This window comes from Microbaculum marinisediminis (genome assembly GCF_025397915.1).
Taxonomy (GTDB): Bacteria; Pseudomonadota; Alphaproteobacteria; order Rhizobiales; family Tepidamorphaceae; genus Microbaculum; species Microbaculum marinisediminis.
This window is the reverse complement of the sequence record NZ_JALIDZ010000011.1, coordinates 1-191,003: the sequence shown is the minus strand read 5'-3', so window position 1 is coordinate 191,003 and position 191,003 is coordinate 1. Positions and strand designations below refer to the sequence as shown.

Annotated in this window: 162 protein-coding genes, 1 pseudogene and 1 riboswitch; of the genes and pseudogenes, 82 read left to right on the top strand and 81 right to left on the bottom strand. The window is 64.6% G+C overall.

Annotated elements, in window-relative coordinates; translation table 11 throughout:
• Nucleotides 1–335: 335 nt before the first annotated feature.
• From MUB46_RS20955 to MUB46_RS20945, 3 genes are all read right to left on the bottom strand, one after another.
• Nucleotides 336–917, bottom strand: a complete 582-nt coding sequence (locus MUB46_RS20955; RefSeq protein WP_261617922.1) for a TetR/AcrR family transcriptional regulator — start codon at nucleotides 915–917, stop codon at nucleotides 336–338.
• Nucleotides 918–1,094: 177 nt separating this feature from the next.
• Nucleotides 1,095–1,877: an enoyl-CoA hydratase/isomerase family protein gene (locus MUB46_RS20950; RefSeq protein ID WP_261617921.1), complete on the bottom strand. Its 783-nt coding sequence runs from the start codon at nucleotides 1,875–1,877 to the stop codon at nucleotides 1,095–1,097.
• On the bottom strand, nucleotides 1,874–3,388 hold the full coding sequence (locus MUB46_RS20945) for a class I adenylate-forming enzyme family protein (RefSeq protein ID WP_261617920.1): 1,515 nt from the start codon (nucleotides 3,386–3,388) through the stop codon (nucleotides 1,874–1,876). Before MUB46_RS20945 ends, MUB46_RS20950 begins: the two co-directional genes overlap by 4 nt.
• A gap of 198 nt (nucleotides 3,389–3,586) precedes the next feature.
• On the opposite strand from MUB46_RS20945, the gene MUB46_RS20940 reads away from it, so the two are divergent.
• Nucleotides 3,587–4,408 (top strand): enoyl-CoA hydratase-related protein, encoded by an 822-nt coding sequence (locus MUB46_RS20940; RefSeq protein ID WP_261617919.1) that lies wholly within the window; start codon nucleotides 3,587–3,589, stop codon nucleotides 4,406–4,408.
• A 78-nt stretch (nucleotides 4,409–4,486) separates the two neighbouring features.
• Here the strand turns inward: MUB46_RS20940 and MUB46_RS20935 are convergent, their stop codons facing one another.
• The 3 genes from MUB46_RS20935 to MUB46_RS20925 form a co-directional block, all read right to left on the bottom strand.
• Entirely contained in the window at nucleotides 4,487–5,827 is a 1,341-nt protein-coding gene (locus MUB46_RS20935) for a TRAP transporter large permease (RefSeq protein WP_261617918.1), read from the bottom strand.
• A complete protein-coding gene (locus MUB46_RS20930) occupies nucleotides 5,824–6,396 on the bottom strand; it encodes a TRAP transporter small permease subunit (RefSeq protein ID WP_261617917.1) in 573 nt (190 codons plus the stop codon). Before MUB46_RS20930 ends, MUB46_RS20935 begins: the two co-directional genes overlap by 4 nt.
• A 69-nt stretch (nucleotides 6,397–6,465) precedes the next feature.
• Nucleotides 6,466–7,497 (bottom strand): TRAP transporter substrate-binding protein, encoded by a 1,032-nt coding sequence (locus MUB46_RS20925; protein ID WP_261617916.1) that lies wholly within the window; start codon nucleotides 7,495–7,497, stop codon nucleotides 6,466–6,468.
• A 264-nt stretch (nucleotides 7,498–7,761) separates the two neighbouring features.
• On the opposite strand from MUB46_RS20925, the gene MUB46_RS20920 reads away from it, so the two are divergent.
• From MUB46_RS20920 to MUB46_RS20880, 9 genes and pseudogenes are all read left to right on the top strand, one after another.
• Nucleotides 7,762–8,937, top strand: coding sequence for an acyl-CoA dehydrogenase family protein (locus MUB46_RS20920; RefSeq protein ID WP_261617915.1), 1,176 nt, complete (start codon nucleotides 7,762–7,764; stop codon nucleotides 8,935–8,937).
• Nucleotides 8,938–9,022: 85 nt separating this feature from the next.
• A complete protein-coding gene (locus tag MUB46_RS20915) occupies nucleotides 9,023–10,405 on the top strand; it encodes a phenylacetate--CoA ligase family protein (protein ID WP_261617914.1) in 1,383 nt (460 codons plus the stop codon).
• Between the two features lie 25 nt (nucleotides 10,406–10,430).
• Nucleotides 10,431–12,032, top strand: a complete 1,602-nt coding sequence (locus MUB46_RS20910) for an acyl-CoA carboxylase subunit beta (RefSeq protein WP_261617913.1) — start codon at nucleotides 10,431–10,433, stop codon at nucleotides 12,030–12,032.
• A gap of 16 nt (nucleotides 12,033–12,048) precedes the next feature.
• Nucleotides 12,049–14,037: an acetyl/propionyl/methylcrotonyl-CoA carboxylase subunit alpha gene (locus MUB46_RS20905; RefSeq protein WP_261617912.1), complete on the top strand. Its 1,989-nt coding sequence runs from the start codon at nucleotides 12,049–12,051 to the stop codon at nucleotides 14,035–14,037.
• A gap of 8 nt (nucleotides 14,038–14,045) precedes the next feature.
• A complete protein-coding gene (locus MUB46_RS20900) occupies nucleotides 14,046–14,993 on the top strand; it encodes a hydroxymethylglutaryl-CoA lyase (protein WP_261617911.1) in 948 nt (315 codons plus the stop codon).
• Nucleotides 14,994–15,076: 83 nt separating this feature from the next.
• Entirely contained in the window at nucleotides 15,077–15,868 is a 792-nt protein-coding gene (locus MUB46_RS20895; protein ID WP_261617910.1) for an enoyl-CoA hydratase-related protein, read from the top strand.
• Between the two features lie 136 nt (nucleotides 15,869–16,004).
• The gene (locus MUB46_RS20890) at nucleotides 16,005–16,712 is read left to right on the top strand and encodes an IS6 family transposase (protein ID WP_261617909.1); all 708 of its coding nucleotides are present in this window, start codon (nucleotides 16,005–16,007) and stop codon (nucleotides 16,710–16,712) included.
• Nucleotides 16,713–16,756: 44 nt separating this feature from the next.
• Nucleotides 16,757–16,975: pseudogene (locus MUB46_RS20885) on the top strand (IS3 family transposase); the annotation flags it as partial.
• A gap of 445 nt (nucleotides 16,976–17,420) precedes the next feature.
• Complete coding sequence (locus tag MUB46_RS20880) at nucleotides 17,421–18,881, top strand: FAD-binding oxidoreductase (RefSeq protein ID WP_261617908.1); 1,461 nt, start codon at nucleotides 17,421–17,423, stop codon at nucleotides 18,879–18,881.
• 329 nt (nucleotides 18,882–19,210) lie between these two features.
• Here the strand turns inward: MUB46_RS20880 and MUB46_RS20875 are convergent, their stop codons facing one another.
• The 20 genes from MUB46_RS20875 to MUB46_RS20780 form a co-directional block, all read right to left on the bottom strand.
• Nucleotides 19,211–19,993 carry an IclR family transcriptional regulator gene (locus MUB46_RS20875; RefSeq protein ID WP_261617907.1) on the bottom strand — a complete coding sequence of 261 codons (783 nt, stop codon included), beginning with the start codon at nucleotides 19,991–19,993 and terminating at the stop codon, nucleotides 19,211–19,213.
• Nucleotides 19,994–20,002: 9 nt separating this feature from the next.
• A complete protein-coding gene (locus MUB46_RS20870; protein WP_261617906.1) occupies nucleotides 20,003–21,016 on the bottom strand; it encodes an NADP-dependent oxidoreductase in 1,014 nt (337 codons plus the stop codon).
• 12 nt (nucleotides 21,017–21,028) lie between these two features.
• A complete protein-coding gene (locus MUB46_RS20865; RefSeq protein WP_261617905.1) occupies nucleotides 21,029–22,753 on the bottom strand; it encodes a hydantoinase B/oxoprolinase family protein in 1,725 nt (574 codons plus the stop codon).
• A 12-nt stretch (nucleotides 22,754–22,765) separates the two neighbouring features.
• On the bottom strand, nucleotides 22,766–24,856 hold the full coding sequence (locus MUB46_RS20860) for a hydantoinase/oxoprolinase family protein (RefSeq protein WP_261617904.1): 2,091 nt from the start codon (nucleotides 24,854–24,856) through the stop codon (nucleotides 22,766–22,768).
• Nucleotides 24,857–24,886: 30 nt separating this feature from the next.
• Nucleotides 24,887–25,594, bottom strand: coding sequence for an ABC transporter ATP-binding protein (locus MUB46_RS20855; RefSeq protein ID WP_261617903.1), 708 nt, complete (start codon nucleotides 25,592–25,594; stop codon nucleotides 24,887–24,889).
• Nucleotides 25,587–26,360 carry an ABC transporter ATP-binding protein gene (locus tag MUB46_RS20850; RefSeq protein WP_261617902.1) on the bottom strand — a complete coding sequence of 258 codons (774 nt, stop codon included), beginning with the start codon at nucleotides 26,358–26,360 and terminating at the stop codon, nucleotides 25,587–25,589. The genes MUB46_RS20855 and MUB46_RS20850 overlap by 8 nt, the downstream gene beginning before the upstream one ends.
• A 4-nt stretch (nucleotides 26,361–26,364) precedes the next feature.
• Nucleotides 26,365–27,330 (bottom strand): branched-chain amino acid ABC transporter permease, encoded by a 966-nt coding sequence (locus MUB46_RS20845; RefSeq protein ID WP_261617901.1) that lies wholly within the window; start codon nucleotides 27,328–27,330, stop codon nucleotides 26,365–26,367.
• On the bottom strand, nucleotides 27,327–28,202 hold the full coding sequence (locus tag MUB46_RS20840) for a branched-chain amino acid ABC transporter permease (protein ID WP_261617900.1): 876 nt from the start codon (nucleotides 28,200–28,202) through the stop codon (nucleotides 27,327–27,329). Before MUB46_RS20840 ends, MUB46_RS20845 begins: the two co-directional genes overlap by 4 nt.
• 62 nt (nucleotides 28,203–28,264) lie before the next feature.
• Nucleotides 28,265–29,407 carry an ABC transporter substrate-binding protein gene (locus tag MUB46_RS20835; protein WP_261617899.1) on the bottom strand — a complete coding sequence of 381 codons (1,143 nt, stop codon included), beginning with the start codon at nucleotides 29,405–29,407 and terminating at the stop codon, nucleotides 28,265–28,267.
• 632 nt (nucleotides 29,408–30,039) lie between these two features.
• Nucleotides 30,040–31,638 carry an alpha/beta fold hydrolase gene (locus MUB46_RS20830; RefSeq protein ID WP_261617898.1) on the bottom strand — a complete coding sequence of 533 codons (1,599 nt, stop codon included), beginning with the start codon at nucleotides 31,636–31,638 and terminating at the stop codon, nucleotides 30,040–30,042.
• 11 nt (nucleotides 31,639–31,649) lie between these two features.
• A complete protein-coding gene (locus MUB46_RS20825; protein WP_261617897.1) occupies nucleotides 31,650–32,357 on the bottom strand; it encodes an ABC transporter ATP-binding protein in 708 nt (235 codons plus the stop codon).
• Entirely contained in the window at nucleotides 32,350–33,129 is a 780-nt protein-coding gene (locus MUB46_RS20820; RefSeq protein ID WP_261617896.1) for an ABC transporter ATP-binding protein, read from the bottom strand. The genes MUB46_RS20825 and MUB46_RS20820 overlap by 8 nt, the downstream gene beginning before the upstream one ends.
• Nucleotides 33,126–34,094 carry a branched-chain amino acid ABC transporter permease gene (locus tag MUB46_RS20815; RefSeq protein WP_261617895.1) on the bottom strand — a complete coding sequence of 323 codons (969 nt, stop codon included), beginning with the start codon at nucleotides 34,092–34,094 and terminating at the stop codon, nucleotides 33,126–33,128. Before MUB46_RS20815 ends, MUB46_RS20820 begins: the two co-directional genes overlap by 4 nt.
• 2 nt (nucleotides 34,095–34,096) lie before the next feature.
• Entirely contained in the window at nucleotides 34,097–34,972 is an 876-nt protein-coding gene (locus tag MUB46_RS20810) for a branched-chain amino acid ABC transporter permease (protein ID WP_261617894.1), read from the bottom strand.
• A 69-nt stretch (nucleotides 34,973–35,041) separates the two neighbouring features.
• Complete coding sequence (locus MUB46_RS20805; protein ID WP_261617893.1) at nucleotides 35,042–36,172, bottom strand: ABC transporter substrate-binding protein; 1,131 nt, start codon at nucleotides 36,170–36,172, stop codon at nucleotides 35,042–35,044.
• A 48-nt stretch (nucleotides 36,173–36,220) separates the two neighbouring features.
• Nucleotides 36,221–37,084, bottom strand: coding sequence for an isocitrate lyase/PEP mutase family protein (locus tag MUB46_RS20800; protein ID WP_261617892.1), 864 nt, complete (start codon nucleotides 37,082–37,084; stop codon nucleotides 36,221–36,223).
• 25 nt (nucleotides 37,085–37,109) lie between these two features.
• Complete coding sequence (locus MUB46_RS20795) at nucleotides 37,110–37,619, bottom strand: LeuD/DmdB family oxidoreductase small subunit (RefSeq protein ID WP_261617891.1); 510 nt, start codon at nucleotides 37,617–37,619, stop codon at nucleotides 37,110–37,112.
• A gap of 8 nt (nucleotides 37,620–37,627) precedes the next feature.
• Complete coding sequence (locus MUB46_RS20790; RefSeq protein ID WP_261617890.1) at nucleotides 37,628–38,884, bottom strand: 3-isopropylmalate dehydratase large subunit; 1,257 nt, start codon at nucleotides 38,882–38,884, stop codon at nucleotides 37,628–37,630.
• Nucleotides 38,885–38,936: 52 nt separating this feature from the next.
• A complete protein-coding gene (locus tag MUB46_RS20785) occupies nucleotides 38,937–40,544 on the bottom strand; it encodes an FAD-binding oxidoreductase (protein WP_261617889.1) in 1,608 nt (535 codons plus the stop codon).
• Between the two features lie 18 nt (nucleotides 40,545–40,562).
• Nucleotides 40,563–41,480: an MBL fold metallo-hydrolase gene (locus MUB46_RS20780; protein WP_261617888.1), complete on the bottom strand. Its 918-nt coding sequence runs from the start codon at nucleotides 41,478–41,480 to the stop codon at nucleotides 40,563–40,565.
• A gap of 105 nt (nucleotides 41,481–41,585) precedes the next feature.
• Between MUB46_RS20780 and MUB46_RS20775 the strand changes: the two genes are divergently transcribed.
• Entirely contained in the window at nucleotides 41,586–42,485 is a 900-nt protein-coding gene (locus tag MUB46_RS20775; protein WP_261617887.1) for an IclR family transcriptional regulator, read from the top strand.
• Nucleotides 42,486–42,551: 66 nt separating this feature from the next.
• Nucleotides 42,552–43,259: an IS6 family transposase gene (locus MUB46_RS20770; protein WP_261617886.1), complete on the top strand. Its 708-nt coding sequence runs from the start codon at nucleotides 42,552–42,554 to the stop codon at nucleotides 43,257–43,259.
• Nucleotides 43,260–43,423: 164 nt separating this feature from the next.
• Here MUB46_RS20770 and MUB46_RS20765 read toward each other — a convergent pair whose 3' ends face one another.
• From MUB46_RS20765 to MUB46_RS20695, 15 genes are all read right to left on the bottom strand, one after another.
• Entirely contained in the window at nucleotides 43,424–44,707 is a 1,284-nt protein-coding gene (locus tag MUB46_RS20765) for a hypothetical protein (protein ID WP_261617885.1), read from the bottom strand.
• Nucleotides 44,704–46,239, bottom strand: coding sequence for a VWA domain-containing protein (locus MUB46_RS20760; RefSeq protein ID WP_261617884.1), 1,536 nt, complete (start codon nucleotides 46,237–46,239; stop codon nucleotides 44,704–44,706). Before MUB46_RS20760 ends, MUB46_RS20765 begins: the two co-directional genes overlap by 4 nt.
• Nucleotides 46,236–47,216, bottom strand: a complete 981-nt coding sequence (locus MUB46_RS20755) for a VWA domain-containing protein (RefSeq protein WP_261617883.1) — start codon at nucleotides 47,214–47,216, stop codon at nucleotides 46,236–46,238. Before MUB46_RS20755 ends, MUB46_RS20760 begins: the two co-directional genes overlap by 4 nt.
• Nucleotides 47,216–47,716 (bottom strand): DUF4381 domain-containing protein, encoded by a 501-nt coding sequence (locus tag MUB46_RS20750; RefSeq protein WP_261617882.1) that lies wholly within the window; start codon nucleotides 47,714–47,716, stop codon nucleotides 47,216–47,218. Before MUB46_RS20750 ends, MUB46_RS20755 begins: the two co-directional genes overlap by 1 nt.
• Nucleotides 47,713–48,693, bottom strand: a complete 981-nt coding sequence (locus tag MUB46_RS20745; protein WP_261617881.1) for a DUF58 domain-containing protein — start codon at nucleotides 48,691–48,693, stop codon at nucleotides 47,713–47,715. The genes MUB46_RS20750 and MUB46_RS20745 overlap by 4 nt, the downstream gene beginning before the upstream one ends.
• 8 nt (nucleotides 48,694–48,701) lie before the next feature.
• Nucleotides 48,702–49,697, bottom strand: coding sequence for an AAA family ATPase (locus tag MUB46_RS20740; protein ID WP_261617880.1), 996 nt, complete (start codon nucleotides 49,695–49,697; stop codon nucleotides 48,702–48,704).
• Nucleotides 49,698–49,780: 83 nt separating this feature from the next.
• Complete coding sequence (locus tag MUB46_RS20735; RefSeq protein WP_261617925.1) at nucleotides 49,781–51,373, bottom strand: arylsulfatase; 1,593 nt, start codon at nucleotides 51,371–51,373, stop codon at nucleotides 49,781–49,783.
• A 719-nt stretch (nucleotides 51,374–52,092) separates the two neighbouring features.
• On the bottom strand, nucleotides 52,093–53,034 hold the full coding sequence (locus MUB46_RS20730; RefSeq protein ID WP_261617879.1) for a phosphotransferase: 942 nt from the start codon (nucleotides 53,032–53,034) through the stop codon (nucleotides 52,093–52,095).
• A 1-nt stretch (nucleotide 53,035) separates the two neighbouring features.
• Nucleotides 53,036–53,974, bottom strand: a complete 939-nt coding sequence (locus MUB46_RS20725) for a phosphotransferase family protein (protein ID WP_261617878.1) — start codon at nucleotides 53,972–53,974, stop codon at nucleotides 53,036–53,038.
• The gene (locus MUB46_RS20720) at nucleotides 53,971–55,245 is read right to left on the bottom strand and encodes a Zn-dependent hydrolase (protein WP_261617877.1); all 1,275 of its coding nucleotides are present in this window, start codon (nucleotides 55,243–55,245) and stop codon (nucleotides 53,971–53,973) included. The genes MUB46_RS20725 and MUB46_RS20720 overlap by 4 nt, the downstream gene beginning before the upstream one ends.
• A complete protein-coding gene (locus tag MUB46_RS20715; protein ID WP_261617876.1) occupies nucleotides 55,242–57,089 on the bottom strand; it encodes a dipeptide ABC transporter ATP-binding protein in 1,848 nt (615 codons plus the stop codon). Before MUB46_RS20715 ends, MUB46_RS20720 begins: the two co-directional genes overlap by 4 nt.
• Nucleotides 57,086–58,009: an ABC transporter permease gene (locus MUB46_RS20710; RefSeq protein WP_261617875.1), complete on the bottom strand. Its 924-nt coding sequence runs from the start codon at nucleotides 58,007–58,009 to the stop codon at nucleotides 57,086–57,088. Before MUB46_RS20710 ends, MUB46_RS20715 begins: the two co-directional genes overlap by 4 nt.
• Entirely contained in the window at nucleotides 58,009–58,989 is a 981-nt protein-coding gene (locus MUB46_RS20705; protein ID WP_261617874.1) for an ABC transporter permease, read from the bottom strand. The genes MUB46_RS20710 and MUB46_RS20705 overlap by 1 nt, the downstream gene beginning before the upstream one ends.
• 66 nt (nucleotides 58,990–59,055) lie before the next feature.
• Nucleotides 59,056–60,603: an ABC transporter substrate-binding protein gene (locus tag MUB46_RS20700; protein ID WP_425256297.1), complete on the bottom strand. Its 1,548-nt coding sequence runs from the start codon at nucleotides 60,601–60,603 to the stop codon at nucleotides 59,056–59,058.
• A 104-nt stretch (nucleotides 60,604–60,707) separates the two neighbouring features.
• Nucleotides 60,708–61,571, bottom strand: coding sequence for an inositol monophosphatase family protein (locus MUB46_RS20695; protein WP_261617872.1), 864 nt, complete (start codon nucleotides 61,569–61,571; stop codon nucleotides 60,708–60,710).
• A gap of 373 nt (nucleotides 61,572–61,944) precedes the next feature.
• Between MUB46_RS20695 and MUB46_RS20690 the strand changes: the two genes are divergently transcribed.
• Nucleotides 61,945–62,691: a DeoR/GlpR family DNA-binding transcription regulator gene (locus tag MUB46_RS20690; RefSeq protein ID WP_261617871.1), complete on the top strand. Its 747-nt coding sequence runs from the start codon at nucleotides 61,945–61,947 to the stop codon at nucleotides 62,689–62,691.
• A gap of 226 nt (nucleotides 62,692–62,917) precedes the next feature.
• Here MUB46_RS20690 and MUB46_RS20685 read toward each other — a convergent pair whose 3' ends face one another.
• Both MUB46_RS20685 and MUB46_RS20680 read right to left on the bottom strand, forming a co-directional pair.
• Nucleotides 62,918–63,553, bottom strand: a complete 636-nt coding sequence (locus tag MUB46_RS20685) for a cupin domain-containing protein (RefSeq protein WP_261617870.1) — start codon at nucleotides 63,551–63,553, stop codon at nucleotides 62,918–62,920.
• Nucleotides 63,550–64,434, bottom strand: coding sequence for an alpha/beta hydrolase (locus MUB46_RS20680; protein ID WP_261617869.1), 885 nt, complete (start codon nucleotides 64,432–64,434; stop codon nucleotides 63,550–63,552). The genes MUB46_RS20685 and MUB46_RS20680 overlap by 4 nt, the downstream gene beginning before the upstream one ends.
• Before the next feature lie 159 nt (nucleotides 64,435–64,593).
• On the opposite strand from MUB46_RS20680, the gene MUB46_RS20675 reads away from it, so the two are divergent.
• From MUB46_RS20675 to MUB46_RS20640, 8 genes are all read left to right on the top strand, one after another.
• Nucleotides 64,594–65,730, top strand: a complete 1,137-nt coding sequence (locus MUB46_RS20675; RefSeq protein WP_261617868.1) for a mandelate racemase/muconate lactonizing enzyme family protein — start codon at nucleotides 64,594–64,596, stop codon at nucleotides 65,728–65,730.
• Nucleotides 65,714–66,757 carry an ABC transporter ATP-binding protein gene (locus tag MUB46_RS20670; protein ID WP_261617867.1) on the top strand — a complete coding sequence of 348 codons (1,044 nt, stop codon included), beginning with the start codon at nucleotides 65,714–65,716 and terminating at the stop codon, nucleotides 66,755–66,757. The genes MUB46_RS20675 and MUB46_RS20670 overlap by 17 nt, the downstream gene beginning before the upstream one ends.
• Nucleotides 66,758–66,765: 8 nt before the next feature.
• Nucleotides 66,766–67,755, top strand: a complete 990-nt coding sequence (locus MUB46_RS20665) for an ABC transporter ATP-binding protein (protein ID WP_261617866.1) — start codon at nucleotides 66,766–66,768, stop codon at nucleotides 67,753–67,755.
• Nucleotides 67,739–68,716 (top strand): NAD-dependent epimerase/dehydratase family protein, encoded by a 978-nt coding sequence (locus MUB46_RS20660; RefSeq protein ID WP_261617865.1) that lies wholly within the window; start codon nucleotides 67,739–67,741, stop codon nucleotides 68,714–68,716. Before MUB46_RS20665 ends, MUB46_RS20660 begins: the two co-directional genes overlap by 17 nt.
• Nucleotides 68,709–69,170, top strand: coding sequence for a RidA family protein (locus MUB46_RS20655; protein WP_425256296.1), 462 nt, complete (start codon nucleotides 68,709–68,711; stop codon nucleotides 69,168–69,170). The genes MUB46_RS20660 and MUB46_RS20655 overlap by 8 nt, the downstream gene beginning before the upstream one ends.
• 102 nt (nucleotides 69,171–69,272) lie before the next feature.
• Entirely contained in the window at nucleotides 69,273–70,883 is a 1,611-nt protein-coding gene (locus tag MUB46_RS20650) for an ABC transporter substrate-binding protein (protein WP_261617863.1), read from the top strand.
• Between the two features lie 108 nt (nucleotides 70,884–70,991).
• Nucleotides 70,992–71,936: an ABC transporter permease gene (locus MUB46_RS20645; RefSeq protein ID WP_261617862.1), complete on the top strand. Its 945-nt coding sequence runs from the start codon at nucleotides 70,992–70,994 to the stop codon at nucleotides 71,934–71,936.
• Nucleotides 71,937–71,945: 9 nt separating this feature from the next.
• Nucleotides 71,946–72,806: an ABC transporter permease gene (locus MUB46_RS20640; protein ID WP_261617861.1), complete on the top strand. Its 861-nt coding sequence runs from the start codon at nucleotides 71,946–71,948 to the stop codon at nucleotides 72,804–72,806.
• Between the two features lie 65 nt (nucleotides 72,807–72,871).
• Here the strand turns inward: MUB46_RS20640 and MUB46_RS20635 are convergent, their stop codons facing one another.
• Nucleotides 72,872–73,594, bottom strand: a complete 723-nt coding sequence (locus MUB46_RS20635) for a FadR/GntR family transcriptional regulator (protein ID WP_261617860.1) — start codon at nucleotides 73,592–73,594, stop codon at nucleotides 72,872–72,874.
• 251 nt (nucleotides 73,595–73,845) lie between these two features.
• Here MUB46_RS20635 and MUB46_RS20630 point away from each other — a divergent pair, with 251 nt between their 5' ends.
• Nucleotides 73,846–75,486 carry a thiamine pyrophosphate-binding protein gene (locus MUB46_RS20630; RefSeq protein ID WP_261617859.1) on the top strand — a complete coding sequence of 547 codons (1,641 nt, stop codon included), beginning with the start codon at nucleotides 73,846–73,848 and terminating at the stop codon, nucleotides 75,484–75,486.
• A 154-nt stretch (nucleotides 75,487–75,640) separates the two neighbouring features.
• Here MUB46_RS20630 and MUB46_RS20625 read toward each other — a convergent pair whose 3' ends face one another.
• Nucleotides 75,641–76,744 (bottom strand): LacI family DNA-binding transcriptional regulator, encoded by a 1,104-nt coding sequence (locus tag MUB46_RS20625; RefSeq protein WP_261617858.1) that lies wholly within the window; start codon nucleotides 76,742–76,744, stop codon nucleotides 75,641–75,643.
• Between the two features lie 127 nt (nucleotides 76,745–76,871).
• Between MUB46_RS20625 and MUB46_RS20620 the strand changes: the two genes are divergently transcribed.
• From MUB46_RS20620 to MUB46_RS20565, 12 genes are all read left to right on the top strand, one after another.
• Complete coding sequence (locus MUB46_RS20620) at nucleotides 76,872–77,849, top strand: Bug family tripartite tricarboxylate transporter substrate binding protein (RefSeq protein WP_261617857.1); 978 nt, start codon at nucleotides 76,872–76,874, stop codon at nucleotides 77,847–77,849.
• Between the two features lie 70 nt (nucleotides 77,850–77,919).
• A complete protein-coding gene (locus MUB46_RS20615; RefSeq protein WP_261617856.1) occupies nucleotides 77,920–78,411 on the top strand; it encodes a tripartite tricarboxylate transporter TctB family protein in 492 nt (163 codons plus the stop codon).
• A gap of 43 nt (nucleotides 78,412–78,454) precedes the next feature.
• Complete coding sequence (locus MUB46_RS20610; protein WP_261617855.1) at nucleotides 78,455–79,966, top strand: tripartite tricarboxylate transporter permease; 1,512 nt, start codon at nucleotides 78,455–78,457, stop codon at nucleotides 79,964–79,966.
• A 54-nt stretch (nucleotides 79,967–80,020) separates the two neighbouring features.
• Entirely contained in the window at nucleotides 80,021–80,956 is a 936-nt protein-coding gene (locus MUB46_RS20605) for a ketopantoate reductase family protein (RefSeq protein WP_261617854.1), read from the top strand.
• A 64-nt stretch (nucleotides 80,957–81,020) separates the two neighbouring features.
• Complete coding sequence (locus MUB46_RS20600) at nucleotides 81,021–82,187, top strand: enolase C-terminal domain-like protein (RefSeq protein ID WP_261617853.1); 1,167 nt, start codon at nucleotides 81,021–81,023, stop codon at nucleotides 82,185–82,187.
• Nucleotides 82,188–82,209: 22 nt separating this feature from the next.
• Nucleotides 82,210–83,643, top strand: coding sequence for a 3-isopropylmalate dehydratase large subunit (locus tag MUB46_RS20595; RefSeq protein WP_261617852.1), 1,434 nt, complete (start codon nucleotides 82,210–82,212; stop codon nucleotides 83,641–83,643).
• Nucleotides 83,640–84,275, top strand: coding sequence for a 3-isopropylmalate dehydratase small subunit (locus MUB46_RS20590; protein ID WP_261617851.1), 636 nt, complete (start codon nucleotides 83,640–83,642; stop codon nucleotides 84,273–84,275). Before MUB46_RS20595 ends, MUB46_RS20590 begins: the two co-directional genes overlap by 4 nt.
• A gap of 116 nt (nucleotides 84,276–84,391) precedes the next feature.
• Nucleotides 84,392–84,590, top strand: a riboswitch (cobalamin riboswitch).
• 118 nt (nucleotides 84,591–84,708) lie between these two features.
• Nucleotides 84,709–86,703, top strand: coding sequence for a TonB-dependent receptor plug domain-containing protein (locus tag MUB46_RS20585; RefSeq protein ID WP_261617850.1), 1,995 nt, complete (start codon nucleotides 84,709–84,711; stop codon nucleotides 86,701–86,703).
• A gap of 75 nt (nucleotides 86,704–86,778) precedes the next feature.
• Nucleotides 86,779–87,609: an ABC transporter substrate-binding protein gene (locus tag MUB46_RS20580; protein WP_261617849.1), complete on the top strand. Its 831-nt coding sequence runs from the start codon at nucleotides 86,779–86,781 to the stop codon at nucleotides 87,607–87,609.
• Nucleotides 87,606–88,637 carry a FecCD family ABC transporter permease gene (locus tag MUB46_RS20575; RefSeq protein WP_261617848.1) on the top strand — a complete coding sequence of 344 codons (1,032 nt, stop codon included), beginning with the start codon at nucleotides 87,606–87,608 and terminating at the stop codon, nucleotides 88,635–88,637. The genes MUB46_RS20580 and MUB46_RS20575 overlap by 4 nt, the downstream gene beginning before the upstream one ends.
• Nucleotides 88,634–89,464, top strand: a complete 831-nt coding sequence (locus tag MUB46_RS20570; RefSeq protein ID WP_261617847.1) for an ABC transporter ATP-binding protein — start codon at nucleotides 88,634–88,636, stop codon at nucleotides 89,462–89,464. Before MUB46_RS20575 ends, MUB46_RS20570 begins: the two co-directional genes overlap by 4 nt.
• 2 nt (nucleotides 89,465–89,466) lie before the next feature.
• Nucleotides 89,467–90,441, top strand: coding sequence for a DUF6925 family protein (locus tag MUB46_RS20565; RefSeq protein ID WP_261617846.1), 975 nt, complete (start codon nucleotides 89,467–89,469; stop codon nucleotides 90,439–90,441).
• 233 nt (nucleotides 90,442–90,674) lie between these two features.
• Here the strand turns inward: MUB46_RS20565 and MUB46_RS20560 are convergent, their stop codons facing one another.
• Nucleotides 90,675–91,169: an Lrp/AsnC family transcriptional regulator gene (locus tag MUB46_RS20560; protein ID WP_261617845.1), complete on the bottom strand. Its 495-nt coding sequence runs from the start codon at nucleotides 91,167–91,169 to the stop codon at nucleotides 90,675–90,677.
• 247 nt (nucleotides 91,170–91,416) lie between these two features.
• On the opposite strand from MUB46_RS20560, the gene MUB46_RS20555 reads away from it, so the two are divergent.
• The 11 genes from MUB46_RS20555 (at nucleotide 91,417) to MUB46_RS20505 (ending at nucleotide 104,738) form a co-directional block, all read left to right on the top strand.
• Nucleotides 91,417–92,820, top strand: a complete 1,404-nt coding sequence (locus MUB46_RS20555; protein WP_261617924.1) for an aspartate aminotransferase family protein — start codon at nucleotides 91,417–91,419, stop codon at nucleotides 92,818–92,820.
• Nucleotides 92,821–93,001: 181 nt separating this feature from the next.
• On the top strand, nucleotides 93,002–94,411 hold the full coding sequence (locus MUB46_RS20550) for an aldehyde dehydrogenase family protein (RefSeq protein ID WP_261617844.1): 1,410 nt from the start codon (nucleotides 93,002–93,004) through the stop codon (nucleotides 94,409–94,411).
• A 148-nt stretch (nucleotides 94,412–94,559) separates the two neighbouring features.
• Nucleotides 94,560–95,951, top strand: a complete 1,392-nt coding sequence (locus tag MUB46_RS20545) for an aspartate ammonia-lyase (protein ID WP_425256295.1) — start codon at nucleotides 94,560–94,562, stop codon at nucleotides 95,949–95,951.
• Between the two features lie 775 nt (nucleotides 95,952–96,726).
• Complete coding sequence (locus MUB46_RS20540; protein WP_261617842.1) at nucleotides 96,727–97,833, top strand: FAD-dependent oxidoreductase; 1,107 nt, start codon at nucleotides 96,727–96,729, stop codon at nucleotides 97,831–97,833.
• Nucleotides 97,834–98,201: 368 nt separating this feature from the next.
• Nucleotides 98,202–99,098 (top strand): branched-chain amino acid ABC transporter permease, encoded by an 897-nt coding sequence (locus MUB46_RS20535; RefSeq protein ID WP_261617841.1) that lies wholly within the window; start codon nucleotides 98,202–98,204, stop codon nucleotides 99,096–99,098.
• Nucleotides 99,095–100,030, top strand: coding sequence for a branched-chain amino acid ABC transporter permease (locus MUB46_RS20530; RefSeq protein WP_261617840.1), 936 nt, complete (start codon nucleotides 99,095–99,097; stop codon nucleotides 100,028–100,030). Before MUB46_RS20535 ends, MUB46_RS20530 begins: the two co-directional genes overlap by 4 nt.
• Nucleotides 100,031–100,057: 27 nt before the next feature.
• Nucleotides 100,058–101,314, top strand: coding sequence for an ABC transporter substrate-binding protein (locus MUB46_RS20525; protein WP_261617839.1), 1,257 nt, complete (start codon nucleotides 100,058–100,060; stop codon nucleotides 101,312–101,314).
• Between the two features lie 3 nt (nucleotides 101,315–101,317).
• A complete protein-coding gene (locus MUB46_RS20520) occupies nucleotides 101,318–102,046 on the top strand; it encodes an ABC transporter ATP-binding protein (protein ID WP_261617838.1) in 729 nt (242 codons plus the stop codon).
• Entirely contained in the window at nucleotides 102,024–102,746 is a 723-nt protein-coding gene (locus MUB46_RS20515) for an ABC transporter ATP-binding protein (RefSeq protein WP_261617837.1), read from the top strand. The genes MUB46_RS20520 and MUB46_RS20515 overlap by 23 nt, the downstream gene beginning before the upstream one ends.
• Nucleotides 102,747–102,751: 5 nt before the next feature.
• On the top strand, nucleotides 102,752–103,690 hold the full coding sequence (locus MUB46_RS20510) for an NAD(P)-dependent oxidoreductase (RefSeq protein WP_261617836.1): 939 nt from the start codon (nucleotides 102,752–102,754) through the stop codon (nucleotides 103,688–103,690).
• 16 nt (nucleotides 103,691–103,706) lie between these two features.
• Nucleotides 103,707–104,738, top strand: coding sequence for a 2-hydroxyacid dehydrogenase (locus MUB46_RS20505; RefSeq protein ID WP_261617835.1), 1,032 nt, complete (start codon nucleotides 103,707–103,709; stop codon nucleotides 104,736–104,738).
• A 24-nt stretch (nucleotides 104,739–104,762) separates the two neighbouring features.
• Here MUB46_RS20505 and MUB46_RS20500 read toward each other — a convergent pair whose 3' ends face one another.
• Together MUB46_RS20500 and speB are read right to left on the bottom strand one after the other, a co-directional pair.
• The gene (locus MUB46_RS20500) at nucleotides 104,763–105,857 is read right to left on the bottom strand and encodes a helix-turn-helix transcriptional regulator (protein ID WP_261617834.1); all 1,095 of its coding nucleotides are present in this window, start codon (nucleotides 105,855–105,857) and stop codon (nucleotides 104,763–104,765) included.
• 750 nt (nucleotides 105,858–106,607) lie between these two features.
• Nucleotides 106,608–107,573, bottom strand: a complete 966-nt coding sequence (gene speB / locus MUB46_RS20495; protein ID WP_261617833.1) for an agmatinase — start codon at nucleotides 107,571–107,573, stop codon at nucleotides 106,608–106,610.
• 626 nt (nucleotides 107,574–108,199) lie between these two features.
• On the opposite strand from speB, the gene MUB46_RS20490 reads away from it, so the two are divergent.
• The 5 genes from MUB46_RS20490 (at nucleotide 108,200) to MUB46_RS20470 (ending at nucleotide 115,108) form a co-directional block, all read left to right on the top strand.
• Nucleotides 108,200–110,290: a hydantoinase/oxoprolinase family protein gene (locus tag MUB46_RS20490; RefSeq protein WP_261617832.1), complete on the top strand. Its 2,091-nt coding sequence runs from the start codon at nucleotides 108,200–108,202 to the stop codon at nucleotides 110,288–110,290.
• Nucleotides 110,291–110,304: 14 nt separating this feature from the next.
• Complete coding sequence (locus MUB46_RS20485; RefSeq protein ID WP_261617831.1) at nucleotides 110,305–112,017, top strand: hydantoinase B/oxoprolinase family protein; 1,713 nt, start codon at nucleotides 110,305–110,307, stop codon at nucleotides 112,015–112,017.
• A gap of 171 nt (nucleotides 112,018–112,188) precedes the next feature.
• A complete protein-coding gene (locus MUB46_RS20480) occupies nucleotides 112,189–113,163 on the top strand; it encodes a TRAP transporter substrate-binding protein (RefSeq protein WP_261617830.1) in 975 nt (324 codons plus the stop codon).
• 89 nt (nucleotides 113,164–113,252) lie between these two features.
• Nucleotides 113,253–113,804: a TRAP transporter small permease gene (locus MUB46_RS20475; RefSeq protein WP_261617829.1), complete on the top strand. Its 552-nt coding sequence runs from the start codon at nucleotides 113,253–113,255 to the stop codon at nucleotides 113,802–113,804.
• Nucleotides 113,804–115,108, top strand: a complete 1,305-nt coding sequence (locus tag MUB46_RS20470) for a TRAP transporter large permease (RefSeq protein ID WP_261617828.1) — start codon at nucleotides 113,804–113,806, stop codon at nucleotides 115,106–115,108. The genes MUB46_RS20475 and MUB46_RS20470 overlap by 1 nt, the downstream gene beginning before the upstream one ends.
• Nucleotides 115,109–115,175: 67 nt before the next feature.
• Here MUB46_RS20470 and MUB46_RS20465 read toward each other — a convergent pair whose 3' ends face one another.
• Entirely contained in the window at nucleotides 115,176–116,000 is an 825-nt protein-coding gene (locus MUB46_RS20465; RefSeq protein WP_425256294.1) for a putative hydro-lyase, read from the bottom strand.
• Nucleotides 116,001–116,535: 535 nt separating this feature from the next.
• Here MUB46_RS20465 and MUB46_RS20460 point away from each other — a divergent pair.
• Nucleotides 116,536–117,306, top strand: a complete 771-nt coding sequence (locus MUB46_RS20460) for an IclR family transcriptional regulator (protein WP_261617827.1) — start codon at nucleotides 116,536–116,538, stop codon at nucleotides 117,304–117,306.
• A 176-nt stretch (nucleotides 117,307–117,482) separates the two neighbouring features.
• On the opposite strand, the gene MUB46_RS20455 is transcribed toward MUB46_RS20460, so the two are convergent.
• From MUB46_RS20455 to hisD, 6 genes are read right to left on the bottom strand one after another with little or no spacing between them, the layout of a single operon-like run.
• Complete coding sequence (locus tag MUB46_RS20455) at nucleotides 117,483–118,565, bottom strand: ABC transporter ATP-binding protein (protein WP_261617826.1); 1,083 nt, start codon at nucleotides 118,563–118,565, stop codon at nucleotides 117,483–117,485.
• Nucleotides 118,566–118,601: 36 nt separating this feature from the next.
• Entirely contained in the window at nucleotides 118,602–119,501 is a 900-nt protein-coding gene (locus tag MUB46_RS20450) for a carbohydrate ABC transporter permease (RefSeq protein ID WP_261617825.1), read from the bottom strand.
• Nucleotides 119,498–120,400 carry a carbohydrate ABC transporter permease gene (locus MUB46_RS20445; RefSeq protein ID WP_261617824.1) on the bottom strand — a complete coding sequence of 301 codons (903 nt, stop codon included), beginning with the start codon at nucleotides 120,398–120,400 and terminating at the stop codon, nucleotides 119,498–119,500. Before MUB46_RS20445 ends, MUB46_RS20450 begins: the two co-directional genes overlap by 4 nt.
• Before the next feature lie 51 nt (nucleotides 120,401–120,451).
• Nucleotides 120,452–121,840 carry an ABC transporter substrate-binding protein gene (locus tag MUB46_RS20440; protein ID WP_261617823.1) on the bottom strand — a complete coding sequence of 463 codons (1,389 nt, stop codon included), beginning with the start codon at nucleotides 121,838–121,840 and terminating at the stop codon, nucleotides 120,452–120,454.
• Between the two features lie 30 nt (nucleotides 121,841–121,870).
• The gene (locus tag MUB46_RS20435; RefSeq protein WP_261617822.1) at nucleotides 121,871–123,187 is read right to left on the bottom strand and encodes an NAD(P)-dependent malic enzyme; all 1,317 of its coding nucleotides are present in this window, start codon (nucleotides 123,185–123,187) and stop codon (nucleotides 121,871–121,873) included.
• Complete coding sequence (gene hisD, locus MUB46_RS20430; protein WP_261617821.1) at nucleotides 123,184–124,476, bottom strand: histidinol dehydrogenase; 1,293 nt, start codon at nucleotides 124,474–124,476, stop codon at nucleotides 123,184–123,186. Before hisD ends, MUB46_RS20435 begins: the two co-directional genes overlap by 4 nt.
• Before the next feature lie 167 nt (nucleotides 124,477–124,643).
• Here hisD and MUB46_RS20425 point away from each other — a divergent pair, with 167 nt between their 5' ends.
• Entirely contained in the window at nucleotides 124,644–125,666 is a 1,023-nt protein-coding gene (locus MUB46_RS20425; protein ID WP_261617820.1) for a LacI family DNA-binding transcriptional regulator, read from the top strand.
• A gap of 126 nt (nucleotides 125,667–125,792) precedes the next feature.
• Here the strand turns inward: MUB46_RS20425 and MUB46_RS20420 are convergent, their stop codons facing one another.
• The 6 genes from MUB46_RS20420 to MUB46_RS20395 form a co-directional block, all read right to left on the bottom strand.
• Nucleotides 125,793–126,974, bottom strand: a complete 1,182-nt coding sequence (locus MUB46_RS20420; protein WP_261617819.1) for a zinc-binding dehydrogenase — start codon at nucleotides 126,972–126,974, stop codon at nucleotides 125,793–125,795.
• A 397-nt stretch (nucleotides 126,975–127,371) separates the two neighbouring features.
• On the bottom strand, nucleotides 127,372–128,178 hold the full coding sequence (gene pcaD / locus MUB46_RS20415; protein ID WP_261617818.1) for a 3-oxoadipate enol-lactonase: 807 nt from the start codon (nucleotides 128,176–128,178) through the stop codon (nucleotides 127,372–127,374).
• A gap of 14 nt (nucleotides 128,179–128,192) precedes the next feature.
• Nucleotides 128,193–129,476 (bottom strand): TRAP transporter large permease, encoded by a 1,284-nt coding sequence (locus MUB46_RS20410; protein ID WP_261617817.1) that lies wholly within the window; start codon nucleotides 129,474–129,476, stop codon nucleotides 128,193–128,195.
• On the bottom strand, nucleotides 129,476–129,961 hold the full coding sequence (locus MUB46_RS20405; protein ID WP_261617816.1) for a TRAP transporter small permease: 486 nt from the start codon (nucleotides 129,959–129,961) through the stop codon (nucleotides 129,476–129,478). The genes MUB46_RS20410 and MUB46_RS20405 overlap by 1 nt, the downstream gene beginning before the upstream one ends.
• A 60-nt stretch (nucleotides 129,962–130,021) precedes the next feature.
• Complete coding sequence (locus tag MUB46_RS20400; RefSeq protein WP_261617815.1) at nucleotides 130,022–130,954, bottom strand: TRAP transporter substrate-binding protein; 933 nt, start codon at nucleotides 130,952–130,954, stop codon at nucleotides 130,022–130,024.
• 117 nt (nucleotides 130,955–131,071) lie between these two features.
• Nucleotides 131,072–133,033 carry an NAD(P)/FAD-dependent oxidoreductase gene (locus MUB46_RS20395; protein WP_261617814.1) on the bottom strand — a complete coding sequence of 654 codons (1,962 nt, stop codon included), beginning with the start codon at nucleotides 133,031–133,033 and terminating at the stop codon, nucleotides 131,072–131,074.
• Between the two features lie 308 nt (nucleotides 133,034–133,341).
• On the opposite strand from MUB46_RS20395, the gene MUB46_RS20390 reads away from it, so the two are divergent.
• From MUB46_RS20390 to MUB46_RS20375, 4 genes are all read left to right on the top strand, one after another.
• Nucleotides 133,342–134,028, top strand: a complete 687-nt coding sequence (locus tag MUB46_RS20390) for a DUF2848 domain-containing protein (RefSeq protein WP_261617813.1) — start codon at nucleotides 133,342–133,344, stop codon at nucleotides 134,026–134,028.
• Between the two features lie 23 nt (nucleotides 134,029–134,051).
• Entirely contained in the window at nucleotides 134,052–134,432 is a 381-nt protein-coding gene (locus MUB46_RS20385; RefSeq protein ID WP_261617812.1) for a cupin domain-containing protein, read from the top strand.
• Complete coding sequence (locus MUB46_RS20380) at nucleotides 134,433–135,806, top strand: amidase (RefSeq protein ID WP_261617811.1); 1,374 nt, start codon at nucleotides 134,433–134,435, stop codon at nucleotides 135,804–135,806. It abuts the gene before it with no gap.
• A 68-nt stretch (nucleotides 135,807–135,874) separates the two neighbouring features.
• Entirely contained in the window at nucleotides 135,875–136,567 is a 693-nt protein-coding gene (locus tag MUB46_RS20375) for a GntR family transcriptional regulator (RefSeq protein ID WP_261617810.1), read from the top strand.
• 236 nt (nucleotides 136,568–136,803) lie between these two features.
• Here the strand turns inward: MUB46_RS20375 and kce are convergent, their stop codons facing one another.
• From kce to MUB46_RS20350, 5 genes are all read right to left on the bottom strand, one after another.
• Nucleotides 136,804–137,733 (bottom strand): 3,5-dioxohexanoate:acetyl-CoA acetone transferase, encoded by a 930-nt coding sequence (kce, locus tag MUB46_RS20370; protein WP_261617809.1) that lies wholly within the window; start codon nucleotides 137,731–137,733, stop codon nucleotides 136,804–136,806.
• Between the two features lie 16 nt (nucleotides 137,734–137,749).
• Nucleotides 137,750–138,682, bottom strand: coding sequence for a 3-hydroxyacyl-CoA dehydrogenase (locus MUB46_RS20365; RefSeq protein WP_261617808.1), 933 nt, complete (start codon nucleotides 138,680–138,682; stop codon nucleotides 137,750–137,752).
• Nucleotides 138,683–138,696: 14 nt separating this feature from the next.
• Nucleotides 138,697–141,207: a branched-chain amino acid ABC transporter ATP-binding protein/permease gene (locus MUB46_RS20360; RefSeq protein ID WP_261617807.1), complete on the bottom strand. Its 2,511-nt coding sequence runs from the start codon at nucleotides 141,205–141,207 to the stop codon at nucleotides 138,697–138,699.
• A 4-nt stretch (nucleotides 141,208–141,211) separates the two neighbouring features.
• Complete coding sequence (locus MUB46_RS20355) at nucleotides 141,212–142,087, bottom strand: branched-chain amino acid ABC transporter permease (protein ID WP_261617806.1); 876 nt, start codon at nucleotides 142,085–142,087, stop codon at nucleotides 141,212–141,214.
• Nucleotides 142,088–142,157: 70 nt separating this feature from the next.
• On the bottom strand, nucleotides 142,158–143,402 hold the full coding sequence (locus MUB46_RS20350; RefSeq protein ID WP_261617805.1) for an ABC transporter substrate-binding protein: 1,245 nt from the start codon (nucleotides 143,400–143,402) through the stop codon (nucleotides 142,158–142,160).
• Nucleotides 143,403–143,590: 188 nt separating this feature from the next.
• Here MUB46_RS20350 and MUB46_RS20345 point away from each other — a divergent pair, with 188 nt between their 5' ends.
• From MUB46_RS20345 to MUB46_RS20295, 11 genes are all read left to right on the top strand, one after another.
• Nucleotides 143,591–144,331 carry a GntR family transcriptional regulator gene (locus MUB46_RS20345; protein WP_261617804.1) on the top strand — a complete coding sequence of 247 codons (741 nt, stop codon included), beginning with the start codon at nucleotides 143,591–143,593 and terminating at the stop codon, nucleotides 144,329–144,331.
• Entirely contained in the window at nucleotides 144,328–145,095 is a 768-nt protein-coding gene (locus MUB46_RS20340; RefSeq protein WP_261617803.1) for an SDR family oxidoreductase, read from the top strand. Before MUB46_RS20345 ends, MUB46_RS20340 begins: the two co-directional genes overlap by 4 nt.
• A gap of 603 nt (nucleotides 145,096–145,698) precedes the next feature.
• Entirely contained in the window at nucleotides 145,699–146,355 is a 657-nt protein-coding gene (locus MUB46_RS20335) for a GntR family transcriptional regulator (protein ID WP_261617802.1), read from the top strand.
• Between the two features lie 54 nt (nucleotides 146,356–146,409).
• The gene (locus tag MUB46_RS20330) at nucleotides 146,410–147,684 is read left to right on the top strand and encodes a CaiB/BaiF CoA transferase family protein (protein ID WP_261617801.1); all 1,275 of its coding nucleotides are present in this window, start codon (nucleotides 146,410–146,412) and stop codon (nucleotides 147,682–147,684) included.
• The gene (locus tag MUB46_RS20325; RefSeq protein ID WP_261617800.1) at nucleotides 147,681–149,255 is read left to right on the top strand and encodes an acyl-CoA carboxylase subunit beta; all 1,575 of its coding nucleotides are present in this window, start codon (nucleotides 147,681–147,683) and stop codon (nucleotides 149,253–149,255) included. The genes MUB46_RS20330 and MUB46_RS20325 overlap by 4 nt, the downstream gene beginning before the upstream one ends.
• A 52-nt stretch (nucleotides 149,256–149,307) precedes the next feature.
• Nucleotides 149,308–149,529: a biotin/lipoyl-containing protein gene (locus tag MUB46_RS20320; protein ID WP_261617799.1), complete on the top strand. Its 222-nt coding sequence runs from the start codon at nucleotides 149,308–149,310 to the stop codon at nucleotides 149,527–149,529.
• Nucleotides 149,526–151,118 (top strand): acyl-CoA carboxylase subunit beta, encoded by a 1,593-nt coding sequence (locus tag MUB46_RS20315; RefSeq protein WP_261617798.1) that lies wholly within the window; start codon nucleotides 149,526–149,528, stop codon nucleotides 151,116–151,118. The genes MUB46_RS20320 and MUB46_RS20315 overlap by 4 nt, the downstream gene beginning before the upstream one ends.
• Before the next feature lie 107 nt (nucleotides 151,119–151,225).
• Complete coding sequence (locus MUB46_RS20310) at nucleotides 151,226–152,212, top strand: TAXI family TRAP transporter solute-binding subunit (protein WP_261617797.1); 987 nt, start codon at nucleotides 151,226–151,228, stop codon at nucleotides 152,210–152,212.
• Between the two features lie 65 nt (nucleotides 152,213–152,277).
• On the top strand, nucleotides 152,278–154,245 hold the full coding sequence (locus MUB46_RS20305; RefSeq protein ID WP_261617796.1) for a TRAP transporter permease: 1,968 nt from the start codon (nucleotides 152,278–152,280) through the stop codon (nucleotides 154,243–154,245).
• Between the two features lie 6 nt (nucleotides 154,246–154,251).
• A complete protein-coding gene (locus MUB46_RS20300) occupies nucleotides 154,252–155,568 on the top strand; it encodes a hypothetical protein (protein WP_261617795.1) in 1,317 nt (438 codons plus the stop codon).
• A 35-nt stretch (nucleotides 155,569–155,603) separates the two neighbouring features.
• The gene (locus tag MUB46_RS20295; protein ID WP_261617794.1) at nucleotides 155,604–156,965 is read left to right on the top strand and encodes an acetyl-CoA carboxylase biotin carboxylase subunit; all 1,362 of its coding nucleotides are present in this window, start codon (nucleotides 155,604–155,606) and stop codon (nucleotides 156,963–156,965) included.
• Nucleotides 156,966–156,999: 34 nt separating this feature from the next.
• Here MUB46_RS20295 and MUB46_RS20290 read toward each other — a convergent pair whose 3' ends face one another.
• A complete protein-coding gene (locus tag MUB46_RS20290; RefSeq protein WP_261617793.1) occupies nucleotides 157,000–158,244 on the bottom strand; it encodes a Zn-dependent hydrolase in 1,245 nt (414 codons plus the stop codon).
• A gap of 143 nt (nucleotides 158,245–158,387) precedes the next feature.
• Between MUB46_RS20290 and MUB46_RS20285 the strand changes: the two genes are divergently transcribed.
• The 5 genes from MUB46_RS20285 to MUB46_RS20265 are packed head-to-tail and all read left to right on the top strand — an operon-like array spanning nucleotide 158,388 to nucleotide 164,616.
• Nucleotides 158,388–159,953: an ABC transporter substrate-binding protein gene (locus MUB46_RS20285; protein WP_261617792.1), complete on the top strand. Its 1,566-nt coding sequence runs from the start codon at nucleotides 158,388–158,390 to the stop codon at nucleotides 159,951–159,953.
• Nucleotides 159,954–159,972: 19 nt separating this feature from the next.
• Nucleotides 159,973–160,917 (top strand): ABC transporter permease, encoded by a 945-nt coding sequence (locus MUB46_RS20280; protein WP_261617791.1) that lies wholly within the window; start codon nucleotides 159,973–159,975, stop codon nucleotides 160,915–160,917.
• Entirely contained in the window at nucleotides 160,917–162,839 is a 1,923-nt protein-coding gene (locus MUB46_RS20275; RefSeq protein WP_261617790.1) for a dipeptide/oligopeptide/nickel ABC transporter permease/ATP-binding protein, read from the top strand. Before MUB46_RS20280 ends, MUB46_RS20275 begins: the two co-directional genes overlap by 1 nt.
• Nucleotides 162,836–163,837 (top strand): ABC transporter ATP-binding protein, encoded by a 1,002-nt coding sequence (locus MUB46_RS20270; protein ID WP_261617789.1) that lies wholly within the window; start codon nucleotides 162,836–162,838, stop codon nucleotides 163,835–163,837. The genes MUB46_RS20275 and MUB46_RS20270 overlap by 4 nt, the downstream gene beginning before the upstream one ends.
• A complete protein-coding gene (locus MUB46_RS20265; RefSeq protein WP_261617788.1) occupies nucleotides 163,834–164,616 on the top strand; it encodes a FadR/GntR family transcriptional regulator in 783 nt (260 codons plus the stop codon). The genes MUB46_RS20270 and MUB46_RS20265 overlap by 4 nt, the downstream gene beginning before the upstream one ends.
• Before the next feature lie 15 nt (nucleotides 164,617–164,631).
• Here MUB46_RS20265 and MUB46_RS20260 read toward each other — a convergent pair whose 3' ends face one another.
• From MUB46_RS20260 to MUB46_RS20250, 3 genes are all read right to left on the bottom strand, one after another.
• A complete protein-coding gene (locus MUB46_RS20260) occupies nucleotides 164,632–165,999 on the bottom strand; it encodes an aspartate aminotransferase family protein (protein WP_261617787.1) in 1,368 nt (455 codons plus the stop codon).
• 56 nt (nucleotides 166,000–166,055) lie between these two features.
• Nucleotides 166,056–167,546 (bottom strand): NAD-dependent succinate-semialdehyde dehydrogenase, encoded by a 1,491-nt coding sequence (locus tag MUB46_RS20255; RefSeq protein ID WP_261617786.1) that lies wholly within the window; start codon nucleotides 167,544–167,546, stop codon nucleotides 166,056–166,058.
• Nucleotides 167,547–167,695: 149 nt separating this feature from the next.
• Nucleotides 167,696–168,187, bottom strand: coding sequence for an Lrp/AsnC family transcriptional regulator (locus tag MUB46_RS20250; protein WP_261617785.1), 492 nt, complete (start codon nucleotides 168,185–168,187; stop codon nucleotides 167,696–167,698).
• A 64-nt stretch (nucleotides 168,188–168,251) separates the two neighbouring features.
• Here MUB46_RS20250 and ehuR point away from each other — a divergent pair, with 64 nt between their 5' ends.
• The 10 genes from ehuR (at nucleotide 168,252) to doeB (ending at nucleotide 178,309) form a co-directional block, all read left to right on the top strand.
• Complete coding sequence (gene ehuR / locus MUB46_RS20245; RefSeq protein ID WP_261617784.1) at nucleotides 168,252–169,640, top strand: MocR-like ectoine utilization transcription factor EhuR; 1,389 nt, start codon at nucleotides 168,252–168,254, stop codon at nucleotides 169,638–169,640.
• 253 nt (nucleotides 169,641–169,893) lie between these two features.
• Nucleotides 169,894–170,904 carry a TRAP transporter substrate-binding protein gene (locus tag MUB46_RS20240; protein ID WP_261617783.1) on the top strand — a complete coding sequence of 337 codons (1,011 nt, stop codon included), beginning with the start codon at nucleotides 169,894–169,896 and terminating at the stop codon, nucleotides 170,902–170,904.
• Nucleotides 170,905–170,996: 92 nt separating this feature from the next.
• Nucleotides 170,997–171,575 (top strand): TRAP transporter small permease, encoded by a 579-nt coding sequence (locus tag MUB46_RS20235; RefSeq protein ID WP_261617782.1) that lies wholly within the window; start codon nucleotides 170,997–170,999, stop codon nucleotides 171,573–171,575.
• A 12-nt stretch (nucleotides 171,576–171,587) separates the two neighbouring features.
• A complete protein-coding gene (locus tag MUB46_RS20230) occupies nucleotides 171,588–172,874 on the top strand; it encodes a TRAP transporter large permease (RefSeq protein WP_261617781.1) in 1,287 nt (428 codons plus the stop codon).
• Nucleotides 172,875–172,885: 11 nt separating this feature from the next.
• Nucleotides 172,886–173,323 carry a universal stress protein gene (locus MUB46_RS20225; protein ID WP_261617780.1) on the top strand — a complete coding sequence of 146 codons (438 nt, stop codon included), beginning with the start codon at nucleotides 172,886–172,888 and terminating at the stop codon, nucleotides 173,321–173,323.
• A 13-nt stretch (nucleotides 173,324–173,336) separates the two neighbouring features.
• Complete coding sequence (locus tag MUB46_RS20220) at nucleotides 173,337–174,110, top strand: aspartate racemase/maleate isomerase family protein (protein WP_261617779.1); 774 nt, start codon at nucleotides 173,337–173,339, stop codon at nucleotides 174,108–174,110.
• Nucleotides 174,107–175,105, top strand: a complete 999-nt coding sequence (gene eutB, locus MUB46_RS20215) for a hydroxyectoine utilization dehydratase EutB (RefSeq protein WP_261617778.1) — start codon at nucleotides 174,107–174,109, stop codon at nucleotides 175,103–175,105. The genes MUB46_RS20220 and eutB overlap by 4 nt, the downstream gene beginning before the upstream one ends.
• Nucleotides 175,105–176,097 (top strand): ectoine utilization protein EutC, encoded by a 993-nt coding sequence (gene eutC / locus MUB46_RS20210; RefSeq protein ID WP_261617777.1) that lies wholly within the window; start codon nucleotides 175,105–175,107, stop codon nucleotides 176,095–176,097. The genes eutB and eutC overlap by 1 nt, the downstream gene beginning before the upstream one ends.
• Before the next feature lie 20 nt (nucleotides 176,098–176,117).
• Nucleotides 176,118–177,305, top strand: a complete 1,188-nt coding sequence (doeA, locus tag MUB46_RS20205) for an ectoine hydrolase DoeA (protein WP_261617776.1) — start codon at nucleotides 176,118–176,120, stop codon at nucleotides 177,303–177,305.
• Entirely contained in the window at nucleotides 177,305–178,309 is a 1,005-nt protein-coding gene (doeB, locus tag MUB46_RS20200) for a N(2)-acetyl-L-2,4-diaminobutanoate deacetylase DoeB (protein WP_261617775.1), read from the top strand. Before doeA ends, doeB begins: the two co-directional genes overlap by 1 nt.
• Nucleotides 178,310–178,382: 73 nt before the next feature.
• On the opposite strand, the gene MUB46_RS20195 is transcribed toward doeB, so the two are convergent.
• From MUB46_RS20195 to MUB46_RS20145, 11 genes are all read right to left on the bottom strand, one after another.
• A complete protein-coding gene (locus MUB46_RS20195) occupies nucleotides 178,383–179,105 on the bottom strand; it encodes an ABC transporter ATP-binding protein (protein WP_261617774.1) in 723 nt (240 codons plus the stop codon).
• Nucleotides 179,102–180,907 (bottom strand): branched-chain amino acid ABC transporter ATP-binding protein/permease, encoded by a 1,806-nt coding sequence (locus MUB46_RS20190; protein ID WP_261617773.1) that lies wholly within the window; start codon nucleotides 180,905–180,907, stop codon nucleotides 179,102–179,104. Before MUB46_RS20190 ends, MUB46_RS20195 begins: the two co-directional genes overlap by 4 nt.
• Nucleotides 180,904–181,947, bottom strand: coding sequence for a branched-chain amino acid ABC transporter permease (locus tag MUB46_RS20185; protein WP_261617772.1), 1,044 nt, complete (start codon nucleotides 181,945–181,947; stop codon nucleotides 180,904–180,906). The genes MUB46_RS20190 and MUB46_RS20185 overlap by 4 nt, the downstream gene beginning before the upstream one ends.
• 116 nt (nucleotides 181,948–182,063) lie before the next feature.
• Nucleotides 182,064–183,206 (bottom strand): ABC transporter substrate-binding protein, encoded by a 1,143-nt coding sequence (locus tag MUB46_RS20180; RefSeq protein WP_261617771.1) that lies wholly within the window; start codon nucleotides 183,204–183,206, stop codon nucleotides 182,064–182,066.
• A 59-nt stretch (nucleotides 183,207–183,265) separates the two neighbouring features.
• Nucleotides 183,266–183,784: a MarR family winged helix-turn-helix transcriptional regulator gene (locus MUB46_RS20175; RefSeq protein ID WP_261617770.1), complete on the bottom strand. Its 519-nt coding sequence runs from the start codon at nucleotides 183,782–183,784 to the stop codon at nucleotides 183,266–183,268.
• Complete coding sequence (locus MUB46_RS20170) at nucleotides 183,781–185,331, bottom strand: class I adenylate-forming enzyme family protein (RefSeq protein WP_261617769.1); 1,551 nt, start codon at nucleotides 185,329–185,331, stop codon at nucleotides 183,781–183,783. Before MUB46_RS20170 ends, MUB46_RS20175 begins: the two co-directional genes overlap by 4 nt.
• 15 nt (nucleotides 185,332–185,346) lie before the next feature.
• Nucleotides 185,347–186,495, bottom strand: a complete 1,149-nt coding sequence (locus tag MUB46_RS20165) for an acyl-CoA dehydrogenase family protein (RefSeq protein WP_261617768.1) — start codon at nucleotides 186,493–186,495, stop codon at nucleotides 185,347–185,349.
• A 308-nt stretch (nucleotides 186,496–186,803) separates the two neighbouring features.
• A complete protein-coding gene (locus MUB46_RS20160) occupies nucleotides 186,804–188,438 on the bottom strand; it encodes a class I adenylate-forming enzyme family protein (RefSeq protein ID WP_261617767.1) in 1,635 nt (544 codons plus the stop codon).
• Nucleotides 188,439–188,472: 34 nt separating this feature from the next.
• Nucleotides 188,473–189,276, bottom strand: a complete 804-nt coding sequence (locus MUB46_RS20155) for an enoyl-CoA hydratase/isomerase family protein (RefSeq protein ID WP_261617766.1) — start codon at nucleotides 189,274–189,276, stop codon at nucleotides 188,473–188,475.
• Nucleotides 189,277–189,325: 49 nt separating this feature from the next.
• Entirely contained in the window at nucleotides 189,326–190,129 is an 804-nt protein-coding gene (locus MUB46_RS20150) for an ABC transporter permease (RefSeq protein WP_261617765.1), read from the bottom strand.
• 7 nt (nucleotides 190,130–190,136) lie between these two features.
• Nucleotides 190,137–190,952, bottom strand: coding sequence for an ABC transporter permease (locus MUB46_RS20145; protein WP_261617764.1), 816 nt, complete (start codon nucleotides 190,950–190,952; stop codon nucleotides 190,137–190,139).
• Nucleotides 190,953–191,003 lie beyond the last annotated feature (51 nt).

The window sequence follows — 191,003 nt, the reverse complement described above, 5'->3', positions numbered from 1 at the left end:
TGTCGCTGCGTCGGCACATCCGCCGACCTTGACCGCCGGACTCTAACTTACGAGCCTGGCCACCTCGATGGGGCAGACCAAGATCATTGACGCCCGCCCGTTCATGTAAGCTGTCCGTCGTCGGGGGGGGGCGACCGGCGGCGTGTTGAGCTAACGGAGGCTCTGGCCCATAAGGGTTGTCATTTTAGGCGGCCACTTCTCGGTGAAGCAAGCGGCGTTGTGTGATGGTTTCGCGTTTGAAATCGTCGCTGAAATTGGCTTTGCCCATCATCGGCTCCTTGCCTCAAAAATTAGGGACGAAGGCGTCTACGAATCCAGGGGCTATTCAGGCCGACTCAGTCGGGCCCGCTGGCGTCTGAAATGTCGAGACCGAACGAGTGGAATACGTACTCGATGTGAAGATCGATCAGTTCGGATTGGGAAAGCCTGCCGCGCGGATTGTACCACGTGCACACACCGGTCAGGGCGGCGATCGTGGCATAGGATGTCACCTGCGGATCGCGGACAGACCAGGCACCGGCCTTGTTTCCTTCCTCGATGATGGAGCGCAGCCGATGCTCGTATTTCGTCCGCTCGGCGATGATCTTTCGATAGTTGGCCGGCGTGAGGCTCCTTAGCTCCATGTTGCCGATGAAGACCTCTTCCTTCCGCGCTGTATGCCACCGGATATGAAATGCGATGAAGCGGCGCAACTCCTCGACAGGATCCTCGATGCCCTCAAGTTCGGCAGAAAGGCCTTCGTGCAGTCTTTCCATGATGTCCGACAGGATCATGAAAAGTAGGTCCTGCTTCTGGCGGATGTAATTGTAAAGCGACCCGGCCTGGATGCCGACGTCATCGGCCAGGTCGCGAAGTTTCATGGCTTCGAAGCCCTGCTTGTAGAGCCGCTTTATTCCGGCGCGACGGATTGCCTCCATCGTCCGGGCGCCGCTGGACCCCGCAGTTCTGGACATATGTGCAGCCCCTTCTGTGGCCTGGATAGTAGTTTAGAGCTTGGAAAGCAGAGGCGACAGAATGATGCAAGCCGGGAGTAGGCGGCGCAAATCAATCCGACTTGGGCGCCGGGGCCGTTGCCGTAGCGTCTCCAAAGCGTTCTAGCGGCCCGCGAAGGCGGGGGCACGACGTTCGGAGAAGGCTGCAATGCCTTCCTGCGCATCACGCGTTCCCACCAGGTCGCGGAAGCCCTCCCGCTCCAGGCCGAGCCCCTCCGCCAGACTGATGGATTGCGACAGACGGACGAGCTGCAGCGTCCGCGCGACCGCGAGCGGTGCGTTCCGGGCGATTCTCTCGGCGATGTCGAGGGCGCCCTCGAGCAGTGCGGCCGGCGTGTCGAAGACGCGGCTGACGAGGCCCGCGCTCAGAGCGGTGTCCGAGTCGATCGGTTCACCGGTCAACAGCATTTCCGCAGCGAGTGCCGGCGGAATGTAGCGGGGAAGTCGCGTGGCGCCGCCACCGCCGGCAAGCACACCGACCGTCACTTCCGGCAGGCCGAACCGTGCGTTCCGGCTGGCCAGCCGGAGATCGCATGCCAGTGCAAGCTCCAGGCCGCCGCCGAAGGCGACGCCGTTGATCGCGGCGATGATCGGCTTCCGGGTCGGGTAGGATCGTGTCAGGCCGCCGAATGTCCCGTGATCTTGATTTGTCTCCGCGAGCCGGCGGAGCTCCGGCAGCATGGTGCCGATATCTGCGCCGGCGCAGAATGCGCGCTCGCCGCTCCCGGTGAGCACGATGCAGCGAACGTCCTCCTGCGCTTCGGCCCAGACCCAGGCGTCGCGCAGCGCCGCATCCGTCTCCGGATCAATCGAATTCATTTTGTCGGCGCGCGCCAGGCGCAGAATGCCCACGCCCGGCCTCGGCTTTTCGCGTTCGACAGTCATCGCGGTGTCTCCTGGCGCAGCATGTCGCGCAATTCGCGCTTCAGGATCTTGCCGAGGTAGTTCTTCGGCAGGTCGTCAAAGGCCATGAAGATCACCCGCTTCGGCGTCTGGTATCCGCCGAGATCGCGTCGCGCGAAATCGATGATGTCCCGTTCGGTCGCGTCCCGGGCATCGTGCAGCGTCACGACCGCCGTCACGACCTCGCCCCAATGGTCGTCCGGGAGGCCGAGCACGGCCACCTCGCGCACGCCGGGGTGCCGGGCGATGGCGAATTCGACCTCCTGCGAATAGACGTTCAGGCCGCCGGTCTTGATCATGTCCTTCGAGCGGTCGTGGAAGGTGACGAAGCCGGCCTCGTCCATCACGCCGAGATCTCCGGTCAGGAGCCAGTCTTCGTGGAAGACCTTGGCCGTCTCCGCGGGCTGGCGGAAGTAGCCCGACATGACGGCGGGGCCGCGTACGGCGAGTTCGCCGACCTCGCCCGGTTCGGCGACGCTGCGATCCTCGCGCAAGATGCGCAACTCGCAATTGGGCACGATGCGGCCGATGGAGTCCGGCGCGCGCTCGTAATCCTCGGGCAGTAGGCAGGTCACGATCGGGCCCGCCTCCGTGAGACCGTACTGATAGTAGATGCCGAGCCCCGGAATCAGCGCTTCCATCGCGGCACGCTCGTGCCGCGGCAGGATGCCCGCGCCGGCGTACCAACGCCTGAACGATGACCAATCAGCCGTTTTCGCGCGCGGATGATTGACGATTTGGCGCGCCATGGTCGGAGGGGTGAAACCGTTCGTTGCCTTCTCCCTTTCGACAGCGTCGATCCAGCCTTCGGGCGTGAACTCGGGCAGAATGACGGCGGTCGCGCCGAGATAGAGGTGGGGCAGGAGCCAGGTGTTCAGTGCGGCGGAATGGTGCAGCGCGGTCGCCACGATCGTGGTGTCGGAGTCCGACATGCGGGTGAAGAGCGCTTCGTTCAGGATATTCCAGAAGAGATTGGCGTGCGAGAGAAGCACTCCCTTGGACGCGCCGGTCGTGCCGCCGGTGAAGAGGATCACGGCACCGTCGGAAGGCTCGACCGCAACGACATCCTCGTCGGCCGTGGCGTGGTCTTCCTCCATCGCCCGCAAGGTCGATTCGGAGAGGTCGATCATCGCGGGAAGACCATCGATCCCGTCGAGCAGCACGCGGCGTTCGGCGTCGACGAACAGTCTGGTGGTTTCCACCGCCCGCATCATGGCCGCCAGCCGGTCGGGCGTTTCGCGGTAATTCAGCCCCGCGGCAATCGCGCCGGTCTTTGCCAGGGCGATGAACGTCTTGACCCAGTCGGTCGATGCGGCGGCGAGAATGCCGACGCGATCGCCGTGCCGCACCCCGGCCCGGCGCATGGCCCTGGCCAGCGCGTCGGTTTCCCGGTCAAGGTCTGCGTAGGTCAAGCGACGTGTGCCGTCGACCAATGCGATCTTGTTCGGGCTGCGTCGTGCGTTCCGAGCGATATAGTCGCCCACACAGATCATTCTTTCCTCCATGACCGATTATACTCGGGCGGCGCTCCCAGCCCCGGGTGCCGGTCGGCTCCGGGTCGGACGGTCCGGCAGAGCCGTGAGGCTGGCCCCGCGCAGAGTCGCATTCCAAGTCCAGGCGCATGCTTGCAGGCCAGTTGATTGCCTCGTATAAACAAACGGTTGACCGTTTTAATACAGGGCGTTTGCACGATGCGCAACACGAATCAATCCTTCTCCCGCATTCTCGTCGATCTCGACCAGCGCGGGCTTGCAACGGTGACGATAAACCGCCCGGAAGCACGCAACGCCTGGGATATGGAAACGGTGGCGGAGCTGACACAGGCGTTCGACACGCTGCGGACCTCCCAGACGCTGCGCGTCGTGGTCCTCACCGGTGCCGGCGAGGTCTTCAGCGCCGGCGGCGATCTGAAATGGATGCGGGGCATGCTGGGGCGCAGCGCGGATGAACGGGAGGCGGAGGCCCGGGCGATCATGCGTCTGCTGCAGACGCTAGACGCGTTTCCGCAGCCCGTCATCGCGCGCGTAAACGGGGCGGCATTCGGCGGCGGTGTCGGCCTAGTGTGCGTCTCCGACATGGCGATTGCCTCCGATCGGGCGCGGTTCGGAATCACGGAAACGAGATTGGGGATCGTTCCGGGCACCATTTCCCCTTTCATCGTCAGGCGTATCGGGGCGGCCGCGGCGCGTGGGCAGTTCCTGACCGGCAGCGTGCTCGATCCCGCGACCGCGCTTCGTATCGGCCTTGTCCAGCAGGTGGTCGAGCCGGAGGCGCTCGACCAGACCGTGGAGCGGGCCGTTGAAGCAATACTCAAATGCGCTCCCGGCGCGGTCGCGCGCACGAAACGGCTGTTCCGGGAGATCGGTGAGGCCGCGCCGCAGGAGGCGGAGGCTACCGGTATCGCGGCGATCGTCGAGGCCTGGACCCAGCCGGAGGCGCACGATGGAATTTCGGCGTTCCTGGAAAAGCGGGAGCCGGGATGGCGCCTCGGCGGCGGGCGAACGTCAGACTGAAGGCGTGCCGGCCCGGGCGCCGGTTCGCGGCCTACCGGTCGGGCCACCTCGGATCATGACCCGCGGACGCGCAGGCGTCTATCGGCCGAGGTAGCTAGCCAGGCCGAGGCTGATCTGCGGGAACACGATGACGAGCAGCACCGCCAGAACCTGCAGAAGAACGAACGGCACGATGCCACGGTAGATCGTCCCGATCGGCACCTCGGGGGCGATACCGCGCAGATAGAACAGCGCATAGCCGAACGGCGGGGTCAGGAACGAGATCTGCAGGTTGACCGCGAGCGCGATCGCGAACCATGCCAGCGTCTGTTCGGGATCCATGCCGAAATCGAGCGCCATGACGACGGGAGCGACGATTGGCACCACGACGAGGACGATCTCGACCCACTCGAGGAAGAAACCGATGACGAAGATCAGCGCCATCACGGCGAGCAGAACGACATAGGGGCTTTCGCCGATGTGGGCGAAGGCGTCGGCGACCATGGCGTCGCCGCCGAGCCGCCGGAAGATGACGCTGAACACGGTTGCGCCGATCATGACGAACACGATCATCGCCGTCGTCTTGGTCGTCTGACGCAGCGACGAACGCAGGGTCTCGAAGTCGAGGCTTCCCGACAGGAACGCGAGGACGAGAGCGCCTAGCGCGCCGATAGCGGCGGCTTCGGTCGGCGTGGCGACGCCGGCGATGATGGTACCGAGGACCGACAGGATTAGCAGAACCGGGGCCACGAGATCCTTGAGCAGGCGGACGACCAGCGCCGATCGGTCGGTGGTCCGGCCTTCCGGTCGCGGCGGCATGCGATGCGGCTGCAGGATCGCCACGGCGATCAGGTACAACAGAAAAAGGCCGGAGAGCAGCAACCCGGGGCCGATCGCGCCAATGAAGAGATCGCCGATCGGCACGCGCAATTGGTCGCCGAGCACGATGAGCATGATCGAGGGGGGCAGCAGGATGCCGAGCGTGCCGGTCGATGCGATCAATCCGGTCGCGATGCGCGGGTCGTAGCGGTTCTGAAGCATGGTGGGGAGCGCGATCATGCCCATCAGGACGACCGACGCGCCGATGATCCCGGTCGAGGCGCCCATCGCGACGCCGAGAATCGCCACCGCAAAGGCATAGCCGCCGGGCAGCGAGCGGAACAGCGAGGCGAGTGAGCCCAGCAGGCGCTCGGCGACGCCGGAGCGCTCCATCATGAGCCCCATGAACACGAACAGCGGGATCGCGATCAGCAGCCAGTTGGTGAGGATGCCCGAGTAGATCCGCGCAACCGCCGTCGACAGGAATACGAGCGGGATATCGGCCAGCAGCGCGAGCACGATACCGACGCCGGCGAGTACGAAGGCGACGGGAAAGCCGGTGAAGAGGCCCGCCATCAGCGCGACGAGCATCACAACCGGCCAGAAATAGCTCTCGGTCATTTCTCCTCCGGGGAAGATGTCGTTTCCCGCGACCTGGCGAGCGCGAGGAGGCCCTGCGCGGCGCGCACGATCGCGACGAGGCCCAGAAGCGCGAACGCGAACGGCAGGCAGGACTTGATGATCCAAAGGTCGAATAGGCCACCGTAGGTGGAGCCTTCGCCGGTCATGTAGGCGCGCCCGGCGAAGGGAATGCCGTACCAGACCACGACCGCGCAGAAGGGTAGCGTCAGGAAAAGGTTGCCGATGATCGCGATGATTGACCGCAGCCGGTCCGAGAACCGGGCGGATATGACCTCGACGCTGACATGCTGATTGTCCGCGTAGGCATAGATGCCGCCGAAGATCGCTATCAGGGCGAATATGTGCCACTGCAGGTCGGCGAGCGTGTTGACGGTTATCGCCTGTCCCAGAAGGGGGATCGGTGCGCCCCAAGACAGGAAGCTGTTCAGTCCGTACTTCGCTGCGAGGACCGTCAGGCAGACAAAGACGATGAGCGGCAGGACGAGCCAGCTGACCAGCTTGCCGGGCACCATCGCGAGCCGCATTACCGTATCGAGGAACCTGATCATGCGACCGTTCGTGTTGCGTGGTGGCGCGCCGGGAGAGGCCCGCCACCACCGTGGCCTAGGGGCGACGTATTAGCGCGGCAATTCCTGAAGACCCTTCCAGCGCGACATGCGGTCCATATAGGCTGTCAGCGACTCGTAGGCTTCCTTGAACAGAGGGTCGCGGGCGGCTTCATCTTCCATCACGGCGGTCGACGATTCCTTGAGGGCGGCCAGAACCTCGTCGGGCAGACGACGAACCGTGACGCCAGCGGCCTCGATCTTCTCCAGCGCCTCGTTCTGGCTCTCACTTTCGTTGGCGAGTACCGCGGTTATGTTGGCCTTGCAGGCCTCGATCATGATCTGCTGCTGGTTCTCGGTGAATCCGCCCCAGACGTCCATGTTGATGATGATGGAGTTCCAGCTCGACGGCTGATGCCAGCCGGGAAAGTAGTAGTTCTTGACGATGTCCTGGAATCCGACTCCGATATCGAGTTGCGGTGCGGAGAACTCGGCGGCGTCGATGCGGCCGGTTTCCAGCGAGACATAGATCTCGCCGGCGGGTACGAGTTGCGTGTTCGCCCCGAGGCGGGCCAGCGCCTGTCCGCCGAGGCCGGCGATGCGCATGTTGAGGCCCTTGAGGTCGTCGACCGTCTCGATGTCCTTGTTGAACCAGCCGCCTGCCTCCGAAACCACCAGGTGGCAGGGGATGACCTTCACCCCGTGCGGGTCGTAGGCCTTCTGAATGATCTCCAGCCCGCCCCCTTCGAACATCCAGCCGAGCGCCATGTCGGGGCTGGGACCGAACGGCATGGCGCCGACGAGATTGGCCACCGGGATCGAGCTGGCCCAATACCCGATCCAGTCGTAGCCGAAGGGGATGGCGCCCGAACTCACCGCGCCGAAAAGCTCGAAGGGTGGCACGAAGTCGCCGGCGCCGTGCACCTTCACGTCAATCTCGCCACCCGTCATCAGCTTGACGCGCTTGGCCCAATTGGCCGGGCTCTGGCCGATGGAGGGTACGTTGAGGCCGAATACACTTTGCAGGTCGTATTGGCCTGCCTGAGCCTGGCCGGTTCCGGCGATCGCGGCAGCCAGCACTGCCGCACAGAGTCCGTATTTCATTTTTGCAATCCTCCAATAGCGGTTCCAGAACCCGTGCGCGGGCGTTTGCAATGCTCGTCGCACGCCAGCTTCAGCACGTCTTATTTACTAACGGCCGTCCGTTTTTATCGGCAACAAGCTACCGTCTGTCAATCCCTGCCATTCCGGAGGGCTTGCGCTTCTGGGAGTTCCGCGTTTGGCTTGTTCCATTTCCAATTAAACAAACGGTTGACCGCTTGTTTTTAAATCGGCAGGGCGTATTATGCCGGCCGAAAGGAGCCTGCGATGCCACTCGATTCCGATGTCTTCGAGCCGCTGATCGAAACTGTCCGCCGTTTCGTCGACGGTCGCCTCATCCCGTGCGAAGACGCTGTCGCGGAGGCGGACGAGATCCCGCGATCCCTCATCGACGAGATCCGGCACCTTGGGCTATTCGGCCTGTCGATACCGGCGTCATTTGGCGGGCTGGGGCTGACGATGGAGGAGGAGGCTCGCGTGATCTTCGAGGTCGGGCGTGCCTCGCCGGCGTTCCGATCCATCTTCGCCACCAATGTCGGCATCGGCAGTCAAGCGATCGTCATGGATGGGACCCCGGAGCAAAAGGACCGGTACCTGCCCCGGCTCGCCTCCGGTGAAGTCATCGGCTCGTTCGCGCTGACGGAGCCGGATTCCGGTTCCGATGCCGCCTCGATCACCACGTCCGCGCGTCGCGACGGCGACGGCTACGTGATCAATGGGACCAAGCGCTACATCACCAATGCGCCGGAGGCCGGCGTCTTCACGCTGATGGCGCGCACCGGCGCACGCGAGGACGGCGCCGACGGGGTCACCGCCTTTCTCGTCGATCGCGATACGCCCGGTCTTGCCGTCGGAAAGCCGGACAAGAAAATGGGGCAGCGCGGCGCCCACACGGCCGACGTAGTCTTCCAGGATTGCCGCGTCCCAGTTTCCGCCATCGTCGGGGGCGTAGAGGGGCGCGGATTCAAGACGGCGATGAAAGTCCTGGACAAGGGGCGTCTCCACATCGCCGCAGCCTGTGTTGGCGCGGCGCAGCGGCTCCTCGAGGAGAGCCTCGCCTACGCCGCCGAGCGCCGACAATTCGGCCGGCCGATCGCCGATTTTCAGTTGATCCAGGCAGCGCTGGCGGATTCGCGCACCGAGATCTATGCCGCCAGGGCCATGGTGCTCGACGCGGCGCGGCGGCGCGATCTGGGCGAGAACGTCTCGGCCGACGCGTCATGCTGCAAGTATTTCGCTAGCGAGATGGTCGGGCGTGTTGCCGACCGGGCGGTGCAGATCCTCGGCGGGGCCGGCTACATGGCGGAGTATCCGGTGGAGCGCTTCTACCGCGATGTCCGGCTGTTCCGCATCTACGAAGGAACCAGCCAGATCCAGCAACTCGTCATCGCCCGCAGTCTGCTGCGCGAACATCGCGCATCGGCTGAGGCGCGCACGAGCTAACGAGGGGCCGCCGCCCGGACCGTGCCGGAACGGCGTCCGGGCTGCTCGGTGCTACTTCGGGAAATTGAGTGAAGAGGAAACGAACATGCGTTTTCGCAAGCCCATGGCCTTTGCCAACATCGTGTCGGCAACATTCAGCGGTATCGAGACCGCGCCTGAGGTGGCCGTCAGGGCGCTTCAGGAGAGCCGGCTCCAGAGCCAGCTCTCCTATCTCGAGGCGCGATCGGACTTCTATCGTCGTCGGTTCCGGGAAGCGGGTATCGCCTTCTCCGATTTATGCAGCATCGCCGACCTGGAACGGGTGCCGTTCACGACCAAGCAGGACCTGCGCGACAGTCTGGCGCGTGTCCGCCCGTTCGGTGAACATCTGGCCGCTCCCATCGAGGAGGTCGTGCAGGTTCAGGCATCGTCGGGCACGACGGGTAGCCCCTCCTACGTCGGCCTCACGGAGAACGACGTTCTCGCATGGCAGGAGGTGACGGCGCGGGCGCTGTTCGCTTGCGGCATGCGGCCCGGCGACCTCGTGCTCCATGGTTTCTCGATCAGCAAGGGGTTCGTCGGCGGCATCCCGATGTTCCAGGCCGTGCAGTATCTCGGCGCGAAGGACATCCCCGTCGGCGCCGATGGCGGCGTCGACCGACTGCTGATCGCGGCGCGCGACCTGCGTCCCCGCTGCATCATCGGGACCCCGAACTTCCTGCTCTTCCTGGCCGACGTGGCGAAGGACATCATCGGCATGGAGGCCGCGGATCTCGGTGTTGAACGCCTGATCGTGGGTGGCGAGCCGGGCGGCGGAATCGCGGCGGTGCGCGAGGCACTCGAAGCACGCTGGAACGCGACCTGCTGCGAACTGCTCGGCGGCACCGATCTCGGCTGCACCTACTGGGCCGAGGGGGATACCCAGCAGGGCATGCATATGGTGGGGCCGGACCACATTCTGGCCGAACTGATCGACCCGGCCACCGGGAAGACGATCCCGTTCGAGGAGGGGGGCGAAGGCGAACTCGTTTACACGGCCCTAGGCCGCGAGGCCTCGCCCGTGCTTCGCTTCCGCAGCGGGGACCACGTCGTCGTCAAGGCGATGGCAACGGCGGACGGGCGTACCGGACCGGCGATCCGCTGCGTCGGCCGGACGGACGACATGCTGATCGTCCGCGGCGTCAATCTGTTCCCGTCCTCCGTTCAGGACCTGCTGGCGGGTATTCCCGAAAGCAACGGTGTCATTCGAATCGTCGCGGATTTCGAGGGGCACTCGACCCAGTCCAATCTGAAGGTTCTCGTGGAGCGTGCGGAGGGGCGGCCGGGAACGCTGGACCATGAGATCAAGGCGATCGCCGAGGAGCGGATCCGCAATGCGCTGTCGGTGAAGGCCGACGTGCGCGTTGTGCCTGCAAACTTCTTTGAAAAACCGGGTGTCGCCAAGGTCTCTCTCACCTTGCGTGAGATGCCGGACCTGACCACGCCCTAATCCAATCGAGACGCGGAACCGCACCATGTTGCAGAACAACCCGAAGGTCGGGGCGACCGACGCCGAACTCAACCGAAGCGCCTATCTCGAACTCGTCGGCGACCTTCATCGTCGCCGATCGCTCGCCCGGGCCGGAGGCTCGGAAGCCGCGCGGCGCAAGCATCACGAACGCGGGCGGATGCTCGTGCGCGAGCGCATCGATGCGCTGATCGATCCGGGATCCCCGTTCCTCGAAATCGCCGAGTTGGCAGGCGAGGGTCTCTACGACGGCGTGCCGGCGGGCGCGGGGATGGTGACGGGCGTCGGCACGATCGCCGGGCGGCCCTGCATGATTATCGCCAATGACGCGACGGTGAAGGGCGGCACCTACTTCGGCATGACCTGCCGCAAACACGTCCGGGCGCAGCGATTCGCGTGGGGCAACCGACTGCCCTGCGTCACGCTGGTGGATTCCGGCGGTGCATTCCTGCCGGATCAGGCGAACATCTTTCCCGACGAAGGTTTGTTCGGCTCGATATTCCACAATCAGGTGGGCATGTCGGCCGACGGCATCCCGCAGATCGCCGTCGTTCTGGGCACCTGCACTGCAGGCGGCGCCTACATTCCGGCGCTGTGCGACGAGGTCGTGATCGTCCGCGGCCTCGGGTACATGTTCCTTGGCGGTCCGCAATTGGTACAGGCGGCGACCGGTGAGATGACCGGTGCCGAGGATCTCGGTGGCGCGGAGATGCACAGCCGCGTCAGCGGCGTGACCGATCACCTCGCCGAAAACGACGCCCATGCGCTCGCGATCACGCGGACACTTGTTGCCGAACTCCCGGCGCGCACGCCTGAACGGTGGCATCGGCAGACGGCGGTCGACCCCCGGCACCCGGTCGACGGCATCTACGATCTCATCAGCCGTGATCCACGCCGCCCAACCGACAACAGGGCCGTGTTGGAGCGCCTCGTCGACGGTGGTGACTTCACGGAGTTCAAGGCGGAGTACGGTACCACGCTCCTCACCGGATTCGCCCGCATCGGGGGCTATCAGGTCGGGGTGCTGGCGAACAACGGCGTGCTCTTCACCGAGTCGGCGCTGAAGGCCACGCATTTCATCAGTCTCTGCTGCCAGCGCGACATCCCATTACTGTTTCTCGCCGACGTCTCGGGGTTCATGGTCGGACGGGAGGCCGAGATGGCGGGCATCGCCAAGGCCGGCGCGAAGTTCATCACCGCCATGAGCTCGGCATCCGTGCCGAAATACACGGTCATTACGGGCGGGTCCTACGGGGCGGGCTATCTGGCCATGTGCGGCAGGGCCTTCAGGCCGACGGCGATGTTCATGTGGCCGAACGGGCGGGCCGCAATCATGGGGCCGGACCAGGCCGCCACCACGCTCGCACTTGTCAAGCGGCAGGCCATCGAGAAGGGCGGCGGCGCCTGGAGCGCGGATAAGGAGGAGGCGTTCAAGGCGCCGATCCGCGCCGAGTACGAGGCATTCGCGAGCGCCTACAATTTCGCGCGCAATCTGTGGGTCGATGGCGTGATCGAGCCTGCGGAGACGCGCCAGACCCTGACCTTGCTGCTCGACCTTGCCGCGCGCACACCGGCATGCCCGACGCAGTTCGGCGTGTTCCGCATGTAGGTTTCGGAGATCGGGAATGTTCAAGAAGATCCTCATTGCAAACCGCGGCGAAATTGCCTGCCGCATCGCGCGCACCTGCCGGCGGATGGGTATCGCGGTGGCCACCGTCCATTCCGCGGCCGACCGCGACGCACTGCATGTTCGCGAGATTGGCGAGTCGCTGGAAATCGGCCCCCCCACCGCTGCGGAAAGCTATCTTGCGATCGAGCGGATCGTGGATGCGGCTCGGCGGCAGGGCGCCGATGCGGTCCATCCGGGGTACGGCTTTCTTGCGGAAAACCCGGCGTTCGTAACCGCCCTGCGTGACGCCGGAATAGCCTTCATCGGTCCTGACCCTGAGGTGCTCGCCCGGTTCGGCAACAAGGCGGCGGCGAAACAGGAGGCGCGTCTCGCGAACGTGCCGGTCGTACCCGGTACTGAGACTCCGAGCAGTTCCGTCGAAGATATCGTCTCCGCGGTCGACGGGATGCAGCTGCCGGTCCTGCTGAAAGCGGCAGCCGGGGGCGGCGGTAAGGGAATGCGGGTGTCGCAGTCCCGGGCCTCGCTGCGTGCCGATGTGGAGGCGGCGATGCGAGAGGGCCGCAGCGCCTTCGGCGACCCGAGCCTCATCGTCGAGGAGTATCTCCCGCATGCCCGCCATGTCGAGGTGCAGATCCTCGGCGACGGGCGGGGCGAGGTGATCCACCTCTTCGATCGCGAATGCAGCCTGCAACGCCGGCACCAGAAGGTGATCGAGGAGGCGCCGGTGACGAGCATTCCGCCGGACCTGCGCCAGTCGATTCTTGATCACGCCGTTCGTCTCGGCCGGGCGGTGCACTATCTCGGGCTGGGGACGGTAGAGTTCATCGTCAAAGACAGCCGCGCCTACTTTCTAGAGGTCAATCCGCGCATCCAGGTCGAGCATCCGGTAACGGAGGAAGTGACCGGACTGGACCTCGTCGAGCTGCAGATAAGGGCGGTCGCCGACGGTCGCCTGCCGCTCCCTCAGGACGCGGTCGCGGTGCGCGGCGTCGCGGTCGAAGCCCGCGTATACGCTGAAGATCCGGCCGGCGGCTTCCTGCCATCGACGGGACGCGTCGGGCTGTTGCGCTTGCCCGATACGGTGCGGGTCGATAGCGGCATTGAGAGCGGCGCGTCCGTGACGCCGTACTACGATCCGATGGTCGCGAAGCTGATCGCTGCGGCGCAGGACCGGGAGACGGCCTATGACCATCTGGCCTCGGCGCTGGACGATACCGTCGTCCTGGGCGTGACGACGAATGTCGACTTTCTGCGCAAGCTGGCGACCGACAAGAGCGTTCTCGCGAATGACGTCCACACGGGGACTATCGAGGACATGTTGGCCGCCAATCCGCCGGTGCGGTGGTCCTTCCCGCGGGATGCGGCGATTGCGGCAGTGCTCTGGTTGCAGACGCGCCGCAGCCGGGCGGCTTCGGATGCTTGGTCGGGATGGGCGGGCCACACCGGTTGGAGGCTCGGAGACGGCACGTCACCGATAGCCTCCGCGCCGGCCTTGCGGTTGACGTGCGGAGACGCCTGTCACGATGTCCGCTTCGGTGCCATCGAACCGGACGGCGCGATCGGAGTCGCGGTCGGGGAAGATCGGTGGCGCATCCGGGTTTCGTTTCCCGCCGGTGCCGTCGTCGCCGAAGTGGACGATCAAACGTATTCGCTCGATGTGCATCTGGAAGATGGGCGGGCCTGTTTCTCGCACGCCGGCCGTTCGGCATGGTTCTCCGTAGAGCCCTATCTATCGGGCACTCTCTTGACCTCCGACGGGAGCGGCGACGGACAGGTGCGGGCACCGATGATGGGGCGCATCATCGCCGTCGAGGTCGAAGTCGGACAACCGGTTGCGGCTGGGGAGCGGCTCGGGCTGATGGAGTCCATGAAGATGGAAATGACGCTCGCGGCCCCCTTTGCTGGCACGATCACTGAAGTCGCTTGCGCTGTCGACGCCACGGTCGAACGCGACCAACGCGTCTTCAGCGTAGCAGCCGAGTGAGCAGTGCCATGCAGGACTTGCCAAGCCATATCGATATCCACGAGGAGGGGCCGCGCGAGGGGTTTCAATTCGAGTCGCGGATCTTCCCGCTCGCCGACCGTGTCGCGCTGGTCGACGCGTTGAGCGAGTCCGGGTTGCGCCAGATCCAGGTCGCGTCCTTCGTCAATCCGAAGGCCGTACCGCAGATGGCCGACGCGGGCGATCTCTTTCAGGCGATCCGGAAGCGGCCGGGGGTCCGCCACACGGCGCTCTGGCTCAACGAACGCGGCTTCCGAAGAGCGCAGGCCACGCCCGGCGTCGACCTGAAGGCGAGCCTGCTGCTGCACACGTCGGACACATTCAGCCACCGCAACAACGGTTGCGGCGCGGGGGAGATGCGGAAGGAGCAGGAGCGGTGGATCGGAATGTACGTGGAGGCAGGCCTTCCCGTCGAAGCCGCCTACGTTATGACGGCTTTCGGCTGCAATTTTCAGGGCGACATTCCTCTGTCAGAGGTGCAGGCCGTCATTCGATGGCTTGTCGATCGTTTCGAAGGCACCAAGCAGCCGCTTCCCGTTATCATGCTTGCCGATACCGTCGGCTGGGCCGTGCCGACGGAGATCGAACGCAGGGTCGGCGCGGTACGGGACATCGCTCCGACCGCGCGGATCGGACTACACCTGCATGATACGCGCGGCGCGGGTATGGCGAATTTCTATGCTGCCCTGCGGATGGGGGTGGACGTGTTCGAGGGGTCGGTCGCCGGACTGGGCGGCTGCCCGTTCGCCGGTCACGGTCAGGCGGCGGGCAACATCTGCACCGAAGACATTGTGTTCATGGCGCACGAGATGGGCATCGAAACCGGCATCGACCTGGAGAGACTGATCGAGGCTGCCCGTCAGGCCGAGCGCCTGATCGGACGTACTTTGCCTGGGCGGGTTCTCAGGAGCGGTTCTCTCGCCGGCTATCGCACGTAATTGGCCGTGCCGGTTGGCCTGACCGGAGCGACGCGACCGTCGGAACCGGCAATATAGGCGTGAATGAAAGGAAAATGGCACCAATGTCCACCTATAAGGAAATCATCTACGAGGTTCGCCCCGCCGCCGTGGCGCGCATCACGATTAACCGGCCGGATCGCTACAACGCCTTCAACGCGCGCGCGGTGGAGGAAATGATCGATGCGTTTCACCGCGCTGGCTGGGACCGCGATATCGGCGTGATCGTACTAACCGGGGCCGGCGACAAGGCGTTTTGCACCGGCGGCGACCAGACCGCTCACGACGGCCAATATGACGGGCGCGGCACGATAGGTCTGCCGATCGAGGAGCTTCAGAGCGTTATTCGGGACGTTCCCAAGCCCGTCATCGCGCGGGTTGCAGGATACGCCATCGGTGGCGGCAACGTGTTGGCGACGTTGTGCGACCTGACCATCGCCTCGGACAAAGCGCAGTTCGGACAGGTGGGACCGAAGGTCGGATCGGTTGATCCGGGCTTCGGTACGGCCTATCTGGCCCGTGTCGTCGGCGAGAAGAAGGCGCGCGAGTTCTGGTACATGTGCCGGCGCTACAGCGCCGCAGAGGCCCTTCAAATGGGGCTCGTGAACGCTGTCGTTCCACATGACGAGATCGACGCGGAAGTCGATCGCTGGTGCGCGGAGCTGCTGCAACGCAGCCCGACCGCACTGGCACTTGCCAAGCGGTCTTTCAATGCCGACACGGAGAGTATTCGCGGGATCGCGAGCATGGGGATGCAAACACTCAGTCTCTTCTACGATACGCCTGAATCGAAGGAAGGTGGCGATGCCTTCCGAGAAAAACGCACGCCTGAATTCCGGAGGTTTATCTCGAAGTAGACCGCCGAGTAGGTTGCCTGCCGAAACCATACCGCGGAGCTGTCAGACTAACGCGAACCGGTGTCAGTAGGCTCAGGGATGCCCTGTCAGAAGAAAGTGGCTTGAGGCGGCAAGGGCTGTCTCGTACCGTTTCGGGATGACCAAACCGAACTCGTTCCGCTATTTCAAGACCAGCCCGGAAGTTATCCGCCTGGCGGTGATGCTCTACGTCCGGTTCCCATTGTCGCTCCGGAATGTCGAGGACGTGCTGCACGAACGCGGGATCGACGTCTGCCACGAGACGGTGCGGTTCTGGTGGAACCGCTTCGGTCCGATGTTCGCATCCGAGATCCGGCGCAAGCGCATCGACCGGATGCGCGCCGTCTCGACCTGGCGCTGGCACCTCGACGAGATGTTCGTCAAGATCAATGGCGAGCGGCATTATCTCTGGCGCGCCGTCGATCACGAGGGCGAAGTGCTCGAGGCGATCGTCACGAAGCGCCGCGACAGGACGGCGGCGCTGAAATTCCTCAGGAAAGCGATGAAGCGCTACGGCCGGCCGCGGGAGATCGTCACCGACAGGCTGCCGTCCTACCGCGCAGCACTGAAGGAACTGGGGGCCGAAGACCTTCAGTCATCAGGCTGCTGGCTCAACAACCGCGTCGAGAACTCACACCTGCCGCTGCGACGACGGGAGCGGGCCATGCTCCGCTTCCGGCGCATGCGAAGTCTGCAGACATTCGCCGCCGTTCATTCTTCCGTCTCCAACCACTTCAACCAGGAACGCCACCTTTACAGTCGGGACAATTTCAAACTCAATCGCACCGCCGCACTGGAAGAATGGCGGCAACTCTTCACAGCCTGAAATCCCGCGTTCCGCGGAAAACTGAGACCTGTTCGCGTTAGTCTGACAGCTCCCGCGCCGAGACGATCAACGGCCCATACAAGACCAAGGTCATCCATCGGCGCGGGCCCTGGCGCTCCTTCGAGGCGGGCGAGTTCGCTACGCTGGATTCGGTCGACTGATTCACCAATCGCCGGCTCTTGGCGCCCATCGGTAACATCCCGCGGGCCGAAGCCGAGGAACGCTACTACGCCATGCTGGAAGAACCGGCTATGGCAGCGTGACTCAAAAAAATGGCCGCCCGCAGACCCCGGGGCGGTTCAGTCTGGCTCGACGGATTAAAGGATAACGAGGACATGGTCCTCAGGACCTTCGGAGACGGGGCTGCGAGTGGTGTTGCCGGAGGGGTCGCGGCCAGTCGGTCTGCCGATACATGCGATATACATGAAACGAGAGATCTCGCGGCGCGTGCGCACCTTCCTGGAGTTCATGGTCGCGCACTTCGCAAACGGATTTGAACCGCTTCCCTACGACCCGACAGCGCCCGGAGAAAATTTAGCCGGTCTCGCGCGACCGGAACGCGCATGCATGCGGATGCCGCCTCGGCGGGACGAATCGTGAAGAAGCGAGCCTTGCTGGACAGAAAGCGTCGCGAGCGTTAGCGTCTTGATGTCATTGGTTGAAATATGGATTGACTGATGACACACCGACGTCGTCGCTGGAACGTTGATGTCCCACGTTCCCGCGCCGATCGTTCAAGACACGCAGAGGTCCAGTTTGTCCGCGATTGCAAGTGCATTGCGCGCCATTGTCGGCGACGGGCACCTTCTTCAGGATCCGGAGGCAATTCAAAGCCACGTCATCGACTGGCGACGCCGTTTTGCGGGGGAGGCGCTCTGCGTGGTGCTTCCCAACACCGCGGAAGACGTGTCCCGCGTCGTGAAAACCTGTTCGGAGATGGGCGTCGCAATTGTGCCGCAAGGCGGCAATACGGGTATGTGCGGCGGCGCAATTCCGCAATCCGGGCAACCGTCGGTCGTTGTCGCCATGCGGCGCATGAACCGCATCCGCAATGTCGATCCGATCGACGGCACCTTGGAAGTCGAGGCCGGGTGCACCCTTGTTGCAGCCCAAGCCGCGGCGGAAAAGGTGGATCGCCTTTTGCCGCTTTCCCTCGGCAGCGAGGGTAGTTGCCAGATAGGCGGCAACATCGCCACCAACGCCGGGGGAACGTCTGTGCTGCGGTACGGACCGATGCGCGATCTCGTTCTGGGGATCGAAGCCGTCCTTCCGAACGGTGCGGTCTTTCGGGGCCTGAACCGACTGCGAAAGGACAATACGGGCTACGACCTCAAACATCTGCTGATCGGATCCGAGGGTACGCTGGGCATCGTCACGGCCGCCGTGCTCAGGTTATTTCCGCGGATGCCGGCCACGGCAACGGCTTTCCTCGCGCTTGGATCGCTGGACAAGGCGCTGGACATCCTTGGACGACTGTCTGTGCGGTTCGGCGGACGAGTAGCCAACTTCGAGGTCATGTCGGCCGGCCAGTACGACCTGGTGCTCAAGACGTGCCCCGAAACCCGGCCGCCGCTTCCACCCGGTCACGCCTGGTACGCTCTGCTGGAGGTTGACGACACCGGCGACGCGAACGATCTGCCGCGCCTGCTGCAAGGCGCTCTCGCCGTCGACGTCGAAGCCGGTCGAGTGGAGGACGCGGTCGTTGCCGCATCGGTTTCCCAGGGCAAGGCCTTCTGGTCGATCCGCCACGCTGTAACCGAGGCAAACATGAGGGCCGGGTACTCGGTATCGCACGATACGTCCGTGCCGGTTTCGGCGGTCCCCGCCTTCAACCAGAATGTGGAGGCCGCACTGAAAGCGGCTCTTCCAGACGCATTGGTCAATCATGTTGGCCATCTTGGCGACGGCAACATCCATGTCGTCGTTATCCTGCCGCGGGACCGTTACAGCGGCAGCGGGTCGATCGAACGCGCCTTTCGCATAGCCGGCGAAATCGTCGACAGGGAAACGCTCGCGCTCGGTGGCAGCATCAGCGCCGAGCACGGGATCGGCCAGAGCAATGTGCGTAGGCTCAACAGCGCTAAAGATCCGGTCGCACTCGATCTCATGCGCCAGATCAAGTCCCTTCTGGATCCGCAGGGCATCATGAACCCAGGAAAGCTCTTCTAACCCGAAGTCCCGATATCGGCTGGCGTATTTGACCGTATGCGGGGCTTGTCGCCTCTTCGCGATCTCGCGAACGACCAAATTATCCGATGATCGACGGACGGGTCGAGAAGCGGGGCGACGCTCGCGCGATAGGGCCGCAGGCCACCATCCACCGTCGTATCCGCATTTCGCCGATCCGTCCTTGCCGGCACTGGCAACGGCTACAGGTCCAGCGACGACGTCTTCCGCTGCGACCTCCAACCGGAACTGGAGCCGGCGCAAGGCATCGTGTCATGAAGCGCGAAGCCGTGATTTGTCGCCGGGCGGAAATACTTCCTACGGCGGCGAAGTCATCTGATGATATCGGAAATCTTGCGTGCGCAGGCGGTCAGCTCTTTCAGGTGCTTTGGCTTTCCGGCGTCTATGATGTTGTCCTTAAGGCCCCCTATGCTGAGGGCGGCAGCGATACGGCCATCTCTCGAGAATATGGGTACGCCCGCGGCCGCGAGGCCGATTGCGACATCGTCCTCGGCGACGTCCCAACCGCGCGATCGCACGAGTTCCAGCTTGTCCCGCAATTGTTCGACGCTGGTCTCCGTCATGGGGGTCAGTTTCGGGAAATCATCTTTCTCCAGCCGCCTTTCAATCTCGTCCGGCGGTTGGAAGGCAAAGAGCACGCGTGGCGCCGCACCGGTATTCACCGCCTGTCGGCCGCCGACGTTCCACCAACGAACAAGAATGGCGCGATCGCCCTGCACGCGAGCGATACAGACCGCCTCTCCCCGTTCGTAGATGGACAGGAAGACGGTCGTCTGGGTTTGGTGGGCGAGATCCATCATGAACGGGGTGGCTTCGCCAGACAGCCCGTTGAAGACCGGAACCGCCTCGACGAAATCGAGCATACGCGTGCTCAAGGAATATTCGTGCGAACGCTGATCCTGCACCACGAGATCAAGCCCGATCAGCGTGAGCAGAAGCCTCCTTGTCGTCGCCTTGTCCAGCTTGGTGATCCTGACGACTTCCGTCAGAGACAGATGGGGGCGGTCTACGGAAAAAGCCCGCAGCACGGCGACAGCACGCACTACGGCCCGGACATTCGATGATGAAGGCTGGTCGTCGACTTGACCTGACAAAGCTACCTCTTACCCGACCCGTACAACGACCTTCCCGATGTGCCTGCCTTCGAAGAGGCTTAGAAGCGCCATCGGAGCACTATCAAGGCCCTCGAAAACCGTTTCGTCGTAACGAATGCGGCGCTCCTCGATCCACTTCGCCAGTGCCGCCAGGCCTTCCTGGTACCGAGCCCTGTAGTCCAGGACGCGAAATCCTTCAAGTCGAGCCCTCTTGATCTCGAAGTTTTTCAGGTTTCGCGGGCCCCGGTCCAGTTCGTCGTCTTCATATTGTGCGATCTGGCCGCAAACGACATAGCGGCATCCTACATTCATCCAACGCGTGACGGCGTCGAATGTCCGGCCACCCACATTGTCAAAATAAAGATCAATGCGATCCGGGCAGGCTTCTTTCAGGTTCTCATGAAGGTCGAGGGCCGTCCGGTGGTTGATCGCGGCATCGAACCCCAGTTTCCGGATGATATATTCGGCTTTCTCATTCGAACCGACGATGCCGACGGTGCGACAGCCCTTCAGCCGGGCGATCTGTCCCGCGACTGAACCGACCGCACCGGCTGCACCAGAAACAACGACCGTTTCGCCCGCGACGGGCCTGCCAACATCGAGCATCCCGAAATAGGCGGTCATCCCGGTCATTCCCAGGACGCCGAGAGCCGTCGAGACAGGCAGCGTGCTTTCCGGCACGCGCCGCGCCTCGCCAGCCCCGACGGCGGCATATTGCTGCCATCCGAAATAGCCCTCGACGACATCACCCTCGCGAAACCGGGAACTGCGCGACCGGATCACTTTTCCTACGGCACCGGCGAAGACAGGCTCGTCCAGTCGCTGGGGCGCGATGTGGTCATATACGCCGACCATGTGGCCGCGCATGAAGGGGTCGACCGACACATATTCGATCCCCACCAAGATTTCGTCTTCGCCAGGTACGGGCACATCTACCGATCTCGAGCCGAAGCACGAGCCGTCCAGTCTCCCGGTTGGTCGCGCCCGTAGACAGATCTGCTGGTTTCGGCCCCCGATGGCCATCGCGTGCCTCCTTCAGGCGGACGCGCGCAATGCACGTGTCCGTTCTGCGTCGACAGATCGCCCATCCGGGGTCAGCGCAACCTTGTATATCGACTGTGCGGCCGTCTCGGAGACGATCCCGTCGCGAACATCGCGCAACACGCTTTGCGGATCACGGTGCGATGGACTGCCGACACCGCCTCCGGCCGGAGACGAGAGTACGATGCGGACCGGTGGAAGCCCGACAAGGCTGTACTGCGGGGGCGTGAATTCCTTACCGGTCCCGTCGAACGTGGTGCATTGTCCGGCAGCCCCAGCAAGCCCTCCGGCTGCGCCGAATCCGGAAGGATCGAAAAGCCCTTCGCCTCGGAAGGAATAGTTGGCATCCGTCAGCACGTCGGCTTCGTATTCGATGCCCGTGCCGCCGCGCCACTGTCCCGGTCCTGCGGCGTCGCGGCGAAACTCATGACGGTGGACATGGATCGGATAGAGCTGTTCCCAAAGCTCGACATTGGGCAGCGTCAGCCCGCCTAGTGTCGACAGATGTGCGATCTGGTTGAGCCCATCGCGGTTCATTACGGCGCCACCGCCGGACAGGCCGTTCCAGTGATAGAGGACGTAGGTCGTCGCACCGGCGTCGTCGACGCCGGCGGAAAGCGGTATGATCGCCTTGCCCCAGCCCGCTACCGTCTTGGAGGGAACTGCTTGGCTCAAGGCCTTCCAGCACGCCTGGATAATGTCGTGGGCTGGAAAGGCGGTCGCAAAAGTCGTTGCCGCGGGCGGCTTCGGGTTCAGCGTGCATCCGTACGGAATGATCAGCTTCACGCTGCGAAACGTTCCCTCGTTCCTCGGCAGGTCGGGATCGAAGAACGAAGACAGGCCCGTATAGGTCGCTGCATGCGTATTGGCGAAGGAACTGTTCTTGAAGCCTTTGATCTGGGGTGACGTCCCCGTGAAGTCCACGGTCAGTTGATCGCCCGAGACGGTCAGGGTGACCCTGTAGCGGATTTCAGTCCGGGTGAAGCAATCATTGTTGCTGATTTCCTCGCCGACATAGACCCCATCGGGCAACGACTCGACTTCGGCGCGGAAGCGACGGTCCGCATGGTCGAGGATGCCGTCGAGATACGCCATTCCCTGCTCATGACCGAGATCGTCGAAGATTGCGGCAACGCGCTCGCAGCCGATCTGTGTAGACCCGAGCATGGCACGCAGGTCGCCGTCGAGGAGGTGGGGCGTGCGCGTGTTGGCGAGAAGCATGTCCCAGAGGTCCTTGCGTATTTCGCCTCTCTCCACCACACGGATTGGCGGCAGCCGGATGCCTTCGTGGAAAATCTCCGTTGCCAACGGATTGTAGGTTCCCGCCGCGCCGCCGCCGATGTCGGACTGGTGCGCGCGATTGCACGTGAAGCCTACGACCGTGCCCCGCGAAAAGACCGGCCTCGCGATCACCCAGTCCGGCAGGTGGTTCCCCCCCGCGAGGTAAGGATCATTGAGTAGAAACGCGTCACCCTCGTGGATGTCGTCCCCAAAGGCCTTCAACAACCCACGCACGGCAAAGCCACCGCTGCCGGTATGTACCGGACAGCCGTCGGCCTGTGAAACGAGATATCCCGTCGGTCCGGTTATGAAACAGGAAAAATCATGGCTCTGGAAAATGGGGCTGCGCGCTGTCCGCAACATTACCCAGCCCATTTGCCGCGATATGTGATCGAGCCTGTTTTGAACCAGAGCCAGCGTGATCGGATCGTAGGTCATGTACCGGGGCCCCTAGTTAAGCTCGATAACAAAGTTGTCGGCAGCGTCGACAAAAAGGCGATCGCGCCCCGAAACCAATACGGTCGTGGTCGGTTCGCGAACGATCAGCGGACCTGACAAGCGGACGCCAGGAGTGAGATCCCGGCCGTCATAGACGGGGGTGGGCTGCCACATCTCCTCGTCGTTGATATAGACGTCGCGCACCTCCAGCGGTTTCGGCTTCCCCGTTGCCGCTGTTCGCGCCGCCGGCATCAGCGGCGGGATCGTGCCGATACCGGCGACCCGCAGGGCGGTGATCTCAATGGCGCCTTCGGGCTGGGTGTGGCCGAACTGCCGGCGATACTCGCCCTCGAAGGACGCCCTGACTTGCGCGGTATCGAACGCCTCCGGATCGAAGGCGATCCGCACGGAGGACAGTTGGCCCTGGTAGCGCAAATCGGCCTCGCTTTTCAGCACCACTGCCGATTCCTCGAACCCCTGCCGGGCCAGCGCCGCGATCGCCTTGTGTCCGAGCTCGGTGAATATCTTCGCGATCAGCGGGCCCGCGTCTTCCAGCCGGACCGGATAGAGGACCTGGAAGAAATCCTGCCTGAGATTGGAATGGAGCATTCCCAGCGCGCAGAAAGCGCCCGCCAGGCGGGGAATGCAGACCGACTTGCAGCCGATCATCCGACCGACCGACGCACCGTGGAGCGGCCCTGCGCCACCCGCGGCCACTAGCGTGAAATTCTTCGGGTCGTAGCCCCGCTCGGTGCTGATACGTTCCACGGCATGGAGCAGGTGCTGCTCCAGCAGGCGCACGATCCCGGCCGCCGCCGACGTCTTGTCGAGACCGAGCGGCTTCGCGATCTTGGACTCGACCACTTGATGTGCCTTCTGCGCGTCGAGGACGATCGAGCCTTCCCCGCCAATGGGACCGGCCGCCAGCCGGCCAAGGACAAGCTGAGCATCGGTCGCCGTCGGCTCCGTTCCGCCCAGTCCGTAGCAGGCCGGGCCCGGATTGGCGCCCGCCCCCTGCGGCCCGACAACCAGCATGCCCGCCGCATCCACGCTGGCGATCGTGCCGCCGCCGGCCCCCACCGTATGCACTTCGATGGACGGGATGCTGACGTGATACTCGTCGATGATCAGTTCGTCTCCGACGGCCACGTGCCCGCCGACCAGCATCATGACATCGCAGGATGTACCGCCGATCTCCATGGAGATGAGGTTGTCGCCACTGGTTTCCGAGATCAGGTTCAGCGCGCCGACGCCGGCGGCCGGCCCGGATAGAACCAGATTAACGGGGCGATCCGTCACCTGATCGACCGAAACCATGCCGCCGTTGCTCTGCACGAGCAGGAGCGGGCGCCTCAGCCCCCTGTTCTGCAGCGCCTCGTTGAGGGTCTCCAGGTAGGTGACGACGCGGGGCGCGATATAGGCGTTCAGAACGGTGGTCGACGTCCGCTCGTACTCACCCAGGATCGGCGCGATGTCGGTCGAAACGGACAGCCAGTCGAACCCGCCCTTCTCGGCGACGACCTCGGCCGCCGCCTTCTCGTGGACGGGATTGACGTAAGCATTGAGGAGGGCGACCGCGAGCGACTCCACTCCGTCGCCGGCCAGTTCGTCGAGCGCCCTGGCCAACGCTTCCCGATCGAGAGGAATCCGCTCGCCGCCCTTGCTGTCTATACGACCGGCAACCGGCCGCCGCAGATAGCGCGGCACGAGCACTTCCGGATAGGGCGCGCGATGGTCCCACTGATGGAAACGGATGCCGCGCCTAATCTCCAGGCTGTCGCGGAAGCCCTCCGTGGTGATGAGCCCAACCTTGGCGCCTTTGTGCTCGAGTACCGTATTGGTGGCGACGGTCGAGCCATGGATGAAAAGGTCGCAGCCGGCCAGAATTTCCGACTGGCCGAACCGAAAGTAGCGCTCCGCAGAGGCCAGCGTCGCCAATACGCCTTCCGCCGGATTGGATGGAACCGATGGTTCCTTGAACACGAACATGTCGCCGGCCGCATCGACGAGGATCATGTCCGTAAAGGTTCCGCCGATATCGACGCCGATTCTCCACGGCTTCGCCGGCGCCTTGCGCGCAACGGGATTTTGCTGATTGTCCATTGTAACTACCTTCTCGCGGCTTGCGCCGTTTCATATGCCCAGGAATGCCTGTTTGACCCCCGGGTTCTCGACAAGTGAGGATGCCGAGTCCTCCAGCACGACACGCCCGGTCTCCAGGACATAGCCTCGATCCGCCAGCCTGAGCGCCAGCTCCACTCTTTGTTCGACCAGCAGGATGCCCAGGCCCCGCTTGTGGAGGTCGACGATGATGTCGGCGAGAGTGTCGACCACGACCGGCGCCAGCCCGAGGGACGGTTCGTCGAGCATCAGGAGTTTCGGTGCGGACATCAAACCGCGCGCGATCGCGACCATCTGCTGTTCGCCACCGCTCAACGTTCCGGCGCGTTGTTGCTGGCGCTCCTTCACGCGCGGGAACAGTTCGAAGCACCGTTCGCGGCGCTCCGCATAGGGCGGCGCATCGGCAGGGGCGCGGACGGCTCCCAGCTCGAGGTGCTCCATGACCGTCATTTCGGGAAAGAGCAGACGTCCTTCCGGAACGTGGGCGATCCCCATCGAGAGAAGCTCGTGCGGCTTCCGCCCGTCGATACGCCCGCCCTGGAACGTGATTGTTCCCCGAGCGGGCTTCAGGAGGCCGGAGATGGCGCGCAGACACGTCGTCTTTCCGGCGCCGTTGGCACCGATAACGGTGACCATCTCTCCTTTGCCGACACGAAGCGAAACGTCCGAAAGCACCTCTCGCACACCGTAGCGGACGGTAATTCCCGATACCTCAAGCATTGGCCGTTTCGCGCCCCAGATAGACTCTTATGACAGTGGGATCATTGGCCACCTCGTGCGGTTGGCCTTGAGCGATCACCACGCCGTGGTCGAGGACCGCGATCCGATCGCAAACGCCCATGACGACCTTCATGTGATGCTCCACCAGCAGGACGCTGACGCCTGTTTGGCGGATCTTGCCGATGAGTTCGATCAGTCGCCTGCTTTCGTCCGGGCTCATGCCGGCGGCCGGCTCGTCGAGGAGCAGCAGCTTCGGCTCCGCCGCCAGGGCGATCGCAAGTTCAAGGCGGCGCTGGTCGCCGTAGGAAAGGAACTGCGCCTCCCTGTCCGACAGCCCGGACATTCCAAGAAAGTCGAGGATGTCCCTGGCCTTGGATCGCGCGCTTTCTTCCTCTCGCCGGTATGCGGCCGTGCCCAGCAGGGCCCCGACCACCGACCCGACCATGCGCCTGTGCATCCCGACCCTGATATTGTCCATGACGGTCAGCGTCGGAAACAGGCTCGTGATCTGAAAGGTGCGCGCAACGCCGAGCTGCGCCATGCGATGCGGCTGCAGACCAGTGCAATCCCGACCGCCGAGCAGTACCTGCCCGGACGTGGGCTTGAGAAGCCCCGCGATCATATTGAACACTGTCGTCTTGCCGGCCCCGTTGGGTCCGATCAGCCCGACGACCTCGCCATCCGCAACCTTGAAGGCAACGTCCCTGGCGGCGAACAGGCCGCCGAATGCGCGCGTGAGGCCGGCAACTTCCAGAAGCTCGCTCATAGCATCACCGTCGCTTTTCTGTCGCGGCGCGCTGCCCGAACAGGCGGGGCCACAGCGAGACCACGCCACCCGGCAGGGCTATGACGCAAAGCGCGAGCAGCACGGCGAACACCAGCATCCGCATCGAGCCGCTGGCACGCAGTACCTCAAGAAGCGCGACATAGACGAAGGCGCCGACCAGGGGGCCGACGACCGTCCCCTTGCCGCCGACGATGACCATGACGATCATCGGCGCCATGTAGGCGAGGGTCATCAGGTCGGGCGTTATGACGCCCATGTAGTGGGCATAAAGACTACCGGCGATGCCGACCATCATGGTGGCCAGGACAAATGCCAGCAGCTTGTACGCGAAGACGTTGATGCCGGCGGCGGCGGCGAGAACGTCATTCTCGCGAATGGCCAGGATGGCCCGTCCGGTCTTGCTCAACAGCAACGCGTTGCAGAAATAGAGGAAGAGGGCGACGACCACCAGAACCAGGTAGTAGTAGGTCTCGGCTTTCGAGAAATCGAGCCATGGTGCCCAGGCAATCTCGGGACGCGGTATGCGCGTGATGCCCAGTGGGCCGTTGGTGAAGTCCATCCAGTTGATGCACACGCTGTGGATGATGGCGCCGAAGCCGAGCGTCAGGATCGCGAACTGAGGGCCCTTCACCCTGAGTGCGACGTAGCCGACCACCAATCCGAACAGGCCGGAGACAATCGGCGCGAGCACCAGCCCACCCCAGAACGAATAGCCGAGAAAGACGACGGACATGGCCGAGGCGTAGGCGCCGATCCCGAAGAACGCGGCATGTCCGAACGACAGTTCGCCGAGATAGCCGACGATGAGATTGAGGCTGATGGCCATCAGCGAGAACAGCAGCCAGAGGATGAGAAGGTGCTGGATGTAGTTGCCAAGGCCAAGCAACGGCAGCAGGCCAAGGGCTGCTATTCCTGCCCAAGCGACGGTGGAGGAAGTCGTGCCCGTCATCGCTCGCCCGCCTTCGCGCCGAAGAGGCCATTGGGGCGCCACAGAAGGACGACGACAATGATCGCGTAGCCGATGGCGTCCTTGAACGCGATCGCGAAGTAATTCGCGCCGAGCGCCTCGACCACCCCCAGCACAAGCCCGCCGACAACGGCGCCGGGCATGCTTCCCAGCCCGCCGAGCACCACGACGATGAAGCCCTTGATGACGGCCCATTCGCCGATGGTCGGGAATATCGCTGCAGTGGGCCCGAGCAGCGCTCCGGACGCGGCCGCCAAGCCGCAGGCGATCGCAAACGTCGATGCATATATCCGGTCGATGTTCACCCCGCTAAGTGCGGCGCCATCGCGATTCTGGGCGGTAGCCTGCATCATCTTGCCCAGGGTGGTGAACCGTATGAACAGATAGATCAGCCCGACCAGGGCGATGGCGGCGGCCACGACGATTATGCGCTGGACGGTGAGAAAGACCTCGCCCAGCTCCACGATCATGTCGGAGTAAGGCGTCGGGACGAACTTCGGATCGGCGCCGAATACGACCTCCCCGCCATTGGCAAGGATGAGGCCGAGCGCCAGGCTCACCATAAGCACGCTGAACTCATGCTCGCCGCGCAGTGGCCTGAACAGGAGTTGGTTCGCCAGTATCCCGATGCAGGCCACGATGACCGTGGAAAGCAGCACCGCAACCAGGTAGGGCACATTGAGCAGCGCCATCACGTAGAAGGTGATGAAGGCCCCGAGCATGTAGAATTCGCCATGGGCGAAATTCACGATGCGCAGCACGCCGAACACAAGGGAAAGCCCTACGGCGATCAGCACATAGCCCGCACCGTTGACGATGCCGTTGGAGACCTGCTGAAGAAATATATCGATCACGGACATGGCGTCCCCCACACGTAGAGAAAAGTGGGACGGGATGCTTCCCGTCCCAGTCGAGCTCAGTTGGCGCGGGAGTGAGTCGTAATCAGTCCGTCGTTGACCTGGACAATGTAGCTGTTGATGTAGGCTTGGCCGTGGTCGTCGAACGTCACGGGACCGATAACTGTGTCCCATTTGTTGTCACGGATCGTCTGAGCGATCTTGTCGTAGTCCGTCGATGTGCCGGCTTTGTCCATCGCCTTTATGACGACTTCCATCCCGGCCGCGGTCAGTGCCGCGACGAACGAGGTCTCGTTCTTGAAGCGCTTGGCGTATTCGTCACGCCAACGGACAGCGAGCGCGTCATTCGGGTCCTCGACGTAGGGCGAGACGCTGAACACGCCTTCGATCGCCGATCCGGAAAGCTCCACCAGCTTCGGACTGATATTGCCGCCAGAGGCAATGATGGTGCCGCGGTATCCCAGCTGCTTGAGCTGTTTGTAGATCGTCGCGCCCTGTGAGATCGCATTTGCGGCGACATAGACGCCATCGGGGCCGATGCCCCGGATCTTGCTCACCTGGACGGTGAAATCTGTGTCGGTCTTCTGAAAGAACTCGACGCTTTTCACTTCGATTCCGCAATCGGTGAAGTATTTCTCAAAATTCTCAGCGTCGTTTCTGCCGTAGTCGTCGTTTATCGCGAGGATGGCGACCGATTTCAGATCCATGTTCTCGCAGATGAACTTCGAGAAATTCGCTCCCCGCATCAGCGTCGTCTCGTTCATCCGGAAGAGCCACTTGTGACCCTCCTTGGTCACGTTGGGGTGCTGGGGCGCGATTGCGACATGAAGGATCTTGTCCCGGGTGACCTCCTTCATCGCGAGCGCGACGGGAGAGAACATATTGCCGACGATGGCATCGACCCCATCCTGATCCATCGCCCGGCGTGCGGCGCTTGACCCTTCTTCGGGCGAAGACTTGTCGTCGTATTCGACGATCTCGACCTTGCGCCCACCGAGAATGCCGCCGTCTTCGTTGATCATATCGACGACGGTTCTGGCGCCCTCCGTGCCCAACTGCCCTTCAAATGTTCCCGCACCGCTAAGCGGAAGTATGAGTCCAATTTTTACGGAATTACTACCCTGCGCACTCGTTCCATTTGGAATGATTCCCATAGCAGCAATCACAATTGACGCGGAGAGCGCATTTCTTATCTTATTCATACTATTTCCTCCCGTTTAATACGCAGCGTGCCATTTGGTCATTAGATTTGACTGCAGATTCGAGCCTATCCATGCGCGAATATTGTGTCAACAGATAATCTTAGGTTCAATAGATGAACCTTTTGAATCCGAGAAATGCGAGGGAGGCAGCCGGGATTTCGCTAGAGACAACGCCGGAGACCCCGCCACCGGCAGGGCGGCCGGCGTCGACCGCGGTCTTTACCCGGGACAGCAGCGCTGGTCGCGAGTGCTGGCCGGTATTGGCGCCAATCAGACGATCTGGGTCCAGCGGGTATCTCCGACGCGCGCCGTCCAGCGGCCATGCGCCGAGCATGGCTTCACCGGCGGCGTCACGGCCGGGAAGGGTTGCGTTCGTGGCTGGTCTATTTCGAGAAAGCGAAGAGGCCTAAATCCGGACGGCAGAAAACGCATCCGGTGCGCCTGGCCTGGTCCGAGTGCGCGCGGGCCAGGCATGTCGACGGGATCTCAGATCTTCTGAAACCCGTTCAACGAACGCCAACGATAGCCTGCACTTCGCGCAGACCACGACGCCCGATCGCCGCCGGGAGATCTATCGGCCGGGATACCGTTCGGAGCGCGGATTGCTCCGGCCTGACCGGCCTTCCTGGAGATCAAGACGCGGCCCCGGTCAGAAACGCGTCATACATCGCCAGCGTTTGCGCCGCCGCGGCAGGCTCGGGATCGGGCCACCAGACGGTCGTCGGCGTCTCTTCAACGGTCACGAAGGCCTTCGGGCCGAGTGCCTTCGCTTCCGGCAGTCCGTCCTTCAGCATGTCGTCCGGGCCGGCGCAGACGAGGGCCGGGCGCTCGAGCAGCGGGATACGGGCACGCGTGTCGTAGGAGAAGGCCGACCGGTAGGCGCCGTCGTAGGTCTCGCCGCTTTCCAGTATGCCGATCGCGTATTTGTGCAGCTCGTTGGCGGTCGGTACGCCGAGTGTCCGCGCCGCGCCGCGATCGACGCGGTACCATGGCCAGTACATGAACAGGTCGCGGCGCCAGTTCCAGACCAGCGGCAAATGCAGGCCCCACTTGTCCGGCCGGATCTCGGGGAAGTAGTTCGCGAGCAGGTCGTCCTGGAAATCCTGCGAGATGAACACGGGGCCTTCCAGCACCAGGCGGCGCACCCGGTCTGGCGCGATCACGGCGAGCTCGAGCGCGACGAGCGAGCCGGTATGCGACCCCCAGACGTCGACCTGGGAGAGGTCCATCGCATCGAGCAGGGCTATCATGTCCTCGGCGAGCGTCTCGATGGAGACGGGCCCTGCCGGCTTGTCGGAGAGCCCGTTGCCGAAATAGTCGACCGCGAAGACCTGGCGGCCGGTCGCCAGTCCGGTGACGACCGGAGCGAACTGTGCCGAGGACCCGCCCCCCGTCGGGATGACGAGGAGCGGCGTGCCCGCGGCGCCGGCGCGGCGCAGGTGCTGCCGGCCGCGACGGGTTTCCACGTATTCGTGCCAGATCGTGCCGTCCGGGCCAGGCGACGTCCTCGGCGGTACGGTGCCGGCCGTCGGCAGGTCCAGCCCGGCGAGGGCCGCGGGAAGATCGGCGGTGTGGGATACCGTCGTGACGCCGGTACCGATCGCCCCGCGCAAGGCGTTCGCGCAGGCCCACCACATGTCCGCGAAGCGGTGCGGGGCGACAGCCGCCGCGACGAACGTCTCCGACAGTTCGGTATCGCTCGGCAGAGGCTCGCCCTCGGTCGCGGGAAGGCCCGGATTGGAGGGGTCGAGAAGGTGTCGGTCGCGGAGAAATGCCCACAGGGCCTGCAGGTGCGTCCCGTCCTGTCGTGGCGCCAGATCGCCGGGTTCGATCCCCGCCTTCGCCCAGGCCGTCGCCGTATCCGCGCCCACAAACAGTGTTGTCACCGGCCGACGATCGGCAAGTACCGTCCTCAAGGGAGACACGACGGCGCAGGCGAGTTCGGAGCCCACGAGCACGAGCGGTTCATCGCCGAGCCACGCCAGCGCGTCCGCGAGCGTTCGCGCGGCGTCGTCGACGGTCTCGCCCGCAGCGGTCGACGATCCGCCGATGCCCGGGAGCTCGACGACGGTGACGCGCCAGTCGGGGCAGAGCGCGGAAAGGCGTCGCGCCAGACCGGATGCGGCGGTGGTCAGTCCTGCAAGCGCAACGAGGTTTGGTCCTTCACCCGCGAGCCAGATCCGGACCTGGCCGCGCGGCGTCGAGACATAGTGGGGAACGGGATCGGACATCGCTTCGAGCCTTATGCGCCGAGATAGGCGGCCTTGACGCGCGGATCCTCGAGCAGCGCGTCGGCCCGGTCCTCGAGGACGACGCGGCCGGTTTCCAGGACGTAGCCGCGCTGGGCGAGGCGAAGGGCGAGATCGACCCGCTGCTCGACGAGCAGGATGCTGATCCCGGTTTCGTGTAGGTTGCGGATGGCGTCGGCGAGCTGGTCGACCATGACGGGCGCGAGACCGAGCGAGGGCTCGTCCAGCATCAGGCAACGCGGGTTGGCCATCAGGCCGCGGGCGATCGCCAGCATCTGCTGCTGTCCACCGGACAGCGTGCCGGCCTTCTGGTCCCGCCGCTCCAGGAGGATCGGGAACATCTCGTGGATCCAGTCGACGCGCTCCGAATAGCTGCGGCCACCCTCGCGTGCCCGTATCGCGCCGAGCTCGATGTGCTCCGTGACGCTCATCTCGGGAAACAGGAGCCGGCCTTCGGGCACCTGGACGACGCCGTGGGCGATGATCTCGTGAGGCTGCATCGTGTCGATGCGCTCGCCGTCGAAGACGATCGATCCGGAGACGGGCCGCAGCAATCCCGAGATGGATTTCAACGTGGTCGTCTTGCCCGCGCCGTTGGAGCCGACAAGCGTGACCACCTCTCCTTCGCCGACCGACAGCGACAGGCCATGGATCACTTCGCGGCGCCCGTAACGCACCACAATGTCCTTGATCTCAAGCACTGACCGCCTCCCGACCGAGATAGACCCGGATGACGTCCGGATTGTTGACGACCTCCGAAGGAGCGCCCTCGGCGATCTTGATTCCGTGGTCGATGACGACAACGCGATCGCAGACGCCCATGACGACCCGCATGTGATGCTCGACGAGCAGAATGCTGACGCCCCGGTCGCGGATTTTCTTGATCATGCCGACCAGGCGCTGGCCCTCCTCAGGGTTCATGCCGGCGGCCGGTTCGTCGAGTAGCAGCAGGCGCGGTTCGGCGGCAAGCGCGATGGCGATCTCGAGTCGCCGTTGTTCGCCATAGGAAAGAGCGTCGGCCATGACATGCGCGCGCTTGTCGAGTTCAACGAACCGCAACGCCTCCATCGCCGAGTCGCTCACCGCCGCTTCCTCCGAGCGGTAGGCGGCGCTGCGCATAATCGAGCCGATCCAGCCTGTCGACTTGGTGCGATAGGTCGCTGCCCTGACATTGTCGAAGGCCGACAGCGCCGGGAACAGGCTGGTGATCTGGAAGGTCCGCGTCATGCCGAGGCGCGCCATGTGGTCGGCCCGCATGCCGGTGCAGTCTGTTCCTTCGAAATGCACCGTTCCCGACGTCGGCGGCATAGAGCCGGCGATGACGTTGAAGAACGTCGTCTTGCCGGCGCCGTTCGGACCGATGACGCCGAGGATTTCGCCGCGGTCGACAGTCAGACTGACGTCGCTGACGGCGGTCAGGCCGCCGAACGACTTGGTTAACCCGACTACCTCGAGGATCGGTCTGTCACTCATGACGCGCCTCCTTCCTCGGCGGGCCGGGGCGCGGCTTCGCTTTCGCCGAACCAGCGTTTCCAGAGGCTGACGATGCCGCCCGGCAGGAAGATGACCGAAAGGGTCAGAAGGGCGGCGAAGATGACGAGCCGCATGGGGCCGACGGCGCGCAGCGCCTCCAGCAGGCCCACGTAGATCAGCGCGCCGATAATCGGTCCGGCGATGGTACCGCGGCCGCCGACGATGACCATGATAATAAGAGCCGCCATGTACTGGAGGCTCATCACGTCGGGCGTGACCACGGTAAGATAGTGGGCATAGAGCGCGCCGCCGACGCCGGCGACCGCCGTCGCGACGACGAAGCCGAGGAGCTTCATGCGGAACACGTCGATGCCGAGCGAGGAGGCGAGCGGCGCGTTTTCGCGGGTGGCGATGAACGCTCGTCCGGTGCGGCTCGACATCAGCGCGTAGCAGGCGTAGGCGAAGGCCACCACGAAGAACAGCGTGACGTAGTAGTAGCCGCGCGCGCCGGTTAGGGCCAGGAAGTCGCCACTGACGCTAAGCGGCTGGATGTTGGAGATGCCCATCGGCCCGCGGGTCAGGTCCACCCAGTAGTTGGTGATCGTGTAGATGATCGAACCGAAGCCGAGTGTCAGGATCGCGAACTGCGGCCCGACGATCCTCAATGCCACGTAGCCGATCGCGAAGCCGAACGCCCCCGCGATGACCGCGGCGAGGATCAGCTCGACGACTCCGGGCAGTCCGGTGTGCATGCCCAGGATCGCGGCGACGTAGGCGCCGATGCCGAAGAAGGCCGCGTGGCCGAAGCTCAGCTCGCCGATGTAGCCGATGATGACGTTGAGGCTCAGCGCCAGCAGCGAGAACAGCATCCACAGGACCAACAGGTGATGGAAGTAGGTGTTTGTCGTCAGAAGCGGCAGGACGATAGCGACCGCCACCGCGACAAGAGGAAAGTAGCGTCCCACGATCAGGCCCTCCGCGCGGTGCCGAACAGGCCCTGGGGGCGCCACAGCAGGACGCCGATGATGATCGCGTAGCCGATCGCCTGCGCGAAGCCGAGGGAGATATAGCCGCCGGCGAGCGACTCGACGACGCCGAGCAGCAGGCCGCCGATCAGCGCACCCGGGATTGACCCGAGGCCGCCGAGAATGACGACGATGAAGCCCTTCAGCACCGCCCAGCTGCCGACCGTCGGGAAGATCATCGCGGTCGGACCGACCAGCGCGCCCGCCAGGGCGGCGAGCCCGCACGCCAGAACGAACGTCACGGTGTAGACGAAGCGTATGTTGACGCCGGTGAGGGCCGCACCCTCCGGGTTCTGCGCGGTGGCGCGCATCATCTTACCGACGCGGGTGTGCTTTATGAAAAGGTAGAGCAGCACGAGGACGACGGCGCCCACGCCGAAGATCAGGACGCGCTGCTGGGTGACGACCAGCTGGCCGACCTCGACGACGTTGTCGGCAAAGGGGCTGTTCACATATTTCGGGTCGGCACCGAAAAGCAGCTCGCCGCCGTTGGTCAGCAGCAGGGCGAGGCCAAGGCTCGACAGTAGGACCGTGAACTCGTGCTCGCGTCTCAGGGGCCAGAAGAACAGGCGGTTGGCCAGGATGCCCAGGACGGCGACGCCGAGCGTTGCGACGACGGCGGCCGAGATGTAATCGAGGCCCAGGAGCTTCGCGGCGAAGTAGGTGAAGAACGCACCGAGCATGTAGAATTCGCCGTGCGCGAAATTGATGATGTGCAGCACACCGAAGACCAGGGTGAGGCCGGTCGCGATCAGCACGTAGGTCATGCCGTTCACGAGGCCGTTGGTGAGTTGCTGCGCCAGTACGACGGTGTCCATTTTCTTCTTCCACGCTCCGGCGGGGAGGCCCGCGACCGCAGCCGCGGGCCTGTCTGAACGAAGGCGGGATCAGCCCTTGACGGACGTGATCTTCCCGTCCTTGACTTGGATCAGGTAGATGTTCTGCATCGCCTGACCGATGTCGTCGAAGGTGATCGTACCAAGGAGCGTATCCCACGAGTGACCGCGCAGGGCAGCCGCGATCTTTTCATAGTCGCGGGCGCTGCCGGCTTCGTCGATCGCACCGGCGAGCAGTTCGACCGCCTGGGCGCCGAGCGAGCCGATGAAGGACGGCTCGTTGTCGAACATCTCGTTGTACTGCTCGACCCAGGCCTTGAGCTTCGGATTGTCGCTGTCGGGCGCGAACAGGGAGACGGAGTAGACGCCTTCAAGCGCCGGGCCGGAGAGTTCCACCAGCTTCGGGTTCATGTTGCCCGCAGATGCGATGGTGGTGCCCTTGTAGCCGGTCTGCCTGATCTGGCGGTAGATCGTCGCGCCCTGCGCGGTGTTGATCGCCGACACGTAGATTGCGTCGGGGTTCAGCGCCTTCAGTTTGGTCAGGGCCGTGGTGAAGTCGGTGTCTTCCTTGTTGTAGAACTCGTTGCCGAGCACCTCGATGCCGCAGGCACCGAGCAGCTTCTTGTAGTTCTCAACCTCGAGACGCCCGTAGTCGTCGTTGATGGTGATGAAGGCGATGTTCTTGATGCCCATCTTGTCGCAGATGAACTTCGAGTACGTGTCCGACATCATCACCGACGTCGCGTTGAGCCGGAACAGGAACTTGTGGCCTTCCTTGGTCGTATTGGGATGCTGCGTGCTGGTCATGATGTTGATGATCCGGTCACGCGTCACCTCCTTCATGGTCAGGGCCACGGAGGAGAACCAGCCGCCGACGATCACGTCGACGTCGTCCTGCTCGAGCGCGCGCTTGGCAGCCGACACGCCTTCTTCCGGATTGCCCTTGTCGTCGTACTTGACGAGCTCGAGCTTACGGCCGCCGAGGACGCCGCCGTTGTCGTTGACGATCGCGACCATGGCTTCCATGCCTTCGACGGCAAGCTGGCCGTCGAACGCGCCTGCGCCAGACAGCGGCGCGATCGTGCCGATCCGGACCGGCGCCTTGTCTTCGGCTTGCGCCGTTACCGCGCCGGCCAGAAAAGTGGCGGCGGTCGCCGCCAGAAGCAGTTTACCGAGTTTCATTTGTTTCCTCCTTGGGTACTGGCTGCGATGAGGTTTTAAGGGGGCGCGTCAGCCAGCGCGCAGGTACTTGAGCTGAAGTTCCTCGACCCTCGTGAAGCCGATGAAGTCGATGAATTCCTTGTGGTCGGTGACCTTGTGCGGAAGGTTCCTGGAGCTGCGCGTCCTTGCGAGAACCTCGAGATTTTCCTGCATGGCGCGGGCGGCCGTCATCAACGGCACGAGCGGGAAGGTGGCGATGCCCGCGACTTCCCCGATCTCCTCCGGTGACAGGTCTTGCTCGAGCCAGCCGAGCACCTGGAGGGACAGCGGCACGCCGCAGCCCGCCCGCATCGCACGCAGGCCGTCGATCGAGCTGAAGCACTTGGAGATCGGCTGGATGATGTCGGCGCCGGCCTTCACGTAGGCCTTGCCGCGCTCGATCGCCTCGGCCTCGTCGACCACGTCTGTACGGGCGATGATGAGCATGTTCGGGTCCTGCCGGGCGGCGACGGCGGCCTCGATCTTGGAGATGCCCTCGTCGAGCGGGATCACCTCGACGCCGGCGACGCAGATCGGGCAGCGCTTGGGCGCGACCTGATCCTCGAGGATGACGGCGGACACGCCGGCGCGCTCGAACTCACGAACGGTGCGCATGACGTTGATGGCATTGCCGTAGCCGGTGTCGATGTCGGCGATGACGGGAATGTCGACCGCATTGACCACGTTGCCGGTGACGCTGAGGTTTTCAGACATCGTGTAGAGCTCGGCGTCGGGCTGGCCGAGGAACGAGGCCGCGATGCCGAAACCCGAAGTCAGCAGGGCGTCGAATCCGGCCTCCTGGATGTACTTTGCCGACAAGGCGTCGAAAGCGCCGGCTGCCCAGACCGTCTTCTGGGCGAGTACGCGCGATTTGAAATCAGCGGATCGTGCCATGGTCATCTGTCTCCTGGTCCGGCGATCAGGACGCCGGGGTCTGCTTGAGATAAGGGACGAGGCCGCCGGCCTCGAGCATCTGTGCATCCGCCCTGGCGAGCGGTTCGAACGGCAGTTCGGTGCCCCTGGTCAGGTTGCGGACGACGCCCTCCTGCCAGTCGACCTCGATCCCGTCCCAGCGGCTGACGAGTTCGCGGATGCCCGGGCAGCTTGCCTGGGGGAATCCCATCGAGATCTCACCGCGCCAGTAGCCAGGCGAGAAGGACTCGGCGATGACGCCGGAAATCCCGAGGTGGCGCAGCGCCTTCATCGGCGGATAGTGCGGATGGCCGTAGCCGAAGTTGTGGCCGCCGACGATCAAGTCTCCGGGCATAACCGACTTGGCGAAGTCCGGGTCGTAGGTCTTCATCGCGTAGGATGCGAGCTCGTCGACATCCTGGATCTTGATGTTCTTCACGCCGACGATCTGGTCGACGTCGAAGTCGTCCTCTTCGAAGATAAAGGCAACGCGGCCCCTTAAGTTCTTCAGCGTCATGGCGGCCCTCACAGGTACTTGCGCGGATCGGCGATCCGACCCTCGATCGCCGAGGCCGCCACCGTCGCCGCGTTGCACAGGTAGATTTCCGAGTCGGGGCTGCCCATCCGGCCCTTCACGTTCAGCGTGCCGGTGGATACCGCCCGCTGGCCTTCGGTCATCGTTGCGATGCGGCCGAAGCAGTAGTCGCAGCTCGACGACGAAACGAAGGCGCCTGCTTCGACGAGGGTCGAGACGTAGCCGCGCCGCGCGGCTTCGGCCATGATCTCCTGGCTCGTCGGGATAACGTTCAGCATGAAGCCCGACTTGACCTGGCGGCCTTTCAGGATACGCGCCGCTATCTCCATATCTTCGAGCCTGCCCGAGGCACAGGAGCCGAGATAGCCGTTCTGAACATGCAGTCCGACATACTCGGACAGGTTTCGGGTATTCGCCGGCGTCGGCGGCACGACCACGATCGGCTCGAGATTGGACAGATCGATATCGTGAACCGCTGTATACTCGGCGTCAGGGTCAGAGTAGACCGGCTCGAGTTTCTTGCGGGCACGCGGCAGGGCGTAGTCGAGACGCTGCTTGTCCGGGTTGACGATCGCTGTCAGCGCGCCGGTGAACATGGCAAGGCAGGTAATCGACTGGATGCCCTCGGTCGTCAGGTGTTCCAGGCCGTCGCCGCCAAGCTCCAGGACCTGGAAGCGGCAGGAAGCGGGACCCAAGACGCGCACCATGTGGTGGAACACGTCGCGGGCCATCACGCCGGGCTGCAGCCTGCCGTGCAGGTTGACCCGGACCGTATGCGGCACGCGGATCGAGACCTTCTCGCGCACGAACGCTTCCAGGACGTTGCGGCGCATGCCGATTCCGAGCGTTCCGAAGGTGCCGAGCTGGCTGATGTGACCGTCAAAATGAACGACAAAGGCGCCGGGCGTCGCGTAGCCGACCTCGGCGGCGACCTGATGGCCAATGCCGCGGCGCTCGAACAGTTCGACGCCGTTTTCCGCACACCAGGCGCGTGTGCCCTGATGCAGTTCCTCTTCCTTCGGCGTGGCGACCGGCACCATGTGATCGATGAAGATGCCGAACCGCTCGGGCTCGGCGACCCTGTCGATGCCGAACTCCTCCTTCATCTGCCTGAAGTAGACGTCGGTGTAGCCAGGGAAATCGTAGGCCAGCACGAAATCCGGCTTGGCCATGATCTCGTCGCCCGCCTTGACCGCATCGCGGCCGGCGGCACGCGCGAGGATCTTCTCGGTAATGGTATAGCCCATAGTTTCCTCCTGCGGACGCCCCCCGGATCGGCGCCGTCCGTCTTGGCTTGTGTCAGTCGGTGCGAACGGGTGCCGCCAGTTCCAGCGAACCCGGATTCATCAGGCCCTTCGGGTCGAGCGCCCGCTTAAGGCTCTCCAGCAGGATCCAGGTTTCCGGGGAGAGCACCGACTTGTAGGGATAGTCCCGCGCGACCTGCCAGTTGACGCCGCCGAGGCTGATGTAGAGGTCCTGCGTGGCGTCGCGCAGCTCGACCACCGCTTCGCGCGTGGCAACGTTCGCCGGGCGGTCGATCCACTTCCTGACCACATCCTCCCCGACGCTCTTGGCGTGAAGCGGCGTGATCTCGTCGTGCCAGTAGAAGGCCGGCTCGATGAAGAACTCGCCGCCCACCGTCAGGAACATCACGGAGTAGACGATCCCGTGACGCTCCATGAAGTCCCTCTTCTCCGCGAAGAAGGCGTCGTTCGCCTCGACGACCTTCTTCCAGTCGCCGAGCGGGAAGACGGCGTGGATCGGCACCCAGCGCTCGCCGTCGAGGCCGAGCATGCCGCGGACCGGGCTGAACGGTTTCGACCGCATCACCTTTGGCACGGTGTTCTCGATCTCGACGCCGTAGGTGTTGCCGATCTCGCGCGCCCGCTTCATCGAGGTCTTCAGCTCGTCTTCGTTGCGGGCTTCGAGAACGAGATGCAGCGTGTATTCGTGCTGCTTCAGGAAGTTCGCGCCGCCGGCGGCGACCGCCGCGGCATCCTTCAGGCCACCGATCAGTGTCTTGCCGGCCTTGGCGACGTTGCCCAACGTCTTCAGCCCGTCCGAAATGCGATTGACGCTGGCTGAATGGGACGCCTTCGTCCGGTCTATTCCGAAGCCCTCGGACACGAGCCGTTCGCGCGCCATGTCCACCTGGGCTGCCGCCAGGTCGATGCTGGTCTTGAAGCCGAAGGACAGGTAACCGACCGACTCGGGCCGGGGCCATAGGCGAAGCGTCGCGGACACCTTCAGGCCCATCGCCCCGTTGTCGCCGAGGAATATACCGGTCATGTCGGGGCCGCCCTCGCGCGTGAACGGCCGGGCATTGGCGCGTCCGCCGGAGCCGGTCGTCACGACCGTTCCGTCCGCGAGCACAACCGTCACGCCGATCACGGATTCGGCGACGGTGGCGTTGAGGGTCGAACCGAAAAACGCGCTGTTCTGGGACAGTGCCCCGCCGACCGTCGCGTTGACGCCGGACAGAGGGCCCCAGTAGCCGGTCCGAAGGCCCGTGCCTTCAAGCGCTTCGTTGAGCTTCGCCCATGTGCAGCCGGCCCCGACCGTGATGTAGAGATCGCCGGTATTGACCTCGATCACGTCGTTCAGCTTGCGGGCGTCGATGACGATCGCCTCCTCCTGCGCCGGCAGGTATCCCTTCGTGTAGGACATGCCACCGCCGCGCGGCACCACGGCGATGCCGCTTTCGGTGGCGATCCGCACCGCCGTCGCCGCATCCACCGCGGAGCCCGGCATCACCACGGCAAGTGGGCGGATTCCCGGCTGCCAGAAGATGTCGTTGGCGTAGTAGGCGCGGGTCGCATCGTCGGCCATGACCGCGTTGCCGAGGGCGTCGGTGAGCGCGTCGATGGCGGGATGTTTCGTGTCCAGGCTGGCGGGAGAGGCTGTCATCGGGTCGTTTCCTGTCGTTCAGGCGGTAGGTTCGACCGGCTCGAAGCGGTAGCCCGCTTCCTGTCCATCGCCGGCGTCGCGGTGCCTGACTCGCCCGGCGTGCGGCGCGCCGAAATGCGCCGGGAAGATCAGCGCCTCGCGCTGGGCGCAGCGCTCCAGCACCTTCGCCCGGGTGATCGGGGCCTGGTCGTTGTTCTCGCAGAGAAAGCAGTTCAGCGTCGGCTGGTAGATCTGCATGGCGCGGTGCATGCAGTCGGCGGTGAAGATCGCCGTGTCGCCGGCGGATTCGACCTGCATGATGAGCTGGCCGGACGTATGGCCCGGCGCCGCGTGGAAGGTGATGCCCGGCATCAGCGCGTCGCCGTCGCTGACCCATTCCACCAGGCCCGCCTCGACGATCGGCTCGATCGAATCCTCGATCACCGGAACGCCTTCGGGCTGGGCCGTGGCGGTCACGCCGCCGGGCTGCCAGTTCTTGTATTCCTCTGCACCGAAAACGTAGCGCGCGTTCGGGAAGGTCGGCACCCAGTGGCCATCCTCGAGCCGTGTGTTCCAGCCCGAATGATCGACGTGCATGTGGGTGTTGACGACGATCGTCACGTCTTCCGGCTTCACCCCGGCCGCTGCCAGATGATCGAGATAGGCGGGGGAATTTAACAGGTGGAACCGCTCGAACTTCGGGTCGGTACGGGGCTTGTCGTTACCGGTCGCGGTGTCGACGAGGACGATCTCGTCGCCGACCCTCATCAGCCACGTGTGGATCGATGCGTAGGTTCGGCCGGTCTCGGGATCGAGCCGGTCCATGTCGCGCAGTTCCGGGAACGCGTCGAAGATCGCCGGATCGTAGTCGGGGAACTGAAGGGATGGCGGATACCCGGGAGAAGAGAACTCCTCCACCCGTTCTACGATCACGTTCCCGATGCGCCAATGGGCCACCTCGCACGTCTCCCGTTATCCCTGATCATGTCTTTCTTGTTGCTCGGGATAGAAGCACGCGTGTAGTGATTATGTCAATCTACAAAATTCATTTCACGATGCGAAATGACCGGCTTGTGCTTTTTTGCGGTAAATGCCGAGCGAATGGTGCACCCTCTGGCGTCGAAACGGCGCCGCGAGCTACACGGACGAGAAGAAGGAGAGCGAGGCGAAATGGGGGTTTCGAGCAAGGGCGCGGCGGCGGGCGCGACGCACGGCATGAATGTCCGGGCGGTCGTGCGGGCGACCGATATACTCAAGACATTCGGACAACGGCCGCTTCAGACCCTTTCGGAGGTCGCGTCGGCCGCGGGCCTCGACAAGGGAACGACCCGGCGCCTGCTGGTGACGTTGATGAATTGCGGTTTCGTGGTGCAGGATCCCGTGAGCCAGCGCTACGGCCTAGGGCGCGCGGTCCGGGCCCTCGCGGTCAACGTCATCGACGACTTCGATCTGCGGTCCATCGCCGTGCCCGTACTGGCTGACATCGCCGCGGAACTGCATCTGACGACGTTCCTGTCCGTCTATCGCGATCATTCGGCGCTGTGTCTTGAACGCCTGCACGACATGCAGGGCATGGAAGTGCGCTGGTGGCCGATTGGCGGAACATTGCCGATCAACAGCGGCGGTGCGCCGAAGCTGCTGCTGGCGTATCAGTCCGACGACGAGATCGATGCGATGCTGTCGCAGCCGCTCGAGACCATGACGCCGGCCGCTACGACCGATCCCGAGGAACTGCGGGCGCATCTGCAGGTGATCCGCGCGCGAGGCTGGGAGTTCGCCGTAGACGACGTATCCCTCGGCCTGGCTGCGCTCGCGGTACCCGTTCTCGACGCCGCCGGCCAAATCGTCTGTGCGCTCTCGATGGCGGGACTAACCCCCCAGATGATCGGCAAGAAGGAGCCGGCCCATCTACGGCGAATGCTCGCCGCCGCGGAAACCGTGCGCCGATCCCTCGGCTGGTAGTGAAGAATGGGCGCTGTCAGAGCAAACTGGCTTGAGCCATCGCCAGCCTGATCGTAGCGTTTTGGGATGAGCAGACCGAACCCATTTCGCTACTTCAAAACCAGCCCCGAGATCATCCGCTTGGCGGTGATGATGTACGTGCGCTTCCCGCTGTCGCTGCGCAATGTCGAGGACCTGCTCCACGAGCGTGGGATCGATGTCAGTCACGAGACGGTGCGGTTCTGGTGGAACCGGTTCGGCCCGATGTTCGCGGCCGAGATCAAGCGCAGGCGGGTCGATCAGATGCGAGCGTTCTCGAACTGGCGGTGGCATGTCGACGAGGTCTTCGTGAAGATCAACGGCGAACGGCACTACCTGTGGCGCGCTGTCGATCATGAGGGAGAGGTGCTCGAGGCCGTCGTCACCAAGCGCCGCAACAAGAAAGCGGCTCTGAAATTCTTCAGGAAACTGATGAAGCGCTATGGCTCGCCGGAGGAAATCGTGACGGATAGGCTTCCGTCGTATCGTGCGGCGCTTCGAGATCTGGCGGCGTCCGATTTGCACGTCACGGGACGCTGGCTGAACAATCGGGTCGAAAATTCCCACCTACCCCTTCGACAAAGGGAGCGGGTGATGCTCCGCTTCCGACGCATGCGAAGCTTGCAGTTGTTCGCCGCCGTCCATTACTCCGTCCACAACCACTTCAACCAGGAACGCAGCCATTCCAGTCGAGACATCTTCAAGCTGAACCGCACCGCCGCACTTGCCGAGTGGTGTCAGCTGGGCGCGGCCTGAGAACAGGCGCGTCGGGCAAACAGAGACTGGTTCGCATTTGTCTGACAGCACCTCGAGATGTTCTACAACCCGAAGCGCAAACATGTCAGGAACGGGATGCTGTCACCCGTCGAGTTCGAACGGCAGCAGAAAATGAGAACCGAGGGCGTCTAGAAAACTCGGGGCTATTCACCCCCCATCAGTTCAGCATCAGGATTCAGTGCTGGCAGGGCTGACGCGCGAGAAGCGACCTTACGGCTTGCGCGACGTGCATCCGGCAGGGCTGCGGCTATCGCTTTCCAGGCGGAGGCCGTGTTGCCGACTTCTTTGGCTCCGTAGCGGGCAGCACCGAGCCAAACGAGCGCATCCTTTAGGGCCGGGTGTCGGCGCGGATCGGGACCGGGCACCTTTTGCGCCCAGTCGTCGAGCGCGGGATAGAGATCGGCGAACCGGCGGCCGGCGACGACGCCACGCAATACAGAATAGGCCCAGCGCTCCGAAGCGAGCCATTCCGCGTAGCGGTCCCGAACCGCCCGGACAAGCGGCGGGACCGCTATCCTCAAGATCCAGGCCAGAACCGCGAACACGAACACCGCGCCGAAACCGATGATGCCGATCGCTCGCCAGTCGAGGGGCTCGCCCCGGCGCGCCGGCGGGGCATCTACCGATACGGCGAAACCGTCCAGCGAAGCCGTTTCCACCTGTTTCGTCCGGAGATTATACCAGCCGAGCGAAACGGGCGGCGCCTCGCCACTGCCGCCGCTCTCGGCCATCAGCGTGACGCGCTCGGTCCGTGTCCCGCCGATCTCGTCGCGGGTTTCCTTCTCGATCACGACCGGTTCGTCGGGATAGGCGGCAAGCCCCTCGATCGCCGTCGCCGGCAGCAACCTGGGAAGAAACATCGGCGAAACGCCGCGCACGGTGGCCGTGACCGTCCGGGTCACGCTGCTGCCGGGCTTCATCGTTTCGGGGTCGCCGTCGATCTCCTGGGTCAGGTCCAGGGCATCGGCGGCGATGAACGGGTTGAGGCCCTCGGTCCCTTCGGGGGTGATCCCCGAAAAGGACAGCGGCTGCGTGGTGAGGTGCGCCGACACCGGTTTGTTGGTTTCCGGATCGGCGTAGGTGACGACGATCTCCTGCGGCGGGATCGCGAACCTGCCGGGCACCATCGGCGAAATCCGGTAGATCCGGGTCACGCCCGCCCAGGTCTCGTCGCCGACCTGCCTGCTGGTCGGATTGGTCGAGCGCTCCGGCAGCCGCACGAGCACATTCGGCATTTCGAGAGCTGGCCAGACGGGCGGCTTCGGCATGTAGGTCGGCACCAGCACCGTCATGCGCAGGCTGAGCATCTGGCCCGGTATTGCCTGTGCCTCGTCGAAGGTGAATTCGAGGACCGGCTTCGCGTCCTGTTGCGCGCCGGCCGGGGCGGCAAGCGTCAGGATGAACAGGAGCGCTACGGCAAGCCTCATTGCGTTGCCTCCTGCGTCTTGGTGTGCGCCGCCTCTATCGCGAAGCGCTGCCGCAGGAAGTCGCCGGTGCGCGTATCGACCGTATTCATCCATTGCTCGGTCGTCATCAGACCGCCGCCCTGGTCCTGGGACGCCTCCATCTGCGTTTCGACGCCGCGATTGGATTCATTATCGAACACGATCTCGTCGGCGCCGATCCCCTGCTCCTCGCCGGTGTCGGACTGTTCGCGAACGCGTTCGACGTAATCCACGATCTCCCTGGAGACCTCGAGGTTCTCGGCGGCATGGGGATAGTCGGGATCGCGGCGGAGTGTCTTCTCGAAGGCGCGCACACCCTCCCGATAGGAGCGCGACTTGATGAAGGCCATGCCCTGAATGAAAGCGGCGTCCGCCGTTTCCAACCGGTCGAGGACGACGATCGCCTCCTCGTACTTGCCGGCGCGGTAAAGCGCGTATCCGCGCCACAGCGGATCGACGAAACGTTCCGCCGCCAGGCCGAAATCCCTGTCGCGGAACGCGAGCCAGCCCTGCTGATCCGGCGTGAGGAACCAGTCGGCCAGACCGTCCGCGCGCGCCGGTCCCGGACCGGCAAGGCCGATCGCGAGCGCCGCCACCGCCGCCCAACGCATTGTCCAGCCGCGGCGGAACCAGATCAGGATGAGGAGCGCGGCGGGCCAGGCGAGCCAATACCCCCTGTCTTCCCAGGGCAGCTCGACGTTTTCCAGCATGGCCTGCCGGTAGGCGGCGTTGAGGGTGCGGTCGATCCTGCGGATATCGGCGTCGTCCGGCGTCACCGGCACGACGGGTGCGGACAGCCGGTCGACCCCCCTGTCATTCACGCCCTCCGGCAGCATCGAGAGGACCGTGAGCGGCGTCGGCGACTCGTTGAGCGCGGCGACGTCCGCGGGGTCGAGCGCGTCGGCGACGAAAAGAACACCGCCGGGAGACTCCTCCTGGGCAAGAAGGTCCCTCGCCAGCCGAAGCGCGTCTGCGGCGCGATCGCCCTCGACCGGCATCACCTCCGGGGTCAGCCCTTCGAGATACGGGTTCATGACGGACGGGTCTTCGGTCATCGGCACCACGATGTGCGCGGTACCGGCATAGGCTACGAGCGCGGTCCGGGCGCCGGCGCGCAGTTTCAGGAGATCGCGGATTTTCTGCTTGCCGCGTTCGAGCCGCGTCGGCGCAACGTCGCTGTCCTCCATCGACGCCGTGACCTTGAGCGCGATGACGACAGGCGCGGACTGCGCGACGAAGGGGTCTGGAACGCGCGACCATGTCGGTCCGGCCGCGCCGATTGCCAGCAACGTGAGGGTCACAGCGGCGCCGTCGATGGCCTTGAGCTTGCGCCGGCTTGCCGCGCCGACAGTGAGCGCGGCGCGCAAGTGCGGGGCGATGCCGTCCGTCGGGACGTCGCGCGCACGGTCCGCCCGCCGCACGCGCCACCACACAACGCCGATTATCGGCACCAGCAGGAGCCACCACGGCCGGATGAAATGGAAGGCGTCCAGAGACACGACGAACGCGTTCATGCCGCAACTCTCCGACGGGAGCCGCAGTGCAGCAACACCACGACACCCAGACCGACGAGCGCGGCGACGGCCAACGGAATGTAGGCAAGCGACCGCCGAGGCCGGTAGGACAGGGTTTCCACCTCGCGCGGCGCCAGTTCGTCGATGCGGTTGTACACTTCGGAGAGCGCCGTTTCGTCCTCCGCGAAGAAGAACGCGCCCCCGGTCCGATTTGCAATCTCCTCCAGCGTCGCGAGGTCGACGCGGTTCTCGCCCGTCGCCTCGGGGTCTCCGACGCCGACGGTGTAGATTTCGACGCCCTTGTCGGCGGCGATCTCGGCCGCGTTGACGGGGCTCATCCGGCTCGACGTATCGCTGCCGTCCGACAGGAGGATCAGCAGCCGCTGGTCGATGTCGCTTGTCTCGAAGGTGCGGATCGAAAGACCGATGGCGTCGCCGAGCGCCGTATGCGGGCCGGCCATACCCACCTCGGTCCGGTTCAGCATGTCGATGATCGTCTCGAGATCCTCGGTCAGCGGCGCCTGTACATAGGCTTTGGAGCCGAAGACGATCAGCGCCATGCGGTCACCCTCCCGGCCTTCCACGAAGGTCCGAACCACTTGGCGCACGGCTTCTAGGCGCTGCTTTCTCTCACCGCCAGGTGCGATGAAATCCCGCGCGTCCATGGAGCCCGAAATGTCGATGGCGAGGACGACGTCGCGCGCGGCCTTGGTGATCTCGATCGGCATCCCCACGCGCTCGGGCCTGGCCAGTGCCAGCACCACGAGGCACCAGCAGACGATCGCGGCGATCATCTGTAACCGGGTGCGCGACAGGATCACCGCGCCCGAGCGCGGTACGGCGTCCACGGCCGAAACGATCTGGCGGAAGAACGGAAAGCGCAACGCGGGTACTCGCTCGCGGCGCGGCGGCACGAGCCACCACACGAGCAGCGGTAGGGGGAGAACCAGGAACGCGAGGGGAAATCCGAAAGACATCACGGACCCGCCTTCGCCGCCGTGACGCGGTGCCGCCGGATCCAATGGCCGGCGAGCGTGCTCAGGCCGTTCGCGGGTACGCCCGGCGCGGGCCGATAGGGCGCGCTCAGGATCGCTTTTCCCGGCCCTTCCGAGAAACGACCGTCGCCCCCTGTCCGGTCCAGGAAGGCGAGCCACGCTTCGCCGGTCAGGCTCGCGACCTCTTCGCGTGGCCATGCCGCAAGCGCGGCGCGCCGCAGAATCGCAGCGATCGCGGCGGGATCGTCGCCGGCCGTTCCGAGTTCGGCGAGCGCGGCGCGCCGGTACGCGTTCGCTTTCCGATGGCAGACAGCGACGTAGACCGCCCAGGCGATCAGGAACAGCAGAAGTGCGGCCAGCACCAGCCATCCGGCCGTCTGCGGCATCATGGGAATCGGAGGGGGCTGCGGCGGCTCGGTCAGGCGCTTGAGCAGATCGATCAGGCCGACGGGGTCCGAGGGGACTTGGGCGCCGTCGTTCATGCCGAGCTGAGCCCCATCAACCGCCGCATCTGCGGCAGCGTCTCCTCGGCGGCGGAAAGTGGCAACACCGGAATGCCAAGCCGTCGCTGCCAGTCGAGGATCTCGGCGAGCCGGCCGCGCGCCATGTCGCGCAAGTCGCGGTGCCGCGTGCGATCGGCCGTATCGATCTCGGCCTGGAGCACACCATCCGAGACGACGAGCTTCAGCCCTTCCGGCATGTCCTCGGCGAAGGGATCGGTCACGAGACCGAGGACGAGGTCGTTGCGTCGGGACAACCCGGACACCAGACGGAACGTCTCCTCGTCGATCTCGTCGAAATCGCTGAGCACGATGACAAGATGATTGCGTGGCGCAATGCGTGCGACGGCGCGCAGGACGCGGGTCAGCGATATGGGCTGGACGGGCGGGGCGTCGGACCTAAGGAGCTGGTTGGCATCGGCCAGTGCCGCCAGAAAACAGTTCAGCGCCCTGCGATTGCGCTGCGGCCTGATTTCGGCGATGCGATCGTCGCCGAAGACGATGCCGCCGACGCGGTCGTCCTGGTCCAGGATGCGGAACGCGGCGAGTGCCGCCGCCTCCGCCGCCGTGACCGACTTCATGTTCAGCACCGATCCGAAAAACATAGACATTCGCTGATCGACGACGATTAGCGTCGGCCGGTCGCGTTCCTCGGTGAAGACGCGCACGTGCGGCGTTCCGGTGCGCGCCGTCACCTTCCAGTCGATCGAGCGGATATCGTCGCCGGGCAGGTAGTCGCGCAGCTCCTCGAAGTTCAGGCCGCGCCCGCGCAACCGCGAAGCATGCCTTCCATTGAGGATCGAGCGTGCCGGCTGGCGCGGCAGGAACGTGAGACGACGCGCGCGGCCCTCGAGCGCTCTGAGATGGTCGAGCGTGATGTGTATGCGCGGGTCCTCGGCGCTGGAAGGCAGAGGTCCGGGAAGAGTGCCGGTCCGAATCCGTGCCGCCGTGTCGCGCATCGCATTCCCTATGGCAGCGCCACCTGCCTGATGATCTCGGCCACCACGATGTCGGCCGACACGCCCTCGCCCTGCGCCTCGTAGGTAAGGCCGAGGCGGTGGCGCAGCACATCCGGCGCGATCGCCCGGACGTCCTCCGGGTCGACATAGTCGCGGCCCTGCAGCCAGGCATGGGTTCGCCCGCACTTGTCGAGACCCAGGCTGGCACGCGGGCTGGCGCCGATCTCGATCCAGCGCGCCAGATCCGGACCGAAGGCGGAAGGAGACCGGGTCGCGTAGACGAGGTCGGCCATGTAGCGCGCCATCTGTTCAGAGACGTGAATCGCGCCGATCTCGCGCCGCGCCGCGAACACGGCTTCCTGCGGGATCGGTGCCGCGGCCTGTTTCTTTCCGCCGCTATCGCCCGTGGTCTGGGAACTGGCGGCGATCTCCTCGCCGCGCACCAACTCGATGACCTGTACCTCGTCCTCGACCGGCGGATAGGTGATGTTCACATGCATGAGAAAACGATCGAGCTGCGCCTCGGGCAAGGGATAGGTACCTTCCTGCTCGATCGGATTCTGCGTCGCCATGACCATGAAGAGCGGCGCCATCTCGTGAGTCTTTCCCGCGACCGTTACCTGGCGCTCTTCCATCGCCTCGAGAAGGGCGGCCTGCACCTTGGCAGGCGCCCGGTTTATCTCGTCGGCCAAAACGATGTTGGCGAAGATCGGACCGGTCTCGAACCGGAATTCGCCGCTGCCCTCGGCCTGGTAGTAGACTTCAGTACCGGTGATGTCAGAGGGCAGCAGGTCCGGGGTGAACTGGATGCGGCTGAAGTCGCATTTCAGGTTTTTCGCGAGCGCCTTGATGGCCCGTGTCTTGGCGAGGCCAGGCAGTCCCTCGACCAGCAGGTTGCCGTTGGCCAGCAGCCCGATCACCAGCCGATCGATTACCTCGCGCTGACCGATGATCGCATCGCCCATGCGTGCCTGGAGCGCGCCGATCTGGTCGCGTGTCGACATTAGTTTCGAGTTACCCCCCGGTTGCGCCGCCGCTTCGCAGACGAGGCCGCCCCGCGTGGTCCGGGGCGGCCTGATCTAGGTTGTTACTGGTTCCCCGGAGAACCTGCGGTAAGTTCATCCATCACGTTCTGGAGGTTGAAACTCCCGGGCTTCTGGCGCGGCGGGAATTCCTTGAAGCTCTGCAGCCATCTTCCGACATAAGCCGAGGCCGGAGCAATCGCGAACATGTGGTCTACCCACCAGCGCTGATAGCCCATTGCGTCCTCGGACTCGGCGCGTTCGAACGGATCCATGCGAAGATTTGTCAGCGAGGGGGCCCGTAGGACTTCGAACGGTGTCGTCCAGACCTTGTAGCCCTCGGCATTCTGCCGCATGAAAGTCACCTTCCAATCGTCATAGCGCAACGCTGCGACATCTCCGTCATCGGTCCAGTAGATGAAGTCGTGGCGCGGCCATTCCGCCTCACCCTTGAGGGCCGGCAGCAGGTTGTAGCCGTCGAGATGCACATGGTACTCGCGCCCGATCGCCTGCACGCCGCCTTCGAGCAGCTGCTCTTTGATGTCAGGCTCGCCGGCTCCCGCCAGCAACGTCGGTAGCATGTCTTCGTGGGCGGCCATGTCATTGATCACCGTGCCGGGCTTGATCACGCCGGGCCAGCGGATCATCGTCGGTACACGGAAGCCGCCTTCCCATTGGGTGTTCTTTTCGCCGTGGAACATGGTCGTTCCACCATCGGGCCAGGTGAAGGTCTCGGCGCCGTTATCGGTGGAATACATCACGATGGTGTTGTCGGCGATGCCTAGCTCTTCGAGCTTGTCGAGCAGCTGACCGACATCGGCGTCGTGCTGGGCCATGCCGTCTGCATAGATGCCGAAGCCGGTCTTTCCATCCCATTCAGGCGGCAGGTGCGTGAAGATGTGCATGCGAGTGGAGTTCCACCACACGAAGAACGGCTTGCCCTGGTCATGGGCACGCTGGATGAAGTCGAGCGCCGCCGCCGTTGTCTCCTCGTCCACCGTTTCCATGCGCTTGCGCGTCAGCGGCCCGGTGTCCTCGATCTGGCCATCAGCGGTGGAGTGGATCACACCGCGCGGGCCGAACTTTTCGCGAAATGCCGGATCCTTCGGATAGTCGGGATTCTCCGGCTCCTCCTCGGCGTTGAGATGATATAGGTTGCCGAAGAACTCATCGAAGCCGTGGTTCGTCGGCAGCATTTCGTCTCGATCGCCTAGGTGATTCTTGCCGAATTGCCCGGTGGCATAGCCGAGCGGCTTCAGAAGGCCCGCTATAGTGGGATCCTCGACCATCATTCCCTCCGGCGCGCCCGGCAGGCCGACCTTCGTCAGTCCGGTGCGGATCGGAGATTGGCCGGTGACGAAGGCCGCGCGCCCGGCGGTGCAGCTCTGCTGGCCATACCAGTCGGTAAAGAGCGCGCCTTCGGCCGCAATGCGGTCGATGTTAGGTGTTCGATACCCCATCATCCCGTGATTGTATGCGCTGGTGTTGAACTGGCCGATATCATCACCCCAGATCACCAGGATGTTGGGTTTTTGATCCTGCGCGACCGCATCGGTCGCAAAGGGGAGTGCAATCGAGGTAGCAAGTAGTGCTGACAACACGAGCGCCGAACCGAAGCCGGCACGGGCGATGATGGTTTGAACCCGCAGGAAACTCATTGTCTTGACCTCCAACGTTTTTTCCTTCCTGGATGACTATAATAGCCACTCCTTGCGCTGTCTGAATAATTCCAAGTTTTCTAGACGCTTGAATAGCCCGCCTTCCAACTGAGCAGATACACTCTACGGGGGGGGTGGCCGAGGCGTCTTGAGTCGAAGGCTTATATTCGCTGATACGTCAGCTCCATACCCTGATACACCGTAGACCGTTCCCTGTTCCAAGGAACAGGGAATTACATCCTAACATATTGGAAATTTGAGCTTCTAACGCCCTATGCCCCACCAAAAATTGGCTTATTTGCGAGAATACCCTGTAGATTCCCGCAGATCAGGGAAAATGCGCCCGAGACAAGTTCGCTGAGGACTGACCTCTCCGCCAACTTACTTTTTATCTTTTTGAATCATATTCGGTTTTGTGGAGGCGTTGTCGTCTGCCCCACTTTGTGCGCCTACTCGCGATCGCTGGTAGGCGGGGTGCGATGCGCCGTTGGTTCCCACGAGTCGATGAGCGCGTGGATGGGCGTGAAGGCCGCGAAAGCTTCTTCTTCCAGGCGTAAACGAATGCTGGCCGACACCCGGACGCTTCGAAACCTCCGCAATCGGTTAGCCCCGCTCGGCGATCTGCGCCACCGCGACCCGCGTGACCTCGTCGCTTGCGGCAATGCCGAACACGAACCGTTCCGCGCTTTCGGCAATCCGCTGCTGCTTTCAGCCGGCTTTCAGACGCGCTTCAGATGCGCGGCCCAGTCCGGCGCGTTCATGATGCTGCGCAGGCGCATGAGCTTCCACTGGCCATACTTGAAATAGTCGAAATCCAGTTTGGAGACGCGCTGCTGGACAAAGGACCACAATGACCATTTGACGTCCGCCAGCGCCTTGTGAACGGTGATCCGCGACACGTCCGACTGCCGCACCGTGCCGAAATAGGCCTCTATCAGTTCGAACTCCTGTTCGGGCGTGAAGAACATTTCGCCGAACCAGATGCCGAGATCGTAGCAGCGGTCGTTCATGGATGCGTATTCGAAGTCGATCAGCATGATCGAGCCATCGTCGCCGAGCATGAAATTGCCCGCCATGGGGTCGTTGAAGCATGGTGTCATGTCGAGCCCGGACGCTTCGAGCGCCTGGCGAGCGAGCCGATACTGGCGATAGAGCCAGTCATAGTCGGGCGGCAGCCAGCCATTCAGGTCTTCGATCTGGGCGGCATGTTCCTCGATCATGTCGAAAACCGTCTTGGTCAGCGTCAGCGCCTCGATGCCGTGAAGCGTGCGATAGGCTTGTATCGCGGCGGCGCGCCGTTCCGGGACGGCGAAGTCGCTGTTGGTGCAGGGGCGGCGATCGGGGATGAAATCGTTGATCTCGATGCTGTCATCGAACAGGTCGTCATAGACGCGCGGCCCTATGCCCGCAGACGCCGCCTTCCGGCTGGCGTCGAAGGCGGCGCGCCGGTCGATGAACATCTCGGTGCCCGCCCCCGGGATCTTGACGAAATAGCTCTGCTCCTGCCCGTCCACGAAAACGCGGAAGTTGGAATTGCTGATCCCGCCGTGAACCGGCGCATAGCTGAGGTCGCGCCCCGCGAAAATTTCCGCTTTCGACAACGCGGCTTCCAGCGTGCGCTCCAGGTCGGTGGCCGCCTCGCCCAAGGATTTGAGGATCATGTCAGCCTTCCCTCACGGTACGCAGCATCCATTCGAACCGGCGGTCGGCCAGCAGGCGCCGGGCGCGCATGAAGCGCCACTCGGAATATTTGCGGAACTCGACCTGGATACGTTCCGACACATGCGCATGGCGGGCGGTTCGCACCGCCCACAGCAGATCATCGAGTGCCCCGTAGAGCTGCGCACGAAACAGTAGGGGCCTGCGGGCCTGCGGCTCGACGTCCGCCAGCCATGCCATGGCCTCGTCCTCGAAAACCGACCCCTCGGCCATCAGCACGCCCAGGTCATAGGCCGGGTCGTTCATCCCTGCCTGGTCGTAGTCGAGCAGCAGGACGCGCCCATCCTCATGCAGCATGACATTCGAACTGGCCCCGTCATTGCGGCACGGAACAGCCTTCGCCGGCCTTGCGGCGACCGCCTCGCCGATCTGAAGCGCGGCGTCCGCAAGCCAGCCGCAATCGTCGGGCAACGGGCTGCCGGCCTGTTCGGCCCGGTCGATGGCGTCCATCAGCCGCGCCAGCGCATCGAAACCATGCCCGACCGCGTCCGACCGGTGCAGTCTCTGCATCGCCGTCAAGATGCCCCGGCGCGTGCCTGCATCGTAGAGATCCGACATGGTGGCCGTGCGCCAGCCCTGGCCGAGATGTTCCAGCAGGAGGGCGCGATGCCCGGCGTCATGTGCCAGCACGGCAGGTCCCGCGCCGGCGACGGCCGCGGCCCGCGCGCCTGCGATCATGGCTTCGGCATCGAAATCCGCCGCCATGTCGGCGCGCAGGATGCGAAGGACCGCCGCTTCGCCATCGGCGAAGCGCACCAGCCACAGATCGTTTTCCACCGCCAGATGCATGGGCGACATGACGGTCGCGCCAAGCGGTTCGAGACTTGCCCCTTCCGCGCGGCCGGTCAGCGAGCCAAGGATTTCGTGCGCCTGATCCGTCATGACGTCACCGCTACCGCGCGGTCGATGTCGCCTTCGGCGGCGTTGAGCGACCACACCATGCCCGCCAGCACGTTGGCGCCGTCGAGCAGGTCCTTGTCGCGCGAGAATTCAGTGGGATGGTGGATCACCCCGCCCACGCTGGGGATCGCAAAGACGATACCCGGCATCTTGCGGCTGACCGGAACGGCGTCATGCCCGCCGATCGTCTCAAGATGCATCGTGCCCAGCCCGCGCCGGGCCGCCTCCTTCTCGCACAGTTCGACCAGCCGCGGATCAAAACTGCCGGCTTCGCGCCGGTCGATGGAAATGACCTCGTGGGACACCTGCGCCTGCCGCGCCGACTCCGCCAGCAGGTCCATCAGTTCCTGCTCCGCCTCGGCCAGCGCGACGGGATCGGGCGAGCGCAATTCGATGAACATCGTCGCCCGGTCCGGCACCATGTTGGGCGAATTCGGCTCGACGACCAGGCGTCCGCAGGAGGTGTACAAGGCGTCGTCGCGCCGTCTCGCGATCTCGCGCAGGCCGACCTGCACCAGCGCCGCGCCAAGGCCGGCGTCCTTGCGATCCTGCATGCGGGTCGGGCCGGTGTGAGCGGTTTCCCCCAGCATTGCGGCGCGGATCTTCAGCGCGCCCCAGTACCGCGTGAAGGGTCCGATCTGCAATTCCGCCTTTTCGAGCGCGTCGTCCCCTTCGATGTGGATCTCCAGATAGGTGTCAGCGTGGGGGTACGGGTCGGTGCCGCGATACCCGTTGCGCTCCAGTTCGCCGCCCACGCTCAGGCCCGCGCTGTCGACGCGCGACAGCGCGTAGTTGAGGCCGAGTTCGCCGCAATAGGTGCTGCTGCCGAGCAGGCTCGGCTGGAACCGCGCGCCTTCCTCGTTCATCCAGTCGACGATGACGAAATCGACGTTGAGCGGCAGGCCCGCCTGGCTGGCATGCGCACGCACCGCCTCGATCGCGACATAGGCCGCGATCACGCCATAGGTGCCGTCGAAGCGCCCGCCGAACGGCTGGCTGTCGAGATGCGAACCGACCATGATGGTGGGCCGCGGGGCATCGCCTGGCTGGCGCAACAGGCCATAGAGATTGCCGATCGCGTCGACCTGGATCGTGTAGCCGCTTTCGGCCAGCCGTTCGCGGAACCAGTCGCGGGCTTTGCCGTGCTCGGTGCTGCCGGCCTGCCTGTTCAGCCCGCCGTCCGGGGTGGCGCCGAAGGCGGAGACCGCCTCCATCATGCGCGTGAGCAGGGACATGTCGACGGCAACGGTCATGCGGGAATCTCCTGTGGGGTCGCGGGGACGATATCGAGCAGATGGCAGGCGGCGCGGTCGATGCCGCCACGGTCCTGCAACACCGGGCTTTCCACCCGGCAGCGATCGAAGGCCTTCGGACAGCGTGACGCGAAGGCACAGCCGACGGGCAGGTTGATCGGGCTTGGAGGTTCGCCTTCGAGCAGGCAGTCCGCCGCGTTGTAGCGACGCTCCTCCAGGGTTGGCGCGGCGCTCAGCAGAGCTTTCGAATAGGGGTGGCCGGGATCGAAGAACAGGCGCTCGTTGTGCGCCAGCTCGACCACCTCGCCCAGATACATCACCGCCACGCGCGCGCAGACGCGGCGAACCATGGCGATGTCGTGCGAAATATAGATATAGGTGAGGTTGTGCTGGATCTGCAGCCGCTCGAACAGGTCCAGCAGCTGGCCCTGTTCCGTCTGGCCGAGCGCCGACAGCGTTTCGTCCATGAGAATGACCTTCGGCTCGAGTATCAGGGCGCGGCCGACATTGACGCGCTGGCGCTGGCTGGCGGTCAGCGTGGAGGGCAGTTCCTCGTAGAGTTCCTTCGGCAGGCCGACCTCGCCCATCACCTCCAGCACCCGCGCCCGCATGGCCTTGCCGGATGATGCCAGGCCGTGGATGATCAGCGGCTCGCCGATGATGGCCCCGATCGCGCTGCGGGGCGGCAGCGAGTTGAAAGGGTCCTGCAAGACCAGTTGCAGCTTGCGCCGGTAAGCGCGCAGACCGGCGGCATTCTGCGCGAAGATGTCGGTTCCCTCGAACGTGATCGCGCCGGTGTCGGGCTTTTCAAGCGCCGTCAGCAGGCGCATCAGGGTGGATTTTCCGCAGCCCGACTCCCCAACTATGCCGAAGTTCTCGCTCTGATAGATGTCGAAGTCGACATTGCGGACCGCCTTTAGAACCCGCTTTTCGCCCGTGCCGAATAATGCGCGCGAGGCCAGCACGTAGTGCCGGCTGACGTCGCGAACGCTCATTATCGGCTTCTGATCTCCCGAAACCGGTTTCAGGCGCGAGCGGACGTCATGGGTCCACAGGGTGGGAAGCTCGTCTATGAGTTCGCGCGTCGTGTCCGAACGCGGCGAGGCGATGAGATCGGACGTTGCCTGCATCTCCACCGCACGCCCGTCGTCCAGCACCAGTATGTCGTCGGCGACATCGGCCGCGGTGGGCAGGGAATTGGAGATGAAAAGCACCGCGGTGCCGAACTTCTCGGTCAGTTCCCGAAGCAGCTTCAGGATCTGCGCCCCGACCGTCACGTCTAGCGGCTGGGTAATGCTGTCGGCTACCAGCAGGCGCGGATTGGAGATCAGCGCATCGACAATCATGGCCCGCTGCATCATGCCGCCGCTGTACTGGAACGGATACTCGTCGAAGCGCTGGGCCGGCGAGGGAATATGCACCGCTTCCAGAAGCTCGATGGCGCGTTCGCGCGCCTCGGCGCGCGATACGCCGGGCTCCACGGCGCGCAGCTTCTCGATGATCTGGGCGCCGACCGTCATGGTCGGGTCGAGCGCGCCGCCCGGATTGCCGCCCACGTAGGCGATGCCCTTGCCGCGCAGCAAGCGCATCTCGGCCTTGTTGATGCGCAGCACGTCCTGGTTTTCGAACAGCACCTGTCCCGACGCCACGCGCAGGGGCTCGTCCAGCCAGTTGACCACCGCCTTCGCCAGCACCGACTTGCCCGACCCGCTTCCGCCGATCACGCCCAGCACCTTGCGTTTGGCAAGCGTGAACGAAACGGAGTCCAGAACCTTCGGCGCGCCGGCGCCGCTGCCGACCATCACCGACAGGTCGCGTACGTCGAGAATGGGCGCTGCCGTCATAGCTCGCCTCCGTAGACACGGTTGCGCGACCGTTCGAGCGACGCCCCCATGAGATTGAGACTGATCAGGGTTATGAACAGGAAGACGCCCGGCACGGTAGCGATCCACCAGGCATTGACCAGGTACTTGCGGCCGTCGGCGATGATGTTGCCGAATGTGGGCGTCGGCGGCTGCACGCCGAGCCCGAGAAAGCCCAGGACCGCCTCGAAGATCATCATGCGCGCCACGTCCAGCACCGCGACGAAGGCTACCGGCGGCAGGCACAGCGGCAGGAGCAACAAGAACATGATGCGCAGATCCGACGCACCGATGACCTTCGCACCCCGCACAAATTCCCGCTGCCGCTCCGCCATGATCACCGACCGCATCACACGCGCATAGACCGGCCAGCTGGAAAGGCCCAAAACCAGGATGATGGCCGGAATGGTGGGCCTCGATACGCCCAGAATGGCGATCGCCAGGATGATCATCGGGATGGAAAGCTGCGCATCGGTGATGCGCATGAGCACCGTGTCGGTCATGCCCCCGCGATAGCCGGCCAGCAGGCCCACGAGGCTTCCCGTCGCCACCATCACCACAACCGTGGTCAGGCCGATCAAGAGGGAATATCGCAACCCCACCAGCGAGCGCAGGAACATGTCGCGGCCCAGCTGATCCGTGCCCATGGGATGGGCCCAGCTCCAGTTCTCGCCCATGAAAAGCGGGGGGAGCATCTTGGAGCGGATGTTCATCTTAAGCGGGTCGATGTCGCTGATCATGGGCCAGAAGACGGCCAGCAGCACCATGGTGGTGAGGACCAGCAGACCGATCTTGAACTCGGTCGAGCGCCATGCGCCCAGTGCGATGCGCTGCGCGATGGTGAGCCGGCGCGCGTCGGTCCCGGACGACAGCTCTTCCGGTAGCAGGTCTGTGCTTGTCATCAGTAGTCAAGCCTCGGATCGATAGTCGTGGCTGCAAGGTCGACCAGGATGTTGATGATGACGAACGCCGCGCTCGTCACGATGGCGATGCCCTGAATGAGCGGGAAGTCGCGCTGCAGGACAGCATTGATCGTCAGCAGGCCGAGGCCGGGATAGTCGAAGATGAATTCGATGACGAGCACGCCGCCCAGCAACATGGAAAACTGCACGCCGATGAGGTTGAGCAGCGGCACGGTCGCGTTCTTGACCGCGTGGCCGAAGACGATCCGCTTCCGGCCGATGCCGCGGACGCCGGCTACGGCGATGTAGTTTTCGCCCATGTTCTGGGCCACCGACACGGTCAGGGTGCGGATCACGAATGGCGCGATCTCGACCGCCAGCACGATGGCCGGCAGGATGACATAGCTGAAGCCCTGGTAACCGATCGCTGGCAGCCAGGACAGCTTGACCGACAGGGCCAGTATCAGAACGATGCCGAGCCAGAAATTCGGCAGGGACACGAACAGCGATCCCAGGTAGAGCGCGATCCTGTCCGGCCATTTTCCCGGTCGCAATCCTCCCGCGATTCCTATGGGCACGGCCACCAGCAACGCAAAGAGCATGGCCATCACCGCCAGTTGCAGCGTGTAGGGCGCGGTCTCCAGTATCAGGTCCAGCACCTTGGCCCGCTCCGACCGAGTCTCGTCGTCGAAACTGGCCCCGCCGACGGCTGCGCCGCTGGCAGGCCGCACGAAAGACTGTCCGAAATCGCCGCGTACAACCCCCGACATGTAGCGCGCGAACTGGACGGGGATCGGATCGCGCAATCCCATGTCCGTGGCGATCTGCTCGATCAGTTCTTCGGGCGCCATGCCTCCCGCCATCAGCCGAACGGGATCGCCTGGAACGACGCGAAGGAGGGTGAAGATGAGGAAGCTGACCAGGAAAATGATCACGGCCCCCTGAAGGAGCCTCCGGAACAGAAAATTGAGCAAGAACATCTTCACGTGGCTCCCGCGACGCCAGAAGGAACGCACGGCCCCACGTGGGGCCGTGCGCAAGCCGGGTCAGACGAATTCGGCCTTCGAGGCGTCGATGGCGCCGTCCGGATACAGGAACAGGCCCTGCAAGTCGGAGCGGATCGCGTGGACCAGCACCGAGGTGAAGAGCGACAGGGCCGGCGCCTTCTCCGCCAACATCGGCGTGAGTTCCGTCTGGATCACATCGCGGCGTTCATCCAGCGTCGCGGCCGAGCGCTCCTTGTCGAGCAAGGCGTCGATTTCGGGATCGACGATGCCGGTGATGCGTTTCGAACTGGAGTGGAAATGCGTCCGCAGGACGAGATCCGGCTCGGGCGAGCCGGTGGACCACCCGCAGTCGATCATATGACCCGGCCCGCCGCCCGGGCGGTCGTAGAGGCGCTCGTTCCAGGCCGCGACCTCCATGACGTTGAGCTCCACCGGGAAACCCTGCTCTTGCAGCATGGCGGTGATCACCTCGCCATACTCCTTGGTCTTGGGATAGAAGCCGACGGAGGTGATGTATTCCAGCGGCGGAAGGCCCTGCCCGCCCGGATAGCCGGCCTCGGCCAGCAGGCGCTGGCATTCTTCCGGATCGTATTCCGGGTAATTGTCGAGATCGGCATAGCCAAACTTGATGGGCGAGATGAAATTCTTCGAGGGCGATCCGGCTTCGCCAAGCACCTCGTAGAGGATCGTGCGGTCAATGGCGTGGCAGGCCGCCCGGCGCACCAGCGGGTTGTCGAAAGGCGGCTTCGAGCAGCGGAACCACAGATATTTGTTTTCCACCGACACCATCTTGCTGATGGTAACGTCTGGATTGGCGCTCAGCGTCTCGATCTGCTCGGGCTCGAGCCGCTCGATGATGGAGGCCTGCCCGTTCATCATCGACAATATGCGGGTGGTGGCGTCGCCCACGAAGGAGAAGGTGACTCCGGAGACCTTCGGCGAACCCATGAAGTAATCGGGGAACGCCTCCAGAACGGTGTCATTGCCGCGTTGCTCGACAAAGCGGAACGGTCCGGTCCCGTTCAGGCGCTGGCTCAACGGCCCATTCGGGCCGGCGGCCACGTCCTTGGCGGACATCATGGGAAGATAGGCGGCAAGGAAAATGAAAAGGCTGGCGCCGTAGCCACCCTTGGACGTGTCGACAATCACGGTCAGATCGTCCGGCGTCGTCACCTCGAAACTGTCGGTGGGGCCGGGATACCACTGGGCCGGCCGGTCCGGCTGGGCGCCGTATTCGAACGTGGCCTTGACGTCCTTGGCTCCGAAAGGCTCGCCATCGTGGAATTTGATGCCCGGCTTCAGCTTGATCTGCAAGCGGCTGCCATCCAGCAGTTCGATCGATTCCGCCAGCTCCAGGTTCATCTCGCCGGGATTGTCCGGCCGCATGGGCGCGCGGGCCAGATAGCCCATGACATAGGCTTCGATGTTCTTCTGCGAGAGCGTCGTGTGGGCGGTCGGGTCCCAGTTGCCGGTGATGTTCTCGGCAGAAAGAAATATTATGGGCTTTCCTTCCTGCGCATATGCAGAGTCAATGAAGAAGCGTGGATTGATCTGCGAAAACAGCGCAGTCGCACCAAAAGCGGTCATTAGATTTCGACGATTTATCATGATTTCCTCCAGGATTTATCATGGCGACCTCCAGGCATTGACACGGTCCGGCGGGTTCCGGACCTTCTTGTTGTTCGGATCGTTCAGAGCAGTTTCAGAATTTGCGCGTGCAGTTCCGCCGATGCCGCGGCGACCACCTCTCCGCCGGATGCCGGCGTGAGCGGCGCGCCCTTCCAATCGGTGATCACGCCCCCAGCCTCCTCCACGATGGGAACCAGCGGCAGGAAATCGTAGGGCTTGAGGCCGGTCTCCATGACCGCGTCCAGATGGCCGAGCGCCAGAAGGCCGTAGGAGTAGCAATCGCCCCCCAGGCGGGCCATCGCCGCCCGTTGCATCACGGCCCGGTAGGCGTCGCGTTGCCTGCCGTCGTCTTCGCGAAACGGAGAGCACGAGATCGAGGCCTCGGAAAGGTTCAGGCGGCCACTGGCCCTGCAAGCCCGCCCATTCATCGATGCGCCCTTGCCGCTCGCGGCGACCCAGCGCTCGTCGGTTGCGCAGGCGTCCAGAAGGCCCAGAACCGGATGGCCCGAAACGCACAATCCGATCAGGGTCCCGAATAGCGGGTTTCCGGTGGCGAAGGATCCTGTTCCGTCGATCGGATCGACGACCCAAAGCCGGTGCCGCTCCAGCCCCGTCACGCCGGTCTCTTCCCCGAAGACACCGTCGTCGGGATAGCGCGCTTCGATCGCGCCTCGGATCAGCTGTTCGATTTCCTGATCGGCCAGCGTTACCGGCGAGCGGTCGCTTTTCAGTTCGAGGCCGTTGCAGTGGCGATAATGCTTGCGCGCGATAATCCGGGCGTCGTCGGCGACGCGGCTGGCAAACGACTGTTCATCGAAAAGCGCAGCCGTGGAATCCAGCGCTGCAGGCATCAGCATCCCCCCAAATTGTTCTTTGCGTTTGATCCAGCTTATTGCAACTTTTTGATCAAATGCAATAATTTCCACACAAAAAAATTCGTTGAGGAAACGCGTTCAATGCCACGCCTGTTATTTGACGTGCCTTCCGGCTCTTAGTGAGAAAGGCTGTCCACTAAGCAAGTTTCCGGATAATATGCACATATTTGAACATTTGTGCGGACGTGTATGGAAGGGGCTTGAGGCGCGCCTTGCCGTCCGGTTTTTCAGAGCATGCGGGCCGCAAAGGGATTGCTTTTCCGCGAACCCGATATTCGCCGTTTTCCGCTCAGAACCGCACTTCGGGAAAACAGGAATCGGATTAGGAAAAATTCGTGCTCAAGCAAGTGGCCGACGGAAACAGGCTGACAGCGGTTCGAGGAAACCTCATCGGGCTCTAGAGGGACCCAGGAGCATTTCGACCATGCTGAAAGAAGAAAGACAGCGGCGCATCCTTGCCATTTTGCGGGAGCGCGCGAATGCCCGCACGATCGATATCGCCATGGAGCTCAATGTCTCGCGCGAAACCGTGCGGCGTGATCTCGTGGAGCTTCAGGGCGAGGGAGAGATCGGCCGGGTTCACGGCGGCGCCACCATCAATAGCAGCCCTCCCGAAGAACCGTTCCAACTGCGCATGCAGCTTCACAGGACGGAAAAACTGGCGATCGCGCGTCGGACCGCCTCGCTCCTCAAGGATGGCGAAGCCGTGTTCCTCGATGCCGGCACGACCACAACGATCCTGGCCGAGATCCTGCGCGACGGACCGGACGTCCAGGTGATAACCAACTTGCAGAGCGCCGCGACCTTGTTGCGCGACCGGGCCTTTATGCTGGGCGGCCGCTTTTCGGACAGCGTTCCCGCCACCTTCGGCGAGTTGACGCTGGCGAACATCCGCAGCTTTCATGTCGACGTAGCGATCATATCCCCAACCGGGGTCGATCCCGAATGGGGCCTCAGCTATTACGACGTGCATGAATGCGCGGTGGCGCGCGCCATGTGCGATCAGGCTCAGCGCACCACCGTCCTGGCTGATTCCAGTAAGATCGGCGTCTCCAGCCGGGTGCGGCTGGACGGCATCGAGACCACCGACATCTTGGTCACCGACAGGCATATCGACGCGGACCTCCACGCCAAGCTGGCCAAACACGTGCAGGTTGTCCTGGCGCCCTGATGTGCTGCGGCGCTGGTCTCCGGGAGGCCGCGCGGGCGGCCCTTGCGCGTGATGGGGCCGCAGGATGGCGCCTAGCGGCACGGCCCGGGCGGAGACGAGGTCGAACCGGTCCGGCGGAGCCTAAGCAACCAATCGAGCCGTCTCCCGCCGGGGTTGCCTGACAGGATTCCACGGCGGTTTGGCGCCGCCGGCGAGCCGGCGGCGTCTTTCAGGCGTTGTCGTTTTGTCAGGCCGTTTCGCCGAACAGGCGCAGATTGACGGAGCGGGGCTTCGCGGCCTCCGTTTCGTCGGCGGCCACGAAGGAGGACTTCCCGCCGGCCAGTTCGTTCGGGAGAACCAGGAGGCGTACGAAGGCAGCGTTGGTGCCGCCCGTGTTGATGCCCACAACCGGCTCGGCTCCGGTCTCGAACCAGGCCTCGCCGGCCCTGATGCGACGAATCCCTTCGCCCACTTCCGCCTGCAATTGCCCGAAGATCAGGCGGCGCAAGCCCGGGCCGCGATGGCCGTGGCGCGGAGTCCTGGCGCCCGGCGTCGATTCCACCCGGTCGGCGCGGACGACGAACGGTTCGGCAAAGTCCGGCTCCGCGATATCGGCCAGCGCGATCTCGGCTTCGAGCAGAGGCGCGTCGGCGTCGACCTTCTCATAGAGCCAGGCGCGCGCGCCGTCGGCCACGCTGACCTGCCCGGAAACGAACCGGCCGTCGTCGGCGCCGACGGAGACGGTCGCGCCGTCGTCCGTTGTCTCGGCCGATCCGGCTTCGACGTAAAGGAAGTACACGGCGCCGTCGCGGTCGGGAAGCGAGGTCGTGCCGGAAGCGAGATCGTAGACTGCCAATCTCAGGCGTTTGCGATTATTGGTCACCGGTTGGTCTCCTCGTTCCGGGCGCAATGCTGAAGGATCGTGCGCACCGTGATGCTGTCAGCGTCGAGATATTCGTCGAGAATGTCGAAATGGTTGCGGCCAGGAAGCACGTGCAGCGCGGGCTCCATCTCCTGCATGCGCCGGTTCCTGTAGTAGCGGAACGATTGGTCGACCCACTGCCAGGGCTCCCGTCCGCCGACCACGATCGCGAGGTCCGGCTTCAGAACGGCCGGACGCGCTTCCACGTTGTGTCGCAGCGCCAGTTCCCGGGAGAGATTGAGCTGCTGGTTGACGCTCGTGCCCATCGCGGGCGCCGGGTCGTATATGCCGCTTGTCAGGACGGCGCCGCGCAGGCGGTCCCTGTCGGCGGCCGGCCAGTCATGGGCCATGATCGCCGCGCCCAGATGCGCCCCGGCGGAATGCCCAGACAGGGTGATGTGGTTCGGGTCGCTGCCGTAATCCTGAATGTTGGCGAAGATCCAGCGCGTCGCGGCTATCGCGGAATCGACGACGCCGTCGAGCGTCGAGTCCGGGCAGAGTTCGTAGTTGACGATCACCGTGGTGATGCCGCGTGGCACGAGGATGCCGGCGGTGAAGGCGTAGTTCGCCTTGTCCTGCGCCCGCCAGTAGCCGCCATGCAGGAATATGTGTACCGGCGCGGGCGTTCCCGACGGTGCGGCCGGATAGATGTCGAGCTTGCGCAGCGGATGATCGCCATAGGCGATGTCGGCAGAGACCTCTAGGTCGGCACGGGCCGCATCGTTCGCCGGCTGGCGCGTGAGCCTGGCCGTCTCGAAATCCGGGAACGCGCGCTGCGGATTATATTGGAATTCGTGCTCTTCTGGTGTCAGATTGGACCAAATTGGTTCATTGGCCTGCATGGCTCGCCTTTCCCTAGTTATCTGACCCAATAGCCTAATCTTTGGTTGGCGGGTTGGAAAGACCTCCTTGCAATATTGGTGCTAATGGTTCACAAATGGCATGGATTTGGTGATGACTAAGCGTCACGCCATTTGCTCCCGCGCCCGAAAGGTGTTGCCTTGAACATCGCTTCGATCGACTTTCTCGCGCTTCACGCTCCGCTGGCCGACGGCAAGGCCTACGGGATGTCGAAATCGCTGGCCACCGGGCGGGCGACAACGCTGGTCCGGATCGCCCTGGAGGACGGGACGTCGGGGTTCGGCGAGGCCTGGGGGCCGCCCGCGTTCAACATGGGGTACCTCGCGTTCCTGCGAGGCTACCTTCTCGGCGTGAACGTGCTCGATGTCGAGCACGTCTTCGACCAGATTTTCGCCCGTCACTATCATTTCGGTTTTCAGGGCCCGATGATGGCCTGCATCTCGGGAATCGACATGGCGGCAAAGGATGCCGCGGGAAAGATGCTGGGCGTGCCGGTATGCCGTCTGGTCGGCGGCCGAAACCTGGACGCGGTGCCGATCTACGCCTCGGGCGGATATCTCACGGCGACGCCGCGCGAGGACTATCGCGGCCAGATCGAGCGCATGGCCGGCGCCGGCTTCGCCCACGTCAAGATCAAGATCGGACTGGGGCCGGAAAGCGACGAGGAAAGGCTGGCGACCGCCCGTGAGATCCTCGGCGACGATGTCGAGATCCTGGTCGACATCAACACGAACTACACCTTCGATCTCGCGCGCGAATCGATGGAGCGGATGCGTCCCTACAGGCCGGGCTGGGTCGAGGAGCCGCTGAGCCCGCGCGATTATGATGGCCTGGCACGGCTCCACGCCTGTGCCTCGGCGCCGATCGCCACGGGCGAGGCATTGTACGGCGTGCACGATTTCAAGCCGATCGTCGAGGCCGGCTCGGCGGACGTCCTGCAGCCGGATCTGTCCTTGTGCGGCGGCTTCTGGCAGGGCCGGAAGATCGCCGAACTGGCGCACGCGGCCCATCTGCGCGTCTCGCCGCATGTCTGGGGTGGCGCGGTGGGGCTCGCCGCCGCACTCCACTACATCTCCGCGCTGTCGGTCTATCCCCACGCGATGAACGTGCCCAAGCCCGTTCTGCTCGAATACGACCTGGGGGAGAACCCGCTGCGCAGCGAGCTGCTGAAGGACCCGCTCGTGCCCGTCGATGGCGTCATCGCGGTTCCGGAGGGTCCCGGGCTCGGCATCGAAATCGATATGGATGCGGTCGAGCGCCATGCAGCCAAACAGTAGCGCTCACGCGGCCGGCGCCACGGAGCCGGGGCCTCTGCTTGAAGTGCGCGATCTTCGCACGCACTTCTTCACCGAGGCCGGCGTGGTCAAGGCCGTGAACGGCGTGACGCTCAGCGTCGGCGAGGGCGAGGCGCTGGCCATCGTCGGCGAATCCGGTTCGGGAAAATCCGTGACCGGATTGACCGTCATGCGGCTGCTGGAGCGCACGACCGCCCGGGTCGTCGGCGGAAGCATCACGTTCCGGGACCGCCGCGGGCGTGCCCTCGACCTGCTGGCGATGAGCGACAGCCAGATGCAGGCGGTTCGCGGCAACGAAATCGCGATGATCTTCCAGGATCCGATGTCGAGCCTGAACCCGGTCTTCACCGTCGGCGAGCAGATTGCCGAGGCGGTGCGGGTCCATCTCGGCAAGGACAGGCGAACCGCATGGTCGGCGGCGATCGACTTGCTGAGCCAGGTCGGGATATCGGATCCCGAGCGGCGGGCGGCATCGTTTCCGCATCAGCTGTCCGGCGGCATGCGCCAGCGCGTCATGATCGCACTGGCGCTGGCCTGCGATCCGCGTCTCTTGATCGCCGACGAGCCGACGACCGCCCTCGACGTGACGATCCAGGCCCAGATCATCGAGCTGCTCGGCCGCCTTCAGCGGGAACGCCGCATGGCGATGATCTTCGTGACGCACGACCTCAAGCTGGTCGGCGAAGTCGCCGATCGGGTCGCGGTCATGTATGCGAGCCAGGTCGTGGAGGAAGGCGACGTCGAAGAGGTGCTCGCCCGCCCGCGCCATCCCTATACCAAGGCGCTGATCTCGTGCATTCCGCGCCGCGACTATTCCTCGCCGCAAGGGCGTGTCCTTCATCCGATTCCCGGAACGCTCCCCAATCCGCTCAGCCCGCCGGAGGGATGCCGGTTCAACCCGCGCTGCGCCTACGCGGTCGATCGCTGCCGAACGCAGGATCCGCCACTGGAAGACGTGCGCCCCGGCCACACCACCGCGTGCTTTCGCTGGAAGGAGCTTGAGGGGTGAACGCGTCCGTGGAAGCAAAAACCGCCAGCGCCGCGCCGCTTGTTCGCGCAAGAGGACTGGCAAAGCACTTTCCCATCGGCGGCGGTTTCCTGTCGGCCCCGCGCGGAGCGATCCGGGCGGTCGAGTCGGTCGATCTCGATGTCGGTTCGGGCGAGGTCGTCGGCGTGGTCGGCGAGTCCGGATCGGGCAAGTCCACCCTCGGACGCCTGATGCTGCGTCTGCTGGAAGCCACCGCCGGTCGCATCGAGTTCGACGGACAGGATCTCGGCAGTCTGGATCGCGACCAGTTGCGGCGCTTCCGCCGCAACTTCCAGATGATCTTCCAGGATCCGATTTCAAGCCTCAACGCCCGCATGGCGATAGGCGATACGCTTGTCGAACCGATGCAGCTGCATTTCGGCATGACGCGTCGCGAGGCCGAGGACGCCGCGGTCCGGCTGCTCGAGCAGGTTGGCCTCGGCGCCCAGCACATGCGCCGCTATCCGCGGTCGTTTTCCGGGGGGCAGGGCCAGCGCATCGCCGTCGCGCGGGCCCTGGCATCGTCGCCGAAATTCATCGTAGCCGACGAGCCGGTATCCGCGCTCGACGTTTCCGTCCAGGCCGAAGTCGTCAACCTGCTGAAGGGATTGCAGCAGGACCTGTCGCTGGCATTGCTCTTCATCAGCCACGACCTGTCGGTGGTCGAGGTCATAGCCGACAGGGTGGTGGTGCTCTATCTCGGCCGCATCATGGAGGTCGCTCCCACCGAGGAGCTCTACCAACGCCCCGCGCATCCCTACACCGCGGCGCTGCTTCAGGCGGTGCCGGGCGCCGTGCCGCCCGGCAGCCGCGTGCTTCTCAAGGGCGAGATACCCAGTCCGGCGTCCCCGCCCTCGGGGTGTGTGTTCAGGACCCGCTGCCCGTTCGCGACATCCGACTGCGCGGCCGTCGTACCGGAACTGCGGGAGGTGGCTCCCGGCCAATTCAAGGCGTGTATCCGCGATGACCTCAGTCTCTGACAGCGCCGGCAACCAGCAGACGGTTCTCGTTCTCGGCGGGCGCGGCTTCGTCGGGTCGCATGTGGTCAGGCGCCTGGTCCACGCGGGCCTGCGCCCGTGCCTGTTCGGACCGTCGATGGAGCAGGATCTGCTCGCAGACCTGTCCGGCACGTTCGAGGAGCGTCACGGCGACGTGCGCGACCGCGACGCGGTCGCCGCGGCGCTGGCGTGGAGCGGCGCCCGCGACATCGTCACGACGGTCGCACACAGCGTCGGCCGCTCGGGCCTAATGCGCTCCGGCGATGCGGAGGCCGACAATGCCCTGGCGGTGAATGTCGGCGGCTTCCGGAACGTGCTGGAGGCGGCCCTCGGCGCCGGCGCGCGGCGCGTCGTCTGGACGGGTTCGACTGTGGTCTACGGTTCGGCCGACGACTATCCGAAACAGCCGGTCGACGAGGATGCGCCCGCCAATCCGCTGACATTCTACGGGCTGACAAAGCAGATGTCGGAGGACCTGGCCCGTTACTACCGCAATCGCCATGCGATGGACGTGACCGGGCTTCGCCTGCCGCTCGTTCTCGGACCGGGGCTCTGGTACCAGGGCGCGGCCAGCACGATCATGGACCTGGTGCGCGCCGCCAAGGCCAAGGCGTCGCGGCGCATCAGCTTTCATGACGATCCGATGGACCTCATGCATGTCGCGGACGTTGCCGATGCCGTTCTCGCGACGCTGCTGCATCCGGGCCGAACCGACGCCGTCTACAACATCAACGGGTTCACCGCCCGCCTGTCCGACTTCGCGAAGGCGCTGGAACAACGGCTCGGAACGCTCGACGTGGTCGTCGAGACGATCCCGCCGGCACTGAGGTTCCCGCTGATCACCGACGCGCGGTTTCGCGACACTTTCGCGTTCGGACCCGCCTACGGGCTGGGCGAGCTGCTCGACTCCCTGATTGAAGAGGATGCCTGCCAAGATGATTGAGACGCGATTGGCCGATCTGGGACTCGCCCTGCCGGAAGCCGCGGCGCCGTCGTTCAACTACGTGCCGGTCACCGTGCATCGCGGCGTCGCCTATGTCAGCGGCCAGATGCCGAAGGTCGACGGCGAGGTGCGCGTATTCGGAAAAGTCGGCGCCGAGGTGGACCTCGAGACCGCGCGCGAGCAGGCGCGCATCTGCGTGCTTCAGGGGCTGGCCTGCCTGAAAGCGGCGCTCGGCGACCTGGATCGGATCGAGCGCGTTCTGAAAGTCAACGGCTACGTCGCCTCTGCGCCCGGGTTCAACGGGCAGCCGAAGGTTCTCGATGCCGCGTCGGACCTGCTGGTGGAGGTGTTCGCCGAAGCCGGGATGCACGCGCGTGCGGCCGTTGGCGTGGCCGAGTTGCCGCGCAACGCGGCCGTGGAAATCGAGATGATCGTGGCCGTGCGCGACGAGTAGCGGCGACCGCCGTCAATGCGCCGTCTGTAGTCGTCGCCGACGGACGGTGCCCCGGTCAAACCGGCGAAACAAACTTGGCGGCACACCTAGAGGAGAAGAGGAATGACAATTCTTCGAGAAGCGTTGTGGAGGATCGGCGACACGTCCCGCCGGGCCGGGCTGTCGATCGTTTCGGCAGCCGCGCTGGGCATTTCCGTCGCTGGGTACGCTCATGCGGCCGACCTTTACGGCCCCGTGGCGGACAGCCCGAAAATGGGTGGAACCCTCAACATGGGCCTGCTGCTGGAGCCGCCCGGCCTGGATCCGTTCCATCAGGCCGCCGACGCGCGGATCCGCGTGACGGTGCTGGTGTACCAGGGCCTGTTCTACGAGGCCGCCGACGGCGAGGCGGTGCCGCTTCTGGCGGAAAGCTACGAAGTCTCCGAAGACGGCAAGACATACACGATAAAGCTTCGGTCCGGCGTCAAGTTCCACACCGGCAAGGAGATGACGGCCGAGGACGTCAAGTACAGCTATGACTACGTCCGCAATGCCGAAAACGGATCGCCCGGCGCCGGCGATTTCTCGGTCATCGAGAGCATCGACGTCGTCGATCCGCTGACGGTGCGCTTCAATCTGTCCGAACCGAACGCCTCCTTGTTGATGGCCCTCGGCAACAAGTATGCGGGTGTCATTCCGGCCGGCTATTTCGATGACGAATCCGCAAAGACGCGGATGAACAACGAGAGTGTCGGAACCGGGCCCTACAAGCTGGTCGAATTTAATCCGAACTCCAACATCCTCCTCGAGAAGAATGCCGACTACTGGGAGGAGGGCGCTCCCTACCTCGACGAAATCAATTTCGCGATCCTGCCCAACAGCGCGTCGATGCTGGTGGCCCTGCGCAACGAGCGCATTGACCTGGTCAGCCTCGCCCGTCCCCAGGACGTCCAGCAGATCGAGGGGATCGAAGGCATCGAGATCGAGCGGTTTCCGTCGCTGAACCAGAAGTCCATCGATCTCGGCCTGGAACTGGCGCCTCTGGACGACGTGCGGGTCCGGCAGGCCATCGCGCTTGCCGTCGACAAGGACGAGATCATGGAGGCCGCTATCGGCGGCTACGGCAAGGTTATCGGAACGATCGTCGCGGGCCTGCAGGATCGTTGGGGCGTGCCCCTCGATGCGCTGCCGGTCCAAGGCGTCGACATCGAGAAGGCGAAGGCGCTGCTCGCCGAAGCCGGCCACGCCGATGGATTCTCGCTGACGCTGACCACGATCAACGGCTACGACTGGATGGACCCGGCCGCCGTGACGCTCAAGGAACAGCTGGCCAAGATCGGCGTCGATCTCGACATCCAGAAAGTCGACCTGGGCGTGTGGATCAACAATTTCCGCTCCCGCCAGATGGGCTTCACCTTCAACGACTGGGCAACGCAGCCCGATCCGAACCTTCTCTACTACCGTCACTTCCACAAGCAGCCGGCCGGTTCGGATTTCCGCAACTGGAACAACGAAGAGGCCAGCGAGCTCCTAGACAAGGGACGGTCCGAGGCCGACTACGAAGCGCGGCGGGCCATCTACAACGACTTCCAGATGCTCCTAGCCGAGTCGGCACCGACGATCATGATGTTCTCGTCCGATCATCTCATCGTGCGGAACCAGGCGGTGAAGAACTACGTTCAGCACCCCACTGGCTGGTACTACGGTTTGGCCAGAGCCTATCTCGATCGATAACCGAACCAGGCGGCGGGCGTCGTGTGATGCCCGCCGTCGCATTTCCCGCCGGCGCGGACACCGGCGCGCTACCGCAGCAACAGCTGATCCACGTGGACGATAGGCGAGATGGGTAGTTACCTTTTCAAACGGCTCGGCGCATCCCTGCTGACGGCACTGCTCGCCAGTTTTCTCGTTTTCCTGTTGGTGAGAATGGTGCCCGGCGACGTCGTGGCGCAGATGATGGGCCAGGCGGGTGGCGACGCGGCCGAGCAGTCGCTGAGAAACTTCTTCGGTCTCGATCGCCCCTGGTACATCCAGTACTTCGTCTGGCTGGGCGGCGTGCTGCAGGGCGATTTCGGCATAAGCTGGACCCGCGGCCTGCCTGTCGGCCCGATGGTGCTTTCGGCGTTCCTGGTGACCCTGGAACTCGGGTTGCTGACGCTGACCCTCGCCACGCTCATCGGCGTTCCGCTCGGCATCATCGCCGGGATCTATGAGGGCCGCCCGATCGACACGGCGATCCAGGGCTTCAACATCCTGGGGCTGTCGGCGCCGGTCTTCTGGGTCGGCCTGATGATCCTGGTCACCGTTTCCGGCGTGTTCTCCTGGTCGCCGCCCCTTCGCTTCGTGCCGCCGACCCGGTCGCTGAGCGACAATCTGTCGATCCTCATCCTGCCGATCCTGAGTCTCGCCCTCCTGCAGGTCGCGGCCTACAGCCAGTTCGTCCGTCAGAACGTCGTGTCTGCGATGCACCAGCAATATGTCCGGACCGCCATCGCCAAGGGCCTGCCGACGCGGATCGTCTTCTTCAAGCACATCCTGCGCAACGTGATGATTCCAACGGTCACCTTCATGGGCCTGATCCTCATCCAGATTCTCGGCGGAGTCGTCATCATCGAATCCCTTTTCGCCCTGCCGGGGCTGGGACGCCTGCTGCTTTCCGCCATCGAGACCCGTGACTACCCGGTCGTGCAGGGAGCGCTGCTTCTCGTCGTCCTGGTGGCGATGGTCATCAACCTGATTGTCGACATCGCCTATCAGGCGATCGACCCGCGCGTACGCGTATCGTGAGGGGCAAGGATGAACGCTAGTGCCAATTCCGCCGCCCGCCGTTCCTACTGGGATCGGGTGACCACGATATTGCGGCACGAACCCGGCCTGTCGGTGGGGCTGGCCTTTATCGCGGCGCTGCTTCTCGTCAGTCTCGCTCCGGGTCTTTTCGCAAGCCAGTCGCCGTTCGCGATCAATTCCTCCCAGACGCTGCAGCCGCCATCCGCGGCGCACTGGTTCGGTACCGATGACGTCGGTCGCGACATGTTCGCGCGCGTGATCTACGGCACGCGCATCACGCTCTCGATCTGCGCGGGGTCGCTTCTCCTGTCGGCGCTTTTCGGTGGCGCGCTCGGCCTGGTGTCCGGCTACTTCGGCGGCATGGTCGACCAGGCCCTCGGCCGCTTGATCGACGTGATGCTCAGCTTTCCGCCGATCATCCTCGGAATCATCATCACCGGAATCCTGGGGCCCGAGACCATCAATCTCCTGCTGGCCCTGTCGATCGTGTACTTGCCCGTCTTCTTTCGAATTGCCCGTGCCGGCGCGATAAGCGAGGCGCAATTGCCGTATGTCGAGGCGGCCCGCAGCATCGGCTTGCGCGACGCGACCATCCTGCGCCGGCACGTCGCCCGCAACGTGATGCCGTTGATGCTGACGCAGTACATGATCCTGTTTCCGCTCATCCTGCAGATCCAGGCCGCGCTGGGTTTTCTCGGCCTCGGCGTACAGCCGCCCACGCCCGACTGGGGGGCGATACTGGAGCAGGGCAAGGACTACATCCTCTACGCCCCGTGGATGTCCGTCTTCCCGGGACTTGCCGTCCTGATCACGTCGCTTTCACTGATCCTCGTCGGCCGCTCGCTGCAACGCCGGATCAACACCCGATGACCACGCATGCGGTAAGTCCGCGGTCGCCGCGACGCGGCGACCGGCTCCGTCGCGCGCCGGCGCTACTAGCTGGAACTGGTCGCCGACAGCGTGTTGAGCAGGTAGCTGCGGATCGCCTCGCGCGCCGTGTCGGTATCGCCCGCCTTGAGCGCATCGACGATCCGGGCGTTGTCGCGATAGGCGACTTCGCGGACGGACGCGACCGGATTGATGTGCCCGTTCGCACGGCCCCATTTCGCCCGCCGGCGCGACGCGACGATCTGCTCGAAGATGAAGCTGATGAACCGGTTGTGCGCGGCACGAACGATCGCGAGGTGAAGACAGTACTTCGCCTCCTTGAACTCGAACCAGGTCGAGGCCGCGTTGAGTTCAGCCAGATAGGCTTCCATCAGCGCGATGTCGTCATCGGTGGCGCGCTCGACGACGAGCTCGGGGATGGACGGTTCGAACAGAAGGCGCGCCTCGAGGAGTTCGGCGAGGCTGAATTCCTGGTCGGGCGCCTGAGACCGCGCGACGACTCCCTCGGTGACGAAGGTTCCGCGTCCGACCTGGCGCTGGATCAGCCCCTCGTCGGCGAGCAGCGCCAGGGTCTTGCGAATGGTATTGCGCGCCGCGCCGAACTGTTCCGCCAGCGCCCGTTCGGTCGGCAATCGCCCGGCCTCGCCAAAGGATCCGCTCAGGATCGCGTCCTTGAGGCGGGCGAATATGCGGTTTCGGTCGGCCTCGGATTTCGCCCGAGCTCCGTCGGCGGCGAGAAATCCGGAATTGGTCTGCGATATGGTACCCATTTGGTCCGGCATGGTTCCGTCGCTGCTCCTGGATATGTTGAGTTAAATATATCATTGGCCGCAGATGCACAAACGACAATAAAACCAGACCCGTTCCGGATTGGTGACTTCCGGCCGATTCAGCGCTGCTTTGTCCAGAATTGGTTCAAGTGCCTGCCCGGTGCGGGTTGGCCGGGGGCGGACCGAAGTTCGCCAGTCTCGCCCGCAGCCGCCGCGGCCGCTGCGTCCCTTCAGGAAAAGGAGTGATTTTCATGCCCCGAACAGGTGGCCAGTTGGTCGTCGATTCATTGCTGGCAAACGGTGTGAGCCGGATTTTCGGCGTGCCCGGGGAAAGTTATCTCCCCATCCTGGATGCCCTGGTGGACGCACCCGAAATCCGATTCACGGTCGCGCGCCACGAGGGCGGGGCGGCGATGATGGCGGAAGCCTACGGCAAGTTGACCGGCCGGCCGGGGGTCTGCCTCGTCACGCGCGGGCCGGGCGCCGCGAACGCCAGTTCGGGCGTTCACGTGGCGGCGCAGGATTCGACGCCGATGATATTGCTGATCGGGCAGATTTCCCGCGACGACACCGATCGGGAGGCCTTCCAGGAAGTCGATTTCACGGCGGTTTTCGGTAGCCAGGTGAAATGGGCCGCGCAGGTCAACGACACGGCCAGGCTTCCCGAATACATGGCGCGCGCCTTCTCGTGCGCGATGTCGGGCCGTCCCGGCCCGGTCGTGCTCGCCTTGCCCGAGGATGTCCTGAGCGCCAGCGCCGAAACGGTGTCGGCGGTCCCGTCGACGGCGTCCGTCGCGGCGCCGGCGCCCGAACAGGTCGCGGCGTTTCGCGACCGTCTCATGGCCGCCGAGCGGCCGCTGGTGGTCGTCGGCGGAGCCGGGTGGGGGCCGGACGATCCGGCGCGGCTGGTCGCGTTCGCGGAGCGCTGGGCCTTGCCGGTCGTCTGTTCGTTTCGGCGCCAGGACCGCTTTCCGAACGACCATCCAAACTACGGCGGCGATGCCGGACTGGGCGTGAACCCGGCCCTGGCCGGGAGGATCCGCGACTCGGATCTGATCGTTGCCCTGGGCGCGCGGCTCAGCGACAGCATGACGTCCTCCTACACCCTGATGGACAGTCCCCGCCCCCGTCAGGGTCTCGTCCATATCCATGCCGATCCCGACGAACTCGGCCGGGTGTACCAGCCCGAGATCGCGATCAATTCCGGTATTTCGAGTTTCCTGCAGGCCATCGGGACGCTGCCTCCGCCGGAAGACCCGGCATGGACGGACTGGACGTCGCAGATCAACGCCGACTATCGGAAATGGTCCGACGCCGCGACGGACGTGCCCGGCGACTTCAATCTCGGGGAGGCGGTGATCTGGCTTCGCGAGAACCTGCCGGAGGACGCCGTGATCACCAACGGCGCGGGCAACTATTCGGTCTGGGTGCACCGGTTCTTCCGTCACCGGCGCCCCCTGACCCAGCTTGCGCCGACATCGGGCTCGATGGGTTACGGCCTGCCGGCGGCGATCGCCGCGAGCCTGCACAGCCCCGAGCGTCCCGTGGTCGCCTTCGCCGGAGACGGTTGTTTCCAGATGACGTGCCAGGAACTGGGAACGATCGCCGAAAACGGGCTGAAGATCATCGTGGTCGTGGTCAATAACGGCATGTACGGCACGATCCGGATGCATCAGGAAAACCACTATCCGAAACGCGTGTCGGGAACGGACCTCTTCAATCCAGACTTTGTGGCGCTCGCCAGGGCGTACGGGCTGAACGGCGAGAAGATCGTGCGCACCGGCGATTTTCCCGACGCCATGCAACGGGCCCTGGCATCCGACACGGCCAGCGTCATCGAGGTGATCCCCGACCAGCGGGTCCTGACGCCGGCGCGGTTCCTGGACCGATGACGAGGTCTTGGTCACAAGCCCTGCCGGTATTCGATCAGAGCCCGTCTCGAGGCGGGTAGCGGGGGGCGTCGCATCGAGGCATGACGAACATGCAGCCCCTCCGGCTGCATGTTCGGGGCCCGCCTTCGCCGGGTCATCTCGCGGCATCGTCATGTCACGGCAGCGCGCGGCAACTGCCCCGTTTTATCAGCTGCACGGGATAGTAGGTGCCGCTGCCGCGCGGCTTCGTCTCGATGACGATGCCGCCGTCCGCCGGCGCTTCGGTCTCCGGAGAACAGATTTTCTGCGCCGCGGAATGTGCAATCCGTCTGATTGGCAGGGCGATCGTGCTGATGCCCGGACCCCAGAGCTCCTGCCAATCGGGGTCGTCATAGCTGACGAGCGATACGTCCCCGGGCACGTTCAGTCCGATTTCCCGAATGGCGCGCAGGACGCCTAGCGTAAGCTGCGAGCTGCCGATTACCAGGCCGGTCGGCGGCCGGGTCCGTCGCAAAAAGTCCAACGCGACCCGATAGCCGTTATCGGGGTGTGGTGGTGTCTGGCATTCGAGTATCTCGGCGCCGTCGACAGCGCTCATGGCGCTTCGATACCCGTCGATACGACGCACGCCCGTGCTGAGGGTCTCGGGGCCGCCACCCAGATAGGCGATCCGGCGATGTCCGAGATCCAGCAGGTATCGGGTAGAGGTGCGTGTCGCTTCGCCATCCTGCGCGGCCACCAGGTCCGCCGTCACATCGGGATGCGCGCGCACGAGCTGAACGCACCGCAGTTCGGACAGAAGCTCCGCGGTTTCCCCGAGCAGTCCCGCGACCGGCGTGATGACGATCCCTCTTGCCCGTGCCCGGTGAAGTTCCCGGACATGGCGCAGTTCGCGCTCCGGGTCGTCCTCGGAAATCGCCAGAACCAGCTGCAATCCCGCGGACGACACCGTTTCCGCCAGGACCTTGGCGACGGTGCTGTAGAAGTGGTTCTGCACATCGGGAAGGATGAAGCCGACGATGTTGGAGGCCTCGCCGCGCATGACCCGCGCGGCGGAGTCGGGGACATATCCCAGTTCGGCCGCCATGGCGCGGATGCGCGCTTTCGTCGGTTCCGTGATCAGCGGTGAATCGTTCAGTGCGCGCGAAACGGTCGCGTGCGAAACACCCAGCTTCTGGGCGATATCCTTGATCGTGACCTGTCCCCTGTCGCGGCGACGCGTGCCTGCCATAGGCGGGTTCCCCTGTCGTGGCTCAGGTCCTGTCGACTTGAGTTTCATCTTGACACGATTCGAAAAGTACCACTAAAAATTGGGCATGCACACGTGTGCATTTGGAGTGCGCCAGCCTGCATGTAATCAAATGCGAGGCTTTCATTGCATTCAAGCACGGGAGGAAAACCAAAAAATGCTGCGAACGAAACTGATTGGCGTCCTGTCTGCCCTCGCTGTGTCCGCCTTTGCGGGTCAAGCGGTGGCCGAGGCATGGCCGAGCAAGAACATCACCATGATCGTGCCATTCGGCGCCGGCGGGTCGATCGACCGGTTCGCGCGCGGTCTGGCGCAGCATTGGGAAAAGCGTCTCGATGGCGTCTCGGTGATCGTAGAGAACCGGCCCGGCGCGAGCGGGCTTCTGGGCGCGAAAACGTTCCTGAACGCGCCGGCGGACGGGCACACGCTGTTCGTCGGGATCCAGCCGACGCTGAGCATAAACACGGTGGTCCAGGATGCCGACTTCAGCCTGGACGACTTCGCCTTCGTCAATTTCGAGCAGCGCGACTATGGCGATGTCGCCGTCAGCGCGGACTCGCGCTTCGACAGCATCGATGCCTTCGTGGAAGAGGCGCGCGCGAAACCGGGCGAGCTCTCGCTGGCGATGATCCACGGCGGCGGTACATCGCTGTTCGGACTGGCGCTGATCCAGGAACTGGATCTGGATGTCCGCGTCGTGACGTTCGACAGCGGCGGAGCGCTGCGCACCAACCTGCTCGGCAATCACAGCGACGCGACCATCTCCGGCGCCTTCGGGGATAGCTCGCTTGGCGATCAGATCCGGGTGCTCGCGGTCGCGTCGCCAGAACCGTTCCCCGGGCTGGACGGCGCCGTGCCGATATCCCAGGCGTTCGAGGGGCTCAACGTGCCGCAGATCGGCGACAGCCGTTTCGTGGCGGCCCACGCCGCCTTTGCCAAGGACAATCCGGAAGGCTTCGCTCAACTGGTCGAAAGCTACAAGCAGACCTACGAGAGCGACGAGTACGAGGCATACCTGAAGACCACGGGCACGGATGTCATCTCCGGCTACATGGGGCCGGACGCGTCGACCGAATACGCCAGCGACATGCACAAGGTGGTCGAGCGCTTCAAGGATGTGCTGGGCAACAACTGAGGCCCAGTCCGTCAGGTTCCCGGGCGCCGTCGCGCGCCCGGGGCAGTCGCGATCGATCCACGAGGTCCCCATGCCACGTTCAAACGCATCGAATCCATGGCTGCGGTTCGGCGGCGAGATGATCGTCCCGCTGCTGCTCCTCGGCTACTCGACACGCTACTACCTCGAAGTGGCGGCGCTGCCGCGGCCGGAAACCAATCTCCTGCTGATCGAACCGGTATATGCGCTGCTCGTCCTGTGCTGCTTGGCCTTCGCAGGCAAGCGGCTCGTCGAGACCGTGCGCGAGGGCTCGGAGGCTGCCGCTGGGCCGGCGGGGATATCCGCGCCGGTCAATCTGGTGAAGTCGATCTCGTTCATCGTCCTTACGGCCGGGTACATCTGGGCGATCCCGGTCGTCGGCTTCGTCGTGACCACCATGGCCTACACCTTTCTCCAGCTCCTGGCGTTGGGCGTTCGGTCTCCTGCCGTCCTGGTTCTCACGCCGACCTTGCTCACCGGACTGATCTGGTCCGGCATGGAGCATTTCCTGAATCTGCGGCTGCCCGCAGGTCTGCTTTTCTGAGCCCGCTCCCCAGCCCGCATCCCCATCCGCCCACGGTGACACCATGTTCGATCTCGGATCCATCGCCGCCGGAGCAGCGCTGCTCACCGACTGGCAGGTTCTGTTCGTCCTGCTGGCGGGATTGTTGTTCGGCATCGTGACCGGAGCCATCCCCGGCTTCAGCACACCGCTGGCGATCAGCGTCATGCTGCCGCTGACATTCGCGATGAGCCCGATCGTCGCCATCGTTTTCCTGACTGCCGTCTATGCCGGCGGAAACTTCGGCGCCTCGATCTCGGCGATCCTTCTCAACATTCCCGGATCGCCGCAGGCGATCATGACCGGGCTCGATGGTTTCCCGATGACGCGCCAGGGTAGGGCGTACGAGGCCCTAGGGACCTCGGTGGCCGCGTCGGCCACCGGCAACCTGGTGGGATCCTTCTTCCTGATCCTGATCATGCCGATTATCGTCGTATTCGCCCTGAAGTTCGGCCCTCCCGAAATGTTCCTCGTCGGCGCGCTCGGCCTGACGATCATCGCGACGCTGGACAAGAGCTTCCTCAAGGCTGCGATCGCCGGTCTGTTCGGGGTTCTGATCAGCACCACCGGCATGTCCTCGACCGGCGCGATCCGGGGAACGTTCGGCTATTTCGAACTGATGGACGGCATCTCGATCATTCCCGCGCTGATCGGGCTGATCGGCTTCTCCGAACTGTTCTCCATGCTGCAGAAGTCGCATGTCGCCGATCCCCAGGCGGTCGCGTCCGCCACGTCCGGTTCCGCCTGGTCCCAGCTTCGGCTCGGATACAGAAGGGCCTTCGCCTATCCCGCGACCTTGCTGCGCTCGTGCGGGCTGGGGGTGATAATCGGGGCCCTGCCCGGCGCGGGCGCCACGATCGCCAGCGTCGTCAGCTACAACGAGGCGAAGCGCGCATCCGCGACCCCGGAGCAGTTCGGGAAGGGGGCGCCGGAAGGCCTGGTCAGCGCGGAATCGGCCAACAATGCCTCGGAGGGCGGCGCACTGGCCCTGATGCTCGCGCTTGGGATCCCCGGCGGGCTGGCGACGGCCGTCCTGATCGGCGCCCTGATGCTTCAGGGGCTGATCCCCGGGCCGCGCCTGTTCATGGAACGACCGGACCTCGTCTATGGGGTCATGCTGGCGCAGTTCCTCACGTCGGCCTGCCTCTTGGGTCTGGGTCTGCTGGTTTCGTTCTGGGCGGCGCGCATCGTCCGAATTCCCACGAAGATCCTCATCCCGGTGATCGCGGTCTTCTCCATCGCCGGCACCTACGCGGTCCATCTGCTGATGTTCGACGTGGTGCTGATGGCCGTATTCGCGGTTCTGGGAATCGTGCTGAGACGGTTCGACTATCCGCTGATCGCCGTCGTTCTGGGGATCGTGCTGGGGCCGATCCTCGACGCCGAATTGTTGCGAACCTACCAGACCTTCGGCGGGTTGAGCCTCTCGATCTTCCTGGACCGGCCGGTGTCGCTGGTCCTGCTGGCGCTGCTTGGCTTCAGCGTGCTGACGGGCGTGCTGCGACTTGTCCGCCAGAGCCGCCGTGCGCAGGCCTGAGATCCTACGGACAGACCGGGGCGAACCGGCCCCGACGTGCTGAGGAGGCATAACATGAAAATTGCAGTGGTCGGATGCGGTGCCATGGGGTCGGTCTACGCGGCTCTCCTGGCCGATGCGGGACACGACGTGCTCGCCATCGACAGATGGGCGGCCCATGTCGAGGCGATCAATCGCGACGGCCTGGTCGTTGAGGGGGCCAGCGGCAACCGCCGGGTTCGGGTCCGCGCTTTCGAGGCGCCGCCCCCGGGCGAGGCCGTGGACCTGATGATCCTGGCCGTGAAGTCCGCCGCCGCCGGTGCGGCCGCCAAGACGGCGAAGCCGATGATCGGGCCGGACACCGTCGTGCTTACAATTCAGAACGGCCTGGGCGCCGCCGACGAGGTGGCGGCCTCGATCGATCCCGACCGCCTTCTCGTCGGCATCGCTGGCGGTTTCGGTGCCTCTCTGAAGGGACCCGGGCACGCCCACCACAACGGCATGCAGGTGATCCAGATGGGCGCCTATGCCGGCCTCCCGTTCCGCGAGGCCGAAGGCGTGGCGGCGGTCTGGAGCGACGCCGGGTTCCGGACCGAAGCGGTCAACGACATCGCAGCGATGCAGTGGGACAAGCTGATCTGCAACGTCGCCTACAGCGCACCGTGCGCGCTGACGGGATTGACCGTGGGCGAGGCGATGGACGATCCGGAACTCGGTGCGGTCAGCCGCGCCGCCGCCGTCGAAGCCGCGGGCATCGCCCGTGCCCGGGGGATTGCCCTGGATATGGCCGATCCGGTCGCTCGTGTCCGCGCCTTCGCCGGGCGGATGCCGGCTGCGAAACCCTCGATGCTGCTCGACCACGAAGCCGGACGACCCAGTGAAATCGACTTCATCAACGGCGCGATACCGCGTGAAGCGGCAAAGGTCGGGCTGACCGCACCGGTCAACGAGACCCTGACGCGCCTGGTCCGGATGAAGGAACGGGCGTTCGGCCCCGCCAAGGGGATCTGACTTCCAACCGCGCCGAACCGTTTTTCCGCATAACCGAGTCTCTGACGAGCCTGGGAGAGTTTGAGTGAAGATAGCCGACATCGTGACCCGCAGCGTGAAGCTCGAGGGCGCCATTTCCAATGCGGTCGTATCGTTTGACGATCACGACGTGTCCCTCGTCGCCGTTGTCAGCGATGTCGTTCGCAATGGCCGTCCGGTCGCCGGAATCGGGTTCAACTCGATCGGGCGGTACGCCCAGCACGGTATCCTGTCGACCCGCATCCGCCCGCGCATTCTGAACGCGGCTCCGGACTCCCTGCTGGACGAGAGCCGGACACGCTTCGATCCGGCCAGGATCTACGCCGCCGCCATGAAGAACGAAAAGCCGGGCGGGCATGGCGACCGGGCGTCGGCCGTCGGCGCGCTCGAACTGGCGATCTGGGACCTGAACGCCAAGCTCGACGACCGACCCGCCTACGCTGCTGTTGCCGAGGCATTCGGCCGGACGGTTGCGGCAGCGCGTGTGCCGGTCTATGCGGCGGGGGGCTATTACTACGCTTCGGGCGGCGGCAGGACACTGCGGGACGAGCTGCAGGGCTATCGCGACCAGGGCTTCGACGCCTTCAAGATAAAGGTAGGGGGGGCGGATGCGGCCGAGGATCTGGCCCGCATAGAGGAGGCGCTGGCCGTGGCCGGGGCAGGCTCTCGCCTCGCCGTCGACGCCAACGGTCGGTTCGGACTGCACGACGCGCTGACCTTCGGCCAGAGTATCGCGGGCTACGGCCTGCGCTGGTACGAGGAGGTCGGCGACCCGCTGGATTTCGCGCTCAATCAGGCGCTGACGCACAATTACGACGGGGCGATAGCCACCGGCGAAAATCTCTTCTCGCTCCAGGACGTCCGCAATCTGCTGAATTTCGGCGGCATGCGGCCGGGCCGCGACATCTTCCAGATGGATGCCGGCCTGAGCTACGGATTGACGGAATACGGTCGAATTATCGACCTGCTGGAACGCCGGGGATACAGCCGTGAGCAGGTGTTTCCGCACGGCGGACACCTCATAAACCTCCATATCGTGGCGGGGCTCGGGCTTGGCGGTTGCGAGGCCTATCCCGGCGTGTTCAAGCCGTTCGGCGGATTCCCGCCGAGCTGTCCGGTCGTCGACGGAACGGTCTGGCCCAGCGACGCACCGGGCTTCGGGCTGGAGGAGATGCCCGGCATCGCCGCCGCCATCTCCGACCTGCTCGGCTGACGGTTTCGGGGGAGGCGATAAAATGGCGGGTACGCTGTACGACAAGGTCTTCGATGCGCATGTCGTCCGTGAGGTGTCGGAGAACCAGCACCAGATCGCGGTCGATGTCCATCTGATCAACGAAGTGAGCAGTCCGCAGGCCTTCGAGGATCTGCACGAACGCGGACTGACCGTCGCGCATCCCGAACGGACGTTTGCGTGCGCGGACCATTCGATTTCGACGGGCGGCGACGTGCGCCGGTTCGACGACGCGCTGTGCGAGGCCCAGGTACAGCTTCTGGCGCGCAACACACGAGCCAGCAGCATTCCCTATTTCGATCCGATGAAGGCGATGCACGGGATCGTCCATGTCGTCGCGCCCGAACGCGGGCTCACCCAGCCGGGCATGGTGATCGCGTGCGGCGACAGCCACACCTCCACCCATGGCGCCTTCGGAACGGTTGCCTTCGGGATCGGAACCTCGCAGGTGCGCGATGTCCTGGCGTCGCAGTCGCTGGTCATGGAGAAGCTGAAGGTCCGGCGGATCGCGATCGAGGGAGAGCTCGCCTTCGGGGTGTTCGCCAAGGATGTGGCCTTGCACGTGATCCACCGCCTGGGGGCGAAGGGTGGGCTCGGATACGCCTATGAGTTCTGCGGCTCCACGGTCGAGCGGTTCTCGATGGAAGAGCGGATGACCCTGTGCAACATGGCTGTGGAGGGTGGGGCGCGCTGCGGATACGTCAATCCCGACCGGACCACGTTCGACTATCTGAAGGGCCGTGCGTTCGCGCCCGAAGGGGCGGCGTGGGAGGCCGCCGTCCGGCGCTGGCAGGACATCGCGTCCGAGCCCGACGCCACCTGGGACGACGAGGTGGTGGTGAACGTCGGGGACGTCGGCCCGATGGTGACATGGGGGACTTCGCCGGATCAGTCGGTGCCGGTCGACCTGCCGGTGCCCGATCCCGCGGGCGCCGGAGACGAAGAGACCGGCTGGCGCGCGGCGATGGAGTTCATGGGAATGGTTCCGGGGGAACCGGTGTCGGGCACGCGGATCGACACCGCGTTCATCGGGTCCTGCACCAATGGCAGGCTTTCCGATCTCGAGGCCGTCGCGGCATTCCTGCGCGCAACCGACCGTCGTGTCGCGTCGGGTGTGCGTGCGATGATCGTCCCCGGATCGCGCGCCGTGCTCAAGGCAGCGGCGAGCCGGGGGTTCGACACGCTGTTCGAGGAACGCGGGTTCGAACTTCGTGACGCGGGCTGCTCCCTGTGCTGCGGGATGAATGCCGACAAACTGGTCGGGCCGCAGGTCTGCGCGTCGTCGTCGAACCGAAACTTCCGGGGGCGGCAGGGATCGCCCGACGGGCGCACGTTCCTGATGTCACCGGTCATGGTGGCTGCCGCGGCGCTGGCCGGGGAGATAACGGATGTGCGCGCGTTCCCGGACGCGACGCCGGATGGGGGCGGGCGGTCATGACCGGGCGCATCGACATGGTTCGGGGCCGCGGCTTGCCGCTCGCGGGCAACGACATCGACACCGACCAGATCCTCGAGTCGCGGTATCTCAAGCTGGTCACCTTCCGCGGGATCGAGGCGCACGTGTTCGAAAGCCTGCGTCGCGCCGCGCGCGACCGTGGCGACGCGCCTCATCCGTTCGACGACGGGCGTTTCGCCGGGGCATCGATCCTGCTGGTCGGGCGGAACTTCGGCTGCGGCTCCTCTCGGGAGCACGCGCCCCAGGCGCTCTATCGATTCGGCATCCGGGCGATCGTGGGAGAATCGTTCGGCGAGATCTTCGCCGGCAACTGTCTGTCCATAGGACTGCCATGCCTGCCGGTATCCGCCGCGGACGGTCTTTGGCTGCGCAGTCGTTGCGAGGCCGCCCCGGAAACCGAACTCACGGCTGATATCGCCGCGGGACAGATCGTCTCCGGCGACCGGCGAATACCCTTCTGCCTGCCCGAGGGACGGCGTCGACGGTTCCTCGAGGGTTCCTGGGATCCCTTGATGGTCCTTCTCGAAGCGCGCAACCTGGTGGACAGGAAACTTGCCGCGATGCCGGACATCGCGCGAGCGGCGGAAAGCGGCGCCCAAAGGCGGGGCGAATAGACGTCGGCGGCACGCTTTGGATAACCCGCCGGTGCGGTTTGCGCGTGCACGGCTTGGCATCCCCCGACTTGGCATCCCCCGCCTTGGCCGCCTGATTGACATATCATCCAATCGTGCCTAGCGTCCGGCGCGACGGTTCCCCTCGGGGATCAAAAGGGAACGCAGTGAGGGTCGTTCGATCCAAATCTGCGGCTGCCCCCGCAACTGTAAGCGGATAGTCGTCCGTCAATACGCCACTGGGCCTCGGGCACCGGGAAGGCGACGGATCGGTGACAACCCGCGAGCCAGGAGACCTGCCGTCAGCCGTGGTCACACGCGACGACGTCGGACGGGGTGTTTCGATGGTTGGCAAGCCGCCATCGCTTTCGGGCGATGACCGGCGAGACTTCGTTCGCGGTGACGTGCCACCTGGCGTACCGCCCGAGGTCTTGAAATGCCGAAATCCGTTCTCACCGGCTCGTCCGAGCCGCGACTCCATTCCGTTTCCGTTGTCATCCTGATTGCCGCGCTGGCCCTGGCGCCAGCGCCGCGGGCCTCTGCCCAAGACGTCCGGTCGGCGGATGACGAGACCGCTTCCGATGGTCGCTTCGCGCCCGTCAGCGAAGCGGCGGCCGTAACGCTCGACGAGATCACCGTCAGCCCGAACCGGACCGCCACGCCGGACCGCGCGGTGGGCAGCACGGTCACGGTCATTACCGGCGAAGAGCTCGAGGAGCAGCAGATCCGGGTCGTCTCCGACGTGCTACGCCAGGTGCCGGGCGTTGCCGTCAATCGCACGGGCGGAATCGGCGACTTCACGCAGGTCCGCATCCGTGGTGCCGAAGGGAACCAGACGATGGTCCGGATCGACGGCATCGAGATGAACGATCCCGCCTTCGGATCCGAATTCGACTTCGGCAATCTGCTGGTCCAGGACGTCGCCCGCATCGAGGTGCTGCGCGGCCCGCAGAGCGCCCTCTACGGCTCGGATGCCATCGGCGGCGTGATCAATATCGTCACGAGGCGCGGCGACGGGGCGCCGAGCGCCACGGTATCGGCGGAAGGCGGGTCGTTCGGCACCTTCCGCGGCCATGCCTCGGTCAGCGCCAGCGACGACAGGTTCGATCTGCTCGTCAGCGCTGTGGGACTGTCCACCGACGGCATATCCAGCGCGGACGAGGCGAACGGAAACCTCGAGAAGGACGCCTACCGGAACGGAACCGGCCTCATCAAGTTCGGGATCCATCCGACCGAGGATATCGACCTGGCATTCGTCGGGCGCTTCACCAACTTCATGCGGGAAGGCGACGCCGACATCGGCGGCATCGGCCCGATCGACGCCTTCAACGATTCCCGCGGCGAGCAGCTGTTCGGCCGGGTCCAGGGCACCTTCCGGATGTTCGAGGGGCGCTGGGAGCACATCTTCGGCGCGACGCGGACGGACCAGACGACGGACTATCTCGCCGACAAGGCGGTCACCAGCACGTATCGGGGGGACAAGAACAAGCTGGACTATCAGTCGAATCTCTACCTCGAGCAGGAGACGGTCCCGGCGAGCCACACCCTCACGTTCCTGGCCGAACACGAAACCCAAGGCGTCAAGGTGGACAGCCTCTGGTCAAATCTCGACCGGACGATCGAATCGACGGGACTTGTCGGCCAGTACCAGCTCGGGCTGTTCGACAGCCTGTTCGTGACGGCCGCCGTTCGCCACGACGTCAACGATCTCTTCGAGGATGCCGATACCTATCGGCTGACCGGTGCCTATACCATCGACGCAACCGGCACCAAGCTGCGCGCCTCCTATGGCACGGGCGTGAAGAACCCGACCATGTTCGAACTCTACGGGTACACGCAGACCTACCGGGGGAATCCCAACCTCAAGCCGGAGCAGGCGGCCGGCTGGGACGTAGGCATCGATCAGGCCCTGTGGGGCGAACGCGTCGTGGCCGACGCCACCTACTTCGACATGCGCATAACGGACCTGATCACCGGGGCCGGCACGACGTCGGTCAACATGCCGGGCGAGTCCAGGATCCACGGTGTCGAACTCGGTGTCTCGGTGTCGCCTCTCGACAACCTCTTCGTTCGCGCCTCCTACACCTACACCGACGGCAAGGACGCGACGGGTGCAGACCTGGTGCGGCGACCGCCGCATCTGGCGAGCCTCGACGTCAACTACGTGTTCCTCGACGGGCGCGCGAACGCCAATCTCTCGGTCGTCTACAACGGTGCTCAGAAAGACTGGGTCTACGACGCCGTCTACAACAGGTCGGTCCTGACGCTGGACGCCTATACGCTCGTCAACGTCGCCGGCTCCTACAAGCTCAGCGACACCGCCGAACTGTTCGGTCGCGTCGACAACCTGTTCGACGAACAGTACCAGGAGGTCTGGGGCTACGGCACGCCGGGGCGCGCGGCCTATGCCGGCTTGCGACTGGCGTTCTGAGCGATGCGTCGTTTCGCGGCAGTGCACGCAGTCGTAGCGGCGGCCCTGACCGCCCCCGCCCTATTGGCCGCCCTATTGGCGGTCCAGCTCCCGGCGCGGGCGGAGGCGAAGCCCCGGTCCGTCGTATCGATCAACCTGTGCACGGACGAACTGGTGCTGCGGCTGGCCGATCCCGGTCAGGTCAAATCGGTGACCTGGCTTGCCCGCGACAGCCTTGGATCCGCGGTGAGAGCGCTCGCCGGCGCCGTGCCCGTGAACCGGGGGCTCGCCGAGGAGATCGTTCCGCTGTCGCCGGACCTGGTGGTCGCGGGGGTCCATACGACGCGGACGACGGTGGGCTTTCTCAAGCGGATCGGTATTCCCGTCATCGAGCTCGGGGTTCCCGGGACACTGGACGAGGTGCGCGCGCAGATCCGGATGGTGGCGACCGTGCTGGGCAACGCAGCGGCGGGCGAGGCGATGATCGCGGCGCTCGACACGGCGCTGAGCGAAAGCGGGGCCGTGATAGCCGGTTCGCGCCCGACGGCACTGGTCCTGCGTCCCAACGGGTTCACGGCAGGCCGCGGATCGCTCGTCGACACGCTGCTGGACCGCGCCGGGCTGGCAAACCTCGCCGCCGACCTCCAGACGGATGGATTGGGGCAACTGCCGCTGGAGCGGATTGTCGCGGCAAGACCCGACGTCCTGATCATCAACGCGGATGCGGACGCGCCGGAGTCCATGGCGCAGGCGCTTCTCGATCACCCCGCGCTGGCCTCGCTCAAGGAGACCGCGACGGTGGTCGAGGTGCCGACGCGGTTGTGGACCTGTGCCGGGCCGCAGCTGGCGGAGGCGATGGCACTGTTGAAGTCTGCCGCCGCGAAAGCGCGGTCGCGACCGAACCCGCAAACGGAGGCGGCACGATGAGTTCCGATGTCCCGATCGGGCGCCGCCATGCGGCGGAGACCGCGACCCCTGTCCTGCCGGGAACGCTTTGCATCGTATCGGCGATCCTGTTCGTCCTCTCCCTTGCCATCGGATATGTGCCGCTCGATCCGCTTGCCGCGGCCCTGGATGCCATGTCCGGACGCGACACGGTCCGTGCGCTGGTCATGGTGGAGCTGAGGCTGCCGCGCGCGCTGCTCGGACTGATGGTCGGCTTCAGTCTCGGGGCCACGGGCGCCGCGCTGCAGGGATTGTTGCGCAATCCGCTGGCCGATCCGGGCGTCATCGGTGTCTCGGGCGCGGCCGCGCTCGGTGCCGTGATCGCGTTCTACTGGGGCCTGGCCGGATTCCTCTCGATCGGACTGGCGCTCGGCGGGCTTGCCGGCGCGGGCGTCGCGACCGCGCTTCTGCTTCTGCTCGCGCGGCAGGGAACGGGAACGACCGCGCTGATCCTCGCCGGCGTCGCGATCGGCAGCCTGTCGGGCGCGCTGACGGCGTTGGCGCTCAACCTCTCACCCAGCCCCTATGCCGTCATGGAGGTCGTCTTCTGGCTGATGGGGTCGCTCGCCGACCGCAGCCTCGATCACGTGCTGCTGGCCATGCCGTTCATGGCGGTCGGATGGGTGCTTCTGCTGGGCGCTGGCCGGGGGCTCGATGCGCTGTCGTTGGGAGAGGACACGGCGCGCAGCCTGGGCTTCGACGTGGCGCGGCTGCGTGTCCGGCTCGTCCTCGCGTCGGCCTTCACGGTCGGCAGCGCGGTCGCGGTGGCCGGCGCGATCGGCTTCGTCGGGCTCGTCGTCCCTCACATCCTGCGTCCTTTGGTCGGTCACCGGCCGGGCCCGCTTGTCCTGGCCAGCGGGCTTGGTGGCGCCGTCTTGACGCTGGCCGCCGACATTCTGGTGCGTCTCCTGCCGGTTCAGCCCGAGCTCAAGCTCGGCGTCGTCACGGCGATCATCGGCGCCCCCTTCCTGTTCTCGCTCCTGTGGCGCATGCGTGGAGACGTCGAATGAAGATCGCGGCACGCGACATTTCCGTTCGGCGCGGCGGACACACGATCCTGGCGCCGCTGACCCTGACCGTCGACCGGCCCGGCGTCGTGGGATTGATCGGCCCGAACGGCGCGGGCAAGTCGACCTTGCTGAGGGTGCTGGCGGGGCTCGACGCGCCGGATACCGGGGACGTCCGCTACGACGGCCTCACGGCCGACCGGATGGGACGCGATGTCCTGGGATACCGGCTGTCCTACCTGGCGCAATCGGGCCGCGTGCATTGGCCGCTGAAGGTCGAGCGCGTCGTCGCGCTCGGCCGGCTGCCGCATCTTGGGCGCGGGGGCGGGCGCGGGGGCGGGCGCGGCGGCGGCGAGCGTGATCGGGAGGCGGTCGAGTCCGCGATGTCGGCGACCCATATCACGGCGCTGCGGGACCGGCCGGCGGCGACCCTGTCGGGCGGCGAGCGCATGAGAGTGCTGCTTGCCCGCGCGCTTGCCGTGGAGGCCGACGTGCTTCTCGCCGACGAGCCGATCGCCGCACTCGATCCGTATCACCAGCTCGAGGTTCTGGATCTGCTGCGCGATCGCGCCGAAGCCGGAACCACGGTCGTCGTGGTGCTGCACGACCTGTCGCTGGCGCTGCGGTTCTGCGACCGGCTGATCCTCCTGGCACAGGGGCGCTTGCTGGCGGACGACGCCCCGGACGCCGTGCTGACCGATGAAAACCTCGAAACCGCCTATCGGGTCGTCGCACATCGCGTGCGCGCGGCCGGCAAGACCCTCGTCGTGCCGTGGAGCCGGATCGGTTCCGCCGGTCCCGACGCGACACGTTCATGCGAAGGACGATGACGATGACCGACGACACGACCGTAGCTTCGGGCCCTTACGCGGACAGGGCCACCTGTCTTGCGACGGTGATCGCCGAAAAGCTGCGCGACCCCGGCACGGCCTGGAGCCTGGGGACCTTCGGCGCGATCGCGGAGTTCCTGTACGACGATGGCGAGCCGATCGAGCTCGGGACCGCGTCGGATCACGTGTGCGCCGCGACCGACCGCGGCGCGATCCGGCTCGACTTCGACGCCGACATGGTCGCGTTCGCCTACGAAACGCCAAACAGCGCACCGGACCGCTGGTCGCATGCGGTCGCGCTCTGTCTCCCGCGCGCGACGTGCGCGGCGAGCCGCCGGACGGTGCTGACGGAACTCGGCCCCGACGTCGCCGCCGTGCGGCCACGCGATCGCGAGGCCATCCTGTTCGACCTGGGGCTCGGCACGTTGCAGGTCGACGCTTGCGTCCGGGTATCCGACCCGGCCGTCGTCGCACGGTTTCGGGAGTGGTGCGGAACGTCGCTGTTTGCGCCGGGCAATCCGCTGGGTCCGGCGATGCCGGACATCAGTCCGCACCGCGTCTTCACCTGCCGGTTCGGGCGGATCGAGGTGTTCCAACCGATCCCGCCCGCCGACGGCAGGAGCCCCGAGGGGCCGCATACGCATTTGATACCGAAGCTCCTGCGGACCGGACAGACGCACGCCAGGACGGTCCCTATCCCGGAGCATCTGGTGCCGTGCGCCTATATTCATCCGCCGCATCCGGTCGTCGACATCATGGGCAGGGCAAAGCCATTCGACCGGCGTGCTTACGTCGAATTCCAGGCCTTGCTCAGGTCGTTCGGCGATCCGGAGCTGGTTTCCCTGAAGACGCGGCTGCTCATGGCCTTGCATAGGGGCGAGGAACCTGGAGGCGAACCGCCCCGGGGCCGCCATGCCACGGCGACGGCAAAACTCGCCGAGCGTCAGTTCGCGGCCATGAATGCCTTGCAATCATAGTCCGGCCCATCAGAACCGACGGCTCGGCGGCGGTTTCGGCTTCCGTGCCCCGGCTGCCGATCAGCGCTCGAACGCAAGCGGTGAAAGGGCAATCTGCGCGTCAGGATGTTGCTTCTTCGGCATCTGGAAACTCCTCCATACCTGAACAGCGCCCAGGAAAGTCGCACTCGGACGGATCCGTTTTTCGGGTCAAGACCGGCGTGTGAAACACCGCGATCCCTGATCCATGCGATTTAGACGGATGGGGCCCCGGTGGCCGGATCCGGTTCGATCGGAAACGCGAAGCCGGCCTTCACGCGATCCATCACCACCATGGTCTTGAAGCCCTTGATGTCGTGGTTCTCATAGAAGAAGCGGCGAGTGAACTGCTCATAGTCCTCCATGTCCTTGGCGGTGATGACCAGGATGAAGTCGGCATCTCCCGTGACGTAGTAACCGAGCATGACTTCTCGCGTGTTGCGTATCGCCGCCTTGAAACGGTCGACAATATCCGCGCGCTCGCGCTCCAGAGAAACCAGTACGATCATGGTCACGTGGCGTCCGACCGCCTTTGGCGAAACGATCGAGACGTCAGCTTCGATTACCCCCTCGGCACGCAGGCGCTTGAGACGCCGTTGGCAGGCCGTCGGGGAGAGGTGAGCGATCTCCGCCAGCTGTTCGGACGTCAGGCGATTGTTCTTCTGGACCGCCTCCAGGAGATCTGCATCTACGCGATCGAGACTGATCATGCCGTTTTCCTGCGAATTATGGGTCTTATTGCAGGAATTCTGCGTAATTTCATTAATCTGCGCCGTCAAGCGGCTATGTGAAAGCGATATCTTCCGCGTCTGGCGAAGGGGGCAGGCCGTAGGTTTTTCGCTGACGGCTCTTGCTTGCGAGCCGAGCGTTGCGATGGGCGGCCGCATCCCGACGGGAATACTGGAAAGCGCCTGCGACGAAGCGCTCGCGGGAACAGAACTGAAAGGCAGATACGCCATGACGATCGACATCAACGTTATCAGCGAGAAGGACAGAAACTCGGTTCTTCATCCCTTCACGCAGTTGAAGGATTTCGCCACTGGCAAGATCGGTGATCCGACAATCGTGGAGACCGGCAAGGGCATCCGTATTCGGGACGCTCACGGCAATGAACTGATCGACGGCTTTGCCGGCCTGTACTGCGTCAATGTCGGCTACGGCCGCACTGAAGTGTCGGAAGCCATCGCCCGCCAAGCCCATCGTCTGGCGTACTACCATTCCTACGCCGCCCACACGACCGACGAGCTTGCAATCCTGTCGGACCGTTTGGTGAAGATGGCGCCCGGGAAGATGAGCAAGGTCTTCTATGGCCTGTCGGGTTCCGACGCCAATGAGACCAACGCGAAGCTCGTCTGGTACTACAACAACCTGCGCGGCAAACCGACCAAGAAGACGATCATCTCGCGCGAGCGGGGCTATCACGGCTGCAGCGTGATCTCCGGCTCGATGACCGGCATGAGCTTCTATCACGACCATATGGACCTGCCGCTGCCACAGATCGTCCACACCGGCGTTCCGCACCACTACTGGGGTGCCAATCCCGGCGAGACTGAAGCTGAGTTCTCGGCCCGCCGGGCCGCAGAACTCGACCAACTCATCGAAACGCTAGGTCCCGACAATGTCGGCGCCTTCATTGCCGAACCGGTGCTCGGCACCGGTGGCATCACGCCTCCGCCGGAAGGCTACTGGGCGGCCATTCAAGCCGTGCTCAACAAACATGACGTGCTGCTGATCGCCGACGAGGTCATCACCGGTTTCGGCCGAACCGGCTCCATGTTCGGTTCCCAGCGTTATGGCATGGAGCCGGATCTGGTCACGATCGCGAAGGGCCTGACGTCCGCCTACTTCCCGCTCTCGGCCTCGATCGTCGGCGAGAAGATCTACAGGGTGATGGAAGAAGGTGCTGACCGCGTTGGCGCTTTCTCGCACGGCTACACGTATTCCGGCCACCCGATTGGTGCCGCGGCCGCGAATGCGGTTCTCGACATTGTCGAGACGGAGGATCTGCCGGGCAATGCGCATCAGGTCGGTGCCTATTTCCAGGCCCAGCTGAAAGACAGGTTCGCGCAGTTTCCTATCGTGGGCGAAGTGCGCGGCGTCGGCCTGATGGGGGCGATCGAGTTCGTCGGCGACCGCGAGGGCAAGAAGCGCTTCGACCCGTCCCTAAAGGTCGGACCGCGTGTGTCGAAGGCGGCGCGCGACAGGGGCCTGATAGCCCGGGCTATGCCGCATGGCGACATTCTGGGCTTCGCACCACCGCTTGTGACGACCAAGGCGGAGATCGACGACATCATCTCGATTGCCGAAAGCGCGGTTCGCTCGGTGATGGACGAACTGGTCGGCGAAGTTCAGACGATCTGAACGAGTATCGACCGGAGGAAACGTCAACGTCCCGTCCGGATCGGCGAGGCGCGTGCATCTCCAATTCCGCTCCGCGCCGGGGCCACTTCGGTGCTGGCGTGGCTTTGGAATGAGCGGCCACGGGCCCCGTCCGATTCTCCTCTGATGCTCCACGCGCAGACCCAAGAAAGAATGCTGTCGAATGAATACCGTCACACGTCACGTTGCCGAAGACACGAACGCGCTTCCCATCTTCAATCCCTTCGACGGAAATCTGGTGGGCTCGGTGGAAACACGCGAAGCGCACGAGATCGAGGCGCTCATGGCGCGTGCCCGTCGCGGCGCTTCTCTCGCCCGCGGCCTGCCGCGTCACCAGCGCGCGAGCATCCTGGAAGAGACGGCGCGGATCATCGAATGCCGACGCGACACCTTCGCGAACACCATCGTGATGGAAGCTGGCAAAACGATTGTCCAGGCGCGCAAGGAGGTGCTGCGCTGCGTCAATACGCTGAAGCTCTCCTCCGACGAAGTGAAGCGGAATGCCGGTGAGATTGTTCCGTTCGATGCCTATCCCGGATCGGAGCTGCGTCAGGGCTGGTTCACGCGCGAGCCGCTCGGCATCATCGCCGCAATCACGCCCTACAACGATCCGCTCAATCTGGTGGCTCACAAGCTTGGACCGGCGATCGCCGGCGGCAATGCCGTACTGCTCAAACCATCGGAACTGGCGCCGCTGTCGGCAATCAATCTTGTCTCGGCTCTCGTCGAAGCGGGTCTGCCCGAAGAGATTGTCACGTTAGCGGTCGGAGGCGTTGAGCTCGGCAAGGCTCTCGTCTCGGCCCGCGATGTTCGCATGGTATCGTTCACGGGCGGCTTTGCCGCCGGCGAGGCGATCTCAAAAACGGCCGGGCTGAAGAAGCTGGCCATGGAACTGGGCGGCAACGCCCCAGTCCTCGTCATGGCAGATTGCGATTTTGCCAAGGCGGTCGAAAGTTGCGTTTCTGGAGCCTTCTGGGCTGCCGGACAGAACTGTATCGGCGCCCAGCGCATCCTCGTTCAGTCGAACCTCTACAATCGCTTCCGCGATGCGTTTGTCGCCGCAACCGAAAGGCTGAAGGCGGGCGACCCTTCCCTCGAAGACACCGATGTAGGGCCGATGATCTCCAGGCAGGCAGCCCAGCGCACCGAGGCGGCTGTCAACGAGGCGATAGCTGCCGGTGCGACACTGCTGTGCGGAAATCGTCGCGAAGGTTCGCTCTATCATCCGACCGTGCTGGAAGGCACGCCGCTGAACTGCGCCCTATGGCATGACGAGGTGTTCGCCCCCGTGGTCCTGCTCACACCGTTCGAAACGCTCGACGAGGCGATCGTTATGGCGAACGGTCCAGACTACAGCCTGCACGCCGGCATCTTCACCAACAATCTGGCGGACGCGCTCGACACAGCCGGGCGGATCGACGCTGGCGGAGTGATGATCAACGATTCCTCTGATTACAGGTTCGACGCCATGCCGTTCGGTGGCTTCAAATATGGCAGCATGGGAAGGGAAGGCGTTCGATTTGCCTTCGAGGAAATGACCCAGCCGAAGGTCGTCTGCATTAACCGCGGCTAGGCTGATCACTCTGTTCCATGACGCAGGATTGGCGCGGGCGCATGCACCGGGGACGTGCAGACATGCTCCCGGGGGCGCCTGCTCAGGTCTCAAAGACGCTTCAAGGTCCTGGCGGGGCCATCAATGATGCATGAGGGGAAACTCTGACGTGAGTACACGCATAGAGTCGGATCTGCTTGGCGAGGTCCGGCTTCCGGTTGAATGCCTCTATGGGGTTCACACCGCAAGGGCGGTCGACAACTTCGATGTTTCCGGAGTCCGCCTCCACGACTTTCCGGAATTCATCGTGGCCTTGGGGATGGTCAAGAAAGCGGCCTTGGCCGCCAACATCGAACTGGGGCTGATCCGAAGCGACATCGGTGCTGCCATTGATCAAGCCTGCGACACGCTGATCAGCGGCGAAACGCTCAAGCCGCATTTCCCGGTCGACATGATGCAGGGCGGTGCCGGGACCTCCACCAACATGAACGTCAACGAGGTCGTTGCGAACCTCGCCCTACTCGCCGCCGACAGGCGGCCGGGAGACTACGCGGCGATCCACCCCAACGATCACGTCAACCTCTCCCAATCGACCAACGATGTCTATCCGACCGCGATCCGACTGACCGTCGCACGTGGCGTCGAGACGCTGATGACCAGCATGCGCGAGCTCGCCGCTGCATTTCGGCGCAAGGGCAACGAATTCATTGACGTCATCAAGGTCGGGCGGACTCAGCTTCAAGATGCCGTTCCAATGTATCTCGGGCAGGAATTCGATGCCTTCGCCGAGACAATAGAGGAGGATGTCCTTCAGCTTCAGAGCGCGGTTCGGCTGATGGCGGAGGTCAATCTCGGTGGTACGGCCATCGGAACGGGCGTCAATGCGCCGAAGGCATTCTCAACGATCGCCTGCGGGTATCTGTCAGAGATCTCCGGTGTGGCGGTTCGGCCGGCCTGCAATCTCGTCGAGGCGACATCCGACACGGGCGACTTCGTTACCGTCTCGGGCACGCTCAAGCGCATCGCAGTCAAGCTCTCGAAGATCTGCAACGATCTCCGTCTGCTTTCCAGCGGTCCACGCGCGGGCTTCGGCGAGATCAGGTTGCCGGCAGTTCAGGCGGGTTCATCGATCATGCCTGGCAAGGTCAATCCGGTTATGCCGGAGATGATGAATCAGGTCGGTTTTCAGGTCATCGGGAACGATCTGACCGTGACCCTGGCTGCGAGTGCCGGCCAGCTGCAGCTGAATGCCATGGAGCCGGTTATCGTGCTCAATATCCTGCAGTCGATGCGCTTGCTTGCAAATGGCATGGATACCCTGCGCACACGCTGCATCGACGGGATCGAAGCGGACGTAGAACGTTGCAAGTCGCTATACGATGGCTCGCTGACCCTGGCCGCCGCGCTAAATCCGATCGTGGGATACAATAGGGCCGCCGAGATGGCGAAGCTTGCGCTGCGCGAAGGCATCGGGTTGAGGCAGGCGGTCGAGGCGGAGTGTGCACTGACCCCGGTCCAAATCGATTCGATTTTCGCGCCGGTGTTGGCGAGAGATGAGTGACCTCGAGCAGGGCTGTACGGTATTCGGTTCCTGAATGCCTCCGGTGACTTGCAGTCTTCGTCCTCGCGGCCGGCCATCATCCCCGGCAACCGCCCGGCATCCTCCGTTTTCAGCGTCGGTACAGCCGCCCAGCTGGACCGTCGGACTTTCCTTGGCGTCCCGCCCATCCCGATGGTGCAGATGGAGCGGGGGTGATTGCGCCGCGCGCGGTCAAGGCCTTGTGCCGCTCGCCGCCGGAACCTTCTTCCAACAGGTGCGGGAGGCAGTATGCGATCCTGCTTTTTACGGGCAGCGGTACGGCCATTGCGGCGCCAGCTGTGACCATAGTCATTCTTGCCGCTTGGCCCCCCATATCGTGACGTTCCCGGGATCATAGGATCGGGGAAACTATGTTGATTTCACTCCCACCCCTCCACGCCAGAACCGGGCCTGATCATGGGGCCGTGCCAACTTACATCGTGGTGGAGCGCGCGTTGCGTTGGGGGCCAAGGATGATCAACAAGGCAGGAGGCGTCGACCTCAATGAAACGCACGCCCGGCCAGTACGAGGGGGCGGCACGTCGCCGGCACCATTTCCCGAAAGACGTTCGGGCCCGGCACGTTTGAACGATCGTCTGGCTCATCATTCGAGTGGATCTGTCGGCGGCGCAATGCGCCGTGCGGCACGTTTCACGACTTCTAGACATCAAAACTGGACAGAGGGGCGCGAGGGCATGTTCGACAGGCCACCCGCAGCATCGAGGGCGCGCGCCGTGGAATGCCGGAGGGCAGAGCAATGACCAAGAGTGCAATCATCTGTGGTGGCGGCATCAGCGGTCTGACCGCGGGGATATACCTGGGACGGATGGGCTGGGATGTAACGGTTTGCGAGAAGGATGCCGAATTGCGCACAGCCGGCGCCGGCCTGAATCTCTGGCCGAATGGAATCCGGGTTCTCGAGAAGATCGGTCTCCGGCCCGCGCTCGAAAAGACCGGTGTGTTCCTGGACCAGTATCGTACGTTTTCCTCGGAGGGCGAGCTGATTGCGGTCGAGGATGTCAAGGGGTGGCGCGAGACGTACGGGGCGCCGCTCTATGGCGTTCATCGCCGGCATCTAAGCAAGATGCTCTCCGATGCTCTCGGTCGTCACAATCTCCGCCTCGGTCACGAAGTCGCTTCGGTTCAACAAGATGATGCCGGGGCCGTATGCACCTTTGGCAACGGCGAGACCATAAGGGGCGATGTGGTTCTTGGCGCCGACGGTGTCGCGTCCGCTGTCAGAAACTCGCTCTTCGGACCGCAGGAGTTCAGCGCCGACGAGCGGGTGCGCTGGCGTGGCCTGTTCAATGTCGCCGACGTCCATGCGGATCCGAAAACGGAAGTGGAGGTCTGGGGAACGGATGGGCATTTCGGCTACCTGCCCATGGGTGGCGGAAAAGCCTACTGGTTCGCCGCGGCCGACGGTGTCACGCAGAACGTGGAGGAGGTTACCGGCTTCTTCGGCGGCTGGCACGGAAGCGCTGTACCCGCCATCATTGCCGCGACCAACACGTCGACCATCATCCGGAACGGTCTCCGGGATTTCGTCCGTCCCCTGAAGAACTGGTCCAAAGGTCGGGTCACCCTTGCGGGAGATGCAGCGCACCCGGTGTTGCCCGGCATGGCTCAAGGGGCGAACCAGGCTCTGGAAGACGTCGATGTCCTTTGCCAGTGCCTCGGGTCCTACGACGGTGTCGAGAGCGCTTTGGCTGCATATGAGAGCGTTCGCATTGCCCAGGTTGCGCCCGTGGTCAAAGGGTCGCGCGCACTGTTCGACTTTGAAGGGCAGAACGAAGTGGCGAAGGGAAACAAGAACCCTCTTTTCGACCGGTACCATCGGCTGGCCGAACGGCGTGTCATCTAATCTGATGAGATCCCAAACGCTCGCTTGGTCGTACCGGGCCGTTAAACGAAAACGCGCTGATCAAAGAACACCCTACGGTGCCGAGGCGACCTTGGCCGGAGGAACCCGGCCAGCCCTGCATGGGCACCGGGAGCGTGTTCGGTTGCGCACGCCGGCGTCGGGCCCGCACGAGAGTATGCGGCACGACCGGGCGCAGATCGCTGCCCGGACCCTTCCGGTTCGATCGCATCAGTCGCCACATGAAATTCAGCGACGCGCACCTGCTGCTACCGGTGGCGGAGGTCGTTGCGCCGCTCGGCTGACATGACTTCAGTCACGGTTGTGGCACCCCTCCGCGGCCCCATAGCGTTCCAACTATCGCGCGGACCGTGGCTGACTCCATTCATGCAGGGACAACTTCCGTGGATTGGTACTCACTTGCATTCCAGATCATCAACGGCTTCGTGTGGGCGATGTTTCTCGGCCTCATCGCGTTGGGGCTGAACGCGGTATTCGGCCTTCTCGGCTTGCTGAACATGGCGCACGGCTCGGTCTACGCCGTTGGTGCCGTCATCGCGTGGTACTCGGTCAATCAGTTCGGCAGTTTCTGGGTGGCTGTCATCGTGGCGCCGCTGGTTGCCGCGATCGTGAGCATTCCCGTTTACCGCTTCGTGCTCCGGCCGACGATCGGCAAGGACATGTTGGTCGGGCTTGTCGCGACGTCGGGTTTGCTCTTTGTCATCAACGACGCGATGCTGGCCATTTTCGGGGGATCGCCGCGCCTGGTGCAGCCGCCGATCTCCGGCGCGGTGAGCATTCTCGGCTTTTACTATCCGACCTACCGCCTGGTCGCCGCCGGGCTCGCCATCGGCATCCTCGTCGCGTTCTGGGTCTTCCTCAAATCGACCTCCATCGGTCTCTGGATCCGCTGTGTTGCGCAGTCACCGACACTTGCGATGGCGTCGGGCGTGCCGGTTGAGCGCGTCTACAGGGTCATCGTCGTGCTAAGCGCCGCGCTGGCCGCCCTGGCGGGCGTGCTCGTCGCGCCGATGACAATGGTAAGCCACCAGATGGGCATGTCGGTTCTCGGCCCGGCCTTTATCGTCGTCGTTGTCGGCGGACTGGGTAGCCTCGGGGGCGCCGTTGCGGCCGCCGCGATCATGGGCGTCGCGCGGGGCGTCTTGTCCGTGTTCGTCTCCCCGACCTACGCCGAGGTCGGAGCAATCGCGCTCTTCCTGCCGCTGCTTCTGATGCGTCCGAATGGACTCTTTGGGGGGCGGGCATGAGAGACCGGATCGGCGTCATCCTGTCAATCTCGGTACTTGCCGCAATTTGCGCGGCTGCGCCACTGCTCGGCGAATTCTGGAGCGGGGTACTGGCGCGATACGTGAGTTGGATGTTCCTCGCGATCAGTTTCACGCTGGCCTATTCGTACGCCAACATTCCAAGCGTGACGCAAGCGACGATCTTCGGAGCCGGAGCCTATGTCGCCGTGTGGCTCAGCATATGGCTGCAGGGAAACCTGTTGCTGATCATGTTCGCCGGCGCCGCCGGAGGCGCGTTGGTAGCCCTGGTGTTCGGCAGCCTCGTGTTGCGTATGTCCCATGCGGGCGCGGCGATTGGTACGATCATCTTCGCCGTCACCTTCTCGGTCCTTGGCAGCGCGACGGTCGCGGTGACGGGCGGGGCGGACGGCTTGCCGCTGCCCAATCATGATTACCACCTGATCGGCTTCCCGATCAGCGTCGGCCCGAATATCGAGATGCTGCTGCTGAGCGCGGCCATCCTCGCAGCGGTTCTCATTGGCTACTGGGTGCTTTCGGGCACCGATACCTGGCGCGTCGTGCGGGCCGTGCAGCAGAATGCCGTGCGTGCGCAGGTGCTCGGCTACAATTCGGCCTATTACCGGCTCTCCGTGTTCACCGCCGCCGGCGGTCTCGCCGGCCTCGGCGGAGCGCTCTATGCGCTGATCTCCCGTCACGTCGCAATCGATGTCGTCAGCCTGTCCATGTCGCTGAAATCGATCCTGTGGGCTGCCGTGGGCGGCGTCACTTCGGTCTACGGCGGCCCGATCGGCGTGTTGGTCGTGCAATTGACGTCAGAAATCCTGGCTCGCTGGACCGTCCGCGTCGATCTCATCATCGGGCTCATGCTGATCGCGATCGCCTTGTGGCTACCACAGGGCGTGATGGGGCTGAGAAACCACAAACGCCGTTGAACTAGAAAACAGAAAAGGGGAAACGCCATGAACACCAAAGTTACTCGCCGCCACTTTCTCGCGTCGACTGCCGCTGCCGTCGCTTCGGCAGGGGTGCTTGGATCGACAAAACGATCGATTGCCGCGCCGGCGTCGGGCGAGCCGATCGTGATCGGCCATCAGTGCGAGCTGACGGGCTGGGACGCTGCCACAGGGTACTGGCGCGACAAAGCCGCTACCGGCCTCACCAAGTGGATCAATGACACCGGCGGTATAGCCGGCCGACCGATCAAACTGGTGACCGTCGATACGAAGTCGGACGTGGACGCAGGCGTGACCCAGCTTCGCAACCTGATCCTCGAGGAGAAGGTCGACTTCGTCATCGGCTCGGAAATTTCGTCCATAGCTCTCGCGAGCAACAAGATCGCCAACGAGAACAAGACGCTCTACATGACGATGAGCACGTCCGAGGCGACGACTGCGAACGGCAACGCGGTGCCGTATCAGTTTCGGATGACGACCAACTCCGCGGCGACCGCCGCCGGCGCCGCGCAGAAACTGGTCGAGTCGATCGGCAAGCGCTGGGCGACGTTCTTTGCGGACATCAAGTGGGGACAGTCCGAACGGGACTGGTGGCAGACGGGCGTCACGGCTGCCGGCGGTGAGGTCACCTCGGCTACTGCGATCCCCGTCGATGCCGCCGACCTTCTGCCGTTCGTGGCGCGGATCGACCGCTCTGTCGACGGCATTTACATCCCGGTGCTCAATGCACTGCAGGCCGTGCAGTTGATCCGGAGTTCGGGCTACCCGCAGAAGATCGTCCTCGCGGGACTGAGCTTCTCGCTGTTCGACTACCGGGAACTCGGTCCGCAGGGGGAGGGCACCTTCGGTATCGAGACGGCCCCGATTGCGCTGGCGGACATGCCGTCGTCCGAGATGGGCGCCATCTACAAGGCCCTTGGCATCGACGAGAACGGTATCGAGACGGCGAGTGGCAAGGCGGCGGGTGGATCAATGATCCGCGGGATCGCGCAATCGCTTGGCTTCATCAAGGCGAATGTCGAACAGAGCGGCTGGACGACGAAGGACGACACGGCGGCTCTGATCAAGCATGCCGAGACGGTCCCCACCTATCAGCGCGGACCACTATTCCCGCTCGGCGATGTGAGCATGCGGGCCGAGGACCACCAGGCGTTCATGGACATCTATCTGCTGCAGATCCGGGATGGCCTGCTGTCAAAGTTCGATGTCGCGCCTTGGCAGAGCACGCTCTACCCCGCGGACGTCGACCTGACGAAGGGGTGAGACTTGCGCTCTCCAGAAGATCGGTACGTATTCCGGGTCGAAGGCATCAGCAAGTCGTTCGGTGCCTTCCACGCCCTGAATGATGTTTCGCTCGAAGTGAGCGCAGGCGAGATCCGCGCGATCATCGGCCCCAACGGCGCGGGCAAGACGACGTTCATCAACATCGTCAGCGGTGTATTCGGGCCGACGCGGGGTCGCGTCTGGCTCGACGGGGAGGATGTCACCGGTCGTCCCGCGCAACACCGTGCCAGGCGCGGCCTGGCACGTACATTCCAGATTACCAGCCTGTTTCCCGGAATGACCGTGGCCGAGCACATGCACCTGGCTTCGCGTGGAATGGACGCCGACGGCACCCGCCGCTCCGCGCTGCTCCACCTTACGGGCCTGGAGGCGCTAGCCGACAGGGAAGTCAATACGTTGTCGCATGGCGACCAACGTATCCTCGAAATCGCAATGGCCCTGGCTACGGACCCGAAGGTTCTGCTGCTCGACGAACCGACAGCGGGCATGAGCATCGCCGAGACGGACAGGATGATAGGACTTATCCAGGATCGTCTGCGGCGGCAGGTCTGTGCGGTGATCATCGAACACGACATGAACGTCGTCAATCAGACCGCCGACCAGGTGACCGTCCTGGCGGCCGGCGCCGTTGCGGCTTCGGGTATTCCCGGCGATGTCTTGCGCGACCCCTTTGTGAAGGAATTGTACCTTGGAAGCGCTGCGGGCCACTAACCTCAAGGCATACTACGGCAAGGCGCAGGTCCTTCACGGCATCGACCTTGTCGCGCAACCGGGAACGGTCACAGCTATTCTGGGCCGCAACGGCGCCGGCAAGACGACCCTATTGCAGTCCGTTATGGGACTTGGGCCGCGGATCGAGGGTGAGGTCACGATCCTTGGCGAACCCGCGCGTGGCCTGACAACAGATGCGATCGCGCGCCTCGGGGTCGCCTACATGCCCCAGGATGTCAGGGGCTTCCCCAAGCTGTCCGTGCGCGAGAACATCCAGGTGGCCGCGAGCACGGTTCGTTCGCCCAGACCCTTGTCCGAGATCCTGGAAGTGCTTCCGGAGATCGAACCAAAGCTCGATTCTCCGGCTGGGACCCTGAGCGGCGGTCAGCAGCAACTGGTCGGTATCGCTCGCAGCTTGTCGATGCGCTGCCAACTGCTTCTCATGGACGAGCCCACAGAAGGCCTGATGCCCAGGCTCGTCAGCCAGATCGGTGTCGTGTTGCGACAGCTGGCATCCGAAGGGGTGGCGATCGTCATCGTGGAGCAGAACATCGGACTCATGCTCGATATCGGCGACGTCGTTCATATCGTCGAGAAGGGCGTGATCAAGTGGCGTGGGACGCCGCAAGACGTGGTCTCGGCACATGTGCTGGACCACTACATGGGCGTAAGCCCCGCCGAAACTTCACAAGAGGCATGATCGTAATGAAAGTTGCATTTCTGGGTGCGGGTTTGATGGGCGAGCCGATGGCAGGTCATCTGCTGCGCGCCGGCCACGAGGTGTTCGTAACCGTCAATCGCAACCGCGAGCCCATCGAACGGCTGGTGAAGGCAGGGGCCGTTGAAGTCGGCTCTCCCGCCGAAGCCGCCGCTGCTACTGACGTCGCACTGATGATCCTGCCGACGTCGCACGAGGTGGAATCCGTCCTGTTCCGCGACGATGGCATCGCTGCCGGGATGCCGCCCGGCTACCTGGCCGTGGATATGGGGACCTGCTATCCCGCCGACACGCGACGCCTGGCCGAGCAATTTGCCGCGGCCGGCGGCCGCCTGATCGATGCGCCCGTCACCGGTGGAACCGAAGGCGCGCGCGATGCAACGCTCTCCATCATGGCAGGCGGTGATATCGCCGCCTTCGAGCAGATCCGTCCGTTGTTGGAAGCCTTCGGCAAACATCTCTACCATTTCGGCGAGATCGGCTCCGGCCACGCAGCCAAGCTCGTCCAGAACATGATCGGCTTCATCGAGGTGGCCGCGGTGGCGGAAGGCCTCGCGCTATCGAAGGCGCTCGGACTGGACTCGGCACCGTTCTTCGACATGCTCACCAATTCGCACTCCAACAGTCCGATCATCCAGTGGATGGTCCCTAAGGTCTTCGCCGGAGAGTTCGAGGCAGAGGCGCGCCTCGACATTGCCTACAAGGATATGAGCCAGGCGGTTAAGCTAGGGCGCGAGGCGACAAAGCTTCCGCTCGGCATCGCGAACGCGGCGACGGAGGTTTACCAGCTCGGTCGTGCGCTCGGCTATGGCGCGCTCGACAGCACCGCCGTCGTCAAGGGACTGGAACACATTCTCGGCGAAGAGATCCGCGTGGCCACGCCACCCGGGGATGCAACCAAGCGACTTGCTGACGAGGCTCGCTAGTCCGCGAACGGAACCTATGGACAGCGCCGACAATCACCCCTGGGCGTCGGTTTCAATTCTGGACGAATCGCCGCTGAACTCCAGGGACAACCCCTGCCCGATTCTGATCGCGGACGACCTGCCTCTCGAGGCTGTCCGCGTATTCCGTAGCGCATTTTCCGACGTGTCTGTTCTCGCCAGTCGTGACCACACGGTCCCGGGTCTGCTGGCGGCAGCGGAGGGCGTGCGCGTGGTCGTCACCACCCCCAGGTACACACTGGACGATGCGCTATTCCGAGCGTTGCCGGATTCCGTCGAGATCATAGCGCTCTATTCGGCCGGCCATGACCACGTCGATATCGAGGCGGCACGTCGCCATCGCAAAGCGGTGATCAACACACCGAACGTCCTCGCCGATTCGGTAGCCGATTTGGCGATGACGCTTCTGCTTGGCGCGGCGCGTCGCGTTGTCGAGGGGTTCGACCTTATCCGATCCGGCACCTGGTCCGGCTTCGCCCCGACACTGCTGCTTGGCAGAGAGCTGAGGGGACAGGTCCTCGGCATATACGGGATGGGCAGCATCGGCCGCGAGGTCTCCACGAGAGCCCAGGCCTTCGGCATGAACATCGCCTACCGCAGCCGGACACAGCTGCCGCGTTCGGTCGAGTATGGCGCCCGTTTCATCGCCGATGATCGGGATTTTCTCGGGTCCTGCGATATTCTCCTGTTGTCGGCCTCCTTGACGCCACACACCCGCAAGTTCTTGAACGCGGAGCGGATCGCTTGGCTCAAGCCGGGGGCCATTGTCGTCAACATCTCGCGCGGCGAACTGATCGACGATAACGCGCTCATCGAGGCGCTTATGTCCGGGCATGTCGCCGCTGCCGGGCTCGACGTCTTCGACAACGAGCCGACGGTCGATCCGCGCTATCTTCGGATGCCTAGCGTCTTCGCGCTGCCGCATATCGGAAGTGCGACTGTCGAGGGCAGGGTATCGATGGCCGACGTGCTGGTGGAGGGCATCGAGCGTCTTCTGGTTGGCGAAGAGCCTTCGAACCGCCTCGCCTGAAAGCGGCCCGGAGGCTGGTCTCGACTAATGAGCCTCCAGCTCGCATTCGGAGTTCTCGATCGCAATCAGCGTCGACAGGAACTGGTGGAACAGCTCGCGTTCGGTTGTGATATCGAGCTTGTAGTAAAGTCGCCAGCGGTGGTTCTTGACCGTACCGACGGAAACACCAAGCTGTTTCGCGATTGCCGCATTGGGCAGACCCACGAACGACAATCTAACGATCTCGGCCTCGCGAGGCGTGAGTTCCTTCTGTCGGCAGAAGGCCTCGAGCGCGGCGTCGCCGGACGTCGCCAACGGCCCTGGCGAACGGTGTTCAAGGATCACCAGATGCCCGCACGGCGCCAACGAAAAGTCGGGTGGAAGTTGCTCCCAGTGGATCACTTGTTGCCCGTCGAGCTGCAGGTGGCCTGGTCCGGAGTCGGCGATCTGCCGGACGACCTGCGGCAGCGCGTTCGCCGCATCCGTGTTGTTCGACCAGGCTTCGTTGGCGTACGCCACGTCTCCGCGCCGGTCGAGCACGAGCAGCGCGTCCCCGAAATTCTCGGTCAGCCGCTCGCGACCGAGCGCCCGTGCCGCGGAGAACAGCCGGTCCATGTGGAGCTTGTGCAGCGCATCCAGTAGAGGCAGGAAAGCGTTGGCCAAATTGTAATCCTGGGGCTCAAAACGGACCCGATGGCGCTCGCAGCAGAACGCTATCGTCACGCCACCATAGGCCGGCAAGACCACCGCGATCTCATCGAAGATCGACATCTTGCTCAACTCGAGGAAGTACTTCTCATCGATTTCGTGGGCGAGGGACCGAAGGTTGACGACCGTCGGCGCAACGCTCGAGCGGACGTGTCTGTGCAGCGGATCAATGCGGTAGATGCCGGCGAGGTAGAACGCGACTCCGTCATCGTTCAGGGCCTCGTTCACAATGAAGGCAGGCTTGTCATAGGCAGAGTAGCGCATGACCAGCCGTCGCTTGCAGCGAAGCGCACCGGCCAGCATCTGGGATGCCCGGTCGTAAAATTCCGGCTTGCCGACGAAGCGGATCATATCCGCAAGTTCGCAGAGCACGGCACTCTGGCCTGCTATGCCGGGAGGGTCGATGCCTGACTCGTTCTCCACGCCAGCCAAGCCCTCAATCCGCCGTGCCGCACATAGGAGCCGGGGCTACCAGTGTGGGCCATTGCCGGCATTCGCCGGCTTGCCTTTGTCCAGAAGACCACTGGCAGCGAAAGGGGGCCATGCCGTCAGCCTGTAGACAGGGCATTGGCCTGCAGATCACGCTCCGGTGCGGCTCGCGCCAGCGTGTGCGTGGCGCTGAATAGGAGTGCGGCGCCTTTACCCCCCGTGTTCGCACTGTCCCGCCCCTCCGGGCCGATGATGCAACTCATGCCGGTATACTGCAGTTCACCCTCCTGACCGCACAGATTGGCGTGGGCGACGCAAACGCCGTTCCCCGGCGCACGACTGCACACCGGAGTCCGTGGAACCTCGAAACTGGGGACCGTGTCTGCCGTTTAGACAAAGATTCTTCTTCTCCGGCCCTGGCGAGCGACCGGGCCTTTTCATGGAATTCTCTATCGTAGCAGAAGTCCGGCCTGATTCTGTGGGAGCGGATCGCGACGATGGTGCTGAGCGCGCGTCGCCCACCCCTTTCGGGCACTCCGAAGACGGTTCCTATCGCGGGTTCGCGCGATACATCGGCAAGCGCGCCGAGGGATGGCGCGTCGATGCTCGCGGCGACGGCTGCAGCCGTGGCGGCAGCGCGTCCCACCGAAGCGATGGTCCCATTCCTGGAGCTATTTGACGGGAGGCCTTGGCAAACTGCGAGCATGGTGAGTCTCCCGGCTGATCTCGTGGACGTTTACGGGAGCAGGGTGTTCATCGAGTGGTGGTTGCGGCAAGGGTCTCGAGGACTAGCCTGACGGCCAATCTCGAGGTGATTCCGTCATGGTCGTAAGGCGGCGAAACTTCAACGACATCCAGGCCGCCTAGCCCGCCTCTGCCGAGTTCGGATACGAGGGCGATGGCCTCGCGGGAGGTGAGTCCGCCGGGGGCCGGGACGCCTGTGCCGGGCGCGTAGGCGCCGTCGATCGCGTCGATATCGAAGGTCAGGTAAACGCTATCGGTGCCGGCCCCGGCGATTGCCCGGGCTTCACGGCCCACTGCGATCGGCCCCTTTTCCATGATCGTTTCGAGGGGCATCAAAGAGATTCCTTGTTCGCGAGCGTATTCGAGCTCCGCCTTCGGATTGAGCCAGCCGTTGGTGCCGATGATGACGATCTTGCGCGGATCGAATCCGGCATCGATAGCGCGCGCGATCGGGCAGGCATGGTTTAGCTCTTCGCCGCCGACGTCGATGGCAGTGTCGAAATGACTGTCTACAAGGATCAATCCAGGGTTGTCATGGTGTTTGCGAAACGCCCGCGCGCAGGCAATTGTGACCGAGTGGTCGCCACCGAGTACGACCGGCATGGCGCCGCCCTTGAGTACGTCAAGGATCATTGCTTCAGCGCGGTCCATCGTGCGTATTGCCGCCCCGGGGACGACTGGGACATCGCCGCAATCGGCGAACTTGTAATGCTCCCTCAGATCGAGATTGAGATTCGCGTTGTAGAAGCTGAACTGATCGCTGGCTTCCCGCAGGGCCCGGGGCCCATAGTTTGCCCCGGTCCGACTGATGCACATTGCGTCCCAAGGGAAGCCGAGAAAAGCGACGTTGATCCCGTTTTCGGTGATGGTCTGCGCGTCCGCTGCGACATGCGGCAGGCGCATGAAAGTGCCGCCGCTGCCAGCATGAAGTAATCCCGCAAATGCGTTGAACTCTTTAGCGGTCGTGCCGGACATTAGTCACCTCTTTATTGTTGGGGCGAAGCTTTTCCTCTCTTCAGGGAAGGGTGTGGAGTTTGTTTCAAGCCGCCAATGGTGGCTCGCGTCACCATGGCAAAGGTGGGACAGGGCCGGGGGGCACCAAGCCCGTTCACGGCAACGTTCAGGCTTTCGGTAGGTCTTATGCCGCGTTGAGAAATGGCCGGAGGCTGGCCCAGTCTTTCTCCAATCACCTGCCAAAGGTACGGAGGCAGCGGAATCCCTGCGCCATAAATTGACCGATGCGGTCGCCGAGGTAGGGGGGGTGTCCAGGATGCGACGCAATAGGTTCGTCGACCAGCCGAACCACCGACCGATTTCTGATCGTGGGCGCCCGACCCGGCGGTGTTGGCGAGGCGCCTGAAACCCCGGTTGCCTTCGTGCAGTCGTCCATCACCAGAACGCGTACCTCCCAGTCCTTCAGATATCCAGATCCGATGCTCGCGCATGGCCGCGGTCACGTCCCGTCGTGTCCTGGAGCGGGATAAGCGCAAAAAACCGATTGACACGCCAATGGATATTATATTTCATATTTTGAAAGTTAAGTGAAATTCAGATGGCCGACAACATGCCGGTCGCTGTCGGGTCTGGAGGGAATAAGCCGTATGAAACTGCGCGTAGGGGCCGATGTTGGTGGCACGTTCACCGATATCGTGTTGGTCAGTGATGACGGTTCAATTTTCGAATTTGGCAAGATTTTGACCACGCCACGCCAGCCGGACGATGCAATCATCGAAGGGGTGGATCGGGTTTTGACGGCCGCCGCTGCGGACCGGGCTGGCGTCGAGAGCATCGTGCACGGCACGACGCTCTTCACCAATGCGCTGATCGAGCGCAAAGGCGCCCGTACCGCGATGATAACCACAAAGGGCTTCCGCGATGCGGTCGAGATCGCGCGTGAGCATCGCTACGAGATCTACGATCTGCGCATCAAGCGCCCCAATCCGCTCGCGCCGCGTCGTCTTCGCTTTGAGCTCGACGAACGCATGCTGGCGGACGGCACTGTCCGTAAGTCGCTCGACGACGATGATGTGCGGGCGCTGGTGAAGCAGCTGGTGAGAGACGGGGTGGAGGCCGTCGGCGTTTCGCTCTTCCATTCCTACGTCAACGACGCGCATGAAAGGCGCGTCGGAGAGATCCTTGCCGAAGACGCCCCGCATATATCAGTCAGTCTGTCGTGCGACCTCGTGCCTGAGATCGGCGAGTACATGCGCGGTTCGACTGTTCTTGCCAATGTCTATGTGAAGCGAATCGCAGAGGGGTATTTGAAGCGGCTGCGCGAACGCGCTGTCAGCGAGGCCGGCCTCAAGGCGCCGCTGTTCATTATCCAGTCCGACGGCGGCTTGTGCGATATCGAAGAAGCCGCGCAGAAGCCGATCCGGCTCATCGAGTCGGGGCCGGTTGGTGGTGCGTTGGCCGCTGCCCATTACGGCGCGCTTCTCGGCTATCCCGACATCCTTGCCTTCGATATGGGCGGAACGACCGCGAAGGCCTGTGTCATCGCGGACGGCGAACCATTGATCACCAATGAGTTCGAGGTCGATCGCCAGTATCAGTTCAAGAAACACTCCGGGCTGCCGGTGAAGGTGCCGGTGGTTGAAATGATCGAGATCGGTACCGGCGGCGGTTCCGTCGCGCGTGTCGATGCGATGAAACGGCTTCGAGTCGGTCCGGACAGTTCTGGTGCAGAGCCGGGTCCGGCCTGTTACGGGCGGGGCGGTGACGAGCCAACGGTGACCGACGCGAACCTCGTGCTGGGATACCTCGATCCGGACTTCTTCCTCGGCGGGAGGATGAAGCTCGACGTCGAAAGAGCACGTAACGTCATACAGCGAAAGATCGCCGACCCGCTCGGCTTGAGCCCAGTCGAGGCGGCTTACGGTATCCATCAGCTTGCCAACGAAAGTATGGCCTCGGCCGCTCGCATTCACACCATCGAGCGCGGCAAGAATATCGCGACCTTTCCGTTGTTCGCCACGGGCGGGGCCGGGCCGATGCATGCCTACGGCGTTGCCAGCATCCTGCGTTGCCCGAGTGTCGGCTATCCGCTGGGCGCCGGTGTCATGTCGGCGCTCGGATTTCTGACAGCTCCGATCTCCACCAGTCTCGCCCGGTCTCGGCCGCGGCAGCTCAAGCATCTTGACTGGGAAGAGACCGGCCGACTCATCGAGGAGATGAAGGCGGAAGCCCGCACGGTTGTTGCCCAAGCTGTCGGAGACGAAGACCTAACCTTCAAGGTCTTCGCGGACATGCGATACGTCCTGCAGGGCAGCGAGGTTCGCGTGCCGATCGAGATCGATGACTTCGAACGATCGCGTTGCGACGAAGTGATGTGTGCCTTCGAGCAGGTCTACACCTCGATCTACGGGCACACGATGAATGCGGACGCGGAGGTCGTGTCGTGGCGCGTCGTCGCGCAGGGACGGCGTCCGGAACTGGTGCTGAAGTCAACTCAGGAGGGCGCCCCGAGGACCGTTGAGGCGGCGGTGAAGGGTCGGCGCGACATCTACATCTCCGAGGTGAAACAGATGCAGCCAGTCAACGTCTACGATCGCTATCTCCTGCCCCCAGGGGCGACCTTCGAAGGGCCTGCAATCGTCGAGGAACGGGAATCGACCGTCGTCATCAATGGCAGTGCGACCGTGTCCGTCGATGAGTACTGCAACCTTGTGGTCAATCTGAAACACGCGGGCTGAGGAGGGCTTCGAGCATGGCTATTGATCAGATCACCTTGGACATTCTGTGGTCGCGGCTGATAGCGACGACAAACGATCAGGCCGCAGCGCTGATGCGGTCATCCTTCACCTCGATCGTGCGGGACGCAGCCGACCTGGCCGCGGGGGTGTTTGACCGGCGCGGCAGGATGATCGCGCAGGCCGTAACCGGTACGCCCGGACATATCAATTCGATGGCGACCGGCATGGTTCACATGCTGGCCAAGTTCCCGATCGATACGCTCAAGCCAGGCGACGTTCTGATAACGAACGATCCTTGGCTCACCGCTTCGCAGCTCAACGACATTACGGTGGCGACGCCTGTCTTCAAGAACGGCCGTTGCATCGCGGTGCTGGCCAATTGCTGTCATGCCCTGGATATCGGGGGGCGTGGTCTCTCGGCAGACTCGCGCTCGGTATTTGAGGAAGGCCTCTACATCCCGGTGATGAAGCTGCTCGATCAAGGGCGAAAGGTCGAGCCACTGTGGGAGTTGATAGAGCAGAATGTCCGCACTCCCAGAGAGGTGCTTGGCGACATCCATTGCCAGATCGTCGGGAATGAGCACGGCGCCACACAACTGCTCAGCTTTCTCGACGAGTTCAATCTCGACGACATAGAGGAGCTGGCGGACGAAATCGTTAATCGCTCGGAAGCCGCCATGCGTGAAAGGATTCACGCGTTGCCGGACGGGAACTATCAATACGAGCTTGTCGTCGACGGTTTCGATACGCCGCTCGTGCTGAAGGCGAAGCTGATCGTCGAGGGCAGCAACCTGACGGTTGATTACGCAGGCTCTCCCGGACCGGTGCCTCTCGGGGTCAACGTGACGCTGAACTACACCGCTGCGTATACAAATTACGGAGTGAAGTGCGCCATTGCCGGAGATATTCCAAACAATGCAGGAAGTTTCCTGCCGCTGACCACGGTCGCCCCGGAAGGTTCACTTCTGAACGCGAAGTATCCGGCCGCTGTCGGTGGGCGTCATCTTATCGGGCATTTCCTGCCTTCGGTGGTAATGGGGGCACTTGCAGACGCCCTTCCCGATTGCGTGATGGCGCCGGGGTTCGACGCGCTCTGGGATACGCATATCTCTGGATCTGACAGAAACGGCCGGCATTTCTCTTACACCTGGTTTTCGGCGGGCGGCACCGGCGCAATGAGCGGCAAGGACGGCATGTCCGCCACCGCGTATCCGTCCGGCATCGCAGGCGTCCAGGTCGAGGTTATGGAGTCGCTGGCGCCCTTGGTCATTCACGAGCGGTCATTGCGCGGGGACTCTGGTGGCCCCGGAGAGTTTCGCGGTGGCCTTGGCCAGGAAATGCAGATCGAGGTCCTGACGGACGAAGACTACCTGATTTCCGGCCTCTATGAACGAACACGGCACCCCGCGCCGGGCCTTCACGGTGGTAGCCCGGGCCAGACCGGAACACTGGGTAATTCAAAAGGGCTGGACCTGAAACCCAAGATTTCAGCATTGCTTCCGTCCGATACGGTCACGACCCTCAAGCTCCCGGGCGGTGGCGGCTTTGGCGAGCCCTGGCGTCGCGACGCGCTCGCCGTTCTAGAGGACGTGATCGAAGGCTACGTTTCGCCCGCGCAGGCGCGCGACGTCTACGGGGTCGAGATCGACGAGTGCGACTGGACTGTCAATACGGATGCGACATCGAAGATCCGGGGCGCGTTGCGTGCGGCGGCGCTCTCGCGTTGAACCGGTCCGGCGGGAAGAGCTGCGAGGGCAGATCGTTTCGGGCTGTAAGGCGTGGGTCGCCGTCGTAATACTTGAGAGTTCATCGTGCTTTCAGAATAGAGATAGTTCTTTGTTCGGAATGCGCGCGTGTTTGTAGTGTAAAATCGAAGCATATACGTATTTGGAGGAAAAATGCACAGCATCTCGGCGAAGTTTGCTATTGCGGCTGTGGCCGGCATGGCGGCCGTGAATATTGCGACTGCCTCGACATGGGATATGCCCGTGCCTTACGGGGACGCCAATTTCCACACTCAGAACATCATCCAGTTTGCCGAGGACGTGAAGGAGGCGACCGATGGCGAGCTTGAGATCACCGTCCACTCCAGTGGCTCTCTCTATAAGCACCCGGAGATAAAAAACGCCGTGCGTCAGGGGCTTGCGCCAATCGGCGAAGTGCTGGTTTCGCGCCTGTCCAATGAAGACCTGATATACGAGGTAGATTCCATCCCCTTCCTGGCGAGCAGCTATGACGATGCATGGAAGCTCTATGACGCGTCGAAAAGTGCGCTTGCGGAAAAGCTGCAGGAGCAGGGGCTACAGCTGCTTTTCTCCGTGCCGTGGCCGCCCCAGGGTGTCTATACGAAGAAGGAAGTATTGTCGGTCGACGATCTCAAGGGCCTGAAGATACGCGCCTACAATGCCACCACCGAGCGACTGGCGCAGCTTGTCGACGCGTTGCCAACGCAGGTCGAGGTGCCGGATCTGCCTACCGCTTTCGCCACAGGTCGTGTGGAAGCAATGATCACATCTCCTTCGACCGGCGCGAATTCCAAGGTCTGGGATTTCGTTTCGCATTATTCCGACACGCAGGCCTGGCTGCCGCGCAATATGGTCTTCGTCAACAAGGCCGCCTTCGATGCTCTCCCGGAGAACCAGCAGCAAGCCGTGCTCGATGCCGCTGCAGCTGCCGAGGTGCGCGGCTGGGAAGCATCGCGCCGGGAAACCGAGGAAAAGACTCAGGTCCTGAGAGACAACGGCATTGTCGTCACCACACCCAGCGCCGCGCTCAAGGAAGGCCTGCAGGCTATCGGAAGCCAGATGGCGGCCGAGTGGTCTGAAAAGGCCGGCGATCACGGCCGGGCCATTCTGGAAGCCTACGAGAACTAATGGCTCGAGCGTTTTCCTGACGGCGGATTTGCGCCGTCAGGCCGCTGCGCCTTGCGTATCGGCAGCGGTGCAAAATTATCGAAGGGGCGATGATGGTGCGAAAAGCTCTCGATTGGCTTTACGGTGGCGCCGAACGGCTTGCGATGGCGGCATTGTGCCTGATCGCGCTCTTGGCGTCCGCCCAAGTCTTGGGGCGTGTTGCGGATTTCGTGCTCGGCTTGATGGGGCTTCCACCCTACGGGTTCCTTGTACCCTCGTTGGCCGAGATCGCCGGTTTCCTGCTTGTTGGGGCGTCCTTTCTGGCACTGGCCGGTTCGCTACGTGCCGGTGCCCAGATCCGGGTGACTTTGGGCTTGTCCGCGCTTTCGAGGCGAAAGCGGAGAGTCGCGGAGGCGTTCGTGCTCATGGCCGGTGTAGCGCTTTCCGGATTCTTCTTTCTCTATGCGGTCAGGCTTGCTGCCGACAGTCATCGTTTCAACGAGTTATCGTATGGGATACTTCCCGTGCCCTTGTGGATGCCCCAGTCCGTCATGGCATTGGGAATAGGCATATTCACGATCGCGCTCCTGCAGGATCTAATCGCCGTATTGCGTGGGCGCCAGCCTTCGTATCTTTCCGGCGACTCCGTGGAGGAGTTGTGATGGATCTTCTGACCGTATCCCTTGTCGTTGGTGTGCTCCTGCTTCTTCTTCTTGCAGCAGGGCTGTGGGTGTCGCTAGCCCTTATGACAGCAGGGCTCGCAGCGATTTTCCTGATGGTGTCGGTACCGCCCGGCGCGGTGATGACGACCACGGTCTGGGGCGCCGTAAACTCCTGGGATCTTACGGCGTTGCCGATGTTCATCTGGATGGGTGAGATCCTTTTCCGCTCTCGTCTCGCCGAAGACATGTTCGCGGGGCTCGCGCCTTGGGTGCGTCGGCTGCCGGGACGACTCCTGCACGCGAACATCCTGGGATGTGCCATCTTCGCCGCCGTTTCCGGTTCCTCGGCAGCGACAACCGCCACTATTGGCCGCATGTCGCTGCCGGAACTTCTGAAGCGCGGCTACGACGAGCGGATGGCAATCGGTTCGCTCGCCGGGTCGGGCACGCTTGGGCTGCTTATTCCGCCGTCCATCATTCTGATCGTCTACGGAGCTGCGACCGAGCAATCCATTGCGCGCCTATTCATTGCCGGTGTGATCCCGGGGTTGATGCTCGCGGCCTTATTCATTGGATACACGGTGGTCTGGGCGCTCGCTAACCGCAGCCGGATGCCGCCGGCAGACCCGCGCATCCCCTATCTGCAGCGTCTCTGGCAGACGCGGCGCCTGTTTCCGGTGCTGGCTCTGGTCATTGGCGTGATCGGATCGATATACGGCGGGTTTGCCTCGCCGACCGAAGCCGCCGTGATAGGCGTCGTGCTGTCGTTGGGGCTGTCGTGGTTCACCGGTACGCTGAACCGCGACACCTTTGTCGACGCACTGCGCAACGCCACGCGTACGTCCTGCATGATCATACTTATTCTCGCCGGCGCTGCGGTGCTGACGGTGGCCATGGGATATACCGGTATACCGCGGGCGCTGGCGCAGTTCATTGTCGATCTCAATCTGTCCCCGTATGCGCTTCTTGCCGTGCTTACGCTGTTCTTTGTCGTGTTTGGCTGCTTTCTCGATGGCATCTCCATTGTCGTGCTGACCGCGTCCGTCATACTGCCCATGGTCGAGGCAGCCGGGCTCGATGTCATCTGGTTCGGCATCTACCTTGTCCTGGTTGTCGAGATGAGCCAGATCACGCCACCGGTCGGGTTCAATCTGTTTGTCATTCAGGGGCTGACCGGTCACAACATCCTGAAGGTGGCGGCCATGTCTGCGCCGTTCTTCTTGATGATGTTGATCGCGGTGGTCCTGATCGTCCTGTTTCCGCAACTGGCATTGTGGCTGCCAGGGACGATGATGGGCAATTGAGTGACGTGAAACGAGGGCGCGGCATCCCGGCGGAAAGACGATGCCGACGGTTTCGCCGCTTCCTCTCTCAGCCCAATGCGTACTCCGCGACAAGCTTGTCGGTAATCAGCATGTGACTCGGCTTGTGCGTGATGGCGATGGGCAGTCTTGCTTGCGCTAAAGCGGCCTGCGGAGTGACGCCGCACGCCCAGAACAGCGGGACGTCGTCCGGTTCCATGGGCGTGCGGACGCCCCATTGGGGGGCGTCCAGATCGGAGATGCCGATCTCGGAGGGATCGCCGGCATGGATGGGGGCGCCGTGCATCTTCGGATAGCGCGAGGTGATCTTGATGGCGCGATCCGCGTTGATCCGGGAGAATGGGCGCATTGACACGACCACAGGCCCCCCGAACGGCCCGTAGGGTGCTGTTGGAATAGTCGTGCGAAAGATCGATACGTCCTGGCCAAATTTCCGGTGTCGCAGTGGTATGCCTGCCTGCAGAAGCACTTCTTCGACAGAAAACGAGCAGCCGATGACGAAGGTAACGAAGTCGTCCTGCCAGATGTCGATGATGTCTGTCGGATCGTCGACCGGCTCGCCCTCGCGAAAAACCTGGTAGCGCGGCAAGTCGGTACGTATGTCGATACCGTCGCCTAGGTCCTCCAGCATGTACTCCCCCGAACGGGCGACGGAAATCAGGGGGCAGGCCCTCGGATTGAGCCTGCAATACCGTACAAAATCCTCGGCCCATGCGTGCGGCAGGATGGCAATGTTCGCTTGGACGATCCCAGGCATCAGGCCTGACGTCTGCGTGTTTATTGTTCCTGAGCGAATGCGCATGCGGGTGTCGCGTGCGGCGACGCGAAGCTGGTCTTTAGTCAAGAGATGCGATGCGCCTTCTAGACAGTCCACGGGTGTCCTCCCTGGCCACTCTGAGGAATGCCGCACAAGTCGGCAATCTGACTTCATATTTCAAAATTCGCAAGTTACTGATGGCCCCCGGATCGTTCTGTGGATCGCCTTGGCGCGCACGTCGCGTGGATTGCGTCATTCATGGCGCCGACCCCGATGATGGTTGGCCGGGAGATCTGGCTGGGATGGATGTTGTCGACAAAGTATCTTATCCGAAGAGGTGAATGCCATCAGTGGGTTGTGATTTGATAGACTCCGCCGGTCGGTTGGATATCGTGATGTCTTGGACCGAGCCGGCTCGATGGGCCGAAGACCTTCGCCGGGGATCCTGAGATGCGGGCGCGGCGATGGAGGGCAGAGCCAGTTTCCGCCCGGCGCGGACAATTCGGGTGCTCTCGCCTCGGACTTCAAGCAGACAGTCGCATCTGCATAGTCCCGAACTTTCAGCGCCCACACGGGCATCCTCACGCGCGGCCAGGCACGAGCCTTGAGAACCATAACGTCCTATCCGAATTCAGGCGCTAAGAGCTGAAAGATGGCAGAATCGTCCGAACCGCTGCGCCGTGCCGCAGCCATAGCAGAGCTTGTGGCAATGGAACCCCAGGGGATGACCATTGCGCGGATTGCGGAGAATCTGGCGTTGCCGGTGCCGACTACGTACCGCGTTGTCCGCAAGCTCGTCGATATCGGCTTTCTCAAGGGAGAAGGGCGGCACGCCGCTTATGTCGTTGGGCCGCGGCTACAACAAATCAGCAGTTTCATCAGCGGTGGCGCATCATTCTCGCTAAACGCCGAGCGCGAACTTCAAACTGTCGCGGACAGTCTCGGAGTCTCCGTCTATCTTGCCGGTCTCTTCGAGGACAAGGTATCGCTGTTTGTCGTCAAAATGCCGACGGTCATGCGATCTCCATCCGTGCATCCGGGGCCAAGCTTCCAGATGCACGCATCGGCGAGCGGCAAACTGATCCTTGCCTACCAGTCACGGTCCCGGATCGACAAATTCCTCGAGAAACCTTTGGAGCGGCTGACCGACCGCACGATCGCTTCTCCGGCGGAACTGCGGGCCCAACTGGAGGAGATACGCGACCGCGGTTATGCCGTGTCGATAGGTGAGAGTGATCCGTCGCTGTGGGGGATCGCGTTTCCGGTGAAGAGCGCAACCGGAAGCGTGAACTATGCAGTCGGGCTGATCACGTTCAGGAGTTCTATCGAGGATGATGAAGCATACATCGAGCTCGTCTCGCCAAAGCTGGACGAAGCGGCGCGCCACCTCTCGCAGATGTTTCGGATAGGTCGCCCCGTCTGAATGCTCCGGTCCGGCAGTGAGAGACTGCACCGGGTGGACTCACCCCGTCTTTGGTCCGGCCGTCACGCGATCTTCCGGGCGGTCGGTCTCTCACCTGTGATGTCACCACATTCTCAGGAGTCGGACCCGCCGGCGAAACCGGGGTGGTTCGATCCCTCTACTGGTCGTTGTTTTGTTCACCGCATCAGATTTGCGCCTGACTGATTGTCAAATAGATGGGCGCGCTCGCGGTTGATGCGGCATCTAACAATCGTGTCGACATCAAAATCCATTTCCGCGCGGACCTGAACCTTGATGCGCGACTTGTCGTCCAGTTCGATTTCCAGAAGCTTCTCGGATCCCAGAAGCTCCACCACCCAGACACGGCCCACGAAATCCGCTGGCGTACCGTCGCTCACGATTTCAATGTCCTGAGGCCGGATACCCAACGTGACCTTCTGGCCGGTCTGAAGGTGCTCGGACCATTCCGGAACCTTGCTCGAAACCGTCGGAGACATGAAGGTCCGGTCGGAATTCGACGACGTGATTTCTCCCTGGAGGAAATTCATCGGCGGACTGCCGATAAAGCCTGCCACGAAAAGATTGGCCGGTTTGCCGTACACCTCCGCCGGTGTCCCGAACTGCTGTACCGCGCCGGCGTGCATGACGGCGACGAGGTCCGACATGCTCATCGCCTCCAGCTGGTCGTGCGTGACGTAGATGGTCGTGGCGTTGAGATCGAGGTGGAACCGCCGCAGCTCGGCACGCATGGTCACGCGAAGTTTGGCGTCGAGGTTCGACAGCGGCTCGTCCATCAGGAACAGGTTGGGACGCCGTACCATCGCCCGTCCGAGCGCGACGCGTTGGCGCTGACCGCCTGACAGATGCGCCGGCTTCCGGTCGAGCAGATGGTCGATCTCCAGTATGCGCGCCACGCGCTCCACCGCCTCGTTGATCTCGGCGGCCGGTGTGCCACGAACGCGCAGGCCGTAGCCGAGGTTCTTTCGCAGCGTCATCTGCGGATACAGCGCGTAGGATTGAAACACCATCGCGATGTCGCGGTCGCGTGGCGCCAGCTTGTTGACGACCTTGTCGCCGAACCGGATGGTCCCGGCCGTGATCGGCTCCAGTCCGGCCACCATGCGCAGCAGCGTGGTCTTGCCGCAGCCCGACGGCCCCAGGAGGGTCGTGAACTTCCGGCTCGGGAAGACGAGGTCCACTTCCTTGAGCACCTGGTTCGAACCGTAGCTCTTGGCGACTTTGTCGAGGCTCACATCCATAAGGAAAATCTCGCTGTAGTCTCAGCCCTTGAAAACTCAGCCCTTGACCGCGCCCGCGCCGAAGCCGGCGACGAGGTGGCGTTGCAGGGCCATGAAAAGTACGGCCATCGGAACGGTCATCAGCACCGATGCAGCCATGAGAAGCCCCCAGTCGACGTGCGTTCCCTCGAAGAACAGCATGACGCCGACGGTCAGGGTCAGGTTGTCGAGCGAGTTCATGAAGACGCGCCCGAACAGGTAGTCGTTCCAAGAGACGATCATCGAGAATATCGCCGCCGCGATGATGCCCGGCATCGCCGTCGGCAGCACCACCTGGCGGAATACCTGGAGACGCGACGCCCCGTCGATCAGGGCCGCTTCCTCGATCTCGATCGGAATCGACCGCATGAACGCCCACATCAGCCACATGCAGAACGGCAGCGTTATGCAGACATAGCCGAGGATCAGGCTCCACAGCGTATCGGTCAGCTCCAGCCGAACGAGAATGAGGAACAGCGGGAACACGAAGATGATCGAGGGCACCATGTAGCCGAGCAGGCTGAAGTAGGGGACGATGTTCCGTCCCCAATAGCTGAACCGTGTCAGGCTATAGGCCGCGAGCGTCGAGACGACGATGCTGATGAGGGTTGCTCCGAACGCGACGATCACGCTGTTTGCGAACCATCTGGTGAAGAACTGCGCGGGCGTGGCGCCGGTGTCGACGGACTGGCCGCCGGACTGGAAATATTGCGGACGTCCCGTCACAAGCGCCTCGTAGTTCTCCAGCGTCACAGTGTGCGGGATCAGGGTTGGCGGCGTCGCGAAGATCTCGTCTTTCGGCTTCAGCGAGGTCGACAACGCCCAGATCAGCGGAAAGCACATGACGAAGGTGACGGTGGACAGCACCAGGTAGGAGAAGCCTGTCCGCAGCATCTGTCCGTAGTCGTAGCGCCTCACGACGATTTCTCCTCTTTGCCGAAGCCGGACACGCGAAGGTAGACGATGCTGCCGACCAGCAGGATCACCATCATCACCACGCCCGTCGCCGCGCCCACGCCCAGCTTCAGGCTGGCGATCGACTGCTCGTAGGAATAGACGGCAAGGTTGAAGGTGGAGGTTCCCGGCCCGCCCTTGGTCAGCAGGTAGATCTCCTCGAATTTGTTGAAGGTCCAGATCGTACGGAACACGATGATGACGATCAGCACTTCCTTCAGCTGCGGCAGGGTCACGTCCATGAAGCGGCGCAGCGGACCGGCCCCGTCCACCTTGGCGGCGTCATACAACTCGAGCGGCACGGACTGGAGCCGCGCCAGCACGGTGATCACCACGAACGGCGTGTACTTCCAGACATTGAGCATGATCGTCGACGCCATGGCCATGCTGGGGGTCGACAGCCAGTAGATCGGCTCGGAAATGATGCCCACGCTCAGGAGCGCGTGATTGATCACGCCGATCTCGGGATTGAAAATCCAACGCCAGATCAGGGCGATGACCACGGTCGGGACGATATAGGGAAACAGGAGCAGCCCTCGAAAGATCGAGATGCCACGGAGCGCCTGGTTCAGAAGCAGGGCGATGCTCATGCCCAGAAGCGTCTGGAGCGCGATGGACGTCAGGGTCCAAATCGTCGCCTGGCTGAAGGACTCCCAGAACAGCGGATCTGCGAAGATACGACGGAAATTGTCGAGGCCGACGAAGGCGCTCGAATCCGGACGCAGGGGATTGTAGCTGAAAAAAGACAATCGGATCGCCTCGGCGATCGGATAGATCATGAACAGCACCGCCGTTCCCACGAACGGCAGGATGAAAAGGATGCCGACCGCGCGGTCGGACAGGACTGGCGCATTCCTGAACATTGCGATCACCCGGAGGGGGATGCCGGGCGGCAGGCCGCCCGGCAGTTTGGATCAGTCGATTAGGCGGATGTTTTCCCGCCGGATGCTTTCCAGCTCGCCCGCGCCCCACTTGGCTGCGTCCGCAGGCGACATGCCGTTGATGACAACCTTCTGCACCGTCTGCGCCAGGATCGAGTTGCCGTGGACGAAGCCGGCAAACGGGTTGCTGCCCGCCATATGCTCGTTGGCGGTGCTGCTCGAATGTTCGAGCGAGCCTCTGAAGTAGGTCTCGACCGTCCTGGGCTTGGCCTCATAGATCGGATGGTTCTTCAGTTCGTCCGAATCCAGCACGTCCTGGTAGGTCGGTGCCACGTTCGGCATCAACGAGTGGCAGTAGCGGACAAGCCATTCCTTGTTCGTCTGGTAGTAGGCGAGCGCGGCCTTCGCTTCCTCCACGTAGGGATTGTTCTGCGCAGGCACGCACCAGCCCTGGTAGTCGTTCCAGTTCGACCGCCGGCCGGTTTTCGGATGCCGGGCGTGGTTGAACGCTTCGGTGGCGTCGAAAACGTCCTTCGCCTCCTCGGCCGCGCGGCCCAGCGTGCGGCCCCAATAGAAGCTCATCGCCGTGTTTCCGGTGACGTGCGAGTCCACCACCTGAAGGAAGCTGTACTCGGGCGCCCCCTTGGGCATGTAGGGCAGAAGCTCCTGCACAAACGTCAACGCCTCGACGGTTTCCGGGCTGTCGAACACGACCTCGTACTTGTTCTGGGGATCGAACATCCGTCCGCCCGCCGCATGCAGCAGGGCGGCAAAGTGGTAGTCCGTGCACAGGTTGCGACCCAGCGCCATGCAGAAGCCGGACATCCCGGGCTTCTTCTCGGTAATTACCTTGGCCGCGTTCAGTAGGTCGTTCCAATCCCAGGTGTCGGGGTCGCCGAGGCCGAGCTCCTCGATGATGTCCATCCGCACCAGCAGAAGATGGGGCTGATGGTGCGCCGGCAGGATGAACTGTTCGCCCTTCCAGTTGCCCCAATAGTTCCACTCCGCCCCTTTGACGAGCCGGTCGCGACCGACCTGGTCGACCACGTCGTCCAGGGGGGTCAGCAGGCCTTCTGCCATGAGCTGCATGGCAATCGGCGATTCCACGCTGATGATGCCGGGCGGGCGGCGCGCCGCCAGGTCGGTCATCAGCTTGACGTAGACGCCGTCCCACGGGATCGTCTCGATCTCGAAGGTAAGTCCCGGCGCAAATTTCTGCGCCCATTCGTTCATCCCCTGCACCGCGACCCCGGCATAGGGGCCGGGCTCGCCCCAGACGCGCACCGTGCCGGTCTTGTCTGACTGCTGAGCGAAGGCTTGCGGGATGCTCAGTCCTCCTCCCATCAACAGGCCCGCGCCCGCCAGAAAACTACGTCTGCGTATGGGGAGATTCAGGCCCTTGAAGCGCTTGTCGTCATCCATCGTCATCTCCTTTGCGTTTCCCCTAGAAAGTCATCGCGACGACCCGAGATCCGCCGCAAGTTCCGCGAGAAAGCGCTGTTGTTTGCCAGTTATGACGCTCAACTCGCGAACGATATTTGCGACCGTGCCGGGTGCCGGACTTCGTTGTGCAAGTCCCTCCTTGATTGCTTCGGCAGCCACCGCCTCGGCCACGACGGGACAGAGGGCGGGATCGAGGGGCGTGGGCAGGACGTTGTCGAAGCGAAGCGCCGCATCGGGCACGTGGCCCGCGATGGCGCGAGCCGCGGCCAGGCAGATACCCTCGCTGATGCGGACGGTGCGGGTCTCGATCGCGCCGCGCATGATTCCGGGAAAGGCCAGCACGTTGTTGCACTGGTTCGGAAAGTCGAACCGCCCGCTACCCGCAACGGCCGCGCCGGCGTGAAGGGCCAGATCAGGCATGATCTCCGGTTCGGGATTGGCGCAGGCGAAGACGATGGGATCGCGCGCCATCGACTGGACGTGGCTCTCGGTGAGAATGCCACCGGTGCTCAGCCCGATGAAGATATCGGCCCCGCGAACCGCGTCCGCGAGTTGCCCGCTTAGGCGCTCCCGGTTCGTGCGCGCGGCAAGTGCCGTCATGTGCGGGCTGGGCTGCTCTCGTCCCGCCGCCAGGATGCCGTGGCGATCGCAGCACACGACATCGCCGACGCCGAAGGCGAGGATCAGATTGGTGGCGGCGGTTCCCGCCGCGCCCGCTCCATTGATGACGACCCTGACGTCGCCGGGTTTCTTGCCGACATGCTTGAGGGCGTTCATCACCCCGGCGACGATGACGGTCGCCGTGCCGTACTGGTCGTCGTGGAAGACGGGGACGGAAAGGCGCCGCTCGAGTTCGGAAACGGTCGAGAAGCAGTGGGGCGTGGAAATGTCCTCAAGGTTGAAGCCGGCGAAGGACGGCTCCAGAGCGGCAATGTGGTCGACAAGCCGGTCGGGGTCGTTCACGTCAAGACAGAGCGGCACCGCGTCGAGACCGGCAAGCAGCTTGAACATGATCGCCTTGCCTTCCATCACCGGAACGGCGGGCAAGGGTCCCGTCCTGCCGAAGCCGAGCACGGCGGTGCCGTCGGTCACGACGGCGATGGTATTGCCGCGGTTGGTCAACTCGTCCACCCGGGCGGGGTCTTTCTGGACTTCCCTCACCAGCGTCGCGACGCCGGGCGTGTAGAGCGTGGCCACGTCCTGGAGCGACTCGACCAGCACCTTGGACACCACTTCGAGCTTGCCGCTGCCCGAGTGAATTTTGGTGACCGCCGCGATGGCCGCCTCCGGCGTCACGCTCCAAGGTCGGATGGGAGCGCTGCTCATTCATCTGCCCCGGCGGTCTGACCCTCTGCGTAGCGCTCGGCGCGGACATCCGCCGTTATCTCGTGTGCAAGCATTCCCTCGGCCCGGCAGAGGCGCCCCATCGCCGGCGCGATCTGCCGGCTGGCGGCAGGCGTCAGCCGCTGGTACGTCACCGTCTTGAGGAACTTTCCGACCCAGAGCCCTCCCGTATAGCGGGCGGCACGCCCCGTCGGCAGGGTGTGGTTCGTCCCGACACCCTTGTCTCCGTAGGCCACGGTGCTCTCTTCGCCGAGGAACAGACTTCCATAGTTGCGTAGGTTCGCGAGGTAATAGTCGTTGCGGGCGGTCTGAACCTCCAGGTGTTCCGGCGCGTAGCGGTCCGACACGGCGATCGCTTCGTCGTCGCTGTCCACGACCATGATCTCGCCCCACCGATCCCAAGACGCGCGGGCCACCTGCCTTGTGGGTAGCGTCACCAATTGCGTCTCGATCTCGGCAGCAACCGCCTCGCCGAATGACGTCGATTGGGTGATCAGCCACGCCGGGCTGTCGGGGCCGTGTTCCGCCTGACCGAGCAGATCGGCTGCGACCAGCGCGGGATCGGCGCTGTCGTCGGCAATGACCAGGATTTCAGTGGGGCCTGCCGGAAGATCTATGCCGACCATTCCGAACAGCTGCCGCTTGGCCTCCGCCACATAGGCGTTGCCGGGGCCGGTGATGATGTCGACCGGGCGCATGCCGACGCAGCCATACGCCATGGACGCAAACGCCTGGACCCCGCCGATTGCGTAGATCTCGTCTGCTCCCGACTCGGCGAGCGCATAAAGCGTGTGCGGATAGATCGACTTTCCGTCGCGTGGAGGGGCAGCGCCAAGAACATAATCCACCCCTGCCGCCTTGGCGGTCGCAACGCTCATGATTGCCGCGGAAATCAACGGGTACTTGCCGCCCGGTATGTAGCACCCGGCATTCTCAACCGGAATGATCTTCTGGCCGAGAACGATCCCGTCGCCAAACTCGTCCTCGAATTCGGCCAGTGTGTCGCGCTGCCGCTTGGCGAAATCCACGACCTGTTTCTTGGCGAAGGCGAAGTCGTCCTTGAAGACGGGACTGAGGGATTTCCGAACGGCCTCGATCTCGTCGCCGGAAACCAGAAATTCCCCGCCCTGCCAGCGGTCGTACGTTTCAGCGTAGTGCCGTACCGCAGCATCCCGGTTCGACTCGATATCGACCAGCATTTTGCGGACGTGCTGGACCAGATCGTCGTTGTTCTGCCGCGATTGAGGCTCGGCACGCTTCAGATACTTCACTAAGAATTCCCTCCTCGCACGGTACCGAAAGGCGGCCTGACAAGCAGAAACCCCACGGATACATACGATGTAACCGGTTACATTCAAAAAACTTGACAGGGAGGTCCTGGCTTGTCAAGAGGCAACGAATGTCCGATAGCAACGTGGATTGATTACAGGTATCGCGCTTGAAAGAACCTGCCACGCTCCGAAGTATAGCGGCGGAAGCGGGAGTGTCGGTTGCCACGGTCAGTCGTGCGCTGAAAAAGCCCGAGACGGTTGCACTCCACACGAGGGAGCGGATCCTCGCCCTGGTCGCGCAGCACCGCTACGTCCCCGACACGCTTGCGACGAGCTTCTCTTCAGGAAAAACAGGTCTCATCGGCCTGATCGTCCCGACCATCGCGAACTCGATATACGCAGCCTTCACCGTCGCGATCCAGGCCCGCCTGCAAGCGGAGGGCCGCAAGCTGCTGATCGCCAACAGCAACTATGACACCGCCCTGGAACGCGACATCCTCATTAAGCTGGTGGAAAGCCGCGTGGAGGGCGTCATCCTGACGGGATTCCGCAGGGATGCGGAGTTGTACGAGCTTCTGCGCCACTACCGAATCCCGTTCGTCGTGACGTGGTCGACGAGTCCCGACCCCGATATTCCCGCTGTGTCGTTTGACAACGAGGCGGCCGCCGAGCTCGCGGTCGAGGCGCTGATAGAACGGGGGCACCGGAACATTGCGATCGTATGCGGCATTACGGCGATCAACGACCGTGCCGACCAGCGGCTGAAAGCGTACAGGCGGACGCTCGATCGCCACGGCCTTCCGTTCAATCCCGACTACGTTCAGGAGCGCCTATTCGAGTTTCGGGAGGGCGAGCGTGCCGCCGAGGTGCTTCTCCAGCGCGAGCCGCGTCCCACGGCGCTGTTCTGCGCCAACGACATTCTGGCTCTCGGCGCATTGTTTGCCGCCACGAGGCAGGGCGTCCGCGTTCCCCACGATCTGTCGATCATTGGTTTTGATGATCTGCCTATAGCGCAGTCAGTCTATCCAACGCTAAGCACCGTGCATGTTCCCGCTCAAGAAATGGGAGAGGCGGCAGCGATGAAGATCGTGAATTGCATCGAAAAGAACAAGAAGATTACCCATCTCCGCCTGGAGTCGCGGGTCGTTTTCCGTGAAAGCACGGATTTCCATTTGAAGCGAGATTCGTGAGGGCTTCGATTCGATGGCTGCCCGGCGGGTAAACACTCCTATGCGAACGTCCACCCGCTAGACGAACCCAGTGCCGTTATCCCAACGCAGTCCATGTGCGGCGACAGGTCGACGCGCCGGACCGGCCTACTCTCCCCGAACCATATCCTCGTTCGGTACGATGGTGCTCTTGACGGTCTTCATGGCCATTGCGTCGGCGACGGCTTGCTTCACGCCGTCAAGGGAGAACGGATACAGCGTCTGCATCTTTCGCCAAGGGTACTTGTCGCGCGCCTTGTCGAGCATCCGCACGCCGAGGGCAAGATCGTTGGCGGTGAACGCCCATGAACCGAGCAGCGTGATATCCTTGGTGCAGATGCGGTGCCAGTTGGTTTCGATGCTCCCGGCATCGGTGAACTGCCCCATCTCTACATAGCAACCGCCGTCGCGCAGGAACTCGATCCCTTCCGGGCCGGCGGTCGGATGGCCGGAGCAGTCCATCACCAGATCGGCGCCGTAGCCGCCGACGATGTCGCGTACAACCTCGATGCGGTCCTCGGGGGTCTTGTATTCGGTGATGTCGACGGTTGCCTCGGCGCCGAACTCCCGCGCGAGCGCAAGGCGCGGGTTCTCGGGCGCGCCGACGGCGATAACACGGCGGGCGCCCATTTCCTGCGCGGCGGCGATGGCGAGGATGCCGATCGGGCCGGTGCCCTGGATGACGACGGTGTCTCCCCACGTGAAGGCTCCCGCCCGGATGGCGCGGTTGAAGCCACGGATACAGGACGTCAGCGGCTCGGAAAGCGAGCCCAGCAGATAGCTCATATCGTCGGGCAGCTTGTAGATCTTCGTGCCCGGCAGTTCACCGAGGTCCACATAGACGTATTCCGCCCAGCCGCCCCACAGATGCGGCGGCTTGTCGAAACCGAGGTAGCGGCCGTAGTAGACCGGAGTCAGGCACTTGTTGGACTGCTCGGGATAGCGTTTGCACCAATCGCAGAAGCCACACGGCATGAGCGGCGGCAGCATCAGGCGCGAGCCGACACCAATCGGATTGCCCATGTGATCCTTGGTGAGTTCCGAACCGATCTCGACGATCTCGCCGGCAAGTTCGTGCCCGAGCGTGAACGGCCACGGCAGCGGCTTCGGCCAGTGGCCCTTGAGAATGTGCTGGTCGGTGCCGCAGACGCCACAGGCCCCGATGCGGATGAGCGCGCCTTTTGGCGGCACCTTCGGCCACGGTACGATATGCATCTCCGGTTCCGCGCCGGGGCCGGCATAGGTGGTGACGCGGACACCGTCCTTACGGCTTTGCTCAGGCATGGGCATGACGACACGTCCTTGGGTTTTCCGGTGCCGTTACATTAACACCAACACCGCTGAAGGAAGACGACTTCCACCGGCATAAGACAATGTCGCCGGAAAAGCCTTGTGCCGTGTACTTGTTGCTTCGCCGCGATATTTGGCGAAGCGTTGCGCGGGAAACCGGGCAGCGCTGATCAACAAAGGAGTTCTGACCGGCGCCTTATCGGAAGCGGGCTGGCGAGATGTGACACGCTGGCTCGAAGCGTTCAAACGAGCCTTGCCGTTCGAACAAGACAGCCGGAGACGAAAACCGAAGGCGTCCGGAAAACCTGGAGCCCACTACAAACGAGGGGACCGCAAGCGCGGTCCCCTCGTTATTAGTGACATTAATGACAAGAAATCTATGGCCGGATCGATCGGCTCACTCGCTGGTCGGCAAGGTCGTCAGCCAATTGCGCAGGGCCTTGTTGAAGGCTGCCGGCTGCTCGACGTTCAAGAGATGCCGGGCTGGCCCGATAACGCGAAAGCCCCTGGCGCCGGGAATGGATTTTCCGAGCTCCTCCACGCCGGCCGCCGGCGTGGCCGGGTCATCGTCGGCGGCGATAAGGAACGTGGGGACTTCGATCGTGCGTGCGGCATCGGCCAGACTGACGTCCCGCACGGCTGCAACCGCGGCGATATAGCCGTCATCCGGGGTGGCCGCGATCTGACCGCGAATCTGCTCGTACAGATCCGGCTGCGCCGTCGCAAAATCGTCCGTGAACCACCGGGCGAGCGTTTCCGCGGCGAACGAGATCGTTCCGCCCTCCCGCGTCGCCTCGATCCGTCGGTTCCACAGGGCTTCCGCGCCGGCCATGGAGGCGGCCGTAGCGCACAGGACGAGAGAGGCGACGCGGGAGGGCCAGCGCGCGGCGAAGTCCATGGCAACCATGCCGCCCAGCGACAGGCCAACCACATGCACCGGCCGCGAAATGTCCAGCTGGTCCAGGAGCCCCTTCAGGTCGGCGGCCATGTCCGCGGTCGTGTAGGGCCCGGACGGGACGCTGCTTTCGCCGTGGCCGCGCGTATCGAAGCGCAGAATGCGGAACGCGTCGCCGAGCGCATCGACCTGCAGGTCCCACGACCGATGCGTGGTGCTCAAGGAGTTGCAGAACACAACCACGGGCGCGTCCGACGGACCATCGAGACGATAGGCAAGGCGAACGTCATTCAGTTCAACGGTGTCCATAAAAGGAAGCCTCGTTACTTGAAGAGGTCGGGAAGGAACAGGGACAGCTGAGGTACGAAGGTGACCAGAAACAGGACGACCAGCGCACCGAGATAGTACGGCAGCAGGGCGCGAGAGAGCGCCACGACAGACACGCGCGTGATGCCGGTAACGATAAACAGCACCAGGCCGACGGGCGGCGTGATCAGGCCGATGACAAGGTTGACCGACATCATCATGCCGAAGTGCACCGGGTGGATGCCCAATTGGGTCGCGACCGGCAGCAGGACCGGCACGGTAATAAGGATCGCGGCCAGCGGTTCCAGAAACAATCCGATCACCAGGAGGCTCGCCATGATCATCAGCAGGATGATGTTGGGATCGCTGGATAGTCCCGTCATCCAGGCCGCGACAATCGCGGGGATGCGCTCGATCGCCATGATCCAGCCGAAAAGCGCAGCGGTCGCCGCGATGAACAGGACGCCGGCAGTGACGATCCCCGCCCGCAGGACGATCCCCGGCAGGTCGCGCCAGGCGAGTTCCCGGTAGAAAAAGCCGCCAAGACCGATCGCCAGCACGCAGGCGATCGCGCCGGCCTCCGTGGGGGTGAACACGCCGGATATGATGCCGCCCAGGATGACAAGAGGAATGGACAGGGGCGGAAGCGCCACGAGGGTCGCGCGCAGGGCCTGTTTTGTCGTGACGCGGGGCGTCCTTTGGATGCCGGCATCACGGCGCGATACGAAGTAGGCGGCGACAAAGAACCCGGCGCCCAGCAGAAGGCCGGGGATGATGCCGGCCAGGAAGAGGGCACCGATCGATGTGTTCGCCGCGACACCATAGAGAATGAGGATAAGGCTGGGCGGAACGATCGGTCCCATGGTTGCGGCAGCTGCGCTGACCGCGGAGGCGGCATTGAGATTGTAACCCTTGCGCGCCATCTCGGGCACGATCGAGGCGCTGGTGATGGCCGCGACGGCGTTTGCCGATCCGATGATGGAGGAGAGGAAGCCGGACACGACGATATTGACGTACGCAAGTCCGCCGTGGAAATGCCCCAGGATCGACTGGGCGAATTCGATCAGGCGCCAAGTGATGCCGCCGCGGTTCATCAACTCGCCGGCCAGCAGGAAGAAGGGGACCGCCAGGAGCGAGAAGTTGTTCACGCCCTGCACCATCCGCTGGCCGGTTGCTAGGAGCAACGACGTCTGCCCTTCAATCAGGATGTAGGCGAAACTTGACAGCCCCAGGACGAATGCGATGGGAACGCCAAGGCCGATCAGCGCGAAGAACAGTAGGAGGAAAGCAGAAAACCCCATCAGGTGTCCCTTCCGCGCCGGACCTGGTCCACGATCACGTCGACAAGCTGTACCGCCATCAGCCCCGCACTCAGGGGGATCGCCCCATAGACAAGCGTCATGGGGAGCGGAAGCGTCGAAAAGCTCTGGCGCTGGATCGCAGGCGATGATGCGAGCTGAAAGCCGTAGTAGGCCGTGGCGAGCACGAAGCACAGTCCGAGAAGACTGACCAGGATGTTCAACGCGGGGCCGAGTCCGATGCGCTCGGCGAAGCGCGGCAGAAGATCCAGCCCGACCAGGCTTCCTTCCCGAACGGCCACGGACGCGCCAACGAATGTCAGCCAGATGAGCAGGTAGCGAACGACTTCCTCGGACCAGGTCAGCGAGGCGCCAAAGCCGTACCTGAGGACGATCTGGATCACTACGATGACAAGAATGGCGCCGAGGATCGCGATGACGGCGCCTTGAGCGGCCCGGTGGCAGACTAGCGCGAACGTTCTGAACATAACCGTTTCACCCGGAGCGAAAGACCCGGCGACGCGATTGTCGCCGGGCCCGAATCGAACCTATTCGCCGCGCAGGTCCCGGATCGTCTCGATTGTCCGGGCAACCAGCGGATCCTTCTCGGCGTACTCGTCATAGAGCACCGACAAGGTCTCCATGAAGGGCGCAAGATCGATATCCCGCTCAACCTCGATGCCGGCCTCTTCGATGACGCCGATCGCCTTTTTGTCGAGATCCGGCAGCTTCTCGTAGGCGAAGGTCTGCGTCTCCCTTGCCGCTCTTTCGAGCGCGGCCTGCTGCTCTTTGGTCAGGCTTTCGAATACGGCCAGATTAATCGTGATGACCGTGGGCCAGGTGTACATCTGCGTCAGCGACATGTAGTCGACGATTTCGTAGGCCTTGGTGCCCACCCAGGTCTGCAGGAATTGGTCCTGCCCCTCGAGCACACCGGTCTGAAGGGCGGTGTAGATCTCCGGGAAAGGCATCGGAATGACGTTGGCTCCGAGCAACTCGAACATGCGCAGCTGGAGGCCGGCTTCCGGCGCCCGGAAGTCGATGCCCTCGAAATCTGACGGCTTCCGGATAGGGCGCACGGTGTTGCCCGGGACGCGCATGCCGTTCTCGACAATGGCAAGTCCCTTGATGCCGTAATCCTCGAGCGTTGCCAGCGCATCGGCAGCGACCTCGCTGGTGTCGGCCTTATAGGCCGTATCGTAACTGTCGATCAGGAAGGGCATCTGGAAGCCGGTCAGAACCGGAGTCATGCTCTCGAAGATCGCGAGGCTGATGTAGCCGCCCTCCAGGGTTCCGAGCTGGACGCCCTCGAGCAGGTCCCGGTCGCCGCCGAGCTGGGCGCCGGGGTATACCTCGATGGCCACGGTCCCGTCGGTGTACTCGGCAACGCGTTCGGCGAAGTGGGTCGCGGCGTAGTGGTAGATGTTCTCTTCCGGGGCCACGTGACCCAAACGGATCGTGACGTCAGGGCTCTGTGCCATTGCACTGCCCGATGCCATGGCTCCGAGAACAAGCGCCGAGCCAAACAGCACCTTCCATCGGCTACCGGGTATCTGTCGTTTCACGTCATGCATCGTGGTCTACCTTGCTCTTGGAGGTTAGGAACGCTTCGGAGGGCTCGCGGCCCATTCGAATTCGGAGGGATCGAGGGTGTGGGTGAGCCGCCAGTAGTCGACCAGCTTCCATGGGGAATTGGTCACGACCCGGCCGCGCGAGTTCCTGTACCAGTTGCTCATGCCCTCATGGGTCCAGACCATGCGGCCGTGTGCGGCGTCCACCTTGGCGTTGTACGCATCGAACGTGTCCTGGCGCACGGTCACCCGGTCCGCTTTGCGGGCATATAGCTCGCGCATGACCTGCATGATGTGCCGGGTCTGACATTCGGCATGGAAGAACAGGCTGCCGCCATGCGCCAGGTTGGTGTTGGGCCCGTACATGACGAAGAAGTTCGGGAATCCGGGTACATGCACACCCAGATAGGCGCGGCTGTCGTCGGGGCCCCAAAGCTGATGGATGTCCCGGCCGGCGGCACCCTCTATCCGCATGGGGGCCAGCATCTCCGTCGCCTTGAAGCCGGTCGAGAAGATGCAGACGTCGATGTCGTGATGCTTGCCCGCGCCGTCTATCAGCCCGGTCTCGTCCGCGGCGGTCACACCGCTGTCGACCAGCTCGACATTCTCGCGCCGGAGCATGCGATACCAGTAGGTGTCGCGCAGCATTCGCTTTCCATAGGGCGGGTAGTTCGGGGTCGCCTTGTCAATCAGGTCCTGGCGTCCGCCCAGTTCGGATTGGATGTGCGCCAGAAGGCGCTCGCGCATCGCCTCGTTGTCGGCGTTCAACGAGCGATCCTTGTGGGGCCAGTCGGGGTCTTTCTGAAGCGAATCGTGAAGGGTGTCGCCGGAGGCCCAGAACAGGAGCCACCTGTACCAATGGATCAGGAAAGGAATGTTCGCGAGCGCCCATTTCTCGCCCTCGCGCATGCGCTTGTGATAGTTGGCGTTCGGCGCGACCCAGTTCGGCGAGCGCTGGAATACGGTGAGGCTGGCGACCCGATCGGCGATAGCCGGGCCGACCTGCACCGCGCTTGCACCGGTCCCCACGAGCGCGCAACGCTTGCCGTCGAGATCGAGGTCGCTCGGCCAGCGGGCGGTATGGAAAGCGACGCCCTTGAAGGTATCGAGTCCTTCGATGTCCGGGATGGAAGGGCGGTTCAGCTGCCCGACCGCGCTTACAAGGAAGCGGGAACACGTATCGGTCTTCTGGCCGTCTTCGTCGCGAACCCGAACCCGCCACACTGACGCGCTCTCGTCCCAAGATGCGCTTTCAACTTCGTGACCGAACCGGATGTGCTCGACGATGCCGTACTTTGTGGCGCAGTCGCGCAGATAGGCGAGGATCTCGTCCTGCTTCGCGAAATGGTGCGTCCAATCCGGCTTTCGTGCGAATGAGAAGCTGTAGAAGTGGCTTGGAATATCCACTCCGGCACCGGGGTAGTGGTTTTCGAGCCAGGTGCCGCCGACATCCATGTTCTTTTCATAGATGGTGAATGGCACGCCCTGCTCGTGCAGCTTGATGCCGAGACAGATGCCGGACAGTCCCGCGCCCACGATTACGACTTCGGGCCTTCCGGGGACAAAGTCCGGTTTGAAGACAGCCAGGTCCGCGGTGCGCTCGTCGTGCTGCGCGAGGTGCATTTCCTCGAGCATCATCTCGGCATAGCCGTCGGGCAGTTCGCAGCCGATACCGCCACCGAGCAATCGCGCGAAGCGTTGTGGGTCAAGCCGTGTCTGCGGACGCAGGCTCCCGTCTGCGATGGCCCGGATCGTATCGACCAGTGCCACGACGACGTCCTGAGCGATGTCCTCGGGTACGGACTGTTCGAAGCTCCACCCGCCCGCGACATGCGGGGCGACCCGATCGATCAGATGGCTGTCACCGGTCAAGGTCGCGTGCACGAGTGCCAAGGGTACCGGCTCGGTCTCGCGCAAGGCGGCGAACAGGGCTTCCTCGTCCACCAGAGCCGCTTGGCACATCGCTGTTACGCAGGCTTCTTTCTTCATTCCGACTCTTCTTCCATCCTTGCCCGGCGATCGCAGGGCCGGAGCAGCTGCAATCTGAACGGACACTGAAATTTCAGAATTCCCAAGTCAAGGGTTTCGTATTGCGATTTCTCGGTTTCCCTTCTTGAGAAGGCATTTGAGATTCTATTCAACCATTTGATATTGCGTTATAAAAATGAAGATAGAAGGCGTGGCTATGTGTGATTCATGATGTTGATCTAAAATTTCACACTTGCATTAATGGCCCGGGCTGGCCTACTCGAAGTGTGCCGTATCCCATTCGAAATACCCATTGGAAACGTTGCCTCATGCCTCAGATCGAATTCGTGCTTTCCACCATCGACCGCACCGAACAGCGGAAGGTGGCCGTCGAAAATGTCGTGATTGCCGGTTGGGCAGGACGGGATGCCGAGGCCGTTCAAGCGCATATCGACGAGTTGGCCGAACTCGGCGTCACGCCGCCCCCCTCCGTTCCATGCTTCTATCCGGTCGGGGCGGAACTCGTCACTGTCGGTGCGGCCGTCGATTGTCTTGGCAGCGCCAGCAGCGGCGAGGTTGAGTACTTCATCTATGTCGACACCGACGATGCCTGGTGGGTCGGCATCGGATCCGATCACACCGACCGTGAGGTCGAGGCCTACTCGGTCGGCGTGTCAAAGCAAGTGTGCCCCAAGCCGATCGCTCCCGAGCTTTGGCGTTACTCGGAAATTCGCGAGACCTGGGACGATCTGATCCTGAGGTCGTGGATCCGTGAGGGTGACGGGGAGAGCCTCTATCAGGAAGGGTCGATCGCCAGTCTTCTGCATCCGGAGGACACGGTTCGCGCCTACGAAGGGCTCGGCGGCCGGATGACCCCGGGCACATTGATGTTCGGCGGGACGATCCCGGTGCTCGGCGGCATCCGCCCCGCTCGCGAATTCCGAATGGAAATTTTCGACCCGGCACGCGACCGCCGGATTACCCATGGTTACACTGCGCGCTGGCTGGCCAGCTAGTCCTCAGCGGAAGGAGAAAAAGAATGGCGATCAACAAGGAACACCTCGAGTTCCACGCCCTGGATCTGGCGTCGGGGTGGGAAGTGCCTCCCGGCTATCCGGAAGGTATAAAGCAGAAGATCATCGCCGGGGCGCTGGATGAAGACAACATGCGCGGCAGCCGCACACGGCTTCTTCGTTTCGATGCCGGGGTCTATACGACGGCGCCGTTCGAGCATGATTACTGGGAAGAGGTGTATCTCATCTCGGGGGATCTGATCGTCGGGAACGATGCCTCCGGAAACGGTGGCGAGAGCTTTGCGCCCAACACCTACGCCTGCCGGCCTCCGCACGCCCCGCACGGTCCGTTCAAGTCCGAGGGCGGCTGCATGCTGCTGGAAATCCACTACTTCGATCCAGCCTAAATGACCGACCTGTCGAACAGCCTTGTCGATGCTGCCGCCCGGCTCGCAGCGAATGAGATCACCAGCGAAGCGCTGGTGGTTTCCTGTCTCGAGTGCGCCCGGGATGCCGGCGGCGAGGGGGGGCGTGTCTTCACGGACCTCTATGCCGAGCAGGCTCTGGAACAGGCCCGGGTCGCCGACAGGATGCGGCGCGCAGGCGTTGTGCCGTCCCGGTTCCTTGGCGTGCCGATCTCGATCAAGGATCTGTTCGACGAGGCAGGCCGGACCACACGGGCCGGGTCCGTGGTGCTGGCCGGGCAACCGCCCGCCCAGGCAGATGCCCCGGCGATCGATCGGCTGAAGGCGGCGGGATTCATCATCGTTGGGCGCACCAACATGACCGAGTTCGCCTATTCCGGACTCGGCCTCAATCCCCACTACGGAACGCCGCTCAATCCCTTCGATAGAGGGACGGGCCGTATTCCGGGCGGTTCTTCGTCCGGGGCGGCCGTATCGGTCAGCGATGGCATGGCCTTCGGCGGCATCGGCTCGGATACCGGAGGCTCCTGCCGCATTCCCGCGGCGCTGTGCGGACTGGTCGGGTACAAGCCGACGGCGGCGCGCGTTAGCCGGCACGGGGTCTTTCCGCTTTCGACGACGTTGGACAGCATCGGTTCGATCGCGGGCGACGTCCCGTCGGTGGCCGCGCTGGATGCAATCATGGCCGGCAGCCCGGCCGCAGACCCGTATCTCGGGACCGTGCGCGGGCTTCGTATCGGCGTGCCACAGACGATCGTGCTCGATGATATGGACGCGAAGGTGGCTGCGGATTTCGACAGGACGCTAGCCCGTCTGACCGTGGCCGGGGCCTGCGCATTCGACATGCCAATGCGGTCCTGGAAGCGGATTGCAGATCTCGGTACGATGGGCGGTTTCGTCGCCGCGGAGGCCTATGCCCGTCATCGACGCATCCTCGACGATCACGCTGCCGAGTATGATCCGCGTGTGCGCGAGAGGATCTTGAAGGGGCGGGACCAGAGCGCGGCCGACTACCTGGATCTCCTGGCGGCGCGCCAATCGCTCATCCACGGGTTCGAGGATGACCTGAATTCGGTCGACGTGCTGGCCTTTCCCACCACGCCCGTCATCGCCCCCGAGCTTGCGCCGCTCGAGGCGGACACCGAGGTCTTCAACGCAACGAACCTTCTCATCCTGCGCAACTCGACCACGATAAACCTGTCGAACGGTTGCGCGATCTCGTTGCCCATGCATGAACCGGAAACCGCTCCCACCGGCTTGACGCTGGCAGCGCCCGGCGGCAAGGACGAGCAGCTCCTGTCCGTCGCACTGACGGTGGAAGGCATGTTGGGCGGCGCGGTGTTTAATGAAAGCTGACGCTTAGTCATGTTTGATTGTATCGCCCAGTCCCGCGGGCCGTTGCGCCAAGTGAGGAGATGTATCGCATGACGACACCGTCGACGAAATCAGCGGTCGCGAGTGGGCAGCGACGCGGGAGGGCTCCGCAGCGCCAATCGTTGCGGGATCGCGCCTACGAGATCATCAAGAAAGAAATCATTACCTGCAAACTTCGCCCCGGCGAGATCATCGGAGAAGCCCACCTCAGCGATCGCCTCGGTATCGGCAGGACGCCGGTTCATCAGGCGCTGGATCGGCTGATGACCGACGGCCTCGTGGAGGTGATGCCGCGCAAGGGCGTGATCGTGAAACCGCTCAGCTTGGATGAAGCGTTCGCGATCGTGGAAATGCGTCTCTTGACCGAGGGGTACTGCGCCGGTGTCGCGGCGGAGCGCATCGAGCAGGGGCTGATCGATCGGCTGGAGGACAATCTGGACAGGATGCGGCTGGCCATCGACAAGCGCAGGCTTGAGGAAATCCTGGAGCTCGACAGCGAGTTTCACAGTCTGGTCGCTTCGGCGGGCGGCAATTCGGTCATGAAGGAGATCCTGGCGAATCTGCATGACCGGGCGACACGCTTCTGGTTCATTTCACTCAAGTCCACAGAACATCAGAATCGCGTTCTCGAGCAGCACACCGACATCGTCAAGGCAATATCCGCCCATAAGGCCGAGGAGGCCAAGGCCGCGATGCGTCGTCATATCGAGCAATTCAGCTCTAATCTGACAAGTATGATGTGATTAGTGCTTTCATGGGTCGTTTCGGAAATGCTGTTAATTTGGGCGCCTTTATTGGGCTCTGATAATTTATCTAATACGAAATAACTGTCTCTTTTGGATGCTGTCTGGCCTTCGTCTCTCCCTCCCGAGTTCAGATTGGTCGGCCGGCCCCGAGCGGAGATAGGCTCGCCGGGGCCGCAAGGGGCTTGCCGCCTTGACCGAAAGAGGCGCAAGCGAGGCGCGGGACGCGCCGTCCGTCAGAAGGCCACCTTGTCCGGGCCCTTGGTCTCGAGGATTTCACGGGCCTCGTCGGGTGAGGCGAGTTCAAGCCCCAGTCCTTCGATGATCTGCCGCGCCTTTTCGACCTGAACGGCATTGCTCTCGGCCAGCGTGCCCGGCCCGGCCCACAGCGAATCCTCCAGTCCCACGCGCACGTGTCCACCCATGGCGGCCGCCATGGCCGCGATGGGTAGCTGGTTCTTGCCTGCGCCAAGCACCGACCAGCGATACTGGTCGCCGAACAGCCTGTCGGCTGTGCGCTTCATGTGCGTCACGTCATCGGGGTGCGCGCCGATCCCGCCCATCAGGCCGAAGACCGTCTGGATGAACAGCGGCCCCTTGACCAGCCCTTCGTCTAGGAAGTGCTTGAGGTTGTAGAGGTGCGCGGTGTCGTAGCATTCGAACTCGAATTTCGTTCCCAGTGCCCCAAGCGTGGTCAGGATGTGTTCGATCTGCCCGAAGCTGTTGTTGAAGATGATGTTCTTGTTGCCGACGTAGTCGCGTTCCCATGCGTGCTTCAGGTTCGGAAACCGTTTCAGCATCGGGAACAGACCGAAGTTCATCGATCCCATGTTGAGTGAGGCGATCTCGGGCTGGTGCGTTTCGGCGGGGCGGATGCGCTCCTCGATGGTCATCGTGGGCGCCCCGCCGGTGGTGATGTTCACGACGCAGTCCGACGCCTGCTTGATGATCCCGAGGAAGGGCGAAAAGGCTTCCGGCGTCTGGTCGGGGCGGCCATCCTTCGGGTCCCGGGCGTGCAGGTGCACCACTGCCGCCCCGGCCTTGGCCGCGCCGATGGCGGCGTCGGCGATTTCGGACGCGGTGACGGGCAGGTATTCCGACATGGACGGCGTGTGGATCGCGCCGGTGACGGCGCAGGTGATGATGACCTTGCGGGGTTTGGCCATTTTTGAGTCTCCTTGATTAAATCCGGTCGGCGGCAAGATGGCGGCGCAGCGCGGCAAGGCGCCGGTCGCGGCGATCCTGCCGGGCCCGTATGGTCTCGGGCGTGCGGTCCTGCGGCCACGTCGCGGCGATCTGCTCGGCGTTTTCGACCGAGAACACCTCCGGTCCGGCGGGGGCCTCGGCAAGGCGGCCATAGAAGCCACCGTATCGGGCGGCATAGTCGACGATGCCGCCGGGGGCATTCAGGTCGATGGTCTCGATCGGTCCCATGAGCGCCCAGCGAAGGCCCAGCCCGTCCTTGATCGTGGCGTCGAGCCCCTCGACCGAGACCACGCCTTCCCCGAGCAGCCGCAGGGCCTCGCCCAGCAGCGCCCCCTGCAGGCGGTTCAGGACGAAGCCGTCGCGCTCGCGGGTCATGCGGACGGGGACCTGGCCGATCTTTGCGTAGACCGCCTCGGCGCGATCCAGGGTCTCGGCCGCCGTCCAGGGGGCGGGGCAGAGCTCCACCACCGGCACGAGGTGCGGCGGGTTCACCGGGTGGCCGACGAGGCAGCGGGCGCGATGCGTCAGCGGCTCGGTAAAGCGCGACGGGACGATCGCGGATGTGGATGAGGCGATCACGGCTTGCGCCGGGGTGGCGGCGTCCAGCCTGGCGAAAAGCGCCTGCTTGACCTCGATCCGTTCCGGTCCGTTCTCCTGCACGAAATGCGCGCCGGCGACGGCATCCTCCAGCGTCGGGCGGGTCTCCATACGGGCGAGCGTGCCGTCGCGATCAGCAAGCAGTCCTTCTGCCACGAGGGTGTCGCAGAGCACGGCCATGTCCTCGGCGAACCGCTCCAGCACCCCGGGGTCGGCGTCCCAGACCCGCACCGCGTATCCGGCACGCGCGAAAAGCGCGGCCCATGAGCGGCCGATGAGGCCCGCACCGATGATGGCAACCGTTTCGGTCATGGATAGTCCTCTTGTCAGAGCCAGAGCACCTGGCGGCGTAGGTCGATATCGGTCGCCAGCGCGGCGGACGGTCCCTCGTGGATTATGCTGCCCCGTTCCAGTGCGACCGTGCGGTCCGACAGGGCGAGCGCGAGATCGAGATTGTGGTCCACGATGATGATGGAAACGTCCTGGCGCAGGGTGTCGAAGGTCTCGAAAAGCTGCTCCACGACTGCCGGGGACAGGCCTTCGAAGGGTTCGTCCAGCAGCAGGACGCGGGTGTCGCCCGACAGCGCCCGGGCCACCGCCGCCATCTGCTGTTCACCGCCCGACAGGTAGTCGGCGGGGATGTCGAGCCGTTCCTTGAGGCGGGGGAAGTACGAGAAAATGCGGTCCTGGGTCCAGTGCACTCCGTGGCCAGTATGACGCCGGATGCGGCCGAGTTCCAGGTTTTCCGCCACGGTCATCCCGGCGAACAGGCCTCGGCCTTGCGGAACGTAGGAAATCCCGGCGCGGGCCATCGCGGCGGAAGGCAGGCCCGATAGGGGCCGACCGTCCATGCGGATCTCGCCGCTGCCTACGGGAGCGATCCCGATGAGGGACTTGAGCAGCGTCGACTTGCCCGCCCCGTTGCGACCCAGCAGCGCGAGGATCTCGCCCTGCCGCAGATCGAAGGAGACGTCGTTGAGAATGTGGCTCTTGCCGTAACTCACGTTCACCTTGTCGAGCGACAGCACCACATCGTCGCGCATCGCACTCTCGCGCGGCCTGGCCGCAACGACGGAGGTGCCGGAGCCGATATAGACCTCCTGCACGCGTTTGTCCGCGCGTGCCTGCTTCACCGTGCCGTCGAGCAGGACCCGGCCTTCGTTCATCACCGTCACCTGGTCGGCGAGTTCGAAGACCCGGTCGATGTCATGTTCGACAAGCAGCACCGGAATGTCCGCGGACAGCGTCTTGAGCAGCACGCCGATCCGCTCCCGTTCGGCGACCGACAGGCCCGCCAATGGCTCGTCGGCCAGCAGGATGCAGGGGTGGTTGCCGAGTGCGAGGCCGAGGTCCAGGAGCCGCTGACCGCCGTAGGACAGCGAGGCGGCCTCGGCCTGTTCCATCCCGGCCAGACCGGCGTAGTCGAGGATCTGTGCCGTGCGGCTGTTGACCTCGTCGAGGTCGCGGGCGCGGATCAGCGGGTTCATGCGCCGCGGATCGCCTGCCTGCACGGCAAGGCGGATGTTTTCCTGCACGGTGAGCGAGGGGAACAGGTTGGTGATCTGGAAGCTCCGCCCGATGCCCGCCGCCGAGATCTCCTCGGGCGTGCGGCCGGAGAGCGGGGCGCCGGCCAGTCTCACGTCGCCCGCGTCGGGCTTGTAGAGACCCGAGAGCAGGTTGAAGGCGGTCGTCTTGCCCGCGCCGTTCGGGCCGATCAGCGCATGCAGCGAGCGGTCGCGCACCGAGATGTCGACGTCGTCCACGGCTTTCAGGCCGCCGAAGTGCTTGGAGATGCCCTTGGCCACAAGCAGGGGCCCGTCGACGTGGTCGGTGGGCTTGAGGAAGGCGGGCAGGGGGTGCACCTCGGCCTTGCGGCCGGCCATGGCGGCGCCGGTCTCGGCGGGCGGGTTGAAATGGCGGCCGATCTGGCCCGGGATGCCGATGAGGCCGTCGCGGGCGTAGAGCACGAAGACCATGAACACGAGGCCGAACCAGAGCAGCCAGTTGTCGGTGTAGATCGACAGGTATTCCCGGAACAGGATGTAGAACAGCGCGCCGACGGCGGGTCCGATAAAGCTGCGCATCCCGCCGATCACGACCATGGCCAGAAGCTCGCCCGAGAAGATGACGGACATCGGTTCGGCCGAAGTCATGCGGTTCTTGTAGAGCAGCAGCACGCCCGCCAGCGCCGTGATCGTGGCGGAGAGAACGAAGGCCGCGAGTTTGTAGCGGTCGACCTTGTAGCCCAGGAAGCGGGACCGCTGCTCGTTCTCGCGGATCGCGAGGAGCACGGTGCCCAGCGGCGAATTGTTGAAGCGCCAGAGCACGACGAGGACGGCGAAGGCGATGGCCGCGACCAGCCAGTAATAGGGCTGGGACATCTCGAAATCGAGACCGAAGAACGCCGGCCGGTCGATCCCGCCCAGACCGTTCTCGCCGCCCGTCACCTCGGTCCAGCGGAAGGCAATGCTGAAGCCGAGCGCGGAGAGCGCCAGCGTCATGAGCGAGAAGTAGACGCCGCGGCGGCGCAGGATCAGCGCGCCGAAGCCCGTGGCGACCACGGCGGTGAGCACCACGGCCACCAGCATCGGGATCCAGAAGGCCCCGCCCATGGCGAGCGAGGTCAGCCCGGCGATATAGGCGCCAAGCCCGAACCACGCGCCGTGGCCGAAGCTCACCAGGCCGGTGCGGCCGGCCAGGATGTTGAGGCCCATGCAGGCGAGGCCATAGACCACGACCTCGGTCGCCGACGTGTAGGTGAGGCCGGCGGCGAGGATGATGAAGGGCAGCACGATCAGCGCGACGCCCGCGACCAGAAGCGGATGACTGCGGATCATGGGGCTACTCGAAGCGGAGGATGCGCTCGCCCAGCAGCCCGCGCGGACGCAGCAGCAGGACGACGAACATCAGGAGATAGATGGCGGCGGTGGACCAGGACGACAGGCCGACGGCGACGAGAACGCCCTTGGTGAGGCCCACCAGGACGGCGGCGATGATGACGCCCCAGAAGGACCCGAGGCCCCCGATCACCACCACGACAAACGCCAGCGTGATGATCTCTGCCCCCATGGCGGGGTGGATTGTGTAGATGGGCGACAGCAGGACGCCGGCCAGGCCGGCAAGACCGATGCCGATGCCCGCCACCACGGAAAGGTAAGGCCGCAGCGAGATGCCGAGCGATCCCACGATCTCGGGATTCTGAACGCCGGCGCGGACGATCCGACCAAAGGACGTCCGGTTCAGAAGGACCCACAGCGCGGCCACGGAGGCGACCGCCACGGCGATCAGGAAGATGCGGTATCGCGAATAGATGAAGTCGCCGAGAAAGACCTGGCCGCGCAGGATATCGGGCATGTTGTAGCTTTGCGGCGAGGCACCGTAGATCCAGCGCAGCCCCTGTTCGATCACCATGGCGAGGCCGAAGGTCAGCAGCAGGGAATACAGCGGATCGACCCGGTAGAAGCGGGTGAAGAGCGACCGCTCCGTGAGCATCCCCAGCCCCGCGACGATCAGCGGAACGAGGATCAGCGCCCCGAAAAAGCCGACGTAAGGCGTGATCGTGATGGCGAGATAGGCGCCGATGGCGAAGAACGCCCCGTGCGCGAGGTTGATGATTCCGCCCAGCGAAAAGATCAGCGACAGCCCCAGCGCGATGAGCAGGTAGTAGGTGCCGTCGAGCAGCCCGTTCAGAACCTGCGCGATGAATGCCCCCAGCATGGTGGCGCGATGCCTCCCCGTCGATTGTCCTTGGAGTCGGGGGCGGAGCGTGCTCCGCCCCCGGATCGGCTCAGAGCGAGCAGGTGCCGCCGGTGACGCTCTGAGCGAGCGTTTCGAGCGGTTCGCCCGCGCCGGGGAGCGGCTCGGAGGTGGTGAAGATGTCCCACTCGTTCTTCACCTGGTCCGCCGGCAGCGCGGTAATGGCGTAGATCTCCTGGATGAGCTGGTGATCCTCGGGGCGGAAATAGCCCTTGCGGTTCTTCATCAGGTCGAACTGGGCCTCGGAGCTTTCGAGGTAGTCCACCAGCGCGTCGCCGGAGGCATCGCCCGCCGCCGCCACGGCTTGCGCCATGATGAGGCCGGCGTTGTAGTCGCCCCAGGCCTGGTTCTCGGGCGGCTTCTCGTAGGCATCGCTGAACGCCTTGACGAAGGCCTGGCTCGGGTCGTTCGGCACGAGGTGGTTCCAGACGTTGGGCCAGGTGCCGCGGAAGTTCTGCGCGCCCGCGGCCCATGCCGACACCGTGTCGAAGCCGAAGCCGCCGAGTGTGAAGTCGAGCCCGAACTCGCTGTACTGCTTGAAGAAGTTGGTGATCTGCGTTCCCGCGAGGTTCAGCGCCACGACGTCGGGCTCGGCCTGACGGATCTTCAGCAGGTAGGAGGAGAAGTCGGTGGCATCGGTCGGCACCAACTCGTCACCGACGAGATTGCCGCCATTGGCATCGAGGAAGGCCTTAGCCGCCGCCAACAGGTCGTGGCCGAAGGCATAGTCCGCCGTCATCGTGAACCAGTTCTTGCCGTCGACCAGGCCTTCACCCTTGAAGAACTGGCCCTCGGCGTTCACGTACATCGAGTTCTGCGTCTCGACGTGGAACATGTAGCGGTTGCAATCCTTCCCGCGCAGGCTGTCGGAGTTGCCGCCGGTGTTCACGAAACACTTCTTGTAGCGCGCCGCCACCTGGCTGATCGTGAGACACGAGGCGGAGGAGATCTCGCCGATGATCATGTCGACCTGATCGCGCTCGAACATGCGCTCGGCCTTGGTCGAGGCGGTCTGCGGGTTGACGCTGTCCTCCATGATGAGCTCGACCTGCCGCCCGCCGGCGCCACCGTTGGCGTTGATGTGCTCCACCGCCAGCTGGATGCCCATTTGGGCGTATTCGCCGAGCGGACCAAGGAAACCGGTGGTGGGGGTGAGGTGGCCGATCTTGAGCGGTGCGGATTGCGCGCGCAGATAGGCCGGGGCCGCGACGGTCAGCGCAAGACCGGCCGCACCCGTCAGCAGGAACTCCCTGCGGGTTTTGTTGGTGGTCGTCATGGAAATCCTCCTTGGAATCTTTTGATTGCGGATCGCACCGCATCGGGGGCGCATGATATTTCTGGCCGCGGTTCCTCCTCCGTCGGAAGATCAATGGTTGCAGGAGTTGCCGTCTCGCCCGATACTGTGTGATCTGAGATCACAGTTGCAGAGGGGTGCGCTGGGAGTCAACAGGAGTTAACGGATTCATGGGCCAGCCGCTTGACCAGCTACGCCCCGCCCGTCGGCAGACACTTTCCGATCAGGTGTTCGACACCCTGAGCGAGATGCTGTTGTCCGGAGCGCTGAAGCCGCGCGACCGCCTCTCCCTGAGGGATCTTGCCGAGCGACTCGAGGTCTCGATGATGCCGGTGCGCGAAGCCGTGAGTCGTCTGGCGGCCAGTGGCGCGCTGGAGGTTTCGCCCAAGCGGGCCGTGATGGTGCCGCTGATGACGGCGGCGGAATTCGCCGATCTGACCATGGTGCGGATGCTGAACGAGGGGCAGGCGGCGCGGCTTGCGGCAGAGCGTGCTTCCAAGACGGAGATCGCGGGGGTCATCGCTCTGGCGGAGCGGTTCGACGAGGTGCTGGACAGCGCCTACGGAAGTCCGGCGGCAGTGGCGGCGAACAAGGACCTGCATTTCGCGCTCTACCGCGCGGCGGGGTCGGATGTGCTGATGGAGCTGATCACCATGCTCTGGCTCAAGGCCGGGCCGATCATCAACTTCGACATCGGCGTGGCGGCGGGAGTGCCCGCCGACGAGGAGATGACACGGTCGCGCGGGCACCATTCGCGGTCGCATCACCGGATGCTCTGCGACGCGCTCACGGCGCGCGACGGAGCGGCGGCGGCGCACGCGGTGTCCGAGGACATTCGCGTTGCCTCCGAGCTCATTCGCGCCCAGGCGGGCATGGATACGGAAGACAGCAGGAGGAGGATCATCACGTGAACCTGGAACTGGAGGGGGCGCGCGTCATCGTGACCGCAGGTGCGCAGGGCATCGGCCGCGCCATCGTCGAGGCCTACCTGGCCGAGGGCGCACGGGTGGCCACCTGCGACATCGCCGAAGACGCGCTCGTGACGCTGCCGGACGACGTCTTTCGCATGCATGCCGACATGGGGGATGCAGGTCATATCGAGCGCTTCATGGTGGCGGCGCTGGATCACCTTGGCGGGTTGGATGTGCTGGTGAACAATGCCGGGATCGCTGGGCCGACCGGACCGGTCGATGAGATCGATCCCGCCGACTGGGACACGTGCCTCGCCGTCTGCCTGTCATCCCAGTTTCACTGTGTGCGCCATGCCGTCCCTGCCTTGCGCAAAAGCGACAACGCCTCGATCGTCAACCTGTCCTCCATCGCGGGGCGGCTCGGCTTTGCCATGCGCACGCCTTACGCCACGGCGAAATGGGGCGTGATCGGTTTCACCAAGTCGTTGTCGATCGAGCTCGGCCCGGACGGCATCCGCTGCAATGCCATCCTGCCCGGCATCGTTGCGGGAGACCGCCAGCGGCGGGTGCTCGAGGCCAAGGCCCAGCGAAGAGGGATGAGCTTCGAACAGATCGAGGCCGAGGCCTTCTCCTACACCTCAATCAAGCAATACGTGCAGCCCGACCAGATCGCAGACCAAATCCTCTTTGTCACGAGTCCACGCGGCCGGACGATCTCCGGGCAGGCGCTTTCGGTTTGCGGCGACAGCCGGATGCTGGCCTGAGGATCGGTTGGCGACGGGTTCCGTCCGGCGGGTCGTAGCCGACGGGTCGCAGCCGACCAGGCGTTGCCGCCGCGAGTGATCCCGGACGCCTCTGATGAATTCCCGGGAACCAGGGACATCTGATCAGTCGAGGTCCGGCGTCAGACCCGTGCCTCGGATATGGGCGCGACGCTGGCCCGGGTCACAAGGCAGGCGAGTCGCGCCTTGGGCGAGGTGACGATTGCCCGTTCAGCCATGTCCGTGGCGCCAGCGATCGTCACTTTGCGCTGAAATCCCGAAACTGCGGCAGGTCTCCCGGCTGTATGGCCTGGCTCGATCGCGCCTGGGCTGTGCGCGACGTTCCGACGTCCTGTTCAGGCGGAGTGCGTTTTTCGGTCCATTCCAGCCTCCTTCCTACTCAGAATGGAGGCCCGATTTGCTCCATCGGCGCGGACCAAATTTCTCAATCCAAGCCTGAACCGTTTCTCATCGGGGCGGTCGTCTAATATAATGTTATCACTCGTGAATACGTAATTGTCGATAACATTGTTGACAATATTGAAGACGCTGCATAGGGTCGCTGTCAATCAAGGCGGCGGTCCGGAGGCTGAGCCGGAGGAGCCGATGCCAAAGAACGCGAAAATGGGGGTGAACGAGGTTGTGAACGCGCTGCGGCAGAGAATTGTCGATCACGATCTGCCGCCGGGTTCGAAGCTTCGGGAAACCGCGCTTGCTGAGGAATTCAGCGTGTCGCGCCCGCGTCTGCGGGAGGCCTTCGGCATTCTGGAAGAGCGTGGCCTGATCGAGCGTGTCCGCAATCAGGGCGCGGTTGTCTCGCGGCTGAGTGTCGAACAGGTCAAGTCGCTCTTCGAAGTTCGCGAAGTGCTTGAGGCCCTCGCGGTCCGCCTGGCAACCGAGAATGCCAAGCCGGGCACCTGGGATGCGCTGCGGGAGCGGTTCGGCGCCCCGGCCGAGACGGCTTTGGCGAACAACGATCTCGATTTCTACGTCGAGAGCGTGAACCAGTTTCGCCAGCTCAGCTTCCACGAAGCGAAAAACGAGATCCTCTCGCAAAGCCTCGACATTCTCTACGACCGGTCGCGGGTGCTGATCCGCCGGCTCGTGCTCGTGCCCGGCCGGGCCGTGGCCGGAATGCTCGAACAGCGCGAGGTCCTCGACGCGATGATCGCCGGCAAGGCCGAGGAAGCGGAGGCCCTGAAGCGCGAGAACATCAGAAGCGCGCGTCGATGGTTCTCTGACTATCAGAAATTCCTGCTCTGACGGGCCGGTACGGAAAATCCACCTGACACCAGAACGAAGCCAGCCAGTGAATCGATGACCGAACCCGCAAGCCGCCCCAAGTCCCGTCCTCTCGATGGTTGCCGTGTGATCGAACTCGGTTCGACGGTGGCCGGCCCGTTCTGCGCACGGCTGCTGGCGGATTTCGGGGCGGATGTCATCAAGGTCGAGCAGCGCGAGGGCGATGCCGTCCGGTCGATGGGCAAGCGGGCCAAGGGGCGCTCCCTCTATGCCGCGTCGATCCTCAGGAACAAACGCAACGTCTCGGTCGATCTGCGCCGGCCCGAGGGTCAGAACCTCGTGAAGGCGCTGTGTTCGACGGCCGACATCGTCATCGAGAACTTCAAGCCCGGAACGCTGGAGCGGTGGGGTCTGTCCTACGACGACCTGAAAGCCGTCAATCCCGGCATCGTTCTCGTCCGGATTTCCGGATACGGGCAGGACGGCCCCTACAGCAAGCGGCCCGGCTACGGCGTTATCTGCGAAGCCGTCAGCGGCATGCGCGAGATCACGGGCGACCCGGATCGCCCGCCCGCCCGGGTCGCGGTTTCCCTGACCGACTACATCACCGGCCTCTACGCGGCGTTCGGTGCGGTGATCGCCCTGCTGGCGCGCGAAAAGTGCGGCGTCGGACAGGTCGTCGACGCTTCGCTGTACGAGGCCGCCTTCAGCTTCATGGAGCCGCATGTGCCGGCGTACCAGCAGCTCGGCGCCATCGCGCGGCGCGCCGGCCCCCGCCTGCCGGACAACACGCCCAATTCGCTGTACCCGACCGCGGACGGCCGCTTCATCCATATCACCGCGATCAGCAACTCGGTGTTCCGTCGGCTCTGCGAGGCGATGGGCAGGCCGGAACTGGCCGCCGATCCGCGGTTTGTCGACGGTGTCTCGCGTACCGCGCATGAGGACGAACTCGACGGGATCATCGGCACCTGGACGGGCTCGGCGCCGCTGGACGAGGTCGAGGCCAAGCTGCACGACGCCGATGTACCGGCCGCGCGGATCTATGACATGCGCGACATCTTCGCCGACGCGCACTACGCCGCGCGCAACACCATCGTGCAGCCGGAAGATCCGGTTCTCGGCCCGGTGGCAATGGCCAACGTGACGCCGCGCCTCTCCGCCACGCCCGGAAAGGTGGAGTGGCCGGGCCGCGCCATCGGGGCCGATACGCTGTCCGTCTTCCAGAACGAGCTCGGCCTGACTTCGGAGGCGATTGCCGACCTCCTCGAAGCCGGCGTGCTGTTTGCGGGGGACGATGAACCTGCCTCCCAGCGGGAGGACCATTCGATGACGGGAGACGCACTTTGAACCTGGACGTCCAAGCAGCCGCCGGCGAGCCGGCTATCGACGACGAGCTTTCCCGTCGTGAAAGTCATGCGCTTGCAATGGGTGGCCCCGACAAGATCCGCCGCCGTGCCGAGGCGGGGCTGCTGAATGCGCGCGAACGTGTCGATCGCCTGATTGATCCCGGGTCGTTCCGCGAGATCGGCCTGCTGGGCGTTTCGAGCGCCGTGGAAGCCGACCGGCACAAGACGCCGGCGGACGGCAAGGTGACCGGCTACGCTCGGATGGGCGGCCGCAGAATCGCCGTCGTATCGAACGATTTCACGGTCAAGGGCGCCTCGTCGAGCATGACGAACATGCGCAAGATCGGGCACGTGAAGCGCGTGGCCACCGAACGCGGCATGCCGATCGTCTGGTTCGGGGAATCTTCCGGCGCGCGGATGCCCGACAACATGGGCGCGCGCGGCATGGGCACCATGCTGGGCAACGATCCGACGCAGTATATCCGTGATCGCAAGACCCCCTGGGCGTCGGCGGTTCTGGGCCAGTGCTTCGGCTCGTCCGCCTGGTATGCCTGCCTGTCGGACTTCACCGTGATGCGGAAGGGCGCCGTTCTTGCGGTGGCGAGCCACGGGCTTGCGTCGCTTGCCATCGGCCAGACCGTCGAGCCAGAGGATCTGGGCGGCTGGAAGCTGCATTCGGAGAAAACGGGGCTGATCGATCGCGTCGTCGAGAGCGACGAAGAGGCGGTCGAAGAGATCCGGACGTTCCTGTCCTACCTGCCGGCGCATTGCAACGAGGCTCCGCCCTGCATGGAGCCGCCGGACGAGCGGTCGGACGCGCTCCGCGCCGCGCGCGAGCGCATCACCCGGCTGGTCCCGGAAAGCCGCCGTCAGGGCTATGACGTGCGCAAGGTCATCGAGGCCCTGGCCGATCCGGACTCGTACTTCGAGCTCAAGCCGCGCTTCGGCCGCGTCGCGTCGACGGGACTTGCCCGGATGGGGGGACGCCCGGTCGGGTTCGTCGCCAACAACCCGATGTTCAAGGCCGGCGCACTCGACGTTGATGCCTGCGAGAAGATCACGCGCTTCCTGGTGATGTGCGATTCCTTCAACATCCCGATCGTCCTTCTGGTCGACACGCCGGGCTTCGTGATCGGCATCGAGGGCGAACGCCGCAAGGCGCCGGGCAAGATCATGAACTTCATGTCGGCGCTTCAACTGTGCACCGTGCCCAAGCTGTCGATCATCCTGCGGAAGAGCTACGGGCAGGCGTACCTGAACATGGGCGGCGGCCGGAATTCCGACGAGGTGGCCGCCTGGCCCTCCGCCGAGGTGAGTTTCATGGACCCGGCCTATTCGGTGGACGTGGTGACCTGGGGGCGCGACGTCGGCGAGGCCGAACGAGAGCGCCTGCGCCAGCAGATGGAACAGGATTCGGGCGTCTTCGGGCTGGCCGAGATCAATGCCGTCCAGTCGGTGATCCGCCCCGAAAACACCCGCGACTACCTGCTGGACATGCTCGAAATCCATACCGCGCGCCTGTCGAAGGGCATCGGACAGCACCGCATGGCCACCTGGCCCACCACGTTTTGATCGTTGGCGCGGGGCTCCGGTCCCGCGGCTTTTTCAGGGAAGAGAGAGGCGAATGGCGAACGAAGAAGTTTTGGCACCGGTCAGCGGCTCGGTGTGGAAGGTCGAGTGCACGGTGGGGCAGGACGTGAACGAGGGCGACATCCTGATGATCCTCGAATCCATGAAGATGGAAATTCCGGTGGAAGCGCCGGCGACCGGCAAGGTCAGCAGCCTCACCGTCGCCGAAGGCGATGCCGTCGATGAGGACGCGGTACTTGGTGTGATCGCCAAATGACGGATCACGAACGCCCATCGCAGCCCGGGATCGAGGATCTGCTCGACGAACTCAGCTTCCGCCGCGAGGAGGCGCTGAAGATGGGCGGCGACGTCGCGATCGAGCGCCAGCATGCCGCCGGCCGCCTGACGGTCCGCGAACGGATCGCGCAACTTGGTGACCGCGACAGTTTCCAGGAGATCGGCGGGCTGGCCGGCACGGGGCACTACGACGCCGACGAGACGCTGCAATCCGTTACGCCTGCGCCTTATGTCGGGGGCACCGTCACGATCGATTCCCGCACCGTCGTCGTCGGTGGCGAAGACTTCACCGTTCGCGGCGGCACGACCTTCAGCGCCACAAGGCGCAAGGGCGGCCAGGGCGGGCTGGTCGAGGACTTCGCCTTCCACTATCGCCTGCCGCTGGTCAATCTCATCGACGGCGCCGGGGGCACGGTCAGCTCGATCGAGAAACGGCGGCACACAGTCTTTCCCGGCGTGCATGGCTTCGAGCGTTCGGTCTCGCTCCTGGGACAATCGCCGGTCGCCTCCGCCGTCCTCGGTACCGCTGCCGGAGGACCGGCGGGAAGGGCGATCCTGTCGCACTTCTCCATCATGGTCCGCGGGTCGAGCCAGATTTTCGCCGCCGGCCCGCCCGTGGTTAAGCGCTCGCTCGGCCAGGTGATCGACAAGGAGGATCTCGGCGGTGCCGCGGTTGCCGTCGACAAGGCCGGAACGATCCACAACGCCGCAGACACCGAGGCCGAGGCTCTCGAGCAGATCCGCCGTTTCCTCAGCTTCATGCCGCAGAACGTCTGGGAGATGCCGCCCGTGACGCCCTGCGACGATCCCGTCGACCGTTGCGAGGACGGTCTGCGCACGATCGTTCCGTCACGTCGCACGCAGGCGTTCAACGTCCGGAAGCTGATCGACATGATCGTGGACCGCGGCTCGGCGTTCGAGATCCAGCCGACCCACGCCAAGTCCGTGGTCACGACTCTCGCGCGCTTCAATGGCCGGCCCGCCGGGATCGTCGCCAACAATCCGATGGTCTACGGCGGTGCGATGGACGACAAGTCCGCGCGCAAGCAGATCCGCTTCATGCAGCTCTGCGACACGTTCCACCTGCCGCTGATCTTTCTGGTGGACGTGCCCGGTTTCATGGTTGGGCTCCGCGCAGAGGAGAACGCGACCCTTCTCGAAGGAATGCGGGTCGTACACGCCGCCGCCGGGATCAGCGTGCCGACGACCACTCTTGTTATCCGCAAGTGCTACGGCATGGCGGGCATGGCGACCTGCAACAAGAACGGCGTCGACTACAAGCTGGCCTGGCCGACCGCCGAATGGGGCTCGCTTCCGATCGAGGGCGGTGTTGCGGCCGCCTTTCGCCGCGAGATCCAGGACGCGGACGATCCTGCGGCCAAGGAAAAGGAAATCGAAGCCCGGCTCCGGCCCTTCGCCTCGCCGTTCCGTACCGCGGAAGCCTTTGCCGTGGAAGACATTATCGATCCACGGGAAACCCGGCCGGTGCTCTGCCGGCTGGTTGAGCTGGCGGAGGTTCCGATCCGTCAGAACCTCGGTCCAAGAAAGGTGTTCAACTTCATGCCGTGACCGAACGTCGTGCGGGAATGGGGGCGCACGGCGGAGACAACCAAACCGCGATGAGATGATCCAAAGGGTCACGGCCATCGCATCATAGAGAACTGGGAGGAACTACGATGTTCAATACACGGACTTTGGCGCTGTCGGCGTCACTCGCGCTCGCAGCCGGCATGGCGACGCAGGCCATGGCGCAAGACCGGCTCGCGTTCGGCTCGACCGCGCAGAGCTCGGTTCACTACACCTACGCGGTCGCGGCCGCCAAGGCGATCAACGACAACGAAGACGATCTCGATGTGACCGTCATCGTCACCGGCGGTGCGGTCGACAACCTGGCGCGGCTCGCCAGGGATCAGATCGACATGGGGCTGGGGACCTACGCGACGATCTATCAGGCCTACAAGGGCATCGGGAAGTTCGAGGGCAAGGCGATGCCGAACCTCCGCGGTCTGTGGGTCCACTCCCCGGCCACGCAAGCCTGGGTCGTCCGCGAGGATAGCGGCGTTACCAGCCTTCCGGAACTCGCGGGCAAACCCTTCACGCCGGGCCAGCGCGGCTCGGCCACCGAGCAGCTCTCCATCCAGATGCTGGAAGTGCTGGGCGTCCAGCCGGACATGCAGCGGCTGACCCTGAGCGATGCCGTCGATGCCGTGAAGGACGGGCGCTCGATCGGTTACGTCAAGGCGGGCGGGGCCGGAACGATCGACGGGACGACCATGGAGCTTAGGGCCTTCACACCGATCCGGATGCTCAGCTTCACCGAGGACGAGAAAGCCAAGGTGCAGGAGGCGCTGCCGTTCATCAGCTTTGCCTCCTACGACGACGGCGAGGTCGAGGATTTCCCCGCGTTTACCGTTCCGGTTCAGGTGATCGGCCAGTTCACCACCAGCGACGCGATGAGCGAGGAGCAGGTCATGAAACTACTCGCGGCCATCGCAGACAATCCGGACGTGCAGACCAACGCGTTCCCCGGATTCGGCGATATCGACGTGCTGCAGGACAGCGTGGACCTGATCAACATCCCGCTTCATGCCGGTGCCGTGAAGTTCTACCAGTCGCGCGGCATCGACGTTCCGGATGCCCTGATCCCGCCTGAGATGAAGTGATTGAAGTGCGGCCCCCGGATTCGGGGGCCGCTCCTTTCAACGCGTTATCGAAAGTAGATCAGACCATGACCGATCTCGCAGAGACCGGACCGGCGGACACCGCAAAATCCGGCGCCGAGAGCGCTGTGGGCAAGGCACTGCTCGTCCTGAGCCTTCTGCTGATTGCCTTCCACGTATACACGGCAGGTTTCGGCCAGTTCCAGCCGCTGGTGCAGCGCTCGGCGCATGTCGGCCTTGGCCTGATGATCGCCTACCTGTCGTTCGGCCGCATCGGCAATCGGGCCGACGGGGTGTTTGCGAGCCGTTTCGGATTGGTCCTGCGCTTGGCCGGCGCCGCGCTTGCCGGGGCGATCTGCATCTACATCCTGTCTCAGGAACAGAGGATCACCGAATCCTTCGGCATCATCGCCACGCCATTCGAAATCGGCGCGGCATTCGCCATCATCCTTCTGATTCTTGTCGCCGCCTATCAGACGACCGGCCCGGCGTTGCCGATCCTCGCCGTGCTGGCGCTCGCCTACGCCCTTCTGGGCGATCTGATCCAGGGATCCTGGGGGCACACCGGTTTCTCCGTGTCCTATCTCGTCGAGTACCTGTTTCTCGGGACCGAGGGGATCTGGGGCATGGTGACCGGCCTGTCGGCAAACCTGATCGCGATCTTCATCATCTTCGGCTCGGTGCTTCTGGCCACCGGCGGCGCACAGAGCTTCATGGACATCGCCCTGCTGGTCGCCGGGCGCAAGCCGGGCGGGGCGGCGAAGGTGGCGACCGTCTCCAGCGCGCTGTTCGGCATGCTGAACGGCGCGGCTGTCGCGAACGTCGCGACGACCGGCAATTTCACGATTCCCGCGATGAAACGACTTGGCTACCGGCCAAGCTTCGCGGGCGCAGTGGAGGCGACGGCGTCTTCCGGCGGACAGCTCACGCCGCCGATCATGGGTGCGGGCGCCTTCGTCATGGCGGAGCTTCTGGGCATTCCGTATCTCGACGTCGTCTACGCCGCGATCATTCCCGCCCTGCTGTTCTTCGCCTGCGTCTGGTTCTCGGTGGAGATCGAGGCGCGGCGCGAGGACATGAAGCCATTCGACGACGCCGATATGCCGTCCTGGCGCGAAGTGCTGGTGCCGGCGCGGATTCTCCCGCTCGCCCTCACGCTGACGGTGACGCTCGGGGCCATGTTTGCCGGGCGCACGCCAAGCCTCGCGGCGTTCTATGGCATCGTCACGAATGTCGTCCTGTTCATCGTTTTCGGCGGTTTCGATCTGAAAGAGCAGCGGGACCGGTTTCGGGCGCTTCTCGACGGGGCGCTTCTCGCAGCCGGGAGCATCGTCAGCATCCTCGCTCTGCTTGTCTGCGCGCAGATCGTCCTGTCGCTGATCGGGCTTACCGGCGTCGGGATCAAGCTGAGCGAAAGCATCATGGGGGTAGAGGCCTCCAGCGGCCTCCTCGTCGGGACGATCTTCGCGATGATCGTCTCCCTGATCCTGGGGATGGGGATGCCGACGACGGCGGCCTACCTTCTCGCCGCCGCGGTCGTGGCGCCCGCTCTGATCGAGCTGGGGCTCGAGCCGATGATCGCGCATTTCTTCGTCTTCTATTCGGCGCTCCTGTCCGCTCTGACCCCGCCGGTGTGCACCGCCGTGTTCGCGGCGGCGGTCATCGCGAAGACCCATTGGTGGCCGATCTGTCTTGCCGCCGTGAAGCTCGCCGCGATGAAGTACATCCTGCCGTTCTTCTTCGTGTTCCGCGAAGCGGTGCTTCTGAAAGGGGACCCGACCGAGATCGTCTGGGCCGGGATCATGGGGCTGGTGGCCTCCATGCTGCTGGCGATCGCGACGGGACGATATTACCTGCGGCCGATCCCCTGGCCGGTAGCGGCCGGCCTGTTTGTCATCGGCGTTGCCGTCGCATCCGGTAACTGGCTCGCCGATGTTATCGCCATCGGTGCGCTGCTCGGCCTCATGGTCGTGCAACGCCTGCAGATCGCGCGAGCGAAGGTGTCGGAAGACGGCAGCCCGTCCGTACGGGCGTAGGTGGCGATGGGCCGCCTCATTCTGCTGATCTGGCCGATCGCGCTGATCGATGCCTTGGTCGGGCGGAGCATCCTGACCACGATCGGCGGCGCGGTCCTGGCGGTCTACCTTGTCGCGAGCCTCGCAACCGCCAGGCCGGCGAACCGAATCCTCGCGCTGATGATCCTGGCGGCGGCCACGGGCGTGGCGATGGTCGACGGGCGGCTGGCCGCCATTCCAGAGGCGTTTTCGCAGACGCTTGTCCTGGCAGCCTTTGTTCCGTCGGCGCATCTCCTGCGCTCGGTGGCCGAAAGCGATCAAAGGGTACGGCGCTTTCGGGACCTGCTCGCGGACGCCGATCCCGGGTCTCGGCCGGCGTGGCTGCTGGTCGGCTCCAATCTTCTTGGAAGCGTTTTGACGGTCGGGGCCGTGGCCGTCCTGTCGCCGGTCTTCGCGGACAAGTCACAACCATCGTTGCGGCGCAACGACGCCGTATCGGTTGTGGCGGGGACCGCGCTGGCGTTGACCTGGTCGCCGTTCTTCGTGGCCATGGCGGTCGTCAGCAGCTTTCTGCCGAACGTGCCGCTCTGGGCCGCGATCCTCATGGGCCTTGGCCTGTCCGCCCTGGGCCTCGCCATCACCCTCGTATTGCTTCGAACCCCAAAGCCCCTGCGGACGGCCGCCCGTGCCGCCGCCGCGCTGCGCGGCTTCGTGCCGCTGATCGCGACAGCGGGCCTGGCCGTCGTGCTCTTGCGCCTCTCCGGCGACCTCTCGACCCTGGCGGCCGCCTGCGTGACGATGCCGCCGCTCTGTGCGCTGCTGGTCGTGACGCGGGCGCAAACCGTGCGGGACGGCGCGCGTCAGATCCCCGACGTGCTTCGCTACACGGCGCAGCGGATCCGCAACATCGGGGCCGAGGTCGGCATCCTCGCGCTCGCCTTCATGCTGGGGCTCGTCGTGCGGTCGAGCCCCGCCGTCTCGGACGCCGTCGCCGCTTCGGGGCTCGCCCACCTGCCCGGCCTGCTGATCCTGTTCATCGTTCCCCTCGGCATGATCGGGGCGGGCATGCTGAGCGTGCATCCCATTGTTTCGGCGTCCCTGATGCTTGCTGTCTTCTCCGGTCAGAACACCGGCGTCAGCGATCTTGCGCTGATGGGCGCCACCCTCGTCGGCTGGAGCGCGTCGGCGATGCTGTCGTTCTCGGGCCTTCTGCTGATGGTCACCATGTCGCTTGGCGAGGTGCCGCGCAGCCAGCTCATCTTCGGGCGCAACATTCTCGTTGCCTTGATCTTCGCGACGCTCGGCGCGCTCGTCCTTGCGCTGCTCAATCGCACGATCGCCTGACCCACAACCTGCCGACCCGTTCCAAAGGAGACACCATGCCAGAGATCAGGACGCTTCTCGTCGCCAACCGCGGAGAGATTGCTTGCCGCATCATCGCCACCTGTCGCCAGATGGGGATCAGAACCGTTGCGATCTATTCGGAGGCGGATGCGGGCGCGGCCCACGTCTCGATGGCCGACGAAGCCCACCTCGTTGGCCCGGCGCCGGCGCGCGACAGCTACCTGCGGGGCGACACGATCATCGACATCGCCGGCAAGACGGCTGCCGATGCAATTCATCCGGGATACGGATTCCTGTCGGAATCCCCGGACTTCGCGCGCGCCGTGACGGCGGCGGGTCTCATCTGGGTCGGCCCCGACGCCGGTGTCATCGAGCAGATGGGCGACAAGGAGAAGGCGCGCACGCTGGCGCGCGATGCCGGGGTTCCGGTGCTGTCCGGGAGCCGCCGTTTCGCGATCGGGGACCTTGACGGGATCGAGGAGGCGGCCGCTGAAATCGGGTATCCGGTTCTCGTGAAGGCCGCTTGCGGCGGCGGCGGAATCGGCATGCGCCGCGCCGATGATGCGACCGCCCTGCGTGATGTGGTCGCCAAGACCCAGTCCATGGCCGAACGGCTGTTCGGCGATGGGACGGTCTACCTGGAGCGGTTCGTCGGCAGAGCCAGACATGTCGAGGTGCAGGTCTTCGGCTTCGGCGACGCGACCGCTGTGCATCTGTTCGACCGCGACTGTTCCGTTCAGCGCCGGTTCCAGAAGGTGATCGAGGAAGCGCCCGCCCCCGACCTGCCCGACCCTGTGCGCGCGGCGATGCGGGCGGCGGCCGTTCAGCTCGCCGCCGCGGCTTCCTATGCCGGGGCGGGGACCGTGGAGTTCATCTATGACGTGGACCGGGGGGACTTCTCCTTCCTCGAGATGAACACGCGTATCCAGGTGGAGCACCCGGCCACGGAGATGACGACGGGCATCGATCTGGTCCGCTGGCAGATCGAACAGGCCGGCGGACATCGCGACCCGATCGATCAGGACGCGATCGTGCAGACGGGCCACGCCGTCGAGGCCCGTATCTACGCCGAGCGACCGGAGAAGAACTTCCTCCCGTCCCCCGGCACGATCGAGACCGTGTCCTGGCCGGAAGAGCGAGGCGGTCTGCGGATCGACCATGCCGTCCGGTCGGGCGACACCATCACCCCGTTCTACGATCCGATGATCGCGAAGGTCATCGCCTTCGGGCCGGACCGGGCCAGTGCGATCGCCCGTCTGGACACCGCCCTCGAAGCCGTGCGCATCGTGGGCGTTTCGACGAATGTCGAGTTTCTCCGCCGCGTCCTCGCCGCGCCCGATTTCCGCGGCGCGCGTCTGACAACGACGATGATCGAGGATCTCTTGGTCCCGGCCTAGCCAGGACATCTAGGCCGCGCCGATCCTCTCGCAGTCATGTCGCGAACGCGGCGATCGCGCGGGTCAGCACATTGGCGCCGCGCTCGATGTCCGCCCAGTCGGTCCATTCGGCGGGCGCGTGGCTGATGCCGCCGATGGAGGGAACGAAGATGAGCCCGGCGGGGCAGTGGTGTGCGAAGGTCTGAACGTCATGGCCGGCGCCGGACGCCATCATCCGGGCCTCCAGTCCCGATCGCCGGGCGATCTCGATGAGCCTCCCGGCGACCTCGTCGTGGAGGCGTGTCGGCGGCAGCCAGCTTTGCTCGGCGATGTCGCTGCCCAGGCCGTTGCGGTCGGCGGCCTCCAATATCTCCGCGCGGCAGGCGCCGGCGAGGTCGCGCATCACGGCCTCGTCGACGTCGCGGCCGATCACCGAAAAGACGGCGGCCCCGGCGATGCTGTGCGGAAAATTCGGATCGAGCGCCACCTTGCCGACGGTCAGGCGGGTGTCCGGGCCGCCGACGTGCGCCAGGATGGCCGGGATGGCGGCGCCGAAATCGGCGAGGCCGCGAAATGCGTCGCGGCGACCGTCCATCGGCGTCGTGCCCGAATGGTTCGCCTCGCCGGTCAGCGTCACCGTCCAGTTGAACACGCCCGATATCGCATCGACGATGCCGATGGGAACGCCGGCGCGCGCGAGCACCGGGCCCTGCTCGATGTGAAGCTCCAAAAAGACGGCGATGTCCGAGGCGTCCCGGGCGACGGCGGCTTCGGGGTCGAGCCCCTGCATCCGCATCGCTTCGGCAAGCCGCAGGCCGCTATCGTCGACGGCCCGGGCGATCCAGTCCGGCCCGACCTCGCCGCAGATCGCCTGGCTGCCGAGCATGCCGCCGAACCGTCCTTCCTCGTCGGCGGTGCAGACCACCTCGACCGGCCGGGCGGGAGCGATGCCGGCGCCCTTCATCGCCCGCACCGCTTCGAGCGCGGCACAGACCCCGAGGGTGCCGTCCAGCGGGCCACCCTGGGGCACGGTGTCGAGATGCGATCCGGCCATGACCACCGGTCCGGACCCGCAATTCCAACGGCCGAACACGTTGCCGACCGCGTCCATGCGCGCCTCGAGGCCGGCCTCTTCCATGCGGCCCATCAGCCACCGGCGCCCGGCCATGTCGGCATCGGAGAAACTGACCCGGTTGATGCCCGGTTGTCCCGCGACGCGGCCGATCCCGTTGACGGCCTCGATATCGGATTCCAGGCGGTCGAGGTCGATCGCTAGTGCGTCTATTGCGGATTTGCTCATGGTTTCAATCGGTAAGCCTGTCCCATGTGAGCCCGTTCCCGGTCCTCTGTAATTATCATGATCAATTTTTGACTATAGCGCATTTATCATGAATAATTGCCGGCAGTCCAACGGGGAACAGAACACCGACAGGAGGACCGTCCATGCTTTCCCATGTCCGCCGGATTGCCGCCGCGGCGGCAATCGCGCTTGCCGCCTTGGCCGGCGGGGCATCCGCCCAGACGCCGCCCGGCGTCCTGGTCGTCGCCCAGATCGCCGAGCCGAAGTCGCTGGATCCGCATGCCGTCACGGCCGTCAACGACTTCCGGATCCTGATGAACCTCTATGACGGGCTGGTGCGCTACAAGTCCGGCACGCTGGAGGTCGAGCCGGCCCTCGCCACCGCATGGGAGATCAGCGAGGACGCCAAGACCTATACGTTCACGTTGCGCGACGGCGTCACGTTCCACGACGGCACGCCGCTGAACGCCGAGGCGGTCAAGTTCAATTTCGACCGGATGCTGGACGAGAGCCATCCCTTCCACGACACCGGGCCGTTCCCGCTGAGCTTCTTCTTCTCCGCGGTGGACTCCGTCGAGGCGCCGGACGACAACACGGTGGTGTTCCATCTGAAGGATCCGTACGCGCCGTTCCTGTCCAACCTGGCCTATCCCACCGGCCTGATCGTCTCGCCGGAGGCGGTGAAGGCGCATGGCAAGGAATTCGGCCGGCACCCGTCCGGGACCGGGCCGTTCAAGTTCGCCGAATGGGAATCGAACGCCAAGGTCGTGGTCGAGGCCAACGCCGACTACTGGGACGGCGCGCCGAGCCTGCAGGCCGTCGTGTTCCGCCCGATCACCGACGCCAATACCCGTGTCGCCGAGATGCTGTCGGTCGGCATCGACGTGATGGTCGAGGTGCCGCCGGACAATCTGGCGACCTTCGCCAACGACGCCAACTTCAATGTCTACGAGCAGGCCGGACCGCATCTCTGGTTCCTGATCCTGAACGCCAAGGAAGGCCCGATGGCCGACAAGCGCGTGCGCCAGGCGGTAAACTACGCGATCGACAAGACGGCGCTGGTCGAGAACGTGCTTCAGGGCACCGCAGAAGTCGCCGCGGGCCCGACGCCGCCGGCCTTCGCCTGGGCCTATAACGAGGCGCTTCAGCCGTATCCGCACGATCCCGACAAGGCCAGGGACCTGCTCAAGGAGGCCGGAGCCGAGAACGCCGACCTCACCTTCTATGTCACCGAGGGCGGCTCGGGCATGCTCGATCCCGTCGCCATGGGCGCGGCGATCCAGGCCGATCTCGCCGAGGTCGGGCTCAACGCCAAGATCGAGACCTACGAGTGGAACACCTTCCTCGGAAAGGTCAATCCGGGTCTCGAAGGCAAGGCCGACATGGCCGAAATGGCCTGGATGACCAACGACCCGGATACGCTGCCCTATCTGGCCTTGCGCACCGGTGCCTTCCCCGACGAGGGCGGTTTCAACTCGGGCTACTATTCCAATCCGGAGGTCGACACGCTTCTGGAGGAAGCCCGCCGCGAGACCGATCAGGCCAAGCGGGCGGTGCTCTACAAGAAGATGCAGGAGATCGTCCGCGACGATGCGCCGTGGGCCTTCATCGCGAACTGGAAACAGAACGCGGTGACCAGCGCGCGCGTCGCCGATTTCGCGCTGCAGCCCTCGTTCTTCCTGCTGCTGCACGACGTGCAGAAGAACTGAAGCCGCGCGGTCCGGGCGGATGTGGATCTATATCGGCAAACGCCTGATCGCGACGGTGCCGATCCTGCTCGGGCTCTCGGTCATCGTCTTCGGAATGATGGCCCTGATCCCGGGCGATCCGGCCACTGCGATCCTGGGGAGCTACGCGACGCCGGAGAACGTCGAACGGCTCAACCGGCAGCTCGGTCTCGATAGACCGCTGGTCGAGCAGTACGTCATCTGGCTGGGCAATCTCCTGCAGGGCGACATGGGCCGCAGCTATGCCCTCAATCGTCCGGTCGCCGACGAGGTGTTCGAGCGCTTCGGCGCGACGCTGGTCCTCGCCGGGGCCTCTCTCATTCTGTGTTCGATCTTCGGCCTGATCGCCGGCATCGCCGCCGCCGTGCGCCAGTTCGGCTGGACCGACCGGATCGTCACCTTCCTCGTCCTGATCGGCATCTCGACGCCGTCGTTCTGGCTCGGCCTGTTGCTGATCATGCTGTTCGCCGTCGAGCTGCAATGGCTGCCGGCGTCGGGCATGTTCGCCATATATGGCGGCGGCGGGCCGCTCGATCTCCTCAAGCACCTTGTCATGCCGGCGGTGACGCTGGCGGTGGTGGCCACGGCGGTGATCGCCCGGCTGACCCGCGCCGCCATGCTCGAGGTACTGCGCCAGGACTACATTCGGACCGCCCGGGCCAAGGGCGTTTCGGAGCGGCGGGTGATCTACCGCCACGCCTTCAAGGCGGCGCTCGTTTCCGTCATTCCGGTGATCGGCATACAGGCGGGCTTCGTGCTCGGCGGCGCCGTCTATATCGAGACCGTGTTCCAGTGGCCGGGCATCGGGCGGATGCTGGTCAACGCCATTTCGACGCGCGACCTGCTGCTCGTCCAGGGCGGTGTCCTGGTGGTGGCGGCGAGCTACGTCTTCTTCAACCTCATCGCCGACGTCGCGCAGACGATCGTCGATCCGAGGCTGCGCTGATGGTGGCCCTTCCGTTCACGGCCAAGAAGGCCGCCGATCGCGGCGACCGGCCATCGCCGTTCAGGCTCCTGATCACCAACCGCCTGTCGGCCGTCGGGCTCGTCGTGCTCGCGCTGATCGTGGTGCTGGCGCTGCTGACGCCGGTCCTGCCGCTGCCCGATCCCGACATCACGGATCCCGCCCAGCGGCTTCTCAGGCCCGGCGCCGATGGGCATCTGCTGGGCACCGACCATCTCGGCCGCGATCTGCTGTCGCGGCTTCTTTGGGGAACGCGCGTTTCCATCGTCGTCGGCCTGTCGGCGACCCTGATCGCGGCGATCGTCGGATCGCTGATCGGGCTGACGGCGGGCTATGCCGGCGGGCGCACCGACAGCGTTCTGATGCGCGGCATCGACCTGGTCATGGCGTTTCCCTACATCCTGCTGGCGCTCGGCATCGTCGCGGTTCTGGGGCCGGGGCTCCTGAACGCGCTCTACGCCATCGCCATCGTCAACATCCCGTTCTTCGCGCGGAACATTCGCGGCCTGACGCTCGGGCTGTCGCGCCGCGAATTCGTCGACGCCGCTCGGCTGTCCGGCGCCTCGCATCCCGCGATCCTGTTCGGCGACGTCCTGCCCAACGTCCTGCCGACCATCGTCGTCACGATGTCGACCACTGTCGGCTGGATGATCCTGGAGACCGCCGGCCTTTCGTTCCTGGGCCTCGGCGCGCAGCCGCCGCAGGCCGATCTCGGGTCCATGCTGGGCGAGGGGCGCAAGCTGCTGTTCACGGCGCCGCATGTGTCCGTTATCCCCGGCCTGATGATCTTCGTGCTCGTCATGAGCATCAATCTCGTGGGAGACGGCATCCGCGACGTTCTCGATCCGCGGCTGAAATCCGGCGCGCTGGCGGCCCCCGGCGCGGCGACGGCGGTGAAACGCGAAGCTGTTCCCGAAAAGCGCGGGGCCGACGCGGTGCTTTCGGTCGAAGGGCTGCGCACGCAGTTCCAGACCGGTTCGCGGATCTACAAGGCCGTCGGCGGGGTCGACCTCGACCTGGCGCCGGGCGAACGGCTCGGTCTCGTCGGCGAATCCGGCTCCGGCAAATCGGTGACGGCGCTGTCGCTTCTCCGGCTCGTGCCGACGCCGCCGGGCACGATCACCGGCGGCCGCGTGACGATCGCCGGCGAAGACCAGCTTGCCGCAGCCGTCGAGGATCTGCGCAGGCTGCGCGGAGGGCGGGTCGCCTATGTGTTCCAGGATCCGCTGACGACGCTGCACCCGCTGTTCACGGTCGGCCAGCAGATCGTCGAGGCGCTTCGGGCGCATCAGCCGTTGTCGCGTCGACAGGCCGAGGCGCGGGCGATCGAACTCCTGGACCGCGTCCAGATCCCGTCGGCGAAGGCGCGCTTCGATGCCTATCCGCACGAGCTGTCGGGCGGCATGCGCCAGCGCGTCTGCATCGCCATGGCGCTTGCCAACGACCCCGAGGTGATCATCGCCGACGAGCCGACGACGGCGCTCGACGTGACGGTGCAGGCGCAGGTGCTGAACCTGATGCGCGGGCTTTCGGACGCGCAGGGCTCTGCCGTGCTGTTCATCACCCACGACTTCGGCGTCGTCTCCGAACTCTGCGACCGCGTCGCGGTGATGTATGCCGGACGGATCGTCGAAATAGGGCCGACGCAGGCGGTGCTCGACACGCCGGCCCATCCCTATACCCGCAAGCTGATCGACTGCGTGCCGGTGCTGGGCCAGCCGGACCGACGGCTCGATGCCATCGAGGGTCTGCCGCCGCCGGTCGATCGCCTTCCGCCGGGCTGTGCCTTCGCCGAGCGTTGTCCGATCGCCGAGCCCCGGTGCCGCGAGGGCGACATATCGCTCGACACCCTGTCCGACGGCCGCGCCGTGCGCTGCATCAAGCCCTACAGGTTTGCGTCATGACGATCGCGGTCGAAGCGAAGGGGCTGACCCGCGTCTTCGGTGGCGGGCGCAAGCTGTTCGGCGGCCGGCATCCCGCGGTTCATGCGGTGCAAAGCGCCGACCTGGCCGTCCAGGAAGGTGAGACGTTGGGTGTGGTCGGCGAGTCCGGCTGCGGCAAGTCCACGCTGGCCCGCATGCTGGTCGGCCTGGATCGCCCCACCGCCGGCACCATCCGGCTCGAAGGGCGTGACGCGACGCAGGTCGCGGGCCGGGATCCGCGGGCGCTCGCCCGGCACATCCAGTATGTGTTCCAGGACCCGGTCGCCTCGCTCAACCCGCGCAAGACCATCCGCCAGACCCTGGAGGCGCCGATGCGGCGGCTGCTCGGGTTGGATGCGACGGCGCGGGAGGAGAGGCTTGCGGAGCTGATGCGGGTGGTCAGCCTGCGCCAGGAGTTTCTCGAGCGCTATCCGCACGAGTTCTCAGGCGGACAGGCACAGCGCATCGGCATCGCCCGGGCGCTGGCGGCGGACGCGCGGGTGATCGTGCTCGACGAGCCGGTGTCGGCCCTCGACGTTTCGGTGCAGGCGCAGGTGCTGAACCTGCTCGACCGGCTCAAGCAGGAATTCGGGCTGACCTACATCTTCATCAGCCACGATCTCAGCGTGATCGAAAGCGTCTGCGACCGCGTGGCGGTGATGTATTTCGGGCGGATCGTCGAGGTCGGCTCCGCGCGCGATCTCTACGCGCATCCGCGCCACCCCTATACGGCGCTGCTGATGCGCTCGGCGCCGACGCCGGGCGCGCGCCGGATCGAGGCGGAGGAGAAACCGGCGGAACTGCCCGATCCGCTCAATCCGCCGCCGGGCTGCGCCTTCGCGTCACGCTGCCCGCGCGCGGCGGCGAAATGCCGTGACGAGCGCCCGCCGCTTACCGTGGTCGATGCACCAAGCGACGATACGCAGCGCGCCGCCTGCTGGTATCCTCTTGTCGAAGACAATCCCGCGGATTCCACATGACGAAGACGAGCGAACTCACTCCGCCAGGCGCGGTTTCCACGCGGCGCCGCCGGGAGGAGAGCATCAGCGAGCAGATCAAGGACATGATCATCGAGCGCCAGCTCCGGCCGGGCGACCGGCTGCCCGCCGAACGCGCGCTGATGGATCTGTTCCGCGCCTCGAAGGGCTCGATCCGCGAGGCGCTGAGCGCGTTGCGATCGCAGGGCCTGATCCGGACGCGGACCGGACCGGGCGGCGGCGTGTTCCTCAGCGAGATCGCGCCGCAACGGGCGATGGCGCTTCTGTCCAACTACTTTTTGTTCCGCACGCCGACGATCACCGACATCTATGCGGTGCGCTGCCAACTGGAGCCCGAGATCGCCGCCTCCGTCGCCGGCCATCTCTCCGAGGCCGATTTCACCCGGCTGGAGCGCACCATGCGCCTCTACGACGCGCCGCCGGTGACGGCCGAGGAGGAGTATGCCCAGCGCATGGCCGAGCTCGACTTTCACAGCGTGCTCGCCGAGCTGTGCCCCAACCCGGTGCTCGGTCTCTATTGCGGGTTCCTGCAGACGCTGTTGCGGGAAATGGTGGTCTGCCGGCGCATCTACGACGCGCCGCATCCCGAGCTGCGCGACACCGCGCTGCACTACCAGATCCGCCTGATGCGCGCGCTGCGGGCCGAAGACGCGGAGACGGCGCGCGCGATCATGGCCGAGCACATGGACGCCGCCCAGGCCTACATGGTCGCGATGGAGGCCAGTATCGCCGGCGGCTTCCTGCGCGCCGACGGCGACTGAGGCCGGCCGTCGCGATCAGAACACCGTGTCGACCGCCTTCGCCATCCTGTCGACGATCTCGTCGGCCTCGGCGCGCGTGAGGCAGAGCGGCGGGGCGAAGCCGACGATGTCGCCTTCGGGCATGGCCCGGCCGATGACGCCTTCGGCCAGCAATGCGGCGGCGACCTTCGGGCCGATCTTGTCGACCGCGTCGAAGAAGGTGCGCGTGTCGCGATCTTCGACGAATTCGACGGCGGCCAGCAGCCCCTCGCCGCGGATGTCGCCGACATTGGGATGGTTGCCGAGACGGTCGCGCAGGGCGGCGAGGAAATACGCGCCGGTCTCGCCGGCATTGGAAACCAGGCCGAGGCTGTCGATCAGGTTCAGGTTGGCGATGCCGGCGGCCGCGCCGATCGGGTGGGCCGAATAGGTCCAGCCGTGGCCGATCGGACCGGTCTCGTCCGTGCCCCGCATCAGCACCTGCCAGACCTTGTCGCCGACGATCGAGCCCGACAGCGGCGCGTAGGCCGAGGTGAGGCCCTTGGCGATGGTGATGATGTCGGGCCGCATTCCATAGTGATCCGAGCCGAACATCGTGCCGAGGCGGCCGAAGCCGGTGACGACCTCGTCGGCGATCAGCAGGATGTCGTGCCTGTCCAACACCTCCTGGATCGCCCGCCAGTAGCCGGCCGGCGGCGGCACCAGGCCGCCGGTGCCGAGCGCCGGCTCGCCGATGAAGGCGGCGATCGTGTCGGCGCCTTCCGCCTCGATCAGCGCCTCCAGCTCGGCGACGCAATGGGCGACGAAATCGGCCTCGCTCATGGAGAGGTCGGCGCGGCGATAGTAGTAGGGCGCTTCGGTGTGGATCACCTGCGAAAGCGGCAGGTCGAACTTCCGGTGAAAGAGGCCCAGGCCGGTCAGCGATCCGGTCATCAGGCCCGAGCCGTGATAGCCGCGCCAGCGCGAGATGATCTTCTTCTTCTCCGGCCGGCCGAGGATGTTGTTGTAGTACCAGACGAGCTTGACGTTGGTCTCGTTGGCGTCCGAGCCGCCGAGGCCGAAATAGACCTTGGACATGCCGGCCGGCGCGCGGTCGAGGATCATCTTGGACAGCGTGATCGAGGCCTCGGTGCCGTGGCCGACATAGGCGTGGTAGTAGGCCAGTTCCCTGGCCTGCTCGGCGATGGCATCGGTGATCTCGGTGCGGCCGTAGCCGACATTGACGCAGTAGAGCCCGGCGAAGGCGTCGAGCAGCCTGTTGCCGTCGCGATCCTCGATCCACACGCCCTTGCCGCCGGTGATGATGCGGGACGGCGTCTCGCCGCGCGCATGCTGGGCGAGATGGGTGGAGGGATGAAAGAAGTTCTCGCGATCCCACAGAGCCAGCATGTCGTTGGTAAGCATCGGGTGTTCCTTTCTGAGTGGCCGGGACTTGGTAGGCCGGATCTTGCGGCCGGGCTTCAGGCCCAGTCGCGGCAGACGTACTTGATGTCGGTGAATGCCTCGAGCCCGTGGCGGGCGCCCTCGCGGGCGAGGCCAGATTGTTTCATGCCGCCGAAGGGGATCGGCGCGCCGGTGACCTTGGTACGGTTGACCGCGACCATGCCGAAGTCGAGCGCGCGGCTGAGACGGTAGATGCGCCGGGGATCCTGCGTGTGCAGATAGGCGACGAGCCCGTATTCGGTGGCATTGGCGCGCGTCACCGCCTCGTCCTCGGTCTCGAAGGGGGCGATGGCGGCGACCGGGCCGAAGGTCTCCTCGTGAAAGACCAGCGAAGCCGGGTCGACGTCGGCCAGGACGGTCGCTTCGTAGAACAACGGGCCGAGGGGCGAGCGCCGGCCGCCGGCGAGGCAGCGCGCGCCGCGCGCCAGGGCGTCGGCGACGTGCTCTTCCTGCTTGCGCACCGCGCCCTCGTTCATCAGCGGCCCCAGGTCGGGATCGTCGCGGCCGGCCCCCAGGCTCAGCGCCATCGTCGCCTCGGCGAAGCGGGCGCAGAAGGCGTCATAGATCGAGCGTTCGACAAGGAAGCGGTTTGCGCCGAGGCAGTCCTGTCCGGTCGTGGCGAACTTCGCCTTGATCGCCTCGTCCACCGCGCGGTCGAGATCGGCGTCGGCGAACACCAGGAACGGGGCATGGCCGCCGAGCTCCAGCACCAGCCGCTTCACCGTAGCGGCGGAACGGGAATAGAGCAGCTTGCCGATCTCCGTCGAGCCGGTGAACGACAGCGCCCGGACCCGCGGGTCGTCGAGCCAGGGCGCGACGATGTCGGCCGCGTTGCCGGTGATCACGTTGACGACGCCGGGGGGAAAGCCCGCCCGGTCGGCCAGTTCGGCCAGCGCCAGCGCCGAGAACGGCGTCTGCGAGGAGGGGTGTATCAGCACCGTGCAGCCGGCCGCCAGCGCCGCGGCGGCCTTGCGGGTGATCATCGCGGAGGGAAAGTTCCAGGGCGTGATCAGGGCGGCGATGCCCACCGGCTCGCGCCAGAGCTCGACCTCGGCGTCGGGGAGATGCGAGGTGACGCCTTCGATGTTCGGGCGCTTGGCTTCCTCGGCGTAGAACTCGACGAAGGAGGCGGCGTAGTCGATTTCGCCGCGCGCCTCCGAGATCGGCTTGCCCTGTTCGGCGGTCATGATCTGCGCCAGGTCCTCGCGGGACTCGACCATCAGCTCGTACCAGCGGCGCAGGAGCCGTGCGCGGTGCTGCGGCAGGGCCGAGGCCCAATCGGGAAACGCGGCATGGGCCGCGTCCACGGACCGTGCGCTCTCGGCCGAGGACAGGCAGGCGACCTCGCCGACGAGCGCACCGTCGGCGGGATCGGTCACCGACAGGACGGTGCCGCCGGCGGCTGCGGTCCAGCGGTTGCCGATATAGGCGAAGCTCTTGAACAGCGCCGGATCGGCGAGGGCGATCCCTTTCGGGGCTCCGTCGGTCGTCTTTGCAAGCGCGCTCATGATCCCTCCGCCGGTTCCGGGGCCGCAAGGCCTGGGGCCCCGCAGGTCGTGCGGGCCATGCACACCAGACTAGTGCGGGTTCGGCAGATGGATCTTTTGAAGATGGTCGTCGCGGAGGAGGATTCTTCCGAATTGCCGCCGCGAAGCGGTCAAGTGTCCTGACGACCGAGCAGATGCCCCAGCGGCGGCGCCGCATCGGCCTTCACGTCCTTGGTGACGATATAGGTGAAATAGCGCTTCAGGCCGATCCGTTCGCCCAGAAGGGCGTCGACGAGGCGCTGATAGGCGTTGATGTCCGTCGTCACGATCTGCAGCAGGTAGTCGAAGCCGCCGCCGATCGCCCAGCAGGCGATGATCTCGTCGCGCCGGGCGATGGCTTGCTCGAAGATCCTGAAGTCGTCGGTGCGATGCGATTCCAGTTCGGCCACCACGAAGATCGTCACGTGCGGCGCGATCCGCGCCAGGGCGATCTCGGCGCGATAGCCGCGGATCAGCCCCTGCGCCTCCAAACGCTTGAGGCGCTCCCAACACGGCGTGGCCGACAGATTGACGCGCCGGGCCAGTTCGCTCTTCGAAATCCGGCCTTCCTGGCAGAGGATCTGCAGGATGCGAACGTCACGGTCATCAAGGGCGATGGGCATGGCCGCACGTACCGCCTCGCCGCCGTGCTTGTCAATTGTTCCGTTTCAAGGCACATAATGTTCCATGACAATCTGGCCACCAAACAAGGACAGTTTGCGGCGCCCCGCCTACCGTTCGCTCGCCCAGAGCCTGATCGACGCGATCGAGGCGGGCGAAATCCGGCCGGGCGTGCGGCTGCCGACTCATCGCGCGCTCGCCTACGATCTCGGCGTCAGCGTTCAGACGGTGAGCCGGGCCTATGACGAGCTCAGCCGGCTCGGCGTGATCTCCGGTCAGGTTGGGCGCGGCAGCTTCGTCAGGTCCGGCCGTCCGGATAGCCGCATGCCCTGGCATCGCCTCGGCGGCAGCGACGACGTCATCGACTGCTCGATGCTGGTGCCGGTGACCGGCGATCTCCATTCCGAGCGCATGTCCGCCACGCTCGCGGCCCTGGCCGACGACCTGCCCGGCAACGCGATGCTGTCGTTCCGGCCGCGCGCGACATTGGAAGCCCATTGCGAGGCCGCGCTCGGCTGGCTCGCCCGTTGCGGGGTCACCACCCGCCGCGACCAGGTGCTGCCGACCAACGGCAACACGGTGGCGATGACGACCGCGCTGATGACGGCCGCGCTGCCGGGCGACCTCGTCGTCTCCGAGGAGATCGGCCACCACACCCTGAAGTCGCTGACCAACGCGCTGGGACTGCGCCTGGCCGGCCTGCCCCTGGACAACGAAGGCATCGTGCCGGACGCGTTCGACCGGGCGTGCAGGACGGGTGCCGTGAAGGTCCTGTTCGTGCTTCCGAGCGGTCTCGGCCCGACGGCCGCGATGATGGGGCCGAAGCGTCGGCACGCTATCGTCGAGATCGCGCGGCAGCATGACGTCTGGATCGTCGAGAACGATGCCTTGGGTCCGATCCAGCCCGTCCGGCCGGAGCCGCTTTTCATGCTCGCGCCGGAGCGGACGTTCTATTTTACCGGCCTGGCGAAGTGCCTGCTGCCCGGGCTGCGTATCGCATGGCTGGTGGTTCCGGACACGATGGTGGCGGCGGCGCGGACGCGGCACCTGGTGACCAACTGGATGGCGACGCCGCTGATGGCGGAGATCGCCACCCGCTGGCTCGACGACGGAACGGCGGAGACGCTGTTGCAGTGGCAGCAGGCCCAGTTGTCGCGGCGCAACGACATCGCGGCCCGTCTGCTGCGCGGGCTCCCCTATACGGGCTCGCCCAACGGCATGCATGTGTGGATGCGGCTGCCCGCCCCCTGGCGCGAGGACATGTTCGTGGCCCACGCCCGCAACAACGGCGTGGCGGTGGCGGCGGGAAGCAATTTCGCGATCTCCGACGACCAGCATCATCCCGCGGTGCGGATTTGTCTGGGAGCCGGCTCCGAAGAGGAACTCGAACGCGGTCTCAGCGTGATCGCGCGGCTGGTGCGCAGCCCGCCGGAACCGGCCCTGCTGGCGATCTAGCCGGACGGTTTCCGGCCGCGGGCAATCGCTCGCCAATTGTCATGGTTCAATAAAAAAATTGACTTGGTATTTGGTTTCCCCAACGCTACCGGCCTCTGGGGAACGGGATCTTGCCTGTCCAGACGCGGCGAGACGCGCCCCCCTGACACAAGAACAAGGGCGGATTATCCGCCTTCCGAAAGCGCGCGCACCGAAGCGAAGCATATCGGTGCGAAGCGCGCCGGGGACAGGGACGACAGGAAGGAGACACTCAATGACAATCACGCGGGTTCTGGCCGGCGTCGCCGCCGCCGCATTCGCACTCACCTCGACCGCTGCCATGGCCGAAACCTGGCGCTACGCCTTCGAGGAATCGATGGACGAGGTGCAGGGCAAGTTCGCTCAGAAGTTCAAGGAAGAGGTCGAGGCCAACACCGACCATACGATCCAGCTGTTTCCCTATGGGACGTTGGGCGAGTCGGCGGACATCATGGAGCAGGCCCAGGCCGGCATCCTGCAGTTCGTCGACCAGTCGCCGGGTTTCACCGGCTCTCTGATCCCCGAGGCGCAGGTCTTCTTCGTGCCCTATCTGCTGCCGACGGACCAGGATCAGCTCGCCCGCTTCTACAAGAACTCCAAGGCGATCAACGAGGACTTCCAGAAGCTCTACGCCGATCAGGGGCTGGAACTGCTGACGATGTTCCCCGAGGGCGAGGTCGCCATGACCACCAAGAGCCCGGTGGAGAGCTGTGCCGACCTCAACGAAGTGAAGTTTAGGGTGATGACCAACCCGCTGCTGGTCGAATCCTACCGGGCCTTCGGTGCGACGCCGACGCCGCTGCCCTGGGGCGAGGTCTATGGCGGCCTGCAGACCAACATCATCCAGGGCCAGGAGAACCCGACCTTCTTCCTCTACTCGACGAAGATCTACGAGGTCACCGACTACATCACCTATGCCGGCCACAACAATTTCACCACCGCGGTGATGGCCAACAAGGACTTCTATGATGGCCTCGGCGATGCCGACAAGAAGGCGATCCAGGCCGCGTCCGATGCCGCCTACGACTACATCGTCGACTATCAGAAGGGCCTCGCCGATTCCGAACTCGAAAAGATCAAGAAGGCCAAGCCGGAGATGACGGTGACGGTGCTCACCGAGGAGCAGCGCAAGTGCTTCAAGGACGCCGCCGCCGATGTCGAGACCAAGTTCATCGAGATGACCGGCGACAGCGGCAAGAAGATCCTCGACCAGTTGAAGGCGGATCTGAAGGCGGCCGCCCAGTAACGCTCACGGGAGCCACCGCCGGGCGGGGCCTGTCCCCGCCCGGCGTCTCTGACCGGCGGACTCGTCTGACCGGCGGACTCGGGGGAAGACCATTGACCGACCAGCCGCAAAGCTCGGAGCACGCGTCGTCGCTGCCCGGATTCCTCGGGACGATCGACAGCCTGATCAGTCGCATCGAGTCGGCAATGCTGGCCGTCGGCGTCCTGCTGATGGCCGCCAACACGATCGCGAACGTGGTTGGCCGTTTCGTCTTCCAGTCGAGCATCTTCTTTTCCGAAGAGCTCAACCGCATCCTGATCATCCTGATCACTTTCGCCGGCATCAGTTACGCCGCGCGGCAGGGCAGGCACATCCGCATGTCGGCGATCTACGACGCGCTGCCGCCCCCCATGCGCAAGCCGATGATGATCGCGATCGCGCTGATCACCGCGGCCTTCATGTTCGCGCTGTGCTGGTATTCCTACGGCTACATCGTGACCCAGGCAGGCCGCGGGCGCGTGCTGCCGGCCCTGCAGATCCCGGTCTGGTGGACCCTGATCTGGGTGCCGGTCGGCTTCTTCATGACCGGGATGCAGTACCTCCTCACCGCCATCAAGAACGTCCGGGAGAAGGACATCTACCTCTCCACCAACGTTCTCGAAGGCTATACGGCCGACGAGCAGGAAATCTGAGGGGCGACGATCATGGCACTGACGATCTTTTCCATCATGATCGTGCTTCTGCTGCTCGGGTTCCCGATGATGATCCCGCTCATCGTCGGCGCCTTCGTCGGCTTCTACATGATGATGGGCGGCTTCGGGCAGATGGAGACCATGGTCCAGCAGTTCATGGCCGGCATTCGCCCCGCGTCGCTGATCGCCGTGCCCATGTTCATCTTCGCCGCCGACATCATGACGCGCGGCCAGTCGGCCGACCGCCTGATCGACATGGTGATGAAGTTCGTGGGTCACGTGAAGGGCGGCCTGGCGGTCTCCACGGCTGCGGCCTGCACCATGTTCGGCGCCGTCTCAGGCTCGACCCAGGCCACCGTCGTGGCGGTCGGCGGGCCGCTGCGCCCCCGCATGCTGAAGTCCGGTTACAATGACAGCTTCGTGTTGGCGCTGATCGTCAATTCCTCAGACATCGCCTTCCTGATCCCGCCGTCGATCGGCATGATCATCTACGGCGTCGTCTCCAATACCTCGATTTCGGAGCTGTTCATCGCCGGTATCGGACCGGGCCTTTTGATCCTCGTCCTGTTCTCCACCTACAGCGTCATCTATGCCTACCGGAACGACGTGCCGACGGAGGAGCGTGCAGGCTGGGGAGCCCGGTTCCACGCCGTGCAACGCGCGCTCTGGCCGCTCGGCTTTCCGGTCATCATCATCGGCGGCATCTACGGCGGAATCTTCTCGCCGACCGAGGCGGCCGCCGCCTGCGTGCTCTACGCCCTGATCCTCGAAGTCCTCGTCTTCCGCTCGATGAGCCTCGGCGACGTCTACCAGACCGCCAAGTCGACCGGCCTGATCACGGCGGTGGTGTTCATCCTGGTTGCGGCGGGCGCGGCGTTCTCGTGGATCATTTCCTTTGCCCAGATCCCGCAGGCGATCCTCGGCGGCATCGGCATCGACGCGATGGGGCCGATCGGTGTCCTGTTCGTCATCTCCATCGCCTTCTTCATTGGCTGCATGTTCGTCGATCCGATCGTCGTCATCCTGGTCCTGGTGCCGATCTTCGCGCCTGTGGTCGACTCGGTCGGGCTCGATCCGGTCCTGGTCGGCACGGTCATCACGCTGCAGGTCGCAATCGGTTCCGCGACACCACCCTTCGGCTGTGACATCTTCACCGCGATCGCGGTGTTCAAGCGTCCCTATATAGAGGTGGTCAAGGGCACGCCGCCCTTCATCCTCATCCTGCTCGGTGTCTCGGTCGCCCTGATCTTCTTCCCGCAGATCGCGCTGTTCCTGCGCGACCTCGCCTTCGCGAAGTGAGGGAGGACGCCGTGTTCAAGCATATTCTGGTGCCCGTCGACGGGTCGGAGAACGCCCTCAAGGCACTCGAAAAGGCCGTCGAACTGAAGGCGCTGACGGGGGCCGAGCTGACGGTCCTGACCATCTATCGCCATCATTCGATGCTGGAGGCCTCCTTCTCGATGGTCCGCCCGCAGGAACCCGGCAACATGGACGACATCATGCGCGATGCGGCCAAGGACGTGGCGGAGGGCGCGAAGGCGCACGCCGGCGAACTGGGCGCCGGCAATGTACGAGCCTTCGTGAGGAACGGCCCGGTGGCGCGCAATATCGTCGCGTTCGCCGAGGAGCACGACGTCGACCTGATCGTGATCGGCAGCCGCGGGCTGGGCTCGATCGAAAGCTATCTGCTCGGCAGCGTTTCGCACAAGGTGACGGGGACGGCCAAATGCCCGGTTCTCGTCGTCTGACCGGATGCCCGCGATGACCACCGTTATGTCTTCTCCGGTCCGTCCGGACCTGGAGCCGAGCCATGTCTCGCGCCTCGGACTGATCGCGCTTGCGACCGACCTGACGTCGGAACGCGACGCCTGGCGGGTGCTGCCGCCAGAGCGGGCCGCCTTGCATGTGACACGGGTGCCCTACGCCAACCCGACCACGCCGGAAAACCTCGCCCGGATGGCGCCGACATTGACGGCGGCGGCGGACCTTCTGGTGCCCGACGTCGCCCTGGCGGCGATCTGCTTCAGTTGCACCGCAGCCTCGGTGGAGATCGGCGATGACGCGGTTGCCGAGGCGATCCGGACGGCACGTCCCGGCGTACCGGTCGTCACGCCGCCCGATGCCGCGGTTCAGGCCTTCGCCGCGCTCGGCGTCGGCCGGATCGCGTTGGTGACGCCCTATCTGCCCGAAACCACGGCGCCGATGGCGGCTTATTTCGCCCGGCGCGGGCTGGACGTCGCGCGCGCCCAGTGCCTCGGTCTTTCCGACGACCGCGAAATGGCGCGGGTGTCGGCGGCGACCATCGTCGCGGCGGCCGAAGCGGCGGACCGGCCGGATGTCGAAGGTGTCTTCCTCTCCTGCACCGCGCTGCCGGCGCTGGGGGTCATCGACGCCATTGAGGACCGGTTGGGGAAACCTGTCGTCTCCTCCAATCAGGCGAGCCTCTGGCGGATGCTGCAGCATGCGGATCTGGCGCCCTTGCCGGGTGCGCCGGGCCGGTTGTTCGCGCTCTCAGCGACCAGTCGTGCCGCATGAGCGAGGATCCCTTTGTCAGCGTTGACGAGATCGTCGCCGCCCGGCGGACAATCGCCGGCGCGATCCGTCACACGCCGGTCGAACCGTCGGCTTCTCTGAGCGGGCGGACGGGCGTGCCCGTAACGCTCAAGCTCGAGCACCACCAGCACAGCGGCAGCTTCAAGTTCCGTGGCGCCACCAACGCGGTGCTGTCGCTCACACCCGCCGAACGCGCGGCCGGGGTTGTCGGTGTTTCGACCGGCAATCATGGCCGTGGCCTTGCCAGAGCGGCGGCAGCGGCCGGCGTGCGCTGCGTCATCGCCATGTCGGAGCTGGTTCCCGCGAACAAGGTCGCGGCGATCCGCGGCGAAGGCGCCGACGTGCTGATTGGCGGGCGCAGCCAGGATGAAGCGCAACAGGCGGTCGACCGGCTCGTGGCCGAGGGCATGACCATGATCCCGCCGTTCGACGATCGCCGCGTCATTGCCGGCCAGGGCACGCTCGGGCTGGAAATGCTGGAAGACATGCCGGCGGTCGACACCGTCGTGGTGCCGCTTTCCGGCGGCGGACTGATCTCCGGCGTCGCCGCCGCCCTGAAGGCGCGGAAGTCGGGCATCCGGGTCGTCGGCGTGTCGATGGAGCGGGGCGCGGCGATGCACGCGAGCCTTGCCGCCGGCCGACCGGTCGAAGTCCGGGAGCTTCCGACCCTCGCCGACAGCCTGGGCGGCGGCATCGGGCTGGGCAACCGGCATACCTTCGTGATGGTGCGCGCTCTCGTCGACGACGTGGTTCTGCTGACCGAAGCGGAGATCGCCCTGGGGATCCATCATTGCTACTGGCAGGAACGCCAAATCGTCGAAGGCTCCGGCGCCGTGGGCGTCGCCGCGCTGCTGGCCGGCAAGATCGCGCTTGAGGGACCGACGATGCTTCTGCTCAGCGGCGGCAACATCGACATGGCGCTGCATCACCGGGTCGTTTCCGGCGAGACGGTCGACGTTGCCGACGAGGCCGCCTGATGCCGACGATCCGGATCCTCACCGAAACGGAGCTTCGCTCGGCCGTGCCGCTCAACGACGCGGCGGTCGGGTGCGTGGAAAACGCGTTCCGGGCGCTCGCGCGCGGCGGGGTCGTGATGCCGCCGATCCTGTCGATGGCGATCACGGAGCACAACGGCGAGGTCGACGTGAAGACGGCCTACGTTCCCGGCATCAACAGTTTCGCCCTCAAGGTGTCGCCCGGCTTCTTCGACAATCCGAAGATCGGCCTGCCGTCGACGACGGGCCTGATGATCCTGTTCTCCGCGCGCACCGGCCAGGTCGAGGCGCTGTTGCTGGACAATGGCTATCTCACGGACGTGCGCACGGCGGCGGCGGGTGCGGTGGCGGCCCGCCATCTTTCGCGCCCCGACTCCCGTCGGGCCACGATCTTCGGTACGGGTATGCAGGCGCGGCTGCAGCTGCAGGCGCTCACCCTGGTGCGCCCGATCGAGCGCGCGACGATCTGGGGCCGTGACGCCGGCAAGGCCGAGGCGCTGGCCGCGGCGATGACCGGCGCGCTCGGCATCGCGGTGACGGCCGAAACCGACGCGGCGCGCGCGATCGCGGGCGCCGATATCGTGGTGACGACGACGCCGGCGACGGCACCCGTCGTGCGCGCCGACTGGTTGCATCCGGGCCAGCACGTGACCGCCATGGGATCGGACCAGCATACAAAGAACGAGTTGGCACCGGACTGCCTGCGCCGCGCCGACGTCTATGTGCCGGACCGGCTGAGCCAGACCCGTTCCCTCGGCGAGCTGCGCAGCGCCATCGACGCCGGCGTGATGGCTGCCGATGCCGCATTCCCCGAACTCGGCGTCATTGTCGCCGGAAAGGCTCCCGGTCGCACGGCCCCGGACCAGATCACGATCGCGGACCTGACGGGAACCGGCGTGCAGGACACCGCCATCGCCACACTGGCCCGCGAGCGCGCCGCCGCGCGCGGCGCCGGGACCGACTTCACCAGCTGACAGGAAACGAGCCAGGACCGATGCAGGCGCCGAGACTTCATTTCACGCGACAGGAATACGAGGCCCGGATCGCCAAGACGCGCGCCGCGATGCAGGTGGCCGGTGTCGATCTCATCATCGTCACCGATCCTTCGAACATGGCCTGGCTCACCGGCTACGACGGCTGGTCCTTCTACGTGCACCAGTGCGTGGTGCTGGCGATGGATGGCGAGCCGGTCTGGTTCGGGCGCAGCCAGGACGGCAATGGCGCGCTCAGAACCACCTTCATGAAACCGGAGAACATCATCGGCTATCCGGACCACTACGTTCAGTCGACCGAGCGCCACCCGATGGACTATCTCGCCGCGCGGATCGCCGACCGCGGCTGGGACAGGCTCGCGATCGGCGTCGAGATGGACAATTACTGGTTCACCGCGGCCGCCTACGCGACGCTGCAGAAAACGCTCCCCAACGCCCGGTTTTGCGACGTGACGGCGCTCGTCAACTGGCAGCGCGCGGTGAAGTCCCCGCAGGAGCTCGACTACATGCGGACGGCCGCCCGGTTCGTCGAGCGGATGCATCAGCGCATCTTCGAGACAATCGAGCCGGGCTTACCGAAGAGCAGTCTCGTGGCCGAGATCTACGATGCGGGCCTGCGCTACGATCCCGCGATCGGGGTCGGCGGCGACTATCCAGCGATCGTGCCGCTGCTGCCGTCGGGCAGCGATGCCGCGGCGCCGCACCTGACCTGGGACGACAGGCCGATGCAGGCGGGCGAAGGCACGTTCTTCGAGGTCGCCGGCGTCTGTCACCGCTATCACTGTCCGCTGTCTCGTACGATCTTCCTCGGCAAGCCGAGCCAGACCTTTCTCGATGCCGAAAAGGCGGTGCTGGAGGGCATGGAGGCCGGACTGGACGCGGCGAAGGCGAGCAACGTCTGCGAGGACATCGCCAACGCGTTCTTCGGTGTTCTGGAGACGCACGGTATCGTCAAGGACAACCGCACCGGCTACCCGATCGGCCTGTCCTATCCGCCCGACTGGGGCGAGCGCACCATGAGCCTTCGCTCCGGCGACCGCACGGTGCTCGAACCCGGCATGACGTTCCATTTCATGACCGGCCTCTGGATGGACGACTGGGGGCTCGAGATCACGGAGAGCATCGTGATCGGCGAGAACGGACCCGAGTGTCTGGCCAATGTGCCGCGCAGGCTTCTGGTGAAGGACTGATGAGCGCGCCGCCGCGTCCCAGCCCGATCGTGCCGACCATCCCCTTCGACAGGGACGGCGCCCATTTCGGGTTCCTGCGCCTGCCCGTCAGCCGCGACGAGTCGGCCTGGGGCTCGGTGATGATCCCGATCGCCGTCATCCGCAACGGCGACGGGCCGACCGCGCTCCTGACCGGCGCCAACCACGGCGACGAATACGAAGGCCCAATCGCGCTGCAGGCGCTCGCCCACGAGCTCAAGCCGGCCGAGATCCGGGGGCGCGTGATCATCGTGCCGTTCATGAACACGCCGGCCTTCCACGCGGCGCGGCGCACCTCTCCCCTCGACGGCGTCAATCTCAACCGCTGCTTCCCCGGCCGGGTCGACGGCTCGCCGACCGAGAAGATCGCCGACTTCTTCCTCAACCAGCTCGTTCCGCTGGCCGACATCGTGCTCGATTACCATTCCGGCGGGAAGACGCTCGATTTCGTGCCGTTCGCGGCGGCGCATCTGCTCGACTCGGCGGTACAGCAGGACGCCTGCATCGCGGCGATGCAGGCCTTCAACGCCCCCTATTCGATGACCTTGCGCGAGATCGATGCGGTCGGCATGTACGACACCGTCGTCGAGGACGCGGGCAAGACCTTCGTCACCACCGAGCTCGGCGGCGGGGGAACGGCGACGGCCCGTACCGCCCGGATCGCGCGACGCGGCGTGCGCAACCTCCTCAAGCACGCCGGCATACTGGACGGCGAGCCGGAGATCGGACCCAGCATCGACATCGACACGACGGTCGGCGACTGCTTCCACTTCTGCGAACGAAACGGGCTCCTGGAAGTCCTCGTGGACCTTGGAGATCCGGTGGCCAAGGACGATCCGCTGGCCCTGATCTGGCCGGTGGATCACGTCGGCGGCGAGCCGGTCGTGGTCCAGTCGCGCAACACCGGCCTTCTGGCCGCGCGGCATTTTCCCGGCCTGATCAAGCCCGGCGACTGCCTCGCGGTGGTCGCATCGGTGGTGGAATAGGCCGACCTCGGTCAGGTCGGCCGGCGACTCCAGGACCTGATCGGCGGGATGGGGCAGCGGCGGCTGTTCCGGGTCACTTCGGCCCGCCGAGATAGGTCGCGAGAACGCGGGCGTCGTTCGCCAGGGCCCCGGCCTCGCCCTCCATGGCGATCCTGCCTTGCTCTATGACATAGCCGCGGTCGGCGGCCTGCAGGGCTGCGCGGGCATTCTGCTCGACGACGAGCAGTGACACACCGCGGCGCCGGAGTTCGATGATGATCCGGAAGATGTCGCGCACGATGCGCGGCGCGAGCCCCAGAGACGGCTCGTCGAGCATGAGCAGGCGCGGCTTGCCCATCAGCGCCCGGGCGAGCGCCAGCATCTGACGTTCGCCGCCAGAGAGGGTTCCCGCTTCCTGCCCGGCGCGCTCCTTCAGGCGCGGGAACAGCTCATAGATTTCCCTGCGCACGGCATCGATCGCCGCCGATCCGTCGCCGCGCCGGCCGAAGGCACCGAGCTCGATATTGTCGCGAACGCTCATGCTGGAGAACAGGGCGCGTTCCTCGGGTACGAGGACCAGGCCCATCTCGATGCGGTCCTCCATGGGCAGGCGATCGATCCGTTCGCCCATGAAATGGATCTCTCCCGAGCTCGGCTGGGCGCCGACGAGGGCGCGCAGCAGGCTCGACTTTCCCGCGCCGTTGGGGCCGATCGCCGTGACGATGCTGCCGGGGGCGACGGACAGGGAGACATCGGAGACCGCCACGATCTTGCCGTAGTTGACGCCGATGCCGCGCGCTTCGAGCAGGGCGGTCATGGGCGCACCTCCGCGAGCCCGTCTAGGGGCCCATCGATCGGGTCGTCGACGCCGCCGAGATAGGCCTCGATCACCCGTGGGTTCGCGCGCACCGACGCGGGATCGCCCTCAGCGATCTTGACGCCGAAGTCGACCACGACGAGGCGGTCGACCAGATTCATCACGAAATCCATGTCGTGCTCGACCAGCAGGATCGACAGTCCCTGCTCGCGCAGGTCGGACAGAAGGGCCGCGAGATCCTGCTTTTCCTGATGGCGCAGGCCCGCGGCTGGTTCGTCGAGCAGAAGCAGCGCCGGATCGAAGGCGAGCGCCCTGGCGATCTCGAGGACGCGCTGTTGTCCCAGCGCAAGATTGCCGGCCTCGACGTCGGCGAGGTGCCCCAGCCCGACGCGCTCAAGCTGATCCTGGGCGACGCGCAGGATCTGCGCCTCCTCCGCCCGGTCGGCGCGAGCCATGGCGGCGAAGACGCCGGCGGACCCGCGGAGGTTCGCGCCGAAGGCGGCGTTCTCGAGCGCGCTCATCTGCGGGCGAAGCTGGACGTGCTGAAACGTCCGTCCCACGCCGAGGGCGGCGATGTCCCTCTGCGCCAGCGTCTCGATCCTGGTGCCCATGAACCGGACGGTTCCGGAGGTCAGCGACGCGACACCGGTCAGCAGGTTGAACAGGGTGCTCTTGCCGGCGCCGTTGGGGCCGATGAGGCCGAGTATCTCTCCCGCCTTCATGTCGAAGGAGACGTCATCGACCGCACGCAGGCCGCCGAAGACCTTGGACACGCAATCGACCTCGAGCAGGGGCGTGCCGCGCTCGGGAAGCGGGCGCCGGGGCAGGGCCGGCGCCGAAGCCGGCGCCTTCACGGGCTGCTTCGATGGCAGAAACCGCGAGACAAACGACATCAGCCCGGCGGGGGCGCCCTGGATCAGGATGATCACCAGGAGACCGAAGGCGGTGATCTCGTAGCTGCCCGTCCTGCCGGTCAGGAGCGGAAGCCATTCGCGCAACCATGTCCGCACGGTCTCGAAGACCGCCGGACCCAGGATCGCGCCGCCCAGGTTGCCGGTGCCGCCGATCACCGCCATGAACAGGTAGTCGATCGACGCGTTGACCCCGAAGGGCGACGGATTGACGACCCGGACGTAGTGGGCCTGCAGCCAGCCCGACAGGCCGGCCAGGAATGCGGCGAGCACGAAGACGATCAGCTTGAGCCGCGCGGTCGACACGCCGAAGCTCTCCGCCAGCACCTCCGAGGGGAGGCTGCGCATCGCCCGGCCGATGCGGCTGTCGAGCAGGTTGGTCACCGCGAGCATCGCCAGGCCGACGAGGCCCCAGATGAGCAGGTAGAAGTCGCGCGGGTCGGTCAGCGCGGCCTCGCCGATCGAGACCGGTGGGATGTCGGTGATCCCGTTGAACCCGCCGAGAACCGGGATGTTGGCGAACAGGTAGAAGAGCGCGATCCCCCAGGCGAGCGTGCCGAGAACGAGGTAGTGACCGGCGAGGCGCACGGTCAGCGCGCCGAGCGCGACGGCGAACAGCACCGTCACCGCGAGGGCGACGGGCAGGGTCGCGAATACCGACCAGCCGTACTGCGTCGTGAGCACCGCGGTCGAATAGGCGGCAACGCCGCAGAACGCGGCCTGCCCGAAGGACGTCATCGCCGCGACGCCCGTCATCAGCACCAGGCCGATACAAACGAGGGCCGACAGGCCGATATAGGTGAGCGGCGTCACGTAGCCGATCGGCAGTACGAACGGCGCGAGCGCGAACAGGGCGACGGCGCCGGCGATGAAGAGGCGGCGCGGGCTCAATGCTCTTCGTCCTCATGACGGCGCGGCTGCGTGGCCGATCGCCAAAGCAGGAAGGGGATGAGCAGGCCGAAGACGATCGCTTCCTTGAACGGCGATGCATAGAAGGCGGCAAAGCTCTCCACCAGGCCGACGAGCACCGCGCCGAGAACGGCCAGCGGAAAACTCGCGAGGCCGCCGATCACCGCGCCGACGAAGCCCTTCAGCGAAACGAGGAACCCCGAGTCGTAGTAGAGCGTCGTGACCGGACCGATCAGAACGCCCGAGAACGCGCCGATGGCCGCGGCAAGCGTGAAGGCCAGCGCCCCGGTGGAATTGGTGCGGATGCCGACGAGCCGGGCGCCGAAGCGGTTCACGGCGGTTGCGCGCAGGGCCTTGCCCCACAGCGAGCGGCCGAAGAAGTGCCAGAGCGCGAGCATCAGAACGGCCGAGGCGGCGAAGACCAGCATGAGCTGCCAGGAGACCCGCGTCACGCCGATGTCGATGCGCCCGGGAATGAATGGCGGCGTGCGAAAGCCTTCCGACCCGAAGAAGATCAGGCCGAGCCCGGTGAGCGCGTAATGCACCGCGACGGCCACGAACATCAAGGTAAGCGTCGGCCGGTCGGCCAGGGGCTGAAATACCACGCGGTAGACGATGTAGCCGATCGGCGCGACCAGTCCGATCACGAGCGCGATCTGGACGGGAAGCGGCGGCTTCATCGGCGCCAGCCAGAGCGACAGCGCCCCGGCAACCAATGGAATTCCAAGAGACAGCAGCAGCGTCGCCGGCAGTCCCCTGGCATTGCCGCGCCGCCACGCGCGCCAGCCTTCCACCAGCGCGCAAAGGAGGCCGAGACAGCCGGTAAGCCACACCGTGCCGGGAACCACGCCCTGCTGGAACAGCGCGAGCGACAGCGCGCCGAGCATGAGGAAGTCGCCGGCGGGGACCCAGAGGACGCGGGTGACGACGAAGACCAAGAGGATGGACAAGGCCATCAGGGCATAGACGAGCCCGTTCGTCAGTCCGTCCTGCGCAAGCAGCAGGGCAATGTTCGAGTTCATCGGCCGCGGGCCTCGGGTTCGGTTTTCAGGGATCGATCGCGGGACCGGCGCCCCGGGCGCGGCCGCCGTTCCGTTTCCGGAAACCGGCGGTCGCGCCCGGTGCGGACCGTGTCCGGCTATTCCGCCAGGCGGAAACCGTCGCCCTTGACCTCGACGAGGACGCGCGCGCGCTCGTCTACGCCGTAGTGGTCGGTTTCGGTGAACGTGTAGATCGCGTTCGTTCCGGCGACCTCGGCTCCGCTCTGCAGGGCGTCGCGCATCGCCGTGCGGAACTCCGGGGTGCCCGGCTCGGCTGTTTCCGCGGCTACCTTGGCGGCGGCGCCGACCAGCAGCATGGCGTCCCAGGCATACCCGCCCAGCGGGTTCGCCGAGCCCTCGCCCCACTTGCCTTCATAGGTCGAGATGAAGTCGAGCGAGACGGCCTTGATCGGGTTGGCATCGGGCAGGTCGTTCGCCGCGACCATCGGGCCGGTGGGCATGAGCGCGCCCTCGGCCGCGGGGCCGGCGGCTTCGATGAACTTCTTCGTCACCGTTCCGTGCGTGTGGTAGATCGGCCCTTCGAAGCCCTGGTCGCGCAGGGTCACGTGGGGCAGCGCGGCCGCGGTGCCGGAAGCGCCGATGAAGACGGCGTCGGGCGCCGCGGCGATGGTCTTCAGGACCTGGGCGGTGACGGACGTGTCGGTGCGGTTGAAGCGTTCGCCGCCGATCACCTCGATGCCGTTGTCGGCCGCGACCTGTTCCAGGGCGGTCCAGTTCAGATCACCCCAGCCATCGGCGTAGCCGATGAAGGCGATGGTCTTCAGGTCCTTCTTGTTCATGTCCTCGATGATCGCCGAGACCATGATCGGCACCGGCTGGGCGAGGTTGAAGACCCAGGCCCGCTTGTCGTCGGGAATCCGGATCGGGGCGAGGGCGATCATCGGCGTCTGCGCCTCGTTGGCGACGTCGACGATCGCGGCGGACGTCACGCTGGAGGTCGAGCCCAGAAGGACGTCGACTTTGTCCTCGTCGACGAACTTGCGGGCGTTCTTCGTCGCGGTCGTCGGGTCGGTGCCGTCATCGAGCACGATCCATTCGACCGGCATGCCGCCGATCGTATCCGGGAACGTCTCGATGGCGTTTCTGTAGGGGATGCCGTTGGTCGCGTTCGGACCGGTGAAGGTCCCGGTGATTCCGACTTTCAGGCCTTCGGCGGCGGCCGGCGAAATCGCGAGGCAAGCGGCCAGGGTGAAGACTGCACTTCCCAGTTTGAATTTCATACTCAAAGTCCCTCTGTTCTTGTCGTGCGGGGCGGCTTGTTGGCTCTTCGAACCCGCTGCTACAGGCTTGTGCTGAGCGTGGCGTGCATCGCCTCCTTCAGCTCGTCCAGGCGCGAAACGAGATCCGCCTGGGATTCCACCGAGAACTCGGCGAAAATCTCCTCGATCCAGCTGGCCAGGATCGGCGCCATTTCGGCGAAGGCCTCGCGGCCCTCGTCGGTCAGGCTGATAACGATTGCCCGGCGATCGTCGGGCGCGGGGGAGCGCACGACGAATCCGCGCTTCTCGAGATCGTCGATCACCGCGGTCACGTTCGATCCGGTCACGACCGTACGGCGAGACAGTTCGCCCATGCGGATGCCGTCGGGAAACCGGTCGAGCTGGGACATCAGGTTGAAGGCGGTCTGGTTGATCCCGAACCGCTCCTTGATCCGTCCCTTCACGCGCTGCTCGGCGCTGTGCGCGCAGGCCAGCAAGCGCACCCACAGCCGCAGATGCTCCTTGCCGTCGGCCGTCCGGTTTCCGGGCCGAGCCTTCTTCGATTTCCGTGGCGTCGTGGCGGTGTCGAGATCGGTCATGTCGGGCCTCCCACCAGGGCCCGCCGGTAGAGCTTGCCGGTCGGCCCGGTCGGAAGGCTGTCGACCGGATGGATGTCCTTCGGCAACTTGGCGGCGTGCAGAACCTCGTTTTCCCGGCACCAGCCGAGAATGTCGCCGGGACAGACGTTCGCGTCGTCCAGGACCACCCAGGCCTCGATGCGCGACCCCCACAGCGGATCCGGTATTCCCGCGACCGCCGCCTGGCGGATGGCGGGATGGCGCATCAGGGCGGCCTCTATCTCCTCGGCCTGGACCTTGATGCCGCCGCTGTTGATCAGGTGGTCGGTCCGGCCGACGACGCGGAGGCTGCCGGCCTCGTTCCGGTAGCCGGTGTCTCCGGAGCGCCACCAGCCGTCGCGAAAGCGCTCCGCACTCAGAGTCGGGTCCTTCCAGTAGCCTGTCGCGAGCGAGGGCCCCGACAGCAGGATCTCGCCGACCTCTCCCGGCCCCAGGTCCCCTTTCGCAGGGTCTTCCGGATCGGCGATGCGGACCTTTGCCGCGCTGGCGACGCGGCCGGCCGGCGCGTCGTCGGCGGCGAAGGCGTCCTCGTGAACCAGGACGCCGCAGGCGCAGGCGCCCTCGGTCGACAGATAGGCGGTGGTCACCCGCGCGGCGACGCGCGCCTGGATCTGTTCGACCAGCGCCCCCTCGGGCGGTTCTCCCGACATGAAGGCCAGCCGCACGGCGGACAGGTCGTCGCTGTCGCTCAGGGCACCGAGCACCATGCGCCACATCGTCGGAACCAGAGGCGCGATGGTGATCCGTTCGGACTGCAGGCCATCGACGAAGGCGGCCGCGTCGAACCGGCGCTGAAAGTGAAGGCGGGCGCCCGATGCGAGAAACGGCGGCACCACGTTGGCCCAGCCGCCGAAGGAGGTGCCGATGACGACGAGCACGCTGTCGCTGTCGTCGAGGTCGCGATAGACCTCCGGTCCGGCGGCGCAGGAAGCGAGAATGGTCCGGTGGGTATGGACGACGCCCTTGGGCCGCCCCGTCGACCCGGACGACAGGACGACGGCCACCGGATCGTCGGGGTCGGCGGCGTCCAGCGGCTCCACGGGGTCGGCGAAGGCGGCCGGAAAGCCTTCCGGGTCATCGAGCAGGACGACCCCTGGCGGGCGGGCGGCCGCCTCGCAGATCCGGTTCGCCAGATCGGCGAACTCGCTGTCGCAGAGCAGGAGGTCGGCCCCCAGCCAGTCGATCGTTCCCGCCAGGCGATCCGGCGTATCCATGAGGTGCAGGCTGGTTACGACGGCCCCGCAGCGGACGGCGCCAAACCAGGCGACCGTGTGGGCGACACTCGGGCGCGCGATGAAACACACGTGACTGCCGCGCGCGACCCCGAGCCGTTGCAGCGCCCCCGCCGCCAGGCGCGTCGCCGTCTCCACGCCCGGCCCGTGCAGCCGGAGATCGGCGTCGGTCAGGAACGGGCGGGCGCCGCGCAGGGCGCAGGCCGCCGTCACCATCGCGCCCAGGGTCGCGGCGGCGGCCGGCCCAGAGCGATCGTTCGGTGCGGCGTGCTGCATGGCTCGTCTTCTACCTCAGTAGGTCCGGGAGATGATGTGTTTCATCACTTCGTCCGTCCCCGCCCAGATGCGGTGGACGCGCGCATCCGTCCAGGCCCTCGCGATCGGGTATTCCCGCATGTAGCCATAACCGCCATGCAGCTGGACGCAATCGTCGATCACCCGGTCGGCGAGCCTGGTCGTCCACAATTTGGCCTTCGCCGCCATTCGTTCGCTCAGCCGGTCTTCGGCCAGGAGCGCGATGCACTGGTCGACGAAGGGGCGGCCGACGGCGATCTCCGTCTCGAGTTCGGCCAGCTTGAAGCGCGTGTTCTGGAACGAGACGACGGGTTTGCCCCACGCCGATCGCCCGCGCACGTAGTCGAGTGTCTGTTCGAACGCGGCCTCGGCCATCGCCATCGAACGGACGGCGACCACCATCCGCTCCTGCGCCAGCCCGTGCATGAGCTGCCGCCAGCCTTCGTTCTCCACGCCGCCGAGCAAGGCGTCCTCGGGGACGATCATGTCGTCGAAGAACAGTTCTGCAGTGTCCTGCGCGTGGTTGCCGACCTTCTTAAGTTTGCGGCCGCGCCGGAAGCCGGGCAGCGAGGTATCGACCAGGAACAGCGAGATCCCCTTCGGGCCGCGCTCGGGATCCGTCTTCGCGGCCAGCAGGACCAGATCCGAAATGATGCCGTTGGTGATGAAGATCTTGCTGCCGTTGATGCGGTAGCCGCCGTCCACCCGCTTGGCGGTTGTCCGCAGACCGCCGAGGTCGCTACCGGTGTGGGGCTCGGTCAGGCCGATCGCGCCGATCGTCTCGCCCGACGCCATCCGGGGGAGCCAGTGCTGCTTCTGATCCTCGGTTCCGAAATGCGTCAGGAACGGCGCGACGATGTAGCCGTGCATGTCCCAGGCCGGCGCGCCGAGGGTCAGGCGTCCCAGCTCCTCCAGGACGACGGCGTCGAACCGGAAATCGCCGCCGACCCCGCCATAGTCCAGCGGGATGCTTGTACCCAGGAGGCCGATCTCGCCGGCCTGGAGCCAGGCTTCCCGGGGCGTCCGCCCGTCCTCTTCCCACTGCGCGTAGTGCGGCAGAACCTCGCGCTCAAGGAAACCGCGAACGGACCTCCTGAAGGCCTCGTGTTCTTCGAGAAAAACCGTTCGCGTCACTTCGAGGCTCATCGTTCGTTCGGTCCGTTGTCCGTAGTGGTTCAGTTCTGAATATTTCAATTTTGAATTTATCGGTTGTCAAGGGCCATTGCCGCGGAGCGGCAACGGACTGTGTTTCTGCTGTGTGATCGGCCGATCAAACCGACGGGGCGACAAGGCGAGAAGGCAGGCCGGCTGTACCCGTACGGCTATCCGGACACAGAGATCCGCTCTCGAAAGGCGCCGTCCTCCCGACGACCGCCTCGTTGCGGTGTCCGCGTGCGTCTTATGGGGTGAGTAGCCGACCGCTCGCGAAGCGCGGCCGGATCAGGCCGGTCCCCCTAGAGCCACCTTGCTTCCTGCCGGTCGTAGGATCCGGCCCGCAGGTCCTCGGCTTCCTCGATCAGGACGCGCTTCTGGATCTTGCGGCTCGGCGTCCTCGGGAAGTCGTCGACGTATGCGATGAAGCGCGGGATCTTGAAGGCGGCGAGATGGGCCTTGCAGTGCTCGATCACGGTCTCGGGCGGACAGGCATCGCGGTCGGTGCCGGCCTTGAGGAGGAGATAGGCCTTGACCTCCTCGCTCCGCATCGGGTCGGGAACGGGAACGACGGCGGCCTCCTCCACCTCGGGCAGAAGGCGCAGCACCGCCTCGACCTCCTGCGCGGCGATGTTCTCGCCCGAGCGCTTGATCATGTCCTTGATGCGGCCGACGATGTAGTAGTAGCCGTCCTCGTCGCGGCGGAAGACGTCGCCGGTCCGGAACCATTCTCCCCGGAAGGAGTCGGCGTTGGCCTCCGGCCGCTTGTAGTAGCCCCACAGGATCGACCGGCCCGAAACCCAGAGTTCGCCGGTCTGGCCTGTCGGCACGTCGTTGCCGGCCTCGTCGACGATGCGGAGGTGGCGGAAGGGGGCAGGCAGGCCGCACGTCCGTTCGAGCGCCTTGGCCTCGGCGGCCGCCGGCACCAGGGTCGCGCCGCCGATCTCGGTCATTCCATAGCCCTCGCGGGCGACGACGTCGAAGCGCTCCTGGACTTCGCAGCGGGCCTCGCGGCTCCAGCCGTAGATCGACACGTATGTCAGATGCAGTTCCTTGTCGGCGGACGAGGCGGGCCGCGCCTTGAGGGCGGGTTCGGGAAAGATGCAGTAGTTGATCTCATAGTCCTTCAGCCAGTCGTAGAACCGGGTCAGGCTGATGCGGCGGGCGACATGCGCGGTGCCGCCGAGGCGCATGATCATCAGGAACTGCCACATCGGGTCCATGTAGAAGAACGGTGCCCAGATCAGCGAGTTCTTCACGCCGCCCCACTGGTCGCGGAACGTCGCCGCGTACTGGCCGATGATCACCCAGTAGTCGTGCGTGAGCATGCAGCCTTTCGGGAAACCCGTCGTGCCGGACGTGTACTGGATGTTCAGGAGGTCGGTGCGGGACACCGCGCTCGGCGGCTCGAAGGGCAGGGCGCCCTCGTCGAGCAGGGCGCGCCAGTGAGCCCGGCCCTCGTTCCTGTCGCCGTGCACGATGACGCGGGTGTCGTCCAGCAGCGGCGGACGGTTCTCCATGGCCTCGTAGGAGCCGATCAGGCCGGCGTCGATGACGAGGAACTGCGCATCGGAATCGCTGAGGACGAAATGGAGCTCGTCCGCCGTATAGGCGGCGTTGACCGGGATCATCACGGCACCGATCCGGCCGATCGCCACCCAGGTTATCGGGAAGGCCGGCACGTTCGGCAGCATCACCGCGACGTGCGTGCCCTTGCGCACCCCGAGCCGGACGAGGCTCGAGGCGAGGCGGTCCGCGTATTCGTCGAGCTGGCGATAGGTCAGCGTCTCGCCTTCGTCGAACCAGTTGCCAAGTATCTTATCGCCGCGCGTGGCGGCGCATTCGCGAACGAACGCGCCTAGGGACTCCGGCATTGCCGTTGCCTCGAGCTGGGGCCGGAGCCGGTCCATCTCGGCAACCCCTGGATCACTACTCATCTGGGTTTTCCTGATTGGCCGATTTTGTGCCTGCCTACTCGCTCAGCGCGCTGCCGCCGGCGAGCGGCGTCGCCGTGACGCCGGGCTGGCTCAGATAGGCGGCCCGCTGCAGGCGATAGAGATGGCTCGAAAAGGCGATTGCCTGCTCCCGCGGCAGATCCTGCGCGCGCTTGAAGACCTCCATCTCGACACGCACCGCCAGGGGGGGATGGGACGCGATCTTCTCGGCCACTTCCATAGCCCGTTCCATCAGCTTGTCGCGCGGGACGATCTCGTTGATGAGATCGTGCTTCAGCGCGTCCTCGGACGTCAGCGGCTCGCCGGTCAGCAGCATCCACAAGGCGACCGCCGGCGGCAGATGTCGGCCGAGTTGAGTCGTGCCGCCGGCGCCGCCCATGCCATAGGCGATCTCCGGGAACCCCAGCTTGGCGCCGGGAACGGCGATGCGGATGTCGGTGTGGCTTAGGAGATAGATCAGGCCCATGCCCATCGCCGCGCCATTGACCGCGCCGATGATCGGCTTGTAGCGCTCGATCGTCTTGAGTTCGCGTTCCCAACCCGGACGGAGCTCCGCATTCTCGTCCGTGGAGGGCCAGAAGTGCGCGTCGGTGTTCTTCTCAGGGGAGCCGTAACCCCAGTCGCGCTTGATGTCGTCGCCGCCGCAGAACGCCCGGTCGCCGGCGCCGGTGAGGATGCCGACCCGGACGTCGCGATCGGCCACGAAAACGCGCATGTGGTCGTGGAACTCCTTGTGCATGGCCGGCGTGAGCTGGTTCACCTTGTCGTTCTCCAGCGTGAAGATCGCCACGTGTCCCCGGCGTTCGTACTTAACGGGCATTAGGTTGGCTCCTTGCCTATCTCTCGTGATGTCCGGTGCTTCATCTCGTTCAGCCGTCCTGAACCGAGGCGGCGCGACGGCGCAGCAGTTCCGCGCCGACCATGGCGACGGTCGTCGCGACGATGAGAAGGCTCGCGACCGCCGCTACGGTCGGGCTGATCTCGAGCCTCAGATCCGCCCAGATGCGCATCGGCAGCGTTTCGCGGCTGCTCATCAGGAACTGGGCGATGATCAGTTCATCGAAGGAGACGAAGAACGAAAAGACCGCGGCGGCGACCATGGCGGGCAGGAGGCTCGGCAGCGTTGCCGCCCGGAACGCGCGGAACGGGCCGGCGCCCAGCACGCGGGCGGCACGTTCCAGCGTCGGGTCGATCTGGCGTATCGAGGCCCCGACGATCAGGACGACGAAGGGCAGGGAAATCGTCGCATGCGCCCCTATCAGCGTCAGCTCGTTGTCCGCGAAGCCGAGCTTGATCGCCATGATGAAGATGCCAAGCGCGATGAAGATGTGGGGCGTGATGATCGGGGCTGTGACAAAGGCCGTCACCATTCCGCGCAACCGGAAGGCCTGCCGCTCGAGGACGACGACGGCCATCGTCCCGACGATGGTGGCGAGGAGGGACGAGGCCAGCGCGACCTTCAGCGACAACAGCGTCGCGTCGATCCAGACCGGGTCGGAGAAATACTCGTAGTACCAGCGCAGGCCGATCTGTTCCGGCGGGAAGCGCAGGAAATCGCTGCTGGAGAACGAGAGCGGGATGACGACGAAAATCGGAAAGACGAGATAGGCAACGATCGACCAGAAATAGACCGCCAGGGCGATCGCCGACGTCGGTTTGCGCTTGGCTGCCATATCTACCTCACGCGATGCGGCGCACGAGCCGACCGCCGATCCAGCGGATCAGGGCGACAGTGACGATCGTGCCGGCCAGGAGCAGGACGCCGAGGGCCGAGGCGAAGCCCCAGTTAAGTTGCTCGACCTGCGTCTCGATCAGGTTGGCGAGCATAAGGTCCTGGCGGCTGCCGATCAGGGCGGGCGTGATGAAGAACCCCATCGACAGCATGAAAACGATGATGGCGCCGGTCAGCGTGCCGTCGAGACTGAGCGGGATGAAGACACGGCGAAGCGCCTGCCAGGGCGTGGCACCGAGAACCCGGGCGGCGCGGATCAGGTCCATGTCGATCTCGGTCATCGCGCCGTAGCAGGTCACGATCTGGACCGGCAGGAGGATCTGCAGCATCGCCACGTAGACGGCGCCCGTGGTGAACAGCATCCGCACGGGCTCCTCGGTCAGGCCGAGACCGATCAGCGCGCCGTTGATGATCCCGTCGCGGCCGAGCACCACCATCCAGGCATAGGACCGGATCAGGATGCTCATCCAGAGCGGCACGAAGATCAGGAAAATAAGCAGGAACTGGGTGCGGCGGGGGCGGGTGCTTATGAAGTAGGCCACCGGATAGCCGACCAGCGCTGCGAGGAGGGCGATGACCAGCGAGACCTGCAACGTCCGCCAGAAGATCGTGGTGTAGATCGAACGGTCGATGACGCGATCGAAGTGCTCGGTCGTGAAATTCGGGTCGAAGAGGCTCGAGCGGACGATGTCGAGGCTCGGCAGCAGGAAGAACCCGACCAGCAGCGCGAAGGCGGGCAGGAACAGCCAGTTTCTACGGATCATGCCGGTCACGAGCGATCACGCGGAGCGATGGTTTAGGGCAGGCGGCGGCGC

Coding starts and splice junctions, on each gene's coding strand:
- MUB46_RS20790 (WP_261617890.1), bottom strand. CDS start 38,884: ATGGGCTATACCATTACCGAGAAGATCCTCGCGCGTGCCGCCGGCCGC.
- MUB46_RS20945 (WP_261617920.1), bottom strand. CDS start 3,388: ATGATCTGTGTGGGCGACTATATCGCTCGGAACGCACGACGCAGCCCG.
- MUB46_RS20605 (WP_261617854.1), top strand. CDS start 80,021: ATGAAAATTGCAGTGGTCGGATGCGGTGCCATGGGGTCGGTCTACGCG.
- MUB46_RS20550 (WP_261617844.1), top strand. CDS start 93,002: ATGAATACCGTCACACGTCACGTTGCCGAAGACACGAACGCGCTTCCC.
- MUB46_RS20820 (WP_261617896.1), bottom strand. CDS start 33,129: ATGAGTGACAGACCGATCCTCGAGGTAGTCGGGTTAACCAAGTCGTTC.
- MUB46_RS20735 (WP_261617925.1), bottom strand. CDS start 51,373: ATGAGTTTCCTGCGGGTTCAAACCATCATCGCCCGTGCCGGCTTCGGT.
- MUB46_RS20375 (WP_261617810.1), top strand. CDS start 135,875: ATGACGACACCGTCGACGAAATCAGCGGTCGCGAGTGGGCAGCGACGC.
- MUB46_RS20195 (WP_261617774.1), bottom strand. CDS start 179,105: ATGACCGCCCTGCTCGAAGCGCGCGGCATCGGCGTCAACTACGGCAAG.
- MUB46_RS20310 (WP_261617797.1), top strand. CDS start 151,226: ATGTTCAATACACGGACTTTGGCGCTGTCGGCGTCACTCGCGCTCGCA.
- MUB46_RS20905 (WP_261617912.1), top strand. CDS start 12,049: ATGTTCAAGAAGATCCTCATTGCAAACCGCGGCGAAATTGCCTGCCGC.
- MUB46_RS20505 (WP_261617835.1), top strand. CDS start 103,707: ATGGACAGCGCCGACAATCACCCCTGGGCGTCGGTTTCAATTCTGGAC.
- MUB46_RS20880 (WP_261617908.1), top strand. CDS start 17,421: ATGTCCCACGTTCCCGCGCCGATCGTTCAAGACACGCAGAGGTCCAGT.
- MUB46_RS20835 (WP_261617899.1), bottom strand. CDS start 29,407: ATGAATAAGATAAGAAATGCGCTCTCCGCGTCAATTGTGATTGCTGCT.
- MUB46_RS20475 (WP_261617829.1), top strand. CDS start 113,253: ATGATGGTGCGAAAAGCTCTCGATTGGCTTTACGGTGGCGCCGAACGG.
- MUB46_RS20610 (WP_261617855.1), top strand. CDS start 78,455: ATGTTCGATCTCGGATCCATCGCCGCCGGAGCAGCGCTGCTCACCGAC.
- MUB46_RS20435 (WP_261617822.1), bottom strand. CDS start 123,187: ATGAGCAGCGCTCCCATCCGACCTTGGAGCGTGACGCCGGAGGCGGCC.
- eutB (WP_261617778.1), top strand. CDS start 174,107: ATGAGCGAGGATCCCTTTGTCAGCGTTGACGAGATCGTCGCCGCCCGG.
- MUB46_RS20525 (WP_261617839.1), top strand. CDS start 100,058: ATGAACACCAAAGTTACTCGCCGCCACTTTCTCGCGTCGACTGCCGCT.
- MUB46_RS20855 (WP_261617903.1), bottom strand. CDS start 25,594: ATGCTTGAGGTATCGGGAATTACCGTCCGCTACGGTGTGCGAGAGGTG.
- MUB46_RS20165 (WP_261617768.1), bottom strand. CDS start 186,495: ATGAGCCTCGAAGTGACGCGAACGGTTTTTCTCGAAGAACACGAGGCC.
- MUB46_RS20240 (WP_261617783.1), top strand. CDS start 169,894: ATGACAATCACGCGGGTTCTGGCCGGCGTCGCCGCCGCCGCATTCGCA.
- MUB46_RS20485 (WP_261617831.1), top strand. CDS start 110,305: ATGGCTATTGATCAGATCACCTTGGACATTCTGTGGTCGCGGCTGATA.
- MUB46_RS20800 (WP_261617892.1), bottom strand. CDS start 37,084: ATGGCACGATCCGCTGATTTCAAATCGCGCGTACTCGCCCAGAAGACG.
- MUB46_RS20380 (WP_261617811.1), top strand. CDS start 134,433: ATGACCGACCTGTCGAACAGCCTTGTCGATGCTGCCGCCCGGCTCGCA.
- MUB46_RS20620 (WP_261617857.1), top strand. CDS start 76,872: ATGCTGCGAACGAAACTGATTGGCGTCCTGTCTGCCCTCGCTGTGTCC.
- MUB46_RS20335 (WP_261617802.1), top strand. CDS start 145,699: ATGCCAAAGAACGCGAAAATGGGGGTGAACGAGGTTGTGAACGCGCTG.
- MUB46_RS20295 (WP_261617794.1), top strand. CDS start 155,604: ATGCCAGAGATCAGGACGCTTCTCGTCGCCAACCGCGGAGAGATTGCT.
- MUB46_RS20555 (WP_261617924.1), top strand. CDS start 91,417: ATGACGATCGACATCAACGTTATCAGCGAGAAGGACAGAAACTCGGTT.
- MUB46_RS20480 (WP_261617830.1), top strand. CDS start 112,189: ATGCACAGCATCTCGGCGAAGTTTGCTATTGCGGCTGTGGCCGGCATG.
- MUB46_RS20670 (WP_261617867.1), top strand. CDS start 65,714: ATGCAGCCAAACAGTAGCGCTCACGCGGCCGGCGCCACGGAGCCGGGG.
- MUB46_RS20440 (WP_261617823.1), bottom strand. CDS start 121,840: ATGGATGACGACAAGCGCTTCAAGGGCCTGAATCTCCCCATACGCAGA.
- MUB46_RS20230 (WP_261617781.1), top strand. CDS start 171,588: ATGGCACTGACGATCTTTTCCATCATGATCGTGCTTCTGCTGCTCGGG.
- MUB46_RS20895 (WP_261617910.1), top strand. CDS start 15,077: ATGTCCACCTATAAGGAAATCATCTACGAGGTTCGCCCCGCCGCCGTG.
- MUB46_RS20470 (WP_261617828.1), top strand. CDS start 113,804: ATGGATCTTCTGACCGTATCCCTTGTCGTTGGTGTGCTCCTGCTTCTT.
- MUB46_RS20360 (WP_261617807.1), bottom strand. CDS start 141,207: ATGATCCGCAGTCATCCGCTTCTGGTCGCGGGCGTCGCGCTGATCGTG.
- MUB46_RS20810 (WP_261617894.1), bottom strand. CDS start 34,972: ATGGACACCGTCGTACTGGCGCAGCAACTCACCAACGGCCTCGTGAAC.
- MUB46_RS20650 (WP_261617863.1), top strand. CDS start 69,273: ATGACAATTCTTCGAGAAGCGTTGTGGAGGATCGGCGACACGTCCCGC.
- MUB46_RS20860 (WP_261617904.1), bottom strand. CDS start 24,856: ATGGACAATCAGCAAAATCCCGTTGCGCGCAAGGCGCCGGCGAAGCCG.
- MUB46_RS20830 (WP_261617898.1), bottom strand. CDS start 31,638: ATGTCCGATCCCGTTCCCCACTATGTCTCGACGCCGCGCGGCCAGGTC.
- MUB46_RS20315 (WP_261617798.1), top strand. CDS start 149,526: ATGACGGATCACGAACGCCCATCGCAGCCCGGGATCGAGGATCTGCTC.
- MUB46_RS20915 (WP_261617914.1), top strand. CDS start 9,023: ATGCGTTTTCGCAAGCCCATGGCCTTTGCCAACATCGTGTCGGCAACA.
- kce (WP_261617809.1), bottom strand. CDS start 137,733: ATGGCCAAACCCCGCAAGGTCATCATCACCTGCGCCGTCACCGGCGCG.
- MUB46_RS20640 (WP_261617861.1), top strand. CDS start 71,946: ATGAACGCTAGTGCCAATTCCGCCGCCCGCCGTTCCTACTGGGATCGG.
- MUB46_RS20725 (WP_261617878.1), bottom strand. CDS start 53,974: ATGACGGATCAGGCGCACGAAATCCTTGGCTCGCTGACCGGCCGCGCG.
- MUB46_RS20420 (WP_261617819.1), bottom strand. CDS start 126,974: ATGCCCATGCCTGAGCAAAGCCGTAAGGACGGTGTCCGCGTCACCACC.
- doeA (WP_261617776.1), top strand. CDS start 176,118: ATGCAGGCGCCGAGACTTCATTTCACGCGACAGGAATACGAGGCCCGG.
- MUB46_RS20460 (WP_261617827.1), top strand. CDS start 116,536: ATGGCAGAATCGTCCGAACCGCTGCGCCGTGCCGCAGCCATAGCAGAG.
- MUB46_RS20345 (WP_261617804.1), top strand. CDS start 143,591: ATGGGCCAGCCGCTTGACCAGCTACGCCCCGCCCGTCGGCAGACACTT.
- MUB46_RS20920 (WP_261617915.1), top strand. CDS start 7,762: ATGCCACTCGATTCCGATGTCTTCGAGCCGCTGATCGAAACTGTCCGC.
- MUB46_RS20260 (WP_261617787.1), bottom strand. CDS start 165,999: ATGCTTACCAACGACATGCTGGCTCTGTGGGATCGCGAGAACTTCTTT.
- MUB46_RS20300 (WP_261617795.1), top strand. CDS start 154,252: ATGGGCCGCCTCATTCTGCTGATCTGGCCGATCGCGCTGATCGATGCC.
- MUB46_RS20405 (WP_261617816.1), bottom strand. CDS start 129,961: ATGTTCAGAACGTTCGCGCTAGTCTGCCACCGGGCCGCTCAAGGCGCC.
- MUB46_RS20250 (WP_261617785.1), bottom strand. CDS start 168,187: ATGCCCATCGCCCTTGATGACCGTGACGTTCGCATCCTGCAGATCCTC.
- MUB46_RS20490 (WP_261617832.1), top strand. CDS start 108,200: ATGAAACTGCGCGTAGGGGCCGATGTTGGTGGCACGTTCACCGATATC.
- MUB46_RS20700 (WP_425256297.1), bottom strand. CDS start 60,603: ATGACCGCTTTTGGTGCGACTGCGCTGTTTTCGCAGATCAATCCACGC.
- MUB46_RS20745 (WP_261617881.1), bottom strand. CDS start 48,693: ATGCGCGACACGGCGGCACGGATTCGGACCGGCACTCTTCCCGGACCT.
- MUB46_RS20630 (WP_261617859.1), top strand. CDS start 73,846: ATGCCCCGAACAGGTGGCCAGTTGGTCGTCGATTCATTGCTGGCAAAC.
- MUB46_RS20560 (WP_261617845.1), bottom strand. CDS start 91,169: ATGATCAGTCTCGATCGCGTAGATGCAGATCTCCTGGAGGCGGTCCAG.
- MUB46_RS20635 (WP_261617860.1), bottom strand. CDS start 73,594: ATGGGTACCATATCGCAGACCAATTCCGGATTTCTCGCCGCCGACGGA.
- MUB46_RS20320 (WP_261617799.1), top strand. CDS start 149,308: ATGGCGAACGAAGAAGTTTTGGCACCGGTCAGCGGCTCGGTGTGGAAG.
- MUB46_RS20265 (WP_261617788.1), top strand. CDS start 163,834: ATGACGAAGACGAGCGAACTCACTCCGCCAGGCGCGGTTTCCACGCGG.
- MUB46_RS20870 (WP_261617906.1), bottom strand. CDS start 21,016: ATGGCCATCGGGGGCCGAAACCAGCAGATCTGTCTACGGGCGCGACCA.
- MUB46_RS20160 (WP_261617767.1), bottom strand. CDS start 188,438: ATGAGTAGTGATCCAGGGGTTGCCGAGATGGACCGGCTCCGGCCCCAG.
- MUB46_RS20595 (WP_261617852.1), top strand. CDS start 82,210: ATGGCGGGTACGCTGTACGACAAGGTCTTCGATGCGCATGTCGTCCGT.
- MUB46_RS20585 (WP_261617850.1), top strand. CDS start 84,709: ATGCCGAAATCCGTTCTCACCGGCTCGTCCGAGCCGCGACTCCATTCC.
- MUB46_RS20150 (WP_261617765.1), bottom strand. CDS start 190,129: ATGGCAGCCAAGCGCAAACCGACGTCGGCGATCGCCCTGGCGGTCTAT.
- MUB46_RS20750 (WP_261617882.1), bottom strand. CDS start 47,716: ATGAACGACGGCGCCCAAGTCCCCTCGGACCCCGTCGGCCTGATCGAT.
- MUB46_RS20850 (WP_261617902.1), bottom strand. CDS start 26,360: ATGAGCGAGCTTCTGGAAGTTGCCGGCCTCACGCGCGCATTCGGCGGC.
- MUB46_RS20255 (WP_261617786.1), bottom strand. CDS start 167,546: ATGAGCGCGCTTGCAAAGACGACCGACGGAGCCCCGAAAGGGATCGCC.
- MUB46_RS20575 (WP_261617848.1), top strand. CDS start 87,606: ATGAGTTCCGATGTCCCGATCGGGCGCCGCCATGCGGCGGAGACCGCG.
- MUB46_RS20565 (WP_261617846.1), top strand. CDS start 89,467: ATGACCGACGACACGACCGTAGCTTCGGGCCCTTACGCGGACAGGGCC.
- MUB46_RS20540 (WP_261617842.1), top strand. CDS start 96,727: ATGACCAAGAGTGCAATCATCTGTGGTGGCGGCATCAGCGGTCTGACC.
- MUB46_RS20890 (WP_261617909.1), top strand. CDS start 16,005: ATGACCAAACCGAACTCGTTCCGCTATTTCAAGACCAGCCCGGAAGTT.
- MUB46_RS20175 (WP_261617770.1), bottom strand. CDS start 183,784: ATGACCGATCTCGACACCGCCACGACGCCACGGAAATCGAAGAAGGCT.
- MUB46_RS20680 (WP_261617869.1), bottom strand. CDS start 64,434: ATGCAGGCCAATGAACCAATTTGGTCCAATCTGACACCAGAAGAGCAC.
- MUB46_RS20690 (WP_261617871.1), top strand. CDS start 61,945: ATGCTGAAAGAAGAAAGACAGCGGCGCATCCTTGCCATTTTGCGGGAG.
- MUB46_RS20185 (WP_261617772.1), bottom strand. CDS start 181,947: ATGAACTCGAACATTGCCCTGCTGCTTGCGCAGGACGGACTGACGAAC.
- MUB46_RS20950 (WP_261617921.1), bottom strand. CDS start 1,877: ATGACTGTCGAACGCGAAAAGCCGAGGCCGGGCGTGGGCATTCTGCGC.
- MUB46_RS20705 (WP_261617874.1), bottom strand. CDS start 58,989: ATGTTCTTGCTCAATTTTCTGTTCCGGAGGCTCCTTCAGGGGGCCGTG.
- MUB46_RS20350 (WP_261617805.1), bottom strand. CDS start 143,402: ATGACGACCACCAACAAAACCCGCAGGGAGTTCCTGCTGACGGGTGCG.
- MUB46_RS20955 (WP_261617922.1), bottom strand. CDS start 917: ATGGAGGCAATCCGTCGCGCCGGAATAAAGCGGCTCTACAAGCAGGGC.
- MUB46_RS20365 (WP_261617808.1), bottom strand. CDS start 138,682: ATGACCGAAACGGTTGCCATCATCGGTGCGGGCCTCATCGGCCGCTCA.
- ehuR (WP_261617784.1), top strand. CDS start 168,252: ATGACAATCTGGCCACCAAACAAGGACAGTTTGCGGCGCCCCGCCTAC.
- MUB46_RS20720 (WP_261617877.1), bottom strand. CDS start 55,245: ATGACCGTTGCCGTCGACATGTCCCTGCTCACGCGCATGATGGAGGCG.
- MUB46_RS20785 (WP_261617889.1), bottom strand. CDS start 40,544: ATGACAGCCTCTCCCGCCAGCCTGGACACGAAACATCCCGCCATCGAC.
- MUB46_RS20510 (WP_261617836.1), top strand. CDS start 102,752: ATGAAAGTTGCATTTCTGGGTGCGGGTTTGATGGGCGAGCCGATGGCA.
- MUB46_RS20775 (WP_261617887.1), top strand. CDS start 41,586: ATGACCGGCTTGTGCTTTTTTGCGGTAAATGCCGAGCGAATGGTGCAC.
- MUB46_RS20275 (WP_261617790.1), top strand. CDS start 160,917: ATGGTGGCCCTTCCGTTCACGGCCAAGAAGGCCGCCGATCGCGGCGAC.
- MUB46_RS20355 (WP_261617806.1), bottom strand. CDS start 142,087: ATGCTGGGGGCATTCATCGCGCAGGTTCTGAACGGGCTGCTCGACGGC.
- speB (WP_261617833.1), bottom strand. CDS start 107,573: ATGTCCGGCACGACCGCTAAAGAGTTCAACGCATTTGCGGGATTACTT.
- MUB46_RS20290 (WP_261617793.1), bottom strand. CDS start 158,244: ATGAGCAAATCCGCAATAGACGCACTAGCGATCGACCTCGACCGCCTG.
- MUB46_RS20645 (WP_261617862.1), top strand. CDS start 70,992: ATGGGTAGTTACCTTTTCAAACGGCTCGGCGCATCCCTGCTGACGGCA.
- MUB46_RS20865 (WP_261617905.1), bottom strand. CDS start 22,753: ATGACCTACGATCCGATCACGCTGGCTCTGGTTCAAAACAGGCTCGAT.
- MUB46_RS20805 (WP_261617893.1), bottom strand. CDS start 36,172: ATGAAACTCGGTAAACTGCTTCTGGCGGCGACCGCCGCCACTTTTCTG.
- MUB46_RS20155 (WP_261617766.1), bottom strand. CDS start 189,276: ATGCCCGTTAAGTACGAACGCCGGGGACACGTGGCGATCTTCACGCTG.
- MUB46_RS20145 (WP_261617764.1), bottom strand. CDS start 190,952: ATGATCCGTAGAAACTGGCTGTTCCTGCCCGCCTTCGCGCTGCTGGTC.
- eutC (WP_261617777.1), top strand. CDS start 175,105: ATGCCGACGATCCGGATCCTCACCGAAACGGAGCTTCGCTCGGCCGTG.
- MUB46_RS20730 (WP_261617879.1), bottom strand. CDS start 53,034: ATGATCCTCAAATCCTTGGGCGAGGCGGCCACCGACCTGGAGCGCACG.
- MUB46_RS20410 (WP_261617817.1), bottom strand. CDS start 129,476: ATGGGGTTTTCTGCTTTCCTCCTACTGTTCTTCGCGCTGATCGGCCTT.
- MUB46_RS20390 (WP_261617813.1), top strand. CDS start 133,342: ATGCCTCAGATCGAATTCGTGCTTTCCACCATCGACCGCACCGAACAG.
- MUB46_RS20330 (WP_261617801.1), top strand. CDS start 146,410: ATGACCGAACCCGCAAGCCGCCCCAAGTCCCGTCCTCTCGATGGTTGC.
- MUB46_RS20395 (WP_261617814.1), bottom strand. CDS start 133,033: ATGAAGAAAGAAGCCTGCGTAACAGCGATGTGCCAAGCGGCTCTGGTG.
- MUB46_RS20940 (WP_261617919.1), top strand. CDS start 3,587: ATGCGCAACACGAATCAATCCTTCTCCCGCATTCTCGTCGATCTCGAC.
- MUB46_RS20445 (WP_261617824.1), bottom strand. CDS start 120,400: ATGTTCAGGAATGCGCCAGTCCTGTCCGACCGCGCGGTCGGCATCCTT.
- MUB46_RS20795 (WP_261617891.1), bottom strand. CDS start 37,619: ATGACGCTGAAGAACTTAAGGGGCCGCGTTGCCTTTATCTTCGAAGAG.
- doeB (WP_261617775.1), top strand. CDS start 177,305: ATGAGCGCGCCGCCGCGTCCCAGCCCGATCGTGCCGACCATCCCCTTC.
- MUB46_RS20615 (WP_261617856.1), top strand. CDS start 77,920: ATGCCACGTTCAAACGCATCGAATCCATGGCTGCGGTTCGGCGGCGAG.
- pcaD (WP_261617818.1), bottom strand. CDS start 128,178: ATGGACACCGTTGAACTGAATGACGTTCGCCTTGCCTATCGTCTCGAT.
- MUB46_RS20925 (WP_261617916.1), bottom strand. CDS start 7,497: ATGAAATACGGACTCTGTGCGGCAGTGCTGGCTGCCGCGATCGCCGGA.
- MUB46_RS20590 (WP_261617851.1), top strand. CDS start 83,640: ATGACCGGGCGCATCGACATGGTTCGGGGCCGCGGCTTGCCGCTCGCG.
- MUB46_RS20220 (WP_261617779.1), top strand. CDS start 173,337: ATGACCACCGTTATGTCTTCTCCGGTCCGTCCGGACCTGGAGCCGAGC.
- MUB46_RS20180 (WP_261617771.1), bottom strand. CDS start 183,206: ATGAAATTCAAACTGGGAAGTGCAGTCTTCACCCTGGCCGCTTGCCTC.
- MUB46_RS20170 (WP_261617769.1), bottom strand. CDS start 185,331: ATGCAGCACGCCGCACCGAACGATCGCTCTGGGCCGGCCGCCGCCGCG.
- MUB46_RS20570 (WP_261617847.1), top strand. CDS start 88,634: ATGAAGATCGCGGCACGCGACATTTCCGTTCGGCGCGGCGGACACACG.
- MUB46_RS20270 (WP_261617789.1), top strand. CDS start 162,836: ATGACGATCGCGGTCGAAGCGAAGGGGCTGACCCGCGTCTTCGGTGGC.
- MUB46_RS20715 (WP_261617876.1), bottom strand. CDS start 57,089: ATGACGGCAGCGCCCATTCTCGACGTACGCGACCTGTCGGTGATGGTC.
- MUB46_RS20710 (WP_261617875.1), bottom strand. CDS start 58,009: ATGACAAGCACAGACCTGCTACCGGAAGAGCTGTCGTCCGGGACCGAC.
- MUB46_RS20400 (WP_261617815.1), bottom strand. CDS start 130,954: ATGGCACAGAGCCCTGACGTCACGATCCGTTTGGGTCACGTGGCCCCG.
- MUB46_RS20305 (WP_261617796.1), top strand. CDS start 152,278: ATGACCGATCTCGCAGAGACCGGACCGGCGGACACCGCAAAATCCGGC.
- MUB46_RS20660 (WP_261617865.1), top strand. CDS start 67,739: ATGACCTCAGTCTCTGACAGCGCCGGCAACCAGCAGACGGTTCTCGTT.
- MUB46_RS20930 (WP_261617917.1), bottom strand. CDS start 6,396: ATGATCAGGTTCCTCGATACGGTAATGCGGCTCGCGATGGTGCCCGGC.
- MUB46_RS20625 (WP_261617858.1), bottom strand. CDS start 76,744: ATGAAACTCAAGTCGACAGGACCTGAGCCACGACAGGGGAACCCGCCT.
- MUB46_RS20385 (WP_261617812.1), top strand. CDS start 134,052: ATGGCGATCAACAAGGAACACCTCGAGTTCCACGCCCTGGATCTGGCG.
- MUB46_RS20760 (WP_261617884.1), bottom strand. CDS start 46,239: ATGAACGCGTTCGTCGTGTCTCTGGACGCCTTCCATTTCATCCGGCCG.
- MUB46_RS20455 (WP_261617826.1), bottom strand. CDS start 118,565: ATGGATGTGAGCCTCGACAAAGTCGCCAAGAGCTACGGTTCGAACCAG.
- MUB46_RS20935 (WP_261617918.1), bottom strand. CDS start 5,827: ATGACCGAGAGCTATTTCTGGCCGGTTGTGATGCTCGTCGCGCTGATG.
- MUB46_RS20740 (WP_261617880.1), bottom strand. CDS start 49,697: ATGTCGACACGCGACCAGATCGGCGCGCTCCAGGCACGCATGGGCGAT.
- MUB46_RS20765 (WP_261617885.1), bottom strand. CDS start 44,707: ATGAGGCTTGCCGTAGCGCTCCTGTTCATCCTGACGCTTGCCGCCCCG.
- MUB46_RS20285 (WP_261617792.1), top strand. CDS start 158,388: ATGCTTTCCCATGTCCGCCGGATTGCCGCCGCGGCGGCAATCGCGCTT.
- MUB46_RS20900 (WP_261617911.1), top strand. CDS start 14,046: ATGCAGGACTTGCCAAGCCATATCGATATCCACGAGGAGGGGCCGCGC.
- MUB46_RS20280 (WP_261617791.1), top strand. CDS start 159,973: ATGTGGATCTATATCGGCAAACGCCTGATCGCGACGGTGCCGATCCTG.
- MUB46_RS20755 (WP_261617883.1), bottom strand. CDS start 47,216: ATGTCTTTCGGATTTCCCCTCGCGTTCCTGGTTCTCCCCCTACCGCTG.
- MUB46_RS20910 (WP_261617913.1), top strand. CDS start 10,431: ATGTTGCAGAACAACCCGAAGGTCGGGGCGACCGACGCCGAACTCAAC.
- MUB46_RS20770 (WP_261617886.1), top strand. CDS start 42,552: ATGAGCAGACCGAACCCATTTCGCTACTTCAAAACCAGCCCCGAGATC.
- MUB46_RS20845 (WP_261617901.1), bottom strand. CDS start 27,330: ATGACGGGCACGACTTCCTCCACCGTCGCTTGGGCAGGAATAGCAGCC.
- MUB46_RS20530 (WP_261617840.1), top strand. CDS start 99,095: ATGAGAGACCGGATCGGCGTCATCCTGTCAATCTCGGTACTTGCCGCA.
- MUB46_RS20655 (WP_425256296.1), top strand. CDS start 68,709: ATGATTGAGACGCGATTGGCCGATCTGGGACTCGCCCTGCCGGAAGCC.